Annotated in this window: 215 protein-coding genes, 1 tRNA gene, 1 other RNA gene and 1 pseudogene (1 of these 218 running past the window's edge); 86 read left to right on the plus strand and 132 right to left on the minus strand. The window is 67.2% G+C overall.

Going from position 1 to position 226,974, the window contains the following annotated elements; genetic code table 11:
- The 5 genes from purL to ACP693_RS12550 all read left to right on the plus strand — a co-directional run.
- A protein-coding gene (purL, locus tag ACP693_RS12530) for a phosphoribosylformylglycinamidine synthase subunit PurL (RefSeq protein WP_426019860.1) crosses the window boundary here: on the plus strand, positions 1-845 show its 3' portion. 1,384 nt of this gene lie to the left of the window's left edge; the window shows 845 of its 2,229 coding nt (coding positions 1,385-2,229); its start codon lies off the left edge, out of view; it ends in the stop codon at positions 843-845.
- On the plus strand, positions 842-1,279 hold the full coding sequence (locus ACP693_RS12535; RefSeq protein WP_426019861.1) for a DUF305 domain-containing protein: 438 nt from the start codon (positions 842-844) through the stop codon (positions 1,277-1,279). Before purL ends, ACP693_RS12535 begins: the two co-directional genes overlap by 4 nt.
- A gap of 2 nt (positions 1,280-1,281) precedes the next feature.
- Positions 1,282-1,785, plus strand: a complete 504-nt coding sequence (locus ACP693_RS12540; RefSeq protein WP_426019863.1) for a hypothetical protein — start codon at positions 1,282-1,284, stop codon at positions 1,783-1,785.
- Between the two features lie 95 nt (positions 1,786-1,880).
- Positions 1,881-3,272 carry a cytochrome P450 gene (locus ACP693_RS12545; RefSeq protein ID WP_426019864.1) on the plus strand — a complete coding sequence of 464 codons (1,392 nt, stop codon included), beginning with the start codon at positions 1,881-1,883 and terminating at the stop codon, positions 3,270-3,272.
- A gap of 72 nt (positions 3,273-3,344) precedes the next feature.
- Positions 3,345-4,421, plus strand: coding sequence for a glycosyltransferase family 4 protein (locus tag ACP693_RS12550; protein ID WP_426019866.1), 1,077 nt, complete (start codon positions 3,345-3,347; stop codon positions 4,419-4,421).
- Positions 4,422-4,425: 4 nt separating this feature from the next.
- Here the strand turns inward: ACP693_RS12550 and ACP693_RS12555 are convergent, their stop codons facing one another.
- From ACP693_RS12555 to ACP693_RS12585, 7 genes are all read right to left on the minus strand, one after another.
- The gene (locus tag ACP693_RS12555) at positions 4,426-5,247 is read right to left on the minus strand and encodes a TIGR00282 family metallophosphoesterase (protein ID WP_409713531.1); all 822 of its coding nucleotides are present in this window, start codon (positions 5,245-5,247) and stop codon (positions 4,426-4,428) included.
- A complete protein-coding gene (locus ACP693_RS12560) occupies positions 5,244-5,678 on the minus strand; it encodes a PIN domain-containing protein (RefSeq protein WP_426019868.1) in 435 nt (144 codons plus the stop codon). The genes ACP693_RS12555 and ACP693_RS12560 overlap by 4 nt, the downstream gene beginning before the upstream one ends.
- The gene (gene vapB, locus ACP693_RS12565; RefSeq protein WP_426019870.1) at positions 5,678-5,920 is read right to left on the minus strand and encodes a type II toxin-antitoxin system VapB family antitoxin; all 243 of its coding nucleotides are present in this window, start codon (positions 5,918-5,920) and stop codon (positions 5,678-5,680) included. Before vapB ends, ACP693_RS12560 begins: the two co-directional genes overlap by 1 nt.
- 31 nt (positions 5,921-5,951) lie before the next feature.
- Positions 5,952-6,509, minus strand: a complete 558-nt coding sequence (locus tag ACP693_RS12570) for a 5-formyltetrahydrofolate cyclo-ligase (protein ID WP_426019871.1) — start codon at positions 6,507-6,509, stop codon at positions 5,952-5,954.
- A 166-nt stretch (positions 6,510-6,675) separates the two neighbouring features.
- Positions 6,676-6,838, minus strand: a non-coding RNA gene (ssrS, locus tag ACP693_RS12575) — 6S RNA.
- Positions 6,839-6,912: 74 nt separating this feature from the next.
- Positions 6,913-7,233, minus strand: a complete 321-nt coding sequence (locus tag ACP693_RS12580) for a cell division protein ZapA (RefSeq protein ID WP_135194907.1) — start codon at positions 7,231-7,233, stop codon at positions 6,913-6,915.
- Entirely contained in the window at positions 7,233-7,496 is a 264-nt protein-coding gene (locus ACP693_RS12585) for a hypothetical protein (RefSeq protein WP_426019872.1), read from the minus strand. The genes ACP693_RS12580 and ACP693_RS12585 overlap by 1 nt, the downstream gene beginning before the upstream one ends.
- Positions 7,497-7,591: 95 nt before the next feature.
- On the opposite strand from ACP693_RS12585, the gene tkt reads away from it, so the two are divergent.
- The 6 genes from tkt (at position 7,592) to ACP693_RS12615 (ending at position 14,781) form a co-directional block, all read left to right on the plus strand.
- The gene (tkt, locus tag ACP693_RS12590) at positions 7,592-9,583 is read left to right on the plus strand and encodes a transketolase (RefSeq protein ID WP_426019874.1); all 1,992 of its coding nucleotides are present in this window, start codon (positions 7,592-7,594) and stop codon (positions 9,581-9,583) included.
- A gap of 182 nt (positions 9,584-9,765) precedes the next feature.
- Positions 9,766-10,605 carry an alpha/beta hydrolase gene (locus ACP693_RS12595; protein ID WP_426019875.1) on the plus strand — a complete coding sequence of 280 codons (840 nt, stop codon included), beginning with the start codon at positions 9,766-9,768 and terminating at the stop codon, positions 10,603-10,605.
- On the plus strand, positions 10,602-10,994 hold the full coding sequence (locus ACP693_RS12600) for a VOC family protein (RefSeq protein WP_426019876.1): 393 nt from the start codon (positions 10,602-10,604) through the stop codon (positions 10,992-10,994). The genes ACP693_RS12595 and ACP693_RS12600 overlap by 4 nt, the downstream gene beginning before the upstream one ends.
- A gap of 5 nt (positions 10,995-10,999) precedes the next feature.
- Positions 11,000-12,196, plus strand: a complete 1,197-nt coding sequence (gene purT, locus ACP693_RS12605) for a formate-dependent phosphoribosylglycinamide formyltransferase (RefSeq protein ID WP_426019878.1) — start codon at positions 11,000-11,002, stop codon at positions 12,194-12,196.
- A gap of 268 nt (positions 12,197-12,464) precedes the next feature.
- On the plus strand, positions 12,465-14,552 hold the full coding sequence (locus ACP693_RS12610; protein WP_426019880.1) for a carbon starvation CstA family protein: 2,088 nt from the start codon (positions 12,465-12,467) through the stop codon (positions 14,550-14,552).
- Positions 14,545-14,781 carry a YbdD/YjiX family protein gene (locus ACP693_RS12615; protein ID WP_135194900.1) on the plus strand — a complete coding sequence of 79 codons (237 nt, stop codon included), beginning with the start codon at positions 14,545-14,547 and terminating at the stop codon, positions 14,779-14,781. The genes ACP693_RS12610 and ACP693_RS12615 overlap by 8 nt, the downstream gene beginning before the upstream one ends.
- 1 nt (position 14,782) lies before the next feature.
- On the opposite strand, the gene ACP693_RS12620 is transcribed toward ACP693_RS12615, so the two are convergent.
- Together ACP693_RS12620 and ACP693_RS12625 are read right to left on the minus strand one after the other, a co-directional pair.
- Positions 14,783-16,054, minus strand: coding sequence for a S41 family peptidase (locus ACP693_RS12620; protein ID WP_426019881.1), 1,272 nt, complete (start codon positions 16,052-16,054; stop codon positions 14,783-14,785).
- Between the two features lie 61 nt (positions 16,055-16,115).
- Positions 16,116-16,826 carry an SDR family NAD(P)-dependent oxidoreductase gene (locus ACP693_RS12625; RefSeq protein WP_426019883.1) on the minus strand — a complete coding sequence of 237 codons (711 nt, stop codon included), beginning with the start codon at positions 16,824-16,826 and terminating at the stop codon, positions 16,116-16,118.
- A 41-nt stretch (positions 16,827-16,867) separates the two neighbouring features.
- On the opposite strand from ACP693_RS12625, the gene ACP693_RS12630 reads away from it, so the two are divergent.
- Positions 16,868-17,572: an HAD family hydrolase gene (locus ACP693_RS12630; RefSeq protein WP_426019885.1), complete on the plus strand. Its 705-nt coding sequence runs from the start codon at positions 16,868-16,870 to the stop codon at positions 17,570-17,572.
- Here the strand turns inward: ACP693_RS12630 and ACP693_RS12635 are convergent.
- A complete protein-coding gene (locus tag ACP693_RS12635; RefSeq protein WP_425985106.1) occupies positions 17,563-18,354 on the minus strand; it encodes a hypothetical protein in 792 nt (263 codons plus the stop codon). The genes ACP693_RS12630 and ACP693_RS12635 overlap by 10 nt on opposite strands.
- A gap of 84 nt (positions 18,355-18,438) precedes the next feature.
- Positions 18,439-21,414, minus strand: a complete 2,976-nt coding sequence (locus tag ACP693_RS12640; protein WP_426019887.1) for a TonB-dependent receptor domain-containing protein — start codon at positions 21,412-21,414, stop codon at positions 18,439-18,441.
- 407 nt (positions 21,415-21,821) lie between these two features.
- Between ACP693_RS12640 and ACP693_RS12645 the strand changes: the two genes are divergently transcribed.
- The 3 genes from ACP693_RS12645 (at position 21,822) to ACP693_RS12655 (ending at position 25,810) form a co-directional block, all read left to right on the plus strand.
- The gene (locus ACP693_RS12645) at positions 21,822-22,136 is read left to right on the plus strand and encodes a hypothetical protein (RefSeq protein ID WP_236547491.1); all 315 of its coding nucleotides are present in this window, start codon (positions 21,822-21,824) and stop codon (positions 22,134-22,136) included.
- Between the two features lie 25 nt (positions 22,137-22,161).
- Entirely contained in the window at positions 22,162-25,461 is a 3,300-nt protein-coding gene (gene carB, locus ACP693_RS12650; RefSeq protein ID WP_426019889.1) for a carbamoyl-phosphate synthase large subunit, read from the plus strand.
- Positions 25,462-25,525: 64 nt separating this feature from the next.
- Positions 25,526-25,810 carry a DUF1294 domain-containing protein gene (locus tag ACP693_RS12655; RefSeq protein ID WP_426019891.1) on the plus strand — a complete coding sequence of 95 codons (285 nt, stop codon included), beginning with the start codon at positions 25,526-25,528 and terminating at the stop codon, positions 25,808-25,810.
- Positions 25,811-25,822: 12 nt separating this feature from the next.
- Here ACP693_RS12655 and ACP693_RS12660 read toward each other — a convergent pair whose 3' ends face one another.
- Together ACP693_RS12660 and ACP693_RS12665 are read right to left on the minus strand one after the other, a co-directional pair.
- The gene (locus ACP693_RS12660) at positions 25,823-26,908 is read right to left on the minus strand and encodes an SGNH/GDSL hydrolase family protein (RefSeq protein WP_426019893.1); all 1,086 of its coding nucleotides are present in this window, start codon (positions 26,906-26,908) and stop codon (positions 25,823-25,825) included.
- Between the two features lie 3 nt (positions 26,909-26,911).
- Positions 26,912-28,213, minus strand: a complete 1,302-nt coding sequence (locus ACP693_RS12665) for a dicarboxylate/amino acid:cation symporter (RefSeq protein ID WP_426019895.1) — start codon at positions 28,211-28,213, stop codon at positions 26,912-26,914.
- A 127-nt stretch (positions 28,214-28,340) separates the two neighbouring features.
- On the opposite strand from ACP693_RS12665, the gene ACP693_RS12670 reads away from it, so the two are divergent.
- The 5 genes from ACP693_RS12670 (at position 28,341) to ACP693_RS12690 (ending at position 31,327) form a co-directional block, all read left to right on the plus strand.
- Positions 28,341-28,553 (plus strand): cysteine protease, encoded by a 213-nt coding sequence (locus ACP693_RS12670; RefSeq protein WP_409713582.1) that lies wholly within the window; start codon positions 28,341-28,343, stop codon positions 28,551-28,553.
- 70 nt (positions 28,554-28,623) lie between these two features.
- Positions 28,624-29,289, plus strand: a complete 666-nt coding sequence (locus ACP693_RS12675; protein ID WP_426019897.1) for a glutathione S-transferase family protein — start codon at positions 28,624-28,626, stop codon at positions 29,287-29,289.
- Positions 29,290-29,344: 55 nt separating this feature from the next.
- On the plus strand, positions 29,345-29,545 hold the full coding sequence (locus tag ACP693_RS12680; RefSeq protein ID WP_346494834.1) for a hypothetical protein: 201 nt from the start codon (positions 29,345-29,347) through the stop codon (positions 29,543-29,545).
- 146 nt (positions 29,546-29,691) lie between these two features.
- Positions 29,692-30,165, plus strand: coding sequence for a transcription elongation factor GreA (gene greA / locus ACP693_RS12685; protein ID WP_346494833.1), 474 nt, complete (start codon positions 29,692-29,694; stop codon positions 30,163-30,165).
- Between the two features lie 184 nt (positions 30,166-30,349).
- Positions 30,350-31,327, plus strand: coding sequence for a mitochondrial fission ELM1 family protein (locus ACP693_RS12690; protein WP_426019899.1), 978 nt, complete (start codon positions 30,350-30,352; stop codon positions 31,325-31,327).
- Positions 31,328-31,442: 115 nt separating this feature from the next.
- On the opposite strand, the gene ACP693_RS12695 is transcribed toward ACP693_RS12690, so the two are convergent.
- Entirely contained in the window at positions 31,443-31,736 is a 294-nt protein-coding gene (locus ACP693_RS12695) for a hypothetical protein (protein WP_426019901.1), read from the minus strand.
- A gap of 69 nt (positions 31,737-31,805) precedes the next feature.
- Between ACP693_RS12695 and trxB the strand changes: the two genes are divergently transcribed.
- Entirely contained in the window at positions 31,806-32,813 is a 1,008-nt protein-coding gene (gene trxB, locus ACP693_RS12700) for a thioredoxin-disulfide reductase (protein ID WP_426019903.1), read from the plus strand.
- 16 nt (positions 32,814-32,829) lie between these two features.
- On the opposite strand, the gene ACP693_RS12705 is transcribed toward trxB, so the two are convergent.
- The 4 genes from ACP693_RS12705 to ACP693_RS12720 form a co-directional block, all read right to left on the minus strand.
- Positions 32,830-33,789: an aldo/keto reductase gene (locus ACP693_RS12705; RefSeq protein WP_426019904.1), complete on the minus strand. Its 960-nt coding sequence runs from the start codon at positions 33,787-33,789 to the stop codon at positions 32,830-32,832.
- A 70-nt stretch (positions 33,790-33,859) separates the two neighbouring features.
- The gene (locus ACP693_RS12710) at positions 33,860-34,303 is read right to left on the minus strand and encodes a response regulator (protein WP_426020732.1); all 444 of its coding nucleotides are present in this window, start codon (positions 34,301-34,303) and stop codon (positions 33,860-33,862) included.
- A 27-nt stretch (positions 34,304-34,330) separates the two neighbouring features.
- A complete protein-coding gene (locus ACP693_RS12715; RefSeq protein ID WP_426019906.1) occupies positions 34,331-36,268 on the minus strand; it encodes a PAS domain-containing protein in 1,938 nt (645 codons plus the stop codon).
- A 79-nt stretch (positions 36,269-36,347) separates the two neighbouring features.
- Entirely contained in the window at positions 36,348-37,529 is a 1,182-nt protein-coding gene (locus tag ACP693_RS12720; RefSeq protein WP_426019908.1) for a cell wall hydrolase, read from the minus strand.
- Positions 37,530-37,712: 183 nt separating this feature from the next.
- Between ACP693_RS12720 and ACP693_RS12725 the strand changes: the two genes are divergently transcribed.
- Positions 37,713-41,006, plus strand: a complete 3,294-nt coding sequence (locus ACP693_RS12725; RefSeq protein WP_426019910.1) for a PAS domain S-box protein — start codon at positions 37,713-37,715, stop codon at positions 41,004-41,006.
- A 63-nt stretch (positions 41,007-41,069) separates the two neighbouring features.
- Here the strand turns inward: ACP693_RS12725 and ACP693_RS12730 are convergent, their stop codons facing one another.
- Both ACP693_RS12730 and ACP693_RS12735 read right to left on the minus strand, forming a co-directional pair.
- Entirely contained in the window at positions 41,070-41,426 is a 357-nt protein-coding gene (locus ACP693_RS12730; RefSeq protein WP_426019912.1) for a DUF6481 family protein, read from the minus strand.
- Between the two features lie 251 nt (positions 41,427-41,677).
- The gene (locus tag ACP693_RS12735) at positions 41,678-41,863 is read right to left on the minus strand and encodes a hypothetical protein (protein ID WP_426019914.1); all 186 of its coding nucleotides are present in this window, start codon (positions 41,861-41,863) and stop codon (positions 41,678-41,680) included.
- A gap of 449 nt (positions 41,864-42,312) precedes the next feature.
- Here ACP693_RS12735 and ACP693_RS12740 point away from each other — a divergent pair, with 449 nt between their 5' ends.
- Positions 42,313-43,464 (plus strand): cell wall hydrolase, encoded by a 1,152-nt coding sequence (locus ACP693_RS12740; RefSeq protein WP_426019916.1) that lies wholly within the window; start codon positions 42,313-42,315, stop codon positions 43,462-43,464.
- A 27-nt stretch (positions 43,465-43,491) separates the two neighbouring features.
- Here ACP693_RS12740 and nadC read toward each other — a convergent pair whose 3' ends face one another.
- Genes nadC through nadA form a run of 4 tightly spaced genes read right to left on the minus strand, consistent with a single transcriptional unit; the run spans position 43,492 to position 47,853 of the window.
- Complete coding sequence (gene nadC, locus ACP693_RS12745; protein ID WP_426019918.1) at positions 43,492-44,349, minus strand: carboxylating nicotinate-nucleotide diphosphorylase; 858 nt, start codon at positions 44,347-44,349, stop codon at positions 43,492-43,494.
- Entirely contained in the window at positions 44,346-45,860 is a 1,515-nt protein-coding gene (locus tag ACP693_RS12750; protein ID WP_426019920.1) for an L-aspartate oxidase, read from the minus strand. Before ACP693_RS12750 ends, nadC begins: the two co-directional genes overlap by 4 nt.
- On the minus strand, positions 45,857-46,717 hold the full coding sequence (locus ACP693_RS12755) for a metalloprotease (protein ID WP_426019922.1): 861 nt from the start codon (positions 46,715-46,717) through the stop codon (positions 45,857-45,859). Before ACP693_RS12755 ends, ACP693_RS12750 begins: the two co-directional genes overlap by 4 nt.
- 56 nt (positions 46,718-46,773) lie before the next feature.
- Positions 46,774-47,853 (minus strand): quinolinate synthase NadA, encoded by a 1,080-nt coding sequence (nadA, locus tag ACP693_RS12760; RefSeq protein ID WP_426019924.1) that lies wholly within the window; start codon positions 47,851-47,853, stop codon positions 46,774-46,776.
- A 204-nt stretch (positions 47,854-48,057) separates the two neighbouring features.
- Here nadA and ilvA point away from each other — a divergent pair, with 204 nt between their 5' ends.
- Positions 48,058-49,572 (plus strand): threonine ammonia-lyase, biosynthetic, encoded by a 1,515-nt coding sequence (ilvA, locus tag ACP693_RS12765; RefSeq protein WP_426019926.1) that lies wholly within the window; start codon positions 48,058-48,060, stop codon positions 49,570-49,572.
- A 55-nt stretch (positions 49,573-49,627) separates the two neighbouring features.
- On the opposite strand, the gene ACP693_RS12770 is transcribed toward ilvA, so the two are convergent.
- On the minus strand, positions 49,628-52,804 hold the full coding sequence (locus ACP693_RS12770; RefSeq protein WP_426019928.1) for a TonB-dependent receptor domain-containing protein: 3,177 nt from the start codon (positions 52,802-52,804) through the stop codon (positions 49,628-49,630).
- Positions 52,805-53,115: 311 nt separating this feature from the next.
- Entirely contained in the window at positions 53,116-53,514 is a 399-nt protein-coding gene (locus ACP693_RS12775) for a host attachment family protein (protein ID WP_426019930.1), read from the minus strand.
- 110 nt (positions 53,515-53,624) lie between these two features.
- On the opposite strand from ACP693_RS12775, the gene ACP693_RS12780 reads away from it, so the two are divergent.
- On the plus strand, positions 53,625-54,335 hold the full coding sequence (locus ACP693_RS12780) for a LamG-like jellyroll fold domain-containing protein (RefSeq protein ID WP_426019932.1): 711 nt from the start codon (positions 53,625-53,627) through the stop codon (positions 54,333-54,335).
- 77 nt (positions 54,336-54,412) lie between these two features.
- Positions 54,413-55,231 (plus strand): tetratricopeptide repeat protein, encoded by an 819-nt coding sequence (locus ACP693_RS12785; protein ID WP_426019934.1) that lies wholly within the window; start codon positions 54,413-54,415, stop codon positions 55,229-55,231.
- Here the strand turns inward: ACP693_RS12785 and ACP693_RS12790 are convergent.
- From ACP693_RS12790 to ACP693_RS12825, 8 genes are all read right to left on the minus strand, one after another.
- Entirely contained in the window at positions 55,228-55,755 is a 528-nt protein-coding gene (locus ACP693_RS12790; protein WP_426019936.1) for a methylated-DNA--[protein]-cysteine S-methyltransferase, read from the minus strand. The genes ACP693_RS12785 and ACP693_RS12790 overlap by 4 nt on opposite strands.
- The gene (locus tag ACP693_RS12795) at positions 55,739-56,830 is read right to left on the minus strand and encodes a bifunctional transcriptional activator/DNA repair enzyme AdaA (RefSeq protein WP_426019938.1); all 1,092 of its coding nucleotides are present in this window, start codon (positions 56,828-56,830) and stop codon (positions 55,739-55,741) included. The genes ACP693_RS12790 and ACP693_RS12795 overlap by 17 nt, the downstream gene beginning before the upstream one ends.
- A 58-nt stretch (positions 56,831-56,888) precedes the next feature.
- Positions 56,889-57,098, minus strand: a complete 210-nt coding sequence (locus ACP693_RS12800; protein WP_426019940.1) for a helix-turn-helix transcriptional regulator — start codon at positions 57,096-57,098, stop codon at positions 56,889-56,891.
- Positions 57,091-57,804, minus strand: coding sequence for a hypothetical protein (locus ACP693_RS12805; RefSeq protein ID WP_426019942.1), 714 nt, complete (start codon positions 57,802-57,804; stop codon positions 57,091-57,093). Before ACP693_RS12805 ends, ACP693_RS12800 begins: the two co-directional genes overlap by 8 nt.
- 68 nt (positions 57,805-57,872) lie before the next feature.
- Positions 57,873-59,648 (minus strand): SLC13 family permease, encoded by a 1,776-nt coding sequence (locus ACP693_RS12810; RefSeq protein WP_426019944.1) that lies wholly within the window; start codon positions 59,646-59,648, stop codon positions 57,873-57,875.
- A gap of 101 nt (positions 59,649-59,749) precedes the next feature.
- Complete coding sequence (locus ACP693_RS12815; protein WP_426019946.1) at positions 59,750-60,865, minus strand: HAAS signaling domain-containing protein; 1,116 nt, start codon at positions 60,863-60,865, stop codon at positions 59,750-59,752.
- Between the two features lie 26 nt (positions 60,866-60,891).
- Positions 60,892-61,227, minus strand: a complete 336-nt coding sequence (locus tag ACP693_RS12820) for a PadR family transcriptional regulator (RefSeq protein ID WP_426019948.1) — start codon at positions 61,225-61,227, stop codon at positions 60,892-60,894.
- Between the two features lie 147 nt (positions 61,228-61,374).
- Entirely contained in the window at positions 61,375-64,263 is a 2,889-nt protein-coding gene (locus ACP693_RS12825) for a TonB-dependent receptor plug domain-containing protein (RefSeq protein WP_426019950.1), read from the minus strand.
- A gap of 383 nt (positions 64,264-64,646) precedes the next feature.
- Here ACP693_RS12825 and uvrB point away from each other — a divergent pair, with 383 nt between their 5' ends.
- The gene (gene uvrB, locus ACP693_RS12830) at positions 64,647-67,001 is read left to right on the plus strand and encodes an excinuclease ABC subunit UvrB (RefSeq protein ID WP_426019952.1); all 2,355 of its coding nucleotides are present in this window, start codon (positions 64,647-64,649) and stop codon (positions 66,999-67,001) included.
- A gap of 47 nt (positions 67,002-67,048) precedes the next feature.
- On the opposite strand, the gene ACP693_RS12835 is transcribed toward uvrB, so the two are convergent.
- From ACP693_RS12835 to ACP693_RS12845, 3 genes are all read right to left on the minus strand, one after another.
- Complete coding sequence (locus tag ACP693_RS12835) at positions 67,049-69,523, minus strand: AAA family ATPase (protein WP_426019954.1); 2,475 nt, start codon at positions 69,521-69,523, stop codon at positions 67,049-67,051.
- Positions 69,516-69,740, minus strand: coding sequence for a hypothetical protein (locus ACP693_RS12840; RefSeq protein WP_426019956.1), 225 nt, complete (start codon positions 69,738-69,740; stop codon positions 69,516-69,518). Before ACP693_RS12840 ends, ACP693_RS12835 begins: the two co-directional genes overlap by 8 nt.
- A gap of 95 nt (positions 69,741-69,835) precedes the next feature.
- The gene (locus ACP693_RS12845; protein WP_426019958.1) at positions 69,836-70,588 is read right to left on the minus strand and encodes a hypothetical protein; all 753 of its coding nucleotides are present in this window, start codon (positions 70,586-70,588) and stop codon (positions 69,836-69,838) included.
- A gap of 175 nt (positions 70,589-70,763) precedes the next feature.
- Here ACP693_RS12845 and ACP693_RS12850 point away from each other — a divergent pair, with 175 nt between their 5' ends.
- Both ACP693_RS12850 and ACP693_RS12855 read left to right on the plus strand, forming a co-directional pair.
- Positions 70,764-71,330, plus strand: coding sequence for a hypothetical protein (locus ACP693_RS12850; protein WP_426019960.1), 567 nt, complete (start codon positions 70,764-70,766; stop codon positions 71,328-71,330).
- A gap of 295 nt (positions 71,331-71,625) precedes the next feature.
- The gene (locus tag ACP693_RS12855; RefSeq protein WP_426020733.1) at positions 71,626-73,110 is read left to right on the plus strand and encodes a DEAD/DEAH box helicase; all 1,485 of its coding nucleotides are present in this window, start codon (positions 71,626-71,628) and stop codon (positions 73,108-73,110) included.
- 102 nt (positions 73,111-73,212) lie between these two features.
- On the opposite strand, the gene ACP693_RS12860 is transcribed toward ACP693_RS12855, so the two are convergent.
- Positions 73,213-74,556 (minus strand): OmpP1/FadL family transporter, encoded by a 1,344-nt coding sequence (locus ACP693_RS12860; protein ID WP_426019962.1) that lies wholly within the window; start codon positions 74,554-74,556, stop codon positions 73,213-73,215.
- 162 nt (positions 74,557-74,718) lie between these two features.
- The gene (locus ACP693_RS12865) at positions 74,719-75,510 is read right to left on the minus strand and encodes a competence/damage-inducible protein A (protein WP_426019964.1); all 792 of its coding nucleotides are present in this window, start codon (positions 75,508-75,510) and stop codon (positions 74,719-74,721) included.
- 98 nt (positions 75,511-75,608) lie between these two features.
- Here ACP693_RS12865 and map point away from each other — a divergent pair, with 98 nt between their 5' ends.
- The 8 genes from map to ACP693_RS12905 all read left to right on the plus strand — a co-directional run bounded on the left by map (position 75,609) and on the right by ACP693_RS12905 (position 80,379).
- A complete protein-coding gene (gene map / locus ACP693_RS12870; protein WP_426019966.1) occupies positions 75,609-76,427 on the plus strand; it encodes a type I methionyl aminopeptidase in 819 nt (272 codons plus the stop codon).
- Positions 76,428-76,518: 91 nt separating this feature from the next.
- Complete coding sequence (locus ACP693_RS12875; RefSeq protein ID WP_426019968.1) at positions 76,519-77,010, plus strand: hypothetical protein; 492 nt, start codon at positions 76,519-76,521, stop codon at positions 77,008-77,010.
- Positions 77,010-77,765 carry a RadC family protein gene (gene radC / locus ACP693_RS12880; protein WP_426019970.1) on the plus strand — a complete coding sequence of 252 codons (756 nt, stop codon included), beginning with the start codon at positions 77,010-77,012 and terminating at the stop codon, positions 77,763-77,765. The genes ACP693_RS12875 and radC overlap by 1 nt, the downstream gene beginning before the upstream one ends.
- Positions 77,762-78,286 carry a GNAT family N-acetyltransferase gene (locus ACP693_RS12885; protein ID WP_426019972.1) on the plus strand — a complete coding sequence of 175 codons (525 nt, stop codon included), beginning with the start codon at positions 77,762-77,764 and terminating at the stop codon, positions 78,284-78,286. The genes radC and ACP693_RS12885 overlap by 4 nt, the downstream gene beginning before the upstream one ends.
- Before the next feature lie 57 nt (positions 78,287-78,343).
- Positions 78,344-78,586: a BolA/IbaG family iron-sulfur metabolism protein gene (locus ACP693_RS12890; RefSeq protein WP_426019974.1), complete on the plus strand. Its 243-nt coding sequence runs from the start codon at positions 78,344-78,346 to the stop codon at positions 78,584-78,586.
- Between the two features lie 3 nt (positions 78,587-78,589).
- Positions 78,590-79,492, plus strand: a complete 903-nt coding sequence (locus tag ACP693_RS12895; RefSeq protein ID WP_426019976.1) for an oxidoreductase — start codon at positions 78,590-78,592, stop codon at positions 79,490-79,492.
- A 93-nt stretch (positions 79,493-79,585) separates the two neighbouring features.
- Positions 79,586-79,939: a Grx4 family monothiol glutaredoxin gene (gene grxD, locus ACP693_RS12900; RefSeq protein ID WP_426019978.1), complete on the plus strand. Its 354-nt coding sequence runs from the start codon at positions 79,586-79,588 to the stop codon at positions 79,937-79,939.
- The gene (locus ACP693_RS12905) at positions 79,939-80,379 is read left to right on the plus strand and encodes an acyl-CoA thioesterase (RefSeq protein WP_426019980.1); all 441 of its coding nucleotides are present in this window, start codon (positions 79,939-79,941) and stop codon (positions 80,377-80,379) included. The genes grxD and ACP693_RS12905 overlap by 1 nt, the downstream gene beginning before the upstream one ends.
- Here the strand turns inward: ACP693_RS12905 and ACP693_RS12910 are convergent.
- Positions 80,363-80,743 carry a hypothetical protein gene (locus ACP693_RS12910; protein WP_426019982.1) on the minus strand — a complete coding sequence of 127 codons (381 nt, stop codon included), beginning with the start codon at positions 80,741-80,743 and terminating at the stop codon, positions 80,363-80,365. The two genes, ACP693_RS12905 and ACP693_RS12910, sit on opposite strands and share 17 nt — an antisense overlap.
- 277 nt (positions 80,744-81,020) lie before the next feature.
- Between ACP693_RS12910 and ACP693_RS12915 the strand changes: the two genes are divergently transcribed.
- Entirely contained in the window at positions 81,021-82,127 is a 1,107-nt protein-coding gene (locus ACP693_RS12915; protein ID WP_426019984.1) for an NADH:flavin oxidoreductase/NADH oxidase, read from the plus strand.
- Positions 82,128-82,134: 7 nt separating this feature from the next.
- Here the strand turns inward: ACP693_RS12915 and ACP693_RS12920 are convergent, their stop codons facing one another.
- The 3 genes from ACP693_RS12920 to rpsD form a co-directional block, all read right to left on the minus strand.
- A complete protein-coding gene (locus ACP693_RS12920; protein WP_426019987.1) occupies positions 82,135-84,495 on the minus strand; it encodes a bifunctional diguanylate cyclase/phosphodiesterase in 2,361 nt (786 codons plus the stop codon).
- A gap of 97 nt (positions 84,496-84,592) precedes the next feature.
- Positions 84,593-84,973: a hypothetical protein gene (locus ACP693_RS12925; RefSeq protein ID WP_135194850.1), complete on the minus strand. Its 381-nt coding sequence runs from the start codon at positions 84,971-84,973 to the stop codon at positions 84,593-84,595.
- 196 nt (positions 84,974-85,169) lie between these two features.
- Entirely contained in the window at positions 85,170-85,787 is a 618-nt protein-coding gene (rpsD, locus tag ACP693_RS12930) for a 30S ribosomal protein S4 (protein WP_426019989.1), read from the minus strand.
- A 286-nt stretch (positions 85,788-86,073) separates the two neighbouring features.
- Between rpsD and ACP693_RS12935 the strand changes: the two genes are divergently transcribed.
- A complete protein-coding gene (locus ACP693_RS12935) occupies positions 86,074-86,295 on the plus strand; it encodes a hypothetical protein (protein ID WP_346494792.1) in 222 nt (73 codons plus the stop codon).
- Between the two features lie 26 nt (positions 86,296-86,321).
- Here the strand turns inward: ACP693_RS12935 and ACP693_RS12940 are convergent, their stop codons facing one another.
- The 8 genes from ACP693_RS12940 to ACP693_RS12975 form a co-directional block, all read right to left on the minus strand.
- The gene (locus ACP693_RS12940) at positions 86,322-87,260 is read right to left on the minus strand and encodes an MBL fold metallo-hydrolase (protein WP_426019991.1); all 939 of its coding nucleotides are present in this window, start codon (positions 87,258-87,260) and stop codon (positions 86,322-86,324) included.
- 100 nt (positions 87,261-87,360) lie between these two features.
- Positions 87,361-87,972, minus strand: coding sequence for a superoxide dismutase (locus ACP693_RS12945; RefSeq protein ID WP_426019993.1), 612 nt, complete (start codon positions 87,970-87,972; stop codon positions 87,361-87,363).
- A gap of 107 nt (positions 87,973-88,079) precedes the next feature.
- Positions 88,080-88,304 (minus strand): hypothetical protein, encoded by a 225-nt coding sequence (locus tag ACP693_RS12950; protein WP_409713715.1) that lies wholly within the window; start codon positions 88,302-88,304, stop codon positions 88,080-88,082.
- 40 nt (positions 88,305-88,344) lie between these two features.
- A complete protein-coding gene (gene fghA, locus ACP693_RS12955) occupies positions 88,345-89,184 on the minus strand; it encodes an S-formylglutathione hydrolase (protein WP_426019995.1) in 840 nt (279 codons plus the stop codon).
- Between the two features lie 83 nt (positions 89,185-89,267).
- Entirely contained in the window at positions 89,268-89,651 is a 384-nt protein-coding gene (locus ACP693_RS12960; protein ID WP_426019997.1) for a hypothetical protein, read from the minus strand.
- Between the two features lie 58 nt (positions 89,652-89,709).
- Entirely contained in the window at positions 89,710-90,093 is a 384-nt protein-coding gene (locus ACP693_RS12965) for a VOC family protein (RefSeq protein WP_426019999.1), read from the minus strand.
- 63 nt (positions 90,094-90,156) lie between these two features.
- On the minus strand, positions 90,157-91,263 hold the full coding sequence (locus tag ACP693_RS12970; RefSeq protein WP_426020001.1) for an S-(hydroxymethyl)glutathione dehydrogenase/class III alcohol dehydrogenase: 1,107 nt from the start codon (positions 91,261-91,263) through the stop codon (positions 90,157-90,159).
- Positions 91,260-91,415: a hypothetical protein gene (locus ACP693_RS12975; protein ID WP_426020003.1), complete on the minus strand. Its 156-nt coding sequence runs from the start codon at positions 91,413-91,415 to the stop codon at positions 91,260-91,262. Before ACP693_RS12975 ends, ACP693_RS12970 begins: the two co-directional genes overlap by 4 nt.
- A 65-nt stretch (positions 91,416-91,480) precedes the next feature.
- Between ACP693_RS12975 and ACP693_RS12980 the strand changes: the two genes are divergently transcribed.
- Complete coding sequence (locus tag ACP693_RS12980; RefSeq protein ID WP_426020004.1) at positions 91,481-92,191, plus strand: NAD-dependent deacylase; 711 nt, start codon at positions 91,481-91,483, stop codon at positions 92,189-92,191.
- Positions 92,192-92,251: 60 nt separating this feature from the next.
- Here ACP693_RS12980 and ACP693_RS12985 read toward each other — a convergent pair whose 3' ends face one another.
- Entirely contained in the window at positions 92,252-92,803 is a 552-nt protein-coding gene (locus ACP693_RS12985; protein WP_426020006.1) for an OmpA family protein, read from the minus strand.
- 375 nt (positions 92,804-93,178) lie between these two features.
- On the opposite strand from ACP693_RS12985, the gene ACP693_RS12990 reads away from it, so the two are divergent.
- Entirely contained in the window at positions 93,179-94,033 is an 855-nt protein-coding gene (locus ACP693_RS12990; RefSeq protein ID WP_426020008.1) for a hypothetical protein, read from the plus strand.
- A 407-nt stretch (positions 94,034-94,440) separates the two neighbouring features.
- Here ACP693_RS12990 and ACP693_RS12995 read toward each other — a convergent pair whose 3' ends face one another.
- The 3 genes from ACP693_RS12995 to ACP693_RS13005 are packed head-to-tail and all read right to left on the minus strand — an operon-like array spanning position 94,441 to position 96,605.
- Positions 94,441-94,764 (minus strand): YnfA family protein, encoded by a 324-nt coding sequence (locus ACP693_RS12995; RefSeq protein WP_426020010.1) that lies wholly within the window; start codon positions 94,762-94,764, stop codon positions 94,441-94,443.
- A 9-nt stretch (positions 94,765-94,773) separates the two neighbouring features.
- Positions 94,774-95,580 carry an RNA methyltransferase gene (locus ACP693_RS13000; protein ID WP_426020011.1) on the minus strand — a complete coding sequence of 269 codons (807 nt, stop codon included), beginning with the start codon at positions 95,578-95,580 and terminating at the stop codon, positions 94,774-94,776.
- 5 nt (positions 95,581-95,585) lie between these two features.
- On the minus strand, positions 95,586-96,605 hold the full coding sequence (locus ACP693_RS13005) for a S1/P1 Nuclease (RefSeq protein ID WP_426020013.1): 1,020 nt from the start codon (positions 96,603-96,605) through the stop codon (positions 95,586-95,588).
- A 214-nt stretch (positions 96,606-96,819) separates the two neighbouring features.
- Here ACP693_RS13005 and ACP693_RS13010 point away from each other — a divergent pair, with 214 nt between their 5' ends.
- Positions 96,820-97,440: a DUF4168 domain-containing protein gene (locus ACP693_RS13010; RefSeq protein WP_426020015.1), complete on the plus strand. Its 621-nt coding sequence runs from the start codon at positions 96,820-96,822 to the stop codon at positions 97,438-97,440.
- A 3-nt stretch (positions 97,441-97,443) separates the two neighbouring features.
- Here ACP693_RS13010 and ACP693_RS13015 read toward each other — a convergent pair whose 3' ends face one another.
- Positions 97,444-99,306: a monovalent cation:proton antiporter-2 (CPA2) family protein gene (locus tag ACP693_RS13015; protein ID WP_426020017.1), complete on the minus strand. Its 1,863-nt coding sequence runs from the start codon at positions 99,304-99,306 to the stop codon at positions 97,444-97,446.
- Positions 99,307-99,472: 166 nt separating this feature from the next.
- Here ACP693_RS13015 and ACP693_RS13020 point away from each other — a divergent pair, with 166 nt between their 5' ends.
- The 4 genes from ACP693_RS13020 to ACP693_RS13035 all read left to right on the plus strand — a co-directional run bounded on the left by ACP693_RS13020 (position 99,473) and on the right by ACP693_RS13035 (position 104,909).
- On the plus strand, positions 99,473-101,320 hold the full coding sequence (locus ACP693_RS13020) for a vWA domain-containing protein (RefSeq protein ID WP_426020018.1): 1,848 nt from the start codon (positions 99,473-99,475) through the stop codon (positions 101,318-101,320).
- Between the two features lie 60 nt (positions 101,321-101,380).
- The gene (locus ACP693_RS13025; protein ID WP_159849325.1) at positions 101,381-101,788 is read left to right on the plus strand and encodes a CBS domain-containing protein; all 408 of its coding nucleotides are present in this window, start codon (positions 101,381-101,383) and stop codon (positions 101,786-101,788) included.
- Positions 101,789-101,865: 77 nt separating this feature from the next.
- Positions 101,866-102,435: a hypothetical protein gene (locus ACP693_RS13030; protein WP_426020021.1), complete on the plus strand. Its 570-nt coding sequence runs from the start codon at positions 101,866-101,868 to the stop codon at positions 102,433-102,435.
- Positions 102,436-102,524: 89 nt separating this feature from the next.
- Positions 102,525-104,909, plus strand: coding sequence for a PAS domain-containing sensor histidine kinase (locus ACP693_RS13035; RefSeq protein ID WP_426020023.1), 2,385 nt, complete (start codon positions 102,525-102,527; stop codon positions 104,907-104,909).
- Between the two features lie 33 nt (positions 104,910-104,942).
- Here ACP693_RS13035 and ACP693_RS13040 read toward each other — a convergent pair whose 3' ends face one another.
- The 8 genes from ACP693_RS13040 to ACP693_RS13075 form a co-directional block, all read right to left on the minus strand.
- Positions 104,943-106,412: a S41 family peptidase gene (locus ACP693_RS13040; RefSeq protein WP_426020025.1), complete on the minus strand. Its 1,470-nt coding sequence runs from the start codon at positions 106,410-106,412 to the stop codon at positions 104,943-104,945.
- Positions 106,413-106,452: 40 nt separating this feature from the next.
- Complete coding sequence (locus ACP693_RS13045) at positions 106,453-107,613, minus strand: helix-turn-helix domain-containing protein (protein ID WP_426020027.1); 1,161 nt, start codon at positions 107,611-107,613, stop codon at positions 106,453-106,455.
- Positions 107,614-107,683: 70 nt separating this feature from the next.
- Positions 107,684-108,865: an acetyl-CoA C-acyltransferase gene (locus ACP693_RS13050; protein WP_426020028.1), complete on the minus strand. Its 1,182-nt coding sequence runs from the start codon at positions 108,863-108,865 to the stop codon at positions 107,684-107,686.
- 58 nt (positions 108,866-108,923) lie between these two features.
- Positions 108,924-109,910 (minus strand): flavin reductase family protein, encoded by a 987-nt coding sequence (locus ACP693_RS13055; RefSeq protein ID WP_426020030.1) that lies wholly within the window; start codon positions 109,908-109,910, stop codon positions 108,924-108,926.
- 80 nt (positions 109,911-109,990) lie between these two features.
- Complete coding sequence (locus ACP693_RS13060) at positions 109,991-110,611, minus strand: DUF1190 domain-containing protein (protein WP_426020032.1); 621 nt, start codon at positions 110,609-110,611, stop codon at positions 109,991-109,993.
- 5 nt (positions 110,612-110,616) lie between these two features.
- The gene (locus tag ACP693_RS13065; protein ID WP_135194814.1) at positions 110,617-111,030 is read right to left on the minus strand and encodes a DUF350 domain-containing protein; all 414 of its coding nucleotides are present in this window, start codon (positions 111,028-111,030) and stop codon (positions 110,617-110,619) included.
- Between the two features lie 26 nt (positions 111,031-111,056).
- Positions 111,057-111,704: a DUF2491 family protein gene (locus ACP693_RS13070; RefSeq protein WP_426020034.1), complete on the minus strand. Its 648-nt coding sequence runs from the start codon at positions 111,702-111,704 to the stop codon at positions 111,057-111,059.
- Positions 111,705-111,711: 7 nt separating this feature from the next.
- Positions 111,712-112,755, minus strand: coding sequence for a potassium channel family protein (locus ACP693_RS13075; protein WP_426020036.1), 1,044 nt, complete (start codon positions 112,753-112,755; stop codon positions 111,712-111,714).
- Positions 112,756-112,831: 76 nt separating this feature from the next.
- Here ACP693_RS13075 and ACP693_RS13080 point away from each other — a divergent pair, with 76 nt between their 5' ends.
- From ACP693_RS13080 to ACP693_RS13095, 4 genes are all read left to right on the plus strand, one after another.
- Positions 112,832-113,512 (plus strand): YjfI family protein, encoded by a 681-nt coding sequence (locus tag ACP693_RS13080; protein WP_426020038.1) that lies wholly within the window; start codon positions 112,832-112,834, stop codon positions 113,510-113,512.
- Between the two features lie 15 nt (positions 113,513-113,527).
- A complete protein-coding gene (locus tag ACP693_RS13085) occupies positions 113,528-114,268 on the plus strand; it encodes a PspA/IM30 family protein (protein WP_426020040.1) in 741 nt (246 codons plus the stop codon).
- 3 nt (positions 114,269-114,271) lie between these two features.
- Complete coding sequence (locus ACP693_RS13090; RefSeq protein ID WP_426020042.1) at positions 114,272-115,438, plus strand: glutathionylspermidine synthase family protein; 1,167 nt, start codon at positions 114,272-114,274, stop codon at positions 115,436-115,438.
- Between the two features lie 81 nt (positions 115,439-115,519).
- Positions 115,520-116,398 (plus strand): hypothetical protein, encoded by an 879-nt coding sequence (locus ACP693_RS13095; protein ID WP_426020044.1) that lies wholly within the window; start codon positions 115,520-115,522, stop codon positions 116,396-116,398.
- Positions 116,399-116,448: 50 nt separating this feature from the next.
- On the opposite strand, the gene ACP693_RS13100 is transcribed toward ACP693_RS13095, so the two are convergent.
- From ACP693_RS13100 to ACP693_RS13185, 18 genes are all read right to left on the minus strand, one after another.
- The gene (locus ACP693_RS13100; protein ID WP_426020046.1) at positions 116,449-119,454 is read right to left on the minus strand and encodes a TonB-dependent receptor; all 3,006 of its coding nucleotides are present in this window, start codon (positions 119,452-119,454) and stop codon (positions 116,449-116,451) included.
- A 72-nt stretch (positions 119,455-119,526) separates the two neighbouring features.
- A complete protein-coding gene (locus ACP693_RS13105; protein WP_426020048.1) occupies positions 119,527-120,516 on the minus strand; it encodes a FecR family protein in 990 nt (329 codons plus the stop codon).
- An 87-nt stretch (positions 120,517-120,603) separates the two neighbouring features.
- Positions 120,604-121,185, minus strand: a complete 582-nt coding sequence (locus ACP693_RS13110) for an RNA polymerase sigma factor (protein ID WP_426020049.1) — start codon at positions 121,183-121,185, stop codon at positions 120,604-120,606.
- Between the two features lie 45 nt (positions 121,186-121,230).
- Complete coding sequence (locus ACP693_RS13115; protein WP_426020050.1) at positions 121,231-123,996, minus strand: TonB-dependent receptor; 2,766 nt, start codon at positions 123,994-123,996, stop codon at positions 121,231-121,233.
- A 139-nt stretch (positions 123,997-124,135) separates the two neighbouring features.
- Positions 124,136-125,971 (minus strand): Ca2+-dependent phosphoinositide-specific phospholipase C, encoded by a 1,836-nt coding sequence (locus ACP693_RS13120; protein ID WP_426020051.1) that lies wholly within the window; start codon positions 125,969-125,971, stop codon positions 124,136-124,138.
- Between the two features lie 143 nt (positions 125,972-126,114).
- A complete protein-coding gene (gene gspM / locus ACP693_RS13125; RefSeq protein WP_426020053.1) occupies positions 126,115-126,600 on the minus strand; it encodes a type II secretion system protein GspM in 486 nt (161 codons plus the stop codon).
- Positions 126,597-127,688 carry a type II secretion system protein GspL gene (gene gspL / locus ACP693_RS13130; protein WP_426020055.1) on the minus strand — a complete coding sequence of 364 codons (1,092 nt, stop codon included), beginning with the start codon at positions 127,686-127,688 and terminating at the stop codon, positions 126,597-126,599. The genes gspM and gspL overlap by 4 nt, the downstream gene beginning before the upstream one ends.
- Positions 127,685-128,641 (minus strand): type II secretion system minor pseudopilin GspK, encoded by a 957-nt coding sequence (gspK, locus tag ACP693_RS13135; protein ID WP_426020057.1) that lies wholly within the window; start codon positions 128,639-128,641, stop codon positions 127,685-127,687. The genes gspL and gspK overlap by 4 nt, the downstream gene beginning before the upstream one ends.
- Before the next feature lie 41 nt (positions 128,642-128,682).
- Entirely contained in the window at positions 128,683-129,279 is a 597-nt protein-coding gene (gene gspJ / locus ACP693_RS13140; protein WP_426020058.1) for a type II secretion system minor pseudopilin GspJ, read from the minus strand.
- Positions 129,276-129,644, minus strand: a complete 369-nt coding sequence (gene gspI, locus ACP693_RS13145; RefSeq protein WP_354039829.1) for a type II secretion system minor pseudopilin GspI — start codon at positions 129,642-129,644, stop codon at positions 129,276-129,278. The genes gspJ and gspI overlap by 4 nt, the downstream gene beginning before the upstream one ends.
- The gene (locus ACP693_RS13150) at positions 129,637-130,101 is read right to left on the minus strand and encodes a GspH/FimT family pseudopilin (protein WP_426020059.1); all 465 of its coding nucleotides are present in this window, start codon (positions 130,099-130,101) and stop codon (positions 129,637-129,639) included. The genes gspI and ACP693_RS13150 overlap by 8 nt, the downstream gene beginning before the upstream one ends.
- Positions 130,082-130,534, minus strand: coding sequence for a type II secretion system major pseudopilin GspG (gene gspG / locus ACP693_RS13155; protein WP_426020060.1), 453 nt, complete (start codon positions 130,532-130,534; stop codon positions 130,082-130,084). Before gspG ends, ACP693_RS13150 begins: the two co-directional genes overlap by 20 nt.
- A 13-nt stretch (positions 130,535-130,547) precedes the next feature.
- Positions 130,548-131,765 carry a type II secretion system inner membrane protein GspF gene (gene gspF, locus ACP693_RS13160; RefSeq protein ID WP_426020061.1) on the minus strand — a complete coding sequence of 406 codons (1,218 nt, stop codon included), beginning with the start codon at positions 131,763-131,765 and terminating at the stop codon, positions 130,548-130,550.
- Positions 131,765-133,318, minus strand: coding sequence for a type II secretion system ATPase GspE (gene gspE / locus ACP693_RS13165; protein WP_426020062.1), 1,554 nt, complete (start codon positions 133,316-133,318; stop codon positions 131,765-131,767). Before gspE ends, gspF begins: the two co-directional genes overlap by 1 nt.
- Positions 133,315-135,432 carry a type II secretion system secretin GspD gene (gspD, locus tag ACP693_RS13170; RefSeq protein ID WP_426020063.1) on the minus strand — a complete coding sequence of 706 codons (2,118 nt, stop codon included), beginning with the start codon at positions 135,430-135,432 and terminating at the stop codon, positions 133,315-133,317. The genes gspE and gspD overlap by 4 nt, the downstream gene beginning before the upstream one ends.
- Positions 135,429-136,235: a type II secretion system protein N gene (locus tag ACP693_RS13175; RefSeq protein ID WP_426020065.1), complete on the minus strand. Its 807-nt coding sequence runs from the start codon at positions 136,233-136,235 to the stop codon at positions 135,429-135,431. The genes gspD and ACP693_RS13175 overlap by 4 nt, the downstream gene beginning before the upstream one ends.
- Before the next feature lie 236 nt (positions 136,236-136,471).
- A complete protein-coding gene (locus tag ACP693_RS13180; RefSeq protein ID WP_426020066.1) occupies positions 136,472-139,120 on the minus strand; it encodes a TonB-dependent receptor domain-containing protein in 2,649 nt (882 codons plus the stop codon).
- Between the two features lie 82 nt (positions 139,121-139,202).
- A complete protein-coding gene (locus tag ACP693_RS13185; RefSeq protein ID WP_426020068.1) occupies positions 139,203-140,720 on the minus strand; it encodes a hypothetical protein in 1,518 nt (505 codons plus the stop codon).
- A 468-nt stretch (positions 140,721-141,188) separates the two neighbouring features.
- Between ACP693_RS13185 and dusA the strand changes: the two genes are divergently transcribed.
- From dusA to ACP693_RS13200, 3 genes are all read left to right on the plus strand, one after another.
- On the plus strand, positions 141,189-142,220 hold the full coding sequence (dusA, locus tag ACP693_RS13190; protein ID WP_426020070.1) for a tRNA dihydrouridine(20/20a) synthase DusA: 1,032 nt from the start codon (positions 141,189-141,191) through the stop codon (positions 142,218-142,220).
- Between the two features lie 60 nt (positions 142,221-142,280).
- Positions 142,281-142,949, plus strand: a complete 669-nt coding sequence (locus tag ACP693_RS13195; protein ID WP_426020072.1) for a hypothetical protein — start codon at positions 142,281-142,283, stop codon at positions 142,947-142,949.
- A 195-nt stretch (positions 142,950-143,144) separates the two neighbouring features.
- Complete coding sequence (locus ACP693_RS13200) at positions 143,145-143,702, plus strand: 3D domain-containing protein (RefSeq protein ID WP_425985337.1); 558 nt, start codon at positions 143,145-143,147, stop codon at positions 143,700-143,702.
- 70 nt (positions 143,703-143,772) lie between these two features.
- On the opposite strand, the gene ACP693_RS13205 is transcribed toward ACP693_RS13200, so the two are convergent.
- The 3 genes from ACP693_RS13205 to ACP693_RS13215 form a co-directional block, all read right to left on the minus strand.
- Positions 143,773-144,666, minus strand: coding sequence for a hypothetical protein (locus ACP693_RS13205; RefSeq protein WP_425985339.1), 894 nt, complete (start codon positions 144,664-144,666; stop codon positions 143,773-143,775).
- A gap of 81 nt (positions 144,667-144,747) precedes the next feature.
- Entirely contained in the window at positions 144,748-145,071 is a 324-nt protein-coding gene (locus ACP693_RS13210; RefSeq protein WP_425985342.1) for an Mpo1-like protein, read from the minus strand.
- Between the two features lie 188 nt (positions 145,072-145,259).
- Positions 145,260-147,152, minus strand: a complete 1,893-nt coding sequence (locus tag ACP693_RS13215; protein ID WP_426020074.1) for a DEAD/DEAH box helicase — start codon at positions 147,150-147,152, stop codon at positions 145,260-145,262.
- Positions 147,153-147,358: 206 nt separating this feature from the next.
- On the opposite strand from ACP693_RS13215, the gene ACP693_RS13220 reads away from it, so the two are divergent.
- On the plus strand, positions 147,359-147,568 hold the full coding sequence (locus ACP693_RS13220; protein ID WP_426020076.1) for a flagellar basal body rod C-terminal domain-containing protein: 210 nt from the start codon (positions 147,359-147,361) through the stop codon (positions 147,566-147,568).
- Positions 147,569-147,580: 12 nt separating this feature from the next.
- Here ACP693_RS13220 and ACP693_RS13225 read toward each other — a convergent pair whose 3' ends face one another.
- Positions 147,581-148,264: a winged helix-turn-helix transcriptional regulator gene (locus ACP693_RS13225; RefSeq protein WP_426020078.1), complete on the minus strand. Its 684-nt coding sequence runs from the start codon at positions 148,262-148,264 to the stop codon at positions 147,581-147,583.
- A gap of 60 nt (positions 148,265-148,324) precedes the next feature.
- Here ACP693_RS13225 and ACP693_RS13230 point away from each other — a divergent pair, with 60 nt between their 5' ends.
- The 5 genes from ACP693_RS13230 (at position 148,325) to ACP693_RS13250 (ending at position 151,016) form a co-directional block, all read left to right on the plus strand.
- Positions 148,325-148,768: a VOC family protein gene (locus tag ACP693_RS13230; protein ID WP_426020080.1), complete on the plus strand. Its 444-nt coding sequence runs from the start codon at positions 148,325-148,327 to the stop codon at positions 148,766-148,768.
- Positions 148,768-149,226, plus strand: coding sequence for an SRPBCC family protein (locus ACP693_RS13235; RefSeq protein WP_426020081.1), 459 nt, complete (start codon positions 148,768-148,770; stop codon positions 149,224-149,226). Before ACP693_RS13230 ends, ACP693_RS13235 begins: the two co-directional genes overlap by 1 nt.
- The gene (locus ACP693_RS13240; RefSeq protein WP_426020082.1) at positions 149,226-149,708 is read left to right on the plus strand and encodes a VOC family protein; all 483 of its coding nucleotides are present in this window, start codon (positions 149,226-149,228) and stop codon (positions 149,706-149,708) included. The genes ACP693_RS13235 and ACP693_RS13240 overlap by 1 nt, the downstream gene beginning before the upstream one ends.
- A gap of 24 nt (positions 149,709-149,732) precedes the next feature.
- Positions 149,733-150,086 carry a DUF1428 domain-containing protein gene (locus tag ACP693_RS13245; protein ID WP_426020084.1) on the plus strand — a complete coding sequence of 118 codons (354 nt, stop codon included), beginning with the start codon at positions 149,733-149,735 and terminating at the stop codon, positions 150,084-150,086.
- Positions 150,087-150,164: 78 nt separating this feature from the next.
- Complete coding sequence (locus ACP693_RS13250) at positions 150,165-151,016, plus strand: Ku protein (RefSeq protein WP_426020086.1); 852 nt, start codon at positions 150,165-150,167, stop codon at positions 151,014-151,016.
- 167 nt (positions 151,017-151,183) lie between these two features.
- Here ACP693_RS13250 and ligD read toward each other — a convergent pair whose 3' ends face one another.
- The 6 genes from ligD to ACP693_RS13280 form a co-directional block, all read right to left on the minus strand.
- Positions 151,184-153,766: a DNA ligase D gene (gene ligD / locus ACP693_RS13255; RefSeq protein ID WP_426020088.1), complete on the minus strand. Its 2,583-nt coding sequence runs from the start codon at positions 153,764-153,766 to the stop codon at positions 151,184-151,186.
- Positions 153,767-153,800: 34 nt separating this feature from the next.
- Positions 153,801-154,532, minus strand: a complete 732-nt coding sequence (locus ACP693_RS13260; RefSeq protein WP_426020089.1) for an extensin family protein — start codon at positions 154,530-154,532, stop codon at positions 153,801-153,803.
- Positions 154,533-154,597: 65 nt separating this feature from the next.
- Positions 154,598-154,777 carry a DUF2256 domain-containing protein gene (locus ACP693_RS13265; RefSeq protein ID WP_346494285.1) on the minus strand — a complete coding sequence of 60 codons (180 nt, stop codon included), beginning with the start codon at positions 154,775-154,777 and terminating at the stop codon, positions 154,598-154,600.
- Positions 154,778-154,827: 50 nt separating this feature from the next.
- Positions 154,828-156,777: an RNA polymerase sigma factor RpoD gene (gene rpoD / locus ACP693_RS13270; protein ID WP_426020090.1), complete on the minus strand. Its 1,950-nt coding sequence runs from the start codon at positions 156,775-156,777 to the stop codon at positions 154,828-154,830.
- A 75-nt stretch (positions 156,778-156,852) separates the two neighbouring features.
- On the minus strand, positions 156,853-158,712 hold the full coding sequence (dnaG, locus tag ACP693_RS13275) for a DNA primase (protein WP_426020092.1): 1,860 nt from the start codon (positions 158,710-158,712) through the stop codon (positions 156,853-156,855).
- A 265-nt stretch (positions 158,713-158,977) separates the two neighbouring features.
- Complete coding sequence (locus ACP693_RS13280; protein WP_426020094.1) at positions 158,978-159,814, minus strand: LD-carboxypeptidase; 837 nt, start codon at positions 159,812-159,814, stop codon at positions 158,978-158,980.
- Positions 159,815-159,882: 68 nt separating this feature from the next.
- Between ACP693_RS13280 and ACP693_RS13285 the strand changes: the two genes are divergently transcribed.
- Complete coding sequence (locus ACP693_RS13285) at positions 159,883-161,277, plus strand: UDP-N-acetylmuramate--L-alanine ligase (protein WP_426020096.1); 1,395 nt, start codon at positions 159,883-159,885, stop codon at positions 161,275-161,277.
- Between the two features lie 132 nt (positions 161,278-161,409).
- Here ACP693_RS13285 and ACP693_RS13290 read toward each other — a convergent pair whose 3' ends face one another.
- The 12 genes from ACP693_RS13290 to ACP693_RS13345 all read right to left on the minus strand — a co-directional run bounded on the left by ACP693_RS13290 (position 161,410) and on the right by ACP693_RS13345 (position 174,727).
- A complete protein-coding gene (locus ACP693_RS13290) occupies positions 161,410-162,786 on the minus strand; it encodes a sulfite reductase subunit alpha (protein ID WP_426020097.1) in 1,377 nt (458 codons plus the stop codon).
- Positions 162,783-163,892: an FAD:protein FMN transferase gene (locus ACP693_RS13295; RefSeq protein ID WP_426020098.1), complete on the minus strand. Its 1,110-nt coding sequence runs from the start codon at positions 163,890-163,892 to the stop codon at positions 162,783-162,785. The genes ACP693_RS13290 and ACP693_RS13295 overlap by 4 nt, the downstream gene beginning before the upstream one ends.
- 9 nt (positions 163,893-163,901) lie before the next feature.
- Positions 163,902-164,702 (minus strand): DUF4198 domain-containing protein, encoded by an 801-nt coding sequence (locus ACP693_RS13300; protein WP_426020100.1) that lies wholly within the window; start codon positions 164,700-164,702, stop codon positions 163,902-163,904.
- 11 nt (positions 164,703-164,713) lie between these two features.
- Positions 164,714-165,226, minus strand: a complete 513-nt coding sequence (locus tag ACP693_RS13305; RefSeq protein ID WP_426020101.1) for a DUF2271 domain-containing protein — start codon at positions 165,224-165,226, stop codon at positions 164,714-164,716.
- 11 nt (positions 165,227-165,237) lie between these two features.
- Complete coding sequence (locus ACP693_RS13310) at positions 165,238-165,915, minus strand: PepSY-associated TM helix domain-containing protein (RefSeq protein WP_426020103.1); 678 nt, start codon at positions 165,913-165,915, stop codon at positions 165,238-165,240.
- 67 nt (positions 165,916-165,982) lie between these two features.
- Positions 165,983-166,669 carry a Fe2+-dependent dioxygenase gene (locus ACP693_RS13315; protein WP_426020105.1) on the minus strand — a complete coding sequence of 229 codons (687 nt, stop codon included), beginning with the start codon at positions 166,667-166,669 and terminating at the stop codon, positions 165,983-165,985.
- A 77-nt stretch (positions 166,670-166,746) separates the two neighbouring features.
- Positions 166,747-169,107, minus strand: coding sequence for a TonB-dependent receptor (locus tag ACP693_RS13320; protein WP_426020106.1), 2,361 nt, complete (start codon positions 169,105-169,107; stop codon positions 166,747-166,749).
- A gap of 96 nt (positions 169,108-169,203) precedes the next feature.
- Complete coding sequence (locus tag ACP693_RS13325) at positions 169,204-169,989, minus strand: peptidase (RefSeq protein ID WP_426020107.1); 786 nt, start codon at positions 169,987-169,989, stop codon at positions 169,204-169,206.
- 64 nt (positions 169,990-170,053) lie between these two features.
- Entirely contained in the window at positions 170,054-170,893 is an 840-nt protein-coding gene (locus tag ACP693_RS13330) for a transglutaminase family protein (protein ID WP_426020109.1), read from the minus strand.
- Between the two features lie 2 nt (positions 170,894-170,895).
- Positions 170,896-171,834 carry an alpha-E domain-containing protein gene (locus tag ACP693_RS13335; protein ID WP_135193667.1) on the minus strand — a complete coding sequence of 313 codons (939 nt, stop codon included), beginning with the start codon at positions 171,832-171,834 and terminating at the stop codon, positions 170,896-170,898.
- A complete protein-coding gene (locus tag ACP693_RS13340; RefSeq protein ID WP_426020111.1) occupies positions 171,834-173,255 on the minus strand; it encodes a circularly permuted type 2 ATP-grasp protein in 1,422 nt (473 codons plus the stop codon). The genes ACP693_RS13335 and ACP693_RS13340 overlap by 1 nt, the downstream gene beginning before the upstream one ends.
- 263 nt (positions 173,256-173,518) lie before the next feature.
- Positions 173,519-174,727, minus strand: coding sequence for an NAD(P)/FAD-dependent oxidoreductase (locus ACP693_RS13345; protein ID WP_426020112.1), 1,209 nt, complete (start codon positions 174,725-174,727; stop codon positions 173,519-173,521).
- A 191-nt stretch (positions 174,728-174,918) separates the two neighbouring features.
- Between ACP693_RS13345 and ACP693_RS13350 the strand changes: the two genes are divergently transcribed.
- The 13 genes and pseudogenes from ACP693_RS13350 (at position 174,919) to ACP693_RS13410 (ending at position 187,220) form a co-directional block, all read left to right on the plus strand.
- Positions 174,919-175,209: a YerC/YecD family TrpR-related protein gene (locus tag ACP693_RS13350; protein ID WP_304936221.1), complete on the plus strand. Its 291-nt coding sequence runs from the start codon at positions 174,919-174,921 to the stop codon at positions 175,207-175,209.
- 10 nt (positions 175,210-175,219) lie between these two features.
- Positions 175,220-176,101, plus strand: a complete 882-nt coding sequence (gene hisG / locus ACP693_RS13355) for an ATP phosphoribosyltransferase (RefSeq protein WP_426020114.1) — start codon at positions 175,220-175,222, stop codon at positions 176,099-176,101.
- Positions 176,101-177,408: a histidinol dehydrogenase gene (gene hisD / locus ACP693_RS13360; protein WP_426020116.1), complete on the plus strand. Its 1,308-nt coding sequence runs from the start codon at positions 176,101-176,103 to the stop codon at positions 177,406-177,408. Before hisG ends, hisD begins: the two co-directional genes overlap by 1 nt.
- The gene (gene hisB / locus ACP693_RS13365) at positions 177,405-178,829 is read left to right on the plus strand and encodes an imidazoleglycerol-phosphate dehydratase HisB (protein WP_426020118.1); all 1,425 of its coding nucleotides are present in this window, start codon (positions 177,405-177,407) and stop codon (positions 178,827-178,829) included. The genes hisD and hisB overlap by 4 nt, the downstream gene beginning before the upstream one ends.
- 166 nt (positions 178,830-178,995) lie before the next feature.
- The gene (hisH, locus tag ACP693_RS13370) at positions 178,996-179,595 is read left to right on the plus strand and encodes an imidazole glycerol phosphate synthase subunit HisH (RefSeq protein WP_426020119.1); all 600 of its coding nucleotides are present in this window, start codon (positions 178,996-178,998) and stop codon (positions 179,593-179,595) included.
- Positions 179,589-180,326, plus strand: a complete 738-nt coding sequence (hisA, locus tag ACP693_RS13375) for a 1-(5-phosphoribosyl)-5-[(5-phosphoribosylamino)methylideneamino]imidazole-4-carboxamide isomerase (RefSeq protein WP_426020120.1) — start codon at positions 179,589-179,591, stop codon at positions 180,324-180,326. The genes hisH and hisA overlap by 7 nt, the downstream gene beginning before the upstream one ends.
- Positions 180,323-181,090 carry an imidazole glycerol phosphate synthase subunit HisF gene (hisF, locus tag ACP693_RS13380; protein ID WP_426020121.1) on the plus strand — a complete coding sequence of 256 codons (768 nt, stop codon included), beginning with the start codon at positions 180,323-180,325 and terminating at the stop codon, positions 181,088-181,090. The genes hisA and hisF overlap by 4 nt, the downstream gene beginning before the upstream one ends.
- Complete coding sequence (gene hisIE / locus ACP693_RS13385; protein ID WP_426020123.1) at positions 181,087-181,713, plus strand: bifunctional phosphoribosyl-AMP cyclohydrolase/phosphoribosyl-ATP diphosphatase HisIE; 627 nt, start codon at positions 181,087-181,089, stop codon at positions 181,711-181,713. Before hisF ends, hisIE begins: the two co-directional genes overlap by 4 nt.
- A 48-nt stretch (positions 181,714-181,761) precedes the next feature.
- Positions 181,762-183,222 carry a glucose-6-phosphate dehydrogenase gene (gene zwf, locus ACP693_RS13390; RefSeq protein WP_409719497.1) on the plus strand — a complete coding sequence of 487 codons (1,461 nt, stop codon included), beginning with the start codon at positions 181,762-181,764 and terminating at the stop codon, positions 183,220-183,222.
- Positions 183,215-183,931, plus strand: coding sequence for a 6-phosphogluconolactonase (gene pgl, locus ACP693_RS13395; protein WP_426020125.1), 717 nt, complete (start codon positions 183,215-183,217; stop codon positions 183,929-183,931). The genes zwf and pgl overlap by 8 nt, the downstream gene beginning before the upstream one ends.
- Position 183,932: 1 nt before the next feature.
- The gene (gene edd / locus ACP693_RS13400; protein WP_426020126.1) at positions 183,933-185,822 is read left to right on the plus strand and encodes a phosphogluconate dehydratase; all 1,890 of its coding nucleotides are present in this window, start codon (positions 183,933-183,935) and stop codon (positions 185,820-185,822) included.
- A 21-nt stretch (positions 185,823-185,843) separates the two neighbouring features.
- Positions 185,844-186,824, plus strand: a pseudogene (gene glk / locus ACP693_RS13405) (glucokinase); the annotation flags it as partial.
- 90 nt (positions 186,825-186,914) lie between these two features.
- Positions 186,915-187,220: a hypothetical protein gene (locus ACP693_RS13410; RefSeq protein ID WP_135193682.1), complete on the plus strand. Its 306-nt coding sequence runs from the start codon at positions 186,915-186,917 to the stop codon at positions 187,218-187,220.
- A gap of 80 nt (positions 187,221-187,300) precedes the next feature.
- Here the strand turns inward: ACP693_RS13410 and ACP693_RS13415 are convergent, their stop codons facing one another.
- Both ACP693_RS13415 and hmgA read right to left on the minus strand, forming a co-directional pair.
- A complete protein-coding gene (locus ACP693_RS13415) occupies positions 187,301-187,666 on the minus strand; it encodes a hypothetical protein (protein WP_426020128.1) in 366 nt (121 codons plus the stop codon).
- A complete protein-coding gene (gene hmgA / locus ACP693_RS13420) occupies positions 187,663-188,958 on the minus strand; it encodes a homogentisate 1,2-dioxygenase (protein WP_426020130.1) in 1,296 nt (431 codons plus the stop codon). Before hmgA ends, ACP693_RS13415 begins: the two co-directional genes overlap by 4 nt.
- Positions 188,959-189,073: 115 nt before the next feature.
- On the opposite strand from hmgA, the gene ACP693_RS13425 reads away from it, so the two are divergent.
- The gene (locus ACP693_RS13425) at positions 189,074-189,589 is read left to right on the plus strand and encodes a GNAT family acetyltransferase (protein WP_426020132.1); all 516 of its coding nucleotides are present in this window, start codon (positions 189,074-189,076) and stop codon (positions 189,587-189,589) included.
- Here the strand turns inward: ACP693_RS13425 and ACP693_RS13430 are convergent.
- Positions 189,586-189,843 (minus strand): Lrp/AsnC ligand binding domain-containing protein, encoded by a 258-nt coding sequence (locus ACP693_RS13430; protein ID WP_135193685.1) that lies wholly within the window; start codon positions 189,841-189,843, stop codon positions 189,586-189,588. The genes ACP693_RS13425 and ACP693_RS13430 overlap by 4 nt on opposite strands.
- Here ACP693_RS13430 and ACP693_RS13435 point away from each other — a divergent pair.
- Positions 189,830-190,711 (plus strand): alpha/beta hydrolase, encoded by an 882-nt coding sequence (locus ACP693_RS13435; protein WP_426020134.1) that lies wholly within the window; start codon positions 189,830-189,832, stop codon positions 190,709-190,711. The two genes, ACP693_RS13430 and ACP693_RS13435, sit on opposite strands and share 14 nt — an antisense overlap.
- 57 nt (positions 190,712-190,768) lie before the next feature.
- Positions 190,769-191,449 (plus strand): bifunctional 4-hydroxy-2-oxoglutarate aldolase/2-dehydro-3-deoxy-phosphogluconate aldolase, encoded by a 681-nt coding sequence (locus ACP693_RS13440; protein WP_426020136.1) that lies wholly within the window; start codon positions 190,769-190,771, stop codon positions 191,447-191,449.
- 12 nt (positions 191,450-191,461) lie between these two features.
- Here ACP693_RS13440 and ACP693_RS13445 read toward each other — a convergent pair whose 3' ends face one another.
- From ACP693_RS13445 to ACP693_RS13510, 14 genes are all read right to left on the minus strand, one after another.
- Positions 191,462-191,977, minus strand: a complete 516-nt coding sequence (locus tag ACP693_RS13445; RefSeq protein WP_426020137.1) for a periplasmic heavy metal sensor — start codon at positions 191,975-191,977, stop codon at positions 191,462-191,464.
- Positions 191,974-192,381 (minus strand): hypothetical protein, encoded by a 408-nt coding sequence (locus ACP693_RS13450; protein WP_426020139.1) that lies wholly within the window; start codon positions 192,379-192,381, stop codon positions 191,974-191,976. The genes ACP693_RS13445 and ACP693_RS13450 overlap by 4 nt, the downstream gene beginning before the upstream one ends.
- Complete coding sequence (locus ACP693_RS13455) at positions 192,378-192,962, minus strand: RNA polymerase sigma factor (RefSeq protein ID WP_135193691.1); 585 nt, start codon at positions 192,960-192,962, stop codon at positions 192,378-192,380. Before ACP693_RS13455 ends, ACP693_RS13450 begins: the two co-directional genes overlap by 4 nt.
- A gap of 66 nt (positions 192,963-193,028) precedes the next feature.
- A complete protein-coding gene (locus ACP693_RS13460) occupies positions 193,029-193,673 on the minus strand; it encodes an EF-hand domain-containing protein (RefSeq protein WP_426020141.1) in 645 nt (214 codons plus the stop codon).
- A gap of 49 nt (positions 193,674-193,722) precedes the next feature.
- Entirely contained in the window at positions 193,723-196,659 is a 2,937-nt protein-coding gene (locus ACP693_RS13465; RefSeq protein WP_426020143.1) for a bifunctional [glutamine synthetase] adenylyltransferase/[glutamine synthetase]-adenylyl-L-tyrosine phosphorylase, read from the minus strand.
- A gap of 141 nt (positions 196,660-196,800) precedes the next feature.
- Positions 196,801-198,219: an ATP-binding protein gene (locus ACP693_RS13470; protein WP_426020145.1), complete on the minus strand. Its 1,419-nt coding sequence runs from the start codon at positions 198,217-198,219 to the stop codon at positions 196,801-196,803.
- Positions 198,220-198,618 (minus strand): endonuclease domain-containing protein, encoded by a 399-nt coding sequence (locus tag ACP693_RS13475; RefSeq protein WP_426020146.1) that lies wholly within the window; start codon positions 198,616-198,618, stop codon positions 198,220-198,222. It abuts the gene before it with no gap.
- A 63-nt stretch (positions 198,619-198,681) separates the two neighbouring features.
- The gene (locus ACP693_RS13480) at positions 198,682-199,353 is read right to left on the minus strand and encodes a response regulator transcription factor (protein WP_114818597.1); all 672 of its coding nucleotides are present in this window, start codon (positions 199,351-199,353) and stop codon (positions 198,682-198,684) included.
- Between the two features lie 84 nt (positions 199,354-199,437).
- Complete coding sequence (locus ACP693_RS13485) at positions 199,438-200,979, minus strand: Do family serine endopeptidase (protein ID WP_426020149.1); 1,542 nt, start codon at positions 200,977-200,979, stop codon at positions 199,438-199,440.
- A 106-nt stretch (positions 200,980-201,085) separates the two neighbouring features.
- A complete protein-coding gene (locus ACP693_RS13490) occupies positions 201,086-201,592 on the minus strand; it encodes a cytochrome c-type biogenesis protein (protein WP_426020151.1) in 507 nt (168 codons plus the stop codon).
- A complete protein-coding gene (locus tag ACP693_RS13495; RefSeq protein WP_426020153.1) occupies positions 201,589-203,577 on the minus strand; it encodes a heme lyase CcmF/NrfE family subunit in 1,989 nt (662 codons plus the stop codon). The genes ACP693_RS13490 and ACP693_RS13495 overlap by 4 nt, the downstream gene beginning before the upstream one ends.
- Entirely contained in the window at positions 203,574-204,068 is a 495-nt protein-coding gene (gene ccmE, locus ACP693_RS13500; protein WP_426020155.1) for a cytochrome c maturation protein CcmE, read from the minus strand. Before ccmE ends, ACP693_RS13495 begins: the two co-directional genes overlap by 4 nt.
- A 70-nt stretch (positions 204,069-204,138) precedes the next feature.
- Positions 204,139-204,957 (minus strand): c-type cytochrome biogenesis protein CcmI, encoded by an 819-nt coding sequence (ccmI, locus tag ACP693_RS13505; RefSeq protein ID WP_426020157.1) that lies wholly within the window; start codon positions 204,955-204,957, stop codon positions 204,139-204,141.
- A gap of 44 nt (positions 204,958-205,001) precedes the next feature.
- The gene (locus ACP693_RS13510; protein WP_426020159.1) at positions 205,002-206,354 is read right to left on the minus strand and encodes a hypothetical protein; all 1,353 of its coding nucleotides are present in this window, start codon (positions 206,352-206,354) and stop codon (positions 205,002-205,004) included.
- A 166-nt stretch (positions 206,355-206,520) separates the two neighbouring features.
- Between ACP693_RS13510 and ACP693_RS13515 the strand changes: the two genes are divergently transcribed.
- The 5 genes from ACP693_RS13515 to ACP693_RS13535 are packed head-to-tail and all read left to right on the plus strand — an operon-like array spanning position 206,521 to position 211,184.
- Positions 206,521-207,453 carry an ABC transporter ATP-binding protein gene (locus ACP693_RS13515; protein ID WP_426020161.1) on the plus strand — a complete coding sequence of 311 codons (933 nt, stop codon included), beginning with the start codon at positions 206,521-206,523 and terminating at the stop codon, positions 207,451-207,453.
- Positions 207,450-208,217, plus strand: coding sequence for an ABC transporter permease (locus ACP693_RS13520; RefSeq protein WP_426020162.1), 768 nt, complete (start codon positions 207,450-207,452; stop codon positions 208,215-208,217). The genes ACP693_RS13515 and ACP693_RS13520 overlap by 4 nt, the downstream gene beginning before the upstream one ends.
- Positions 208,218-208,259: 42 nt before the next feature.
- Positions 208,260-209,330 carry a hypothetical protein gene (locus tag ACP693_RS13525; RefSeq protein WP_426020164.1) on the plus strand — a complete coding sequence of 357 codons (1,071 nt, stop codon included), beginning with the start codon at positions 208,260-208,262 and terminating at the stop codon, positions 209,328-209,330.
- 60 nt (positions 209,331-209,390) lie between these two features.
- Complete coding sequence (gene tldD / locus ACP693_RS13530; RefSeq protein WP_426020166.1) at positions 209,391-210,821, plus strand: metalloprotease TldD; 1,431 nt, start codon at positions 209,391-209,393, stop codon at positions 210,819-210,821.
- Positions 210,822-210,881: 60 nt separating this feature from the next.
- Complete coding sequence (locus ACP693_RS13535) at positions 210,882-211,184, plus strand: hypothetical protein (protein ID WP_135193704.1); 303 nt, start codon at positions 210,882-210,884, stop codon at positions 211,182-211,184.
- Between the two features lie 7 nt (positions 211,185-211,191).
- Here the strand turns inward: ACP693_RS13535 and ACP693_RS13540 are convergent, their stop codons facing one another.
- Positions 211,192-212,130: a TraB/GumN family protein gene (locus ACP693_RS13540; RefSeq protein ID WP_426020167.1), complete on the minus strand. Its 939-nt coding sequence runs from the start codon at positions 212,128-212,130 to the stop codon at positions 211,192-211,194.
- A 145-nt stretch (positions 212,131-212,275) separates the two neighbouring features.
- On the opposite strand from ACP693_RS13540, the gene ACP693_RS13545 reads away from it, so the two are divergent.
- Complete coding sequence (locus ACP693_RS13545) at positions 212,276-214,363, plus strand: TonB-dependent receptor plug domain-containing protein (RefSeq protein ID WP_426020169.1); 2,088 nt, start codon at positions 212,276-212,278, stop codon at positions 214,361-214,363.
- A 72-nt stretch (positions 214,364-214,435) separates the two neighbouring features.
- Here ACP693_RS13545 and ACP693_RS13550 read toward each other — a convergent pair whose 3' ends face one another.
- On the minus strand, positions 214,436-216,199 hold the full coding sequence (locus ACP693_RS13550) for a peptide MFS transporter (RefSeq protein ID WP_425985458.1): 1,764 nt from the start codon (positions 216,197-216,199) through the stop codon (positions 214,436-214,438).
- 280 nt (positions 216,200-216,479) lie between these two features.
- On the opposite strand from ACP693_RS13550, the gene ACP693_RS13555 reads away from it, so the two are divergent.
- The gene (locus ACP693_RS13555) at positions 216,480-217,631 is read left to right on the plus strand and encodes an N-acetyltransferase (RefSeq protein ID WP_426020171.1); all 1,152 of its coding nucleotides are present in this window, start codon (positions 216,480-216,482) and stop codon (positions 217,629-217,631) included.
- Here ACP693_RS13555 and mscL read toward each other — a convergent pair whose 3' ends face one another.
- From mscL to aroA, 6 genes are all read right to left on the minus strand, one after another.
- Positions 217,632-218,054, minus strand: coding sequence for a large-conductance mechanosensitive channel protein MscL (mscL, locus tag ACP693_RS13560; protein ID WP_426020173.1), 423 nt, complete (start codon positions 218,052-218,054; stop codon positions 217,632-217,634).
- 38 nt (positions 218,055-218,092) lie between these two features.
- Complete coding sequence (locus ACP693_RS13565; protein ID WP_135193710.1) at positions 218,093-218,383, minus strand: integration host factor subunit beta; 291 nt, start codon at positions 218,381-218,383, stop codon at positions 218,093-218,095.
- Positions 218,384-218,628: 245 nt separating this feature from the next.
- Positions 218,629-220,332 carry a 30S ribosomal protein S1 gene (rpsA, locus tag ACP693_RS13570; RefSeq protein ID WP_135193711.1) on the minus strand — a complete coding sequence of 568 codons (1,704 nt, stop codon included), beginning with the start codon at positions 220,330-220,332 and terminating at the stop codon, positions 218,629-218,631.
- A 196-nt stretch (positions 220,333-220,528) separates the two neighbouring features.
- Positions 220,529-221,179, minus strand: coding sequence for a (d)CMP kinase (cmk, locus tag ACP693_RS13575; RefSeq protein WP_426020734.1), 651 nt, complete (start codon positions 221,177-221,179; stop codon positions 220,529-220,531).
- Positions 221,180-221,285: 106 nt separating this feature from the next.
- Positions 221,286-221,624, minus strand: a complete 339-nt coding sequence (locus ACP693_RS13580; RefSeq protein ID WP_426020175.1) for a hypothetical protein — start codon at positions 221,622-221,624, stop codon at positions 221,286-221,288.
- Entirely contained in the window at positions 221,621-222,940 is a 1,320-nt protein-coding gene (gene aroA / locus ACP693_RS13585; protein WP_426020177.1) for a 3-phosphoshikimate 1-carboxyvinyltransferase, read from the minus strand. The genes ACP693_RS13580 and aroA overlap by 4 nt, the downstream gene beginning before the upstream one ends.
- A 125-nt stretch (positions 222,941-223,065) precedes the next feature.
- Between aroA and ACP693_RS13590 the strand changes: the two genes are divergently transcribed.
- Together ACP693_RS13590 and ACP693_RS13595 are read left to right on the plus strand one after the other, a co-directional pair.
- Entirely contained in the window at positions 223,066-223,518 is a 453-nt protein-coding gene (locus ACP693_RS13590; protein WP_426020179.1) for a TIGR02300 family protein, read from the plus strand.
- A 330-nt stretch (positions 223,519-223,848) separates the two neighbouring features.
- Positions 223,849-223,924 (plus strand) — tRNA-Ala (locus ACP693_RS13595).
- 166 nt (positions 223,925-224,090) lie between these two features.
- Here ACP693_RS13595 and ACP693_RS13600 read toward each other — a convergent pair.
- Both ACP693_RS13600 and rsgA read right to left on the minus strand, forming a co-directional pair.
- Positions 224,091-224,414, minus strand: a complete 324-nt coding sequence (locus tag ACP693_RS13600; RefSeq protein ID WP_135193716.1) for a hypothetical protein — start codon at positions 224,412-224,414, stop codon at positions 224,091-224,093.
- Positions 224,415-224,521: 107 nt separating this feature from the next.
- Positions 224,522-225,595, minus strand: coding sequence for a ribosome small subunit-dependent GTPase A (rsgA, locus tag ACP693_RS13605; RefSeq protein ID WP_426020181.1), 1,074 nt, complete (start codon positions 225,593-225,595; stop codon positions 224,522-224,524).
- A gap of 190 nt (positions 225,596-225,785) precedes the next feature.
- Here rsgA and ACP693_RS13610 point away from each other — a divergent pair, with 190 nt between their 5' ends.
- Positions 225,786-226,037: a DUF2171 domain-containing protein gene (locus ACP693_RS13610; protein WP_426020183.1), complete on the plus strand. Its 252-nt coding sequence runs from the start codon at positions 225,786-225,788 to the stop codon at positions 226,035-226,037.
- 19 nt (positions 226,038-226,056) lie between these two features.
- On the opposite strand, the gene ACP693_RS13615 is transcribed toward ACP693_RS13610, so the two are convergent.
- Positions 226,057-226,728 carry a DUF1345 domain-containing protein gene (locus ACP693_RS13615; protein WP_426020185.1) on the minus strand — a complete coding sequence of 224 codons (672 nt, stop codon included), beginning with the start codon at positions 226,726-226,728 and terminating at the stop codon, positions 226,057-226,059.
- Between the last annotated feature and the right edge of the window lie 246 nt (positions 226,729-226,974).

The raw sequence follows: 226,974 nt of genomic DNA on the forward strand, positions 1-226,974 counted from the left end.
GCACCCCGCGCTACGTTCAGAACGACCCCTACGAGGGCGGCAAACAGGCCGTGGCCGAGGCCTGGCGCAACCTGACCGCCGTCGGCTCGCGCCCGATCGCCATCACCGACAATCTGAACTTCGGCAACCCGCAGCGCCCCGAGATCATGGGCCAGATCGTCCGCGCCATCGACGGCATGGCCGAAGCCTGCCGCGAACTGGTCTTCCCGGTCGTTTCAGGCAACGTCAGCCTGTATAATGAGACCAACGGTGTCGCCATTCCGCCCACCCCGACCGTGGGCGCCGTGGGCCTGCTTCCCAACTATGACGTGGTGACCAACTTCTCGACCATGGCGGCGGGCGACACTCTGGTCCTGATCGGCCAGACGGTCGGCGAACTGGGCGCGTCGATCTATCTGCGCGAGGTGCTGGGCCGCGAGGACGGCGCACCCCCGCCCGTCGATCTGAAGCTGGAAAAGAAGACCGGCGACTTCGTGCGCGACCTGATCGAGGCCGGCGACCTGACCGTGGTCCACGACCTGTCCGACGGCGGCCTGATCGGCGCCGCCGCCGACCTGGCCCTGGCCTCGGACGTCGGCGTGACCCTGGACGCCTCCAGCGCGACCCACGCCCACATCTTCCTGTTCGGAGAGGACCAGGCCCGCTATCTGGTCGCCGTCCCCGACGCCGACGCCCTGATCGCCAAGGCCCAGGCCGCCGGCCTGCACGCCTCGGTCGTCGGCCACGCCGGCGGCGACGCCTTCGGCTCCAAGGGCGACAAGGGCGAACTGTTCAGCATCCCCGTCGCCCACCTTCGCGAATGGCACGAAGGCTGGATGCCGGGCTGGCTGGGCGACGCCGCATGATCCGCGTTCTCGCACCGCTCGCTCTGCTCGGTCTGCTGGCCGCCTGCGACGGCGGCGGCGACCCGGTGCAGCAGGCGCTGCGCGACACATCGGCCGCCAACCATGCGGCGGCGACCCGCACCACGGCCGAGACCCAGGCCGCCGGCCACGCCGGTCACGCCAAGTCCGGCCCTACGCCCGGCGATCAGGCCTTCGCCGCGTCCGAAGCCGAGATGCACGAGAAGATGGCCGCCGCATCCGGCCAGACCGTCGATCAGGCCTATGTCGCCAAGATGATCGCCCACCACGAAGGCGCCGTCGCCATGGCCGAAGTCGCCTTGCGCGACAGCCGCGACCCCGAAATCCGCCGCATGGCCCAGAGCGTCGTCGATACCCAGACGCGCGAGATCGCCGAAATGAAGGCCTGGGCGCCGACCTCCGCACCGGCCAACTGAGGATGAGCAAGGGACCCTCTCTCGGCGGTGGAAAACGGGCTGGTCCCTCCAAGGCCAAGGCGGCGCCGACTGGACGCGCCCGGGCGCAGAAGCCGGAGCGGCGTGCCGGAAGCCCGTCGTCCCAGCCGTCACAGATCACCAGAGACGAACTGAAGCATTTCGCCTTTCGCGATCGCTCCAAGGAGGCGTTTCTGGACGAGCTCGACCCTTTGCTCCGCGCCTGTTTCAAGAGCGGCTTCACCCGGCCCAACGAGGTCGCCGGCCTGCTGAACAAGTCGGGAAAGACAACCGCCTGCTGCCAGCCCTGGACGCCTCACCTCGTCTGGGGTCTTCAACGCTTTTTGTTCGAGCGGCGCGAAAAGAAGAGAGCCTCTCAAACGGCTCCCGCAGCGCCGACGGCCCCGGTTTCAAAGCCCGCAGCCTCAAGCCAACGCACGAAGGATCTGGCCGCTGAAGACATGGCGCGGCTGCTCGGCGCCATTGCCAGGGCGCGGCCGTCGCGTTGACTTCGCATTGATCCTGCATGAACGCATGCACCAGATCGCGCGTATAAGGGATGATGCGCCCGGCTGAACCGGCGATCTGCTTGAGGGACGGTCCTATGGACGCGACGACCGCCGACACCATCTTCCGCCCCGCCATACCGCCCCGGCGGACGGGCAAGCCCCTGTCGCTGCTGCCCTTTCTGTGGATCAGCTGGCGCGACCCGATCCAGATGTGGTCCGAGCGGCATTTCACAGAGCCGCAACTGCACGGCAACTCGGCCTTCGGCGAAATCCTGGTCGTCAGCCACCCCGAGGGCGTCCGCCACGTCCTGACCGAGAACGCCGCCAACTATGAGAAGGGCGACCTGCAACGCCGTGTGCTGGGGCCGATGCTGGCCGAGGGCCTGCTGCTGACCGAAGGCGACACCTGGCGCCGCGCCCGCCGCATCCTGGCCCCCCTGTTCACCCCCGCCAAGATGGCCACCCTGAACGCCCGCATGGCCGAGGTCTGCCAAGCCCGCGTCGCCGGCTGGTCCCTATCGGCGCGCGGCCGGGTGCTGGATATCGACAGCGAAATGTCAGGCCTGACCTTCGACATCCTGTCCGCCACCATGTTCTCCGACGAACTGGGCGGCGAGGCGCGCGGGTTCGAGCGCGCCCTGAATCAATTCCTGGCAAACGGCGCCCGCATCGATCCGCTGGACGTGCTGGGCGCGCCGGACTGGGCGCCGCGCCTGGGCCGTCTGGCCAGTTTCCGCTCGGCCCGCTTCTTCGAACAGCGCGTCACCACACTGGTCGAGGCCCGCCGCGCCCGCATTGAATCCGGCGACGCCCCGCCTGACGACCTGCTCAGCGCCCTCCTGCTGGCCCGCGACGAGAACGGCGGACCCGGCCTGTCGGACGATGAGGTCGCCTCCAACATCCTGACCTTCATCCTGGCGGGGCACGAGACCACCGCCCGCGCTCTCGGCTGGACCCTGCACCTGCTGTCGCGCCAGCCCGAATACCTGGCACGGCTCCAGGCAGAAGCCGACGCCTTCGACGTCTCCGATCCCAAATGGGCCGACGCCCTGCCCTGGACCCGCGCCGTGCTGGACGAGACCATGCGCCTGTTCCCGCCCGCCCCGACCATGGCCCGCAAGGCCCTGGCCGACGACGAGATCGGCGGTCAGCCGATCAAGGCCGGCGCCACCGTCATCATCTCCCCCTGGATCCTTCAGCGTCACAAACTGCTGTGGGACGACCCCGACGCCTTCAAGCCCGAACGCTTCCTGCCCCAGAACCGCAAGTCCATCGACCGCTACGCCTACATCCCCTTCAGCGCCGGCCCCCGCGTCTGCATCGGCGCCGCCTTCGCCATCCAGGAGGCGATGATCGCCCTGGCCGCCATCCTGCGCGTGGCCGAGGTTGAGGCCCTGACGACGGTCGAACCCCGACCGGTCCACCAGATCACCCTGCGCAGCCGCGAACCCATGCGTCTGCGGCTGAGGGCGCGGCGCAAGGGCTGACCCAGCCCAACCGTCCCCCTTCCGCCATGAACGGTCTATAGGTCGCGCAGCCTCTCCCATCGGATTCCACCCTTGCGCACCGCCGTCCTGCTCCCTCCGGGCTGTCTCTTTTCCGAAGCCCAGCCCAACTCGATGGAGACCGTCGTGCGGACGATGGCGGGCGTCGATCAGGGCGTGGAGACCCGCATCTTCTGCTGCGTCGGGGCGGACGATCACAATGCTCCCGGCGTGGACGCCCTGCCCCCCGGCCGCATCCGCATGCCCACCCTGATCGAGCGGCTGCGCGCCTTTCGACCTGATGTGATAGAACACCATCAGCAGGTGAAACAGGCGATGGCGGTTCAGCAGGCCATGCCCGATACGCCCCACCTGCTCTATCGCCACAACGCCCTGCGCCCGCCGCGCCACCCCATCGACCGTTGGCGCTACAGGGCGCGCTATGAGCGTCTGGACGGCCTGGTCTTCGTCAGCATAGCCGAGCGCGACGCCTTCGTGCGCAACTTCCCCGATCTGGACGACCGGGCGTTCGCGGTGCCCAACCCCATAGACGCCAGCGCCTGGCTGGCCTCGCCCGAGGACCGGGAACCAGTCATCTCCTTCGCCGGTCGCGCCATGCCTGAGAAGGGCGTCGATGTCCTGTGCGCCGCCCTGCCCGCCGTGCTGGACGCCCATCCCGACTGGCGCGCCGTGCTGATGCTGAACGACTGGGACGATCATGCCCGCTGGGCGGCCCGGCACGTCGCGCCCCTGGAACCCTATGGCGACCGGGTGGAGGTGCTGAAGTCGGCGCCCTTGGCCGAGGTCCGGCGACGAATGCAATCGGCCGCCATCGCCCTGACGCCGTCGGTCTGGGACGAGCCGTTCGGCCTGACGGCGATCGAAGCCCATGCGGCAGGCGCAGCCCTGATCTCTTCCGGCCGCGGCGGCTTGCGCGAAGCAAGTGGGCCGCACGCCCTCTATGTCGATGCGGTGACGCCCCGGACGCTGGCGGCGGCGATGGACCGGCTGATCTCGGCGCCCGACGAACGGCTGGCGCTGGCGCAGGCCGGCCAGGCCTATGTCCTGGCGACCCATACGCCACAGCGTCGCGCTGCCGATCTTCAGGCCATTCGCCGGACCCTGATCGAGCGCCGCCAGGCAGCCCCCTGAAGCCTTAGAGCACCGGCACCGCCTGCGACAGGCGGCCGCCGACGCGGATCGGCTCGACGCGCGTCGCCAGCCCTGTCCTGTCGTCCGTCTCCACGAACACGCCGCACACCGTCGCCGGCCCGGACGCGGGCATGTAGCGACCGCCGGAGATCCGGGTGGTGAAGCGCCGCAGCGGCTCTTCCTTCTCGTTGCCGATCACGCTGTCATAGTCGCAGCAGCCGCCGGCGTCGGTCTGATAGGCCGTGCCGCCGGGCAGGATCTGACAGTCGGCGGTCGGGACGTGGGTGTGGGTGCCGACGACCAGCGAGGCGCGCCCGTCGCAAAAATGCCCCATGGCCATCTTCTCGGACGTGACCTCGGCATGCATGTCGACGATGACCGCATCGGCGACGGCGCCCAGAGGCGCGGCGGCCAGTTCACGCTCGACCGCACCAAATGGGTCGTCCATCGGGTCCATATGCACCCGGCCCAGCACGTTCATGACCAGGACGGTGCGGCCCGAATGGGTCTCGAACAGATTGGCCCCGGCGCCTGGCGCATCCATCAGACGCGGATAGTTGGCCGGCCGGATCAGGCGCGGCTCACGCACGATATAGGTCAGGGCCTCGCGCTGGTCCCACGAGTGGTTGCCCAGCGTCAGACAGTCCGCCCCCGCCATGAACAGCTCGCGCGCCGTGTTCTCGGTGATGCCGAACCCGCCCGCCGCGTTCTCGGCGTTGATCACCACGAAGTCGAGCTTCAGATCGCGCTTCAGGCCCGGAAGATGGTCGCTGATCCCGTCACGGCCGGACTTGCCGATGACGTCGCCGAAAAATGCCAGTCTCATTTGACGCTCGGCGCATTGGGACCGGCGGGCCAGTCCTCGACCCGCAAGCCCTCGACGCGTTCGAACTCGCGCAGATTACCCGTCACCAGGATCAGACCCCGACTACGGGCGTGCCCCGCAATCAGAACGTCGTTTGAACCGATCAATTCGCCGCGCCTCTTCAAATCAGCCTTGATGTCGGCTGCGTGTTCGGCCGCAGCCGCATCGAAATCAAGCACGGTCATCCGCGCCAGCAATCTTTTGACCTGTTCACGACGCTGCTCGGGCCGATCCGACACGGCCGCGCCATACAGAAGCTCCATCGCCACAATGGTCGACGCCGCAATGGAATCGGCCGCATTGTTCAGCCGATCCGCCAGCGGCCCGCTCAGAAACGGCCTGTTTCGCAGGATGCGGACACAGACATTAGTGTCCAGGCTGTAGCGGAGCATCATAATTCCACGACGGAATCGTCGATCGGATCTTCAGGCTCGTAGATATCGATCCCAGGCTCGGCCAGAAAATCGGTCCAGACCGCGTCCGCCGGCACAAGAAGCAGGCTCCGCCCCTCCTGTATGACGCGTAGTTCTTTCACGTCGTCCGGAAAGGCCACGGCTTTGGGCAACCGCACCGCCTGCGAGCGGTTGGACATGAAGATCGAAGCCTTCAGCGGCGCTTTCCAAGGAGCGTTCATCTCGAAACGATGATGGACGAGAGCGTATATGTCAACGGGATATGCCAAAGTCCGCATAGCCTGCCTCGGTCAGAACGCCATGCAGGCGGACATCGTGCGCTTCCAGCTCAAGCCGCTCGACCTTCTGTCCGACGTAGGCGAACCCGATACGAAGCGCGTCGGGGCGGGCGGCGAAGGTGCGGTCGTAATAGCCGCCGCCCTGCCCCAGACGCCCGCCCTGATCGTCAAAGGCCAGCAGGGGCGTCAGGATCAGGTCGGGCGTGACGACCTGCGCCAACGGCAAGGGCGCGGGGCATCCGGCGGCGTCCAGTTCCAGTGGCTCGCCGGGCGACCAGGCTCGAAACTCCATCGGGGCGTCGCGCTGGACCACCACCGGCAGGCACAGCCGGCGGCCGGCGGCCTCCAGCGCCACAGCCAGGGCGTCGGTGTCCAGTTCGGACCCCATGGCGCGATAGAGGGCCACGACCTCGGCGGGCGGCAGGGCGTCCGCATGATCCGCCGCGCGCGACGCCGCCAGAGGATCGGCCTCGGCCAGCCGCTTGCGAACCGCCCGTGCAGCGGATCGCAGCTCATGCTTGTCCTGGATCATTCGGCCTTGTCCTGGATCATTCGGCTACCCCTATCCGACGCGTCAAACAAAGCGAGATGCGCGCGCTCCAGCAGGGAGGGACTGCGTTGCGAGAGATAGCGCACAAACGTGCTCAAGCAGCGAGCCGCCGCGCGGCGAGCGATAGCACACAAAAAAGAGAGAAGTTGGCGGCGCCGCAAGAACCGTGAAGGGCGTTTAAATCCTCTCGAACCTGGGTAGCCAGGTGGGCTCCATATGCCCAGGCCCTCGAGCCCGGACAGGGACAGATCCCTTTGAGTGAATTAAGGTCGCGAGGAAATGTATGCCTTCGACGTGGGCCGCAGCAAGACCCGCCGTCGAGCAAGATAGGCCTTCGCCTCAGCTTGCGCCAGCGCCCACGATCAAATCTTGATCAGATAGCCGATCAAATGCCTTGGGCGATCTTTTCGATCCGGGCGGCGACGGCGTTGAGCGCCTCGGCGACGCCGTCCGTCGAAGCCGGAGCCGGGGCCAGGGTGGACGGCCCCGCCTTGCCGCCGTTCAGGCGCGCCTCGTGCAGTTCGTCGGCCAGGATCAGGGCGGACATCAAAAATAGGCGCAGGTCGCCGACATGCCCCACGTCCTGGGCCACCTGTCGCACCTGGTTGTCGAACTGTTTGGCCAGGATGCGGACCCGCTCTTCCTGACCGTCGGCGCAACCCACCGCATAGGGCCGCCCGTTGACCTCGACCGTCACCGTCGCCATCAGCCGGCCTCGCTTTCGGCCAGCACGCCGCGCACGGCCTCTGCCGCGCGGGCCAGGGCGTCGGAGGCTTCGCGCCCGGCGGCCTCCAGCTCGGCGACGCGCTGATCGCTGGCCCCCGAATCCGAAGAACGGGGCGCGAACAGGTCGTCGTCCGCAATGGAGGGCGCCGAGGCGGGGCGCGCCTTCAGTTGCAGGATCTTGCGTTCCAGTTCGGCCAGGGCGCGGTCGATACGCGCCCGTGCGGCCGTGGTGGCGTCTGCCATCGGTCGCTCCTTCAAATTGCGTATAGAACCCGAGGACGCGCCGGGGTAAAGCGGCGCGCCCCCTTTTTCCGCCGTCCCATACAGAGGTCTCCACCGTGACCGACGCCAAAACCGCACCAAAGGCCACGCCCGAGCAGATGGCGAACGCCATTCGCGTCCTCGCCATGGACGGCGTCGAGAAGGCCAAGTCGGGCCACCCCGGCATGCCGATGGGCATGGCCGACGTCGCCACCGTGCTGTTCTCCAGGTTCCTGAAGTTCGACGCGAGCCGCCCCGACTGGGCCGACCGCGACCGCTTCATCCTGTCGGCCGGTCACGGTTCGATGCTGATCTACGCCCTGCTGCACCTGACCGGCTACAAGGCCGCGACCAAGGAAGAACTGTCCAACTTCCGCCAGTGGGGCTCCAAAACCTCAGGCCACCCGGAATACGGCCATATGCCCGGCGTCGAGGTCACCACCGGCCCGCTGGGTCAGGGCCTGGCCACCTCGATCGGTTTCGCCATGGCCGAGCGTCACCTCGCCGCCAAATACGGCGACGACCTGGTCGACCACCGCACCTGGGTCGTCGCCGGCGACGGCTGCCTGATGGAGGGCGTCAGCCAGGAAGCCATCGCCCTGGCCGGCCGCTACAAGCTGAACAAGCTCACCGTCCTGTGGGATGACAACGAAATCACCATCGACGGCAAGGTTTCCCTGTCCGACGCCACCGACCAGAAGGCCCGCTTCAAAGCCGCCGGCTGGGCGGTCAAGGCCATCGACGGCCATGACATGAACGCCATCAAGGCCGCCCTGAAATGGGCGACCCGTCAGGACAAGCCGACCCTGATCGCCTGCAAGACCAAGATCGGCAAGGGCGCCGCCACGATGGAAGGCAGCCACAAGACCCACGGCGCGGCCCTGGGCGCCGCCGAAATCGCCGCCACCCGCCTGGGCCTGGCCTGGGATCACGAACCCTTCGAAATGCCCCAGACCATCGCCGACGCCTGGCACAAGGTCGGGCGTCGCGGCGCCAAGGACCGCAAGAAGTGGGAGGCCCGCCTGGCCGCCTCGGCCCAGGCCGCCGACTTCACCCGCGCCATGAAGGGCGACCTTCCGGAGGGCGCCTTCGACGCCCTGAACGCCAAGATCGCCGAACTGATCGAGACCCAGCCGGCTCAGGCCACGCGCCAGTCCTCGGGCGCCGCCCTGGACCAGGTCTTCGCCTCCATCCCCGAACTGGTCGGCGGTTCGGCCGACCTGACCGGCTCGAACAACACCTTCGTCGCCGGCACCCCCATCCTGGACGCTCCGTCCTATGAGGGCCGCTACGTCAACTGGGGCATCCGCGAGTTCGGCATGGCCGCCGCCATGAACGGCCTGGCTTTGCACGGCGGGATCATCCCCTATGCCGGCACCTTCATGGTCTTCTCGGACTACAGCCGCCCGGCCATCCGTCTAGGCGCCCTGATGGGGGTCCGCGCCATCCACGTCCTGACGCACGACTCGATCGGCCTGGGCGAGGACGGCCCGACCCACCAACCGGTCGAACACCTGGCCGCCCTGCGCGCCATCCCCAACCTGCTGGTCTTCCGCCCCGCCGACACGGTCGAGGCCATGGAATGCTGGAAGATCGCGCTGGAAACCAGGACCTCTCCCTCGGCCCTGGCCCTGTCGCGCCAGAAGACCCCGGCCGTCCGCACCGTCGCGGGCACGGAAAACCTCTCCGCCAAGGGCGCCTATGAGATTAAGGCGGCTTCGGCTGAAGCCAAGGCCACCCTGTTCGGCACCGGCACGGAGCTGGCCCTGGCCCTCAAGGCCGCAGAGACGCTTGAAGCCGAAGGCATCCCGACCCGCGTCGTCTCCGTTCCTTGTTTCGAGCTGTTCGAGCAGCAGGACGCCGCCTACCAGGCCTCGGTCATCGGCCGCGGCACGGTCCGCGTCGCCGTCGAGGCCGCCGTCAAACAGGGCTGGGAGCGGTTCATCGGCGAAGACGGCGCCTTCATCGGCATGACCGGCTTCGGCGCCTCGGCCCCCGCCGAAGTCCTCTACGACAAGTTCGGCATCACCGCCGACGCCGTCGTCGCGGCGGTGAAGGCGCGGCTGTAGAAAGCCTGAGAAAGCCTGCCCTTCTCCCATTGGGAGAAGGTGGCCCGCAGGGCCGGATGAGGGTCGGCCGGTGGGCCAGTTCGCACCACCCGACCCTCACCCTTTCGCGCAAAAACGACGGCTTTGCCGCCGTGCGCTCAAGCCCTCTCCCAATGGGAGAGGGAAGCCTTGTGGAGATGTCGATGATTTCGGTTCGCGTTCTGGTGCTGACCATCGGCCTGGCCCTCGGCATAACGACGACGGTCGCCGCCCAGACGCCGACGATCGCCGAAACCCCCATCGTCATCGGCCGGTCCTACGCCCTGCCCTCCGCGATCATGGGCGCGACGCGCGAGATCAACGTCTGGCTGCCCCCCGGCTATGCCGACAGCGGCAAGACCTATCCCGTCCTCTATCTCCTTGACGGCGGCCAGGATCAGGACTTCCACCACATCTCGGGCCTCGCCCAGCTGGGGACCGTCGCCGGCGCCACGCGTGATGTGATCGTGGTCGGGATCGCCTCGGTGGACCGCCGCAACGAACTGGCCCTGCCGACACAAGACCCCGAACTGATCGCCCGCTATCCGACCCAGGGCCATTCGGATCGCTTCCGCCGCTTCGTGTCCGAAGAGGTCCAGCCCTTCATCGAAAACCGCTATCGCACCAGCGGCGAAACCGCCCTGATGGGCGAGTCCCTGGCCGGCCTGTTCGTGGTCGAGACCTTCCTGAAGGAACCGCAGATGTTCGACGCCTATGTCGCCGTCAGCCCAAGCCTGTGGTGGGACGGCGGCGTCCTGGCGCGTCAGTCCGGCGCCCATCTGCGCGACCAGTCGAACGCCCCCCGCACCCTGATCCTGACCCTGGGCGACGAAGGCCCCGAGATGCAGGCTCCGATGGACGTCCTGACCGCCAATTTGCGCGACCACGCCCTGCCCGGACTGAGCTGGAGCTTCACGCCCCGCCCGACCGAGACCCACGCCACCATTTATCACGGCGCAGCCCTCGACGCCTTCCGCCGCCTCTATGCGGAGCCCGCGAAATGAGCCGCATCGGCGCCGTCAGCCTGCTGGTCCACGACTATGACGCGGCCATCGCCTTCTATGTCGGCAAGCTCGGCTTCGACCTCAGCGAGGAAACCGACATGGGCGGCGGGAAGCGCTGGGTGCGCGTCACCCCCAAAGGCGGCGAAACCAGCCTGCTACTCGCCCGCGCCACGACCGAGGCCCAGAAGGCTCAGGTCGGGAACCAGGCCGGCGGCCGCGTCTGGCTGTTCCTCGAAACCGACGACCTGATGCGCGACCACGCCGCCTGGCTTGCCGCCGGCGTCCACTTCCGCGAAACCCCGCGACATGAGACCTATGGCAAGGTGGTGGTCTTCGAAGACCTCTACGGAAACGCCTGGGACCTGATCGAACCCGCTACCGGAGCCTGACCCCGATGAAACTCGGCACCCCGCTTTCCGACACCGCCGTCCGCGTCATGCTGCTGGGCTCGGGCGAACTCGGCAAGGAGGTCGCCATCGAGCTGCAACGGCTCGGCGTCGAGGTCATCGCCGTGGATCGCTATCCCAACGCCCCCGCCATGCAGGTCGCGCACCGCAGCCACGTCATCCCGATGACCGACCCCCAGGTGCTGAACGGCGTCATCCTGGCCGAAGCCCCGCACTTCATCGTGCCCGAGATCGAGGCCATCGCCACCGAGGTCCTGGCCGATATCGAGGCGGCCGGTCTGGCCGTGGTCATCCCCACCGCCCGCGCCGTGCAGCTGACCATGAACCGCGAAGGCATCCGCCGTCTCGCCGCCGAGGACCTGGGCCTGCCTGCCAGCCCCTACGCCTTCGCCGGCAGCGCCGAGGAACTGGCGGCCGGCGCCGAAACCGTCGGCTATCCCGCCTTCGTCAAGCCGGTCATGTCCTCCTCCGGCAAGGGGCAATCCTTTGTCGAAAGCCCCGACGAAATCGCCGACGCCTGGACCTATGCGCAAGACAGCGGCCGCGTCGCCGGCGCCCGCGTCATCGTCGAAGGCCGGATCGACTTCGACTTCGAGATCACCCTGCTGACCGTCCGCTCGCGTGCCGCCGACGGCTCGACCCGGACGGACTTCTGCGCCCCCATCGGCCACCGCCAGGTCAAGGGCGACTATGTCGAGAGCTGGCAGCCCCAGGCCATGACCCCCGCTGCGCTTGCCGCCTCTCAAGACATCGCCGGCAAGGTCACCGACGCCTTGGGCGGTCTCGGCGTCTTCGGCGTCGAACTGTTCGTCAAGGGCGACCAGGTCTGGTTCTCCGAGGTCTCGCCCCGCCCCCACGACACCGGCCTGGTCACCCTGGCCAGCCAGACCATGAGCGAGTTCGCCCTGCACGCCCGCGCCATCCTGGGCCTGCCCGTCGACGTGACCCTTCGCGAACTCACCGCCAGCGCCGTGATCTACGGCGGCATGGAGGCGCAAGGGATCGCCTTCGAAGGCGTCGCCGAGGCCCTCTCCGTCCCCACCGCCGACCTGCGCCTGTTCGGCAAGCCCGAAGCCTATGAGCGCCGCCGCATGGGCGTGGCGACCGCACGCGGCGCCGATGTCGATGAAGCCCGTGAACGCGCGCGCGAGGCGGCCGGGCGGGTGAAGGTGGTCCGGAGCTGACCATCGTCTCCTCCCCGCTTCGCGGGGAGGGGGACCGCGCGTAGCGTGGTGGAGGGGCTCTTGAAGCCCCACAGGCGCCGGTGATGCGTTGCAGAACCCCTCCGTCACGGCGCGAAGGCGCGCCGCGCCACCTCCCCGTCGCTGCGCGACAGGGAGGAGACGGTTTCCCCGACCTGCATTTCTACGACTTTAGTCGATTGGCCTTGTCCCGCATTGTGGTGCAAACCAAGGGCGAGGGCCGCAGTCAGCCGGCCGGGAGGGATCTGTCGTGGGCAAACTCAGCACACCCATAATTTTCGGCGCCATCGCCATTCTGGGGGCCGTGTCCCTCGGCGTCATCGCCCTGCATCAGGGCGAGAGCATCAGCGCGGTCTGGATGGTGGTCGCCGCCGTCTGCACCTACGCCATCGCCTATCGGTTCTACGCCCGCTTCCTGGCCAACAAGGTGCTGAAGCTGGACCCCGCGCGTCTGACGCCGGCCATGCGCCGCAACGACGGGCTGGACTATGTGCCGACGCCCCGCAACGTCCTGTTCGGTCACCACTTCGCCGCCATCGCCGGCGCGGGGCCGCTGGTCGGGCCGGTGCTGGCCGCCCAGATGGGCTATCTGCCCGGCGTGCTGTGGATCCTGGTCGGCGTGGTTCTGGCGGGCGCGGTGCAGGACATGATCGTCCTGTTCATGTCCACGCGTCGCGACGGCAAGTCGCTGGGCGACATGATCCGCACCGAAATGGGCACCATCCCCGGCATCATCGCCCAGGTCGGCGTGCTGATGATCATGGTCATCATCCTGGCCGTTCTGGCCCTGGTCGTGGTCAAGGCCCTGGCCGAGAGCCCCTGGGGCACCTTCACCGTCGCCGCCACCATCCCCATCGCCATCTTCATGGGCCTGTATACCCGCTATCTGCGGCCCGGCCGCGTGGGCGAGATTTCGGTCATCGGCGTCGTCCTGCTGATCCTGGCCATCATCGGCGGCGGCCATGTCGCGGCCGACCCGTTCTGGGGCCCGGCCTTCACCCTGACCGGCCCGACCCTGGCCATCCTGATGATGGTCTACGGCTTCATCGCCTCGGTCATTCCGGTCTGGCTGCTGCTGGCGCCGCGCGACTATCTGTCGACCTTCCTGAAGATCGGCGCCATCGTGGCCCTGGCCATCGGCATCCTGATCGTGCGTCCGCACCTGCAGATGCCGGCCGTCACCCCCTTCATCGACGGCACCGGTCCGGTCTTCGCCGGCGCCCTATTCCCCTTCCTGTTCATCACCATTGCTTGCGGAGCGGTCTCAGGCTTCCACGCCCTGATCTCGTCGGGCACCACGCCGAAACTGCTGGAGAACGAAAACCAGATTCCGCTGATCGGCTACGGCGCCATGCTGTGCGAAAGCTTCGTCGCCGTCATGGCCCTGATCGCCGCCACGGTGCTGGACCCGGCGGTCTATTTCGCCATGAACAGCCCGGTCGCCCTCATCGGCAACGACGCGGTCTCGGCCGCCGCTGCGGTCGCCCAATGGGGCTTCCACATCACGCCCGGAGAGCTTGAGCAACTGGCCCGAGACGTGGGCGAGAACTCGATCCTGTCGCGGGCGGGCGGCGCCCCGACCCTGGCGGTCGGCATGGCCCACATCCTGTCCAGCGTCATCGGCGGCCAGGCCATGATGGCCTTCTGGTATCACTTCGCCATCCTGTTCGAGGCCCTGTTCATCCTGACCACGGTCGACGCCGGCACCCGCGTCTGCCGCTTCATGATCCAGGATCTGCTGGGCGTCGCCGTGCCCAAGATGCGCGAGACCAAGTCGTGGGGCGCCAACGTCATCGCCACGGCCCTGACGGTCGGCCTGTGGGGGTATTTCCTCTACACCGGCGTGGTCGATCCGCTGGGCGGCATCAACAGCCTGTGGCCTCTGTTTGGCATCGCCAACCAGATGCTGGCCGCCGTCGCCCTGATCCTGGGCACGGTCGTCCTGTTCAAGATGAAGCGCGAGAGATACGCCTGGGTCACCATGGTCCCGGCGACCTGGCTGTTGATCTGCACCCTGACGGCGGGCCTCCAGAAGCTGTTCCACCCCGAGGTCCGCATCGGCTTCCTGGCCCACGCCCGCAGGTATCAGGAGGCCATGGGCGCCGGCGAACTGATCGCCCCGGCCAAGAGCGTCGGCGACATGCACCGCATCATCGTCAACGACTACGTCAACTCCACACTGACGGCCGGCTTCCTGTTCGTGGTCGTCACCATGGTGATCTACGGCGTGCTGGCGTGCCGCAAGGCCTACCGCAACAACCGGCCGACCGTGCGCGAATATCCCGAAGCGCACGACCTGACCCCGGCCGACGAAGCGGCGGACATCGCCCGTGCCTAGTCCTCAGACCCAGGACGACCTGCTCTGCCTGTGCCGCGACACCGCCCTGCGGTGGGGTCGCGGCGTCAGGCGCACGGCGGGCGCCATGATCGGCCAGCCGGACTACGACGCCTACGTCGCCCACGCGACCGCGACCCACGCCGACCAGCCGCCACTGGACAAGACGGCCTTCTTCCGACTGCACGAACAGCGCCGTTTCGGCGGCGCCGGCGGCTTCAAATGCTGCTGATCTAAATGCCGCTTGCGGGGGTGTCGGCCCGAGCCCGATCCTCCGCCTGAAGCGCGGCGATGGCGGCCTCCAGCGCGGGGTCGTCGCCGGCGCGGCGCTGAGCCACGCTGCGGGGCGCGGCGATATCGGGCGTGACGCCTCGCTTTTCCAGCCGCATGCCGCCCGAGGTCACGAAGTCCGCCCGGCTGAGCGTCAGTTTCCCCCCATCCGGCAGATTGGTCTCCTGGGCGATCAGGACCGATCCCCCCGTCTTCTCGCCCACCACAATCCCGCGACGCGCCTCCTGCAGGGCGGCAGGCGTCAGTTCCGCAGCACTTCGGCTGCCCTGGTCCACCAGCACCGCGACGTCGTTCGCCAAGGGATCGCGCCGGTCGCCGCAGTCACCCGCCGCCCGCAGCACCACCGCCCGGCCGCTGCGACCCCTCCGCGTGGCCCAGGCCTGATTGGCGGGCAGGAAACAGGTCAGGACGGCCTCCGCCTCCATCAAACGACCACCCGGATTACCGCGCAGGTCCAGCACCACATCGACGTCGGCGGGCAGGCCTTCCAGCTCGCTGCCCATCCACGCGCCCAGCCCCTTGTCGAACTGCTCGACCCGCAGGACCAGCACGCCCGGCCGGGACTTGTCCGCCGTGAACGGCTCGACCGCGTCCATCACGCGCGGGGTCAGGGCGGTCTCGTGCCGCTGGCCCGTCTCGTCCGTCAGGACCAGCTGCACCGGCTGTCCTTCATGCGTCTCGACATCCGGCCCCCAGGGCCGACCATCGACCGAGTTCAGCGACCAGCCCAGTTGCACCCCCGCCTCCTCGGCCGGCGAACCGGGCCGAATGCGTTCGACGGTCCAGTCGTCGGGCGTCTCGCCCCGCATCAACGTCAGCCCCATGACGGCGCGGCGGGCGAACTGGGCCTCCTGGCGACGCACGGCGGCCGGCGGGCTGGCGGCGGCATGGCCGTCGTCCAGCAGGTCCAGCATTTCGTTGATGACCCGATACAGCCCCCGCTCGTCGGTCGCCGCCAGGGCCTGGGGCCGGAACTGCGCCCGCGCCGCGTTCCAGTCCACGCCGTGCAGGGTCGGATCGTAATAGCCGCGCCGGACCTCGCTCCACACCCGGTCGAACACCCGCTGGTTCAGACGCACGCGGTCTCGCGTCTGGGGCGCGGCCATCGACTGGATAGACACCGTTGAGCTGGCCGGTTGGGCCACGGCCGGCCCGCTCAACGGCAGGCCGAGCAACAAGAGGCTGAAAAGCCGGACGGAAACTCTGACGCGCATGGACGGCATCTGACGCCAGACGCCCCTTTGGCTCAAGTCACGACTGCGCGTTAGTGGCGCGTTATTCGGGGATCCGCGCCCCGTCCCACGCGAAGACCCCGCCGCTGTCGGCCGGCGTCAGGTCCGACAAAACCGCCAGCAGCCGCTCGGCGGAATGGTCTGCCGTGAACAGCCGCCCCTCGGCCACCCCTTTCTGGAACGGCGCGCTCAGGCCCGTATCCACCGTGCCGGGATGCAGGCCGGCGATCACCGCCTGCGGGTGGCTGCGCCCCATCTCGATCGCCAGATTGCGCAAGATCATGTTCAGCGCCGCCTTGGACGCGCGATAGGCGTGCCAGCCGCCCAGCCGGTTGTCGCCTATCGACCCCACCCGCGCCGACAGGGCCGCGAACACCGCCCGCCGATCCCGCGGCATCAGCGGCAGCAGATGTTTGGCCGCCAGCGCCGGCCCGATGGCATTGATTCGGTAGTCCCGCAGCATGTGATCGGCATCGAGCTGGCGTAAGGACCGCTCCGGCTGAAACCCGTCGTGCAGCACGCCGGTCGCCAGCACGATCAGGGTCGGCGCCGCCCCCTGGCCGATCTGCTCGGCGGCGGACGCCAGACTGGCCTCGTTCTCCAGATCGGCGGCCAGCCCTTGCGCGCCCGCCACATCCGCGCCCGACCGCGACACGGCCCAGACCGTCTCGAACGCCCCGCCGCTCACGATCCGTTCGACCATCGCCCGGCCGATGCCGCCCGTCGCACCGATCACCACCGCCGATCCGTTCATCGCGTCTCCCCTCCTCGTTCGTCCCATGATAGGGGCGCGGCATGAGCATCACCACGGTCGGCCTCGATGCCGACGACACCCTCTGGCACAACGAGACGATCTTCCGCCTGACCCATGCGCGGTTCGTCGATCTGCTGGCCGATCACGGCGACGAACCGACCATCGAGGCGCGTCTCGCCGAGACCGAACAACGCAATCTGCGTCTCTACGGTTACGGCATCAAGGGCTTCACCCTGTCGATGATCGAGACGGCGATGGAGCTGACGGGCGGCGAGGCCCCGCCCCATGTCGTGCGCGAGATCCTGGCCGCCGGCCGCGAGATGCTGGCCCATCCGGTCGAGACCCTGCCCGGCGTGGACGAGGTCGTCGCCGAACTGTCCGAAAAATACCGCCTGGTCCTGATCACAAAGGGCGACCTGCTCGATCAGGAGCGCAAGCTGGCCGCCTCGGGCCTGGGCGACCGGTTCAGCGCCGTCGAGATCGTGTCCGAGAAAGACCGCGCGACCTACGACCGCGTCTTCACCCGCCACGGAACAGGCCCGGCCGAGGCCGTCATGGCCGGCAACTCGATGAAGTCCGATGTCCTGCCCGCCATCGCCGCCGGCGCCTTCGGCGTCCACATCCCCTACCACGTCACCTGGGCCCACGAACTGGCCGACGCCCCGGTGAACGAGCCCCGCTACGTATCGCTCGCCCGCATCGGCGAACTGCCCGACTGGATCGCGGCGATCGCGGATCAGACGTAGCCGAGCAGCGCGCGCAGACCCGGCGCATTGTAGTCGACCAAAGCCTTCTGGGTGGGTGAAAGCTCGGCCGGGAAGGTGATGGTGTTCGCCGGCTTGAGGTTTTCCCTGGCCGTGCGGCTGTAGCGCCGGTCCGCGCCAATGGTGGCCCGCTCGCGCCAGTCCTCGGGCCGCTCTATGCCGCAAGCCTTGAAGAGGTCCGCAAACAGCGCGTCGGCCTCTGGCGACTCGATGTCCTTAACCGCGCCCAGCAGATCCTCGTACCGGATGAGATGCACGCCCGTGCCCAGCCAGGCGGCCGCATTGTGCGTGAAGATATCGATCAGGCCAGGCGACTTCTGATGGATGCCGAAGATCATCATGTTGATCAGGGCGTCGGCTGAGAACACGCCGGATTTCAGGTGTGCGATATTGTCCTGCTGAAACTCCTCGGACACGAAGAAGCGCGCCCGCGCCAGCACCCAGTCGTAGGGATCGCGCACCATCAGAATGTGCCGCGCCGTGCGCACATTGGCGTAGGATTGGTCGCTGAACAGCAGGTGTGCTGCACTTATCATCGGCACATGCGGATTGAAGGCGTCGAGGTGCAGATGCATGTTCGGCACCTGAACGAAGTCGGCCTTGTAGTGCTGCTCGACGGGGACGAACATCCGCATGATGTTGCGCAACAGATGCGTGCCGCCCTTGGGCACGCTGTTGAGCATGACCGGCTGTTTCAACGGTTGCTGCGAGAACCGAACCACCTGTTCGTCGAGGGTGTCGGGGATGCCGCCGATACGGGCCATGTCCAGATCTCTTACGTTGTCGCACATGAGAACGGGGCGGCGGATCGCTCCGCCGCCCCGTGACGTCTTTGCCGGATTGCGACCTTAGAAGGTCTTGCTCACCCGAAGGAAGCCCCGACGACCATAGAAGGCTTCGGTGTACTGCGACCCGAAGACCGAGTTGCCCTGGACGGTCGTGGCGAACGAACTCGCCGCCGGCGGCAACTCGTCGAACACGTTCGACACGCCGCCGCTGACCCGCCAGCCGTTGTCGCTGTCGTAGCTCAACGAGACGCTGTGGAAGCTGGTGAACTCGGCGACAGCCTTCACCTCGACCCGACGACCGTCGATGGTTTCGAACAAGTCGCCGTTGTCGTCGATATAGTCGAAGCGGCTGTCTTGGTTTCCGATCCAGTCGAAGCCCCAGAACGCTGTCCAAGGACCGCGGGCCAGGCTGGCGTTGATGTTGCCGACCAGTTCCGGATTGCCGATACGGCCCAGCGGATTGACCGGTGCATCCTCGAACAACGCGGTCCGGTCTTCCAAAGTCCAGGTTGTCTGGCTGTCAAGCGTCAGCTCACCCCACGGCGTGTCGGTGATGTAGCGAACAGTGAAGTCCAGTCCGCGGTTGGTTTGTTCGGCGACGTTCAGATACGAATCGCGCACCTGAATGATGCCGCTGGAGTTCACGTCGCGATCGAACTGGTTGCAGATCGGATCGGTCGGGAAGTTGTCGGAGGTGTAGCAGGCATTGAGAATGCCCGCCGCGCCAAGGTTACGAACCTCGTCCTTGATCTCGATTTCGAAGTAATCCACCGCCAGGCTCAGACCGCTGTTGGGCGGCGTGAGGACCACACCCAGAACCGTGGCCTTGGAGGTTTCAGGCTCCAGAACGCCCAGGCCGCCGCCGGTCACAATTGTCGCCGAAGACGGCGCACCTGCGTAAGCCCCATCGACCCCGCCGCCCGGCCCCGCGGCGCTGGTGCAATTGTTATAGACCTGCTGCGAGACGGAACCGTCCGCGAGCCTGTTGTTCAGGTTCAAGCAGGGGTCGATGGAGCGTTGGGCCAGGAAGCTAGTCTGATCGGCCAGATAAAGTTCGAACAGCGCAGGCGCGCGGAACGAGGTGCCGTGCGATGCGCGGAACCTGATGCCGTCCATCAACTCCCAGTTCAGCCCGACCTTGTAGGTGGTGGCGCTGCCCGACGTCTTGGTATCGGTGTAGCGGCTTGAGAGAGACAGATCGAGCTCACGCGCAAACGGCACGTTCTTCAGAAGCGGCACCGCCAATTCGGCATAGACTTCGCGGGTATCGTCCGAGCCTGCGGTGATGCCCGAGCCGGAAAGGCCCCAGCTGTTGTCCGCCAGTGTGACTGCACCCGGCGTGTCGTTGATCTCGTCACGACGAATATGGAAGCCCAGCGCGAGGCCGAGCGGACCCGCAGGCAGTTCCATCAGGTCACCCCCGATGAAGCCTTCGACATAAGTCTGTTCGTAAAGGGTGTTGCCCGTCTCAGTGTCGAACAGGAAAGCGCGCTCTTCGTCCGTCAGGCGACCAGCCAAGAAATCGGGATCGGTGAAATCGACGTCGATGCAGGGACGACCGCTGATCGGCAGGTTCGACCCGACGCAGCTCGAAGTCTTGAAGCTGGTCGAGTCCACTGCGTCCTGAAGGATGACGTCGGAAGTGTAATCACCGTCCGAGCGGCTGTACTGGACGAACACATCCCACTTCCAGTTGTTCAGCGGCCCCACGCTGATGTCGCCACGAATACCGGCGACACCACGCATATAGTCAACGCGCTGCGATTGGTCGAAGTGGTCGGTAATCGGCGTAGCGCTGAGAAGATTCGGGCCGGTAAAGCCCGTTACGGGGTCTCCGCCCGATCCCGGACCGTAAATATAGTCGAAGAAATCAGCGGTGTAAGTGTAGTTCCAGAACTGGCGGAACCCGTCGGTGCGGCTCTCGCGGCGGTTCAGCAGGAACTCGCCATAGATTTCGGCGCTGCCGAGTTCATACGCCCCTTCGATAAAGGCGGTGTAACGATCGACCTCAGGAATGATGGACGCTTCTCTGGCGAAGTCCGGCAGGTTGTTCGTCACCGCCCGTGAGGGCGTGTCGTAGTTGACCAGATAGAAGCCGGCGGGTGCGTTGGCATATTGAGACGCGATCGCGGGATCGGTTGGCCGCGTCGGAATGTACTGACCCAAGTTGCCGTCATAGTCGAACTGGTAGCGACCGGGGCGACCCGAGAAGTCATCGCCATAGACGTAAACCTGACCCCAGGGCGTATCCGTGCATTGCGGCTGGCCGGTGCGCGGATCGATACGATCCGCCCGGTTACGCGTGCCCGGCTCGAAAACATACTGGTTGGTGCAGATCAGATAGTCGCGGTCGCCGGCGCGCAGGGCTTCCTGGCGATAATAGTCCGCCGAAAAGTTGACGTGGCCACGATCAAACTTTTTGCCGAAGGATCCAGAGATATTGAATTGCTCGCCACCGCCCTCGAACGGCGCTGTGGCGAAGACGGACATCTCGCCGCCATCACGGTTCTGGTCGGTGATCAGGTTGACGACGCCGGCGACGGCGTCGGAGCCGTAGATCGACGAGGCGCCGTCCTTCAGGATGTCGATGCGGTTGATGGCGGACTGCGGGATGACGTTCAGGTCAAAGGACGACACGCCGCCGCGTGTGCCTGCGGGGCCCGCACGACGGCCATTCAGCAGAACCAGAGTACGGTTGGCGCCCAGGCCGCGCAACGAGATCGTCGCGGCGCCCGGACCGCCATCTGTAACGAAGGCGCTGGAAATAGCCGAGTTCACCTGGGGCGAGCCCGCCGCCAAGGTGGACGACTGAAGGAACTGAGCCGTATCGCTGATGCCGCGCTGCTCGGCGCGCTCGGACGTCAGCACCTGGACGGGCGAGGCGCTGGTGAACTCGTTGCGAGGAATCCGCGAACCGGTCACGACGATCTCGCCAACCTCTGTCGCCGATTCAGCGGGCTGCTCGCCTTCAACGGGCGGCGGCGTTTGCTGAGCGGCGGCCGGAAGGGCGGCCATGAGACCCACAGCGGAAAGCATGCTGCCCGCCAACAACCGAGAACGTTGATACTTCAAGCTGAAATCCCTCGAGATTATGCGGGAGCAACAACCAGCTCACTGCATATCGCTGATGTAACTTCCTAGAGAAACCACATTAGGACCAAAGCCTCGACGCAACCAAGTCTGAAATGTGTTCTATCTGCAACACGAAGGTGACAAAATCCACCTGTCCCGGATTCATCTTGAGGCGAAGATTAACCGGCAGCGTCATTCACCCCTGGCCATCCTCGCGCGCTTCGATTTGCGCTGATGGGACGTTTCCGGTTGCCCCCTCGCCCCTCCCTCTCTAAACGGGCCGCTTAACCGACAAGCAGACGTGAGCGTCGCAGGGCCAGGCTCTGCGGGGACTTCTCGCGCGCGTAGAGAACGAAGGACGACGCAGCCCCTTGGACGCCTCGGACATCAGTCATGACGAACGCGACGCCATGGTGCGCGCGGCGCTGGCCGAACAGGGCGACAGCGGCGTGACCCCGCGTCACACGCGATTCTACTTCTATGGCGAAGGCGACCACGGCGACCTGAACGAGGTCGCGCGTCGCGCCGGCTTCCTGACCGGCGGCGCCGACGATTCCACCACACTTGAGACCACCATGGCGGTGGACGAGGCGTCGTTCGCCGCGACCTCCGCCATGATGCAGACCTGGGCCGCAGCGTTTCAGCTGGACTACGACGGCTGGGACTGCGCGGTCGTGACCCATTAGCGTTCAATAAGAAGAAGAGCTGGCGATGCCCAAGCGCACAGACATCCAATCCATCCTCATCATCGGCGCCGGCCCGATCGTCATCGGCCAGGCATGCGAGTTCGACTATTCCGGCGTCCAGGCGTGCAAGGCGCTGAAGGCAGAAGGGTACCGGGTCATCCTGGTCAACTCGAACCCCGCCACCATCATGACGGACCCCGAGGTGGCCGACGCCACCTATATCGAGCCGATCACGCCCGAGATGGTCGAGAAGATCATCGCCAAGGAACGCCCCGACGCCCTGCTGCCCACCATGGGCGGCCAGACCGCACTGAACACCGCTCTGGCCCTGGACGCCTCGGGCGCGCTGAAGAAGTACGGCGTCGAGATGATCGGGGCGAAGGCCGACGTGATCGACAAGGCCGAGGATCGCCAGAAATTCCGCGACGCCATGGACAAGCTGGGCCTGGAATCGCCCCGCTCCAAGGCCGCCCATTCGATGGAAGAGGCGCTGGAAGGGCTGGAGTTCGTCGGCCTGCCCGCCGTGATCCGCCCGTCCTTCACCCTGGCCGGCACCGGTGGCGGAATCGCCTTCAACCGCGAGGAGTTCGAGGAGATCGTGCTGCGCGGCCTCGACCTGTCGCCGACGACCGAAGTGCTGATCGAAGAATCCGTCTTGGGCTGGAAGGAATACGAGATGGAGGTCGTCCGCGACACGGCGGACAACTGCATCATCATCTGCTCGATCGAGAACATCGACCCGATGGGCGTCCACACGGGCGACAGCATCACCGTCGCCCCCGCCCTGACGCTGACCGACAAGGAATATCAGCGGATGCGGACCGGCTCGATCAACGTCCTGCGCGAGATCGGCGTCGAGACCGGCGGATCGAACGTTCAGTGGGCCATCAATCCGGCCGACGGCCGCATGGTGGTGATCGAGATGAACCCGCGCGTGTCGCGCTCGTCGGCGCTTGCGTCCAAGGCCACCGGCTTCCCCATCGCCAAGGTCGCCGCGCGTCTGGCCGTCGGCTACACCCTGGACGAACTGACCAACGACATCACCCAGGTCACGCCGGCGTCGTTCGAGCCGAGCATCGACTATGTCGTCACCAAGATTCCCCGCTTCGCCTTCGAGAAATATCCGGGTTCCGAGCCACTGCTGGGCACCTCGATGAAGTCGGTCGGCGAGGTCATGGCCATCGGCCGCACCTTCCAGGAATCGATGCAGAAGGCCCTTCGCGGGCTTGAGACCGGCCTGTCCGGCTTCGACGAAATCGAGATCGAAGGCGTCGCCGATGTCGAGGACGCCGGCGCTGCCCGGGCCGCCGTGGTCCGCGCTCTGGGCATCCCGACGCCCGACCGCATCCGCGTCATCGCCCAGGCCTTCCGCCACGGCCTGACGGTGGAAGAGGTCAACGCCGCCTGTTCCTACGAACCCTGGTTCCTGCGCCAGATCGCCGACATCGTGCGCGAGGAAGGCCACATCCGGGTCAAGGGCCTGCCGACCGACCCGACCGAGTTCCGCCGGCTGAAGGCCAAGGGCTTCGCCGACGCCCGCCTGGCCCAGCTGACCGGCGCGACGGAAAAGGACGTCCGCACCGCCCGTCGCGGCCTGAACGTCCGCCCGGTCTTCAAGCGGATCGACACCTGCGCGGCCGAGTTCGCCAGCGCCACCGCCTATATGTATTCGACCTATGAGACCGGCGCCCTGGGCCAGATCTCCGAGTGCGAGTCCGAGCCGACGAACAAGAAGAAGGCCATCATCCTGGGCGGCGGTCCGAACCGGATCGGCCAGGGGATCGAGTTCGACTATTGCTGCTGCCACGCGGCCTTCGCCTTCGCCGACATCGGCGTCGAGTCGATCATGGTCAACTGCAACCCCGAGACCGTCTCGACCGACTATGACACCTCCGACCGCCTGTATTTCGAGCCGCTGACGGCCGAGGACGTGCTGGAGCTGATCGAGGTCGAACGCTCGAACGGCGACCTGATCGGCTGCGTCGTCCAGTTCGGCGGCCAGACCCCGCTGAAGCTGGCCCATGCCCTTCAGGAAGACGGCATCCCCGTCCTGGGCACCAGCGTCGATTCCATCGACCTGGCCGAGGACCGCGAGCGCTTCCAGCAGATGCTGGAGGGCATCGGCCTGCGCCAGCCGCCCAACGGCCTGGCCCGTTCGGCCGAGGAAGCCGCCCAGAAGGCGGAAGAGGTCGGCTATCCCGTCGTGCTGCGCCCCTCCTACGTCCTGGGCGGCCGCGGCATGATGATCGTCCACGACCGCGAGCAACTGGACCGCTACGTCCATGAGGCCATGCGCGTCTCGGGCTCGGACCCCGTCCTGATCGACCACTATCTGAACCGCGCCACCGAGGTGGACGTGGACGCCCTGTGCGACGACGAGACGGTCTTCGTCGCCGGCGTGCTGGAGCACATCGAGGAAGCCGGCGTCCACTCGGGCGACAGCGCCTGCTCCATGCCGCCCTGGTCCCTGTCGGCCGAGACGGTGGCAGAGCTGAAGCGCCAGACCACTGAAATGGCCAAGGCCCTGAAGGTGCGCGGCCTGATGAACGTCCAGTTCGCCATCGAGGAACCGCACAGCGAGAACCCGCGCATCTTCGTGCTGGAGGTCAACCCGCGCGCCAGCCGCACCGCGCCCTTCGTGGCCAAGACCATCGGCCAGCCGATCGCCGCCATCGCCGCCAAGGTCATGGCCGGCGTGCCGCTGAAATCCTTCGGCCTGACCGACAAGCCCTATGACCATATCGCGGTCAAGGAAGCGGTCTTCCCCTTCGCCCGCTTCGCCGGGGTCGACACCATCCTGGGCCCGGAAATGCGTTCGACCGGCGAGGTCATGGGCCTGGACTGGAAGCGTGAGGGCGAGGCCGACATGGCCCCCGCCTTCGCCCGCGCCTTCGCCAAGTCCCAGATCGGCGGCGGCGTCACCCTGCCGACCTCGGGCTGCGCCTTCATCTCGGTCAAGGACGAGGACAAGGCCTTCATCGTCGATGCGGCCAGGACGTTGCTGGCCGAAGGCTTCACCCTGATCGCCACCGGCGGCACCCACAGCTACCTGGTCGAACAGGGGCTGGAGGTCGGCCTGGTCAAGAAGGTGCTGGAAGGCCGCCCGCACATCGTGGACGCCATGAAGAACGGCGAGGTCCACCTGGTCTTCAACACCACCTCGGGCAAACAGTCGCTGCAGGACAGCTTCAGCCTGCGCCGCACCGCCCTGATGATGAAGATCCCCTACTACACCACAACCGCCGGCGCCCTGGCGGCGGCCCAGGCCATCGGCGCCATCAAGGCCGGCGACCTGGATGTCCGCCCGATCCAGGACTACGCCTGACGTTGACGAAATCTCCGGCTTTCGGCCGCACGCTGCGAACGCGTAGCGGCCGAAAGCCAGGGACATGCCGATCTCAAATCTCGACATTGCGCTGATTGCGATCCTCATCGCGGAGATCGCCGGGTTCGTCGCCTTCGCCAGGGACAAGCAGAGGGCGCGCGCCGGCCTATGGCGCACGCCGGAGGCGACCCTGTTGCTGTTCGGCCTGATCGGCGGCCTGGGCGCCTGGATGGGTCAGCACCTCCTCCGCCACAAGACGCGCAAGGAACCGTTCAAGACGCAGTTCGGCGTGGTCGTGGTGATGCACCTGATCCTGCTGGCGGCGGGCGCAGCCTGGGTCGTTTTTTGAAGTCAGGGTCGGCTAGGGCGCTGGCCGCCAGTCGCTGTCCAAGGTTGCGATCACGCCCTCGACCAGTGTCGCCAGCCGCACATGATCGGCCTGGGACGGGTGCCAGTCGCACGCCTGCAGGTCCAGGCCGCCGAACCGGACCGGCGTGGTCAGTCCCGGCGTCTGGGCGTTGACGACGGCGGCGACCTGTTCGACATCGGCGCCGAAGCTGTCCGACCCCATCAGGATGAACCGCGCCTGGGGCTGAGCCCGGTGCAGGTCCTGCACGAAGGCGACATAGCGCCGGCGATAGGCGTCGCGCAGGCCCGCTTCGTCGGCCCAGGCTTCACCCGCCCGCAGCGGGGTCGAGAAATCGTTGGTGCCCAGGTTGATCACGATGAACTCCGGCCGCCAGGCGTCGTCCCCACCAACTGCCGCCATGGCGTCATCCGGCTTCAGCCGGGGATAGAGGGCGGGCAGGCTCTGACCCGCATCCCTGCCGCCATAGTTCCGCACCACGCCGTAACCGGAATAGGCGTTGATCCGATAGTCGGCGTCGAACCGGCGCGCGACCCTGGGGCCAAAGGCGCTCTGAGTATCCGTCCAGGCGTGGATTTCCTCGGCCGTGCAAGACCGCCCTGTCGACAGATCGCCATAGCCGACGGTGTAGGAATCGCCGATGAACTCTATCTGGCGCGATCGGGCGGGCGCCGGCAGGGGCGTCGTCGCACCCACGGGGAAGAAGCCCAGGAAACGCCCGCCGCCCGTCTGGCTCTCGCTCTGTTTTTCCAACCGAACGACATGGTCCCCGGCCGTCAGATCCTCCAGCGCCAGGTCCATGCGCCCCGCACCGCGAAACGCCGCCTTCTCCTCGCCGTCCACCAGCAGTCGCAGATATTCACCCGGCGCATCGAAACGCACCCGCACCCCCGTTCCGTTGAACCGGCTCTCGAAATAGACGCCCGGCCAGCCGAACCTCAGCCCATGATCTGCGTCCCGGATCACCCGCCCGCCGACATTGACCGGCAGAGGCTCGGTCGTCTGGGCGAAGGTTCGGCCTCCCGCGGCCAAGACCAGCACGGCGGCGACCAGCGTCGCCCATCCCTTTGATACGCGCATAACCTATCCCCTGACTTCTGTGTCGGCTTTATCCTCCCCGTTGTCCCCCGCCACGATCCGGGTCGCGGCCAGGTCGGCGGTGACGTTGCCGACGGTGCGGAAGATGTCGGGGATGACCTCGACCGCCAGCAGCAGGGGCAGCACCCCCAGCGGCAGGCCCATGGCCAGGCAGATGGGGCCGATGGCGGCGAAGAAGCTGACCTGGCCGGGCAGGCCGACCGAGGCGATGGACACCGCGATGGCCGTCAGACCGCCCGCGATCAGCACGCCCAGGCTCAGCTCGACGCCGTGCAACTGCGCTACATAGAGGCAGACCGCCAGATTGGCGACAGGGCTGGTGATGCGGAACACCGCCACCGCCAGCGGCAGGACCAGCCCGGCCGAGGTCTGGGGCACGCCCAGCCAGTCGCGCGCCCGCTCGATCATGACCGGCAGGCTGGCCAGCGACGACTGGGTCGAGACCGCCACCACCTGAGCCGGCGCCACGGCGCGCGCGAACCGGCCCAGAGAAATCCGCCCCCAGACCGTCGCCACGACATAGATGATCAGGATCAGGCCGATCTGGCTCAGGCAGACGATGGCGACATAGTGGGCCAGCGTCCCCGCCACCCCCAGCCCGGCCCGCAGGCCCACGCCCAACGCCAGGGCGAACACTCCGAACGGCGCGGCCAGCAGCACCCAGTGGACGATCACCACCATGGCCTCAGCCACCGCCTCGAAGAAGCCCGCCAAGGGGCGGCGCAGCTCCGTCTTGATCCGGGTCGCGGCGAAACCGAAGGCGACGGCGAAGACCACGACCGCCAGCACCCCGTCGTCCGCCGCCGCCTTGATCACATTCGCCGGCGCCAGGCTGGCCAGGAAGGCGCGCAGGCCGTCCGTCCGCGCCGCCTCGCCCACGGTCGCCAGCGAATCGGTCGTCACCCCCGCCAGCAGCCCCCTGCCCGCCTCCGGGTCGATGGGCCAGACCGCCAGCAGGCCCAGCCCCGCCAGGATCGCATAGACGGTCGCCCCGACCAGCAGCACGCCGAACACCGCCAGCGACCGCACGGCGATCCGCCCCGTCGCGGCGGCGTCGGCGATGGAGACGATGCCGGTCACCAGCAGGCTGAACACCAGGGGAATGACCGTCATGCGCAGCGCATTCAGCCAGACCTGGCCCAGGCTCTCGACCACCCCCAGCGATCCGGTCAGCCACGACGCCTGCGTCCCCTGCGCCAAGGCCCCGACGACGACCCCCGCGACCAGGGCGGCGATGACGAAAAAGCTCAACGAGGTGAAGAAGGCGGCGATGCGAGATTGGCTCATAGGCCAGAGCTAGCACCGCTTTTCGCGGCGCGCGCGCCAAACCTTCTGTCGGCCGTCTTCAGTTCATGTCGTCGCAGGGCGAACCGCGACGCCCGACGGCGCGTTAAGCCGCCAAAGGAGATCAACCATGTCCCGTCTGCACAAACTCGTTCCCATGCTCGGCGGCCTGCTGCTGTCCAAGGGCGGTCGGCGCGTCGCCGGTCGCCATGCCGGCAAGCTGGCCCTGGCCACCCTGGCCTATGAGGTCTGGCGCAACCGTCGCGAAGGCGCCAAGCCTCAGGTCACGCCCAGGCCTGCGCCCGAGCCGCGCGCGCGGTGGAGCGGTCGTCGCCCGCGATAGCGCTCGACTTCCCCCTCGACTTCTTGGGCGGCGATGCGAATAGTCGCGCCTCGCCGCCTGGAGCCGACCCATGATCAAAGTCCATCACCTGAACGACAGCCGCTCGCAGCGCGTCCTGTGGCTGCTGGAAGAACTGGGCCTGGACTATGAGGTCGTCCGCTATGAGCGGAAAGCCGGCAACCGCCTGGCCCCGCCCGAACTGCTGGCCATCCATCCCCTGGGCAAGTCGCCGGTGATCGAGGACGGCGGGGTCAAGGTCGCCGAGACCGGGGCCATCGTCGAATATCTGCTGGACACCTACGGCCAGGGACGGCTGCGACCGGCGGCGGGAACCGAGGACGGTCGTCGCTTCACCTATTGGCTGCATTACGCCGAGGGTTCGGCCATGCCGCCCCTGCTGCTGAAACTGGTGTTCGGCATGCTGCCGCGTCGCGCGCCGGCCCTGCTGAAGCCCCTGGTCAAGAGCATCGCGAACAAGGCCCTGACCAGCTTCGTCGACCCCCAGCTGAAGACCCACGTCGGCTTCTGGGAGGATGAACTGGGCCGGTCCGAATGGTTCGCGGGCGATCAGTTCACCGCCGCCGACATCATGATGAGCTTCCCCGTCGAGGCCGGCGCAGACCGCGCGTTCGACGCAGCGACGAAGCCCCGCCTGAAAGCCTTCCTGGCCCGCATCCACGCCCGCCCCGCCTATCAGCGCGCATTGGAACGCGGCGGCCCCTACAGTTACGCGTGATCGGATCGTGATCGAGGGCGACGCAACCCGGCGTGGCCCAGCACGTTGATAGGCCATGCGCCTTCAAACCATTCAGATCGTGGCCGGACTTGCAGCGGCCGTCGCCTTCATCCTGGCCTTCATGGCTGCCGGAGCCGCCCTTGTCTCGGGCCTGTTCATGCTGGCCGGCCTCGCCGCCGTCGCCTGGCTGGCCTACAGCCTGATCAAGGGCGTCCTGCGCCGCGATCCCAAGTCCGAACCGCCCGCGCGAGCCTGATGTTTTCATCGGCTCGGGGTCCCGCTCTTGAAATCTTGAGCGGGAAACCCTAGTATTGATGCCCGGCCGCGCCCGCCCCGCGGCCTTTTGTATGCTTACTTCGCGTCTTTCCAGTCTCCGGGCGAACCAGAAAAATCACGACACCAATGGAAAAAGTGCCGATGACGGGCGAGGGCTACCGTGTCCTCGACGATCAACTGAAGCAATTGAAGTCGGTCGAAAGGCCGAGCGTCATCGCGGCCATCTCCGAGGCCCGCGAACATGGCGACCTGTCTGAAAACGCCGAATACCATGCCGCCAAGGAGCGGCAGGGTTGGATCGAAGGCCAGATCGCGGACATCGAGGACAAGATCAGCCGCGCCCAGGTCATCGACGTGTCGAAACTGTCGGGCAGCCAGGTCAAGTTCGGCGCCACGGTCACCGTGGTCGACGAGGATACCGAGGACGAGGCCCGCTATCAGATCGTCGGCGAACACGAAGCCGACGTGAAGAAGGGCAAGGTCTCCATCGCCTCGCCCATCGCCCGCGCCATGATCTCCAAGGAGGTCGGCGACGTCGTCGAGGTCAACACCCCCGGCGGCGTGAAGGCCTACGAAATCCTCAAGGTCGAGTGGAAGTAAGCCAAACTTCGCATGACCTTCTCCCTCCCCGCTCCGGGGAGGGTCGTCGCGCAGCGACGGGGTGGGGGCGGCCCGGCGGGGACGCCCTGTCTGAAACACGTAAGGTCCGTGGGGTTTCGCTCTGCCCTCCCCACCCGACCTCGCTACGCTCGGCCACCCTCCCCCGCAGGGGGAGGGAGAGCAGATGACGCCACCCCTCTCCATCTGGGTCGTCTCCGACGGCCGCGCCGGCATCGAGAACCAGGCGCTGGGCCTCGCCGAGGCCGTTCAGCGCCTGACCCCGGCCGAGATCGCGATCAAACACATCCGCTGGCGGCCGCTGTTCGACCGCCTGCCTTCGGCGTTGAAGACCCCGGCCATGCTGGCGTCCGCGCCTCTGACGGCTCCCAATGCCGATCAATGGCCCGATCTGTGGATCGCCACCGGCCGCGCCACCCTGCCCCTTTCGACCCGCGTCAAGGCCTGGAGCGGCGGCAAGACCTTCGTCGTCCAGACCCAGGATCCGCGCTGGGCCAATGATCGCTACGACCTGATCGTGGCCCCCGCCCATGACGAACTGTCGGGCGACAATGTCTTCGAGATCACCGGCTCGCCCCACCGCATCACGCCGCAGCGGATCGCCGAGGCTGCGCCTGCTTTCGCCGACCGGATCGTCCCCCTGCCCCACCCGCGCGTCGCCGTGCTGATCGGCGGCAAGTCCAGGGCCTTCGACCTGCCCCAGGCCCATGCGGCGGATCTGGCGGACCAGATCGCGGACGCCGTGCGGGCGTCCGGCGGTTCGTTGATGCTGACCTTCTCGCGCCGCACGCCAGATGCGGCCAGGGCGGCCATGACCGCGCGCCTGTCGGACCTGCCCGGCTGGATCTGGGACGGGACCGGCGACAATCCCCTGTTCGGCTTCCTGCATTTCGCCGACCATGTGCTGGTCACCGAGGACAGCGCCAACATGGCCGCCGAGGCCGCCTCGACCGGCAAGCCGGTCCACATCCTGCCGATGATCCCGCTGAAATCCGGCGACAAGTTCGCCCGCCTGCACGACGATCTGCAATCACGCGGCGCGACGCAGCCCTTTGACGGCACGCTGGACAGCTGGACCTACGCCCCTCTGGCCGAGACCGACCGCGCGGCGCGCGCGGTCCTGGAAGCGATGCGGGCGCGCTGACGACGTCCGATCCTGACGCAGGCGTGACCTAGGGTCGATCACGGTCAGGGAGGCCCTTTAAGAATGGCTCGCAAAAATCTGCACTAATGTGCACTCAAAAAAATTACAGTGGCGTTTAGTCGCCCCCGCCGCCGCCATCTCCGCCGCCGTCCGAGCCTCCGTCATGGCCGCCCTGATGGTGCGTGTCCGAGGACGGGATCACCGCGCCGCCGTCCGACCCGTCGCCTTTCCTGGCGGGCTTGGCGTTGGCGTTGACCGCGCCCATCAGCGCCACGCCCAGGCCCGATCCGATGGCTGTGCCCAGGGCGAGACCCAGGCCGATGTTGTCCATCGCCACGCCCAGCGCCACCCCGATCGACACGCCCATGCCGATCCCGATCGGCAAAAAGGCTGCACCCTTGTTGGTCATCCCCATCTCCCCTTCTCCTCAGGCGAGACTAGCATCGCGCAAACGGGAATCAGCCCCTAAATAGGGGCCATGACCCAAGCTCGTACCGTTCGCGTCGCCATCATCGGTTCCGGCCCCGCCGGCTGGACCGCCGCCATCTACGCCGCCCGCGCCTCGCTGAATCCTGTCGTCATCGCCGGCATCCAGCCCGGCGGGCAACTGACCATCACCACCGACGTCGAGAACTATCCCGGCTTCGCCGACACCATCCAGGGCCCCTGGCTGATGGAGCAGATGCAGGCCCAGGCCCTGCACGTCGGCACGGAAGTCATCCACGACATCGTCGTCTCCGCCGACCTGTCGCAGCGTCCTTTCCGGCTTAAGCTGGACGGCGGCGACGAGATCCTGGCCGAGACCATCATCATCTCCACCGGCGCCCAGGCCAAATGGCTGGGCCTGGAGTCAGAGGCCGCCTATCAAGGCTTCGGCGTCTCGGCCTGCGCCACCTGCGACGGCTTCTTCTATCGCGGCAAGGAGGTCGTGGTCGTCGGCGGCGGCAACACCGCCGTCGAAGAGGCGCTGTTCCTGACCAACTTCGCCTCCAAGGTCACCGTCATCCACCGCAAGGACGAGTTCCGCGCCGAGAAGATCCTGCAGGACCGCCTGTTCGCCCACCCCAAGATCGAAGTGATCTGGAACGTCGCGATCGAGGAGATCGTCGGCGTCGTCGACGGCATGGCCAGGAACGTCACGGGCGTGCGCCTGAAGAACGTCCAGGACGGCTCGACCCAGGAAATCCCCGCCGACGGCGTCTTCATCGCCATCGGCCACGCCCCGTCGTCGGAGCTGTTCAAGGGTCAGCTGGAGACCAACTCAGGCGGCTATCTGCGGGTCAAGCCCGGCACGGCCTCGACCGAGATCGAGGGCGTCTGGGCCGCCGGCGACGTGACCGACGACGTGTATCGCCAGGCCGTCACCGCCGCCGGCATGGGCTGCATGGCCGCCCTGGAAGTCAGCCGCTTCCTCGCCGAAGAAGACCACGCCAAGGCCCACCACCCCATCAGCCACGCCGAGGCGGAGAAGATCGGGGTCTGGTGACCCCGATCCTTCGGCATCAGTAAGCCGACGCCTCCGTCAGCTCCGCCACATCCTCGTCCGACAGGGTCAGGGTCGCCGCCTTCAGTGTGTCGGCCAGTTGCTCGGTCGTCGTCGCGCTGACGATGGGCGCCGTCACCCCCGGCTGGGCCAGCAGCCAGGCCAGGGCCACCTGGGCTGAGGTGGCCTCGTTCTTCTGGGCCACGGCGTCCAGCACGGCCAGGATGCGCACGCCGCGCTCGTCGAACTTGTCCTTCAGCATCCCCTCGCGCTTGGTCCCGGCGATCTGATCGACGGTCTTGTATTTGCCGGTCAGGAAGCCGCTCTCCAAGCTGAAATAGGTGATGACGCCCAGCCCCTTCTCGACCGCCAGATCCTGCAGCCCGCCCTCGAAGGTGTCGCGGCTGTAGAGGTTGTAGTGCGGCTGGATCGTCGCATAGGCGGCCAGGCCTTCGCGGTCCGAAATCGCCAGCGCCTTGCTGACCTGTTCGGCCGAATGGTTGGACGTGCCGATGGCCCGGACCTTGCCTGCCTGCACCAGCTTGTCCAGCGTGCGCAACGTCTCTTCCTGCGGGGTCTTCGGATCGGGCCAGTGGGTCTGATAGAGGTCGATATAGTCGGTCTGGAGCCGTCGCAGCGACGCCTCGACCGCCGTCTCGATCCAGCCTGGCGACAGGTCGTTGTGGCCCTGGCCCATGTCCGATCCGACCTTAGTCAGGATCTTGACGTCGTCGCGCCGACCGCGCGCCTTCAGCCATTTGCCGATGATGACTTCGCTCTCGCCGCCCGAATGGCCCGGAACCCAGCGCGAATAGGCGTCGGCGGTGTCGATGGCGTCGAACCCGGCCTCGACGAACCCGTCCAGAAGGGCGAACGACGTCGCCTCGTCGGCCGTCCAGCCGAAGACGTTGCCGCCGAACACCAGAGGGGCGATGTCCAGGCCGCTGGAGCCGAGCTTGCGTTTGGTCAGGGTCGTCATGGGGAGGTCTCCTTGTGGGGAGCCCTCGACATATGCCGCATCGCGGCGACCGCAACCGCCTGGGCAGAGATCATGCGAAGAGTTGAAGACCCGGCGGCGCGTATTCGACGGGCTCGCCTTGGCGGCGACGCAGGGCGTAATCCACGGCCCTTTGGACCGCGTGTTCGTCCGTAGGCTTCGACAAGACGCCGATGGTGCCGGCGACGCCGTCGCGCACCATGCCGGGGTTGGCCGTCATGAACAGGACCGATACACCCATGTCCTGGCCCAATTCGCGACCCAGGTTGATGCCGGTAGGGCCGTCGGACAGGTGGATATCGACCAGAGCCAGGTCCACATCGTTCTCGCGCACCAGGTCCAGCGCGGCCTTTGCGGTCGCGGCGACACCCAGGACTTCATGTCCCAGATCTTCCAGGACGAAGCGCAGCTCCATGGCGACGAGAGCTTCGTCTTCAATGATGAGGATGCGCGCGGTCATGGGTGATGCTTGTGCTCGGGAACGTACACAACGCAGGTTTGCCCGATAGGTTTCAACATAAGTCTAATTTCTAACACCGCTGGCAGCCCGGCGGCGCGATAGCGCCGTCGCCGGCAGATCGACGACGACCTTCAAACCCTCCGGTCGCCATTCGCGTTCCAGCCGTCCGCCCAACTGTCCCTGGACCGACAATGTCGCCAGCGAGGAGCCGAAGCCGGCGCGCGAAGGCTCGCCATGGAGGGTCGGGCCACCGCTTTCGCTCCAGGTCAAAACGAACCGATCCTCGTCGCGCGCGGTGGACAGGGCGACCATGCCGCCCTTCTCCGACAGGGCGCCATATTTGGCGGCATTGGTCGCCAGTTCGTGGAACAGCAGAGCCACCGAGGTCGCGGCCTGATCGTCGAACACGGCGTCGTCGCCCTCGATCCTGACGCGCGGCGATCCCGTTTCGTCGGCATAGGCCTTGAACAGGTCCGACAGGAAGGAATGCAGGGTCGTCGCCCCCACCGTCGGCTTGGACGTCTCGGTGTGCGGCCGCACGAACTCGTGCGCACGGGCCAGGGCGGCGATCCGCGTGCGCAAGGAGGCGGAAAAGGCCTTGGCCTCGGGATACTGACGCGCCGACAGGGCCACCAACGCCGTGATCACCGCGAAGATGTTCTTGATCCGGTGGCTCAGCTCCTGGCTGACCAGCTCGCGGCCCTGTTCCAGCTTCTTCAGCTCGTCGATGTCGGTCAGTGTGCCGAACCAGCGGGTGATCTCGCCCTGCTCGTCGCGGACCGCGACCGCACGCCCCAACGTCCAGCGATAGACGCCGCTGTGATGCTTCAGCCGGTATTCGATCTCATAGGGTTCGCCCGTTTCGAGCGAGTGACGCCAGACCGCCCAGGCCCGCTCCTGATCGTCGGCGTGGAACATGTCGTTCCAGCCCTCGCCGTCCGTGGAGCCGGCCGGGACGCCCGTAAACTCGTACCAACGGGCGTTGTAGTAGTCGTGGAACCCGTCCGGCTGGGCGGACCAGACCATCTGCGGCATGGCGTCGGCCAGGACGCGGAACCGGGTCTCGCTCTCGCTCAACGCCCGCGCGGTCTCGGCGAGATCCGTCTCGATCTGTTTGCGCTCGGTGATGTCCACCGCAATGCCCGGCAGACGAATGGCCTCGCCTGAACGGTCGAAATAGGCCTGCCCCCTGGCCAGCACCCAGCGCACGTCGCCGTTGGCCGCCAACCGGTATTCGCAAAGGAAGACGCCGTCCCCGGACTTGGCGCGCTCGATCTCCTCGCCGACACGCACCGCATCGTCGGGGTGAACGCTGGCGGTGAAGACCTCGATGGGCACGCCGTCGCGCGCGGCGGCGGCGTCCACGCCATACATCCGGGCGAAACGTTCGTCGGCGACGACGCGATTTTGGGCGATGTCCCAGTCCCAGGCCCCGACATAGGCCGAGGCCTCCATCGCCAGGCGCGCAGTGTCGCGGCTGCGATCACGGTCAAGCAGGGCGCGACGCAGCTCCAGCTGGGTCATGACCTGATCGGCCAGGGTCTTGAGAGCCATGGTCTGAAGCTCGGTCAGACCTTCGGGGCGCGGCTTGTCGTCGAGCACGCACAGCGCCCCCAGCGACACGCCGTCCGAGGCCTTCAGCGGATGGCCGGCGTAGAAGCGGATGTGGGGCGGGCCGGTGACCAGGGCGTTGTCGGCGAAGCGCGGATCTTCAAACGCATCCGTCACCACCATGGCGGTGTCGGCAAGCATGGCGTGGGCGCAGAAGGACAGCGGACGCGGCGTCTCGCGCACGCCCAGTCCGACCTCGGCCTTGAACCACTGACGCTCGGCGTCGACCAGGCTGACGGCGGCCATGGGCGCGTCGCAGAGGCGCGCGGCGAGGTTGACGATGTCGTCGAACGACGCCTCGGGCGTCGTGTCCAGCACGCCGTATTGTTTGAGCGCTCTCAGACGGTCGGCCTCGTCCCACCTAGGACATTCGACTTCGGGGTGGGTCAAGCAGCGTCCTCGTCGGGCAGGAAATGTCCGGGCACGTGCATCAATGCCCAGATCGGTCATAGCGTTGCAATGCGGGATTTCAGTTCGCGGGACGACCGACTTCTTCGACGTCCATGGTCGCCACGCCCTCAGGCACGGGCGCGGCGGGCCTGGGCGTCGTTGCGGGCCGTTCCAGCGCGGTCAGGCGGGCGTTGATGGCGGCGACCTCGTCACGGGTCGGCAGGCGACGGCCGCCCAGGCTGACCACGCCGACGACGCGCTGCTGACCATCGACCTCGACGGTGCGCAGGGGCGCGTCTTTGGCCGGGGCGTCCGGGTCGGGGCCGCCGGTCGCGGCGCCGGCGGCGATGGTCATGCGGGGACGCGAGAAGCGCGCCTCGTCGATGACCGGCTCACGGCCGTTGTAGACTTTGCGGAAGGCGGCGGTTTCGCCATAGACGCCCTTCCAGCGATAGAAGATGTGCGCGCCGATCTGCGTGACCTTGGCCACCGTCGGCGCCCACCAGGGATGCACATAGTCGGCGTGATAGTGGGTGGCGGTCCCGACCTGCTGGGCGACCTCGCCGTTCAGCGCCTTTTCCGCGACCTTGCGCGCCCGGTCCCAGGCCCAGCCGACCGGCGCCTGGGCCAGAGAGCCGTCGCAGGTAAAGCTGAACTGGCAGCCCGTGGTCCGCTCGGCGCCCTCGAACACCACACCGCAGACGGTGTTGGCGTAGTTGGGATCGCGCACCCGGTTCAGCACCACCTGGGCCACGCCGGCCTGGCCGTTGTCCGGCTCCAGCGCCGACTCGAAATAGACGGCCTGGGTCAGGCAGCGCAAAGCCCGGCGCCGGTCGTCGGCGCTGCCCTTGAACACGAACGGCAGGGCGGGACGCAGAGCGCCGGACGCGGGCGCAAGGGCGGCGTTCAGACGCTGGGCCTCCAGCCCGCTCTTGCCCGGTTCCAGGCCCGGCTTGCCCGCCAGGGTCAGACTTTCCCAGCCGGGCGTCAGTCCATACAGGGCCGGCTGCAGCAGGTTGGGGTCGTGACGCATGGCCATGGCCAGTTGCGACGGGGTCAGGCGGCCCTTGATCGCGTTCAGCCCGCCCTCGCCCAGATCGCCGCCGGTGATGCGCGACACGGCCTCGGCGGTGCGGTCCACGTCCGGCCGCACGGTAGAGCCAGCCGCCATCGCGACGCCCAGCACCGCGCCGGCCGCGGGCAAGGCCGCCGCCGAACGCCGCAGCGCCGTCCACATCGTCTTCCAGGGCAACAGGGTCATTCACCGTCCACAGCCGCGATCGGCGCAATCGCCTCTCGCTTAAACCGCGCATCTATTCGGACTTATAGGCCATTTTCCGGCGATCCAACGACCGTCGTTACGGCGACCCCGGCTGCGCAACGGGGGTGGTCGCTCGAAACGCAAGGTGTAAAGCTGCGTTTCAGCGTCGCAAACGCGACGCTGATGGGGCAAACCGACGGTATGAGCGCAGGCGTATCGAAACGGCGTATCGCGGGCATGGATCGCTGGCTTGTCGGCTTGGCGCGCCTGCCGACGATGTCGCCAATGCGTCGCGTGCTGATCGGGGTCGGCATCGCCCTGCTGGGCTTGGTCGTCCGTGCGGCGGCCTCTCCGCTGTATGGCGAGGTGACAGGGTTCACCATCCTGCTGCCGGCCGTCACCCTGGCGGCGCTTGCGGGCGGTTGGACCGGCGCGCTCGCCGCCCTGGCGGTCTGCACAGGGGGTGGTTGGGCGATCGTCGCCATGACGGCCACCGGCCGAGACGGCATCCTGGACGCCATCGGCGGCGCGGCGACCTGGAATTTCGTGCTCGTCGGTCTGTTCATCGCCGCCGTGGGCGCCTCGCTGCGCAGCGCCATTTCGCGACTGAGCGAAAGCGAGACGCGGTTCCGACTGCTGGCCGACACGGCCCCCTCGCCGATCTGGCTGTTGGACGCGAACGGCGAGTTCGAGTTCGTCAATGCGGCGGTCTTCGCCCTGCACGGCCTGAACGTGGAAAAACTGCGCGAGGGCGGCTGGAAGTCGGCGGTGCATCCCGACGATCTTGAGACCGTCAAGGCGGCGGAGAAGGCAGGGGCTGCGGATCGCAAGCCCTTCGAGATGGAGGCGCGGATCCAGGGGCCGGACGGCGTCTGGCGCTGGATGCGGGCCATCGTGCGACCGCGCTTCGACGGCCAGGGCGTCTTCCTGGGTTATGCCGGGATTTCGTTCGACGTGACGGAGACGCGCGAGGCGCTGGAGACGGCGGCGCGGGCTGAGCGGCGCCAGGCCTTCCTGCTGGATCTCAGCGACCGTCTGCGCGACCTGACCGATCCCGAAGAGATCATGGCCGATGTCGAAAGCGCCCTGGGCGCCCTGCTGGACGCCGACCGGGTCGGCTATGGCGAGGTAGATCAGGCGGCCGGCATCGTCTCCATGAGCCGCGACTGGACCGCCGGCGTCGCCAGCGCCCAAGGGCAGTTCAGCCTGAACGCCTTCGGCGAGGGCCTGATCACGGATCTGGCCGAAGGCCGCACGATCCAGATCGAAGATGTCCGAGAGGATGGCCGCACGGCCGCCTTCGCCGACGCCTTCGACGCCATCCAGACCCGCGCCCTGATCCGCGCGCCGCTGATCCGCACGGGGCGGCTGCGCGCCTTTCTCTATGTCCATTCCGCGACGCCGCGTCGCTGGACCGAGGCGCAGGTCAGCCTGGTCGAGGAGGTCGCCGCCCGCACCTGGGCCGAGGTCGAACGCGCCCGCGCCGAGAACGAGACCCGCGAGAGCGAGCAACGCTTCCGCGCCATCGCAGACACGGCCCCGGTCCTGATCTGGGTCACGCACCAGGACCGCACGCGCGCCTTCGTCAATCAGGCCTATGTCGACTTCTATGGCGCGGACTATGAGACGGTCCGCACCCTGGACTGGCGCGATGTGCTGCACCCCGACGACCAGGCCCGCATCCTGGCGGAGTCCGTGGCGGGCGAAACGACCCGCGAGCCGTTTTCGCTGGAGGCCCGCTATCGGCGTCACGACGGCGAGTGGCGCTGGCTGAAGTCCTTCTCGCGCCCCCGGCTGAACGGATCCGAAATCGTCGGCTTCGTTGGCGTGGCCTTCGACGTGACCGACATGCGCGCGGCCCAGGCCAGGCTGGAGGAGTCCGAGAACCGCTTCCGCATCGTGGCCGACAGCGCGCCGGCCCTGATCTGGATGAGCGACGACGCCGCCCAGATGGTGTTCGCCAACAGACGATACCGCACCTTCTTCGGGGTCGAGGCCGACGGCCATCTGCCCGACAGCTGGCGCACCCTGATCCACCCGGACGACGAGGGCGTCTTCGTCGCCGCCTTCATGCGGGCCTTCGAGGCCAGGGATCGGTTCGAGGCCTTGACGCGGGTCAACCACCCGCTGCTGGGCCTGCGCTGGCTACGCAACGAGGGCGTGCCGCGCTTCGACGCTTCGGGACAGTTCCAGGGCTATGTGGGCGCCTGCCTGGACGTGACCGACGCCAAGCGCGCCGAGGACGATCTGAAGCGGATCAACGAACTGCTGGCGGAGCGGGTCGACGAGGCGCTGATCGACAAGGCCCAGGCCGAGGCCCAGCTGGTTCACGCCCAGCGGATGGAGGCCGTTGGGCGGCTGACCGGCGGCGTGGCGCACGATTTCAACAACCTGCTGACCGTGGTCATCGGCGCCCTGGACATCATCCTGCGCAGCGACGATCCGGCCAAGCGCAAGAAGCTGGGCGAGGCGGCCCTGGCGGCGGCGCGGCGTGGCGAGAGCCTGACGCACCAGCTGCTGGCCTTCTCGCGGCGCCAGGCCCTGAGACCCGAGCCGATCGACCTGAACGCCCTGATCCGCGAGAGCGAGCCCCTGCTGCGGCGCGCCGTCGGAGAGGCGGTCGATTTCAAGGTGAAGTTGAAGCGCGGCGGCGCGCGGGCCAATGTGGACCCGGCCCAGTTCGAGGCCGCGCTGCTGAACCTGATCGTCAACGCCCGCGACGCCTTGGGGGACGTGACGGGGGCCAAGAGCCGTCATGCGCGCATCACCGTCCAGACGCGGGCCTGCACCGTCGAGGCCGGGCATGTCGCAGAGCTGCCGCCCGGCGACTATGTCTGCGTCGCCGTGTCCGACAATGGCGAAGGCATGTCGCCCGAGATCCGCGACCGGGTGTTCGAGCCCTTCTTCACCACCAAGGGCGTCGGCAAGGGCACAGGCCTGGGCCTCAGCCAGGTCTATGGGTTCGCGCGCCAGTCTGGCGGCGGCGTCCATATTGAATCGGAGCCGGGACAGGGGGCCGAGATCTGTCTCTATTTGCCGCCCCTGTCCGCCGAGGATGCGGTGGCCGCGCCGGTCGCGGCATCCGGGGACGACGCGCCCCTGGCCGAGGGCGGGCGGATGTTGCTGGTCGAGGACGATCCCGGCGTCGCCGCTGTGGCGCTGGAAATCCTGGAAGGCTTCGGGCTTGAGGTCGATTGGGCCGAGAATGGCGACGACGCGCTGAAGTTCCTACACGCCGACCGCTTCGACGTGATGCTGACCGATGTGGTCATGCCCGGCGGTATGAGCGGCGTGGAACTGGCGCGCACGGCCGCGGTCCAATGGCCCGAACTGCGGATCGCCTTGACCTCGGGCTATGTCGGCGAGGACGTGGATGCGGTGTTGGCCGACACGACCTGGCCCCTGCTGCGCAAACCCTATTCGTCGGACCAGTTGCGCGCCCTGCTGGAGCGCATGAGCGCCGCGCCGACAAGCTGACGGGCAAAGAAAAACGCGCCGCAGAGCTGCGACGCGTCGATCTTTTCAGCAGTCGGCGTGGGCCTAGCGGCGCGCCTTGCGCGCGGCGTAGCGGGCGTCGCGCTTTTCCTTCTGCTCTTCCTTGGTCAACTGCTTGCGCGCCTTGCGGTCGGCGCGCTTCTCGGCCTCGATCGCTTCCTGAGCGGCGAGATCGGCGGCCATGCGAGCGGCGTCCTTCTCGGCCTTCTCGCGGCGCTGTTCAGCCTTGGCCAGCTCGTGCTGTTGACGCAGGGCTTCCTTCTCGGCGGCGCGCTTCTCGGCCAGCCGATCGAATTCGGGGTCGGGCGCAGCGGCCTTCGGCTTGAATTTGGCGAGCAGGGCCTTCTTGGCTTCCTGCTGGGCGGTAATGCGGTCGGAGAATCCGGTCTTCAGATCTTTCATGCGAAAGCGTCAGGGTTCCTTGTGAACGACCAGGGGCGGCCGTCGGGGGTCAGGCGGCGAAAAAAACGCGCATCCCGAAGCGGGGGGCACAAAGCCGATAAGCGGGCGAAAATCAAGGTTCGCCGCCAGGAAATCGGTTCTGAGCGTCATTTGGAGTGCGACGGCGTCGCCATCGATGCGCCTTTCCTAAGGTAGGTCGCGCCCGCTCGATGGCAAGGGCCGCCATCCGAACGGGCGCGGTCGGCGCCGGGTCAGTTCGGCTTTTGCGCCTGCCCCACGGCCGCTCCAGCGGCCCCGCCGACGGCGGCGCCCACAGGGCCGCCCACGACAGCGCCGGCGATGGCGCCGCTGGCGGCCTTCTGTTCGACGGTGGCGCCACAGGCGGCCAGGGTCAGAGCGGCGGCGACGGCGGCGGTCAGGACGAGTGTTCGGGACATGATGCTTCTCTCCAAAAGGCCAAGCTTGAACGCGAACGCCGCACTGCGGTTCCTGCCTTTTGCTTTAGTAGCGATTACGCGCACCGTCACAATCTTGAACAGACCAAAGCGACACCTTTAGTCCGCTGCACCGCAACACGTCGTTCGACGGGCAGTGTCCGTGTAACCGAATACAGTATTCGGTAGTTCGATTATGCAGGATGCGCCGGATTTCGGCCACACGCCGCCCACCATCTGAAAAATACCTAGTCGTTTCGCCACCTTAACCATCGGATTGCGAATCGAACACATTGAGGCCATACAAGGCTGGCTAAAGGCCCGTCCTCGACGCCCGGGCCAGTGAGCCGAGCGCCGGAATTTGCAGGCTGGAATGCGACCGCAGAGTCGCCTCGTCGGCAAGACTACCCCCGAGGGCCGCGTTTCTCGCCCTGCTGAACAGGACTATCTCGTTGTCGCATTCCTCGCAGACGCGCGCCATTCTGCGCGCCGATCGTGTGGCCAAGATCAAGCCCATGACGGCCGCCGCAGCCTTTGGCGGTCTGGTGGGACTGGCGATCGGCTGCGCCTATCTGGGCGGCACGACGGCGCGCGCGACGACGCTGCGCGCCCAGGCTGAACGGATTCAGGGCGCCACCGCCGCCGGTTTCACCGAAGAAGCGCTCGCCGCCGCCGCCGGCGGCCTGGACGCCAGCGCCCTGACCATCGCGCGTCGCCACGATCCCTATACCAGCGCCGGCTCGGCCCAGCGCGATCGACAGGCCGAACTGCTGGCCGCCCGTCTCGAACAACTGCGTGCGCCCGGCGACGCCAATCTGCGCCGCGCCAGCCTGACCGCCCCGACCGCCGCCCGCCCCTTCCAGATGGCCAACGCCCTGGACGCCAGCCGCGACCTCGATTGCCTGACCCAGGCCGTCTATTATGAAGCCCGCGGCGAAGGCGGCGACGGCATGAAGGCCGTGGCCCAGGTCGTCCTGAACCGCGTGCGCCACCCCGCCTTCCCCAAGACCGTCTGCGGCGTGGTGTTCCAGGGCGCGGCCCGCAGCACCGGCTGCCAGTTCTCCTTCACCTGCTCGGGCGTGATGCGCGGTCGCGTCAATCAGACCGCCTGGAACCGCGCGCGCGCCGTCGCGTCGGACGCCATGTCGGGCTCGGTCTTCGCCCGCGTCGGCAACGCCACCCACTTCCACACCACCGCCGTCGCGCCGGGCTGGCGTTCTTCGCTGGTTCAGGTCAGCCAGGTCGGCAGCCATCTGTTCTATCGCTTCGGCGGGCGTTCGGGCTCCAGCGGCGCCTTCACCTATGCGGCGCGGCCTTCGGCGCCTGCGGAACAGCCGCGCCTGATCCAGGCCGGCCTCAACCCGGTTGAGACCGCGCGTCAGGCCGGACAGGCCGTGGCCTATACGATGGTGCTGGCGCAGGAAGGCCGATCCCTGCCGGCTCCCGCCGCCCAGCCGGCGACGACACCGCGCCCGGCCGCCGCGACGACCCCGGCGCCGACTGCCGCTCGCGCCGCCAACACGCAGCCGGCGTCGCGTCCCGCGCGTCCGGCCGAAGCCCCCGCCAAGACCAACATCGTCGAAACGGCCTCCAGCCCCGCCTGATCGGCCCAGGTCTGGAGGGTCTGGCGCCTAGAGCGCGTCCAGACCGATATCGAGAACCGGGGCCGAATGGGTCAGGGCGCCGACCGAGATCACGTCGACGCCCGTCTCGGCGATGCCGCGCACGGTCGTCAGATCGACCCCGCCCGAGGCCTCCAGCACGATCCGCCCCGCCACGCGCGCTACGGCGGCCCGCAGGTCCGACAGGCTGAAGTTGTCCAGCATGATCACGTCCGGCGCGATGCCCTCGTCGATCAGGGCCAGCACGGCGTCCAGCTGATCCAGCCCGTCCACCTCGACCTCGACCTTCATCAGGTGCGGGGCGAAGGCCCTGGCCCGTCGCACGGCCTCGGCGACCCCGCCGCAAACGGCCACATGGTTGTCCTTGATCAGGATGGCGTCATCCAGACCGAAGCGATGGTTCATTCCGCCGCCACAGGCCACGGCGTGCTTCTCCAGCGCGCGCAGACCCGGCGTGGTCTTCCTCGTATCCGCGATCCGCGCCCGCGTTCCGGCAACGGCATCGACATAGGCCCGCGTCAGGGTCGCCACGCCGCTGAGCCTTCCGATCAGGTTCAGCGCCGTCCGCTCGGCCGACAGGAAGGCGCGGGCGTCGGCCTCGACCACCGCCAGAACCGCGCCGGCGTCGAAGGCGTCGCCGTCATTGAGGCGCACGTCCACGAACGCCTTCGGATCCATGGCCAGCACCGCCAGCCTCACGCAATCAATCCCGGCCAGCACGCCCGGCTTGCGCGCCGCGAACGCCGCCTTCATGCGCGCGCCCTCAGGAATGCAGGCCATGGCGGTCACGTCGCCCGCCCGGCCCAAATCCTCGGCCAAAGCCAGTCGCACGACGGGTTCGATCAGGACATCGGCAAGCCGTCTCATTCCGCCGCCTCCAGCGCCGCCGGGCGCGTGATCCGCACCCGCGTATGGTCGGCGCGCGCCGCCGTCTGAGGATAGTCCGAACGATAATGACCGCCCCGGCTTTCGCGCCGATCCAGCGCTGCCTGGGCGATCAGTCGCGCCGCCAGCAGGACGGCCGCCGGCCCGTGCTGGACCTCCAGCCTGTCGATCAGGGCTATCAGGGCCGACAGCCCCGCCGCATCGCGCACCACGCCCGCATGGGCCGTCATCGCAGTCCGCAGTTCAGCCATCGCCGCATCCGGCAGATCGGGCGCGATCTCGACCGGCGCAGGACGGCCCCCGCCCGTCTCCAGGGCCGCCGCCACGCCCGCGCGCCGCCCGAAGGCCGCCGCTTCGAGCAGGGAGTTGGACGCCAGCCTGTTGGCGCCGTGCACCCCCGTCGCCGCGCATTCTCCCACCGCATAGAGGCCCGCAACCGTCGTGCGCCCGTCCGCGTCGGCGGCGATCCCGCCCATATGATAGTGGCAGGCGGCCATCACCGGTATCGGGCTGACGCGCGGGTCCAGACCGCTGCGCATGCAGGCGGCGAAAACGGCGGGAAATTCGTGCGGGAAGGCCTCGCCGATAGCCGTGCGCGCATCCAGAAAGGCGCCCCGTCCTTGGGCCCGCGCCGCATGAACCGCCCGCGCCACCACGTCGCGCGGCTTCAGATCGGCGTCGGCTTCGTCGCCCAGCAGGAACCGGCCCTGCCCGTCGATCAGCCGCGCGCCCTCGCCGCGCAGCGCCTCGGTCGCCAGGGGCGCGGGGTCCAGACCGACATCAATCGCGGTGGGGTGGAACTGCACGAACTCGGGATCGAGGATTTCCGCTCCGGCACGCGCCGCCAGCGCCATCCCCTCGCCTTTCAGCGCCGCCGGGGTCGTGGTCGCCGCGAACAGCCCGCCCGCCCCGCCGGTGGCCAGCACCACGGCCGTCGCCGTGATCTCGACCAGACGTCCGCCGCGCACGACCACCGCCCCGACCACCCGGCCGTCGGCGTCCTGCAGCAGGCCCTTCAGCCGCGCATCGTCCCACACCTCGATCAGCTTTTCGGCCCGCACCGCCGCGACCACGGCCGACAGGATAGCCCGCCCGGCCCCGTCGCCGCCGACCCGCGCCACTCGGGGGACGGAGTGGGCCGCCTCCAGGCTGACGACGAAACCGCCGTCTGCATCCCGGTCGAACGGCGCGCCCAGGGCCGCCAGCCATTCCACCGTCTCACGCCCCGCCTCGGTCAAGGCCCGCGTCGCGCCCGGATCGACCAGGCCAGCGCCCGCCGCCTCGGTATCCTTCGCATGACGTTCGGCCGAATCCTGCGCCGTCAGGGCCGCCGCCATACCGCCCTGCGCCCAAGCCGACGAACAGGCGTTCAACAGCGGCTCCGGCGTCACCACCAGGACCTTGCCCCCCGCATTCGCCGCCTCCAGCGCGGCCGACAGGCCCGCCAGGCCTGCGCCGACGATCAGCGGTCCGTCATGCCGCGTTCGGGTCATCCGCGCACTCCGAGATAGTTCAGGCCCAGTTGCACCGCTGCGGCCGGATCGCCCGCGGTCATCGGCATCAGGGCGCCGACGGCCGCCGCCGCACATACGGCAAGGGTCAGCAGATAGAGCCCCAGGCTCTTGCCCGCCTCGGGCCAGCTCAGCGTGCCCCAGGCCGCGCGCCAGACGCCGCGCTTCAGATGGCTGAACACCGACAGCGCCAGGAAGGCGGCCAAGATGAACCGCCCGGTCGTCAGACCCCACCACACCACCGCCACGCCGATGACCAGCAGCACGATCTGCTCCAGGCGCGGATGCACCCGCGTCAGCACTGGCCCCAACGCCTTGGATCCATCCAGCGGCGGCGCAGGGACCAGGTTCACCAGGTTCAGCATGGCGATGAAGAAGGCGCCCATCAGCCATTCGCCCTGCCCCAAGACCATCCAGACCCCGACGAAGGGGATCATGGCCAGCAGGCCGAAGGCCGGCCCGGCCAGCGACACCAGCACGCCGTCCCATTCGCTGCGAGGCTCGCGCCGCGCCTTGGCCAGTCCGCCCAGGAAGGGAATGATGTAGATGCGCGCCGGCCCCATGCCGAGCTTGTTCATCGCCAGGGCATGCCCCGCCTCATGGACGAACAGGCCGATCAGCACCGCGCCCGCCACGATGGCGCTGCCCGTGACCCACCACAGGAAGCCGCCCATCAGGGCCGTGGACAGCAGGGCCCAGACCAGGCTCTGGTCCTTCTCGACCGGCGTTTCGACGGCAGGCGTCTGTGCGGCCTCGCGCGCGATCGCCTCCTCCGGCTTGATATCCCAGGGGCCGGGCGTGCGCGCGGGCGTTTGATTTGGGGTGTCGGTGTTGCTCATGGCGTCCAGATGGGCGCGGACGACCGTCCCGTCGCCGGGACCGATCGCCGCGTCGCTCAGATCAGCTCCACATCGACGTGATGCCGCGCCTTGACCAGGTCGTAGCGCGCGGGAACCAGCGGCGGCGGCAGGTCGATCATCCGCTGCACGGCCAGGCGTCCGCGTTCGATCATGTCGGCCGGAACCGTCACCTCGAACTGCATGTGCAGCAGGCAGTCGTGGATGTTCTGCAGCGTGATCCGCTTCATGTGCGGACACAGGTTGCACGGGCCGATGAACTGCACGCCCGGCACATCGCCGGCCACGTTCGAGGCCATCGAACATTCGGTGATCATCACCACCTGTTTGGGCCGACGCGCCTCGACATAGTCGGTCATGGCCGCCGTCGATCCGGCGAAGTCCGCCGCCGCCAGCACGTCTTCCGGGCATTCCGGGTGGGCCAGGATCTCTGCGCCCGGATAGGCGGCGCGCATCTCGGCGATGTCGTCCACCGTGAACCGTTCGTGCACCTCGCAGCGGCCCTTCCAGGCGATGATCCCGACCGTGGTCTGGGCCGCCACATTGCGCGCCAGATATTCGTCGGGGATCAGGATGACCCGGTCCACGCCCCATTCCTTGGCCGCCCATTCCACCACCTGAACGGCGTTGGCGCTGGTGCAGCAGATGTCGGTCTCGGCCTTCACATCGGCCGTGGTGTTCACATAGGTCACGACCGGCAGGCCCGGATAGCGCTGCTTGATCAGCCGCACGTCCGCCCCCGTGATCGACGAGGCCAGCGAACAGCCCGCCCGCAGATCGGGGATCAGCACGGTCTTTTCCGGGCTCAGGATCTTGGAGGTCTCGGCCATGAAATGCACGCCCGCCTGGACGATCACCTTCGCATCCGACCGCGCGGCCTCCTTGGCCAGGCCCAGGCTGTCGCCGACATAGTCGCCGACCCCGTGGAAGATCTCGGGCGTCATATAGTTGTGGGCCAGGATCACGGCGTCGCGCTCGCGCTTCAGCCGGTTGATCTCGCTGATCAACCGCGCCTGGGCCGGCCATTCCAAAGGCGTGACATGGTCCTTGACCTTCGCCCACACCCCGGCGGTCTCCCGCTCCAGTTCCTTCGTCAGACCAAAGGCGCCGTCCGCCATGACCGTCTCCCTAGACCCTTATGCTCAAAGTTAGCATAAGCAGGAACAATGTAGGCCTATGCGGACGCGGTGCAAGAGGAAATGCAAAGCCGTACTCCGTAAGCACCAACAGCCTGAATCTGCAAAAACCGTTCCCATGACGGCCGATTTCGCCTAGATGACAGCCCACTTCTTTGCCACTTCAAGCCTATTCACGACATTTCCATGCAGGACACCATCCGCCGCATCCTCGCCGCCCGCGTCTATGACGTGGCGGAGGAAACGCCTCTCGACCCGCTGCGCCGCCTGTCGGCGCGACTCGACCGGCCCGTCCTGCTGAAGCGCGAGGATCTGCAGCCGGTCTTTTCATTCAAGATTCGCGGCGCCTACAACAAGATCGCCGCCCTGTCTGAGGACGAGTTGTCGAAAGGCGTCATCTGCGCGTCGGCCGGCAATCACGCGCAAGGGGTCGCCCTGGCCGCCGCCCGCCGCAACACGCCGGCGACCATCGTCATGCCGACCACCACCCCCGGCATCAAGGTCGCCGCCGTCCGCACCCTGGGCGGCGAGGTGGTTCTGCACGGCGAGAGCTTCGACGAGGCCTATGCCCACGCCCGCCATCTGGAGAGCCAGACCGGCGCCGCCTTCATCCACCCGTTCGACGACCCCGACGTGATCGCCGGCCAGGGCACGGTAGGGCTTGAGATCGCCCGCCAGCACGCCGATCCCATTGAGGCGATCTTCGTGCCTATCGGCGGAGGCGGACTGGCCGCCGGCGTCGCCGCCATCGTCAAATTCCTGCGACCCGACACCCGCGTCATCGGCGTCGAGCCGGTGGACGCCCCGACCATGAAGGCGTCCATCGATGCGGGCGAAGTCGTGACCCTTAACGAGGTCGGCTTGTTCGCCGACGGGGTCGCCGTGCGCCGCGCGGGAACCGAGACCTTCCGCCTGTGCAAGGATCTGCTGGACGAGATCGTCCTGGTGGACACCGACGCCATCTGCGCCGCCATCAAGGACATCTTCGATGACAGCCGCGCCATCGCCGAGCCGTCGGGCGCCGTCGCGCTGGCGGGGCTCAAGGCCTGGGCCGCCGCACATCCGGGGGCCGGGACGCTGATCGCCATCAACTCGGGCGCCAATCTGAACTTCGACCGGCTGCGTCACGTCGCCGAACGGGCCGAAATCGGCGAGGGCGCCGAGGCCCTGCTGGCCGTGGCCATGAAGGACGACCGCGACGACTACCGTCGCTTCCTTGACACCCTCGACGGTCGTTCGGTGACGGAGTTCAACTATCGCTGGTCCGGCGACGGCGACGCCCAGATCTTCGTCGGCGTGGCGCTGAGGAACGGCCCGCATGAACGCGACGACCTGATCGCCGCCCTGCGCGCCGGCGGCTACGCCGTCGAGGACATGAGCGACAACGAGACCGCCAAACTGCACGTCCGCTACATGGTCGGCGGCCGCACGGTGGGCCTGCCGCATGAACGCATCCTGCGCTTTCAGTTCCCCGAACGGCCCGGCGCCTTCCTGCGCTTCCTCAACAGCCTCCAGCCTGCCTGGGCCCTGACCCTGTTCCACTATCGCAACCACGGCGACGACGTGGGCCGGGTGCTGGCCGGCATCAGCGTGCCGCCGCAGGAGCAGGCCCAACTGACCGCCGCCCTCGCCGACCTGGGCTACCCTTACGTGGACGAGACCGCCAACCCCGCCTGCCGGCTGTTTCTGGACGGCGCCTGACGAGCAAAAGGGCGGCGACCGTCTCCGGCCGCCGCCCCTCTTTTTCTGACGGTGATCAGAGCTTCTTGTTGAACCGCACGAAGAAATAGCGGCCGCGCGCCGAAACCGGGGTCGCCACCGTGCTGAGGAACGGCTCCTCGTCCGTCAGGTTGTTGACGCCCAGGATTAGGTCGCTCTTGCCGTCGATGTCCCAGGACAGCGAGGCGTCGTGGGTCCAGATGGGATCGTTCCACGGCGCGTCGAAGGACACCGTATTCTCGATCTCGACGCCCGAACGCGTCTGCTTGCTCTGATAGTTCGAGAACAGGCCGGCGGTGAAGTCGCCCACGCTCCAGCGCACGGAGGTGTTGACCACCCACTCGGGCGAATTCAACTGCTCCTTGACCGGATTGGCCAGGGTTGCATCCGCCACGAACGGGAAGTCGTTGCGATCCTCCAGCCAGGTGCCGCCGACGCCCAGGGCCAGCGAACCCCACTCCGACTTGCCGAACGTGCCCAGATCCAGACGGTAGACGGCGTTGAAATCGACGCCCGACGCCTCCAGTCCGGCGAAGTTCACCTGGCTCTGCTGCAGATAGTCCAGGCCGCCCTGGGTCAGAGAACCGGGACGGTCGTCGCGGCTGAGCAGGGCGCAATACTGGTTGGCGATGCTGGGCGCGTCATAGCAGCTGTTGACGATGTCCTGGGCCGAGACCGAGGCGATGGCGTTCTCGATCTTGATGTTCCAGTAGTCGGCCGTCAGCGTGAAGTTCGGGATGAAGCGCGGTTGCAGCACCACGCCCGCCGTCCACGAGTCCGAGGTTTCCGCCTGCAGATCGGGGTTGCCGCCGGCGGCGCCGAAGAACTGGGCCGTCAGCGGGTCTTCGAAGTCATAGGTGGAGCCGACCGTCACGCCGTAACGGGCCAGATCCGCCCGACAGTTGGCCTCGCGCGAGCTTGTGCCCTGCGTGATGTTCTCAGCCGAGCAGGGATCGATCGGACGGAAGCCGGCGGTCTGCAAGGGCGTGAACAGTTCGGCGATGTTCGGCGCACGCACGGCCTTGGCCACGCCTGCGCGGAACCGGACGTCGGTCACCGGCGCCCAGACCAGATCGGCCTTGAAGGTCTCCGTATTGCCGATGTTGGTATAGTCGCCGAACCGGGCGGCGGCGTTCAGGGTCAGGGTCTCGGCGAACGGCAGGTCCGCCAGCAGCGGGAAGCTGATCTCGACGAAACCTTCCGACACCTCGAACTCGCCGGAAACGGCGGCCGTGGTGGCGTAGCGGAAGGTCACGCCCTGCTCGTCATAGTCGTTCGGGTTGAAGTCGCTCTGTTCCTTGCGATACTCGCCGCCGAGGGCGAAGCTGATCGGGCCGCCCGGCAGGCTGAACCAGCGCGACAGATCGCCGGCCAGGAAGCCCGAGACGACCGTCTGCTGGATCAGGGAGGTGTCAGTCGCCAGCGGTCCGACGAAGGCCGAGGCTTCAGGGCTGACGTTGCCCAGGCCGAACAGGTTCAGCGGGCGGCAATCCGAACCCGCGCCCGGCGTGAAGGTCTGGAACGGGTTCGGCACCGGCCCGCCGAACTCGGGATAGAGGCCCGAAATGGGCGGCGCCGCCGTGGGATCGAGCGTAGAGCGACAGACCGCCTGGCCCGTGACCGGATCGGTGACGGCGTCGAGGGCGGCGAAGAAGCGGTCCTCCAACCGCACGGCGAAGGTCGTATCCCGCTCGGTGCGGCCATAGTTGAACGACAGCTCGTAGTTCCAGCCCAGATCAAGCTCGCCCCGCGTGCCGACCACGGCGCGATAGGTGCGGCGGTCGCTGACGGTCTTGGGATCGAAGATGTCGATGTGGTCTCGCGAAAGCGCGATCTGCGCCGTGCCTGCGACGCTGGGGTCGGCCGCGATCTCGGCGTTGACCAAGGCCCTCAGCGCCGCCGGGATGAAGGGGTTGTCCAGCGAGATGGGGATGGAGTCGTCATAGGTGTTGTAGGGGCTGAACGTCGTGCCCTTGTTCCACGACGCATTGATCTCGACGAACGGGTTGAAGAAGGTCGAGAGGTTGTAGTTGGCCGTGAAGCTGACCGAATAGCTCGACTCCTTGGGCAGCAGGCTCTGGTTGTCGAACACTTGCGCTGCGCCGTCGCCGCCCGACTGGTTGGAGGAGCCGGCATAGAGACCGTCCTGGAAGGGCCGCAGCTGCCCGGTGACCGGATCGACGGTGTAGCAGCCATAGCCGAGCTGACCGTTGCGGTTGGTGTTGCAGTCGGCGTTGACCTGCGGATTGGAAAAGAAACCGGCCGGATCGGCATAGCCGTCGCCGTCCAGATCGATGCCGATCAGGCCGCTGGTGCTGGAGATCGAGAAGCGGGGGTCGGCGATGAAGGCGCGCGGGGTCGCCGTCTGGGCGCGCGTGATCAGCGACGCATCGGTTCCAGCGTAACGCGGTGCGCCGCCGACGAGGATCGTTCGGCCTCGCGTCTGGGCCAGGGTGCGGCCAGGAGGCAGGGGATCGCCGACCTGGAAGAAGAGCGCGGGGTTGGTGTAGTCGTCGTAGGTCCCGTTGTTTTTCGAATAGCTGCGGTCGCCGTAGTAGAGCTCCGAGCGCTCATTGCCCTGAACCCCGATCGTGAAGTTGCCGCGCCCATTGTCGAAGTTTCGACCATGCAGCAGCGAGACATAGAACTCCTCTGCATCGCCTTCGCCAGACAGACCGCCCTGCACCGTCATCTCGGTGCCCTCGTAGTCGTCCTTGAGGATGAAGTTGACCACGCCGGTGACCGCGTCGGAACCATAGACGGCGGATGCGCCGCCGGTCAGGACTTCGACCCGTTCGATCAGGCCAGCCGGAATGCTGCTGACGTCCACGGCGGCCGATCCGGGCACGCCGGCGACATAGCGGCGCCCATTGACCAGGGTCAGGGTGCGCTCCGCCCCCATGCCGCGCAGGTTCAGGGTCGCGGCGCCGCCATTCGCCTGAGCCGAGCTGGTCGAGGATTGCAGCGCCGGAATGCGGTCGAGCAGGTCGGCGACCTGCGTCACGCCCTGGGCCTCGATCGATTGCGCCGTCACCACCTGAACCGGCTGAGCCGCCTGTGTCGCGGCGGTCGCAGACAGGCGCGAGCCCGTGACGACGATCTCATCGACTTCGGACGGCTGGTCCGGCGTGGATTGAGCGAAGGCAGGCGTCGATATGGCGCCCAGAATCGATCCTCCAAGCAGCATCGAGCGGAAAACCGCTTTTTTATGCATGATTATCCCCAATCATCGCGAGAGGAGTCGCGATGGCTGCAAGGATTTTGCTGCAATGCAGCAGGCGTCAATCGCAGATCAACGAAATGCTGCAACTTTGTGGCAATGCTGTCGCATTTTGACCACAAGGACTAACGCGCTGAATGATCGCCAGCACGTCGTGAGTGCTGAGATTATTCAGCGATTTCATCGCTCTGGACGCACCCGCTAAAACAGAAGGGCCGCATATCGCACTGCGGCGATATGCGGCCCCTTCAACGTCGGCGACAGGTCGATCGCGCATCCGAAATGCGGCGACCGACCGATCTAGGTCACGCCTTGTCGATCGCCGCGGCGATCTGATCGCTGGAATGGCCCGTCAGATCCTTGGCGATCTCGCCGACCAGCTTGGCCTGAAGGTCCTTGTGCCAGTGCTTGCGCAGCTCGCCCAGGGTCTTGGGCGCGGCGATCACCAGCAGTTCGTCGATCTTGTTGGTGACCGACCATTTGTTCAGCACCTCTGCGACGCCCATGGCGAAACCGTCTTCGGCCTGGGTATCGTTGTCGGGATTGGCCTCATTCGAACGCCGGCCGGCCGAACCGGAAACGCGATCCGCGATGGGGGGATTTTCCAGCGGCGTCAGCTTGATCTCCGAGGCGTTCATGTTCCTGAACAGGGCCAGCTTTTCGCCGTCGACCACCGCCACCAGCGCGCCATTGGAAAGTTTCATCGTCGATACTCCAGTCTGTAGGGATGCCGATAACGAACCGGAGCGCAGGCCGTTGCCTCGCGCGATCATTCCCATAGTGTCGCGCGACAAAACCGCCGAGAGACCGAACCATGCCTGACGCCCTGCCTCTCGACCGCCGCCGCCTGATGGCCCTGGGCGCATCGGGCGTCGCGGGCGCGATTCTGCCGGGATGCGCGACGTTGCAGACCGCCGCGCCGCGCCGGACGGTGTGGACCTTTGATCGGTTGGCAGACATCGGCGGGGTCGCGACCAGCGTCGAGGGCGACCCGACACTGATCGACAGCCCCTATGGCCGGGCTGTGCTGTTCGACGGCGTGGACGACGCCCTGTTCATCGCGGACCACCCGCTGGCCGGGGCCGAGACCTTCACCTTCGAGGCCCTGTTCCGGCCCGACGGCGGCGCCTTCGAGCAGCGCTGGTTCCATCTCGCCGAGGAGGCGCCCGCCGGCCAGCCGCCGTCACAGACGCGGTTTCTGTTCGAGATCCGCGTGGTTCGGGACCGCTGGTACCTCGACGCCTTCACGCGCGGCCCCGGCTATAACCACACCCTGATCTTTCCCGAGCGCCTCTACCCTTGCGGCCAGTGGTTCCACGTCGCCCAGACCTTCGACGGCGTCATGTACCGGGCCTATGTCGACGGCGTGCTGCAGGGCGAACACGCCGTGCCGTTCAAGCCCCAGGGACCGGGTCGCGCCTCGGTCGGCTGTCGCATGAACCGGGTGAACTATTTCAAGGGCGCGGTGCGTCAGGCCTGCTTCACCCACGCCGCCCTGCCGCCCGAACGGTTCACGCGTCGCTGACGGCAGACAGTGCCGGACTAGGCCTCGCCAACCCCCTCAGGTTGCGCCTATTGTCGGAGAACCGAAGGGGAGAGCGGATGATCATGCTGAGGATTCTGGCTGCAGCTCTGGCGCTATCGACGGCCGCCATGGCGACGGCTCCCGCGCCCGCCCTTGCGGCGGCCGCCGCCGACACACCGCAAATGTCGCGTCAAGAACGCCAAGACCACGACCTCTTCGTTCAGGCCAACGCCGAGTTTCAACGCCGGGGCTATCCCGCGCTCGCCCGCCGCCTTCCGGCGCTTCGCCAGGCGCTGGACCGGATGCCTGCGGACTATGGCCAATTGGTCGAGCAATCAGGTCAGCATGTGGTCAGGGTCACCGATCCGGGCGACGTGCTGATCATGATAATCGGTCTGTCCGCAGCCGCCGCCAAGGACGGCGGAAACGCCAAGGGCGCCACAGCCCTGCCGAACGTCTATGGCGACATCGCGCTGATGCTCGCCTCCGAGGCGGTCGAGGCGCGTCGCTATGACGAGGGCATCGCCTATCTGGATCGCGTGCTGAAGGTCCAGCCGAAGAACTGGTTGTTGCTCGTTGAAAAGACCGCCGCCCTGCAGGGTTTGGCGCGTTGGAACGACGCCCTGGCCCTGGCGGACGCCGCCTTGGCTGACAACGACATGCTGATGGTTCTTCATCGCGGCCCGTTCCATCGCCGGCGCGGCTTCAGCCTGATCGAACTGGATCGACTGGACGAGGCCAAGGCCGCCTACGAGGCCGCACTCGAAATCGATCCCGAGGACGCAAACGCCAAGCGTGAACTGGACTATATCGCACAGCTGAAGGCCGGCGCCCCGCCGACCGCCCCCCAGGTGATCTCTCCCCTCTCGCCAACGCCTCCACCGCCGACCAGCTAAAGCAACCGCCCGCCCGCCTCGTGCGCCAGCAGCCAGCGCTTGCGCTCCAGCCCGCCCGCATAGCCGGTCAGCGTCCCGTTCGCCCCGATCACGCGGTGGCAGGGCACGATGACCCCGACCGGGTTGGCGCCGTTGGCCAGACCGACCGCCCGCACCGCCTTGGGCGCGCCGATCGCGGCCGCCAGCTGGCCGTAGCTGCGCGTCTCGCCGGCCGGAATATCGCGCAGGGCCCGCCAGACGGAGCGTTGGAAATCCGTGCCGCCGGTCTTCACCTCGACAGCGTCGAAGGCGGTCAGGTCTCCGCCGAACCAGGCCTCGACAGCCTGGCGCACCGGCTGGGGCGCCCGACCCTCGGTCAGGACGACCTCGCCATAGTGACGACGCAGCAGCAGCCGCAGCCGCGCCTCGTAGTCGTGGAAATCCAGCGCCCGCACCGCACCGTCCGCATCGGTGACGACCAGCACCTCGCCCACGGGCGACGGGATTCGGTCCAGGGTCAGATGCATCTCAGGCTGCTTGGTCATCTCGCCGCTCCTCGATCAGGGTCCAGTAAAGGGCGCCATAGGCCCGCCACGGCCGCCACCGCTCTGCGCGCGCCAGCAGTCCGGCATCCGTCGTCATCAGCCGGTCGCTGGGCGCATCCTCGCCCGCGTCGATCCAGTCGCCCGCAGGCCGCAATGCCGGGCGGGCCTCGACGGCCGTCCGCAGGACGGGGTCGGCTGACAGGTCGCGCGTGATCGCCTCGGGATCGGCGGCGAGGTCGAACACCCGCCGCACACGCGCCAGAACGCCGGGCAAGGCCGTCAGCTCGCCGACCCGCACCTCGACCGCCGCCCTGCCCATGGCGGCGGGGCGCACCGTCACAGACCCGTCCGTGCCATCCACGTCGATGCGCAGCCGCCGGGTCCATACGCCATCGACCACCGCCTCGTCCGCGACGCCACGCATCGCCAGCGTCGTCATCATGGCCGCCCAGTCATAGGGCGGCCGATAGGACAGACCGATCTTGACCACCCCGCCCGGCTCGCCCTCGACCTTGCGTCGGCGCAGGTCCGACGGCGCGCGGCCGTAGAGGGCCTGGAAGGTCTCGTTGAACCGCCGCACGCTGCCGAAGCCGGAGGCCATCGCCACCTCCGCCATCGACAGGTTGCTTTCGTGGATCAGTTGTTTGGCCAGCAGCACGCGCCGCGTCTGGGCCACGCTGACGGGGGCAGCGCCCAGGTGCTGGCGGAACAGGCGGCGCAGCTGCCGCTCGCCCATGCCCAGCCGGGTCGCCAGGGCGTCTGCATCGCCCCTATCCAGCGCGCCCGCCTCGATCATGGCTAGCGCCCGGCTGACCGTATTCGACGTGCCTCGCCAGGCGCCCATTTCAGGCGCCGTCTCGGGCCGGCAACGCAGGCAGGCCCGAAGCCCCGCCTCCTCGGCCGCCGCCGCTGTCGGATGAAAGACCACATTTTCCCGCTTCGGCGTGCGCGCCGGACAGACCGGCCGGCAATAGATCCCCGTCGAGGTCACGCCGGTGAAGAAACGCCCGTCGAAACGGGCGTCCCGCGCCACGACGGCGCGCCAGCAGGCGTCCTGATCAAGGGGCTGTTCCATGAGGACAGGATGCCCCCGCCGCCTCGCCATGTCTCGCGGTTTTCGGACATGGATCGCATCAGTCCTTGAGGAAGAACAGCGCCTCGACCGTCGTCTCCAGCGCCCGCGCCAGTTCCAGCGCCAGGACGGTGGAGGGCACGAAGACGCCGTTCTCGACCGTATTGATGGTCTTGCGCGAGACGCCGGCCTTGTCAGCCAGCCCCTGCTGGGTCAGGCCCGCGGCAGTGCGCAGTTCCTTGAGCCGTGACCCCAGTCTTGGATCACCCATCGCGGCCGGCCTCTCGGTCTAGCCAGGCAAACCGCAGGCCCGCCGACGCGCCGCCCAGCGCCAGCACATAGGGCAAGGCCATCACGCCATAGTCCGCGCGCCACAGTCCCAACCCCAGGGCCACGGTCACGCCGCTCATCAACACGACGAAGGCCAGGATCATCGACCGCGCCCGCATCACTTGGGTCAGTTCATCCTCCAGCAGGCGGCGGTTCTTCTTTGCATGCCAGTCCCACCCCATGACCAGCACGGGGATCAGCCAGCCGTACAGGACCGGCAGCAGGATCTGGACGTAGGCGCCAAGGTTATGGTCCCCGCCCAAGACACGCTGCATGGCGCTGTGGGCCTGGGCCATGAACAGCAGCAGCACGGCGGGGTAGATCACCAGCTGTTGGGTCCGCGCGCGTTGAAGCTTGTCGCGCTGGGCGCCCTCGCCGCTCGTCGCCATATCGATCGGTCGGCCTGGCCGCCCAAACCAGGCCAAGATCGACCCGATGAGGACCACAGCAAAGCCCATGCCTGCCACCACGCCGGCGGCCGTCGCCTGATCCCCCTCCGTCCCAAAAAGGATCGCGAAGCCCGTTCCGCCGGCCAGCGCGACGGCGCCGACGACCGCCATGACGATCCCGCTCCACCAGCACCTGCCGCGTTCCGTCTTCATCTGCCGAACCACAGCCCCGGCGTAACCGCTTTCGTCATTGCTCATGACATCCTCCTGAAGTAACCTTGAGGTGACATATCACCTATAGGTTACACGCCGTCAAGAGGCGATCGTCACATGGGCCAGAACAGCAGGATCATCGGCGGCCCGATGACCAATACCAGCAGGCTCAACGGCGCACCCAGCTTCGGATAGTCCGAGAATTTGTAGCCGCCTGGCCCCATGACCATGGTGTTGCATTGGTGTCCGATGGGGGTCAGGAAGTCGCACGCGGCCCCCACCGCAACCGCCATCAGGAAGGGGTCGGGCCGATGACCCAACTGCTGGGCCAGAACACCGGCGATGGGCGCCACGACCAGCACCGTGGCGGCGTTGTTCAGGAAGGGCGTGACCGCCATCGACACGGCCATCATCCCCGCCACGGCGACCACCGGCGGGATGCCGTCGAACAGCGCTTTCAGATGGCTGGCGATCAGGTCGGCCCCGCCGGTCTGCTGGATGGCGTCGGACACGGGGATCAGCGCCGCGATCAGGACCAGCAACGGCCCGTCCAACGCCGCATAGGCGTCCCGCATCCGCAAGCCGCCCAGGGCCACGATCACAACCGCCGCGCCGAAGAAGGCGATGGCCACGGGAAGAATGCCGAACCCCACCATCACCATCGCCGCCGCCAGCACCACCGCCGGCAGGTACTTGCGTCGCTTGCCGCCCAGCCGCACCTCGCGCTCGGCCAGCGGCAGCAGCTGCAGTTCGGCCAGCACCTTGGGCAAAGCCGCCTCTGACCCCTGCAACAGGAGCACATCGCCAGCCTGCAGCTTGGCCGTCCGCAGATGCTGGGTCAGTTCATAACCGCTACGCGACACGCCCAGCAGATTGAGCCCATGTTGGCCATAGAGGTCCAGTTGCCGCACAGACTGCCCCGTCAGCGGCGAGTCTGCGCCCACAACCGCCTCGACCAGATGCACCTCGTCCTTGGCCTGTTCCAGCAGGACGGGCCGGTCGCCGCGCACCAGCTTCAGCTTCGTCGCGTCGATAAAGGCCTCCAACGCTTCATGGTCCCCCTTCAGCAGCAGGGTGTCGCCGGCCTGGACCTGGGTGTTCCCGCGAGGCCGTGTGCGCCGCTTTCCGTTGCGGATCAGGGCCATCACCTTGATCGCATCGGGCGCCATGGCCGACAGGGCGGTGATGGTGGTGCGATCAAGCGTCCAGCCGTCAGGCACGCGCGCCTCGGTCAGATAGGCGTTGGCCGACAAGGCGGCGGACAGGCCCAGCGTGCCCGTTCGATCCTTGGGCAACAGCCTATAGCCGAAAGCCAGAAACACCAGCGCCGCCGCCGTCAGCGCCAGGCCGACGGGCGCATAGTCGAACATCTGAAACGGCTGGCCGACGATGTCCTGGCGCACCTCCGCGACCAGGATGTTGGGCGAAGTGCCCACGAGGGTCACCATGCCGCCCGCCATGGCGCCGAAGGCCATCGGCATCAGCAGCCGCGACTGGGGCGTGCCGGTCCTGCGCGAGACTTGAAGCGCCACCGGCATCATGATCGCCAGAGCCCCGACGTTCTTGGTCACCATGGACAGCAGGGTCACCGCCGTCGTCAGAACAGGAACCTGGCTGCGTTCGGTCTTCAGGTGCGGCAACACGCGCTTCAGCGCCATCTCGACGATGCCCGAACGCGCAAAGGCCGCCGAAACAATCAGGGCGCAGGCGATGATCACCGTCACGTCGTTGGCGAAGCCGGCGAACGCGTCCTCCGCCGGGATCACGCCGATGGCGAGGCCCGCGACCAGCGCGGCCAGCGCCACCAGATCATAACGGAAGCGACCCCAGATGAAGGCCGCCACCGTCAGGCCCACCAGGCCGAACGCCAAACCCTGTTGTAATGTCACGCGATAACCCAGCCCCGATGCGGTCCAGAACGGCGCCGCTTGGCGCAAACGGCGCAACCGCCTGAAGGTTCAGCCCCTCCCGTCGCGGAAGGGGCTGTTTTTCAGCGACCGACGACCAGTCGCGCCGCCGCCCGGACCACCCGCACCACCTCTGCGGCGAAGGCCCAGACCACCACGACCATCAGGATCGTCGCCACCCCGCCGACGTCCTCGCCCGAGCGGCCGATCAGCACCCGCACCCGCTCCACAAAGTCGGTCGCCGTTCCGACCCAGATCAACGGCGACAGCGCCGACCAGAACCAGACCCACAACAGGCCCCAGGCGGCGGCGATACCGAACGCCAGATCGCCCAGCGCCGTCAGCCGCACGTTCCCGCCCGACGCCGCCCGCATCAGGTCGAACCCGACACGGCAGGCCGCGAACAGGGCGACCGGCCAATAGGCGGCGCGCACCATCTCGCCCAGGATCCGCCCGTAATCGACGCCGTCGACGACGCCCGCCAGATCCTCTGGCCGGATCGGCGCGACCTGAAGCAGACCCGTCCACCACAGCAGCACGACGGCCCAGCCGATGGCGCTGGCCACCGCGCGGGCGACCGGCGACATCTCGGCGCTCTTGCGCACCTCGGCGCCGGGCTTGGCCTCCGGTTTGGCCTTGGACGAAGACCAGTCGCCGCGCGCCAGCTTCTGGCCCCACTGTTCGGCGTCGAAATCGCCGCCCAGTTCGAACATGCCCAGATCCTTGACCCGCCATCTGGCGATGAAGTCCGGCTTCTTCTCCTGGCGTTCCAGAATGAAGCCGGCGACGGTCAGCAGGCCGACGATGGTCACGGCCCCGCTGAACAGGCTGGCGATCCCCTGCCCGATCGCCTGGCCCACATAGACGTCGCCGACCAGCACACGAACCGCCAGCCCGATCAGGGTCACGCACGCCATGACCGTCAGCCCGACCTTCACCCCGAACATCCACCAGGGATAGAGCTCCGGCCCGATCAGCGCCTGCGGGCCTGATCGATAGCGCGCCGCCACCGTCAGGGGATGCCCGACCTCGCGTAGCAGGGCCTCGACCTCGTCGTCGCTGGGCGCACGACCCAGGCGCGCCTCCAGCGCATCGATCCGCCCCATGATCTCGTCGCGCAGCTCGGCGACGATGTCGTCGCGACTGTCCTTGGGCAGCTGCGCCGCCAAGGTCTTCAGATAACGTTCGACCAGGTCCATGCCCGTCTCTCCCTCTTTCCCGGTGTTCACAGCATCTTCTCCAGCGAGGCCGACAGGCCGCGCCATTCGGTCGCGAGCCGCGCCAGCATCGCCTCCCCGCGCGGCGACAGGCGATAGAACCGCTTCTTGCGCCGCTCCTCCTCGCGCCACTCGCTATCCAGCAGCCCTTGGCTCTCCAGCCGGCGCAGCAGCGGATACAGGGTGCTCTCCTCCATCTCGACCCCGACCTCGCCAAGGGCGACCCTCAGCGAATAGCCGTATTGTTCGCGCCGCAAGCTCGCCAGCACGGCAAGGATCAACGACCCCCGCCGTAGCTCCAGCCGCAAGCTTTCGAACAGCAGCGCCTCATCGTTCTCGCTCACGCGCCATCCCCGTGCGTCACATAGTGTATGACATACAGTGTATGCGGCATACTGTGTGTGAGAGTCAAGCGGTCGCGCTTTGACACCAAACAAAAAGGGCGGCGGACCGATGTCCGCCGCCCTTAGTCAGTCGCCGTGATGTCGTGGTTAGAACGACTTGGTCAGGTTTACGAAGGCCGTGCGGCCCAGGTAGTCGTAGCCCGAATACAGCGGGGCGTTGCCGACCCGGTTATATACGCCCGACGAGATGGTCGGCGGGTTGTCATTGAACAGATTGCGAACGCCGAGCGTAGCGGTCCAACCGTCGGACGCATACTGGACCGAGGTGTTGTGCAGCCAGTAGTCGTCGGTCGCCAGGTCGTAGTCCGAAGTCGCCGGATCTTCGCCATAGTACTCGTAGCTGTCTGTGCCCTGGATCCATTCGACACCGTAACGCACGCGCCACTTGTCCCAGGCGTAGGAAACGTCGGCCGTTCCGGTGAACTCCGGATTGTTGATCATGCCGGTGAAGTCTTCCAGCGGATCTTCGGCGAACAGCTTACTCGAGATTTCCGTGTACTGCGTCACAGCCAGGTTGAACAACGCCGTTCCGGGACCGACATCCTTGCGATAACGCACGGTGTAGTCGAGGCCCTTCACGTTGTCGGTGGCCAGGTTGATGTAGCTGTCCTGGACCGTCAGGCTGTTATCGACCGTGCTGCGGGTAATTAGCCGGCAGAAGCCGTTGTCGGCGGCGAAGTCGGCGGGGTTTGAATCGTAGCAGCGGGTCAGGATTTCGCCAGCACCGGTGCGCGAGACGCCATTGTCGACTTCGATCTCGTAATAGTCGACGGCGAAGGACAGATCGCCCCAGGACGACGGCAGAGGCGGCTGAAGCACCAGACCGACCGTCATGTTGGTCGAGGTTTCGGCCGACAGACCGGCATCAGCGCCGCCCGAAGTGACGACACGAATGCTGGTGACCGACTGGAAGTCCCCCGGCAGGCCCTGCGCGGTGCAGTTGGCGACCCGGTTCGGGTTCACGTTCGGCGCGCCATAGTTGTTGCAGCTATCCAGGGTGTTGGACTGGAAGCCGGTCGTTGCGCCCACGAACTGCTCGAACAGGGCGGGTGCGCGATACGACGTGCCGTAGGTGCCGCGAACCGTAACCCAGTCGATCGGACGATAGACCAGCCCAATCTTGTAGGTCGTGTCGTCGCCGTAGGAGTCATAGTCCGTATAGCGGAACGAACCGTTCAGCGTCAGCTCCTTGGCGAACGGCATATCCGCTAGGATGGGCGCTTCGATCTCGCCGAAGACCTCCTTCACCGAGTCCGAACCGCGCGTAATGGCCGAGGTCGAGAAGTTGTAGGTGTTGCCCAGTTGGCTATCGAGACCCGGCGTGTCGTCGATTTCCGATTCACGCCATTCGGCGCCGAAGAAGCCCATCACGCGGCCAGCAGGCAGGCTGAACAGCGGACCGTCGATGCCGAAGCTGACGACCTTCTCGGTGAACTCGGTCGTGCCGGTCACCGGACGGAACACGTAATCGACCCAGTTCTGAGGCAGAACGCCGCCGATGGTCTGAGTGTTCAGCACGGGCGCGGCGACGCAGCCGGGGTTGGCGCCCAGTTGAGCGCACTGGAACTGGCCCGGCGCAGTCTGGACGACATCCAGGGTCTCGATCAGCCGATCCGTCAGGAACTGCTCGCTGGTGTAGGTCGATTTGGAGCGCGAGTAGCTGAACGATGCGTCGTAGCGCCATTCGGGGATGAAGAAGTTGCCCTTGATGCCTGCGACGTAGCGGCCGAAATCGACCTCCTGCTCGGAGTAGTCGTTGCCAAAGCCGATGAAGGCGCGGACGCCGACGTTCTGACCCTTGTTCAGGCCCTGATCGGCGAAGGCGACGCTCCCCTGAAGATTAGCCGGGATCAGCGGGCTGCCGACGGCATAGTCCAGCGCCAGTTGGCGGTAACCGGTCTGCGAAGACTTGCGACGGTTGAACAGGGCTTCACCGTAGATTTCGGCATCGCCAAGCGCCTGCAGTTGATAGCCGGCTTCGCCGTACAGGGTGGTGATCTCGACCGGCGAGATCAGCGACTCGTTCAGCATGCGATCTTCAAAGGTGTCGCGCACGTTGACGTCATTGGCGCCGCCGCCGACGCCTTCGAAGCCGACCAGACCGGTGCTGACGGCGGAGTTCGGACGCCAGCGGTTGAAGGTGGAGCCGACCGCACCCGCGGCGGGGACGCCGGCCAGAGTACCGGTGCCGATGGTGTTGATGGTGACGCCGTTCGAGCCGGTCGTGGTGATCGGATAGCATTTCGACTGGCCGGTCAGCGGGTCGATATAGTCCTGGCCGTTGCGGAAGCCGTCCGTCTGGCAACGCGTGAACTCACGGTCGCGCAGGGTCAGTTCGTCGCGCTCGTAGCGCTCGACCGAGCCGGCGGCGCGCCAGCGGTCGCCGCTGGTTCCGGCCGTCAGCGACAGACGGGTCGAACCGCCCGCGCCATTGGCTTCCAGCGGCTCGTTGCGCTGGCCTTCGATCGTCACACCGTCGATGTTCTTGCGGGTCTGGATGTTGACCACGCCGGCGACGGCGTCGGAGCCGTAAACCGAGGAGGCGCCATCGCGCAGGATTTCGACGCGATCGATCATCGCGGTCGGCAGCACGTTCAAGTCGGCAGCGCCGACCGAACCTCGCGAACCAGCCGGCGAAACGCGACGACCGTTCAGAAGAACCAGGGTGCGGCTGGGCGACATGCCGCGCAGGCCGATGGTGTTGGCGCCGGGGCCGCCATCGGTGACGTAGCCGCCGTAGGAGTTGTTGATCTGAGAGGTGCCGCCGGTGACGGCCGTGCTTTGCAGCGCTTCGGTCGTCGAGGCGAAGCCTTGAAGCGTGGCTTCTTCACGCGTCACGACCTGGGTCGGCGACGGCGCATTGTAGTTGTCGCGGCGAATGCGCGAACCGATGACGACGATCTCATCGACGGTTGAAGCTTCACTGGATTGTGAAACGGCAGCATCCTGTGCTGCAGCGATGGATGGAGCAAACATCGCAAGCGATGCTGTAACAATTCCGCCGACCACGGTCGACGCAAGGAGATGATTCTTACGGTTACGCATACGCCTCATTCACAATCTGTATTGACACGATACTTAACGAAACCCGCACATCGCAGGTATGTATCACCGATATACGTAATATATCGATTGTGTGACAGCCCTAGGCGCAAGGCGGACGCATCACAACTGAAAAAGTCATGGCTACGTCGACAAAACGGTTGAATTGCGCGCGAAATGCCGCAGTTATGGCCAAATGAGCATTAACTTGTTACATCACGCCGTTTGTCGAAAAGTTTATCCCAACATTCGAGATGCGACGGCTTGTAGCCCCACACGCTATGGCGAGACCTGTTAGCACTCACTAAGTTCTGTTCATGAACCGTTCTTCGACGCCGAAGCCCGCCGCCGCCAAGCCGGCCAAGCCTGTTCACGTGCCCAATCCGGGCGTCCAGGAGGCGTCGGCGCAGTTCGTGCGGGACACCGGCAAGTCGGCGAAGTCCATGCCGATGTTCGCCCCCGTCACCGGCCCGCGCCTGACGCCGGAGGAGCCCATTGCGGCGCCCGCCGACTGGGTGCCGCACCGCCCCTCGCACGAAGGCAAGAAGAAGGGCGGCCGCTTCCGGCTTGAGACCAAATACACCCCCGCCGGCGACCAGCCCGCCGCCATCGCCGAACTGGTGGCTCAGGCCGAGGCTGGCGACCGCGATCAGGTGCTGCTGGGCGTCACCGGCTCGGGCAAGACCTTCACCATGGCCAAGGTGATCGAGGAAACCCAGCGCCCCGCCCTGATCCTGGCCCCGAACAAGACGCTGGCGGCCCAACTCTATTCCGAGTTCAAGAGCTTCTTCCCCGACAACGCCGTCGAATACTTCGTAAGCTACTACGACTACTATCAGCCGGAAGCTTACGTTCCGAGAACCGACACCTACATTGAGAAGGATTCGTCGATCAACGAGCAGATCGACAGGATGCGGCACTCGGCGACGCGGGCGATACTCGAACGAGAAGATGTCATCGTCGTGGCGTCGGTCAGCTGCATCTACGGTATTGGGTCGGTGGAGACCTATACGGCGATGACCTTCACGTTGAAGGTCGGAGACCAGATCGATGAGGGCAAGCTGCGGGCCGATCTGATCGCGCTGCAGTACAAGCGCAACGACCTGAACTTCGACCGGGGGATGTTCAGGAAGCGCGGGGACGTGATCGAGATCTTTCCCGTCCACCTGGAAGACCGGGCCTGGCGCATCAGCCTGTTCGGGGACGAGCTGGAGGCGATCCAGGAGTTCGATCCCCTGACCGGCAAGAAGACCGCCGACCTGACCGAGATCACCGTCTACGCCGCCAGCCACTATGTGACGCCGCGCCCGACGCTGAACCAGGCCACCAGCGGCATCAAGGCCGAGCTGAAGGAGACGCTGGACTGGATGGTCGAGAACGGCAAACTGCTGGAGGCCCAACGCCTGGAGCAACGCACCCGCTTCGACCTGGAGATGATGGAGGCCACCGGCAGCTGCGCCGGCATCGAGAACTATTCCCGCTGGCTGACCGGCCGCGCGCCCGGCGAGCCCCCGCCCACCTTCTTCGAATACATCCCCGACAACGCCCTGCTGTTCGTGGACGAGAGCCACGTCACCATCGGCCAGATCAACGGCATGTTCCGGGGCGACTACCGCCGCAAATCGACGCTGGCGGAGTACGGTTTCCGCCTCCCCTCCTGCATCGACAACCGCCCGCTGAAGTTCGAGGAATGGGAGGCCATGCGCCCCCAGACGGTGCACGTCAGCGCTACCCCCGGCCCGTGGGAGATGGAACAGGCCGGCGGCGTCTTCGTCGAACAGGTCATCCGCCCCACCGGCCTGATCGACCCGCCGGTCGAGATCCGCCCCGTCTCCGGCAAGACCCGCAACCAGGTCGACGACGTCATCGACGAGGTCAAGGCGACGACGGCCAAGGGCTACCGCAGCCTGGTCACCACCCTGACCAAGAAGATGGCCGAGGACCTGACGGAGTACATGCACGAACAGGGGGTGCGCGTCCGCTACATGCACTCCGACGTGGACACGCTGGAGCGGATCGAGATCCTGCGCGACCTGCGGCTGGGATCGTTCGACTGCCTGATCGGCATCAACCTGCTGCGCGAGGGGCTGGACATCCCCGAGTGCGGCCTGGTCGCCATCCTGGATGCGGACAAGGAGGGCTTCCTACGCTCCGAGACCTCATTGATCCAGACCATCGGCCGCGCCGCGCGCAACGTGGACGGCCGCGTCATTCTGTACGCCGACCGCATGACCGGCAGTATGGAGCGCGCCATCGCCGAGACAGACCGCAGGCGAGAACGCCAGGTCGCCTACAACACCGAACACGGCATCACCCCCGAGAGCGTCAAGCGCGACATCAAGGAGATCATGGCCAGCCCCTATGAGTCGCGCGAGATGGACCGGATCACCCGGCCGGGCGTGGCCGAGGCCTCCAAACCCTTCGTCGGCTCCAACTTCCAGGCCGCCCTGCGCGACCTGGAAGGCCGCATGCGCGAGGCCGCCTCCAACCTGGAGTTCGAGGAAGCCGGCCGCCTGCGCGACGAGATCAAGCGCATGAAGCTGATGGACCTGGAGTTCGCCAACGAAGCCCTGACCGGCGCGGGGGAAGAGGTGGACAAGTCAGCGCCCAAGCGGTGGCGGGCGGACGCGGCGGCGGAGGCGCAGGAGCGGTTCAGGAAGGGGCGGCTGTAGGTAGAGCTTTTCGAACAGCTATGTTGACGGCATCTTCACGACAACTTCTACTTCGTCGGCGGAGCGCCGCCTTCAAACTGTGCCTCGCAGCTTCCGTTGGCACATACCGGCTTCTTTAAATCGTGCGGCCTTTTGAATCGGGTCCGAGAGCATTTCGGACAGGCGAAGAATGCCCTGAATGCACTGAACTCTGCCCAACGCGTCTGCTCGTCGCCCTTGGAGCCATCGCCATAGGGACCTTCTTGGAAATGACTGCCGAAGTTCTCGATCACCCCCTGCTGAAGGCTATTCAGGAAGCGATTGTTCACACCGGACACCAGAGGAACCGTAATTTTTGCGCTATTCAGGAATGTGGCCAGCGCAGCCGCTAGTTCGCTTCTCTCGTAGGAGTAGGCCCGCTCCAACGGGCGGATGCGTAAGCTGACCCCGAAATCACGGCAGATGGCGAGAAGCCATTCCTCCTCTGCCTGCCGCATTTCGTTGGCAGCGGAGTGACCACTCGCCCAACGGGCTTGGATCATAGCATCGGTCACCTTCTCATCGGCAAACCGTGGGCCGTAGTCGCGATCCAGCCGGATAATTCGGGTGAAACGCCAGTCGGCCGATCCAAGTTGATCGCGCAGATAGAGATAGAATCTCTCATCGTGCGTAGTGACGATTAGTTGGAAGCCGGCGAACTCGGTCGCCAGAAGGGCGGCGATAGTTCGGCGATGGTCGGCGTCGTAAGACGTGACCACATCGTCTAGAGCGATGATTGGGGCGTTCGTATTGAATGCCTTTATCGCCGCCAATCTGAGCGACAGAGCCAGCGAGTGAATCTGAGAGTCGCTCAGATAGCCTCCCGGCTGAACGCCTTTTCGATTGTCCGCGAAGTCGATCAGAAGATTCAGCCGCTGTTGGTTGTCGTCTTCTTCGGGGGGAAGCTCCAGACGGACAGGTGCGGCATGGCTCCCCTGTATTCCACGGTAGATGTCGTTGATGGGTTTTTGAAGCCCATCTAAAAGAAGCTGGAGCTTGCTACGAATCTCGCCCGACACGAAGGCGCTTTGGGCTGTCAGTTTATCAGAGAGTGCGGTCAGCTCGATGGTCGTCCGTTCGGCTAGTTCGCGTTCGGTTTTGATTGCAATGAGGCGGTCCACCTTCGCCTTTGCCTTGGCGTAGGTATGCGCGCCCTGTTTCTTTTCGATGTCTGCAATAGCGGTATCCAGCGTCTTCAACGCCACCAGAACCGTCGTGATTGTTGTTGCCGCATCAGGTGCGGCGGCATCCTTCCAAGCATCAATAGCGGTGCGATAAAGCTCTAGCTCAACACGAGCATCTTGGAAGTTGTCAGGCAGTGTTATCGTCTTCAAGGCACCGGCAAGGCGTGTATGGGCAGTCGCCAATGCTTTCGCCGCCGCCTCGTCGTTCTTCTTTGCCTCGGCATAGTCCTTGAGCGCCGCTAGGCGGTCAGCAATATGTTGACGAACCCCTGCGGCGCTTCCCGCTACGCTGTTCGCTATAGGCGTTAGGCAAAGCGGGCAGTCTGCTACAATGTGCGTAGCGTCGTCCGCAAAAAGTGGTTCGGCTTCCTTCCAAACAGCGGAAAACGCCGCGTCGGTCGCTGCGGCACGTTCGACCTCGAAAGCCTTTGCTGTTTCGGTTTTCGCAACTACAGCAGCGGCAAAGGTCACTATAAGCCCTTGTGCAACGGGCTGACCGTTCTCAGGGTCATCGACTACCTCATAAACCGACGCCAACGCATTGCGTATTTGACGCATCCCTTCCAAGCCAAGGCGTTTCTCCTCGGCCTGAGACCGCTCAGTGAGGGTTACGAACGCAGGATCGTCCGTAGCCAACACTGCAAACCGCAAAATGTTATCGAGCGGCGCAATCACGAGATCATTGACGTAGACCAGCAACGCATCGGAATCCCATGCTTGGACTACTTCGCCAGTCTCCTTGAAAATCTGACCATCAATGCTCTTGAAGGGTGCCTGGTCTTCCGATGCAGCCTTCACCGCTCGGCGAAGGGAACGGAGGTTTCGTTGGGCATTCACCAACGGTCCCAGTTGGAGCCAAGTCGCCACAGACTCGTATCGCTGCTCCGCCGTTTGGGATTCAACGAAGCTTCGCAGCGCGTGTCCTCGGATTATAGGATCGACTAGGAACTGTGCTTGGACGGCTGTTGCGGCGGTTGCTCTTTCCCGTTTGCCCGCAACACCCCGGTTTCCTTCGCTATCCTCCGTTCCTCGGCGGAAAACCGTGGAGACACTAGCAGCGATTTTTCGCTCGTCTGCGAGGTGGTGCGTCAGCGCTGATACACCAGCCTTGTTGTGAATGGCCCGAACGCCGAGGCGTTCAAGCGAGCCATCATTGGAGAACGCGAACTCCAAGGCGTCCACTATGCTCGACTTACCGTGGCCGTTCGGCGCAAACACAGCGAGCGAACGCTGAGCGCTGAAGTCAAAGGTCTTAGGATCGAGATACGCTCGGAATCCCTGAACAAGCAGGGTTCGGAGGAAGTATGGAGCGTTATTCATGCTCCACCTCCATCGGAGCGTCTGCTCGCGTCTTCGCCAAAGCAACCACGGCAGCTTTGGCCTGCATCACTGCATCGCCACCTACATCGGATGCTAGAATATGCTCAGCCAAAATCGCGGCAAGATCGCCATCTACGCCGTCCCGCTTTGCCAACTTGGTCGCGACATTCTTAAGGAACGCGTCCGGCGTTTCCTGCGGCTCTTCCTGATTGGTCATGACGTCCTCCCGTCGTCACCTTGTTGCCTCAAACGGGAACATCCGCAACCCAAGGGTGACAAAAGCAGGAATCGCTAAGCTTAGCCAACCTCGACTCACAACTCATCCAGCGTCTTCTCCCACTCTTCCATCGTCACGATCCCACGCCAGGTGCCGAGGTAGAGGTCGATGCCTTGGGAGATGCGGCGGTCCTGTTCGCGTTCGATGACGGGGTCGAGGCCGGCTTCGCGGAGTTGGGCCTCCAGGGCGGCGATGCGGCGGTCCAGCTGGACGCGGCGGGCCAGTTGGGCGTGACCCCATTCGGTGTTGGCGCGCTCCAGCTTCTCCTTCGCCTTCCAATACTGGCCGCGCAGCTCCCAGTCGCTCTTGTCGCTGGTGTTCATGGCGAAGCGGTTCTCGGCCTCTCCGAAGTTGGTCAGGATGTCGAAGACCAGTTGCAGGGGGGCGGTCTTGATCGTCAGGCGAGAGGCGCGGCCGGGGCCGTCGCGGTCGGCCAGTTTGCGATAGGTCTCGGCCAGGGCCGCCAGGGCGCGGGCCTGGGCGAAGTCCTGGGCGTGGAGGGCGCGGCCCGAGGCCTGGGCGGCGGCGCGCGCCAGGGCGGAGGGATCGTTGGGGTCGTCCGGCGACAGGTCGGCGGCGTCCTGAAGCGACAGCGGCGGCGGCGCGGGCGGCGGGGTCTCGGTGCGCGGGTGGCGCGACCAGCCCTCCTTGGTGGCGCGGGCGCGCAGGGCGGCCTCGGTGACGCCGTGGCGGGCGGCTGTTGTCTTGGCGTCGAGGCCGGACAGATAGTCCTGCCGGACCTGGGTCCAGACCTCGGGCGGTTTGATCTTGTATCGGCGTTTTTCCATGCGGGCAGTATGGGGCGGTCGCTACCTCAGGCCGGAAGACGGGCGATTTTCGAGGCTAGAGACCTGATTTTCCACATCGCGACATGTCAGGTACGACGCGCCAGCCATCCTAAATGGGCGCGTCGTCTGGCTTGCGTCCGATGATGACGCAGGGGCGTGCGACGACCCTTTCCCCATGAGCCAGGGCATACATCGCAAGATCCGGCCGGACGCCGTCTGGGCCGAGGTTCGCAAGGCGTGGGAGGACGGCGAGACCGCGCGGTCGGTCGCCGCGCGCTATGACGTGGGGGTGCACGCCCTGTGGAAGCGGCGCGAGGCGGAGGGGTGGACGCGGCCCGATCCGGCGCAGGCGGGGCCGATCGAGCCGGCGGAAGGCTGGGACCGGCATATCCAGGCGCGGCGCGACGCCTTTTGCGCCCAGCTGGAGGATGCGCGGGCGCTGGCGGACTGTCTGGCGGCGGCGATGCGGGACGAGCGGCTGACCAGCGCGCCGCACTGGCATATTCCGTGGCTGTATCACTGGCGGGCGACGCATCTGGGGCCGGAGGCGACGGCGCGGGACCGGGCGCGGGCGGTCGAGACGGGACAGCCGTGGGCGGAGCGGTTCTGGGACGAGGACGGGAGGCTGAAGCCGCTGGCCTGGCTGGATCTGGAGATGGCGCGGCTGCATCCCGAGGAGTGGCGTGCGGCCATCGGATTGCCCGACGGCCTGCCCGAGGCGGCGACGCGATACGCGCCCTGATGTGTGCGGCAGTTGACTTATCGGCGATAAGCGCCCATTTGCGCTGCGTCGCACAATCGCGATCTCCGGCGTCTCCAGCGCGTGTGGGTCTGATCCAGACCTGTCTGTAGAAGCCGCCGGCCCCTCATATCCATTCGCTGCCCGGACACGCGGGGCGGCGCCCGATCCACCCCGCAGGCCTCATTCCTTGAGGCCCCGTCGGGACTGGCGGTGCGCGGCCCGACGGCGTCATGCCATGGCCGATGCGCGTCGCCGCTACGCGAAAGACATATCTGTGAGCATCACCTTCGAATCCATGGGCCTGAACAAGGCCCTTCTGCAGGCCCTGGCCTCGACCGGCTACACCACGCCGACCCCGATCCAGGAAAAGGCCATCCCCGACGTCATGGCCGGCAAGGACCTGCTGGGCATCGCCCAGACCGGCACCGGCAAGACCGCCGCCTTCGCCCTGCCGATCCTGCATCGCCTGGCCGAGAACCGCATCGCCCCCAAGCCGCGCACGACCCGCGTTCTGGTCCTGTCGCCCACGCGTGAGCTGGCGACCCAGATCGGCGACAGCTTCAAGGCCTACGGCGCCCACCTGGGCTTCCGGGTCGCGGTCATCTTCGGCGGCGTGAAATACGGCGGTCAGGAACGCGCCCTGCAACAGGGTCTGGACATCCTGGTCGCCGCGCCGGGCCGCCTGCTGGACCACATCCAGCAGAAGAACCTGGACCTGTCGCAGACCGAGATCTTCGTGCTGGACGAGGCCGACCAGATGCTGGACCTGGGCTTCATCAAGCCGATCCGCCAGATCGTCTCCAAGATCCCGGCCAAACGTCAGAACCTGTTCTTCTCGGCGACCATGCCCAGCGAGATCGGCAAGCTGGCAGGCGAGCTGCTGAAGGACCCGGTCAAGGTCCAGGTCACGCCGCAGTCGACCACGGTGCAGCGCATCAGCCAGTCGGTCGTCTATATCGAACAGGGCAGGAAGCGCGCCCTGCTGACCGAGATGTTCTCGGATCCCGAATACACGCGCTGCCTGGTCTTCACCAAGACCAAGCACGGCGCCGACAAGGTCGCGGCCTATCTGGAAGCCGGCGGCGTCGAGGCCGGCGCCATTCATGGCAACAAGTCCCAGCCCCAGCGTGAACGCACCCTGGCCGCCTTCAAGGCCGGCAAGCTGCGCGTCCTGGTCGCCACCGACATCGCCGCGCGCGGCATCGACGTGGACGGCGTCTCGCACGTCGTGAACTTCGAACTGCCGCACGTGCCGGAATCCTATGTCCACCGCATCGGCCGCACCGCGCGGGCGGGCAAGGACGGCACCGCCGTCAGCTTCGTCGCCGGCGACGAGATGAAGCTGCTAAAGGATATCGAGAAGGTCACGCGCCAGAAGATCCCGGCCATCGACCGTCGTAACGACAAGGCCCTGGGCCAGCTGGACGCCACCATCATGGCGACCGGCGTCGGCAAGAAGGCGACCATGCCGGAACGCGAAGGCGGCGACCGCAACGAAGGCGGCCGTGGCGAAGGTCGCGGCGGTCGTGGACGCAGCCGCGTCCCGCACCGCGACGGCGTGCGCCCGGAAGGCGGCGGCCAGCCCCATCGCCAGCGTCGCGCCCGTCCCGGCGAGACCCAGGCCGCGCCGCGTCCCGAACGCGCCTACAACCCCCTGGCCGGCGAGCGCGTCCCGTCGATCAACGACAACGTCAAACCGGCGGAAGGCGAAATGAAGCGCCGTCCCCGTCGCCGCCCGTCCAATGGCGGCAAGGGCTACGTCGGCGGCGCCAAGGCCTGAGGATCGAACGGCGGGGTTCGCGCCCCGCCTTCATCTTGAGACAATAAAAAACGGCGGCTCCTTCGCAGGAGCCGCCGTTCTCATGTCAGGCGTGTGCGGACCTTAGAAGGCCCAGGTGGCGCCCATCGAGAAGCCGACGCCGTAGCCGGTGGCTTCGCCGCGCAGGTTCGAGACGACCAGGCCGTTGCCATAGACGTCGCGCGTGTCGTTGATCGCAGCGGTGTCGATGTCGATGTAGGTCACGGCGCCGTCGAAGGTCATCGAACCGACCGTCTTGGACAGACCGGCGGCGTAGAGCCAGCGGTCGCCGTCCGGGATGCGGGCGGTGCGGTGATCGTCCGGGGTCGGGGTCGGGTCGTAGCCCAGGCCGGCGCGGAAGGTCATGGACGGATCGATCTTGTAGTCGAAGCCGATCGCGCCGGTGGTGACGTCGTCATAGTCCTGGACGATGATCGAGCCGCCGCCGGTGTAGGCCACGCGGATGGCGTCGAACTCGCTCCAGCCGATCTGGTTGACCTGGGCGTTCAGGGTCAGGCGGTCGTTGACGGCGTAACGGGCCGAGACGGTGGCGTACCAGGGCGTGGTGAAGGACGCGCCGCCGTCAGCCGAGACGTTGGCGCCGGCCAGGACGCCGGTCAGGCCCGAGATGTTCACCGAACCCTCCAGCTCGTGCTCGATCTTGGAACGGTAGGACAGACCCAGGTCCAGCTTGCCGAAATGCATCTGGGCGCCGGCGTTCCATCCGTAATCCCAGCCGTCGCCTTCCAGTTGGTTGCGGCCGTCGGTGGACGGCGAGACGGCATAGGCCGGCGACAGGACGGCGGGGATCGGCACGTTCGGCAGGGCCGACGACAGGGTCGCCTTGGCGTACTGGGCGTCGAAGCCGGCGCCGATGTCCAGCCAGTCCGTGACCGTCATGGCGGCGACCAGGCTGACGTTGGCCGAGCGCAGCTCGGACGTCAGGGCGTCGTAGCGCGCGAAGTCGGTCGACTCATACTTGGTGGTGAAGTTGTAGGGAGCCTGGACGGCGAAACCGACGTTGAAGCGGTCGCCGATCGGCATGGAGACGGCGAAGTTCGGCACGATGCCGCTTTCGACGACTTCATGGACGTGCGGGTCGCCGTTGACGGGGGCGGTGCGGCTGACGATGGCCGGCGTGGGGACGTTGTAGGTCAGGCTGGAGCCACGGTCATCGACGTCGGAGTCGAGGACCAGGCCGTGCATGCCGAGATAGACTTCGCGTTGCGTGCCGGCGATGGCGGCGGGGTTCCACCACAGGGACTGCACGCCCTTGTCGGCGCCGACGCCGGCGTTGGCGCGGCCCTGGGCGCGCGTCGATTGTTCCTGGACATAGAAGGAGCCGGCCATGGCCGGAGCGGCGACGCCGGCCAGCAGGGCGGTCGTCAGGGCGAGCCCGCCCACGCGGGCGAAGTTCCTGGAGGTCATTTCAAACACCTAAGTAAACGCCGACCGCTTTAGGCGCGGTCGATCCGGGGAGGAGCCCACTCAGCGTTCACGGCGCGAAAGCGTTGCGGGCAAGGCCCCCATCGGACCGGAAACGGGCGAAACCGTGGCGCCTGAGCCGCACATGATCACGGCTTCGAGAGGTTACGTCGCGGCAACATCGATGCCCATATTTCGCAGTTCGGCGATCAAATCTTGCGCCGCCGCCTCGACCAGGCCCGCGTCACGGCCACGGATGACCAACTGGGTTCCGATCTCGCCGACGCTGCCGTGGCCGAAGGGATAGCTGCCGAACGACAGGTCGCGGCGCAGATTTGCGGCGGCCCGCAGCACATCCGCCACAGCGCCCTCGCCCACCCCGCTGACCTTCAGCGTGAGGGCATGAACGACGGCGCCGGCGCGCAGACGCGGCGCCACGTCCTCCAGCATCGCCTGCATGATCCTGGGCACGCCGGCCATGACGAAGACATTGCCGATCTGGAAGCCGGGCGCATCGGTGACCGGATTGGCGATCAGAGCCCCGCCCTGAGGAATACGAGCCATGCGACGGCGCGCGGCGTTGAAGTCGTCGCCATACCGCCGCGCCAGAATGGCCAGGGCCTCGGGGTGCTCAGGCAGGGCCACGCCGAAGGCCGCCGCGACGGCGTCGGCGGTGATGTCGTCGTGCGTGGGGCCGATGCCGCCGGTGGTGAAGACATAGTCCCAGCGCGCCCGCAGCGCGTCGAGCGCCTCGATGATCCGGTCATGATCGTCGCTGACGACCCGCGCCTCCATCAGGTCGATCCCCAGCGCGGCCAGGAAGCGGGCGATGGTGTTGGTGTTGGTGTCCTGGGTCCGGCCCGACAGGATTTCATCGCCGATGACCAGAACGGCGGCTGTGACGGCGGCGGGGGGCCCGGCAGCAATGGGCCCGGCGGTGGGATCGACGTCGGTCATGCGGGAATCCAAACTCGGGGTTGAGGTTTCATGCTATAACGACCATCTGCGGCGAACGGATTGCGCCGTATCCCCGCCTTTTGCAGACCGATCGCCCCATGTACGAAACGCCCGAAATCGAAACCGACGTCCTGGTCCGCTCCAGCGCCATTCGCGTCCACGAAGCCGAAGACTTCGAGGGCATGCGCAAGGCCGGGCGTCTGGTCGCCGAGGCCCTGGACATGATCGCCGCCCATGTGAAGCCGGGCGTCCTGACCAGCACGATCGACGATCTGGTGCGCGAGTTCACCCTGGACAACGGCGGCCTGCCCGCCTGCCTGGGCTACAAGGGCTATGAGAAGACCGTCTGCACCTCGATCAACCACGTGGTCTGCCACGGCATTCCCGGCGACCGGGTGCTGAAGGACGGCGACATCGTCAACATCGACCACACCGTCATCGTCGACGGCTGGCACGGCGACAGCAGCCGCATGTATGCGGTGGGCGAAATCAACGCCCGCGCCAAGAAGCTGATCGACGTGACCTATCAGTCGCTGGATCTGGGCCTGGAACAGGTCAAGCCGGGCAACACCTTCGGCGACATCGGCTATGCGATCCAGAAGTTCGTCGAGGCCCAGCGCATGAGCGTGGTGCGCGACTTCTGCGGCCACGGCATCGGCCGGGTCTTCCACGACAGCCCCAACGTCCTGCACTACGGCCGTCGCGGCGAGGGGGCGGTGCTGAAGCCCGGCATGTTCTTCACCGTCGAGCCGATGGTCAACCTGGGCAAGCCGCACGTGAAGGTGCTGTCCGACGGCTGGACCGCCGTGACCCGCGACAAGTCCCTGTCGGCCCAGTGCGAGCACACCATCGGGGTGACGGAAGACGGGCTGGAGATTTTCACGGCGTCTCCGGCGGGGCTGTTCCGCCCGAACTGACGGCTGACGGTGCATCATGCGCTGATACAGGCACTTCCTTGATTGGAAACGCGACGCTAGGTTGCCGACACGCAACCTGGTGAATTCGTCTATGAGGAATGCATACGCCGCAATCGGCCTAGCGATGCTGACGCTGGGCTGCGCCGCCGATCGCGCGCCTTCCACCCCGAATGCCCCGACCGTGATTTCGGACCAAGGCGCAGAGGTCGAGCGCTGCGTTCCGCTGAGGACCAAGGCGACGTTCAGTTGCTGGTGGTCCGGACCGGACGCCCCGCTGACCCACTGCGTCAACTATGGGGAGGATGAACCTGCCTGCGGCCTGAAGACCCGAGGCGGCGCCTATCTGAACCGAGGGGCGCCAGGCGGTGGCGATATGTTCGAGCGTCAGGGCGGGACGTGGCAAGTCATCTCCGTGTTTGCGGACAGCGAAGGCCGTGTCGGCATGGCGGCGGAGCGGATGGATGGGACGCGGTTCCTGAGCCACCACGACCAGTCACCGCCAGCGAGCGCCGCACCGTCGCAGCCCATACGGCCAAGATGGCCCGCTGGGCTGGAGTTCGGCCCCGAACAGGCGGCGCCGTAATGTCGCTGGACGAAGCTTCGGAGGCATCACACCAAGTCGTAGGCGGGACCAAACCCAAACCACGCCACAGCGGCCATCGTGACCGTCTGCGCGAGCGGGCGGCCAAGGGGGGTCTGGGCCCCCTGCCCGATTACGAACTGCTGGAGATGCTGCTGTTCCGCAGCGTGCCCTACAAGGACACCAAGCCGCTGGCCAAGGATATGCTGGCGCGGTTCGGGGGGCTGGAGGGGATCGGCGCGGCCAGCCATGAGGCGATCGAGGATCAGGTCGCGCGGTCGATGGGCTATGCCGTCGGCAAGGCGACGCGGGCGATCGCGCTGGACCTGCAGCTGATCTTCGACGTGACGCGACGGATCGCACGCGAGCCGACGGCGAAACGGCCGGTCATCTCGTCATGGACGGCGCTGCTGGCCTATGTGCGGGTCGCCCTGCAGCACGAACCGCGCGAGCAGTTCCGCGTCCTATATCTGGACAAGAAGAACCAGCTGATCCTGGACGAGGTGCAGAACCGGGGAACGGTCGATCACGCCCCGGTCTACCCCCGCGAGGTGGTGCGACGGGCGTTGGAACTGTCGGCCAGCGCCCTGATCCTGGTGCACAACCATCCGTCCGGCGATCCCACGCCCAGCCGCGCCGACGTCGAGATCACGAAACAGGTTGTGCAGGCGGGTCGCGCCCTTAACGTCGAGGTTCACGACCATCTGGTCGTCGGCCGCGACGGGGTGGCCAGCTTCAAGCAACTGGGCCTGATGTGACCGACGCCATTCTGACGACCGAGCGGCTGGTGCTTGCGCCCGTTTCGACCGCGGATTTTGACGATCTGCTGACGCTGTGGTCGAACGAGGACTTCACGCGCCACATCATGGGCCGCGCGCTGGGGCGCGAGGAGGTCTGGTTCCGGCTGTTGCGCGACATCGGCCATTGGGCCGCGATAGGGCATGGCAACTGGACGATCCGGCTGCGCGAGGGCGGCGTCTATCTGGGCAGCGTAGGGGTGTTCGACTATCGCCGCGAGCTGGAGCCGCCGTTCGAGGCGCCCGAACTGGGCTGGGGCATTGGGCCGGCGTTCCAAGGCAAGGGTTATGCGGCCGAAGCGTTGACGGCGGTGCTGGGCTGGACTGACCGGACGCTGGGCGGGCGCACGGTCTGCATGATCGCGCCGGAGAACCTGGCCTCGCTGAAGCTGGCGGCGCGGGTCGGTTATCGCCCCTATGCGACCGCGACCTACAAGGATCATACGGTTCAGCTGTTCGAAAGGCCGGTTCGCGGCGCGTAGGTCGCCATTAAGGATTATCGGGCACACTGGCCTCGAACGAACCGCGAGTCCCTGCCCATGCCCATGTCCGTGGAAACGCTGCGCCAGCATCTGGTCGACGCCTTTGCCGACGCCGAGATCGAGATCGAGGATCTGGCGGGCGACGGCGACCACTATCGCGCCCGCATCGTGTCCAGCGCCTTTGCGGGCGTGCCGCGCGTGCGCCAGCACCAGATGGTCTATGCCGCGCTGAAGGGTCAGATGGGCGGCGCGCTTCATGCGTTGGCGCTGGAAACCTCGGCGCCCGAGGCGGGAAACTGACCGATGCGTTATAGGCCCTTCGGCGCCTCGGGCGCCGCCATCTCCAACCTGACGCTCAACTTCGGCGCCGATGCGCTGAAGCGCGGGCGTGAAGCGGGTCTGGACCTGCTGTATTCGGCGCTGGAAGCGGGCGTCAACAGCTACCGTCTGGAGAACGCCGATCCCGTCGCGGCCGAGGTGCTGGGCGAGGCGTTGTCGCACGTGGATCGCAAGCTGGTCTACGTCAGCCTGACCCTGGGGACCGGCGATGGTCGCGAAAGCGTGCGGGACTTTTCCGCCCAGGGCATGACGGCCGCCATCGACCGGGTGCTGCATTTTTCGGGTCTGGGCTGGATCGACGTGGCGGTGCTGCACGAGCCAGGCGAAGCCGAACTGGCCCAGTCGTCGTTGAGCGCGCTGAAGGCCATGCGGGCGACCGGGCGCATCAAGCTGCTGGGCATCGCGGGCGGCGGCGAGGTGATGGACGCCTATGTCTCGACCGGCGCGTTCGACGCCCTGCTGACGCCGTTCGACATCAACGCAGGCTGGTCGATCCGCAACCGCATCCGTGCGGCGCGGGATCAGGACATGGCGGTCTTCGCCTATGACTTTCACACCGACCGCCGAAGCCGCGCGCCCGACGCGCCAGTGTTCAAGAAAGGGCTGTTCGGCCTGGGCGGTGGAAAAAGGCCTGTCGATACGCCCAAGAAGGACGCCTTCGGCTTTCTCTATCGCACGCAGAACTGGACGGCCGAGGCTATCTGCCTGTCCTACGTCCTGACCGATCCGTCGGTGTCCAGCGTGATCATGACCGCGACGGACACCGACCGCCTGGCCACGCTGGCGGCTGCGCCCGAGCGCGACCTGCCGCCCGGCCTCGCCGCACAGATCGAGATGGCGCGCGTCGTCGCCAACGTCGCCGCCTGACGCAGAGCGACCCGCGCCATACAGATCGTCGCGCACGCCTTGACCGCGCCCTCCGCTCTCCCTAGCTGACGGGCTTCACGAAAGGCCTATCCCGTGACCGACACCGCCCAGTCCGCCGATCCCGCCCACGCCTTCATCGGCGAAACCATCGCCCAGCACGACGTCGTGCTGTTCATGAAGGGCACGCCCGACCAGCCGCGCTGCGGCTTCTCGTCCCTGGCGGTTCAGATCCTGGATCATGTCGGCGCCGCCTTCGTGGGCGTGGACGTTCTGCAGGACGAGGCCCTGCGCGAAGGCGTCAAGAGCTTCACCGACTGGCCCACCATCCCGCAGCTCTATGTGAAGGGCGAATTCGTCGGCGGATCGGACATCATCCGCGAGATGTTCCAGGCCGGCGAACTTCAGGCCCTGATGGTCGAGAAGGGCGTGCCGCTCGGCGAGGGCTGATGGCCCGCAAGACGCTGGGCCCCCGCGAGGACCGAGAGGTCTTCGTCGTGCCGCTGGACGTGCGGCCCGAACACATCGACGCCAACGGACACGTCAACAACGTCGTCTATGTCGGCTGGCTGCAGGACGCCGGCACGGCCCACTGGAACGCGCGCTTCGACGACGAGACGCGGGCCAAATGGTCCTGGGTCGCGACCCGGCACGAGATCGACTATCTGCGCGGCATCGAGCCGGGGGCCCAAGGCGTGGTCGCGCGCACCTGGGTCGGCGATCCGCAGGGCCCGCGCTTCACCCGCTATGTCCGCATCGAGGACGCCCAGGGCCGCGTCTGCGCCCAAGGCGTCACCGAATGGGTGCTGGTGGACGCCGCGACCCTGAGACCCCAGCGCATTCCGCCCACGATGCTGGCGGTGTTCGAGACACCTATTTCAGCGGATTGAGGATCCGCGCCGGCGTGCCGGGCTCCAGGCCCAGGTCGGCGTAGGTCCAGCGCAGTTCGACGCCATTGGGGACCAGTGCCTTGCACAGGTCAGGCTTGGAGCGGCGCAGGGTGATTTCGGTGGCCGAGCCGTCCGACACCGACACTTCGAAATCCGACGCCTGGGTGCAGCCGTTGGAGTCGACACGCGCGACCAGGGCGCCGTCGGCAAAGCGGGCTTCGCGAATGGCCTCGGCCGGCGGGGCGTCGTTGCGCGTGACATTGACCGAGACGTTCTCGCCCGCATCGCTGTCATAGATGACGCAGGCCGACAGCAGCGGCGCGACCAGGGCCGCGACCGCCAGACCCTTTGCGAGACCCCGCATCACTGACCCGAGGCCGGGGCGGTGATGACCCGCGTGGTCGGCTTTTCGGTCGAGACGATGATGCAGCCCGACAGCAACGGAGCGGCGATGGCGATGGCGAGAGCGAGACGAAGCATTTGGTTGTTCCCCTTTGAAAGCTTGACCCTTTGTGCCGCGCGGGCCGGTTCCGCACACGTGAATTATCGGCAAGCTGGATGAACAATCGGACAGGCTGGACTTGAACGCGTCTGCAACCGCCATAGCTACGGTCCCTCCCCTTCTCCTCGGATCGTCTCTCATGAGCCTGCTGTTCTCGCCCCGCGCCGTGGGGCCCCTGACGCTGAAGAACCGCGTCGTCATCGCCCCTATGTGCCAGTATTCCGCCATCGACGGCGTGCCCCAGCCCTGGCACGTGCAGCACCTGGGCCGGCTGGCGATCTCGGGCGCGGGCCTAGTCATCGTGGAGGCGACCGGCGTCGAGGCGGCGGGGCGCATCACGCCGGACGACACTGGCCTGTGGAACGACATCCAGGAAGCCGCCTTCGCGCAAATCATCACCGACATCCGCACCTACAGCGACACGCCGATCGGGGTTCAGCTGGGTCACGCGGGCCGCAAGGCGTCGACCAGCGCGCCGTGGAAGGGCGGTCGCGCCCTGGGCGCCGACGAGGGCGCGTGGGAGACGTTCAGCGCCTCGGCCGAACCATTCAAGGACGACTGGCATACCCCGACGGCGATGAGCGAGGCCGACATGGACCGGGTGGTCGCCGCCTTCGAGGACGCCGCGCGTCGGGCCGACCGGGCCGGGTTCGACCTGGTCGAGCTGCACGCCGCCCACGGCTATCTGCTGACACAGTTCCTGTCGCCCCTGTCCAATCACCGCACCGACGACTTTGGCGGGTCATACGAAAACCGGGCGCGCTTCCCCTTGCGCGCAGCCCAGGCCCTGCGCGACGCCTGGCCCCGGACCAAGGCGCTGGGCGTGCGGTTCAATGGGTCCGACTGGGTCGAGGGCGGCATCGCCTTGGATGAGGTGACAGCCTTCGGTCAGGCCCTGCACGATATGGGCTATGACTATCTGCACCTGACGTCGGGCGGCAATGTCGCGCGCGCCGACATTCCGGGCGCCGAGCCGGGCTATCAGCTGGCGTTCGCGCAAGCCGTGAAGGCGGCGACGCCGGACGCCAACGTCATGGCCGTGGGCATGATCTTCGATCCGCAACAGGCCGAGGACATCGTGGCCTCGGGTCAGGCCGACCTGATCGCCATCGCCCGTGCGGCGCTGGACGATCCGAACTGGGCGCATCATGCGGCCGTGGCGCTGGGCGACGACGAGGGCCTGCCGCCGCAATACGAGCGGGCCGGCAAGAAATATTGGCCTGGCTACGGCAAGGCCGGCGCGTAAGGCCTGATCAGGCGGCGTCTTCCAACGGTCGTGCGCCGTCCCACAGGACGCGCGCCGCCGCCAAGATCTCGCCTTCGGCCGTCTTCTGCGGGCGGCCCAGCAGATAGCCCTGAACCTCGTCGCAGCCCTGGTCGCGCAGGAAGGTCAGTTGTTCCAGCGTCTCGACGCCTTCGGCCAGGACAGGGATCGCAAGACTTTCGCCCAAGGCCAACACCGCGCGGATGATGGCGGCGGATTGCGGTCCGCCGTCCAGCTCGGACATGAAGGAGCGATCCAGCTTGATCTTGTCGAACGGGAAGGCGCGCAAGGTCGACAGGGACGAATAGCCGGTGCCGAAGTCGTCCATGGCGATGGACACTCCCAGCAGCTTCAGCTGGCGCAGGACGTGGGTCGTGCGCTCCATGTCGGTGATCATGGCCGTCTCGGTGATCTCCAGCTCCAGCCGCGAGGGCGACAGGCCAGTCTCCACCAGAACCTGATGCACCAGGCGCGGCAGATCGACGTGGCCCAGTTGGACCGGCGACAGATTGACCGCAATCTTGTGTGGTTCGGCCCAGGCGGCGGCCTCGGCGCAGGCGGTGCGCAGCACCCATTCGCCGATCGGCAGGATCAGGCCGTTCTCTTCGGCCAGGGGGATGAAGTCGGCCGGCGAAATGAAGGTCCCGTCGGGCTGAATCCAGCGCAGCAGAACTTCATAGCCGGTGATTTCGCCCGTATCAACAGCGGCCTGAATCTGCCAGTTCAGGCTGAACTGGCCCTGATCCAGGGCCTCGCGCATCTGCTGGGCCATGCGCCGGCGGTTGCGCACCGCCTCGTCCATCTCCTCCTCATAGAAGCAGACGTCGGTTCCCAGCGAGGCCTTGGCGCGGTACATGGCCAGGTCCGCGTCATTGATCAGGGTGGACGGATCATGGGCGTCGTCGGGCCAGATGGCGATGCCGGTGCTGAGGCCGCAGGCGACCTCGGCGTGGTCCAGCACGACGGGTTCGGTGACGGCGTCGCGCAGACGCGCCACCAGGTCCAGGGCGTCGTCGCGATGATTGATCGGCATGACGGCGACAAACTCGTCTCCGCCCAGTCGGGCCACGAACTCGTCATGGCGCAGGCAGGCCCGCATCCGTTCGGCGATCTGGATCAGCAGCTGGTCGCCGGCGGCGTGGCCGTGGACGTCGTTGACCTCCTTGAACCGATCCAGGTCCATGGCCAGCAGGGCGACCTTGGTCGGGGCGTTGTGGTCCGAGGTCTGGCGCGTCAGCCACTCCAGGAAGGACGAACGGTTCGGCAGGCCGGTCAGGCTGTCGTTGCGCGCCAGGTGGGCGATGCGGCGTTCCTGGGCCAGGCGCGTGCGTAGGTCGCGCACGGCATAGATCATCAGGTCGGCTTCGACCGCATGACCGCCGTCGCGACGCACGGCGATCTCGACCGGGATTTCGGTCCCGCCCGCCGCCACCAGCCGGGACTGCGTCAGGCCGCCGACAGTCAGGTCGGCGGTCTGAACGATCCAGCGCGACAGCGGCTCCCCGACCAGCGCGTTGCGGTCCATGCCCGACAGTTCGGCGAAGGCGGCGTTGGCGGCCAGGATCAGGCCGTCCTGCTCGACCACCATGCCGTCCACGCTGCCCTCGATCAGGTGATCGAGGCGGGCCTTGGCCTGAAGGCGGGATTGCATGTCCAGCGCGTGGCTGGCGACGCCGGTGCCCAGCATCATCAGGCCCACGGCGGAGACGGCGAAGGCCATGATCACATTGGCGGCATCGGCGGCGACGGCGTCGACCATCGGCGACAGGGGTATGACCGTCATCGCGGCCATGCCGGTGAAGTGCAGCGCCACGATCCCCAGCACCATCAACCCGACCGGCGCGATCTGTCCGGGACGGCGTGCGCGGTTGAACGCCAGGGCGCCGAAGACGACCGCGCCCACGATCGAGGCGGCGATATAGGCGGGGGACCAGTGAATGACCGCATCGGTCGAAAAGGCCGCCATGCCGGTATAGTGCATCGCCACGACGGTCAGGCCGAACAGCACGCCGCCGATCTCGGCCGAGAACCGCAGGGCTCGCGAGGCGACCCAAAGGGCAAGCGCGCTGCCTGCGATGGCGACGCCCAGGGAGACGCCCGTCAGGACGGGCGCGTAGCTGATACTGGCGCCCGGCTCATAGGCGATCATGGCCACGAAATGGGTGCACCAGATCGTCGCCCCGGTCGCCACCGCGCCCATGAAGGCCCAGGCCAGGCGCGTGCCCTTTTCGGCGGCGCGCAGCCGGCGATAGAGGCGGAATGTGATGATGGAGCCGATCAGGCACAGGCCGGCGGCGAGCCCGACCAGCCACAGATTATGGTCGTCGGTCAGGCAGGTGAGAAAGCGCATGAAAGCTACAGACCGTGGGGAAGACAGCCTGGCTCCGTAGCAGCAGAGGATTTAATCAGACGCGCCTGAACAGGCTTAACCAATCCCTATTCGGGGATCAGGAGCGCGGCAGTTGATAGGGGTTGTTGACGCTGATCGGCGAACCGGGCGGCAGGCCCAGTTCCTCGAACGACCATTTCAGCTCGACGCCCTCGACCAGGTCCTGGCGGCACTTGTCCTCGTCGATGCGGCGCAGGGTGATGACGGCGGCGCCGCCCTGCAGGCTGACGATGGGGATCAGGTCTTCCTTGTCGGTGCAGCCGTTCGAACTGACCCAGAAGACGGCCTCGTCCTTGGTGAAGGCGGCGGCGTGGATCGGTTCCAGCGCGCCGGGCATGCCCTGGGTCGAGACGGACGGTTCGCCGCCGGTGGCGCAGGCGGCAAGGCTCGCCGATGCGGCGGCGATCAAGGCCAGTCGTCCGATGATGGAGTCGCGCACCGACGACCTCCCCTGTCTCTCAAAGCCTGAACGGGCCGAGAATGCGCCTGTTCGTCCGCGGAGGGAACAGGAGAAAAAACGAAAGGCCCCGGACGAGTCCGAGGCCCTTCAAACTGAAACCTTCAAAGGGACTATCGACGGGCTCAAGCAGCCCGAAGGGCGATAGCCCCCTCAAAGAGAGCGTCGTAAGCTCTGCTTACGAAGCGTAGTATTCGACGACCAAGTTCGGTTCCATCTTCACGGCGTACGGCACGTCCGACAGTTCCGGCACGCGGACATAGCGGGCCGAGAACGAGCGGTCCGACAGTTCCAGGTAATCCGGCACGTCGCGTTCCGACGACGTCTGGGCTTCGATCACCAGAGCCATGCTGCGCGACTTTTCCTTCACCGTGACGACGTCGTCCGGCTTCACGCGGTAGGAGGCGATATCGACCTTCTTGCCGTTGACCATGACGTGGCCGTGGTTGACGAACTGACGGGCGGCCCAGACGGTCGGGACGAACTTGGCGCGGTAGACGATGGCGTCCAGACGCGATTCCAGCAGGCCGATCAGGTTTTCCGAGGTGTTGCCCTTGCGACGTGCGGCTTCGTCATAGGTCTTGGCGAACTGCTTCTCGGTGATGTTGCCGTAGTAGCCCTTCAGCTTCTGCTTGGCCTTCAGTTGCAGACCGAAGTCCGAAACCTTGGACTTGCGACGCTGACCGTGCTGGCCGGGACCGTAAGAACGCTTGTTGACCGGCGACTTGGCGCGGCCCCACAGGTTCTCACCCATGGCGCGGTCGATCTTGTATTTGGCGCTGTGGCGCTTGGACATTCTATTCTCTTTTCAACGATACGGCCCGGCATCCCCTCAATTGGGAATGCGATCTCAACGGCGGTCCACGCATCTTCCGTCATCAATCCCGCCCCGGCGAACCGGAGGCATGGAAGGCGGCGCTTATGGCCACCGTGCGGCATTGAGTCAAGCCGGGGGAGCCAAGCCAGGGGAGCCAAGCCGGGCGGAGCCGTTAAGCACGATGGAATGGAACGATGGTCCCCACCCATCCCTTTCCGAGCGGGTGAAGCCTCCAGTCGCCTGAGACGATAGAGGAGGACGAAGGGTGACGAATGAAGCCAAGACCTTCCAGACCGGCCTGTCCGAGCCGGCCTTCGCGACGTTGAAAACCAAGCTGATCGACCTTGTCGAGCCGCTGAACGACGGCCAGCTTCTCGAACTGGCGGACGGCATCCACGAGATGCTTCGACAGCGACGGATGCTGCGCCAGCACCATGCCGAACGCATGAACGAACGCGCCCGGCACAGTCTGGATCTTCGAATCTAGTCGGTCGCCGCCTAATCCTTTGCGGCCTACTCTTTCGCCGATTGGGCCTCTGAGATGAACATCGCCCGACCCTCACGCGTGGCGACCTTGCCCAGGCCCGGGAAGGGGAAGTGATAGGCGTAGATGTGGGCGCCGGAGTTGCGCAGCGCTGTCACCTCATCCAGCCGCGCCTTCTCGCCAGCCGCCTGATCGTCGTCATACCCGACGCGCCAGTCGGGATGCTCCACCGACAGGATCCAGTGGTGCATCAGGTCGCCGGTGAAGAGCAGTTGGTTCTGTCCGTCCGCAATCAGATAGGCGACGTGGCCGGGCGTATGGCCCGCCGTGTCCTGGGCCGTGACGCCCGGCGCGACCTCTCCGCCCGGCGCGAAGGCCTGGACCTTGGGCGTGATGATCCGCACCAGATCGGCCAGCTCGGGATTGGCGCGGATCGAGGCCCACTCCGCCTGCGACATCCGGATCGCCGCATTGGGGAAGGCCAGACCGCCGGCGCGGATCAGGCCGCCGACATGGTCGGGGTGGCCGTGCGAGATCAATACATCGGTGATGGAAGCCGGAACGACGCCGGCCTTTTGCAGGCTGTTCATCAGCTGGCCCTTGCCCTCGCCCAGGCCGGTGTCGAACAGCATGGTCCGGTCGCCGTTCCTGACCAGCAGCGGATGGATTTCCAGCATGATCGGGTCGGCCGGCTGGCCCGCGGCGGTCAGGGACGCAGCGACCGCCTGCGGCGTCAGGCCGACGCCGAACGTCTGATTGTCGTTCTTGACCGGGTTCTCGCCGTCGAACAGGGCGATGGCGTCCAGCGCGCCGATCTTGAACCGATAGACCGGCTTTTCCGCCGGAGCCGCGACCGTCTGCTGCGGCGTGGGCGGGGCGTGATCGCCGGGCTTCTGGTCGTTCGCCGGCTGCTGGCACGCCGCCAAGGTCAGGCAGGCCAGGGCCGCCCCCGTCATCATCATCCGCATCGCTTCACTCTCCGTCTGTAGAACCTGAATCGAAAACGCCCGCCGGAGGTTCCGGCGGGCGTCGTCTTGTCTCGATCTAGATCGCGATCTGTGGCGGGCCTTACTTGGCGGCGGCGTACAGTTCGTTGACCTTGTTCCAGTTCACCACCGACCAGAACGACTTCAGATAGTCGGCGCGGCGGTTCTGGTATTTCAGATAGTAGGCGTGTTCCCAGACGTCGGCGCCCAGGATGACTTCGCCGCGCTCGTCCACGACATCCATCAGCGGATTGTCCTGGTTCGGGGTCGAGGTGATCTTCAGCTTGCCGTTCTGGACGATCAGCCAGGCCCAGCCCGAGCCGAACTGTGCGGCGCCGGCGGCGTTGAAGTCTTCCTTGAACTTGTCCATGCCGCCCAGGTCGGCGTCGATGGCGGCGGCGAGTTCAGCCGAGGGTTCGCCGGCCTGATCGGCCGGGGCCAGCAGTTCCCAGAACAGGCTGTGGTTCCAGTGGCCGCCGCCGTTGTTGCGGACGGCCTTGGGCGCGGTCGAGATGCTGGTGAATATCTCTTCCAGCGACTTGCCCTGCAGACCGGCGTCGGCGTCGACGGCCTTGTTCAGGTTGTCGACATAGGTCTGGTGGTGCTTGTCGTGGTGGAAGGTCATCGTCTCCTTGTCGATGGCCGGCTCCAGCGCGTCGTAGGCGTAGGGCAGCGGGGGCAGGGTGAAGGCCATGGGAGAGCTCCTTTTCCGACAGATCTTGATAGGCAGCACATAGGCGCCCGTTCGTGAAACCCAAGCGACAACGCCGGGATTCGTTCCGACTTATCGGCCCGGAACGGTCAAGCTGGCAAGTTCGCCTTCAGGCATTCGCGCACGGCGCGCTTCACGTCGCCCGGCGCATTGGGCTCGTCCACGCCCTCGGCGGCGAAGACGGCGCGCACGGCGGCGTCCAGACCCTTGGGCAGGGCCTCGATCACGCGCTTCTGGCCCTTGGCGTGCAGGCAATAGCCCACCTCGCGGCACAGGGCGGAAAACATCGGTTCGTAGGGATCGGGAGCGCTCATGGCGCCCCTGTATCACCGCCGGGCGATCAGCGACAGTCAGTCACGCCTTCAACCGCTCAGCGTGGAAGGCGACGTGGTCGGCGATGAAGCTGGTCATGAAGAAGTAGGAGTGGTCGTAGCCGGGCTGCATGCGCAGGGTGATCTTCTGGCCGGCGGCGTCGGCGGCGGCCTGGAGCAGTTCGGGCTTCAGCTGGTCGATCAGGAAGCTGTCGGCGTCGCCCTGGTCGATCAGGATGTCATCGAAGACGCCCTTCGCCGCGCCGGATGCGATCAGCTTGGTGGCGTCGTGGTGGTCCCAGGCGTCGCGGTCGTCTCCCAGATAGGCGGTGAAGGCCTTTTCGCCCCAGGCGCACTGGGTGGGCGAACAGATGGGGGCGAAGGCGGAGACGGAGCGGAACAGGTCGGCGTGGTTCAGCGCCAGGGTCAGGGCGCCGTGGCCGCCCATCGAATGGCCGCTGATGGCGCGGGCGCCCGTGGTCGGGAACGCGGCGTCGATCAGGCCGATCAGTTCCTCGGTGACATAGGTTTCCATGCGGAAATGCGGGGCCCAGGGGGCCTGCGTCGCATCCAGATAGAAGCCCGCGCCCTGGCCCAGGTCATAGGCGGGGTCGTCGGCGACGCCGTCTCCGCGCGGGCTGGTGTCCGGCGCGACGATGATGACGCCGTGTTCAGCGGCGGCCCTGTAGGCGCCGGCCTTGGTGGTGAAATTGTCCTCGGTGCAGGTCAGGCCCGACAGCCAGATCAGCACGGGAAAAGGCCCCTCGCCCGCCGGCGTGAAGACCGACAGGGTCATGGGCGTGCCGGTCGCGGTGCTGTCGTGCTTCAGATAGCGGAGGGTTCCGCCGTGGACGATGTGGGTCTTGGTGGTCTCGAAGGTCATGCCTTCTGGCTAGTCCACCTGACGAACCCCCGCAATGCGTAAGCCTTCACGGCAAGCGACGTCAGGCGAAGATGTCTGACAGACTAAGGGCTCGGGCTTCGCACCGGAAGATTCACGCCAGCTTCGGCACAACTACCTTGAACCACAGAATTCATGGCAGGGATCATCCGCTGCCTGTTCCTCGGTTCAGCCAAATGGATAGCCATCAGCGCGGTCTCTTTCTCGCCAGATATGGAATACTGATAGGCGACGTCTTCGCCGGTCTCCAGCCGCACGATGCCGCAAATCGATCTGCCGTTTGAAGCTGGGACAGCCCAGACCGGTGAAGCCCCCTCCACTCCGACTCTTTTTATCGCGTAGGCCTCGGCTGCCCCCACCGTCGGCCTGACGAAAGAAACAGCGACCGGCTCAGGTGCACTGCACGACACAAGCGCCAAGCCAAAGGCCGAAATCATGATGGCACGCATCGCAAATCCAAGCTGACGGAACGTCGGAAACGCACTTGTCACAGACTGGCCGGATAAATCACCCCGCCCGGTGCATGGCGCAGATCTTGTTGCCCGAGGGATCGCGCAGATAGGCCAAGATCATCGAACCAAACGGGCCTTGCCGCTCGCCGGGCGGGTCCTCAATGGCGCGACCGCCCGCGGCGACGCCGGCGTCGTGGAAGGCCTGGACCATCTCTGGCGTCTTGGCGTGAAAGCCGATGGTGCCGCCGTTGGCGTGGCAGGCGGGTTCGCCATCGATGGGCGCGCCGACCGCAAAGGCGCCCATGCGGGTGCGCCACCAGTAGCGGCCCTTGGGATCCGGCCCCTGCCCCGGCTCGACGCCCAGGGCGCCGAGCGCTGCGTCATAGAATTTGCGCGACGCCTCGATGTCGCTGGCGCCGACGGTGACGTGGGTGAACATGGTCAAACCTCCCGATTTCAGGTCCGTTTCCTTAAACAACGAACCGTGCAGCGCGCAAGTCGATCAGAACACCACCACGCTGCGGATGCTCTTGCCTTCGTGCATCAGGTCGAAGGCCTTGTTGATGTCTTCCAGGCCGAAGGTGTGGGTGATCATGGGATCGATCTCGATCTTGCCGTCCATGTACCAGTCGACGATCTTGGGCGTGTCGGTGCGGCCGCGCGCGCCGCCGAAGGCCGAACCGCGCCAGACCCGGCCCGTGACCAGCTGGAACGGGCGGGTGGCGATCTCCTTGCCGGATTCGGCGACGCCGATGACGACGCTCTCGCCCCAGCCGCGGTGGCAGGCCTCCAGCGCCTGGCGCATGACGACCGTGTTGCCGGTGCAGTCGAAGGTGTAGTCGGCGCCGCCGCCGGTCAGTTCGACCAGGTGGGCCACCACGTCCGGCACGTCCTTCGGATTGACGAAATGGGTCATGCCGAAACGACGGCCCCATTCTTCCTTGTCAGGGTTGATGTCCACCCCGACGATCATGTCGGCGCCGACCATCTTCAGTCCCTGGATGACGTTCAGCCCGATGCCGCCCAAACCAAAGACCACGGCGTTGGCGCCCGGCTCGACCTTGGCCGTATTGACCACGGCGCCGACGCCCGTCGTCACGCCGCAGCCGACGTAGCAGGCCTTGTCGAACGGCGCGTCCTTGCGGATCTTGGCCACGGCGATCTCGGGCAGGACGGTGAAGTTCGAGAAGGTCGAGCAGCCCATATAGTGGGCGATGGCCTGGCCCTTGTAGCTGAAGCGCGACGTGCCGTCGGGCATGACGCCCTTGCCCTGGGTGGAGCGGATCGAGGTGCACAGGTTGGTCTTGCGCGACAGGCACGACTTACACTGGCGGCATTCCGGCGTGTACAGTGGGATGACGTGGTCCCCGACCGCGACCGAGGTCACGCCCGGCCCCACCTCGACCACCACGCCCGCGCCTTCGTGGCCCAGGATGCTCGGGAATATGCCCTCACTGTCCAGGCCGTCCAGCGTATAGGCGTCGGTGTGGCAGATGCCGGTGGCCTTGATCTCGATCAGCACCTCGCCGGCGCGCGGCCCCTCCAGATCGACCTCGACGATCTCCAACGGACGTTTGGCCTCGAAGGCGACGGCGGCGCGGGTTTTCATGGCGAGGGCTCCTTGGTTTGCGCCTGTTTCTCACGAGCGACGCCGGGAAGGCCAGCCCGTCCGCCGATGAAGGCCACTGAAATTTTTTTGAGTGCACTTTCGTGCAGATTTTTGAGATCGGTTCGCTGACACCCTTCGATATGACCAGCCATAGGCTGCATCTACGTCACAGGCGGACGTAGGCTGACCAAGCAGGCGAGACGCGCTAATCAGGGTCATGATCCATCGCAACCTCGTCGTCCTGACCGGCGCCGGCATATCGGCCGAAAGCGGCGTGCCGACGTTTCGGGCGGATGATGGGCTGTGGTGCGGGCATCGGGTCGAGGATGTGGCGACGCCGCAGGGTTATGCGGCCGATCCGGCCCTGGTTCAGGACTTCTACAATCAGCGGCGGCGGCAGTTGGCGCAGGTTCAGCCCAATGCGGCGCATCGGGCGCTGGCGGAGCTGGCGACGCGGTGGGAGGGGGACTTCCTGCTGGTGACGCAGAACGTCGACGATCTGCACGACCGGGCGCATGCGCAGACGCCGCCCGGCGCCGGGTTCGAACTGATCCATATGCATGGCGAGCTGTTGAAGGCGCGCTGCACCCGGTCGGGGGCGGTGATGGACTGGACGGGCGACATGGCGGCGGATCAGGCCTCGCCGCATCACCCCGACGGCCTCATGCGACCGCACATCGTGTGGTTTGGGGAGATGCCGCTGGAGATGGAGCGGATCGAGGCGGCGCTGGAGGCGTGCGACCTGTTCGTCTCCATCGGCACGTCGGGGGCGGTATACCCGGCGGCGGGGTTCGTGCAGGCGGCGCGTTACGCCGGGGCGCGGACGGTGGAGATCAATCTGGAGCCGACGTCGGGCGCGCGCCTGTTCGACGAGGGCGTCTATGGGCCGGCGACGCAGGCCGTGCCGGGTTTCTTCGACAGGCTGTAGAGACGAAAACGGCGACCGCTGCGAAGCGGCCGCCGTTCCGGTCTTTGAGGTCGAAGGCGGTTAGGCCAGGACGACGATGGTCACGCGGCGGTTCTGCGAACGGCCTTCCGGCGTTTCGTTCGAGGCCACCGGCTGTTCCTGACCATAGGAGATGGTCGCCATCCGGTTCAGGGCGACGCCCTGACGGTTCAGGAAGCGGCGCACGGCCTCGGCGCGCTGCTCGCCCAGCTGGTTGTTATGCTCGGGCGTGCCGGTCGCGTCCGTATAGCCCTGGATTTCCAGATAGACGTTCTTGTTCTCGCCCTGCAGACGCTGGGCGAACTGGGCCAGGCGTTGCTCGGCTTCGGGCGACAGGGCCGCCGCGTCGGTGGGGAATTTCACGGAATCGTCCGACAGCACGACCTGGTAGAGGAACTTGCCCTCCGCCAGTTTATGCGCGTCGTTGGCGCGTTGCAGGGCCTGGCCTGCGGTGCCTTCGACGGTGGTCACGCGGTTGTCGACGACCTCGACCTGATCACGGACGAAACGATGGCTGGCGCAGCCGCTGGCCGCAAAGCCGAGGGCGATGAGGGCGCCGCCGACGACCGCCGTCCTGAGTTTCGATCTGCTCAAGTTCTGTCTCCTTCTTGCCGGGAGCGCCACACCCGTTTTTGCGCCAGATGAAAATGGCGTAGGGCACAAGGCGGAGTAATGACGTGCTTTGGGCGGGATCGTGTCAGCTTGACCATAAGCAGATCGGGCATTTCGCGTTATTCTTGCGTCCGCGCGGAACCCGAGGTCGAGATCAGACGTTGCGCCGCCGACGGTCAAGGCCGAAGGCGGGCAGGCTCATCTATCGCTGATCTGAAACGCCGCCCGGTTGTATTCCGCACAGCGCCACTTTCCTGACGCGACCCGATGTTTTCAACAAGGCCTGAAGTTTTTTTACAGGCGTTCTGTTCTGATGACCATGCGGCACGGTGTTCAACAGTCATCACGGATAGGCGATTGAGCGCCGGCCGAACACGACGCTGGGCACGACGCCGGGCACGGCACTGGGCGCTGGCGGCGACGCCGATTCTGGCCGCGCATGCCGGGCTGGCCCTGCTGATGACGGCGCGCGCGACGCCTGAGCCTGTCGTGTCCGAGCCGCCTTTGGTGATGGTGGAACTGGTCGAACCGCCCCCTCCCCCGCCGCCGGCTCGCGTTATCGTCCCCGATCCGTCGCCCAAGCCGGATGCGCCGGCCGCTGCGGCCCAGTCGGCGGCGCCGCCCAAGCCCGCACCCCAACGTCGCCCGCCGGCAGTGGCGGCGGCCCGGCCGCGCCTGGTCGTCGCCAAACGCCCGCCCGATGTCGAACCCCTGCCCGCCGCGCCCGCGCCGCCGGGACCGCCTTTGCCCTTGCTGGGCGCGGCCCAGATCGCCGGCGCCATGACGGTCGGTGCAGGGCCAGGCGGCGGAGGCGGAACGGGGGTCGGCGGCGGCGGCGGATCGGGCGGAACCGGCTCGGGCCCCGGGTCTGGCGGCGGATCGTGCGACATGGTGCGCTGGGTCCAGGACGCGGTGCGCGACGACCAGGCGGTGCGCCGCGCCGTCATCGCCGCGTCTCAGGACATGGACGCCAACGGTCGCGCCATCCTGGTCTGGAACGGCGACTGGCTGCAGAGCCGCAACCAGTCCGGCAAGGGCCTGGCCGGCGTGCGCCAGGCCATCGCCCTGGAAGTCGCCTTCGCCCCGGCAGAGTGCAAGAGCCAGAGGATGACCGGCCTGGCCGTGCTGAAGCTGGAAGATAGGGTGGGTGGCGCGCAGCTGGCGCTGGGCAAGGGCAGCTGGCGCTGGTCGGACCTGTTGGGGGCGGGTTAGCGACCCCCGACACGGTTTCAGACTGTGCGGCGTGAAAAACACCGTCTGAATAGTGCAATTCGTCTGAAATCCGCCCTCCCCGGCTGCGCGACACGTCCGATGCGGACGAGCGGAGACAGGATCGCACGGTTCTGGGGTGCGGGCAGGAAGAGGACGCTGGTGGGCGGCAGAGGATTGAAATCATTGGGTTGAGGTGACGGAAATGGGATGGCTGCCCCTCTTTTCTTTCGTCATCCTCCGGCAAGCCGCGCCTTTGCGGCGCAGACCGGGGGACCCAGCGGCGCCGAAGGCGATGCGTCGGCCGCACTATGCTGGGACACCCACTCCGCGACAGGGTCGCGCTCTCGCGCGCCGCTGGGTCCCCCGGTCTCGCTACGCTCGCCGGAGGATGACGAAAAAAGAGGAGTTTAGGCGCGCGGGCCGAACAGAATGATCCCCGCGCCGACGATGCAGACCAGGCCACCCAGCACGTCCCATCGATCCGGCGTCGTCTTCTCGACCACGGCCATCCAGACCAGCGACGCACAGATATAGACGCCTCCATAGGCCGCGAAGGCGCGGCCCGCTGCGTCGCTGGGGACCAGGGTCAGCAGCCAGGCGAAGGCGATCAGGCAGACGATGCCCGGCGCCAGCCACAACGGTGAGCGATCCAGCTTCAGCCAGGCCCAGAAGGCGAAACAGCCGCCGATCTCCGCCAGCGCCGCCAACGGATAGATCAGCAAGAGCTTCATCCTCGCCTCCTATCGCTCGCCGCGCGGCGGCTCGCTGCTTGAGGAGGCCTTGGCCGCCCGCTCCGCCGCCAGCTTGGCCAGCACCCGGCCGCGACCGCGCGACAGGGCATGGATGGCGCCGCGCATGGTGGCGACCTCTTGCTCGGAGAAGGCGGCGCGGCCCAGCATGACGCGCAGGTTCTGGCTCATCGAACGCTTCTTCTCGGGCGGATAGAAGAAGCCGCCGTTTTCCAGCTCCTCTTCCAGGTGCTCGTACATGCCGACCAGAAGCTCGTTCGACGCCGGCGGCTCGCTGTCGCGGAAGCGCGGCGGCGGGGCGTCCAGGATCAGGGTGCGCCACTCATAGGCGTTGATCGCCACGGCCTGGGCCAGGTTCAGCGAATGGTGCCGGGGGTCGATGGGGATGGTGACGATGCCGGCGCACAGGGCGATGTCGGTCGTCTCCAGCCCCGCCCGCTCGCCGCCGAACAACAGGCCGGTCTTCAGGCCCGATGCGGTGTCGTCATAGAGGACGCGGCCGGCCTCGCGCGGGGTGCGCACCGGCTGGCGCGTCTCGCGTGGACGGGCCGTGGTGGCGAAGACGGTGTTCAAGTCGGCGACGGCGTCAGCGACGCTGTCGAACACCCGCACGCCCTCCAGCACCCAGTCGGCGCCAGAGGCCATGGCCCAGGCCCGATCTTGGGGCCAGCCGTCGCGGGGCGTGACCAGGCGCAGATCCGTCAGGCCGAAGTTGGCCATCACCCGCGCCACGGCGCCAATGTTCTCGGCCATCTGCGACTTGTCGAGGATGACGGCGGGGGGCGTTAGATCCGACAAGGAAATCAGTCCTCGCCCACCATGGCGATCCAGGGGTCGGTGGTTCCGGCCTCGACCTCGGCGACCTTGACGGCGGGCCAGCCGATGGAGGCGCTGCCCGAGGCGGTCCAGGCGGTGACGATGAAGTCGCGCAGTTCGCCGGCGCCGGCGCCCAGACGTTCATTGACGAAGGCCGCGCCGCGCGGATCGGCGTCGCGGAAACCGCCCGCCTTCTCCAGCCGATAGAAGGGGATCACCGTGCCCAGCGTCGTGGTCAGGTAGGAGACGGTGCGCGCCTTGACGTCGAAACCGTCCAGGCTGGCGGCCGGCATGGCGGCCTCGACCGCGTCCAGACGGGCGACGCGGTTGGTGAACGCGCCCTCGAACAGGGCGTGGGTCTGACGCGAGTTGGTGAAGCCTTCGGGGTTCGGGAAGTCGCCCCAGCCGTTGTAGTGGATCGTCGTGTGATGCGGCTGTGAGCCGTCGCCGACATAGTGGCCCATCACGCCGATGTCGCGCAGGATCAGGGCCTCGCGGCGGATGCGGTCGGCGCGGTACCAGGCCTGACGCTCCATGTTCGTCTCGCGCTTCTCGGCGGCGTTCAGCACGCGCCAATAGGCGAAGTCGCGGCCCAGGTTCTGCCAGGCGTCGATCATGGCGTAGGGCAGATAGCCGGCGTCGTTGACATCCAGACCGGCCTTGGTCAGGGCGGCGTCATATTCGGACTTCAGGCGGGGAAGGTCGTTGATGCTCATGCCGCGCTGGTCGAAGACGCGGCCCTGGTCGTCCATGTCGATGAAGTGGGCGGTGTCGCGCTCGCGGTCGTGCGGCTGGCCGGCGCCCTTCCAGCGGTCGGGCTCGCGCGCCAGTTCGCCCACGTCGGCGATGGCCGCCGGAGTGCGCAGGAAGGCGGGCAGATCGTCAGGCAGGGCCCGCATCGCCGCCACGCCGATCAGGCGGTGGCCGGTATTGCCCCAGGCGGTGACGGTGACGGCCGGCGCGGCGACCGCGATCAGGGCCAGGGCGGCGATGGCGAGACGTTTCATGGGCAAACCTCAGCAAGGATCACGCCCGTCTAACGTATCCTTGATCGCGCCTCCAGCGTCGAAGACTGGCGATCCGAGCGTAAACGCCTAGGTTATGAAGGCTCCCCCTTCGTCTTATCCAGGCTCCACACTTTTCGGGGAGCGATGACGTGATTGCGTCGTCGCCGTCGTTCGACGGCGCCTCAAGTGGACGCCAGACCGAAAGGACATGCCCATGCGCACGCCCCGCCTCGCCCTTTTCGCTTCCGTCGCCGTTCTGGCGACCGCCGCGACCGCCCAGGCCCAGGACGCCCCTGCCCCCACTGCTGGCGCGACGCCTGCGGCCTCGACCGGCTCTGCCACCTTCACCGATGACGAGCTGAAGAAGTTCGACGACGCCATGGTCAAGGTGAGAGCCGTCAGCGACACGCTGAACGGCGCCCAGCCGACGCCGGAACAGCAGGCGCAGATGGCCGCCGCCGTTCAGGACTCGGGTCTGGAAGTGACGCGCTTCAACACCCTGTCGAACGCCGTCGCCGCCGATCCGGCCCTGGCGGCGCGCATTCGCGTGGTCAACGCCACGCCGCCGGCGCCCGGCACCCCGGCCGCCGCCGTGACCGACGACGAGTTGAACCGCTTCGTCGCCGCCATGACCCAGATCCGCACCATCACGGCCCGGGTCCAGAACAACCAGGCCACGCCGGAGCAGAGCGCTCAGCTGACGGCGGCGGTCGAAGGGTCGGGCCTGACGACGGAGCGTTTCAACACGATCTCCCGACTGGTGTCGGAGACAACCTATCTGCAGGCCAAGGCCGAACTGGCCGGCGCGCGTCTGGAAAAGGGCGTCAGCCAGTAGAGATCAGACGTCGGCGGGCTCGCGCCGGATGTCCGGGGCGGCCGGGCCCGCCTCGTCCTCGTTCAGCAGGCGGCCTTCGCGGCGCGGTTTGATGTAGGGGGCCGGCTGCGGCGTGGGCATGTTGCCACGCATCAGTTGGCGGCCCGCGCTGATCCCGCCGGTCAGTTGCAGGTCCAGGCGCGCCTCGTCGCGACGACGCACGTCGCCGATGGCCTCGGCCGCCTGACTTTCGTCCATACCCAGTTCGATCAGGGCCCGCTCGCCGAACTTCAGCGCCGATTCGAAGGTCTCGCGGATCTGGTAATCGACCCCGGCCTGGATCAGGCGCATCGAATGGCCCCGGTCGAAGGCGCGGACCATGATCTTGGTGGTCGGGAACTCGGACTTGACCAGTTCGACGATGCGGTCGGCGGCCTCGGGCTTGTCGACGCAGACCAGGACGATCTCGGCCTGCTCGGCGCCGGAGGCCCTGAGGGTGGCGAGCTGGGCGCCGTCGCCGTAATAGACCTTGAACCCGAACTGAGAGGCGGCCTGGATCATCTCCACGTCGTTCTCGATGATCGACACGTCCACGTCGCGCGCCAGCAGGGGTTGGGACACGACCTGGGCGAAACGGCCGAAGCCGATGATCAGCACCTGGCCGCGCAGGTCCTTGGCGAAATCGACGCCGTCCGCATCCTCGGCCGACACGGTCGGCTTGGGCAGGAAGCGCTGGGTCAGCAAACTGGTCAGGGGCGTCAGGGCCATGGACAGGATGACGATGGCCGACAGCATGGCGCCGACCTGGGCGTCGAACAGACCCGCCGTCACGGCCGCGCCATAGAGGACGAAGGCGAACTCGCCGCCCTGGGCGAACAGGGCCGCGCGCTCGACCGCCTCGTGGTGTGAGGCCTTGAACAGGCGGGCGACGCCATAGATGCCCAGCGCCTTGACCCCCATGAAGGCGACCACGCCGCCGACCACGATGCGCCAGTCCGCGACGACCACCGACAGGTCCAACGACATGCCGACGCTGAGGAAGAACAGGCCCAGCAGGATGGCGCGGAACGGCTCCACGTCCGATTCCAGCTGATGGCGGAAGGTCGATTCCGACAGCAGCACGCCGGCCAGGAAGGCGCCCATCGCCATCGACAGCCCGCCCAGCGACATGGCCCAGGCGGCGCCGACCACGACCAGCAGGGCCGCGGCCGTCATCACCTCGCGCCCGCCGTAACGGGCCAACAGGCGAAAGATCGGATCGACCAGATATTTGCCGGCCAGCAGCACGCCGCCGACCGCCGCGACCGCGAAGCCGACGGTCTGCCACAAGGGCGGGGCCTGCTCGTTCGCCACGCCCAGCACGGTGGCGAGGACGGCGACGATGGCCAGCAACGGCACGATGGCCAGGTCTTCCAGCAGCAGGATGGACACCGCGCGCTGGCCCGGCCCGCCGGCGATCTCGCCGCGTTCCTCCAGCATCTGCATGATGACGGCGGTGGACGACAGGACGAAGCCCATGGCCCCGACGAAGGCGACCGGGGCGGAGAAGCCGGCCAGCATGGCCGTCAGGGTCAGGATCAAACCACAGAACAGAACCTGGGCCGCGCCCAGGCCGAAGATTTCCTTCCTCAGCCCCCAAAGGCGTTTGGGCCGCATCTCCAGCCCGATGATGAACAGGAAGATGACCACGCCGAACTCGGCGACATGCAGGATGGTCTCGGGTTCGCGAAACAGCTTCAGGCCGAACGGGCCGATGGCCAGGCCCGCCGCCAGATAGCCCAGCACTGACCCCAGACCGATGCGTTTGAACACCGGCACGGCGAGCACGCCCGCCGCCAGCAAGGCGGCCGCCGCGCCCAGATCCAATCCCGTCGTCGCCTCGGCCATCACGTCACCTTGTATGCTCAAGCTCCATTGTGGGGACGGAATCACCGGATTGCGAGATGGCGCCGAAGACACGGTCGCAGATCGCTGTCCGGCGAGCGGCGTCCGCGCCACAGTTTCGCCTCAGGACGACCCGCGACTGGCGTCAAGAAAACAACCGGAGGAAGCCATGTCACGTCTCGCCCGGATCGCCGCACTGTCGGTGTTGAGCCTGTCGATCGCCGCGCCGCCGATGGCCCTGCCGTCCATCGCCCTGGCCAAGCCGATGGACGGCGAGGCGACGCCGGCGGCCTGCGGGCCGCTGGGCTTCGACCTGCAGCCGTCGGCGCCCATGCCGGCCCTCGTGCGCAGGGTGGCGCCGGCGGGGCCGCCGGTCATGGTCGCGCCCACCCGCAAGGAGGATCGCGTCGAATATACGGGACCGCCCGTGAATCTGCCGGGTCCGCCGCCGCCCCCTGCACCGCCGCCCCCTCCGCCGCCCCCTCCTCCGGCGCCGCCCGCGCCGATGCGGCCGACCGTGACGCAGAACAATGTCGTCGTCACGGGCTCGCGGATCATGCCCGGCATGGCCCAGGCGCCTGCCGATACCGAACGCTATCCCGATGCGACGCCCAATCCTGTGAAGCGGACCAGCGATCAGCCGGTCTCGACCTTCTCCATCGACGTGGACACCGCCGCCTATTCGAACGTCCGGCGCTTCATCGACGAGGGGCGCAGCCCCCCGAGGGACGCGGTGCGGGTGGAGGAGCTGATCAACGCCTTCGACTACGACTACGCCCAGCCGACCGCGCAGAGCCGGCCGTTCGCCATCACCACGGCGGTGGCGGCCTCGCCTTGGGCGACCGGGCGGCAGATCGTTCACATCGGACTGCAAGGTTACGAACTGCCGGCCGGCGAGCAGCGGCCGCTGAACCTGACCTTCCTGGTCGATGTCTCGGGATCGATGGGGTCGGCCGACAAACTGGATCTGGCCAAGAAGGCGATGAACCTGGCCATCGACCGGCTGAGGCCGCAGGACACGCTGGCCGTGACCTATTACGCGGAAGGCGCCGGCACGACCTTGCAGCCGACCAAGGGCGACGAAAAGCTAAAGATGCGCTGTGCGGTGGCCAGTCTGCGCGCCTCGGGCGGCACCGCCGGGGCCACCGGCATGACCAACGCCTATGACCAGGCCCAGGCCAGTTTCGCGCGCGACAAGGTCAACCGCATCCTGATGTTCACCGACGGCGACTTCAACGTCGGGGTGACCGACGACAAGCGGCTGGAAGACTATGTCGCCGACAAGCGCGGGACCGGCGTCTATCTGTCGGTCTACGGCTTCGGGCGCGGCAACTATCAGGACGCGCGGATGCAGACCATCGCCCAGGCCGGCAACGGGGTCGCGGCCTATGTCGGGGACCTGCGCGATGCCCGCCGGCTGTTCGGCCCGGCCTTCGACAAGGGCGCCTTTCCCATCGCCGACGACGTCAAGATCCAGGTCGAGTTCAACCCTGCCCGCGTCGCCGAATGGCGGCTGATCGGATACGAGACCCGGCTGCTGAACGAAGAGGATTTCAACAACGACCGCATCGACGCGGGCGAGGTCGGATCGGGAGCCAGCGTTACGGCCCTGTACGAAATCACCCCCATCGGCGGCCCGACCCAGGTTCCAGAGCGGCGCTATCCCGACAACCGCATCGGCGTGGGCGGCGGCGATCCGAACGGCGAGATCGGCTTCGTCCAGGTGCGCTACAAACAGCCGGGCCAGAGCCGGTCGGAGCTGATCCAGCAGCCGCTGACCAATCGTGCCTCAGGCCCCGTCGGCGCCCAGCCGCCGGAGGCGACCCGCTGGGCCATCGCCGTCGCCGGCTTCGGCCAGAAGCTGCGGGGCGATCCGTGGATGGCGGCCGACTATGGTTGGGACCGGATCGTCGAACAGGCGCAAGGGGCCAGGGGCGAGGATCCGTACGGCGACCGGGCCGAGTTCGTGCAGATGGTGCGGGCGGCGGAGAGCCTGCCTGCGCCGCGAACACCCTGATCGGAACCGCTACGCTCGCGGCGGGTTTCCAGCGCAACGCTTCAACCAAGGAAACCCGCCATGAAGATCCGCGACGTGATGACCAAGGACGTTCACCTGGCCCGCCCCGCCGACACCATCCAGGATGTCGCCAGCCGCATGGCCAAGGGCGGCTTCGGCTTCGTGCCCGTCGCGGACGGCGACCAGTTGATCGGCACGATCACCGACCGCGACATCGTGGTGCGCGCCCTGGCGACCGGCGCGGCCTCCAGCGCGGCGGTGGTGGAGTTCATCACCCGCGATCCGCAGACGGTGCTGGACACCGACGACCTGAAGGTCGTGCTGGACCTGATGGGCGCCAAGCAGATCCGCCGCGCACCGGTGGTCGACAAGCACGGCCGCGTCGTCGGCGTGGTCTCGCTGGGCGATCTGTCCACGCGGGTGAAGGAGAAATACGCCGGCGAGACGCTGGAGAGCATCTCGCGTTAAGACCTGCGTAACCGCGACCCGACACCGGGCGTCAAGGATCGTCGTTCATCCTGTCCGTTGAATTCTCGGAGAGGTCTATGGCGCGCGCGCAGTTCCAGAAGGGTCAGAAGGTCTGGGTCGAATGCGTCGGCGCCTGGGCCTTTATCGAACAGGTCCAGCCCGTTTGGGCCAAGGGCTTCGATGAGCCCGTGCGCGTCACCTACGACGTCGGGCTGGGGCGCGAGTTCACGGCCAGCGAGCTGATGCTGGCGATGGACGATCCGTCGGCGAAAGAGGGCGTGGGCGAATGGCGGCTGCTGCGGGCGCGCAACAAGTGGCAGTTGCCCGAGGACTGCCTGCACCATCCCCACCCCGGCACCTATCCCGTCGTCGTGACCGACCGCGCGGACTGGGGCGGCTGGCGCGTGCCGGGCGCCGAATACGACCGCGACCCGCAGCAGATCGAGCTTCAGGCCCGGCTGATCGCCGCTGCGCCGCAACTGATGCAGATCGCCCAGGGTCTGGTGGACATGGTGTCGGAAGCGCCCGACGACGCCCCGCCCGCCGTGCTGACCCTGGCCAGCCAGGCGCGCGATACGTTGCAGGCCGTGACGCGGGTTCTGGAGCCTGCGCCGGACCGCCTGCCGGCGCCGGTCACAGCGGCTTAAAATCCGGTTAAAGCGCGCGCCAAGCCTCGACAGGAATCCGCGACGCAGCCTAGATTCCCCTCACAGCAGATTTGTCGGAGGGACGGGGCTTGCGCGACGAGGAGCGGCGGGAAAATCGGTCGGGGCGTCGCGCCTCCGACCGCGCCCCCGGCGCGCCGGCCTGGCTGCGCGTTTCCGTGCTGGTCCTGGCCCTGATCGCCACCGGCTATGTGCTTCTGGCGTCACGCGAAATCACCAGACCGACGCGCGATGTCAGCCGGCTGGAAGCCGAGAACCTGACGCTGAACACGCAGCTGGTCGCCAGCCAGACCGCCGTCCTGATCCAGTCCGCCGACGCCGGCCTCGCCGCCGGCCAGACGGTCATCCGCGCCGGCCGCCCGCCCATCGAAGTGGTCGAGGCCGCGCGGCGGGTTGCGCCTCAGGTCGGATTTTCGCTGATCGGTCCCGGCGAAACGGTTCAGGCGACTGCAGGAGAGGGCGCCGTCGTCGCGTCGTCGGCCAGCGTCGACGGCAGCCGGCTGGAGGCGCGGATCGACCCGGTCCTGCCCGCCTCCAGCGATGCGCGGATCGTGTCGGCGGCGGGGGTGGTGCTGGCCTCTCGGCGGGCCGCCGAAATCGGTCAGCCGATCCGGGCCTTGATCGGCGCCGACGCCGCGGCCCTGGCCGGTTCTGGGGCGCCGCGCGCCGTGTCGGTCGGGGGCGAGACCCGGATGGCGACCGCCGCCCGCACGACCGCAGACGGCCCCTATGTCGTCACCCTGTCCCAGGGCGACGCGACCTCCTTCTTCGACGACGCCTGGCTGGTGGCCGTGCCGCTGCTGCTGGGCCTGGTGGTCGTCGCCCTGTTCGTCTTCTACGGCTTTCGCCAGACCCGTCAGCACCGCGAGCGCATCGCCACCGAGAAGCGGTTCCGCATCGCGGTCGAGGCCGCGCGTTGCGGCGTGTGGGAGTGGGACCTGAAGAAGGACGAGGTGTCCCTGTCCGACTATATGGCCGCCCTGCTGGGGTTCGAGCGCGGCGGGGTGACCTCAGCCGACGACGTGATCGCGCGCGTGCATCCGCGGTTCCGCGAAGAGGTGCTGCACGCCCTGCGCCAGGCCGCCGCCTATGGCGCCTTCGAGATCACCTTCCCCGTGGCCGGCCCCGACGGACGCACACGCTGGATCGACGCGCGGGGTCAGGCGCGCGGGACACGCGGCGAGAACGGCTTCACCGCCATTCTGGGCGTGGCGCTGGACATCACCGAGGCCCGACGCGCCAAGGCCGCCGCCCAGGCCGCCGAAAGCCGGCTGCGCGACGGGGTGGAGAGCATCTCCGACGCCTTCGTCCTGTTCGACCGCCAAGGGCGGCTGATCCTGTGGAACCAGGCGTTCGAGGACGCCTTCGGCTTCGAGCACGGCATCGTGCGGCGCGGCGCGCTGAAGGACGAGCTGAACCGCATCGCCGCCCTGGCCATCAAGGCCGAGCATAAACCCGTAGGGGGCCGCGCGGGCCTGCGCGAGGTCGAACTGCACGACGGGCGCTGGCTGCAGTTGTCCGAGAGGTTCACCTCGGAAGGCGGCTCGGTCATCACCGCCGCCGACATCACCGCCATCAAACGCCAGGAGGCCGAGCGCCGCCGCGCCGCCGACGACCTCCGCGTCACCGTCGATCAGTTGGAAGCCAGTCGTGAGACGTTGGCGCTGCTGGCCCGCAAATACGAGGTCGCCATGACCCGCGCCGAGGCCGCCAACCAGGCCAAGTCCGAGTTCCTGGCGAACATGAGCCATGAGCTGCGCACGCCGCTGAACGCCATCAACGGCTTCTCGGAGATCATGGCCAGCGAGCTGTTCGGGCCGCTGAACGAGAAATACAAGGGTTATGCGGGCGACATCCTGAAGTCGGGCCAGCACCTGCTCAGCCTGATCAACGACGTGCTGGACATGGCCAAGATCGAGGCCGGCAAGATGACCCTGCACTATGAGCCGGTGTCGTTGCGCGAGGTGTGCGAGGACGCGGTGCGCCTGATGCGCGGCAAGGTGCAGGAGGCGGGGCTGAAGATCTCGGTCGAGGGCGTCGACCTGCCCGACATCGAGGCCGACCATCGCGGGGTCAAACAGGTGCTGCTGAACCTGATCTCGAACGCCGTGAAGTTCACGCCCGACGGCGGGTCCATCGTCGTGTCGCTGGATCGGTTCCCAGGCCCGGCGGGCGAGGACCGGATCCGCGTCGCCTGCGCCGACACCGGCATCGGCATCGCCCCCGACGACCTGGTGCGCCTGGCCCGCCCATTCGAACAGGTCGAGGGCCAGCACTCCAAGACCACCCAGGGCACCGGCCTGGGCCTCGCTTTGACCAAGGCCCTGATCGAGATGCACGGCGGCCAACTGACTATGGAAAGCGAGCCCGGCGTCGGCACGGTAGTCAGCTTCGACCTGCCAGTGAAGCGGCCGGACCAGACGGTGCAACCGATCCGGGCGGCGTTCGCGGCTTAGGCGTTCGCCTGACCCGAACGCAGCCGTTTCGCATCATTCGCTCGTGATGAACGCCATTGCCGCCGCCATCTGCGGATCGCGACCCGAGGCGATGTCTTCGGCCGTCGTCTGAACCAAGACGTCGGGCTGGATCGCGGCGTCCGGTTGGGGCGTGTCGGGGAAGCTGGCGATCAGCGGCAGGTCGATCTCGATACCCGATGCCGGAAGCTTGAGGAAGAAGAAGGCGCCGCCGTTGATGCCGCGCCGGTTGCCGCCGGTCGGCTGGCCGATCAGGGTGGCGGCGCCGCTCTGTTGTACGGCTTGGGCGAAGCCGAAGGTGGCCGAGCTGTTGGAAGCGTCGCAGAGGACCGCGACCGGTCCCATGAAGCGCGTTCCGGCCGGTCGGATGACCGTGCCCTCTGCATCGTCGTCGTAGCGGGTCAGTCGATAGAAGCCGGGGCGTTCGTTGGAGGGTTGGGCCTCGTCGCCCCAGTCAAGGAAGCTGCGGTCCCAGGTGTGGAGATAGGGCCGGACCGATGCAGGGGCGCTGCGGTAGCGGGTCCAGCGCTGGTTGCGCGACAGGGGCAGGTCGCGGTCGATCAAGCGGCTGAGGATGAGATTGCCGCAGTCGAGACCGCCCTCATTGCCGCGTAGATCGATGATCAGGCCCCGCGCCCGCTCCGCGCTCAAGGCGTCCATGGTCTCGCCCAGCCAGGCCTCCCAGGCGAAGGTCGAGTTAAACAGGGCCCAGCTCGGCATCGTCAGGCGGCGGAAGCCGTCGGGCAGGCTTTCCAGCGTCCAGGGATTGGCGTCGCCGGTCGGGCTGGCCGACGGCGCCAGGCGGGACTGCCGCTCCGCAAGGGTGAGCAGCGGCGCACGCACGATTCGTCCGTCCGCGAGGGTGAAGGCGGCCTCGTCCTTCAGCGGCAGGATGAGCGGCAGGTGGATGTCGAAGGTCTCGAAGCGGTCTTCGCCGCGAACCTCCATCAGATTGATCCGCTTGGCGTCGTTGCCGCCGTCGGCGCGAGCGAGCGGGACCAGTCGGGCCAGAAGCGTTTCGGTGGCGACGCCGTCGATGGCGCTGACGACAGTGCCTCGCGGCAACGCGCTCGAAGTCGTGTGATCCTCGGTGATCACGATGCGGTCGTCGATCCAGCGAAAGCGGAAGGGCACGAGGGATCGGTCCGGATACATGGCCGCGACCATGGCGTCGTCGCCGTTATAAGGGCTGGGATAGGTGTGGCCGCAGCGGATCGAGGCGGTGACCCGCGTCAGCGCCAGGAACCGCTCACGAAAAGACCCAGGCGCCCGCCAGGTCTCGCCAAGCGCGTCGAGGCGCGTCGTGATCTCGGCCGGCGTGCTGTAGCGGTAGAGGCCCGGATGCATGGTCTCCCAGACCGCGCGCAGGATGGCGACATCGCCGCTCCAGTCGTCGGACCGGGACTGCGCCCAGGCCGGACAGGCCGAGGCGAGGGATAGGCCGGCGGACATTTGGAGCAGGCGGCGGCGGTTCAGCGACGGCATGGGATATCCTTGATCTCGATCGTGTCGAGGATGTGCGGCCTCACGCCTTTGCGCGCCTCAGATCATCGTCACACGACACAAAAACAGGATCTGAGACCTGTTGGCGGTACCGGGAGGGTGGCAGGCCATAGCGGGCCTGGAAGGCGCGGTTGAAACTGGCCTTGGAGGCGAAGCCCATCTCGAAGGCCAGGTCGAGCAGATCGGCGTCCGTGCGGGCCGCGAGCGCCTCAGCCACGCCCTCGGCCCTGAGACCATTGACGAAGACAGAGAAGTTGACGCCGAGCCCGAGGTTGATCGCTCGGGACAGCCGCCCGCTGTTGGTGCCCAGACACCGGGCCAGACGCGGCAAGGTCAGCGCCGGCTCGCGCCACCAGCCTTCGGCACGGGTGCGGGCTGCAAAGTCGGCGGCGATGGCGCCCCAGTCCGGCGCGACGCGCACGGGCTCGTCGGTCACCGGCGCATCTTCAGGGACGAACGTCTCGGGGAGGCCGGCGTGGCGCCAGCCCGAAACCCCGAGATAAAGGCCCAGTGCGCCGAGCGCGAAATACAGGCCGGCCTGTTGGAAATAGTCAATGCCGCCGGTCAGGGCGGACCAAAGCCAGAAGCCGACCTGGACGAGGAGACCGAGGACGATGGCGGCCCGCACTCGCCCAAGCCAGCGCGCGGAGAACAGGTCGTCGTCGCTACGGGCGTCGGCCAACCGACGGCGATAGTCCGTGAGCACCCGGCCGATGGCCCAGGCGTAGGCGCCAAGGCTGGCCATGGCGAGCACGTCGAGGACCGGGGCCGCCACCTCGCGGTGAGCACCCGTGTACCAGGCCCATTTAATGTCCAGCGGCAGGAGGAAGCAGGCCCCGAAATAGAGGAACTGCGCGAACGGAGGGGCCATGTGCCAGGCCATTCTGCGAGGCAGGCGACCGGCCTGTAGCGCATGGGCATAGGCGTAAAGCAGGGGGCCTAGAGCCAGGGGGATGGCGAAGGGCGCGAAGGTCAGGCCGCGCCAGAGATCGTAGGCGCCCGCGAATCCGATGGCATAGGGGATCAGAAGGCCTGCAATGACCAAGAGGGCGCCGGCCAAAAGGCGGTTGGCCATCCGTCGCGTTGAGGCGGTGACGAGGGCGATGGCGAGGGCGGTGATCTGAACGGCGATTAGGCCGAGAAGCGCCGTTCGCCATCCGAAATCGAGTTGGAGTTGGTCCATCACCCGACGCTAGAAGCTGGGGCCCACGAGAGGAAGCCTACCTCGCGCGACTGACCCAACTGCGAAGAGCCTAAACCAACTCCACGCCCATCGCCGTCGCTTCGCCGCCGCCGATGCACAGGGCGGCCATGCCCTTGGTCTTGCCGTGGGCTTTCAGGGCGGACAGCAGGGTGGTCAGGACGCGGGCGCCGGAGGCGCCGAGCGGGTGGCCCAGGGCGCAGGCGCCGCCGTTGACGTTGATCTTGTCGTGGGGGATGCCGAGTTCCTGCATGGCGATCATCGGCACGATGGCGAAGGCCTCGTTGACCTCCCACAGATCGACGTCGTCGGCGCTCCAGCCCGCCTTCTTCAATGCCTTTTGCAGGGCGAAAACCGGGGCGGTGGTGAACAGGCTGGGCTCCTGGGCGTGGGCGGCCTGGCTGACGACGCGGGCGATGGGCGTCAGGCCCAGGGCCTGGGCCGTCGACTGGCGCATCATGACCAGGGCGGCGGCGCCGTCCGAGATCGAGGCGGCCGAGGCGGCGGTGATGGTGCCGTCCTTGCCGAACGCGGGCTTCAGATTGGGGATCTTGGAGGGGTCGGACTTGGTCGGCTGTTCGTCGCGATCGACGATGATGGGGCCCTTGCGGGTCTTGACCTCGACCGAGGCGATCTCGGCGTCGAAGGCGCCTGCGTCCTGGGCCCGCTTGGCCCGGCCGGCGCTCTCGATGGCGTAGGCGTCCTGCTGCTCGCGGGTGAACTGATAGACCTTGGCCGTGTCCTCGGCGAACTGACCCATCAGCTTGCCGGGGGTGTAGGCGTCCTCAAGCCCGTCCAGATACATGCTGTCGGAAATGACGTCGTGGCCGATGCGGGCGCCGCCCCGGTGCTTGGTCATCAGATAGGGGGCGTTGGTCATGGACTCCATGCCGCCCGCCACGATCACGTCGGCGGACCCGGCCGCCAGGGCGTCGTGCGCCATCATGGCCGCCTGCATGCCCGAGCCGCACATCTTGTTGATGGTAGTCGCCTCGGTCGTGACGGGCAGGCCTGCGCCCATCCCCGCCTGACGCGCCGGCGCCTGGCCCAGGCCGGCGGGCAGGACGCAGCCCATGATGATCTGCTCGACCTTGTTCGGGTCCAGCCCGGCGCGCTCCAGCGCCGCCTTGACCGCGACGGCGCCCAGGTCGGTGGACTTGGCGTCCGACAGCGCGCCCTGGAAACCGCCCATCGGGGTTCTGGCGTAGGAGACGATGACGACGGGATCGGACATGGAGCGGTTTCCTCTTGTTGCGCGGACAGATAGCGATCCGCCCGATCAATTCAAAGCGTCAGGAGAAGTGCAGCCGCCGATACTTGCCCCGGAAATAGAGCAGCGGATCGCGTCGCGGCTCGAACCGCGCGCGCGTGACCCGGCCGATGATGACCAGGTGGTCGCCGGCCTCGACGATCTGTTCGGTGCCGCATTCGAAACTGGCCAGGGCGCCCGACAGGATGGGCGCGCCGGTGTCCCAGGTCTCCCACGCCACGTCCTGGAACCGGTCGGCCTGGGACCGGGCGAAGACGCCGGAGGTGGGCTGCTGGCCGATGTGCAGGACGTTGATGGCGAAATGCTCGGCCTGGCGGAAGCGTTCGACGTTGGTGGACGAGCGGGCCAGGCAGAACAGGATCAGCGGCGGGTCCAGCGACACCGACGAAAAGGAGTTGGCGGTCAGGCCGACGGGCTGTCCGGCCTCGTCCAGCGTCGTCACCACCGTCACCCCTGTCGCGAAACAGCCCAGGGCGTCGCGCAGGGTGCGCGGGTCGGACCCGGCCTGATAGTGCATGGCCTCGCGCGGGGCCTGGCGTTCGAGGAAGCCCAGCAGGGCGGCGTTCTCGGCCTCCACCCGCTCGGGGGCGTCTTCGAGCGTGTCGGCGCGCGAAACCACCTGCATCGGCACGCCGGCCAACAGGACCTCGACCTCGGGCGACACGGTCCCCTGCCCTTCGCCGGCGACGATCACCAGGCAGCTGGCCAGGGCCGGGCCGGTGACCGCCAGGGCGGGGGCCACGGCCGGCAAGGTTTCATCAGCACAGACGATAGCCGGGCGCGACGGGATTTCGGTCAGCAGACGTCTGAGCGCCGCCGGGCCGTCCTCGATCTTATCGAAATCGGCCGCCAGGACGACATGACGCCCCGCCTCGACCAGCGCCCGCACAGACCGCCGCCAGTCGCCTGACAGGCGCTCGGGCGCGCCGACCAGCAGGACGATGGGATCCTCCGGGTCGCCCCAGCTTTCGACGTCCAGGCCTCCGATCCGGGGCGGCGATGCGGTCATGGGGCGGAGCGGTCCGGTCTGTCGTGAAGCGAGAGGCGATCCCTAATAGGGGAAGTCCGGCGGCGGACGCCAGAGACGTCTCAGCCGCCGTAGCTCCGGCCGCCGCCGCCGAAGCCGCCGCGCGAGACGACAGTGGTGCGGCTTTGCACGCGGCTGGGCGCCTGACGCGCCACGTCACCGTGCTCGCGCCCGTTGGTCAGGGTCTTGCCAGTGCGGTAGTCGCGGTAGGTGTAGCCGCCGCCGTAGCCATTCGACAGCCGGCCTTCCCGATCGCGATACAGCGGCCCGCCGCCGCGATAGCCGCCGCCGTTCAGCATTTGCCCGATGATGAACCCGGTCAGCAGCGGGGTGAAGAAGGAGCCGTTGCCGCCCTGGTTGTTGGGCTGGCACTGGGACGGCCCCCACTGGCCTTCGCACTCCTCGCGCGTGGCGTAGCGGGGCGCGGTCTTGGCGGCCTCTTCCTGGGCCTTGGCCAAGGCGGCGTTGCACTGATCGTCCGGGATGTCGTTGGCGGCCTTGCACTCGTCCAGCGACTGATAGGCCAGCGTCGGTTCGGGCTCGGGCGCCGGGACGCGCTGGGGCGAACCGCAGGCGGCCAGGGAGAAGCTGGCGGTCGCCATCAGGCTGCTGACGTGCAGGACGCGCGAGCGCTTCAGCCGGCGCATCGTCTCTGTCTTGGGCAGATCTTTCGGATCGGTCATGGCGGTCACGACGTCATGCAGGCGGCGTTGAGCAGGCCGACGCAGATGGAGATGGAGGCCAGATAGACGGCCGCGGCGATCTCGCCCGCCTCGATGCGGACGACCAGGTTGCGGAAGGCCATGCGGCTGATGGCGACGAAGACCACGATCTGGATGATCCCGGCCAGCAGGGCCCAGGCGGCGAACTCCATCAGGCTGACGGTGTGCGACAGGGCCGAGGCCAGGGGCAGGACGTAACCGATCAGGGCGCCGCCGAGAGCGATGGCGGCGGCGGTGTTGCCTTGCCGGATCAGCGTATGCTCGTGATACGGCGTGACCCACTGGTAGACCAGCTTGAAGGCCAGGGTGAAGGCGCCCGCCATGGCGAAGGCGATCAGAAAGGCGATCGCCCCCTGCTGAAATACGAACCAGTCGAACATCTGTCTTGCCCCTTAAGATTGCGCGCTCAGGCGCGGAACTCGGCCATTTCCAGTGGAATGCCGATCATGATTTCGTGCGTCGTCTCGCCGCCCTCGGGCTGCTGCTCCAGGGCGATCATCAGTTCGCGTCCGCCGCCCAGGTCGCGAGCATACAGCATGCAGGTCTGGAAGATCTTGGCATAGGGGGTGGTTGCGGCCCGGTCGTCCCAGATCGTCTCCCACAGGGTGACGGGCGGCTGGATCGCATCGCTCTCGGCGAACCAGAAACGCGGATAGTCGGGCAGTTCCTCGGCCGCGCCGTGGAAGACCGGCGCCGACAACCGGTCGCGCCAGATGCGGCGTTCGCGCTCGCCCGGCGGATAGGCCGAGGTCCAAGGGATGAACAGGCTGAAGTCGTAGCTTTCCAGCCCCGCCTCGTCGTCGCTCATGGCCTGAAGCATGACGTGGTCGTCGGTGTAGAAGCGATGGACGAACTGGCCACTGTCCAGGCTGACCAACCCCTGGGCCGAGATGTCCAACACGTCACGGTCCAGAGTGAAATGGGTCTCGTCGCCCAGCCGGCGCCAGGCCAGCGGGTCCAGCGATACGGTGCGGCCCACGGTGATATTGCGCACCGTCGCCAGCCGATTGGCGGGCGCGACCTTCTCCGACGATCCGAAAAGCTTCTTGAACATGGGACGATCAGTATCCGGCCAGGCTCGGCTGGCTCAGCCGGGCCGCCGAGACATAGAACAGGCGGTCGCCGTCTTCCACGCCTGTTTCGGGCGACGGATTGAAGCGCGGCGTTTCGGCGCCGTGGGGTTGATGCGCCAAGAGGGTGGCGCGGTGATGCAAAAGCCGTTGCGTCAGGTCGCCGACCGACCGGCCCGCACCCGCCCATCTCAGGCTGAACAGGGTCGCGCCGTCATCCAGATGGCTGGTCAGGGCGCTGATGACCTGGCTGGAGCCTGGATCGCGCGCGGCGCGGGCCAGCATTTCCGGCGCCGACGACAGAACGATCTCGACCCGAGGACAATGCTGCGCCAGCAAACGGGCGCTGTCGGCGTCATCGAAGAAACACACGATGTGCGCGGCGTCCGGCGCCATCGCCGAGACAGCCAGGGTCGCGGTCAGGGTGTCCGCATCGCTGCTGGCGTAGATCAATATGCGACTGGCGTTCGCCGCACCGGCTCGCGCGAGGCCCGTTGTCGAGGTCAGGCTTTCCGTCTGGACATAGCGAATGCGCGGATCGACGTCCGCCACCGCCTGCCGCGTGAGCAGCACCAGGGTCTGGGACCGAGTCAGCTCCGCACACAGTTCCTCGACCATCTTGGGCGTCCGAACGGGGTGATAGCCGACCAGCAGAATCGTATCGGTCATCTTCGAATAGTCTCCCTTGCCGGATCGCCGGATGCGCCAGATGTCTCCAATCCCGGCCAGAACCTTGGCCACGACGGTGGTGAAAGCTGCGATGGCCCCTGGAAAGATCCACAAGGCCGTGACCAGCCGCCCGCCAACGCCTTGCGGACTGATGTCGCCATAACCTACGGTGTAGGCCGTCGTCGCGTACCAGTAGAAGAAAGTCAGCGGGTCGTGCAGCTCCGCCTCTCGTGCGATGGCGAGAAACAGCCACGACGAGATTGCGTGAAAGAGGATCAGGCCGGCCAGCATCCGCCAGTGCATGTCGGCCATGGCGTGGAACGCCCGGTCGAAAATCACGGCCAGCTTCATTCGCGGCAGCAGCATGCGTTCCCTCTTCAGATCACGATGATCTCAGACCCCTAGGCGAAGTCAAGCGTTCATGTTACGCGTTGCATGAAACATGAATTCTTCACCATCGCCCTCCTCCGCCGCCAACGATCGCATCCGTGCGTGGCGACAGGCGCGTCGCGAGGCGGGACTGGTCAAGCTGGAGCTCTGGGTGCCCGAATCCGCCCGCGACGACGTCAAGGCCGCCGTCCGCGCCATCATCACCGATTCCACACGCGGCCCCCATATTGCCGGCCGCGCGCGCCGCCCCACTTCTCATTCCATCACCCCTGGAGACGACCACCACATGGACGCCGTGATCGAGACCCCCTGGACCGTGCCCGCCATCAAGTCGGCGCTGGACGGTTCCGCCCTGTTGCGCGAGGGCGAAATGACCGTGCGCGTGGTCGAGGGCGCCGAGCCCGTTCTGCTGGCGACCATGCATGAATACGGCGACCTGCCGGTCTATCTGAGCGTCGGCGGCGCCCAGATCGTCTGTTCGGTCCTGCTGTGGCCAGTCGCCGAACAGGCTGACCGCCACGCCTTCAACGAGTTTCTGCTGAAGGCCCAGCGCGTGGTGCCCCTGTCCAACTTCGCCATCACCAACGTCGGCGGCGAAGACGTGTATGAGCTGATGGGCGAACTCTCTTGCAAGACCACGCTTCAGACCATCCTCATCGAACTGCGCACCCTGGCCGAGAATGCGATCGACGCCACCGAACTGCGTGAAACCTTCGGCGCCGACGCCGCCTGATCCGGAAGACCGACCATGTCCATGCTCAGAAAACTGTCCGCCCTGTTTCGGGGTTCGGCCCATGACGCGGCCCAAGGCGTCGTCGACGCCAATGCGCTGAAGATCCTCGATCAGGAAATCCGTGACGCCGACAATGCTCAAGGCAAGGCGCGCGACGACCTGGCCGGCCTGGTGGCGCGCCGCCGCATGGCCGAAAACGAGATGGTCAGCTTCCGCGACCAGATCGCCAAATACGAAAGCTCGGCCCGCTCGGCCATGAGCCAGGGCAAGACCGACCTGGCGCGCGAAGTCGCCGGCCGCATCGCTGAGCTGGAGGTCGAGATCACCAGCCGCGGCCCGCTGATCGAGGACATGAAGACGGCCGAGACGCGCCTGCGCACCGCCATCTCGGCGACCGATCAAAAGATCGAGACGCTTCGTCGCGAGATCGACATCGTCAAGGTCAACGATTCCGTCCAGAAGGCCCAGACCTCGGTCGCCCTGAACTCGGCCGGCGCCCAGTCGCGCATCGGCTCGGCGGCCGACAGCCTGCAACGCATCAAGCAGCGCCAGGCCATCCAGGAAGAAAAGCTGAACGCCAATCAGGCGCTGGAGGATCGCCGCACCGGCGCCGACCTGGACGCCAAGCTGCGCGAGGCCGGCATTCTGCCCGGCCATTCGTCGGCCGACGACGTCCTGGCGCGCCTGAGCCAGCCGGAAGTGACCGTGGTCACGCCGCGCATCGGGCAATCTACGCCCGACAAAGACCCGGCCTGATCCATGGAGCGTCTGCGCTTCGATCCCCGCACCGACTGGGACGCCAAGGCCGAAGAACTGGGCTTCACCTGGCGCCATACCGACGGCAAACCCTATTGGGACGAGACGGCGGCCTACGCCTTCTCGCTGGCCGAGATCGAGGAGGGGATCGAGGCGCCGACCGAGGAACTGCACGGCCTGTGCCTGGAGCTGGTCGATGAGGCCGTTCAGTCCGAGCGGCTGATGGAGCAGCTCGATATTCCCGAGACCATGCGGGACTATGTGGCCGCCAGCTGGAAGCGGGGCGATCCGTCCCTCTATGGCCGGTTCGACTTCGCTTATGACGGGACGGGCCCGGCCAAGCTGTATGAATACAACGCCGACACCCCGACCAGCATCTACGAGACGGCGGTGTTCCAGTGGCTGTGGCTGGAGGACCAGATCGCGGCCGGCGCCCTGCCCGCCGACGCCGATCAGTTCAACAGCCTGCACGAAAAGCTGGTCGATCGGTTCCGGGCCATCTTCCCGAACGGCGGCTTCGTCCATTTCGCCTCGGACGCCGACTTCGTAGAGGACCGCCAGACGGTGCGCTTCCTCGAAGACCTGGCGCGTCAGGCCGGGCTGGACCCGCAGTTCGTCGCCATCGACCAGATCGGCCTGAACGCCGACGGCCGGTTCGTGGACCACGAGAACTGGATCATCCAGGCGATGTTCAAGCTCTATCCGTGGGAGCAGATGCTGCGCGACGAATACGCCGCTCCCCTGCCAACCGCAGACGTCACGGTGCTGGAACCGGCGTGGAAGAGCATCCTGTCCAACAAGGCCATCCTGCCCCTGTTGTGGGAGCGGCATGCGGGCCACCCTAACCTGCTGGAATCCTATTTTGAGGGCGATCCGGCCGAGGGTTCGCTGGGGTCGTCCTATGTCCGCAAGCCGCTGTTCTCGCGCGAGGGCGACAATGTCGAACTGATCGACCAGGGGCTCAGCGCGGCCGAGGTCGTGGACGGCGGCTATGGCGAGGGGCGCTACATCCGCCAGGCCCTGTGCGATCCGCCGCTGTTCGACGGCAACCACGTCATCGTCGGATCATGGGTGGTCGGGACGGAGCCGGCGGGGATCAGCCTGCGCGAAGACACGGGCCGGATCACCCGCAACACCTCGCGCTTCGTGCCGCACTTCATCCGGGGCTGAGGCGATCGGCGTCGTAAGCGGCAACTAACGGTGACGCTCGCCGTTACCGTGGCCTTACACAGACGCCCGAAAGCCGCATCCATGCCCCATATCCGCCTCGCCCTGGTCGCCACGACCGCCCTGACCCTCGCCGCCGGGGCCGCCGCGGCTCAGACGCAGTATCCCTCGACGACGCAGGACCGCCTCGGCGCCGTCGTCGGCGCACTGTTCGGAGATCGGCTCGGCTTGTCTGCGATGGACCAGGCCTGGCTGCGCGGCGGCCGTCCCTTGCGTGACGGCCAGAGCCAGTTCTCGACCCGCGTGGACGCCAGCCTGCGGGCCGGTTCTGTGTCCAGCTCGGCCGCGACGCGGTTGAGGTCGGACTATACGGCCCTGGTCGATCTGGAGACCCGCTACGCCGCCGACGGCATCAACACTCAAGAGCGCGCAGACCTGAACGCCCGCTACACGGCTCTGACCCAGACGTTGCAGTCTGGCGCTTCGGATTATGAAGAGACCGACACGGTCGCCCAGGGGCGCGCCGCCTTCAATGCGCGCGTGGACGCCGCCGTGACCGCCCGTCGCCTGACGCGGACCGAGGCCACCCGCTTGAAAACCGACTACCAGGCCCTTATCCAGATCGAGACCCGCTACAATGCGGACGGCGCGATCAACGCGACGGAACGCGCCGATCTGGACGCGCGTCTCGATGCGCTGGACCTGCGTGTCGGCGACGGCCCGGCGGGCGCGACGCCCGCCGCCAATCTGACAGCGCGCGCGCGACTGACGAACCTGGAGACGACCCTGACCGCCGCCGAACGCTCGGGCGCCGTAACCCGCGCCGAGGCCGCAGACATCCGCGTCGAGGCCGGCGACCTCGCGCGCCTGGACGCCGCCTACACCCGCACCAGCCCGTCGGCCGACGACACGGCCTACCTCAGCCGCCGCATCGGCGAACTGGAAACGCGCGCACGCCGCTAAGAGCTGCCCAACCCTACCGCTCTTTCAAGAGCGGCTGCTCGTTTTCAGCGCTACCAGTTCAGCTCCAGCCCCACCGAAAGCTGCCGGCCGGCGGAGCCGATCTGGAGCAGGCGGGCGGGGGTGCGTTCATAGGCCAGGTCGCGGGTGTCGGTCAGATTGGTGGAGGCGATAGACAGGCGGGTGCGGGCGTCGATCCGGTAGGTGGCCTGGGCGTCCAGATAGCCGGCGGGCCCGACGATGAAGGCCGAGACGCCGCCGCCCTGCAGGTCAGCCTCGGAGCGGAAGGCGGATCGCCACGACCAGGACAGGTTCAGCGCGAAGGGGCCGCGTTCCAGATAGGGATTGATCGACCAGGCCAGGTCCGAGACGCCGGTCAGACGCTCGCCGTCCGCCAGGCGGCTGTCGGTCCAGGTCGCGCTGGCCCAGACGCCCAGTCCGCCGCCCAGCCGGTGGTGAAGGCCCGCCTCCAGCCCGTCGATCCGGGCCTGGCCGACATTGCGCGGTCGCGACATCAGGACCGGCGCCTGGACCGCCGCGCCGGTTCGGGTCTCGAACGTCAGGGTCTCGACGGCCCAGGTCGCCTGGATGAAGTCGCAGATCGTTTTGTGAAACAGGGCCAGGCTGAAACTGGTCCCGCGGCCGGTGACCTCATAGGACAGATCCAGATTGGTCGAGACATAGGGCGTCAGTTCGGGGTTGCCGCCGATCCCGCTGAAGATCACGCCCAGTTCGGGGTCGTCGACGGCCGCCTGCCCGTATTGGTAGATGGCCGAGACCAGGACGCTGGCGGGCACCGTCGAGGCGCGCAGGTCGGCTAGGGATGGGCGGGTTATGGTGCGCGACGCCGCCAGGCGAACGACGGCGTCGTCCGCAATGTCGAAGGCCAGGTTCAGGCTGGGCAACAGGATCGCATCCTCGCCATCGTGGGTCAGGGGCGTGACCTGCGCCACGCCGCCGACGCCGGCCATGCGCGCGCCATCCACATGGGTGCGCGTCCCGACCACCCGCAGCCCGGCGTTGCCGAAATAGGACAGGCCGCCCCCGCGCCCGTCGAAGTCCGCCCGGACATAGGCCGCCGCGACCCGCTCCTCGACGCCGTAGGAGTTCTGCAGGTCCGAGCCGGTCGGCGTCAGGTCGCCCGGCCGAAACACCACGTCGTCGCGTTCGCCGGGCAGGACGAAGGCGGCGCGCAGCCGGTCGAACGCCGGGGTGATCCAGGGACCGGGACGCGCCGCGATCAGGTCGGAAAAGACGTCTCCCGGCGTGGCGCCGTCATAGAGGCCGGCGATGTCGCCCTGGCCGGGGCGCAAGGCCGCGCGTCGGTCGCGGCGCTGATAGTCGCGGCTGCGTGCGCTGAACTGGCCCCCCATCTGAACGGCTGAAAGCCGAAGGCCGCCCCAGGTTCGGTCCAGTGTGCGGCGGGCGTCCAGGACGGCGGTCACGTCCTCGTCGCGGGACTGGACCGCCCTGATGCTCAACTGGGCCAGAACCAGCCGGGAGGGATCGCGCAGGTCGAAGTCGGTCGTCAGCCGGTCTGCCCGACGCGCGTCGGCGGCGCCGTCCAGATCGAAGGCGTAGGCGACGCCTTCCGGCGACTGGGCCGACAATCGCTCCAGCGGCGTGTCGAGTACGGAGCGGGCGCTGGAGACGCTGAGGCGCGGGGTCAGCCGCCAGTTCCCGCGCCGCAGTTCGGCGCCCAGCGAGGCAGCGACGTTCAGGTGTGACTGGTCCGAGAACTCGGTGTTGTTGTCGATGCGGCCGGCGTCGATCCGTCCCGCCGTGACGACCCCGTCCTTAACCCGCTGGATGGAGCCCGGCGCCGCCAGCCGCTCGCCCAGGCCGAAGACCAGCCGGTCCTCCCGGATCGCATTGTCGAAGGTCGAGACCAGGGCGTCGAGGTCGAGGCGAAGGTCCGGCGAGACCTGCCAGTCCGCGCCGACGAAGCCGCTGCGGCGGCGTCGATCCTCGCTTTCGACCGTGGTGCGCAGGTCGTTGGGAACCGCCAGGGTGCGGCCGTCCAAGACGATCTCTCCATAACGCATGACCTGAAACCGGTCGTAACGGACCGATCTCTGCTCCTGCGACAGACCGGCGACCAGGCCGGCGGAACCGCCGGACGACACCCATCGTCCGCCGACGGACAGATCGGGGCTGATGCGTCCGTCGCGCGTCGTGGTTTCGCCGCCCAGCCGCAGCGTCAGGAACGGATCGCCGTCCAGCCCTCCGGCCGTCTCGATGTCGATGTTGGAGCCGATGCCGCCCTCGGTCAGGTCCGCCGTCGCGGACTTGGTCAGGCGCGCGCCCGCCAGCAGATCGACCGACAGGGCGCGAAACCGGAACTGCCGCCCGCTCTGGGTCGAGTTGCGGATGTTCTCGTTGAAGGCCACGGGCGCGCCATTCAGGGTCACGGACTGGAACAGCGGCCCCAGACCCCGCACGCTGACGAACTGACCCTCGCCGACCTCGCGTTCGATGGCCACGCCCGGCACGCGCTGCAGGGCCTCGGCCAGATTGGCGGACGGCAGGTCGCCGATCCGTTCGGACGACAGGCCGTCGGAGATGACGTCGGCGTCGCGCTTGCGTCGCAAGGCCTCGTCGATCCGGTCCGACAGGCGGCCGACGACCTCGACCGCTTCCAGTTCGGTCGTTTCGGGCGGGGGCGGGGCAGCAGGTCGGGCGGTGGGGGCGACGGCCCAGATGCGCACGCCCCGCGATCCGACGAAGCGATAGCGCAGGTCGGTCCCCTCCAGCATTCGCGCCAGGGCGGTGCGCCAGCTCATCCGTCCGTTGACTGCGCGCGTGCGCACGTCCCGGCCGGGACGTTGGACGAAGGCCAGTTCGCACCCCGCCTCCAGGCACAGGCGCAACAGGGCGGACGAGGCGTCCTGGCCGGCGATGTCGAAGGCCTGAACACGCGATGCAGACTGGGCCCAAGCCTGGTGTGCAAAGGCCGGCTGGGCGAGCGCCGAGATCACGGCGACGGTCGCAAATCCGCAGACGACGCGCCATGGCTTGCGTCGCACGCCGGCGGGCAGCGATGCAGCGAGCGGTTTCAAACAGCGAGCCTCGGGGGGATGTTCCGTGAAGCCCTTAGCGCAGTCCCATGACAGGTCTGCGATACGGCCGCCTCACTCGGCGCGGATCAGCCGCCGGCCGTCTTCGTCCTGCACGATGCGGATCGGCAGCAGGGCCGCCAGCCGGTCCTCCAGCGCGTCCTCGCCCTCAAGCGGCAGGATCACCGTCACGCGCGTCCGGCCAACCGCGGGATCGGCCAGGACCAGGGGGTGCGCCGAGTAACGGGCGACGGCGGCGACCACGGCCGACAGGGGCGCGTCTTGGAACACAAGGCGACGCTTGCGCCAGGCCGTCGCCATCTCGACGTCGGCGGCGGTCTTGCGAATGCCCGGCTTGCCCGGCTGGAAGTCCGCGCGTTCGCCCGGCGACAGCGTCAGGGCGCCGTCCAGCGCACCTTTGGCCGTCGCGTCGCGCGTCCCGACCGCGACGCGACCCTGCAACAACGAAATCTGCGCGCCGTCGCCGGTCAGGGCCGTGACGAAGCGCGTGCCGGTCACGATCACCCGACGATCCCCGACCGCCACCTGGAAGGGGCGGGCGGCGTTGTGGGCCACCTCGAAATAGGCCGCGCCGCGCTCCAGCGTCGCACGGCGCGCATCGTCGCCTAGGTTCACGCGGATGGCGGATCCCGCGTCCAGCGTCACGCGCGATCCGTCGTCCAGGGCGATGTCGGTGATCCGGCCGGGCGCCGCCTCGTAAAGCCGACCCTGTTCGGCGCCCTTCAACACCGGCACCAGGACCACGGCGGCGGCGACCGCCGCCACGGCGAGACCCGACGCCAGTAGGGGACGGCGCGTCGTCGACTTGCGCTCGGTGCGACGCAGGGCCGCCAGGTCGCCGGAGAAGGCACCGCGCAGGGGCTCCAGCGCGGCCTGGTCGGCCTTGGCCTGTTCATACTGACGCAGATGGTCGGGGTCGGCCTCCAGCCATGCCAGCAATGCCGCCTGCGCGCGCGCGCCCGCGCCCGGCCGCGCCATGCGGGCCAGCCACGCCTCGGCCGTCCTGGGACGAGCGGCGATCAGGATGTTCAGGCGCTCCAGCATCAGCGTGGGGATTTCCTTTTACACGCGCGTTGCAGGTCGCCTTTGCGGCCCGCCTCAAAAAGCACAACGATCCAGCGGCGAGACACCTCAGTCGCCCCGCGATTTCTTCAGTTGACGGAGGGCTTCGGCGATATGTTTTTCGACCATGCTGACGGATACGCCCAGTCGTCCGGCGATCTGGCGATAGGTCAGGGCTTCGAACCGGTGCAGCAGGAAGGCGTCGCGGGTCTTGGGCGGCAGGGCCCGGATCACGGCGGCGGCGGCGGTCAAATCCTGTCGGCGGATCAGGCCCGTCTCGGCGTCGGGCGTCTCGCTGGCGATCGCGCGCGGGCCCTTGTCCAGGTCATGGATGTCATGGGCGCTGCGTCGTGCGGTCTCGCGTCCGTCGGCCTTCCAGCGGTCGAGCTGGATGTTGCGGGCGATGACGAACAGCAGGGGGCGGGCGTCGGCGCTGTTCAGGTCGTGACCGGCGCGGTGGAAGCGCACGAAGGCCTCCTGAACCACGTCCTCGGCGTCGCCGGCGCCGCGGGTCTTGCGCAGCAGATAGGCGACCAGATCGGCCCGCAGACGGTTCACCTCGCCTTCGACGTCGCTGTCCGGCGCACGCGCAAAGACGCCCCCTCCTGAGAAGGAGGAGGCGTCACGGCGAGGCGAACGCGCGGGGATCACGCGCTCGCCTGACAGTCAGGGCAGGGGTTCAGGTCCACGAACGGATCAGAACTCCATCCGCAGGCCCAGATTGATCCGGCGTCCCGACATTTCGTACATCGTGGGGAAGGACGGATCCATCGTGTAGCCCTTGGTCGCCTCGTCGGTGACGTTGATGCCTTCCAGGTTGATCTGGATGGCGTCGGTCACGCGATAGCTGGCCGACAGATCGACCTGGCCGTAACCCTCGCGCCAGATCGGATACATTTCGTAGCCGATGGCTTCGACGTATTTGTCCTTGAAGTTGTAGGACGCCCGCGCCTGGAACTTGGCGTTCTCGTAGAAGAGGGTGACGTTGTAGGTGTTGTCGGCCAGGCCGACCGGCGGGGTGGGAATGCCCAGCTTCGAGGTGCCGGTCAGCGAGCTGTCCAGAACGGTGTAGTTGGCGTTGATCCCGAACCCTTCCAGCGGCGCGTAGAACTGTCCGAAAGGCACCACGGCGACCAGCTCGACCCCGCTGACCTCATAGGAGCCCGCCTCGTTGATCGGCTGATAGACGTCGAAGGTATAGACGCCGTCGATCGTGCCATTGGCGTTGTATTTGGTCACGTTCGGCACCGTGCCGGTTAGGGCCTGACGCACCACGCCCTCGATCTCCTTCCAGAAATACGAGACCGCCAGCAGACCGCCGTCGCCCAGATATTGCTCCAGTCCGACTTCCCATTGCTTGGCGTAGGTCGGCTTCAGGTTGGGGTTGCCGTCGGTGAAGCGGAAGGAGTTGAAGCTGGCCGTGCGTTTGTAGGCCAGATCGGTCAGGGCCGGGCGGATCAGGGTCTCGGACGCCGCGGCGCGGAAGATCAGGCTGTCGGTCAGTTCGGCCGTGACGTTCAGGCTGGGCAGGACCTTGTCATAGCCGCCGTCGCTGGAAATCGGGGCGGGGGTGAAGCCGGTCGAACCGTTCGGGTTCTGGATCTGGTGATAGCCCGACGAGGTGATCGAGGTGTCGACATATCGCGCCCCGCCGTTGACCGAGACGGGCACCGGACCGATGTCGAAGTTCAGGTCAGCCATGGCGTAAAGCGACAGGACCTTTTCCGACACTTCGTAGTAGTCGCCGGGCGTGAACGGCGTGGAGAAGCCGTCGTAACGGAAGGTGCGACGGGCGTAGTCGTTCGACACCTGGCTCCAGTTCAGATCACGAATGCTGAAATCGCCGCCGGGAACCAGGTCGCCGATCGGCGTCAGTTCGCTTTGCGACATCGGACGGTTCAGATAGTCGACGCGGCCCGGCCCGGTCCCCTGGATATTCAGGGCGCCGTACTGACGCTCCTTGGACTTGTCGGTATAGCGCGCGCCGAACTGGACGCTGGTCAGGGCCGGGAAGAAGTCCAAGCCCAAGTATTTGGTGAAGTCGATCTGGGCGGCGTATTTGTCATCGGTGATATGTTCCAGCGACGTCTCATAGGCTTCGAACAGGTAGCTCTGAGGCGAGTTGTACATGTCGATCGAGGCGGGGTTGGCGCTCTGGATCGTCTCGCCGCCGTCGGCGGTCCAGCGCGTCCGCGACGGCGCATAGGCGACGTGCTTCAGGTTCGAGTAGTCCAGCGTCTTCTCGGCGCCGGAATAGCCGGCCAGGGCGTGCAGTTTCCAGCTGTCGCCGCTCCAGTTCAGCTCGGTCCCGAACTGGCGATAGTCGGTCTCGTTGATCTGCTCCTTGCTGAGCATCTCGTGCTGAGTAGCAGTGTAGGAAACGTCGCGCAGCACCACCATGCCATAGTCGGCCAGGGTGGTCTTGTCGTACTCGTGGATCGTCTCCAGCGTCGACCGGCTGGAGGCCGAATAGGCCGCGGCATCATACTGGTCTTCGGTGGTCTCGTAGCGGCCGATCAGGGCGTCGAACGCCAGGCTGAACTCAGCCGACGGCCGGTACTGCAGCGAAAGTGAGCCGCCCCACTGGTCCTGGGTATTCAGATAGGCGCGGTCGCCGACCTTGTCCTGGAAGATGATGCGGTCGGTCTCGGCGGCGTTGGCGCGGTTCTGGACGATGACGCCCGCATCGCGCGCCAGGACGGCCTGGGCCTGGGTTCCTCGCGTGCCGCTGGCGCTGAGAAAGCGCGTCAGGGGACGGAAGTTGATGCCCGATTCCGAGTCCGTGCGGTTGGTCCGGCGTGCGGTCGAGAAGGACACCAGCGCGCCCCAGTCGCCCCAGGTGTCGCTGGCCAGGAAGGACAGTTTCGGATCGGTCTTTTCCGAGATGGAGTTGTAGGCGCCCTCGGCCGCCGCCACGACGCGACGCCCCTCGTAGTCGAACGGACGCGCGGTCGAGATATTGACCGAACCGGCGATGCCGCCTTCCTCGTCCGCCGCGCGCGGGGACTTCTGGACCGTGACCTGCTGGATGATTTCCGAGGCGAAGATGTCGAACTCGACATCGCGGCCGCCGCTGCCCGAGGCGGTCGCCAGGCCGTTGATAGAGACGAAGGTGAACTCGCTGGGTAGTCCGCGCACCGACACGCGCTGGCCCAGGCCCCTGTTGCGTTCGATGGTCACGCCGGGGATGCGTTGCAGCGCCTCCGCGAGGTTCTGCTCGGGGAAGTTGGCGACGTCGGTGGCGACGATGGAGTCGGAGAAGCCGACCGTCTTGCGCTTGATGTCGACGGCCTCTTCCAGGCTGCGGCGATAGCTGCCGGTGACGATGATCTCGTCGACCTGGGACACATCCGCCTGAGCCGTGGCCTGCGTCGAGACTTGATCGGCCGTTTGCGCGAAGGCGGCGAACGGCGAGACGGCCGCGACGACCAGCGCCGTCGTGCCGAGAATTCGGTTCTTCATTTGGACTACCCCCAGAGAGCTTGACGCGTTTCCCGCGAAACACGTCGACCGGCCCATGGCGTCACGCCGGCCGATCTACCGCCCTCAACGACGGCGTCACCCCGCCCCTCAGCGTGTGACAGCCGATTTCATCCAATGTTCACGGCGCTGTCGCGTTCGCCCCCTCAGCCAGCCCCAAACCGGCCTTGGCGAGCGCCGCCTGCACCTCTGCGCGCGCCGCCTCCATGTCGCGGCGGAAGGTCTCCGAGCGCTGTTCGGCGCCATAGATTACCGCGCCCGACAGGATGCCGGCTTCGGCGGCGCTGTAGCTGTGCGAGCCGCAGACGAAGCGGCTCTCGGCGAACTCGCGCCCGCGCGCATACAGCGCGTCGGCCCGCTGGGGCGCCAGTTCGGCCAGGATCATGGCGATGTGCATGCCGTGCGCCGAATGGCCCGACGGATAGTCGGGATTGCCCGCCAGGTGATCGCTCTTGGCCTCGCAGATCGGCAGGTCCGTGCCGATATAGGGGCGCTTGGTGCCCCAATGTTCCTTGGCCACGCCGACCACTGACCGGTCGTTGCCCGACCGATCCAGCAGGGCCGTCAGCACCGGCGCCTGTTCCGGCGTCAGGCGCACGCCCAGCGCCTGGGCGAAATGGTCGTATTTGTCGCCCGTGACGTCGCCGGTCGCCACGTCCCAGCGCGCCGTGCCCTGAAGCGCGCGGGTCTCGCGGAACACCCCGGCGTTGGCGATGTCGCGGGGCGAGCCCGGCTCGGGCGGCGGGGCCAGCACCTTGGTCAGGTCCGGTCGATCCGCCGGCGCCAGATAGCCGCGCACGGGCGCGCCTGTGATCATCTCGACCGCCAGCCCGTCGCACCGCGCCGCCGCCCGCACCGGATTGCACGCCGCCGCCTGGGCGCCCGGCAGACGCACCTCATAGGTTGGGAAGCGCGGATCGGCCCAGTAGTAGTCGGTCGAGACATATTGCGCCCCGCTGGCGAAGGCGGCGGTGCGGCGCGCGACGTCGCTACTTCTAGCTTCGACCGTGTCGGCGTCGGCGCGGGTGCGGACGATGAAGCCATGGCGCACGGCGGCGCGGATGCGATCCTGCTGGACCACCGGATCGTTCAGCGTCAGATAGGCGGCGGCGGGGCTGGCCTCGTCGGTGTTGACGAACATCGCCCGCCCTTGAAGCGACGGCCGTCCCGCCGCATAGGCCGCGACCTTCTCCGAGCCTTCATCCAGAGCGAAGAAGACCTTGCCGCGCGCCTCGCCGACCGTCGGCCAGCCGCCGGCCAGCACGCCCTCGCGCAGGGTGGCGTGGTCGCCGCGCACCTGGTCGGGAGTGATCAGGCGACGGGCGTCGAACACCGAACGGATCTCGGCGTCCAGCGCGTCCCAGGCCGCCGCGTCGAAGGCCATCGGCGCCACGCCGCCGGGCATGGAGGCCGCACCCGTCTTGGCGTTCAGCATGATCAGGATCGGCGCATGATCGGGATGGGCGGCCGACCAGTCGCGGATCTGGGTCAGACAGGCGACGAAGGTCAGACAGGAACTGCGGAAATCCACGTCAGGCATATGCAGCACCTTCATCCCCGGCCGCGCCATGGCGTCCTGGAAGTCCGCGCTCGTCGGTGCGCCCTGGCCTGCTCGACCCAGGGTAGAGGCCGGACGCGCGTAACGCCCGCCCTGGGGATCGTTCAGCACGTCGATCTCCAGCTGACGCGCGCCGGCGTCCAGCTGTTCGACCAGGGGCCGATGGGCGTAGTCCAGCCCGGCCGCGCCGGGATTGACCGCCGTCATCGCCGCCAGTTCCGCCTCGGGAATGGCCAGCTTGTAGCTGTTGTGGGTGCCGACCGAGGCGATGTCGTTCATCCGCAACGACCGGCCCATCCAGACCCGCGCACAGGCGTCACCGCCCGCTGCGCCCACATCGGCGGCGGTCGGCTCGCAGGACGACGCGCCCAGAAGCAGGGCGATGACAAGAGCGCTCATGATCGATCTCCGGGGAGGACGCCGCTAGAAGTCGCGCGTCCTTCAGACAACGACCGTGAACCACGCTTCCTCAACAACGGCGTGACAGGGCTCGAAGGGATGACGGCTCTTAGGCCGACCTGATGGCGGCGTGCGCAGCGGCTTCAGGGCGTGGCGAACCCGCCGTCCACCTGGAGGGTGGCGTCGGCGTTTTCGACAACAGCCAGCCGCGAAACCTCCAGTCCATGCTCCGCCTTGAGCGTCATCAGCCAAGGAAAGAGTTGCGCGCTCGTCGTTCGATCGGCTCGGAACCCCAGCTCGCCTGACGGGTCCATCCCAGTGGTGATGACCAAGCCGGCCGCCTCGGCGCTCTGCCGGACCAGGGGTTCGATGTCGGTCCGGGACGTTTTTGCGACGGCGGCGTCCGGGCTTTTCGGCAGACGCCTGACGCCCGCATCGACCTGCAACAAGGTCGTGCGCGCCTCGGCGCGCCGCTCGGCCGCGGCTTCGCGCCAGGCCCACGCAGGTCGGACGACGAGCAACCACAGGAAAACCCCGGCAGCGATGAGCGCCATGACGGCGAGCATCTGCCGCTCGCGGTGCGTACGCGACCACCACCAGCGCGTCGCCGGGTCGAACAAGGCAGTCATAATGCGGCTCCGATCCGGATTTCGCTGACGATGCGCCCCGCGTCGTCGACCGTGCTGGCGTCCTCCATCACAAGGCCGGCGCTCGTCACAGCACGTTTGAGCGTGTCGAGGTCCTGATAGGCGGAATAGCTTACGGTGGCCCGCACGCCGCCGTCTGGATCTGCGGCGAAACTGTCGAGTTCGGCGCCATCGACCCCCTCGACGGCGACATAAAGGGCCGCAGCGACGCCGGTGACGCCCCCCGCCGGAGCCGCTGCGAGACGGGCCTCCAGGGCGGCCCTGGGATCGGGAGAGGCCGCCAGATCGGGCGCAGCACGCGTCAGGATCTGCCGGGTCTGGTTCTGCATACGGTTCGCCATGATGTCATCGCGCGCAGCCATGGCGAGGGTCAGGATCAAGGGGGTCGCCAAGAGGATGACAGCCAGAGCCATCACCCGCTTCCAGTTTCCGCCGGCGGAAACACGGCGGCGCTCGATGAGGTTGATCGCCGGCCGCAGAGCCGCCTCGATCATCAGGCCCTCCATATCCTCAGGGTCGTCGACAATGACGAGCGACCACCCTTCGGTCAGCAGTTCGACCATGTCGGGCTGGACGGTCGCCGCCAGACGCCGACCCCGCAGTGCGACATTGGGCGGAAACGACACCGCCACGATGCTGTCTTCGGCCAGCGGTGCGGGAACGACCAGCGTATCGGGCATAAGGACATCGACGGCGACCCCCAGCGCTTCGCAATAGTCCAGCCAGACCCGGCGCAAGGACACATCGAAGACGACCGCGATCCGATCCTCGCCCTCGACAGCTGCGCTCAGGGCGACCTCAAGGCTTTCCGGGGCCACAGCCAGTTGTTCCCGCAAGGCCCAAAGGACCGCCGTACGCTTCTGAACGTCGCTCCCAGCCGGCACGTTCACCCAACGGACGAGCACATCGGCGCCGGGCGCAATGACCACCGTTCGCATGGCCAGGGGCTTTTCGACCGGATCGAGCGGCATCAGGCCGCGCTGCAAGACCGCGCCGTCCGGCGCAATCACCATGAACGGAGCAGGTTCCGAAGCCAGGCTCGGGATCAGGATCAGGCGGGTGGAACTCATTCGTCGAGGGTCCAGCGTTGGATGACGGTTCGGGCCCCGCCCTCGGGCGGCGCGTAAAGCAGCGCGGTGCGCACGGCGCGAGAACCGCCGTAGTCGACATCGACGCGCAGATCGAAATAGCGGGTGAGAAGGCTGGTCTGCTCACGCGCTTGCGGCGAGGCCGCAGAGCCAAGCAGCGCGGGCTGGCTCCAGAAGGCGTCGACGCTTTGCCATCCGTTGCGAGGCCGCGCCTCGATCGCGGCGCGTGCGGCCGAAAGACCGATCTTGCCGTCCAGCAGCATCACAAGCAGAGGCGCCGCCTCCGGCTTCAGGGTATTGACGTTGAGCACGCTGGGCCGAGCGACCGGCAGGGCACAGACGAAAGGTCGCAGACGGCGGTAGGTTTCGGCGTCGAAACCCCGGATCGCGCGGAGCTCGCTGACCTCGGTCAGCATCACGCCGCCTGTTCGATACGGGATGGCCGAACCGGCGTATGCGCCGTCTTCTGCGCCCGCCGCCCGTGTCGCCGGATCGACGTCCAGCCAGTCCACCAGACCGTCCGCCGCGGCAAGCGCCGCCCCCTCCGTCAAGCCCAGGCTTCGTCCAAGGACGACGAACTGCGCGATCCCTGCGGGGCGCGCCGTCAGGTCCTCGCCCTGCCCCTCGACCACGCTGTTGAGGTTGAAACAGTTCTGACCGTCGCGCACGACGGCGCTCAGGTTTCCTCCGTCGATCGGAAAACTCAGAACGCGCCCGTCCCACTCAGGCTCCAGCGGCGTCCTGGTCGGCCCCATCGTAATGAGTTGGGTGATCTGACGCAGCGCGAGCAGCGCGGCGCCGTCGGCATACATCTGGGCCTGGGCCTGACCTTCGGCGTTCGTTGCGCGCCTGACCGAAAATCGCACGTCGTCCAGCACGGCGACGGCGACGACCGACATCACCGCGACCAGCAAAAGCACGGTCAGCAAGGCCATGCCTTCGCGGTGCCTGGACGCCTTGGCTCTGCCCGACGCGGTCATCGGCCGCCCACCAGAAACAGCTGCTCGACCTCGCCCAGACCTTTGAGCGTCATCACCAGACGCACCGCGTCCGGCATCGGCTTGTCCGCGCTGGAAATAAAGGCCGGCGCCTCGACACCGTCCCTGACGAAGCTGATCTTCAGACCCGAGACGCCGCGATAGAGCACCTGGGCCGATCCGACGCGCGAGCCGTCCAGCCGGGGCGCGACCCGTCGCTCCAGGCGGTCGTCGACAAGGCTGTATTCGACCCGCTGAAGCGAGGCGCGAGGCTGGTCGCCGGGATTGGACCAGCCGGCCCTCACCAGGATCAGGACTGGCGCGCCCGGCTGGGTCGCGCCGACGATGGGCTGCTGCTGCGGCCGACCCGTCGTGCCCCGCGTCCGACGCGCGGTCGCCTGGCCGATATCCGACTTCAGCAGCGCCCGCATACGCTGCAGGTCGCCGGTCCGGTCCGTTTCGGCCTTGATGGCGAAACGGTTGTCGATGGTCTGGGTCAGCACCGTCGCCCCTGCTGCGGCGATCAGCGCAAAGATCAGCAGCGAGATCATGACCTCGACGAGGCTGAAGCCGGCCCGGCCCGAAGCCCGCCTCATGAGGACCGCGCCCGGAAGGCCGTGCGGTCCGCCGCCTGCCCCTCGTCATTGGACACCCGGACCTCGACCCGCTGGATGTCGGCGACGTCGGTGGGGGCCACGATCCGTGTCCAGCTCCAGTCGCGGCCGGCCAGGTTGGTCCGTCCGTTCGACACGCCATCGCTGAGCGAAGGCGCGATGACCGCCTCGACGACCAGATTGTCCGCCACAACGCCGCCAAGGGTGCGGCTCTCGACCCGCGCCGCCGAACGCGTATTCTCCCCAGCCAGGTTCAACAGCGCCATGGCGGACAGGCCGAAGACCGCCATGGCGACCAGCATCTCGACCAGGGTGAAGCCATCGCGCCGGGCGCGCCGATCAGTCATCGATCTTGACCTCGCCGGCGCCGTCCACGGTCACGACCCGCGCCTGGCCCTCGCGTTTCAGGGTCAGTCGGTAGGGATCGGCCACACCTGTTGGATCGAAGACGACCAGCGCCGCCTCCTGACCCGGCTCGGCGACGGTGCCGGTTTCCCAAGGGACGGGTTTGAACGGCCCCTCCTGCAACCGTGTCCAAACCCGACCGTCGAAGGCCTGAAATCCATAGCCCGACGTCGTCGTCTCGACGGCGATCGGTCGGTTGGTCAGCACCGCCTCGTCCCGCGCGCTCGCCAACCGGGCGGCGAACCGCTCGGCCTCTGCGCCGACGGCGGGCCTCGGATCGGGGGCGACCATCACCACGGCGGCACCCGCCATCGCGATGATGGCGACCGTCATCATCAGCTCGACCAGGGTGAAACCGGCGCGCGGCTTCCGACCAAGTCTAGCTCTGCCAGTTGCCAAGGTCCGCATCCTCACCCTCGCCGCCCTCCTTGCCGTCCGCGCCCCAGGAGAAGACGTCGAACTGACCGCCGTGCGTGCTCGGGCGCCGATACTGATAGTCCTGGCCCCAGGGATCCTTGGGCAAGCGACGGACGTAGCCGCCTTCGCGGTAGCGCTCAGGCTGCGACAAACCCTGGGGCGCCGCCACCAGGGCCTGCAGGCCCTGGGCGTTGTCCGGGAAGGTCAGGTTGTCGAGCCGATAGGTTTCGATCGCCTGTTCGAGCGTCGAGATGTCGGCCCTGGCCTTTCCGACCATGGCCTTGCCCTGGGCCGGCAGGACATTGATGGCGACGACCGTCGCCAGAAGACCGATGATGACGATCACCACCATCAGTTCCACCAGGGTGAATCCGGCGCGTCGGCGGCGCTGCGCCTGTGTCTTGGTTTGGGTCATCTCAAGCAACTCCTCACCCCATCGCCAGGGTATTGATCTGAAGAATAGGCAGCAGGATCGACAGCACGATCAGGCAGACGATCCCGCCCATGATGACGATGATCGCCGGCTCCAGCAGGCTCAGCATCACGGCCGTGAACGTCGCGAACTCGCGCTCAAGATAGTCGGCGGCGCGGTCGAGCATGGGCTCCAGCCGCCCGCTGCTCTCGCCGGAGGCGGTCATGTAGACAAGAATAGGCGGGAAGACGTCGGCCCAGCGCATGGCGCTGGACAGACCGCCGCCTTCGCGCACCGTATCCGCCATCGTCTCGGTCGCGCGCCTCAGGGCCCGGTTGGACACGGTGCGCGCCGTAATGGTCAGCCCCTCCAGAACCGGAAGCCCTGCGGCGATCATCGTCGACAGCGTCCGCGCCATCTTGGCGCCGTGCAGATCGCGGGTCAGTCGCCCGACCAGCGGCAACCGAAGCTGAAGGCGGTCGATTGTCAGCCTGAAGCTTGGGTTTCGCCACATCGCGGCAAAACAGACCGCCCCGATGGCGATGACGAGCGCGAGCAGCCAGCTCCAGTTTTGCATCAGCTCCGACACCCCGATCACCAGGCGCGTCAGCAGCGGCAGGGTCTGCCCCATACTGTCGAACTGATCCACGACCTTGGGAACGACGAAAGTCATCAGGGCCCCGATGACGCCCAGCGCGACGACGGCCAGGACGAGCGGATAGACCAGAGCGGTGATCACCTTGCCCCGGACCTGTTCGTCCAGTTCGAGCCTGTCGGCCAGACGTTCAAGGATCGACTGGAGCGCGCCGGACGTTTCGCCGGCCGAAACCATCGCGCGATAGAGCGGTGGAAAGGCCCTGGGTTCCAAAGCCATCGCGTCCGACAGACGCCGTCCGCTCATCACCCCGCCGTGCACGGTCTCCAGGATCATTCGCACCATGGGCCGGTCCGCCTGAAGGGCGATGGTGCGCAAGGCCTCTTCAATGGGCGCGACCGAAACCAGGGTCGCCAGTTGCCGGGTCGTGAGCGCCAGGGCCTTCGAACTCAACCGCCCCGGCTTGCCCGAAGGCGCGCGATCGACACGAGACGCCGCGCCGGTCGAGGGCGCGATGTCCAGGGGAACAAGTCTCTTTCGACCCAGCGCCTTTCGGACAGCAGCGTCGTCCGACGCCGCCACGGCGCCCGTGACGGTCCTGCCCTCCGCATCCACGGCCACATAGTCGAACAAGGCCATCAGGCCGCGACTCCCTGTGACGACATCGGGGGCTCAAGATGAGCGGCGTCCTGCTGCGTTTCCTGCCGGGCGACCCGCACGGCTTCCTCGACCGAGGTGACGCCGGCGGCGACAAGTTCTCGGGCGCTCTGGCTCAGGGTGCGCCCTCCCCGCTCCGGCGCCGCAAAGGCGATGGCGGCGATCGCTTCTTCTCCGGCCTCGGAGGCGATCAGACGGCGGACGCGATCATCCACGCGGATCAGCTCGTAGAGGCCCGTCCGTCCGACATAGCCCGTTTGATTGCATCGCGCGCAGCCGTGCGGACGCCAGACCGTTTGACCGATCGCAAGTCCCGCCAGTTTCGCGGTGGCGACATCCGCCGGCTCCGGGCGTCGGCACTCTTCGCATAGCCGTCGCACCAGCCGCTGAGCGACGATCAATCGCAGGGTCGAGGCCAACAGGAAGGGCTCCACGCCCATGTCGCGCAGGCGGGTGATGGCGCCCGCAGCATCGCTGGTGTGGACCGTGGTCAGGACCAGATGGCCCGTGAGGGCGGCCTGAACGGCGATGCTGGCGGTTTCGGCGTCGCGGATTTCACCCACCATGACGACATCGGGATCCTGGCGCAGGATGGCGCGAAGTCCGGCGGCGAAGGTCATTCCCACCTTGGTGTTGACCTGGGTCTGGCCGACGCCGTCGATCGCATATTCGACCGGATCTTCGACGGTCAGAATATTGCGGGTCGTGTCGTTGAGCAGGGTGAGGCCAGCATAGAGACTGGTCGTCTTGCCCGAGCCGGTGGGTCCGGTCACCAGTATGATTCCGTTGGGCTCCGCCAGGGCCGCGCGAAAAGCCTCAAGCACCAGCGGGTCCATGCCCAGCCGGTTCAGATCCAGGTCGGCCTGCGCCTTGTCGAGGATCCGCAGCACCACTCTCTCGCCGCCACGCGAAGGCAGGGTCGAGACGCGAACGTCCAACGTCTTGCCGCCGAGCGTCAGCGGGATCCTGCCGTCCTGGGGCACACGTTTTTCGGCGATGTCCAACCGCGCCATGACCTTGATGCGCGATACCAGAAGAGGCGTGATCCGGGGGTTCAGACTCAGGGCCTCGCGCAGCACGCCGTCCACCCTCATGCGGATCGTCAGAGCGTTCTCGAACGGCTCCAGGTGGATGTCCGAGGCGCCCGCACGCACCGCCTCGGCGATGACGCCGTTGATCAGCCGGATCACGGGCGCGTCGTCGGCGGTGTCCAGAAGGTCGGCGGCGGCCGGCATGTCGTCGATCAGACTATCCAGTCCTCCTGGCATGCCCCTGCCCGGCAGACCCAGGTCGTCGCCGTCGCCGGCCACCAGCGAGTCGCCCGCATAAACCTGCGACAGATGACGATCGAACGTCGCCTGATCCATGTGTTCGATCTTGAGCGGACGCCCCAGCGCACGCCGCGCCTCTATGAGACCTGCCGGGTCGGCGCCCTGCCTGAGACCGACCAGGGCGACCTCGCCGGCGTCGAGCAGGATCACGCCATTCCGCTTGGCGAACCCATAAGGCAGCGTCGGATTGACCCGAGTGATCATGGTCGCCCACCGGGCGGTGGAGCGCCATCCACGACAGGCTGCAGGGGCGCCCCTGCGACCGAACCGACAGGCGCGGCCCCGACAGGGATGTGTTCGGGCGGCGTGGCGCGCATATATTCGCGCAGCATTTCGTCCAGGCTCGGCTCAGCGCCGGGCGTCGCATTGAGCTGCTGCTGGCGCATATAGCCCCAGCGGTCAGCGGCCAGCCTCTGGGCGTCGCTCTCCGACCTCACGATCGTCGGGCGGATGAAGATCATCAGATTGGTGCGGCCCCGCTGACGGCTGGTCGATCGGAAGAGGGCTCCGATCCCCGGCAAGTCGCCCAGTCCTGGGACCTTGTCGACCGACAGCCGGTCATTCTGGTCGAGCAGGCCGCCCGCCACCGCGATGGCGCCGTCGTCGACGACCATGGTGTTCTCCAACTCACGCTTGTTGAGCACGAGATCGGACGAAGAGTTGGTCAGCACGCCGTTGATGCTCGACACCTCCTGACGCACATGCAGGGTGATCGAGCCGCCTGCATTGATCTGGGGGCGAACCGTCAGCTTGACGCCGATGTCCTGGCGCTGGGTGGTGCGGAAGGGGTTGGAGTTGCCGTCGAGCAGGGTCTCGCCGGTCGTGATCGGCACCTCCTGCCCCACCAGGATCGTGGCTTCCTCATTGTCCAGCGTCATCAGCGAAGGCGTCTGCAGCAGGTTGGACCCTTCGTCGGTCTTCGCCGCATTGATGATGAAGCCGAACAGGCCGTCGCCGATACGGCCGCCGCCGCCGCCGACAAAACCGTTCGCGCCGAGCAGGCTGTTGAGCGCAAGCCTCTGCAGCTGATCGCGGATGGTCGCATCCTTTGGATCGTCCAGCTGACCCGCGGCCGCGCCCCCTGCGATCGGCACCAGGGGCGTCGACCGGTTGGGATAGTTGGTCAAGCCCGCCGGATTGCCGTCCTCACCCGCCAGCACCCATTGGACGCCAAGCTCGCGCACCGCCGTGTCGCTCAGTTCGACCACGATCGCCTCGATCAGCACCTGCTGACGACGGGCATCGAGCTGACGGATCACCTCGGCCAGCATCCGTTGCGTATCCGCAGACGCCGAAATCACCAGGGCGTTGGCGCCGGGGAAGCGCGCGATCGTCGCCTTCTGGCCAGGCAAGACGGTCGTCGGCGCCGAAGCGGGAGCCTCGACGGGCGCCGCCTGACCGATCCCGCCAGACCCTCTTTGGCTCGCAGGCGTGGCGTTGGCGCTGGCGGCCGTCACCTGCTGGCCGACGATCTGCTGCAGGACCGGAAGCAACTGCTCCGCATTGGCGTGTTCGAGGAAGACGACCTTGACGTCGTCGGCCGATTGGGCCCGCCGGTCGAGGTCTTCTATCAGGGGGCGGATGCGCGCCACGGCGGCGGGATCGCCACGCAAGATGACGGAGTTGGAGCTCTCGACGGGGGTCACGGACACCATGCCCTGCCCGGGCTGCCCGCCAGGCGGGGTGAGAACCGTCTGAAGGACGGCCGCGATCTCACGGGCGGAGGAGTTTTCCAGCGTCAGGACGTCGAAGCTGGCGCGATCCACGTCGATGCGCGCGATCAGGGCGCGGATACGGGTCAGGTTGTCGGCGAAGTCCGCGACCACCACGCTGTTGCCGGCGGGATTGGGCAGGACCTGGCCTTGCGCTCCCACCAGCGGCCGGATGGTTTCCGCAGCCGAAGCCGCATCAATGTTGCGAAGCTGGAAGACTTCGGTCGAGAACCGTTCGGTCCCGACGGTCGACGGCCCCTGGGCCGCACCGGTCGCAGGACTGATGCGATAGCCGCCCGACCCCGTCGGCGTCACGACCAGGCCGTTGGCGCGCAGGGTCGACAGGAAGACCTCGAACAACTCGGCCCGGCCAAGGGGCCTGTCGCTGGTCACCGTGACGGTCCCCGTCACCGCAGGATCGACGATGAAGGTGCGCCCGGTCATACGGGCGACATCCTGAATGAAGGCGCGGATGTCGGCGCCCTGGACGTTCAGGGTTTGCCGGCCGGCGGATTGGGCCACGGCGGGCGCCGCCGTCAGCGGACCCTGAGCCAGCAAGATCGCCGAGAGAACGCCGGCAAGGAAGGTCGAACTGCGTCGGTTCACCGAGTTGTCCTTATGGTGGTCGTCTGCACTTGCCCGGCCCGTTCGAAACGGACCTCGGCATTGGCGCTGTTGGCGAGTTGGCCCCGAAGAGCGGCGATCCGGTCGAGGCCGGTGAGTTCATTGCCGTTGACGGACAAGATCACGTCGCCGGCCTGAAGACCTGCTGCGGCCAACTGGTCTCCGGAGCCCGAGACGGTGAAGCCCTTGATGGCCATGCCCTGCATCCGGGGACGCAAAGAGGCCTGGGCCATCAGTCTGGACGGATCAACGGCGGCTGCCGGGGCGGAGGGCGCGGACGCGGGCGCCGCGGGACCGACGACCTGCTCGCCCGGCGGCGGCGGCGGCGGAGGCGGCGCCCCGACCGGGACTTCGGAGAAGACCAGTCGGCTGACGGACAGGCCCCGCGCCAAGGTGACGTAGTCCTGTCCGACCTCCTTGAGCACCAGACCCGGCTCGACTTCCTCGCCGACGTCCACGGAAACCTGACGCCCGTCGGCCAAGCCGATGATCGCCGACCCGTCGCCCGCGCCGCCGCTGCGCACGCCGAACAGGCGAAGCTGGGCCGTGTCTGCATTGGTCACATCCGCCAGGCTGCTCAGGCCGCCCGTGCGGAAGAAGGCGTCGAAACGCTGAAAGACATTAAGGTCGGCCGGCTTTATCGGCGCCTGCGCGAGCGGCGCCATGGACGGCGCCTTCGGATCGACGACGATCCAGACCAGAAGTCCGGCCTGAAGCAGCAGCAGGCCGATCAGGACAGCCTCGACCACCACCCGCAGATGCGCGGCGCGATCGGGACCGCGCACCGACTGCGCAGTCGCGGATGTCCATTGGCGGAGTTTAGAGATCACGTTTGCGCGCCCGACACTCGCCGTCGCGTCCAATGCGCGCGGCAAGATCACGCTCCTAGACCAATCGGCGTAAGGCGGCTTCACTGGTATGCGACAACCGCGAGAACCTCGCGTGACACTTGCGGGGGCTGCGGATGAAATGTCTTAAAAACGTCAGGGGCCGATACGGGATCGACCCCTGACAGACTGTTCTAGAAGCGCGCGGTCAGGCTGACCGAGGCGCTGGATCCGAGATCGTAGTTGTTGATCCGGATCTTGCGACCCTGCTCCTGATATTCGTCGTAGTCGGTGCCGAGGAGATTGCGCAGCTCGATGGCGAGACCCAGGTCCTGCCCGATCACGGTGAAGTCCTTGCGATACACCAGGTCGAGAAACACACCCGGATCCTGAATCAGATCCGGCTCGCCGGGACGGCCACGCGCCGAGGTGCGCTCGGAGACGTAGTTCACGATGATGGTCGCTTGCGACTTGGCCGCGTCGTCTTCCCAACCGAACTGAAGATTGGCGACGTGGTCCGACTGGCCCTGCAGGCGGCTTCCATCAATGACATAGAAGGAGGCCGGTTGGGCGACGCCGAGGCTGGACTGGGTCGTGACGGTGTCGCCGTCTTCGACCTTAACCTCGGAGTTGGAGTAGGTGTAGTTGCCCGAGACCAGCCAACGCTTGCTGGCGATGAACGGCAGGCCGTTGTCCGGGAACTCCCAGAACTTCTTGGCCTCCAGTTCGACCCCTTTGACGATGGCCTTGGGGGCGTTGATGAAGGTCTGGGAAATGCTGGCGCCCTGATCGACGACGCTGGATTCAACCGGCTTGTCCAGATCCTTGTAGAACAGGCCGAACGTCACATACTGGTTACGGGCGAGATACCACTCGTAGCGCGCATCCAGGTTCAGGAACTCGGTGTTCACCAGATAGGGGTTGCCGATGAAGGTCCTGTCGCTTTCGACGTCCGTATATTGCTGCGGCGCCAGTTCGCGGAACTGAGGCCGTCCGATGGTCTTGGACGCGCCGAACCGCAGTTGCATGTCCTCGGCGAAGTTCCAGGTCACCGTCGCCGCCGGCAGCACGTAGCTTTCGTCGATTTCGGTCGGAAGGAAGCCGGTCGCGGCGCCGAACAGGTCGAACGGATTGACGCTCTGCTTGCCGTCCTCGAAGCGGACGCCGAGGTTCAGGTTCACCAAGGGGATGACCTCGGCCTCGACCTGACCGTAGACCGCATTGACCCTCAGATTTGCATCATAGGCCGAGGCGCCGTTCGAGCCCGTGATTTCTTCCAGCTGCAGCGTGGAGCCAATGTTGAAATCCGAGAACAGATAATCGACGCGCGAAAGCTGCTGTTCGGGGGTCAGGCCGTTCGGGGCGATCAAGTGCAGGAGGCGCTGCTGCGACGAACGATCGTTGTCGCTGCTCGCCACGCCCAAGGTGAACTTGGCTTCGCGCGCTTCCGAGAGCGGCAGGGTGTAGCTGACGTCCGCGCCGCCCGAGACGATGGTGTCGTCCAGATTGCTGAACGAGATCCGGTTGGCCTGGAGATTGTGGATGATGTCGCCGGCCGCGTTCTTGCCGTAGCCAAACTGGGTCTCATACGGCGCGTCGCGCGATGTCTTGGCGTAGGCCGCACGCCAGGTGAAGTCCCAGGCGCCTGCCGTGTGATCGCCGGACAGCTGGGTCGTGAAGAGCTGACGGGCGAACCATTCCGTATAGTCGGTGCGGCGATAGGCGCCGCCGCCCAGATCGTCGAAACCAGCGACCGAGCGGGCTTCCTTGGTGACGTTTCGGACGTAGAAATTGGTCCACTTGATCTCGTTGTCGTCGTTCGCCAGGCTCAGAGAGCCGAACAGATTGAGACCGATGTTGTTCTCGTTGGAACGGAACACATAGTCGTCGGCCAGAACCAACTGACCGCTGTCGATCCGGCCGGATTGCCGCACGCCTTGGCGACCCTTCCAGCTGTTGTCGTATCCAGCGACGAAGACCGCGCCTAGGGAACCCCACGGGGTGTCCATTGCGTTTCCGCCGGTCAGGCTGAAGCCGAGGTTCGCCGGGGTTTGCTCTTTCTGTAGAAGTCGCAGCGGAGCGTTTTCCAGCGACTGGCCGAGGGTCCTGAGCTGGTCCGCCGTATAGTTGGGGCCGGCCTGGATCCGATTGCCCGACCTGAACGCTAGGTCGATGCCGTCCGGAAGGCTGCGGGTGCCGTCGTCAAAGCCCGTGAAGTCCGTGCGCGATCCGTAATAGATCAGGTTGTTGCGGCCGGTAAACTCCGTGTCCGCACCCACCGAAGCCTTCATCGTGAAGAAGGGCCGCGTCGGCGTCGACAGGGTCTGCAGGTCGATGACGCCGCCGCCGAATTCACCGGGGAAGCTGGCGGAATAGGTTTTCTGAACGGTGACGCCCTTCAGAATGTCCGACGGGAAAAGGTCCAGCGGGATCACGCGTTGCAGCGGCTCGGGGCTGGGAAGCGGGGAACCGTTCAGCAGCGCCGAGGAATAGCGCTCGCCAAGACCGCGAACATAGACGAACCGGCCTTCGACGACCGACAGGCCGGTGACGCGGGTCAGGGCCGCTGCGGCGGTGGAATCGCCCGTACGCTGCAGGTCCTCGGCCGTGAGGAAGGCGGCCACCTCAGGGCTGGCGCGGTTTGGCTCGGGGATGAAACGGCCGAGAACCACGATCTCATCGACGGTGGACGGCGTCTGATCGACGTCGGCCTGCGCCTGCGCCGCAGGAGTTTGCTCGACCGGGGCGGACGGGATTTCAGTTTGTGCGGATGCGACGCCAGGCGCGACCATCGCGCTTGTGGCTAGCAAGACCCCTGTCAGGGTCAGAGTAAGAGTCTTCATGATCTGCGCCTTGAAGGGGGTGTGACGAAAGCAGGCGAAATGGGACGAGGACCCGACCGGGTCCCCGTCCGCCTTTTCGTCATCAGCAGGTCGAACCGGCCGCCAGGCCGCAGGTCCAGCCGAGGTACCAGGTGTCGGCCGCGTTCCTGACGGCGCCGATGTAGGTGACCGAGGTGAAGAACGGATACAGCGCCGGTGCGTTGGCGGCCGTGACCGCCGTCTCGTTGGCGCCGTTGATGAAGCTCAGATTGGTATTCGCCATGGTCGCGCCCGCCGGTGCCGTCATCGTCGACGTGCCAGCCGCGGTGTTGTTGACGTTGGTGGCGTTGATGAAGACCGCCTCCGTCGCAGCGGCGTTCACGTTGCTGTCGTTTTCATAAGGACGCGAGCAGGCGAAGTAGACCGAGCGGAAGATCGGCGCGTTGGTCACCGTCTGCGCATCGTCGATGTCCAGGCAGGCCGCCGCCGAGGTCGTCGGGTTGGTGAAGACCGAGTTGATGATCGACGGCGAGGTGCCGGTGTTCAGAGTGATGATCGCATCGGCGGCCACCGCGGCGTTGCGGCCCACGATCGTGAAGTTCGAGATCTTGGGCTGGGCGAAGTAGCTCGTGCCCGACGGCGCGGCCGACCATTCGAAACCACGGCTGCCGTTGGTTACGGCCGTCGGCCTCTGAGTGACGATGGCGAACTGCGCGCCGCCGCGCCAGCCGGTGTCGGTGTCCAGTCCATCATCGTCGGCGCCGTTAATCACCAGATAGCTGAGGTTGACGTTGCCGCCGAAGATTTCGATGCCGTCGTCCGACGAGTTGTAGGACTGGAAGTGATCGACCGTGGTGCCCGAGCCGACGCCGGCCAAGGTCAGGGCTTGCAACTCATTGTTCGGCGAGATTTCGAAGCCGGAATAGTTGACCTGAACATAGCGCAGGCGGCCCGAGTTATCGGCCGGGCTGTTGCCGCCGTAGTTGGCGCTGGTGCCTTCGATCTGACCGACGCAGGCTGCGTTCGGCGCCGTGACACCCACCGGGCAGACGGCGGTCGGCGCGCGACCGGCGATGACCAGACCACCCCATTGCCCCTGCGACGACGCGGTCGTCGTGCCTTCGACGTTCTGCCGGCTCGTGAAGATGATCGGGCTGGTCGCGGTGCCTTCGGCGAAGATTTGCGACCCGCGATTGACCAGCAGATAGTCGGTTCCGCCCGAGGCGAAGATCTTGACGCCCGCTTCGACGGTCAGGATGCCCTGGGTCGAACCGGCGGTCGGAGCGGCGGCGTCGGGACCCCGATCGGTGCCGACTTCGGTACGGCCGGAGATCGAATAGATGGTGCCCGCGCGCAACGGCACGGTCAGCGCGCCGAGGATTTGCTGGGGAAGCTGGCAGACGCGCAGGGTGCCGTTCGCGATCAGACCGACATTGGCGAAGCCCGTGGGGCAATCGGTCGCCGGCGTGCCGTTGCCGGGAGCCGGAGTGGTCGGGCCGCCGCCACCGCCGTTGCCGCCGCCGAAGTCCCCTTCGCCAGGCGAAGCCACCTCGGCCGAGCCGCAGGCGGAGAGGGCGAGAACGCAGGTTCCAGCCAATAGAATGTTGTTCAAGCGAAGCATCGAGATCCCCTGGAAATATGCACGGGCCACTGCGCATCAGTCTGACGCAGTCCAGCACCCCTTCCGCCGGGTCTATGCTTTTATTGTAATAGACTCATGACATCCGGACTTCTTATTGTTTAATCGTCTTCATGCGGACGGTTTTGGGATTTTTCCAAGCCGAATGATCGTTGGAAGTGTGCGGAATATTCTGCCAACATTAAGGAAGAGAGCAAATTTACTTAATCCGTAGCCTTTGCAATATTCATAAATTTGTAAAAATACACGCTGACTAACCACAATCGGAGTGAACCTGAACGTGTCCCTTACGCCGAACTTTGGTGCGCCCCCGACCTGACCTGCGGATCAAAGCCATGTTCTGGGTGCAGAAAGGGTGGACGGGGTTGTCGCGGAAGGGCGAAAAGCGTCGAAGAAGCGCGTAGAAGCGTACGTAAGCACCGTCAACCAACGCCCTGAAGTTGCATAAAAATGCCGTTAGAACAAGCGCGTAGACTGTCCGTGGCGCCAATGATGGACTGGACCGACCGGCATTGCCGGGCGTTTCACCGTGCGCTGACGACACGCGCCTTGCTCTATACCGAGATGGTGACGGCGCCGGCGGTGTTGCATGGGGATCGCGAGCGGCTGTTGGGGTTCGATGCGCTGGAGCATCCGGTGGCGCTGCAACTGGGCGGGTCGGATCCGGCGCAGCTGGCCGAGGCGGCGAAGGTTGGGCAGGCGTTTGGTTATGACGAGATCAATCTGAACGTCGGATGCCCGTCCGACCGGGTCCAGTCGGGCAGGTTCGGCGCCTGTCTGATGCGCGAGCCGGAGCTGGTTGCGGACTGTATGGCGGCGATCCGCGAGGCGGTGAGCGTGCCCGCGACCGTCAAATGCCGCATCGGCGTGGACGATCAGGATCCGGCGGTCAGCCTGTTCGCCACCGTGGACGCCTGCGCCGCCACAGGCGTGGAGGTCTTCATCGTCCATGCGCGCAAGGCCTGGCTGAAGGGTCTGTCGCCCAAGGAGAACCGCGACGTGCCGCCGCTGGACTATGATCTGGTGCGCCGGCTGAAGCGCGAGCGGTCGCATCTGAACATCTCGATCAACGGCGGCATCGCCTCCCTGGACGAGGCCGAGGCGCATCTGGACGACGCCGATGGGGTCAAGCTGGACGGGGTCATGCTGGGCCGCGCCGCCTATCACGAGCCGGCCATCCTGGGTCAGGCCGACCGTCGCCTCTATGGCGAAGCCGTCGCCGACACCGACGCCTTTGCGGCCCTGGATCGCTATCGGCCCTATATGGCCGCGCGCCTGGCCGAGGGGGTCGCCCTGCCCGCCATGGCGCGACACATGCTGGGCCTGATGCACGGTCGCCCCGGTGCGCGCGCCTTCCGGCGCATCCTGACGGTCGAGGCGATCCAGCCCGGCGCCGGGCTGGAAGTGCTGGACCGCGCCGTCGAGGCTGTGCGCGAGGCCGAGGCGCGTCGGGACACGCCACACGGAGAATGGGCGGCGTAACCCAATCTTCAGGGCCGTTCGTCAGGATAAGCGCGAACCCTCCCCTATTGGATACGCGCCATGAAAACCCTGCTCATCGCCGCCCTCGCTGCGGCAGTCCTGCCCGCGACCTCGGCTCTGGCCCAAGAGGACGGGCGTTTCGCGGTCGGCGCCCAGGTCGGCACGCCGGGCGTCGGTCTTCAGGCCCAGTTTTCCCTCAGCCCCGTCGTCGTGCTGCGTGGCGGCTATGACGTGCTGAACTGGGATCGCGACCAGACCTACAAGGGCATCGATTACGACGCCAAGATCGACTTCAAGTCGCCCGGCGCCTTCGTGGACGTCCATCCGTTCCGCAACGGGTTCCTGATCTCGGGCGGGGCCTATTTCGGAGATCGCAAGATCGATCTGGACGCCACGCCCACGGGTAACGTCGACGTCGGCGGCGCGACCTTCACCCCGGCCCAGGTCGGGACGCTGACGGGGCGTATCGATCTTGAAAGCACTGCGCCCTTCGTCGGCTTGGGTTACGACAACACATTCACGCGCGGCGGTCGCGTAGGCTTCCGCATCCTGGCCGGCGCGGCCTTTGGAGATTCGCCCCAGGTCAATCTGGATGCGCGCGGCGGAACCCTGTCCAACGATCCGATCTTCCGCGCCCGGCTGGATCAGGAAGAGCAGGAAATTCAGTCCGAAGCCGACGATTACAAGGTCCTGCCCGTCGTCCAAGCAGGTCTGAACTTCAAGTTCTGACGACAAAACCCGTCCCCAGCTTGCTACGCTGGCGCGCAAGCTGGGGATGGATATATCATGAAAAACAAGGCATTAACTTAGAAACAAATCGTAACGCAAAGCGCGCTGAACGATTTGGCCGCTTTCTCGCCACAAGTTAACGCGACAAGGCGGGCGCCGGCGGCGTTGGGAGCCGGTGTCTCCTGAGCGAAACTCATGATCGGCGCTTCCGCTGCTATCGCCATGCTTTGGGCTGCCGTGTCGTCTGTGACGAGCGGGCCTGTCCCCTACAATGATGTCGTAGCGGCGGATGAAGTCAGGGTTAAAACCCCTGCCGCCACCGTCGGTTCCGCCGAAATCGAGACCGCTCTGAACGCCGAACAGACCGAGCTGATGGCCTCGGACCCCGACTGGCGCGCCTCCGCGCGCCTCTATCACGCAGGCGGCGGCGGCGCGACGGGCAACGATTCGCTCGGTTGCCGTCCGATCGCCATGCGCACCGTCGCGGTCGATCCCCGCGTCATTCCCCGCCGCACCAAACTGTTCATCCGCGAGACGGTCGGCCTGCGTCTGGCCGACGGCACCATCCATGACGGCTACTGGTATGCGTCCGACACCGGCGGCGCGATCAAGGGCCAGAAGGTCGATCTCTACACCGGCCACGGCCGCGGCTCGATGGCCCAGGCGCAGCGTCTGAACATGCGCACCCTGACCATCGCCGACGCCGGCCGCTTCGACGGCTGCCCCCCCGCCTGGACCACCGCTTCCAACTGATCGGTCCAATCATGAAAAACGCCGGCGCCCTCACGGTCGCCGGCGTTTTCGTGTCTGGTGCTGACCAGGATCAGTCCATCTCGGACACTTCCAGCGTCGATTGCACCATCGAGTCGTTGTAGGTGCCGACCCAGATGTCGTAGCGGCCGCTCTGCGGATTGGTGATCGTGACCTTGGGATCCAAGTCGCCGCCGCTGTCGTCGTCGCAATAGAAGCGGCCGTTCGGCGTATTGATCAGCAGGGTGGTGTCCTCTTCCGCCCGCACGCGGAACGTCAGGTCGGAATCGCCTGGCTCGAAGAAGATCTGGATGTCCGGCGCCGCGCTGACCGAGCCTTCGCACCCCGACTTGGCGGCCGAGGCGGGCGCCGAGCCGCCGGCCAGGATCGACTTGATCCAGGGATCGGGCGTGAAGCCGCCGCGCAGATTGGCCGTGCCGTAGTTGGGCTCCAGGCTGATGTCCGGGCCGCTGCCCGCATCGTCGCCATCCATGCCGACGCGCTCTGTGACCGACAGGGTCGAATCGACCATGCTGTCGCCATAGGTTCCGACCCAGATGTCGTAACGGCCGCTTTGGGGGCCGTCGATCGTGACCTCGGGGTCCAGATCGCCGCCGCTGTCGTCGTCGCAATACCAGTCGCCGCCCGGCGTGTTGACCAACAGCGTCGTATCCTCCGACGCCACGGCCTTGAACGTCAGGTCCAGCGCGCCCGCCTCATAGGTGACCTGAAAATCGGGCGCGGCGCTGACATTGCCCTCGCAGCCGGACTTGGCGCGAGAAGCCGGGATCGAGCCGCCGGCGCGTATGGCTTTGGTGTAGGGATCGGGCTCGAACCCGGCCGAGAGGTCGACCGTGCCGTAGTTGGGATCCAGGTTGAAATCGGGCCTGGCTTCGCCCTTCTGCGCTAGGCTGACGCCCGGCGCGAACAGGACCGAGGCGGCGGCGACGATGGCGATGGATTTCATGAGCGCTCCCTCCAGCAGCGGCGAACCGCCGCAGGGGCCAGACTAGTCGGTTTCAGATAACCGCGCAGCTTGAAATGCGGATCAGAAGCGACGCTTGCCCGACACTGTCTCGAAGAACAGGCGGAAGTCGCCCATCAGGCTCCACAGCGGATATTTGAACGTGGCGGGCCTGTTCTTCTCGAAGAAGAAATGCCCCACCCAGGCGAAGCCGTATCCGATCAACGGCATGGCCAGCAGCCACCAGGGATTCCACGTCACAAGGAAGACCCCGAACGCCAGGATCACCAGTCCGGTGCCTACGACGTGGATGCGCCGGCACGTCCGGTTGGAATGTTCGTGGATGTAATAGGGATAGAAGGCCTCGAACGAGGCGTATCGTTCTTGGGGTGCCGACGGCTTGCTCATGGGCGAAAGGTGCGCCGGCAAGGCATAGGTGGCAAGAGCACACCCATTCCGCTCATCCCCGCGAAAGCGGGGACCCAGTGTTTTGGGCGCTTCGGCGCAAACGCTACGCGGCGGCGCCTATCCCGGACATCGTGCCACGCAAAAGAACTGGGTCCCCGCTTTCGCGGGGATGAGCGGAGTTTTTCCGGTCAGCCCTTCGGCTTGCCCTTGAAGCCGTCCTTCTTGAAGTTCGGCTTGCCCTGGAAGGCCTTCTTGGCGAACGGCTTGTCGGCCGCGGCGTTCGAGCGCGGGTTGCCGCCGCCGTCGGCCTTGGGCGCCCAAGGCTTCTTGAACGCGGGACGGGCGTCGCCGCCGTCGGCGCGCTTGTAGGGGGTCTTCTTGAAGGGACGGTCGCCCTCGTCGCGGTTCGGCTTGCCAGAGAAGCGGCCGGCCTTCATCGAACCCGGCGTCGGGGCTTCCGACGGCGTGATCTTCACCTCATCCTTGGACGCGGCGACGGCTTCGCGGAAGGCCTTCTCGTGGGTCTTGGCGACCTCGAACCGTGTCTCGTCAGGGAAGGTGCGGATGGCGCCGATCTGGGGCTTGGTGATGCCGCCGATGCGGCAGATCAGCGGGATCAGCCATTTGGGGTCGGCGTTCTTGTTGCGGCCGACGTCCAGGCGGAACCAGACCACGTCGTCCGAACCCAGGCGGTCGCCGGGCCAAGGCTGGGCGGCCGTGCCGTCTTCGTTGCGCACGGTGCGCTCGCGCTTGACGGGGCTGCGGTCGGAGCCCGGATCGGACAGTTCTTCCGGCGCCGGCTGTTCCTTGCGCAACAGGCGGACCAGAGCGGCGGCGATCTCGTCGGGCGTACGCTCGGCGATCATCCGCTTGGCGACGATCATGTCCTCGTCGGTGACTTCGGCCTCAAAGAACTCGGGCGACAGCAGACGGCCTTCATCGGCCTTGCGGATCTCGTCGAAGGTCGGGGCGCCGGACCAGACGGCGTCGATCCCGGCGTCGTCCATCAGACGCTCGGCCTTGCGGCGACGCGAATGCGGCACCAGCATCACGGAGACGCCCTTCTTGCCCGCCCGGCCCGTCCGGCCCGAACGGTGCAGCAGTCCGGCGCGGTTCATCGGCAGTTCGGCGTGGATGACCAGGCCCAGGTCGGGCAGGTCCAGACCGCGCGCGGCCACATCGGTGGCGACGCAGACGCGGGCGCGGCCGTCCCGCAGCGCCTGCAGGGCGTCGGTGCGTTCGCGCTGACCCATCTCGCCCGACAGGGACACGGTCGAGAAGCCGCGCTCCAGCAGCGAGGCCTGAAGGTGACGCACGCTGTCGCGCGTCGAGCAGAAGACCATGGCGCGCGGCATCTCGAACCAGCGCAGGGTGTTGACCACCGCGTGTTCGATCTCGTTGGGGGCGATGCGATAGGCGCGGTATTCGATGTCGGCGTGCTGGCGCGACTTGTCGGTCGCGTCGATCCGCACCGCGTCCTTCTGGTAGCGCTTGGCCAGGGTGACGATCTCGCGCGCGATGGTGGCGGAGAACAGCAGGGTGCGGCGTTCGGCCGGCGCCTGGTCCAGGATGTGCTCCAGGTCCTCGCGGAAGCCCATGTCCAGCATCTCGTCGGCCTCGTCCAGGACGGCGACCTTCAGCTCGGACAGGTCCAGGTTGCCCCGGTCGATGTGGTCCTTCAGACGGCCGGGCGTGCCGACGACGATGTGGACGCCGAAGCTCAGCGCACGGGCTTCGCGGCGCGCATCCATGCCGCCGACGCAGGTGGCGATCTTGGCGCCCGAGTCGGCGTACAGCCACGTCAGCTCGGCCGCGACCTGCATGGCCAGTTCCCGCGTCGGCGCGATGGCCAGGCACAGGGGCGCGCCGCCGGGGCCGAAGATCGGCTTGTCGCCCAGCAGGGTCGGAGCGGCGGCCAGGCCGAAGGCGACGGTCTTGCCCGAGCCCGTCTGCGCCGAGACCAGCAGGTCGCGTTCGGCGTATTCGACTTCCAGGACGGCGGCCTGAACCGGGGTGGGTTCGGCATAGCCCTTGTTGACGAGGGCGCGGTCGAGCGCGGGATGGACGGCGGGAAAGGGCATAGGGAACCTGGGCAAACGGACAAGGGCGGTCGCCGAAACGACCGCGCCCGGCCGAGGTCAGACCTCAGGCCGGGCGAATGATGGCGCTCTATACACGAAAAAGGGCGCAAGCGGGGCGGAAAACGGCGTTCACCCTGTTCCTTCAGGCGACGTTGACCTGAAAGACGCACTCTGGCGATCGAACCCACCGCGTCCGGAGCTTCGCCATGCAAGCGCTTTCTATCGCCGCCGCCGGAATGACCAGCGCCCAGAACCGGTTCGACAACAGCGCGCGCCGCACCGCGACCGCGCCGCTGGATAACCTCGCCGAGGAAACCGTCGAACGCATCCAGGCCAAGACCGCCTTCAGCGCCAACGCCGCCGTCGCCCGCACCGCCGACGACATGACCGGAACCCTGCTGGACATGCTGGCCTGAGATTGACGCCTCCTAGGCGCCCGCCTTCTCCGGCAGGTTGAAGAAGGCCACGAACCGGTCGAACACGGCCCGGTCGCCGGTCAGGGTCATCATCCCGTCCGCCTCGAACGCCGCCGGCGGAACCTTGCCATAGACGCAGGCGGCGACCAGCGGCGGCTGGGTCGTCAGCACGACATCGGCGGCGTCCGTCGCGTCGCGTCGCGTCGTGATGATCCCGCCTTCGATGCGAACGACGAAGGGCTCGTCGCCGAAGACGAAGCCCAGACTCATCGTTGCATCGCCGGCCAGGGCCGGGTCGAACATCGTCTCGAACGACTGCATGATCGACACCGCGCTGATCGGCAGGGTCGGATCGTGCAGTGGCGAGCGCGCGGCCCATCCGCCCAGCACCATGAACACCGGCTTGATCTCGTAGCCCCAAGGCGTCAGCTCATAGACCTGGACCGAGGCGGGCGGCGGCAGCTTCCTGCGCCGCAGAATGCCCGACGCCTCCAGCCCCTCCAGCCGCTGGGTCAGCACATTGGCCGAGATGCCGTGCAGATCCTTCCTCAGATCGCCGAACCGTCGCGGCCCCATCATCAGTTCGCGGATGACCAGCAGCGCCCAGCGCTCGCCGATCAGATCCAGCCCATGCGCGGCCCCGCAGGCGTCGTGATACTTGCGCCCGGCCTTTTCGGTTACTTTTTCTAACTTCATAGTTGACTATCATAATCATCGGAGTCAGGTTTCGCAAACAAGCAAGGAAGAGGAAACGCCGTGTCCCAGCTGATTTTCATCAACCTGCCCGTTACCGACCTGCCCAGGTCGATCGCCTTCTACGAGGCCGTCGGCGCGACGAAGAACCCCATGTTCAGCGACGACACGGCCGCCTGCATGGTGGTCTCGGACGTGATCCACATCATGCTGCTGACCCACGACAAATGGCGCACCTTCACCGACCGCCAGATCCCCGACGCCCATGCCTCGGCCCAGGTCATGCTGTGCCTGTCGCGTGACAGCCGTGACGCGGTCGATGCGGTCGTGGATCAGGCCGGCGGCGCAGGCGGCCGGATCGATCCCAATGCGACCCAGGACTACGGCTTCATGTACGGCCGCAGCTACGCCGACCCGGACGGCCATATCTGGGAAGTCATGTGGATGGACCCCGCCGCCGCCTCAGCCGGCCCGGAGGCCTTCGCCGCCGACGCCACGGCAGCGTGATGGCCGATCCCCGCGAACTCAGCATCAGCCGCCTGGTCAAAGCCTCGCCGGAAACGGTGTGGAAGATTTACACCCAGCGCACCGGCGAATGGTTCTGCCCTCGCCCGTGGACCACGCCGGTCGTCGATTGGAACCTGCGCGTCGGCGGACGGGCCAATGTCGAAATGGCCTCGCCCGAAGGCGAGCGGCACGCCTACCAGGGCGTTTTCCTGGAGGTTGTGCCGGGCCGCAAGCTGGTCTCGACCGGCGCCTTCACCGAGGGCTGGGTCCCGCAGGCCGGGGACATGAACTTCGTGCGCATCGACACCTTCGAGCCCGAGGCGGGCGGCACGCGTTACACCTCCATCGCCCGCCACTGGGACGAAAAGACCGCCGCAAAACACAGGGACATGGGCTTCGAACAGGGCTGGGGCGCCGTCGCCGACCAACTCGCCGCCCTTGCAGAGGGAGACGCGTGATGGCCGACAAGATCGTCCCCTGCCTGTGGTTCGACGGCGACGCCGAGGCCGCGACCGCCTTCTATGTCTCCCTCCTGCCCGACAGCCGCGTGACCGCCGTCAATCGCTCGCCCGTCGACACCCCGTCCGGCCCGGCCGGCTCGGTCCTGACGGTCCAGTTCGTGCTGGCCGGCCATGACTATCTGGCCCTGAACGGCGGCCCGACCTTCCGCTTCACCGAGGCCGTCTCGTTCATGGTGATGACCGAGGATCAGGCCGAGACGGATCGCCTGTGGGACGCCCTGATCGCAGATGGCGGCAGCGAGAACGATTGCGGCTGGCTGAAGGACCGCTGGGGCCTGTCGTGGCAGATCACGCCGTGCCGCCTGATGGACCTGACCACCGATCCCGACCCGGCTCGTGCGGCCGCCGCCATGCAGGCCATGATGACCATGCGCAAGATCGACATCGCGGCGCTGGACCGCGCCGTCGCCGACCTCTGAACACTCACCCAAAGGAGACGACCGATGACCTATGTGACCGGCTTCCTGACCCCCGTGAAGACCGAGGACAAGGCGCGCTACGTCAAGTCCGCCCAAGCCTCATGGCCCCTGTTCCAGAAATACGGCGCCCTGTCCCAGGTCGAGACCTGGGGCGAGGACGTACCCGACGGCAAGCTGACCAGCTTCCCCATGGCGGTGAAGCTGGAGGACGGCGAGGTGGTCGTCTTCTCCTGGGTGACCTGGCCCGACCGCGCTGCGGCCGACGCCTGTTTCGGCAAAATGCAGGACGACCCCGACTTTGCAAATATGGACATGCCCTTCGACGGCAAGCGCATGATGTGGGGCGGTTTCGACGTCGTCTTCGACGGCAAGGCCTGACCCAACGCCTGCCGCCCGGGCGGCCGTGTCCGAACCCAAATCCTCCCGACGCATTGTCATGGATCGAGGAGAAACGACATGGCCGCCCGCCCCACTTGGCAAGGACATCTGAAGCTGTCGCTGGTCACCTGTCCGGTGGCCCTCTACACGGCGACGACCAGCACGAACGACGTGCGGTTTCACCTGATCAATCCCGACACGAACAACCGCATCCGCATGGTGCCGACCGATCCGGACACCGGCCCTGTCGAGCGCAGCGACCTGGTGCGCGGCTATGAGGTGTCCAAGGACGAATACGTCCTGTTCGACGACGCCGACTTCGACAAGGTGAAGCTGGAAAGCACCAAGACCATCTCCATCGACAAGTTCGTCGATGATGCCGAGATCGACCGGCTGTACTGGGACGATCCCTTCTTCGTGGTCCCTGAGAAGGGCGCCGGCGTCGAAGCCTTCGCCGTGATCCGCGACGCCATGAAGAAACAGGGCAAGGTCGCCCTGGGCTGCCTGGTGCTGCGCGGCAAGGAACGTCAGCTGGCGCTGGAGGTCCGAGGCAAGGGCCTGATCGCCTACACCCTGCGCGCCCACGACGAGGTGCGCGATTCCGACGACTATTTCGACGACATCCCCACCGTGAAGGCCGATCCCGACATGGTCGAGATCGCCGCCCGCATCATCGGCCAGAAGGAGGCGGACTTCGATCCGTCCGACTTCAAGGACGGCTACGACGACGCCCTGCGCGCCATGATCAAGACCAAGTCCAAGGGCGGCAAGGGTGTGGTCGATGTCGCCGAGCCGGACGACACCAACGTCATCGACCTGATGGCGGCGCTGCGCAACAGCCTGAAGGGTTCGGCGACGGGGGCGAAGAAACCGGCCGCCAAGAAGGCCCCCGCGAAGAAGGCTGCAGCGAAGAAGAAGACCGCCGCCTAATGCATTTCACATCCGCTCATCCCGGCGAAAGCCGGGATCCAGTTCTTTGGGCGCAAGTTGCATGAGATAGAGGCCGATGGTCATCCGACGCACATGCCATGCGAAAGGACTGGGTCCCGGCTTTCGCCGGGATGAGCGGGTTATAAATTTCGACAAAGCCCCAAAATCTAGACCCCCATCTTTTTCAACGCGGGCTTCAGGCTGACCGCCGAGGCGCGAAAATCGGCCCACGGATCAGGCTTCTTGAGCAGCGCCTCATAGGTCCACAGGTTGAACGCCGCCGGGTCCAGCCCCGCCCTCACCTGCCCCCACGACAGCGGGAAGGCGATCCCCGCCCCCGGCCGTGCGCGCGGCGACCAGGGCGCGACCGCCGTCGCCATTCGCCCGTTGCGCAGATAGTCGATGAAGATCTTTCCGCCCCGCGCCTTCTTGGCCAGGGTCGTGGTGAACCGGTCCGGCGCCTCGGCGCGGATGGCCTCGGCCACCGCCTTGGCGAAGGCCTTGTTCTGGTCCCAGGTCACGCGCGAGCGGGCGTCGGTCTTGATCGGCACGACGACGTGCAGACCCTTGCCCCCGGTCGTCTTGACGAAGGCCGCCAGGCCCAGCGTCTCGATCTTCGCCTTCACCACCTTGGCCGCCGCAATCACGTCGGCGAAATCCAGTCCCTCGTCGGGGTCCAGATCGAAGGTGATCTGGTCCGGAACCTCCGGTGCGCCGGGCGCACAGCCCCAGGGGTGCAGCTCCAGCCCGCCAGACTGGGCGATGGCGACCAGGCCGCCCACATCGACGGCGGCGACGTAAGGGGTGCGCGCCTTGACGTCGATCAGCTTCAGGCGCGGATTTGACCCCGCCATGGCATGCCGCTGGAAGAAGGTCTCGCCGCCGATCCCCTCGGGCGCGCGAATGATCGAGGTCGGCCGGTCCGCCACATGGGGCAAGATCCGCTCGGCCGCCGCCTCGTAATAGCGCGCCAGGTCCGCCTTGGTGATCGCCGGCCGGTCGCCGACGGCGGGCCACAGCATCTTGTCGGGGCTGGAGATCGTCACCCCCGCCACGACGACCTTGCCCGGCTTCCCCGCCGCCCGCACCGTCGTGGTCGCCTTCTTGTCGGCCTCGCCCATCTCCGTCGGCGGTTGCGGCGCCTGCGTCACCTCCCAGGCCGTCTTGTCCTCGCGCAGGCCCTTGAAGGCCGCCTGTCTCAGCGAGCCGGATTCGGTGTATCCGCCATGCTCGACCTCGGCGACCAGCACCGGCTTGACCCAGTGGATGTCCTTGGCCGCCTTGGGCGCGCCCGCACCCGAAAAGGGCGACTTGTCCGCCGCCACGCCCGTCAGCGCCGGCACCAGAGTCTTGGTGACCGCCTCGCCATAGCCGGTCCCGACCCGGCCCAGATAGCGCAGGCCGCTCTTTTCCTTGACCCCGACCAGCAGAGACCGAAACCGCGTGCCGCCCTGCGACGACCAGCCGCCAATCACCACCTCGTCGCGCCCCCGGCATTTGGACTTCAGCCAGGTCGACGACCGCCCCGCGTGATAGGGCGCGTCCAACTTCTTGGAGATCACCCCTTCCAGATCCATCTTGCAGGCGCTCTCCAGCACCGCCTGCCCGGTCGAGGCGAAATGCTCGACGTAGCGTAGCCGCCCCGCCCCAGACTTTCCGATCCGGTCCACATAGGCCTGCAGCCGCGCCTTGCGATGCGACAGCGGCAGTTTGCGCAGATCCTCCGCCCCCTCGAACAGCAGGTCGAAGGCGAAATAGACTAGGCCTTCCGTCTTCTCGTCCGAGATCGCAGCCTGCAGCGCCCCGAAGTCCGGCATATGATCGTCGTCCAGCGCGCACAGCTCCCCGTCGATCACCGCATCGGGCCAGGTCGCGGCGTCCGCCGCCAGGTCCGGGAACCGGTCGCTCCAGTCCAGACCCTTGCGTGTCCTCAAGACCGCCCGACCGCCGCCGACGCCGATCTGGACGCGGTATCCGTCGAACTTGATCTCGTGCGCCCACCCCGTCCCGCCCGGCGGATGGTCGGTCACCTTGCACAGCTGGATGGGCGCGAAGGTCGGCGGCTTGGCATTTTTGTTGGCGCTACCGCGCTTGGCGCTACTTGAGCGCGCGATGGGCTTGGCTGGTCCTTTGCGCGTGGTCGGTTTGGACTTGGTCCACTCTTCCGTGCCCTCGGCAATCTCGGCCAGCGACCGCCCGGTCGTCACCGAGGCGTCGATCTCGGCCAGGGCGCCCCCCTCCCCCGCCACCGCGAAGTCGTCCTTCTCCTTCAGCAGCAGCCAGTTGTTGCGCTTGGACGGCTTGCCCCGGTCGCTCTTCAACCGGATCAGCGCCCATTTGCCCTTCAGCCGCTCGCCGTGAAGGATCATCTTGATCTGGCCCTTGGCCCAGGCCGCCTCCAGGTCCGGCTCCTGCGGCTCCCAGGTTCCGACGTCCCACATCTGCACCGTGCCGGCGCCATAGTTGCCGTCGGGGATGGTCCCCTCGAACGATCCGTAATCCAGCGGATGATCCTCGACCTCGACCGCCAGCCGCTTGACCGCCGTGTCGCGCGACGGTGCCTTGGTCACGGCCCAGGACTTCAGCACCCCGTCCGCCTCGATGCGGAAATCGTAGTGCAGTCGCGTCGCCGCGTGACGCTGGATCAGATAGCGGAAACCGCTCTTGGCGCGGCCGCCCTTGGCGCCCTTCGGTTCGGGCGTCTCGCCGAACCGGCGCTTGGCCTGATAGGTCTTCAGTTCACCGCGCATAGGGGCGTAATCCGCCTCAGGCGAAACCGTTGCGTTAGCGGCAGAAGCGCGTGTCCGTCGCCTCCAGATGCAGGTGATCGTAGTGGACGGCGTTGTAGTCGGGGCTCAGCGTGGTGCCGAAGATGCGGCAGGCGTCGTCGCGGATGCGGCGCAGGAAACGCGCCTCGGCCGTGTCGCCGTTCCAGCCGTTGGTCACCGTGATCCGCCGCCCGTCCCTCAGCCGCACCCCGGCGAAATCCAGCGCCGCCGCCTGGGAGTGGGCGCTGATCCGGTTCGATCCGACCCCGTTGTTTACGTTGCGACAGGCATAGGCGCCCATGTGATCGATCTGGACCACGTCCGAGCCCAGTATCTCGCGCGCCGCCGGCTCCAGCGATTGCCGACGCCAGATGCTCAGGGCCAGCGCCGTCTGGCACGTCATCTCCACATCGCCCGGCGCCAACCGCGCCACCGTGCCCAGGTCCGCGCCCAGGACCCCGCCCTGGCTCAGGCCGCAGGTCGCGGTGTTCTGACGATCCGGCACGGGGCTGAACCGCACCCGCGCGGCGTTCAGCTCGGCCAGACACCTGCCCAAATCTCGCCCCTCGCGCACCACGGCCGCTTGCGTGCCCCCATCGATGGCCCGATCCACCAGCCCCCCGACCAGCGGCGCCTCGGTGCGCGACGGATAGGGTGACGGCCGCAACGGCTCGGGCGGTCGCCGCACGCAGCCGCTCAGGATCAGCACGACGCCGAGGGCGATCAGGAAGGGTGAGGCGCGGGACACGGCAAACATCGCCAGGACGCTTATCTGATTCCCTGATCGCGCGCGGTCACGAGGCGGAGAGCCATCTACCGCGGGTTTTCCGCCGCACCCTTTGCCCGGCACCTGTCCGAGCAGAACCGCACCTGCGCCCAGTCCCGCGCCCACTTCTTGCGCCACGCGAACGACAGGCCGCAGGCGGCGCAGACCTTCTGCGGCAGATCTGCCTTGGCGGGCGCCGTGCCGAGATTGACGTGCTTTCGACCCATGTCGCCTGCCAAGAAAAAGGGCGGCCCCGTCGGAGCCGCCCCTGATCATATCAGCTGTCCAGGAAGGACCGTAGTTTGCGCGACCGGCTCGGGTGCTTCAGCTTGCGAAGCGCCTTGGCCTCGATCTGGCGGATCCGTTCGCGGGTCACCGAAAACTGCTGGCCGACTTCTTCCAGCGTGTGGTCGGTGTTCATGCCGATGCCGAATCGCATGCGCAGCACCCGCTCCTCGCGCGGCGTCAGCGACGCCAGCACGCGGGTGGTGGTCTCGCGCAGGTTCGACTGGATGGCGGCGTCGATGGGCAGGACGGCGTTCTTGTCCTCGATGAAGTCGCCCAGGTGGCTGTCTTCCTCGTCCCCGATCGGGGTTTCGAGGCTGATCGGCTCCTTGGCGATCTTCAGGACCTTGCGGACCTTCTCCAGCGGCATGGCCAGCTTTTCGGCCAGTTCTTCCGGGGTCGGCTCGCGGCCGATCTCGTGCAGCATCTGGCGGCTGGTGCGGACGATCTTGTTGATCGTCTCGATCATGTGCACCGGGATACGGATCGTCCGCGCCTGGTCCGCGATCGAGCGGGTGATCGCCTGACGAATCCACCAGGTGGCGTAGGTCGAGAACTTGTAGCCGCGACGGTACTCGAACTTGTCGACCGCCTTCATCAGCCCGATGTTGCCCTCCTGGATCAGGTCCAGGAACTGCAGGCCGCGGTTGGTGTATTTCTTGGCGATGGAGATGACGAGGCGCAGGTTGGCCTCGACCATTTCCTTCTTGGCCTGGCGGGCTTCGCGCTCGCCCTTCTGAACCGTCTGAACGATGCGGCGATAGTCGTCGATCGGCAGGCCGGCTTCCAGGGCCACGGCGGCGACGTCGGCGCGAATGGTGGCGATCTGGCTGGCTTCATTGTCGCTGAACTTGGTCCAGCGCACGCCCTGTTCCTTGATCCGCTCGGTCCAGGTCGGGTCCAGTTCGGCGCCGAAATAGGCCTTCAGGAACTCGGGACGCGAGATGCCGTAGCTGTCGGCCAGCCGCAGCAGGCGGCCTTCCAGACCGATCAGGCGCTTGTTGATCGCATAAAGCTGCTCGACCAGGGCCTCGATGCGGTTGTTGTTCAGCTTCATCGTCTTCAGACGGTCCGAGATGGACAGCGTCAGGGCGCGATAGGCCTTTTCGTCCTTGGCGCTCAGCACTTCGCCCTTCAGGCGGGTCTGGACCAGCTTGTCCTGCAACGCCCGGAACGCGCCGAAGTCGGCGGCGATCAGGTTCAGGACCTCCATCACCCCGTCGCGCAGCTCGGCTTCCAGCGCCGAGATCGACATGCCGCCGCCGTCGTCGAAATCGTCGTCGTCATCATCGTCGTCGGTTTCAGGCTTGGCCTCGGCCGCCGGTTTCTCCTCGGTCTCTTCCGCCTCTTCGGCCTCGGGCTGGACAGCGCCCGGCAGGGACGACGGGTTCAGCACGCCATAGGTGGCGTCGAGGTCGATGACCTCGCGCAGCAGGATGCGGTTGTTCTCCAGCTCGTCGCGCCACACCATGATGGCCTCGAAGGTCAGGGCGCTTTCGCACAGACCCGAGATCATGGCGTCGCGGCCGGCCTCGATCCGCTTGGCGATGGCGATTTCGCCCTCGCGGCTCAGCAGTTCGACCGAACCCATCTCGCGCAGATACATCCGCACCGGATCGTCGGTGCGGTCATAGGCGGCCTTGGCGGGGGCTTCGGCGACGGCGGTGCCGGCGGCGGCGGCGACGTCGGTGGACTGCTGCTCCTGTGCGTCCTCCTCGGCCTCGACGACGTTGACGCCCATCTCGGACAACATGGCCAGGGTGTCTTCAATGGCGTCGGGCGTGACTTCTTCGGACGGCAGAACCTTGTTCAGTTCCTCCATCGTCACATAGCCTCTAGCCTTGGCCTGTTTGATGAACTTCTTGACGCCGGCGTCGGTCAGATCGAGCAGGGGCCCATCGGTCGAAGCCTCGGTTTCCTGCGTCTCGGTCTGTGCGTTCATAGTCAGTCTGTCTCCAGCCGGAGGGGGTGATCAATCCGCCCCGACGAAAAATACAATGCCTGGCGGGCCGTAAGGTTACGAGCCCGCGCTGTCTTCCCAAATCGTCCCGGCTTTGATCGCACGGCGAAGCGCATCCCGCTCGGCCTTAAGCCGGCGAAACGCCTCATCCTGCCCAGGCACATCACGTGCATGGGCCAAGGCGTCCTCCAACGCGGCTACGCGTGTTGAAGCGTCGAACGCCTGCGACCATCGGACCCTTGCCTCGGCGAGGGGCGCATTTGCGGCCAGGAAAGGCGCGCCGGACTTTGCCGCCGCCTTCTCGACCTCGCGCACTAAGGCATCATGACCCGATTGCGCCAGATGGCGTCGCAGGGCGGCAGAGTCAAGGCTATGCCCCGACAGACGCAGGCGAACCAGCTCCTGGGCCAGGCCATCCAACCCCTTGTCGCCGAAACCGTGAGCCGCGATCTCTTCCAGATGGTCGTCCATCCGTTCCGGGTCGTCGATGGCGCCGTGGGCCAGGGCGGCGGGCACCGGCTCGATGGCGCGGAACAACGACTGCATCGCCTGCGCCCCCTCCGCTGTCTGGCCCAGCTTGGGTGGCGGGCCGAAACCACGCCTCCCCTGCCCCGGCGTCCAGGGCGCGCGTTGGGGGCTGCGCGGGAACAGGGCGTCGAAGCGGTCGAACAGGTCGCGGCGGTATTGTTCGGCCAGATCCTTGTCCTGGATGGCCGAGGCGGTGTTGCGCAGCCGCGCCTTGAAGCCGGCCTTGCGCTCCGGCGTGTCCAGCGGCTCCAGATCCTGTTCGCGGCGGAACAGCACCTCGGCAAATCCATGCGTGTCGGCCAGGGCCTGGCGAAGCGCCGGGGCGCCTTTTTCACGCAGGATGTCGTCGGGATCCTGTCCCGCGCCCAGCAATGCGAACCGGAAAGACCGGCCGGCCTTCAGCAGCGGCAGGGAACGCTCGATGGCGCGATAGGCGGCGCGCAGGCCGGCCGCATCGCCATCGAAACACAGCACCGGCTCGGACGACACCCGCCACAGCCGCTCCATCTGCTCTTCGGTCAGGGCCGTGCCCATCGGCGCCACGGCCGGCAGGCCCGCGCGCTGACAGGCGATGACGTCCATGTATCCTTCGACCACGATGATGGCTTGGTCGTTCTTGCTCTCCGCCCCCAGGATCCGCCGCGCCTCGGGCAGGCCATAAAGCGTCGCGCCCTTGTGGAAGAGCGGGCTCTCGGGGCCGTTCAGATATTTGGCCCGATCGTCGGGGTTCATCGCCCGGCCGCCAAAGCTGACGATCCGCCCCCGCGCGTCCAGGATCGGGAACATCAGCCGGTCGCGGAACCGATCATACGGTTGGCCACCGCTTTCCGGCGAAATCAGCAGCCCAGCCTCGACCAGCTCGGCGGGCTTGGCGCCGCGCTGGATCAGGGCCTGTTTTAGCCCCTCGCGGTCGTTGGGCGCATAGCCTAGGCCGAACCGCTCCCACTGATCTTCGGGCAGGCCGCGTTTTTCGAGATATTCGCGCGCCGCCTTGCCCGGCGTGCGGCGAAGATTGGCGGCGAACCATTTCTGGGCCAGATCCATCCAGTCCGACAGGCCTGCCCGCTTCTGCTCGCGCTCGGCCTCCTTTGGGTCTTCGGCCGGCAGTTGCATCCCTGCTTCGCCGGCCAGTCGCTGCACCGCCTCGACGAAGCTGAGCCGCTCGGTCTCCTGCAGGAAGGAGATGATGTCGCCGTGTTTTCCGGACGAGAAGTCGTGGAAGAACCCCTTGTCGTCGTTGACGAAAAACGACGGCGACTTCTCCTTCGAGAAGGGCGACAGGCCGACGTATTCCCGCCCCTGACGTTTCAGCTTCACCGTCCGCCCGATCACGTCGGACGGCCGAAGGCGGGCCTTCAGTTCATCGATGAATCTTTCGTCGAAACGCACCCGCGATCCTTAAGGCCAAGCGGCCTGTACGTCGATGGATGGAAGGGCGATCAGGCGGCTCGTCCGGGCATCCCCCGATATCCGAACGAACCGCCGCATCGCAGAAGGCGTAAACCTTGGCGTCCCCCAACGCCTTGGCTAACGAAGTCCTAACGCCTCGCGGACCGGCATCTGAAGTCAGGACCGGCGTTCTGTCGAGGGGGCTACCGGTTTCCATGGACGGATCGTGGCGAGACTGTGTCTTTTGCGCCGCGCGCCGTTCGCCTCAGGGGCGACCGAAAGGCACGACCTTGTTGGCGCCGTCATGCCCGATATCGGCGCTTCCGAGGAAGGCTATGCCCGACCTCAGGCACCAGTAGCGAACGATCTCCTCCGGAGTCTGTCCGAAATCGGGATCGTTTGGCGTGACATCCGAAACACGCCCCAGGCGAATCCCGGCCACACGGCGAATGCTGGCCTGGCTGGTCAAATGAAACATCATCCGGTCGATCCGGTAGGCAGCCTCGGAAACCTCCTCCAGCATCAGGACGTGACCGAACAAATCCGGCTCCAGCGCCGTGCCGGTCAGCTCGTTCAGGATGGTGAGATTGAAGGCCACGGCCGGTCGTGGATCGGTCGCCAGCGACGGCTCGATCCAGTCGGTCCGCCCGGTGGTCAGCCAGGACAGGGCGCCCTTCGCCGTCGCGTCGTCGCGCACCGAATCCGAGGCCATCGGCCCATGCGCCAGATGTTCGAACCCGGCCTTATACATCCCGGCCAGCAGGCTGCCGGCGTCGGAATAGCCCATGTAGCGCTTCTTGCGGGCTGTGGCGTCCAGGCGCGGAATCACCGCATCAGCGATGCGGCATGAGCCATAGCCGCCGCGTGCGAACCAGATGGCGTCGATGCGCGGGTCGTTGGCGAACTCGACGAAGGCGTCGGCCCTCGCCCGGTCGTCCCCGGCGAAATGGCCGTGTTTCAGGAAGCAGGCGGGGTGAAACACCACCGCCACGTCGCGGTCGGGATGGTTCTGGGCCATCCAGGCCTCGACCGCCTCGGCGCGTTCTTTCGAAAACCGCGAACTGGCGCAGACGACGCCGATCTTGAAGCTATTGGTCGCCACGCCCGCCTTCTTCGTCGTTTTTGCGATCCCCACTGGCGGACCGGCCCGATCCCCTGTTCTAAGGGGGTATGAACCAAGACGCCTCCTATTTCTTCTGCGGCATCGGCGGGTCGGGCATGCTGCCCCTGGCCATGATCGTTCAGGCGCGCGGCGCCGTGATCGAAGGCTCGGACCGCGCGCTGGACCAGGGCCGCACGCTCGAGAAGTTCGACTGGCTGCGCGCCCACGGCGTCACCCTGCACCCCCAGAACGGGTCAGGCGTCACCCGCGCCGATCAGACGGTGATCGCCACCGGCGCCATCGAGGAGACGGTGCCCGACATCGGGGCGGCGAAACGCGCCGGCGCGACCATCAAGACGCGCCCCCAGCTGCTCAGCGAAATCTTCAACGCCGCCCCGACCTCGGTCGGCGTGGCGGGCACCAGCGGCAAGTCCACCATCACCGGCATGATCGCCTGGATTCTGCACCAGACGGGTCGCGACCCCACCGTCATGAACGGGGCGGTGATGAAGAACTTCGCCGACGCGGATCATCCGTTCGCCAGCGCCCTGATCGGCGGACCCGACCTGTTCGTGTCGGAGGTGGACGAGAGCGACGGCTCCATCGCCGGCTATGATCCGACGGTCGCCGTGGTCTCCAACATCTCGCTGGACCACAAATCGATGGAGGAGTTGCGAGACCTGTTCGGCGGCTTCACCGCGCGGGCGACGACGGCCGTGCTGAACCTGGACAATCCCGAGACGGCGGCCCTGGCCCAGACGCTGCCCGCCGGCAAGGCCATCACCTTCGGCCTAGGCGAGGAGAGGGCCGACCTGTCCGCCCACGACCTGACGCCCCTGCCCGCCGGCATGAAGTTCCGCCTGATCGAGGGCTGGAGCGAGCACGACGTCATCCTGAACGTGCCCGGCGCGCACAACGTCGCCAACGCCCTGGCGGCGCTGGGCGCGACCAGGGCGCTGGGCGTGCCGACCAGCGAGGCGGTCAGGGCGCTGGAAAGCTTCGCCGGCATCCGTCGCCGCATGGAGGTGGTCGGGACGGCCGGCGACATCACCGTCATCGACGACTTCGCCCATAACCCCGACAAGATCGCCGCCACGCTGAAGACCCTGCACGCCTTCGACGGGCGCCTGCTGATCCTGTTCCAGCCGCATGGTTTCGGCCCGCTGAAGCTGATGAAGTCGGAGTTCATCGACGGTTTCGCCGGCCTGATGCGTGAGGACGACGTGCTGCTGATGCCCGAGCCGGTCTATTACGGCGGCACCACCGACCGCAGCGTCGGGTCCGAGGACATCGCCTCCGGCGTCCGCGCCGCCGGGCGTCAGGCTGAGGCGCTCGCGACGCGCGCCGATTGTGGGGACCGGATCGTGGAGATCGCTCAGCCGGGAGACCGGATCATCGTCATGGGGGCGCGGGACGACACCCTGTCCAGCTTCGCGGCGGAACTGTTGGCGCGGTTGGGCTAACTTCTGAATCGTCATCCTCGCCCTTGTGGCGAGAATCCAGACTCCCGGTGTTTCCGCAAAGCGCGCGTCCGTCGAACACCGGGAGTCTGGATTCTAGGTACGAGCCCTAGGATGACGGGTCTTTAGGGGGTGTCAGTACACGTCGCGCCGATAGCGGCCGTCTTCGAGCATCGTCAGCATCACGTCCGCGCCCAGCGCATTTTCCAGCGCCGCATGCACGCCCTGCGACATCCCCTCCAGGCTGCCGCAGACGTAGATCGCCGCCCCGCGCGCGACCCAGTCGCGCAGGTCGTCCGCCGCCGCCGCCGCCAGATCCTGCACATACCGCCCGTCGCCCGGATCGCGCGAGAAGCATCGGTCCAGCCGGCGCAGCACGCCCGACGTCCGCCAACCCTGCAGTTCCGCATCGAAGAAGGCGTCGTGCGCCCGCGTCCGCTCGCCGAACAGCAGCCAGGCCCCGCCCGCCGCCGTCCGCGCCTTCAGGTGCGCCCTCAGTCCGGCGATCCCCGTGCCGTTGCCGATCAGGATCATCGGCGTCTCGTCCGCCGGGCCATGGAAGCTGCGGTTGGTGCGCAGCCGCATACCGATCTCGCCGCCGAGCGCCAGGTCTTGCGTCAGCCAGCCTGAGGCCAGGCCGGGCGCGCCGTCAGGGTGGCGCATCAGACGGATCAGAAACTCGACCCGGCCGTCCGACGGCAGGGAGGCGATGGAATATTCGCGCGAGCCGGGCGTGACGCCGTCCCGCTCGGGCAGGCCGATCTCAGCGATGTCGCCGGCCGACCAGTCGGGCGCCGCGCCCACGGATTCGAACGCCAGATGATACGCCTCGCCGCCCGGACTGCCGGGGTTGACCAGGGTCCGTTCGACCAACCGCCAGGGATCATAGGACGGCGGGGTCCAGTCGGGGGCGGTGACGCTGCCGGTGATCTGGTTCAGCTGGTGCTGCCAGTGGCGGATGGCGCCGGCCTCGCCGTTATCGACCTCGACCGTGTCAAACAGGGGTTCGGCGCCCGCCCGCCTGAGCCAGCCGTCCACCGCATGGCCGAAGCCGCAGAACTGGTCGTAGCTGCGGTCGCCCAGCGCGAGCAGGCCGAACCACAGGCTTGAAAGGTCCGCCGTCTCGCCCATGGCCTTGCGCACGAAGCGTGCCGCGCTGTCGGGCGGATCGCCCTCGCCCGTCGTGGAGACGATCAGCAGCGCCCGGTCCGTCGCCTTCAGGGTCTGGACGTCCAGATCGGCGAAGGACGACACCCGCGCGCCCACGCCGCCGTCGCTCAAGGCGCGCGCCGTCATCCAGGCCAGCTCCTCGGCGAAGCCCGTCTGGCTGGCGAAGGCGATCAGAACCGCCTGGACCTCGCCCGCCCCGGTCCCAGCGCCCGCAAAGGCGTCGGAGCGCGCACGCGCCTGGGCTCTCGCCCGACGTTCGCGCCAGACGATGACGGCGATCAGGGCCAGCCAAAGCAGCAACGCCCCGACCGCCCACAGCCAGCGCTGCGGATCGGCTGTCACCCCGGCCGATCTCCGGCGGGGTCGTCCATCAGGGCGGCGAAGGCCGGCGTCATCCGCTCGACCGGCCCGCGCTCGGTGCGTTCGACGAAGTGGGCGATCAGGCCCAGCGCCTCGGCATACTCCGGCCCCTCGAACGGCCCCATGACCGTCAGCGCCGTGGCGTAGGCGTCGGCGATCATGGCCGAGGCGTGCAGCACGGTGACCGAGCTCAGATTGTTGCTGACCGGACGCCCGGTCGAGCCGTCGATGGTGTGTGGATACAGCCGGCCGTCATGCCGGAACGCCCGGCGATAATCGCCGCTGGTCGCCACGGCCAAATCGAACAGGGCCGCCACAGTGTGAGGCGCAGGCGAACCCTCGACCCGTTCGATCTCAACCCACCAGGGTTGGGCGTCCGGCTTGACGCCGCGCCCCTTCAACTCGCCGCCGATCTCGATCAGGTGCGAGGTCGCGCCCATCGCCATCAGCCGGTCGGACACACGGTCCACCGCATGGCCCTTGGCGATGCCGGAGAAGTCCAGCTTCATCCCGCCCATCTGCATCACGCCGCGCGCATCGGGATTCAGCCGCAGTTTCTGCCAGCCGGACACGGCCATGGCCGCCGTTATCTCTTCGTCGGACGGCACCGGCAGCAGGGCCGAACGCGGTCCGGGCGGGCCGAAACCCCACAGATCGACCAGGGCGCCCAGGGTCGGATCGACCGCCCCGTTCGTTTCGTCGCCCAGGGTCATCGCCGCATCCAGCAGATCCCAGAACGGCGGCGACACCGCCCAGAACCCGGCCGGCGCATTATTGAACCGGCTGATCTCGCTGGACGGCTCCCACGGGCTGAACAGGCCGACGACGGCCGTCAGCTCCTGTTCGATCGCGTCCTGGATCGCCGCCTCGCCCACGCCCGGCGGCGCGATCACGCGCGCGCTCCAGGTCGTGCCCAGGGTCTCGCCGCCCAGCGAACGGATCAGGTCGCTGGGCGGACGGGGCGGCGCACCCTCGATGACGGGCACCAGAACCCGGTTGTCGGCGCGGTCGGCCAGGGGGCTGGCGTCGCCGAGATTGACCGTGGGCGGAGCGGCGCGGGAACCGCGCGAGAAGGGTGTGTCTGACATACCCTTCGCTTAGGGCAGGACTTCCACGACCGCCACATAGGAGGCGCTCGAAGCGATAGTGTCGCCCTCAGCCGGGGTGCGGACTGACGCGTTCAGCCAGTACATGCCCGCTTCAGGCCAAGTCACTGTGAAGGCGCCATCGGCCCCGGTGGTCACCGTCGATTCCTCGGGATTGTCGCGATAACGGATGCCGCCACGCGCCACCGTCACTTCCAGGCCGGCCGCCGGCAAGCCGTCTTTCGACAGTTTGAAGGTCGCCGGTTCGCCTACGACCAGATCATTGGGGTGCGTGACCGGAATCATCTCCAGACCGTCCCGGGCATTGGTGAAGACCGTGTCAGTCGGGTTGTTCAGGGTGACGAAGGTCTCGATGCGGCTGGCGGTGCGGGTCGCCTGTACGTCGGTCGCGCCCTGCGGCAGGGCCGCCGGATATTCGGCCGCCGCGCCGCGCCAGCGCTTCTGCTCGCCGTTCAGCTTGTAGCTGGCCATGATGCCGGAAGAGACATTGGCGATCTTGTAGGTGCCGTTCTGCGTCAGGTGGGCGTCGAAGGTCGAGCGATAGCGGCCCTGCATGGCGTTCTCGGGCTGAACCGCCGAACCGTCCGGCGCGGTGATGGCCAGGCCGGTCAGGCGCATGGCGGCGTGATCGGGGTTGAACACCTGGTTCGACATGCCGGCGTCGAAACCGACCCAGGCATCCGTGCCCGACAGGGTCGTGGCGGTCGGCGCCAGCCAGGCGCGGTGAGCCTGGGCGGCCATGGGTGCAGCCAGAGCGGCGGCGAGAGTCAGCAGGGCGATCGTCTTCTTCATGGGTCTGTTCCTTAGCGAGAGACGGCGACGCGCACGGCGCCCAGTTCGGTGGAGCCGGTTCCGGCGCCGGTGTTGGCCGCGCCCCAGCGGAAGGGCACGCGCACGACCTCGCGGCCGCCCAGCTCACGGGCCGCCTCGACGACGATGTTGTACTGACCGGGCTGCAGACCGCGCAGGCGGGCGGCGGGCACAGTGATGGTCTGGCGGCCCGGTGCGCGCGTGGCGCCCGACACGCCGTCGGCCGGCAGGGTCATGGCCCGGCCGCCCTTGCGCCACCAGGTGCGCAGGTCCTTCAGCCAGTCCTTGCCGTCGCCCTCGTTGTTGCGGGTCTGTTGGTACCAGATCGCCAGGGTCCGCTCGGCCGACTGGTCCGGCTTCTCGATCCACACGGCGACATAGGGGCGGTGATAGGAGGCGGTGTTCAGGCGCGGAATCTCGACCGACACCGTCAGGTCGGCGGCCATGGCGGGCGCAGCGGCGGCGGCAAGGCCGACTGTGGTGATGACGATGGGGAGCAGGCGCATCGGAATACTCGTCAGTGAATGAAGATCAGGGCGATGACGACGGGGATCAGCAGGCCCAACGCCGCCAGCGGCCAGGTCGAGGGCCGACCCTTGGCATGCAGGAACATCAGGCCCAGCCCCGTCAGGGCGAAAATGGTGCAGGCGACGGCGAAGACGTCGATGAACCAGAACCAGACCGAGCCGGCGTTGCGGCCCTTGTGCAGGTCGTTGAGGTAGGCGATCCAGCCACGGGTGGTCTTCTCGTGCAGGGCAGCGCCGTTCGAACGGTCGATGGTCACCCATCCGTCGCCGCCGGGCATGGCCAGGGCGACATAGACTTCTTCAGGCGTCGTCTCGGTCGGCTTGCCGGCGATCTCGATCTTTAGCGCCTCGGACGCCCAGCGCGCGACGGCGTCGGGGACAGGATCGGTCGTTTCCTGCGGGAAGCCCGCCAGCCGCGCCAGCAGGGGCGCCGGCAGGGTCGCAGTCTGTTCGACCGTCACCGGATTTCCGGGAATGGACGCGGCGTGGTTCAGGGTGATGCCGGTGACGGCGAACAGGATCATGCCCACCAGGCTGACCGCCGCCGAAATCCAGTGCCAGCTATGAAGCTGTTTCAGCCAGAACGACCGCGCGCCGTTCAGCGCCGCCTTGGGTTTGGGGCCCTTGGCTGCGGTTTCGGCCTGACGCTGCGTGGCGAGTTCGGTCACGCCGTCGCTGTGCCATTGTTGCGAACGGGTTGCAATAGCATTCAACAGCGCCGCGACACCTTGCGCCTCAGACCTCGGCCCAGCGACGCAGCAGATTGTGATAGACCCCGGTCAGTTCGATCACCGCCTGATCCTTGGGCCCCTTGTCCACCGCAACCCGCTGGGTGGCGATGTCCAGACGGAACAGCGTCTCGCGGTCGGCGTCGTCGCGTACCAGGCTCTGCATCCACATGAAGGACGACACCCGCGCCCCGCGCGTCACCGGCGTCACGCTGTGCAGGCTCTTGGACGGATACAGAACCAGATCACCCGCCGGCAGCTTGATCGACTGCGCCCCGTACATCTCCTCGATGATCAGCTCGCCGCCGTCGTAATCCTCGGGCTCGGACAGGAAAAGGGTCGCCGACAGGTCGCTGCGGATGCGCAACGCCCCGCCCCCACGCGCCTGGCGGATGGCGTTATCGACATGCAGCCCGAACTCGCCGCCCCCCTCATAGCGATTGAACAGGGGCGGAAAGATCGTGTGCGGCAGGGCCGCAGCCACGAACATCGGATTGGCGTTCAGCGCCTGGATGACCAGAGCCGAAACCTCTTTCGCCACCTCCGAATCCTCGGGCAGTTGCAGGTTCTTCTTCGCCGTCGCCGACTGATGGCCCGAAGTCATATTGCCGTCGGCCCAGGGGCCAGCGTCCAGCCGCTCGCGCAGCGCCTTGACCTCGGCCTTGGAGAAGACTTCCGGGATCTGCAGCAGCACGACGGCCTCGCTCGGAAAAAAGGCAACGGCCCCGCGGGGGATCGCGGGGCCGTCAGGATAGGCTGCGTAGGCGGCCTTTAGAAGCGCAGGTTCAGGGCCAGGATGGCTTGCCGACCCGCCGCCACATCGGCGTGGTGAACGCCGTTGGTGCGGATGATGTATTCTTCATCCGTCGCGTTCTTGACGTTCAGTTGCAGCGTCGCCCGATCCGTCAGGTCATAGGTGGCGAAGGCGTCCACGCGGGTCCATTCCGGCGCGTAGACACGGTTGGCGCCACCGCCTGCGCCGCCCTGGTTCCCGCCCAGCGACTCGGACGTATAATAGACGCCGCCGCCGATCGTCAGCCTGGGCAGAAGGCGATAGGTGGTGAACAGGCTGGCGCTGTGTTTGGGCGTATTGGCCAGCGGTAGCCCCTGCAGCGGATTGACGCTGGAGACCGGCGGCGTGCCCGACACGACCACCGCCGCCTTGGTCAGTTCGGAGTCCATGTAGGTATAGCCGCCGAACACGGTCCACTCGCGGGTGATATTGCCCGACACGCCCAGTTCGATGCCCTTGACCTCGACCTCGCCCTCCTGACGGAAGACGTTCGGCTCGACCAGGATCAGCGCGTTCTTGCGCGTCAGGTGGAAGGCCGCGGCCGACAGGGCCAGACGGTCGTGGAAGACGTTGGCCTTGGCGCCGATCTCGAAGCTTTCGGTGTCTTCCGGATCCAGAACGGTGTTGGCGACGCCATCGACCGTGCCAGTGCCGCCCGAAGCGTTCTGGTCGCCCGCCGAAATGGTCGGCGGCGTCGAGGAGGTGGACCAGGACGCATAGACGCTGCTGCTCGCCGTCGGCTTGAAGACCAGGCCCGCCTGATAGTTGGTGAACTCCCAGGTCTGTTCCGGCACGGCGGTGAAGCCCGTCGGGGTCCAGACGCCGGCCGTCTGGGTCGCCGTCGCATTGACGCCCTTGACCGAATATTGGTCCCAGCGAACGCCCAGGTTCAGGATCAAACGCTCGGTCAGGGTGATGCTGTCGTTGGCATAGACGCCGACGGCCTCGGTCGTGTTCGAGCTGGTCGGGCCGCGATTGATCACGCCCGTCCAGGCGTCGTCGGGGTTGGGATTATAGACTTGGGTGCAATCTCCAGCGCCCGCAGCGCCCGCTGCGGTCGGATAGGATCCGCTGATGGTCGTCAGGCCTGTCGGGCAGGCCGAGGCCGAAGTGCTGTAGGTCGAATAGGTCGCGTTCTTGTTGTGCTCGCGCGACAGTTCGACGCCGATATCATAGCTGTGCCGGATCGAGCCCGTGGCGAACTGGCCGAAGACGTCCGTCACATTGGCCAGGGTGGTGACCGGGTTCCAGCGGGTCTTGGTCCCCCGCTTCATCCAGTAGGTCCCGTCCGCGGCCCGGCCGACATAGCCGCCGTCGCCGGGGTTAGTGACGATGTAGTCGTTCAGCGTCCGCGAGAAGCGGCTGACGTTGCGGATGGTGGCGAAATCGTTGAGGCGGTGCTCGGCCTTGAAGGTGAAGGTATCCACCTCATTGGTCAGATAATCGCGCGCCTTGAGACCGTAGAAGCTGTCATAGGGCACATCCAGAACGCCGCTGTCGGTCGTGCGCACGCCGATCTTGGTGAACAGCGGAATGCCGTAGTCGGGCATCTGATCGCTGGTCAGATGGTAGTAGCTGAAGACCATCGACGACGGCGTGCCGAGACCGGCGCCCAGGCTGATGGCGGCGCCCCACTTGTCATAATCGACGGCGTCGCGACCGGGCACGTCGCCCTGGGCTCCCATGAGATTGATCCGCAGGGCTGCGGTCTCGCCCAGGGGCATGTTCGTATCGACGGTGCCGCGCAGATAGCCGTCCGTGCCGGCGCCGGCGCTGACATTGGTGAAGGCGTTCAGCTTGGGCGACTTGGAGCCCAGGTTGATGCTGCCGCCGCCCGAGCCGCGACCCGAATAGACGGCGTCCGGCCCCTTGATGACCTCGACCTGCTCAAGGTTGAAGACCTCGCGCTGCTGGCCGCCGGTGTCGCGGATGCCGTCCACGAAGATGTTATTGCCCGACGACTGCCCCCGGATGAACGGACGGTCGGCCAGCGGCTGGCCGCCCTCGCCGGCGCCGAAGGTGATGCCCGGCGAGTTGGACAGCAGGTCCTGCAGCGACGAGGCCGACGTCTGTTCGATGATGGCCTGGGGAATGATGGTCACCGAGCGCGGCGTATCGACCAGAGGCGCGACGAACTCGGGGCTGACCGGGGCGGGCTTCCGGACCTGACCGTTGACGTCGATCGTGCCCAGATTGGCGGGCTGTTGCTCGTCCGCCGTGACAACCACGCCGTCCTCGGCGATCACGTCAGCGGCCAGGGCCGGGGCGGAAACCAGCATGCCGGCGGCGCTGGAGGCGAACAGGAGCGCACGAAGGGAGGCGGCGCGGGAGTCGGACATATTCTTGCGACCTTTTGGTCTGATTTTGCGATGCGGTCGCAATAACCAGCTTCAATATGTCGCACAAGCGAAATTGCGAACAAATCGCAATCTTAATTAGCCGACGACGGTCATCGTCCTCGGCGCCGGCGTCTTGTCCAGGTCCAGCCATGTCGGATCGGGCATGGCCTTGTGGGCGGAGGCCAGGGCCTCGGACCAGCGACGGCCCAGGTCGCGGAAATAGGGATCGTCGACGTCGATGCGCCGCTCCATTCCCGTCAGTTGGTCGCGCGGCATCACGATCAGGTCCAGCGGCGGACCGACGGCGATGTTCGAACGGATGGTCGAATCGAACGAGATCAGGCCGAGCTTCACCGCCTCCGACAGCGTGGTGGAGCTATGCAGGGCGCGGTCCAGAATGGGTTTGCCGTATTTCAGCTCGCCGATCTGCAGATAGGGGGTGTCCGGCCCGCACTCGATGAAGTTGCCCTGACCATAGATCAGATACAGCCCCATCTTGCCGCCCGCGATCTGGCCGCCCAGCAGCATGGAGGCGTTGACGTTCAGCGCATCGGCCGTCGGCGAGCATGGGGTGTTGATGGTGGCGCGCACCATGGCCATGGCGTGGCCCAGAATCTGGGCGGCGCGGAACAGGGTCGGGGCGGTCTCCAGCGTTTCCAGATCGATCGAGTCGGGCAGCTTCACCCCCGCCGCCGCCATGGCCAGGGCCGTCTGGGTCACCGACAGATTGCCCGCCGTCGCCACCGCCAGCAGTCGCTCGCCCGCCGACTTGTAGATGTGCAGCTTGCGATAGGACGAGATGTTGTCCACGCCCGCATTGGTGCGCGTGTCGGCGATCATCGCCAACCCTTCGTCCACCAGCATGCCTACGCAATAGGTCACTTCGCTCTATTCGCTCCCCGCGCTGCGAATCCGATGACGCTAACAGATTCGCGCGTCATGCCTATCAGGGCCATCCGCGCGACTGCAGTTGTTGTTGGGTCTGTTGCACAGGCCGCACATTCAGGGCGACCGTCAGGGTCTCATGACCCCCGCCATAGCTGGTCCCCCGGATCGGCGTGGCCCCGCGCGCGTCCAGACCGACGGCGACACGGACATAGTGTTCGGTCGGGCTGATGCCGTTGGCCGGATCGAACCCGACCCAGCCCAGGTTCTCGACCCAGGCCTCGGCCCAGGCGTGGGCGGCGTCCTGATCGTGCTGGCCGTCCTGGCGGCTGAGATGGCCCGAGACATAGCGGGCGGGAACCCCCATCCGGCGTGCGGCCGCGATGAAGATCTGGGCGTGGTCCTGACAGACGCCGCGTTTCTGGGCGAAGGCCTCGGCGGCGGTGTGGCTGGCCGAGGTCGATCCGACCTCGAACGCCACATCCTGCTTCAGCGCGCCCATGAGGGCGTGCATCCGGCCCAGTGTGGCACCTTCGGGGATCGAGCGGGCGAAGTCGTCGATCGCCGCATCCGGCTTGGTCATCGGCGTCTCGCGCAGGTAGACGATGGGCGACAGCCGCTCGGCCTGGCCCCGCACCACGCCGCCCGTGTTCACCGTCGCCACCTCGCCCGTGACCCGGATGGTCAGGGCGTCGGTCGGCCGCTCGGTATAGAGGCTGTGGACCACATTGCCGAAGGCGTCCTCGCTGCGACGCAGGCGGGCGTCCACATCGGTCTCGATGCGCCAGTCACGCACCTGTTGGCCCTCGCACGAGCGCGGCGTCAGTCGCAGCATCTGCACGATGAACCGCGCCGGGCGGGCGTAGGCATAGCGGGTGGAGTGGTCGATCCGGATCCGCATGGTCAGACCAGATACTGTTCTTGGACGGCCGCAGCCAGGGCGTTGTTCTGGTTCAGGAAGCCCTGGATGTACTCGTGCAGGCCCGACTGGAAGATGTCCTCGATCTTGGCCTCGTTGAACTGGGTCAGCCGGTTGGAAGCCAGCCGCTGGGCCGGGCCGCGCCGGCCGTAATCGGTCGCCAGCCGCTCCAGATAGCTGACGATCATTCCCTGGCACGACGCCAACGAACGCGGCATCTGGCGGTTGAGCACCAGCAGGTCCGCGACCAGCCAAGGCCGCACGGATTCTCGATAGACCCAGCGATAGGCGGTCAGGGCCGAGACCTCGCGCAACAGGGTCGTCCACTGGAAATAATCGAGCTGTCCCCCCACCCGTTCGCCGGGCGGCAGCAGCAGATGGTATTTGACGTCCAGCAGGCGCGCGGTGTTGTCGGCCCGCTCGATCGCCATGCCCAGACGCAGGAACCAGTAGGCGTCGTTGCGCAGCATGGTCCGCGACGAGGCCCCCTCGACCGCCAGGGACGTCGATTTCACGAAGTCGAGGAAGTTGGTGAAGTCGTCGCGCTTGGTCGGTTCGCCCAGTTCGTTCAGGCCGTTCCAGGCGCCGTTGATCGCTTCCCACAGCTCGATGGTCAGGGCGGTTCGCACCGAGCGCGCATTTGTCCGCGCCTTGGTTATGCAGGCCTTGATCGAGGTCGAGTTGTCGTAGCCGAAGGCCAGATATTCGCGAACCGACTTCTCCGAGATGGTCCGGCCCGAGGCGTCGAAGCCGCTCTTGACCCCCGACGAGGCGATGGCGCCGGCCCAGGCCGTGACCGTGGCCTGGTCCTTGGCCGGCAGGGCGGCCAGCCTGATAGCGGCCTCCAGAATGCGCGCGAGGAAGTCCGCCCGCTCCATGTAGCGGCCGGTCCAGTAAAGGCTGTCTGCAGTGCGTGAAAGCATCAGTTGTCCAGCACCCAGGTGTCCTTGGTTCCGCCGCCCTGGCTGGAGTTCACCACCAGCGACCCCTCTTTCAGCGCCACCCGCGTCAGGCCGCCGGGCGCGACACGCACCCCGGCGGGACTGGACAGGACGAAGGGCCGCAGATCGACGTGGCGCGGCGACAGTGCGCCGCCGTTCAGGGTCGGCGCCGTCGACAGGCTCAACGTCGGCTGGGCGATGAAGTCGTCGGGATCGGCGATCAGCTTGGCGCGGAAGGCCTCTATCTCAGCCTTGGTCGAGGTCGGCCCGACCAGCATGCCGTAACCGCCCGATCCGCCCACTTCCTTGACCACCAGTTCCGGCAGCTTATCCAGCACCTCTTTCAAGGCATCCGCCTCGCGGCAACGCCAGGTCGGCACGTTCTGAAGGATCGCATCCTCCCCCGTGAAGAAGCGGATGATCTCGGGCATGTAGGTATAGACTGCCTTGTCATCGGCCACGCCCGTCCCGATCGCATTGGCCAGTGTGACCCGCCCGGCGAAATAGGCCGACATCAGTCCCGGCACCCCGACCGTCGAGTTCGGCATGAAGGTCAGCGGATCGATGAAGTCGTCGTCTATGCGCCGGTAGATGACGTCGACCCGTTTGGGCCCCTCGGTCGTGCGCATGAAGACCGTGTCGTCGTTGACGAACAGGTCCGTGCCCTGGACCAGCTCGACCCCCAGCTTGTCGGCCAGGAAGCTGTGCTCATAATAGGCCGAGTTGAACGGGCCCGGCGTCAGCACGACGATGGTCGGATCGGCCCCCGCACCTGTCGGCGCGGACGCCTGCAACGAACGCAGCAGCATGTCAGTATAGATTTCGACCGGCCGCACCGCATGTTCCGCGAACAGGTCGGGGAACAGCCGCATCATCATCTCGCGGTTCTCCAGCATGTAGGAGACCCCCGACGGCGTGCGGCAGTTGTCTTCCAGCACGTAGAAGCCGTCCTCGCCCGTCCGCACCAGATCGACGCCCGAGATATGGCACCAGACGTCGCCCGGCGGACGGCGGCCCTGCATTTCGGGTCGATAATGCGGATTGGTCAGGATCAGGTCAGCCGGGACGATGCCGGCCTTGATGCATTCCTGCGCGCCATAGATGTCTTTCAGGAAGGCGTTGATGGCGGTGACTCGCTGCTTCAACCCCTTTTCCAGCCCGCTCCATTCCTCGGCGCCGATGATGCGCGGCACCACGTCAAAGGGGATCAGGCGTTCGTTGGATTCCTCGTCGCCATAGACGGCGAAGGTCACGCCCATACGGCGGAAGAACAGCTCCGCCTGGCGCGAGCGCGCCTGCAGCAGATCGGCCGGCGCGTTTTCCAGCCACGCCGCCAAGGTCTTGTAGCTGTCGCGGATCGCACCTGATCCGCCGCCGGTCATTTCGTCGAAAGCTCTCGTCATTCGCCCCCGCCGCGTTGAGATCGCAGCTTGAACGTCCCCAAACGAAAAGCGCAACAGTTTTGTTGCACTGCGGCGACGAGGAGCGGCACAGCGCCTCTCCCTCCCCCTGCGGGGGAGGGTGGCCGAGCGGAGCGAGGTCGGGTGGGGGCGGCAGGGCGACATCCCACGATATGTCTTGCCTGGGGCAATGCGACCCTGCCGGGCCGCCCCCGCCCCGTCGCTGCGCGACGACCCTCCCCGAACGGGGAGGGAGAAAGTCGGGGTCACCCCGCCGCCACGGCCTTCATCGAAATCGCCGGATCGGCCAGCTTTTCCAAATCCACCGGCGTCGCCTTCCCGATCAACTGCTTGCCCGCCATGAACTCCGGCGGCGCATTGACCGCCTCGACGCAGACGATGCGGTCGCCGTTCAGGTGAAACACCGCAAAGCCCGACGCCGACGGATCGCCGCGCACCACCTGGCGGTCGGCGTCGAACGGCAGGCCCGCGATCTGCAGCTTGAAGTCATATTGATCCGACCAGAACCACGGCACTTCCGCCGCCGGTCCCGGCCGTCCGACGATGGCGGCGGCCGCCTGTTTGGCCTGTTCCAGCGCATTGGGCACGCTCTCCAGCCGATGATGCACCCCGCCGTGAACGGGTATCGGCCGCCGCGTCATGTCGCCGACGGCGAAGACGGCCGGGTCGCTGGTCCGCGCCTGCTCGTCCACCACCACGCCGTCGTCACAGCGCAAGCCCGCCGACCGCGCCAGGCTTTCGCACGCCAGGGCGCCGACCCCGACCAGCACCGCATCCGCGCGCACCACCGATCCGTCCGCCAGGGTCACGCCCTCATGGGCCACGGCGACGACCTCCGCGTCGGTCACGATCTCGACCCCGTGCGCCCGGTGCTGGGCGGTGAAGAAGGCCGACAGGGTCTCCGACGCCACCCGCGCCAGCACGCGCGGCGCCCGCTCGATCACCACCGCCTCGGCGCCCAGGGCGCGGGCCGAGGCCGCCGCCTCCAAGCCCACATAGCCGCCGCCGACCACCGCCAGCCGCTTGCCCGGACCCAGCACGGCCTTCAGCCGTTCGGCGTCCTTCAAGGTGCGCAGCTCCAGCAGGTCGGGATGATTCCCGCCCGGAACCGGCAGTTTGCGCGCCGTCGATCCTGTCGCCAACACCAGGACGTCATAGGCCTCGCTCGATCCGTCATGGAAGTCGACCGTCTTCGCCTCAGGGTCCACCGACACGGCGACCGTCGACGGCCGAAACTCGATCCCCTGTTCTTCATAGAAGCTCAGCGGCCGCAGCAGCAGCGCCTCCAGATCCGCCTCGCCCTTCAGCCAGGCCTTGGACAGGGGCGGCCGCTGATACGGCGGCGCATCCTCCTCGCCCACCAGCACGATGGGGCCTTCATGGCCGTACTGCCGCAGAAAGGCCGCGACGGAGCCGCCGGCGTGGCCGGCGCCGATAATGAGGATCTTGGTCATGGGAGGGATGTAGAGTGGCGAGTGGCGAGTGGCGAGTGGCGAGTGGCGAGTGGCGAGTGGCGAGTGGCGGATCAGTGAAGAGTGCTAGTGAGCAAGAGGTGAGCCAGACAAGTCCCGCTCACTGCTCGCTCACGCCTTGCTCACTGAAACACCCCTTGACCGTTCCACTGTTACATCATAGTGGAACGCGCATGACAACCCCGCCCGCCCGCGACGCCCTCCATGACGCCCTGCTGTCGATGCAGACGCGCGAGGAGATCGACGCCTTTCTGGCCGACCTCTGCACCCCGGCGGAACTGCGCGCCTTCACCGAGCGCTGGCAGGTGGCGCGCCTGCTGGACGCAGGCGGCAAATCCTATCGCGAGATCGCGGCCGAGGCTCACGCCAGCCCCACCACCGTCGTCCGCGTCGCCCGTTATCTCAAAGACATGCCGCACCAGGGCTACCGCATCGCCCTGGACCGCCTGAAGAACACGAACTGAGTATCCGAACATGAGCACTGTCCAGGGCCGGCTTCGCATCGCCGTCCAGAAATCCGGCCGTCTGGCCGACCGCAGCCTCGACCTGATCCGCGACGCGGGTTTGAAATGGGTCAAGGGTCACAACGACCTGCTGTATCGGGTCGAGAACTATCCGATCGACCTGCTGCGCGTCCGCGACGACGACATCCCCACCTTCGTCGCCGACGGCGTCTGCGACCTGGGGATCGTCGGCGAGAACGTGCTGGAGGAAGGCCGCAACGGCGGCGCCAACGCTTCCGTCGTCATGCCCTTGGGCTTCGGCCGCTGCACCCTGAAGATCGCCACACCCCCGACCCTGGCCTATGACGGCCCGGCCTCGCTGGACGGGCTGAGGATCGCCACCTCCTATCCCAAGATCCTGCGCCGCTTCCTGGACGAGCGTGGGGTCAAGGCCGACATCGTCGTCATGCGCGGCGCCGTCGAGGTCGCCCCCCGGCTGAAACTGGCCGCCGCCATCTGCGACCTGGTCTCGACCGGCGCGACACTGGAGGCCAACGGCCTGGGCGCTAAGGATACGGTGCTGGAAAGCCAGGCGGTGCTGATCCAGTCGCCGGTCGCGCCCGAGCCCGGCCTGCAACACCTTCTGGACAGCGTCATCGAGCGCATGTCCGGCGTGGTGTCCTCGCAGGGCGCCAAATACGTCATGCTGAACGCCCCGCGTTCGGCGCTTGATGAGATCACGGCCATCCTGCCCGGCGCCGGCTCGCCCACCGTCATGCCGTTGATGGGCCGCGACGACGCGGTCGCCGTCCACGCCGTCTGCCAGGAGGCCGTCTTCTGGGAGACGCTGGAGAAGCTGAAGGCCGCCGGCGCCTCGGCCATCCTGGTCCTGCCCATCGAGAAAATGATGTGATGAAGCTGATCGACTGGTCTTCCCTCGACGCCGCCGGCAAGACGGCGGCCCTCGCCCGCCCGGCCCAGCGCACGGCCGGCGACGTAACCGACGTGGTCCGCACCATCCTGGACGACGTGCGCGCGCGCGGCGGCGCGGCCGTCACCGACTGGTGCCTGAAGCTGGACAAGGCGCCGCCCCGCCGCATCGCCATAACGCCGCAAGCCGTGACCGAGGCGCGGGGCGCCCTGCCCCCCGCCGACGCCCGTGCCCTGCGCATGGCGGCCGAGAATGTCCGCGTCTTCCACCAGGCGACCAAGCCGGAAGACACCCCCTTCATCGAGACCACCCCCGGCGTGCGCTCCAAACTGGCCTGGCGTCCCATCGCCTCGGCCGGTCTCTACATCCCCGGCGGCACCGCGCCCCTGTTCTCGTCCCTGCTGATGCTGGCCATCCCGGCCGGGGTCGCGGGCGTGGGCCAGCGCGTCGCCGTCACCCCGCCTGACAAGTCCGGCGGCGTCCACCCCGCCATGATCCTGGCCGCGGCTGAGGCCGGCCTAGAAGCCCTCTGGCTGATGGGCGGCGCCCAGGCCATCGCCGCCCTGACCTTTGGCGTCGAACTGGAGGACGGGATCATCCCCGCCTGCGACAAGCTGTTCGGCCCCGGCAACGCCTATGTCGCCGAGGCCAAGAAACAGGCGTCTGCTCTTCCGGGCGGCCCCGCCGTGGATATGCCCGCCGGTCCGTCCGAGCTGATGGTCATCGTCGACCGCGACGCCGCGCCCGAGATCGCCGCCGCCGACCTGCTCAGCCAGGCCGAGCACGACGCCGACGCCCAGGTCATCCTGGTCGCCACCAGCCGGGCCACCATCGACTACATCCTGTCGGAGGTTGAGACCCAGGTCGCCACCCTGCCGCGCGAAGCCATCGCCCGCGCCTCGCTGAACGAGGCCCGCGCCATCCTGGTCCGTGACCTCGACGCCGCCGCAGAGGTCGCCAACCTGTATGGCCCCGAACACCTGGCGATCCAGATCGACAATCCCGAGCCCCTGGTGGATTCGATCAAGGCCGCCGGCGCCGTCTTCGTCGGCCGGTTCGCGGCCGAGACCCTGGGCGACTACGCCGCCGGCCCCAGCCACGTCCTGCCGACCGACGGCGGCGCCCGCACCCTGGGCGGCGTCACCACCTCCAGCTTCATGACCACCATGTCGGTCCAACTAGTCAGCGAGGCCGGCGCCCGCGCGCTTGCTCCCATCGCCGCCCGCCTGGCCCGGATGGAGGGCCTCGAAGCCCACGCCCGCGCCGCCGACCTGAGGGCCGAAGGATGACCCTGCCCGCCCCCTATCCCCCGCTGGTCTCCGGCGGCGAGGGCCTGGACCGCTATCCCGGCGACGCCTCCGCCCTCGCCGCCCGCATGGCCGCGATCTACGCCGTGCCTGCCGACCAGGTCCTGCCGGTGCGCGGCCTGACCCACGGGCTGGAGCTGGCCTATCGCCTCGCCGCCCGCGACGGCGGTTCGGTCGAGGCGCCCAAGGCCGAACCCTATGACAGTCTCGCCGCCATCTATCCGGCCAAGGGTGGACCCGCAGTGGTCGTCATCCGCGCCCTCGGCTCGCCCGAGGCCGTCGCCGAAATGGCCGCCCGCGTCGCCCCGGCCCTGCTGGTGGTGGACGAAGGCCTGATCGAATTTTCCGACAACGTCTCCGCCGCCACCGTCGTCGCCGATCAGCCGAACCTGGTGGTGCTGCGCAGCCTGTCCCTGGCCTATGGTTTAGCCGGCGCCCGCATCGGCGCCGCCATCGCCCAGGCCCCGACCTTGGCCCGCCTCGCCTCGGTGCTGGAGCCCTACGCCCTGCCCGAACCCCTGGTGCGGTTGGCGCAACAGGCGCTGGACCCGTCGCGGATGATCGAGACCGCCGAGCGGATCGCCTCGGTCCGGCGCGAGCGCGAGCGGATCGCCCGCGAACTGGGCCGCCAGATGCCGGTCGAACCCGGCGTCGGCCCCATCGTCATGGCCCGACCGGAAGACCCCGCCGCCGCCCTGGCCGCGTTGGCCACCTATGGCGTCGAGGCCGACCTGTCCGGCGAGCGCCTGCGCCTGCCGGTCTCGATCAAGCCCGAGGTCAACGACCGGCTGCTGGCCGCCTTCGGCCTGACGCCCGCAAAGCGCCGCCCGGCCCGCGTCGGCCAGGCCGTGCGCGACACGAAAGAGACCCGCATCGTCTGCGCCGTCGATCTGGATGCCCCCGGCCCCATCAAGATCAAGACCGGCGTCGGCTTCTTCGACCACATGCTGGAGCAGATCGCGGCCCACGGCGGCTTCTCCCTGCGGCTCCAGTGCGAGGGCGACCTGCACACCGACCCGCACCACACCATCGAGGACAGCGCCATCGCCCTGGGCCAGGCGCTGAAACAGGCGTTGGGCGAGCGCAAAGGCATCGCCCGCTACGGCTTCGTCCTGCCGATGGACGAGGCCAACGCCACCGTCTCCATCGACCTGTCCGGCCGTCCCTATCCGCTGTTCGAGGGCACGTTCGACACCCCTTTCATCGGCGACTACCGCACCGACCTGACGGCCCACGTCTTCCGCTCGCTGGCCGAGGCTATGGGCGCCGCCGTCCACATCAAGGTCACGGGCCAGGACGACCACCACAAGACCGAGGCCGTCTACAAGGCCTTCGGCCGCGCCCTGCGCCAGGCCATCCGGGTCGAGGGCGACGCGGTGCCATCCACCAAGGGGGTGCTGTGATGAGCGCACCCGCATTCCTTCTCCCCTTGGGGGAGAAGGTGGGCCCGAAGGGCTCGGATGAGGGGGCTCTGTCCGCCCCAATGACGGCAAGAGTGGGTCTGCATCCGGCAGCCCCCTCATCCGTCTCGCTCCGCGAGCCACCTTCTCCCCCGAGGGGAGAAGGCTGATGGAAGTCGCCGTCATCGCCTATGGCGCCGGCAACGTCGCCTCGGTCCAGTTCGCGCTGGAACGGCTGGGCGCGACCGTCCGCCTGACCGACGATCCCGCCGTGATCGCCGAGGCCGAACGGGTCATCCTGCCCGGCGTCGGCGCGGCCGGCTACGCCATGAGCCGGCTGGCCGAACTGGGTCTGGTCGAACCGATCCGCGCCTTTTCTCGCCCCCTGCTGGGCGTCTGCCTGGGCCAGCAACTGCTGTACGAAACCAGCCAGGAGGGCGAGGGCGTCGATCTGCTGGGCTTCATCCCCGGCGCCGTGTCCCGGCTGGAGCCGGCGGGCGCCCTGCCCGTGCCGCACATGGGCTGGAGCCGCCTGACGCGCGACCATGACGACCCGCTGCTGGACGGCGTCGCCGACGGCGCCTACGCCTATTTCGTCCATGGCTATGTCTGTCCCGACGGCCCCGCCACCCTGGCCCGCGCCGACTATGGCGGGGTCGTTCCGGCGATGGTGCGATCCGCCAACCGCTGGGGCTGCCAGTTTCACCCAGAACGCTCGGCCGAGGCCGGGGCGACCATCCTCAAGAACTTCCTGAGCCTGACATGCTGATCTATCCCGCCATCGACCTGAAGGACGGCGTCTGCGTGCGCCTGATGCACGGCAAGTTCGACCAGGTGACGCAATATGACGAACAGCCGGCCGCCCGGCTGACCGCCTTCGCCGCCGAGGGCGCACAGTGGATCCACATCGTCGATCTGGACGGCGCCGAGGCGGGCGAGGCGCGTCAGCACGGCCTGATCGGCGAACTGACCCAGGCCATCGACGTCAAAATCCAGTCGGGCGGCGGGGTGCGCGGGGCCAATGACGTGGCCAAGCTGCTGGACGCGGGCGTGTCGCGCGTCGTCGTCGGCTCTCTCGCCGTGACCCAGCCAAACGACGTCGCCGCCTGGCTCAAGGGCTTCGGCGTCGAACACATCACCCTGGCTCTGGACGTCAAGATCGAGGACGGCGTGCCCGTTCCCGCCCTAAAGGGCTGGACCCAATCGTCGGGCGTGACCCTGTGGGAGGCCTTGGATCGCTATCCCAAGGGCACGGCTAAACACCTGCTGGTCACCGACGTCGGTCGCGACGGCGCAATGACCGGACCGAACCTGGATCTGTTGGCGGAAATCCGTCAGCGCCGTCCCGACCTGGTGCTCCAGGCCTCGGGCGGGGTTTCGTCGCTGGACGACATCGCGGCGGTCAAGGCTCTGGGCTGTCATGGGGTCATCGTCGGCCGCGCCCTCTACGAAGGCCGCTTCACCCTACCCGAAGCCATCGCAGCGGCCAAGCGGTCGTGACAGCGCGGCGCATCATCCCCTGCCTGGACGTCAAGGACGGCCGGGTGGTCAAGGGCGTGAAGTTCGTCGGCCATACCGACATGGGCGACGCGGCGGAGCTGGCCACCCGCTATCGCGATGCGGGCGCCGACGAACTGGTCTTCTACGACATCACCGCCAGCCCCGAGGGCCGGACGCTGGACTATAGCTGGATCAAGGACATCGCCCGGCTGCTGGACATCCCCTTCTGCGTCGCCGGCGGCATCCGCAGCGTGGATCAGGCGGCCCGCTGCCTGGATCACGGCGCGGACAAGGTGTCGATCAACTCGCCCGCCCTGGAACGCCCTGAACTGATCGCCGACATGGCCGCGCGACTGGGCAGCCAGTGCGTCGTCGTCGGCGTCGACAGTCGTCTGGAGGACGGCGAATGGGTGGTCCACAAATACACCGGCGACCCCGACGCCCGCCGCCACGCCGGCAAACGCACGCTGGACTGGCTCGACGAGGCGCAGAGCCTGGGCGCCGGCGAGATCGTGCTGAACTGCATCGACCAGGACGGCGTGCGCAAAGGCTATGACATCGAACAACTGTCCGCCGCCCGCGCGCGCCTGACCATCCCCCTGATCGCCTCGGGCGGCGCCGGTGCCCCTGAGCATTTCAGTGACGTGTTCGAACAGGCCAACGTTTCCGGCGCGCTGGCCGCCAGCGTCTTTCACACCGGCGCGATAGCCATCCCCGACTTGAAACGATACCTGGCCGACCAAGGCCTGGAGATGCGGATATGACCCTCGACCCCAACACCATAGATTTCAAAAAGGGAAATGGCCTGGTTCCCGTGGTGGTGCAGGACGCCGCCACGCTTCAGGTCCTGACCCTGGCCTATATGGACCGCGCCGCCCTGGACGAGACCCTCGCGTCCGGCGAGGCCACCTTCTTCTCGCGCTCGCGCGGCGGGCGGTGGAGGAAGGGCGAGACCTCGGGCGACCGGCTGCATGTCGTCGGCATAACGCCCGACTGCGACAACGACGCCTTGGTCCTGTCGGTGAACCCGGTCGGCAACGCCTGCCACCTGAACCGGACCAGCTGTTTCGGCGAGGCCGATGCGCCGGGCGTGGGCCGCATCGCCCGGCTGGAGCAGACCATCGCCGTTCGCGCCGCCGCCGATCCGTCCGAAAGCTGGACCGCCAAACTGATCGCCCAAGGCCCCAAGCGCATCGCCCAGAAGGTCGGTGAAGAAGGCGTAGAGACCGCTCTCGCCGGCGTCGCAGGCCCTGACGAGGAACTCGCCAGCGAGGCTGCGGATTTGATCTATCACCTGCTTGTTCTTCTCCATGCCCGTAACATGGTGTTTCAGGACGTGCTGGACGTGTTGGCCTCGCGTGCGGAAGCGGCCAAAGACAGCGGCTAGGCCGTAAAGGCGTGCGTCCCGACAAATGGGACAGTCGAGGGAAATTCTATGGCGGCTCTCATTCTGTTCGGCGGCGGCGGCGATCTGGCGATGCGCATGCTTCTGCCCTCGCTGTATTTCCTCGAACACGACGGTCTGCTGCCTGAAGGGCTGAAGATCATCGGCGCCGCCCGCTCGGAAGAGAGCGCCGACGACTATATCGCCAAGGTTCATGAGGCCGTGAAGGCCCGCGCCGAGGCCGACCAGGCCTGGGACGAAACCAGCTGGTCCAGGATGAAGGCCCGTCTGGACTATCTGGCCGTGGACGCCACTTCGCCCGACAGCCTCAAGCCCCTGAAGGACAAGGTCGGCGACGGCGAGGTCACGTCCTTCCTGGCCGTGTCCCCCTCGCTCTACGCCCGCATCGTCACGGCGATGAAGGCGGCGGGCCTGGCCGACAAGAACTGCCGCATCGTGCTGGAAAAGCCGGTCGGGCGCGACCTGAAGTCCTTCCTGGAAATCGACGACGCCGTGGCCCACGCCTTCAGCGAAGACCAGGTGTTCCGCATCGACCATTATCTGGGCAAGGAGACGGTTCAGAACCTGATCGCCCTGCGCTTCGGCAACACCATCTTCGAGCCCCTGTGGAACAACCTGTCGATCGATCACGTCCAGATCACGATCGGCGAGACGGTGGGGGTCGGCGACCGCTGGCCCTACTATGACGAATACGGCGCCCTGCGCGACATGCTGCAGAACCACATGCTGCAGCTGTTGTGTCTGGTGGCGATGGAGCCGCCCAGCGATCTGGACCCGGACTCGGTGCGCAACGAGAAGGTCAAGGTGCTGCGGTCCCTGCGTCCCGTCACGGTGGACGAGGCCGAGCGCGTCACCGTGCGCGGCCAGTATGTGGCGGGCGTCAGCGAGGGCAAGCCGGCCAAGGGTTATGACGAGGAACGGGGAGCCGAGTCCGACACCGAAACCTTCGTCGCCGTGCGCGCCGACATCGACAACTGGCGCTGGGCCGGGGTTCCCTTCTTCATGCGGACCGGCAAGCGTCTGCCCGAGAAGCGCACCGAAATCGTCATCCAGTTCAAGCCGCTGCCCCACTCGATCTTCGACCGTGACGACCGGGGAGAAGTGCAGGCCAACCGCATGATCATCGAGCTGCAGCCCGAGGAAGACATCTCGCTGACGGTGATGAACAAGCGCCCCGGCCTGGATCGGCGGATGCAGCTCCAGCCGATCAAGATGAGCCTGTCATGGGGAGTAGACGGCAAGTCCGCCGCCCCGCCGCGCCGCCGCATCGCCTATGAGCGGCTGCTGCTGGATGCGATGGCGGGCGACTCAACCCTATTCGTGCGCCGCGACGAGGCCGAGCAGGCCTGGAAATGGGTGGACGAGGTGTCCGAGGCCTGGGCCGAATCTGGCCTGAAGCCCGACGAATACGTCGCCGGAACCTGGGGCCCCGACAGCGCCGACATGCTGATGATGCGGACCGGCCGCGACTGGAACACGACCGATGTCTGAGCCCCGCCCCATCGAAGCCTTCCCCACCGTCGACGCCTGGGCCGAGGCCATCGCCGCGCGCTTGGCCGAGACCCTAAGCACCGCCGTGCGCGAGAACGGCCGCGCCTTGTTCGCCGGCCCCGGCGGCACGACGCCCGCGCCGGTCTATCGGCGTCTCGCCGCGACCGACCTGGACTGGTCCAAGATCGCCGTGACCCTGGTGGACGAGCGCTATGTCCCCGAGACCTCGCCGGAATCGAACGCCCGCCTGATTCGAGACGTGCTTTTGCAGGACAAGGCCGCTTCGGCGCGCTTTATCCCCCTCTATACGCCCGAGGTCACGGTGGACCGTGCAGGCATCGTGGCGGCCAAGGCCCTGGCCGATGCTGGCGGGCGTTTCGACGCGGTCCTTCTCGGCATGGGCGAGGATGGCCACATCTGCTCCATGTTCCCGAACAGCCCGACCCTGAAGACCCTGCTGACCCCGACGCTGAAGCCGACGGTCCTGGGCGTGCCCCACGGACGCGACGGCGCGGCCCCGACCCTGGAGCGCCTGTCGATCAACCTGGCCTATCTGATGTCGGCCGGGCGCGTCATTCTGGGCCTGAAGGGCGCCGCCAAGCGTCGCGTGTTCGAGGAACAGGCCCAGGGCGATCCCAAGATCCAGCCCATCGCCGCCCTGATCGCCGCCGGCGTCCCACTCGAAGTTCTGTATACGGAAGACAGCTGACATGGCCCTGCACCCCACGGTCGCCGCGGTCACCGCCCGCATCGTCGAGAAAAGCCGCGAGACCCGCGCCGACTACATCCGTCGCATGGACGCCGCCCGAGACTCGGGAGTGGGCCGCGCCAAGCTGAGCTGCGCCAACTGGGCCCACGCCTTCGCCGGCCAGACCATCGCCGACAAGCTGACGGCGATGGACGGGTCCAAGCCCAATCTGGGCATCGTCACCGCCTATAACGACATGCTCTCGGCCCACCAGCCGTTCGAACGCTTCCCCGGCGTCGTGCGCGAGGCGGTGCGCCAGGTTGGCGCCACGGCCCAGGTCGCCGGCGGCACACCCGCCATGTGCGATGGCGTGACCCAGGGTCGTCCCGGCATGGAGTTGTCGCTGTTCAGCCGCGACGTCATCGCCATGTCCACCGGCGTGGCCCTGACGCATGACGCCTTCGACGCCGCTCTGATGCTGGGCGTCTGCGACAAGATCGTCCCCGGCCTGTTCATGGGCGCCCTGGCCTTCGGCCATCTGCCCGTCGTCTTCGCCCCCGCCGGCCCCATGCCTTCGGGCATTCCGAACGCGGAGAAAGCCCGCGTCCGCGCCGAATATGCCCAGAACAAGGTGGATCGCCACACCCTGCTGGAAAGCGAGATCGGCAGCTACCATTCGCCCGGCACCTGCACCTTCTACGGCACGGCCAATTCCAACCAGATGATGATGGAGCTGGGCGGGCTGCACATGCCGTCCACCGCCTTCGTCCATCCCGACACCGGCCTGCGCGACGCCCTGACGGCGGCCGCGGCCAAGCGGGCGGTCGAACTGGCTCGCAGCGGCGAATGCCGCATGGCCGACGTCATCAGCGAGAAGTCCATCGTCAACATGATCGTGGCGCTTCTGGCCACCGGCGGTTCGACCAACCACGCCATCCACCTGGTCGCCATGGCCCGGGCGGCGGGCGTGCTGATCGACTGGACCGACATGGACGAGCTGTCGTCCGTCACGCCGCTGCTTGCGCGTGTTTATCCGAACGGCTCGGCCGACGTGAACGCTTTCCAGGCCGCCGGCGGCGTCGCCTTCGTGGCCCGCGAACTGGCGCAGGCCGGGCATATCCACTCGGATGTCACCACCATCATGGGTCAGGGGATCGAGGCCTATTTCCAGGAACCGTCGATGGTGGACGGCGAACTGGTCTGGCGCGATGGGGTCAAGGAAAGCCTCGATCTCGACATCCTGCGCCCCGCCTCCAACCCCTTCGACAAGGAGGGCGGTCTGCGCTTGGTCCAGGGCGACTTGGGCCGCGCGGTCATCAAGATCTCGGCGGTCAAGCCCGAGAACCGCATCGTCGAGGCCCCCGCCGCCGTGTTCGAAACCCAGGAAGACGCGCTCCAGGCCTTCCGGGACGGCAAGCTGTTCCGCGACGTGGTCGTGGTCCTGCGCTTCCAGGGGCCCAAGGCCAACGGCATGCCCGAATTGCACAGCCTGTCGCCGGCCCTGTCGGTCATTCAGGACAAGGGGTTCAAGGTCGCCTTCGTCACCGACGGCCGCATGTCGGGCGCCAGCGGCAAGACCCCGGCCGCCATCCACGTCTCGCCCGAAGCCCTCGCCGGCGGCCCGTTGGCCCATGTGCAGGACGGGGATGTCATTCGCCTGGACGCCGAGGCTGGGGTGTTGACCACGGTCGGGATCGCCGACCTGACCGCTCGCCCCCTCGCCGCCCGATCCGCCGCCAACGCCGAGGGCTCGTCCTGGGGCTATGGCCGCGAACTGTTCGGCGCCTTCCGCCATGTGGTCACCACGGCCGAACAGGGGGCGACCGTCTGTTTCGCCGTGCCGACCGGCTCTCGCGGTCATGATGACACGCCGCCCAACCCCAACTTCGTCGACCGGACCGTGGACGCCTGATCCACCGAACCGAGCGCAGGAAACGCCTCAATGAATGACAAGACCCTTCTCGTCGGCGATGTCGGCGGCACCAACGCCCGCTTCGCCGTGGCCCGCATGGTCGATGGAAAGCCCGTGCTGGATCACCACGAGAGCTTTCCCGCCGAGACCTATCCGACCTTCCTGGAAGGCGTCGCCGCCTTCGTGGACGGCTGCGAGGTCAAGCCGACGGGCGGCGTGATCGCCGTGGCCGGCCCCGTCACAGACGGCGCCATCGACCTGACCAACTCGCCTTGGGCGGTGTCCGAGACCGAGCTTCAGACCCTGGGCCTGAAGCCGGTCAAGCTGATCAACGATTTCGAGGCCCTGGCCTGGGGCGCGCCCATCGTGCCGGAAGATCAGCTGGAAAGCCTGGGCGGGCCGGTGGACGGCGATCCGCACTCCACCGTGGCCGTGTTGGGCCCCGGCACCGGCTTCGGCGTCGCCGCCCTGGTGCGCGACGCCCACGGCAAGGAAATGGCCATGCCGTCCGAGGGCGGCCACGCCTGTTTCCCCCCCGGCGACCCGGTCGAGGACGAAATCCTGCGCATCCTGCGTCGTCGCTATGACCGGGTGTCGATCGAGCGCCTGATCTGCGGCCCCGGCCTGCTGAACATGCACAGGGCCCTGGCCGAGATCGACGGCCGTGAGACCCATATCGACGACCCGGCCCAGATCACCGAAACGGCGATGGCGGATCCCAACAGCCCGTGCGGCGCGACCCTGGCCCGCTTCTGCGCCATCTTGGGCGCGGTCGCCGGCGACATCGCCCTGACGACCGGGGCGCGCGGCGGCGTCTATATCGCCGGCGGCATCGTCCCGCGCATCCTGCCCTTCATCAAGGCCAGCCCCTTCCGCCAGCGGTTCGAGCGCAAGGGCCGATTCAAGGACTATATGGCCGATATTCCGACCAAGGTGATCATGCACAAACACGCCGCCCTGCTGGGTGCGGCGCGCGTCGCGTTCGCCCAATCCGAAGACTAAAAACTCGGGCGATCACGAAAATCTCACGGCGGCGTGAACCGAACCGGCGCCGTGGCGTTTTCGAGTCTCCACCTAGGAGAGGAAACTCAAATGAAAAAGTTCGCCATCGCCGCCGCTTCGGTCTTCATGCTCGCCGGCGTCGCCGCCTGCGGTGAAAGCGCCGCCGACAAGGCCGCTGAAAAGCAAGCCGACGCCATCGAAGCAACGGGTGAAGCCCGCGCCGACCAACTGGAAGCCCAGGCCGCTGCGACCTCGAACGAGGCCCAAGAAACGGCTCTGAACGCTCAGGCCGATCAGGTCGAGAAGAACGCCGACCGCAAGGCCGACATGGTCGAGCAGCAAGCTGGCAACGCCGACGGCGGCATGACCACCAACAACACGCCGTCGACCCAGTAAGATTTGGCTACCCAGTAAATCCGTTTACGGATGGATCAGCCCCCGTCGTTCGCGACGGGGGCTTTTTCGTGCGTGATGGGTCAGTCGATGCAGAGGGTCGGACCGGCCTTGCCGTCTTCGACCGGGGTGTTGCAGCCGAAGCGGTCGCTGGTGGCCTGACAGACGCCAGTCGTCGCCGCGCCCGGCGCGACGCCGCTGTTGCCCTCGATGCGACAGTCGCCCTGGCATTGATCGCCGTCGGTGCAGCGCTTGCCGGCGTCGGCGTAAGAGATCACGCACTGCCAGGACTGCATCCGCCCGACCTGTTTCATCGTGCCGCCGCGCGTGGCGCAGGCCGAGGCCTCGGCGCTCTGCATAGGGGCGTCGGAGCCGGCGCTCGTCGTGGTCTGAGGCGAGCAGGCGGCGGCCAGCAGGGCGACGGCGGCGATGAGGGAAACGCGGATCATGAGATCTGTCCTTTGGTGAAACCTGACCAGACGTCGTCGTAGTCGAGCTGCATCTGCGGTGATTCGGACGCCCATTTCGTGACGCGGATCGGCATGCGCGTCTCGAACATGAAGGCCAGGGTGTTTTCGATCTTGTGCGGCTTCAGATCCGCCTTGACCGCGCCGTCATAGCTGGCCTGGTCGGGACCATGGCCGCTCATCCGGTTGTGCAGGGACGCGCCGCCCGGTGCGAAGCCTCCGGCCTTGGCGTCATAGGCGCCGGTCACCAGCCCCATGAATTCGCTCATGACGTTGCGATGGAACCAGGGCGGGCGGAACGTATGCTCGGCCACCATCCAGCGCGGCGGGAAGATGACGAAGTCGATATTGGCCGTGCCCGGCGTCTCGGACGGGCTGGTCAGGACGGTGAAGATCGACGGGTCCGGGTGGTCGTAGCTGACGGTGTTGATCGTATTGAACCGCGCCGTGTCATAGCGGCAGGGCGCCAGATTGCCGTGCCAGGCGACCACGTCCAGCGGGCTGTGGTCGAAGGTCGTGGCCCACAGGCGGCCGCCGTATTTCTGGACGCACTGGGTCGGGCGGTCCACGTCCTCATAGGCGGCGACAGGGGTTTCGAAGTCGCGCGGATTGGCCAGGCCGTTCGAGCCGATGGGGCCAAGATCCGGCAGGCGGAACGGACTGCCGTAGTTCTCGCAGACATAGCCGCGAACAGGCCCCTCGATCTCGACGCGGAAGCGGACGCCGCGCGGGATCAGCACGACATGGCCCGGCTCAGCCTCGATCACCCCCATCTCGGTGACGAACCGGTGCGCGCCTTGCTGGGGCACGATCAGCAGTTCGCCGTCGGCGTCGTAGAAGACGCGGTCTGTCATGGACCGGTTGGCGACATACAGGTGGATGCCCGCGCCTGCGCCCGCGTCGGGTTCGCCGTTTCCGCCATAGCTCACCAGGCCCTCGACCCAGTCGGTCGGGGTCTCGGGGATGGGCAGAGGATCCCAGCGCATCCGGTTGGGATTGGGCGGGGTCTCGTCGAACGGCCCCGAGCGGACCCGCCCCTGGTCGAAGGCCACATAGGGGCCGTGCTGGGCCGAGGGGCGCAGACGATACAGCCAGCTGCGCCGGTTCTCGGCGCGCGGGGCGGTGAAGGCCGTGCCCGACAGCTGTTCGGCATACAGGCCCATCGGCGTCTTTTGCGGCGAGTTCTGCCCCACCGGCAGGGCGCCGGGCGCGGCCTCGGTCGCGAAATGATTGGCAAAGCCGGTCAGATAGGCGGGCGCGTTGGATCGCGTCATGTCGTGTCTCCCTATAGCTTCGGTTTAGCCGTCCCTTGGGTCAGCGTCACCCTTTTGCGGCGAGGCAACAGCTTGGCCGTTCGTGCGTTGACAGCCGCCAGGGAGCTGCACCGCCATGACCTATCTGACCCGCGCCGTCTTCGGCTTCGCCAGTCTTCTGCTGCTGCTTTCGGCCATGGCCCTGATCGGGTTCGGGGTGAAGGACGCGGTGGAAGGGATCGGACGCCCGGATCAGTCCGGCGCCGACGCCGTGCTGGACATGCTGGGCTATGTCATCGTCGCCATCGCCGTCTTCGACGTGGCGAAATACATCTTCGAGGACGAGGTGCGACGCGGCAACGAACGGCGCAGTGCGGCCGAGGCCCGGCGCAGCCTGACGAAGTTCCTGTCCACCATCGTCATCGCCCTGTTCCTGGAGGCGCTGGTGGTGGTGTTCAAGACGGCGCGCGAGGACGTGGCCCTGCTGCTCTATCCCTCCGCCCTGCTGATCGCCGCCGTCCTGGTGCTGGTGGGCCTGGGCGCCTTCCAGCGCTTCTCGGCCACGGTCGAGGAGAAGGTCGGCGACGACTACGAGGCGGAAGAGCGCAAGGACGAGGTCAAGCGCAAGGCGGGAGCCGCGCGAAAAACCTAGGCCTGTTTCGGCAGGAAGGGCGAGAAGGTGATGACGGTGAAGGTGTCGCGCACGTGCGGCCGCGTCTGCACCTGTTTGGTCACGAAGGTCCCGATGTCGGCGTCGCGCGGCAGGTTGAACTTGGCCAACAGGTCGTGCTGACCCGAGGTCGAATAGACCTCCGAGACATTCTCGACATTGTCCACGATGTCGGCCGCTACCTCGTTGGCGTAGCCCAGCTCGCATTTGATGAAGACGAAGATGGCGGTCATCATGGCGGATCAGTCCTCTGGTTCGGAGGCGTTCCTAGCGGATCAAGACGTGACGGGTAAGCCGCAAGACACAGACGCCGTGCTGGAGGCGCAATACAACAATCGCGCCCTGGTCCCCGACCACCCCGCCGTCATGGCGCGCTGGACTGCGGGATCGGCGGCCGCCCGCGCCGCCCATCTGCCGCACCTCTTGCAATACGGCCCCGGCGAGCGCGAGCGTATCGACTGGTTCGATGCCGGCGAAGGCGCGCCGGTCGTGGTCTTCATCCACGGCGGATATTGGCAGGCGCTGGACGCCGGCTGGTTCAGCTTCGTGGCCCCGCCCCTGCTGGCTCACGGCGTCAGCGTCGCCATCCCGACCTATGACCTGGCCCCGACCGTGCGGCTGGGGCAGATCATCGACGAGATGCGCGCCGCCGTCGATCTGATCCATGACCGCACCGGCGCCCGCCCCGTCGTCAGCGGCCATTCGGCGGGCGGGCATATGGCGGCCTGCCTGCTGGCGGACGGTCGCGCCTCGGCCGCCGTCTCCATCTCGGGCGTGTTCGACCTGGAGCCGCTGATCCCGACCTCGCTGAACGCCGCCCTGGACCTGAGCCCGACCGAGGCGCGCGCCCTGTCGCCGATCCACTGGCCCGCGCCCGCCGGCGTCGTCCTGGACTGCATCGTCGGCGGGGCCGAGAGCGACGCCTTCCGACACCAAAGCGAGGCCATGGCCGCGCGATGGGCCGTTCAAGGCGCCGAGACGCGGTTCGAGGCGTTGCCGGACCTGAACCATTTCACGGTGCTGGACCCGCTGTTCGATGCGAACAGCGCACTCATCCGTCGTTTGGCCGATCTGGCGCACGGTCGCTTACGCGGTTTGACTTGACCTTGCGTCCGCGACATCGGAGGTCGGACGCGAAACCTATTGCAGAGGAAACCGTCCATGGCCCATGATCGCGTCAGCGTGCTTCAGGCGCTGGAGACCCAGGGCGTCTGCCCGGTCTTCTATCACCCAGACGCCGAGGTCAGCCTGAACGTCATTCGCGCCTGCGCGCGCGGCGGAGCGCCGGTGGTCGAATTCACCAATCGCGGGGACTTCGCCTGCGACATGTTCGGCGAGATCAATCGCGAACTGATCAGGACCGACCCGGATGTCGTCCTGGGCATCGGTTCGGTCGTCGATGCAGGCACGGCGTCGCTTTATCTGAACCGGGGCGCGCGCTTCGTGGTCAGCCCCTGCCTGATCCCCGACGTGGCCAAGGTCTGCAACCGGCGCATGGTCGCCTATTTCCCCGGCTGCGGCTCGGTGACCGACATCGGCGAGGCGCACGAACTGGGCTGCGACATCGTCAAACTGTTCCCCGGCTCGTCGGTCGGCGGCCCGGACTTCGTCAAGGCGGTCAAGGGACCGATGCCCTGGGTCAAGATCATGCCGACGGGCGGCGTCGATCCCGACGAGGCCTCGATCGCCAAATGGTTCGGCGCCGGCATCGTGGCGGCGGGCATGGGCTCGAAACTGGTGACCGACGAAGCCGTCAAGTCAGGCGACTGGGCCGCCATCGAGGCCAAGGTCCGCGCGACGGTGGACGCCGTGGCGGCGTTCCGGGCGTCGAAGAAAGGCTGATCTGTCAGGCCGTCAGCGGGACGGAGTTGGGTCCCGCTGACGGTCGTTGCGTTCGCCGTGCACGATGGCGCGGCGGGCGTCGCCCTTGCGTTGCAGGATCGGCGTCAGGGCCTTGCGCTCATCGGGCGTCAGCGTGCCCAGCACAGCGACGGCGCCGTTCTCCAGCCGCGTGCGGCCGCGCATCTCCGCAGCCCGGGATTGGTCCAGCAGGCTCTGAACGCGGGCCGCGTCCAGCGTCGGTTGACCGGCCACGTCGATGGCCTCACGCCGCGCCGCCCGCGCCGCCTCGAAGTCGGGGCGCGCGGCCAAGGCGGACTCCCTCAGGGCCGTGCGCACGCGGTCTCGAACGGCGGGATCCAGATCGGCCAGCACCTCGGCCAGCGGGCCTTCACGACCGGGACGCCTCTGATCCTCGATCTTGCGTTCGATCCTGTCGCGATTGACGACATAGGTGACGGCGCCCGCGACGGCGAAGACGTTCAACGCCACCGAGACGGCCAGGGCGATCTTCAGGGTCTTCGACGTCATCCCAGAACCTCGGTGTCGTCCACGCCGGTCAGCGAGGATTGATAGAGCACCGCATCGGCTCGCGCGTCGGCGGTCAGATGGGTGGTAAGGCCGACGCCGGCGACCACGCCCGCGCAGGCGGCGGCCGCCCAGCCCGCCCCCAGATACCAGACTGCACGGCCCAACCGGCCACGCGCCTTACGTTGGGGCGCAGCGGACAGAATGCGCGCGGTCAGGGCGGTGGACGGAACCGGGGTCGGCGCGGCGTTCAGCAGGGCGTCCAGCCTCGCCGCCTCGTCCAGCACCGCCTTCAGCGACGGATCGGCCGCGAGCAAGCTTTCGGCGAAGGCGCGCTCGGACGCGGGCCACCGACGCAGGTCGGCGCCATAGGCGTCCGCCAGTTCGTGCAACCGTTCCGCCTTCATCGTCCGTCTCCTCTACCCGCCCTCGGCGACCCGGCCGGAGCCATGTCCGAAAGGGCCTGACGCAATGCGCGACGACCGCGCGACAACAAACTCTCCAGCGCCTCGACGCTGATCTCCATCAGGGCGGCCGCCTCGATATTGGACAGCTCCTGATAATGGCACAGGACGATCGCCTCGCGCTGACGGTCCGGCAGCCGTTTCAGCGCCGCATCGACCCGCACGCCTGTCTCCGCCGCCAGCAGCCCCCGATCCGGCGCCGGTCCCTCGTCGGGGCGATCCGGCGGCGTGTCGGTGGGAATCTCGCGCCTTCGCCTCAGCCGGTCGTAGCAGAGGTTCAGCGCCACCCGGTGCAGCCAGGTGTCGAACCGAGCCTTGCCGGGCGCCCATTTCGGGGCCTGACGCCAGGCCTTGAGCATGGCTTCCTGGGCCACGTCCTCGGCCTCGGCCGCGTCGCCCAGCATCCGCTGGGCCAGGGCCAGAATACGCGGCAGCTTGCGCGCGACGAGCGTCTGCGCCGCCGCCGGGTCGCCCTGACCCACCCGGCGCACCAGATCCTCGTCGGGGTCGACGATCGCGACCAAACCTGCCTCTTCCGCTGCTGACGAAAGGGACCGGTTCGCTCATGACGGCCGACCCCGACACCGTTCTTACTCCGAAGCCGGGGCGGGGGAAGCCGGTTGTTGACGCTGAACGCGACGTTCTTGGCGTTGCTCGCGTTGCGCGGTCATGGCCGTGCGGCGCTCGTCGGCCGAGATCACGCCGTCGCGGTTGGCGTCCATCTTGTCGAAGCGCTCGCCCAGCTTGGCGGCGACTTCGGAGATCACCACCGGGCCGCGCTCGCGACCGGGGCCACGCCCTTCGGCGCCCGGACGACCAGGACCGCGCATGGCGTGACGCGGGCCGCCGTGATGCCCCTCGCGATTGCCGGCGCGTTCGGCGCGCGGGCCGCGATCGGGGCGCGCGGCATGGCCGGCGTCGAACTCGGCGCGGCTGATGGAGCCGTCGGCGTTGGCGTCCAGCTTCGCGAAGCGGTCGTCGGCGCGTTCGGCCCGGCGGGCCTGCATGCCGGGCTGACGTTCCTCGACGCTGACCGTGCCGTCACGGTTCGCATCCAGCGCGGTCAGGCGAGCCACGCGCGTATCGACGTACTCGGCGCGCGTCATCTGACGGTTCGCTTCGCCGCGCGCCTGATACGGAGCGTTTGCGCCAGCGGGCGGAACCTGTGCGGTCGCCACGCCGGCGACGGCGGCCAGCGCGATGACGCTCAGGCCGGTCAGAAAGGTCTTTCTCATCTCGATCATCTCCATGGACCGCCTGGCGCGACCCTTTGACATTGCCCTGTCAGGAGATTGAACGCGGCGTCTCCGAATCTCCGTCGCGACCCTCTTTTTCGAGTCTGGCGGGAACCGCCCTTTCGAAGGCCTTGCGTGCCCGCGCCCGCAGATCGGTCAATTCTGTCTTCAGGGTCTCGAAATCCTGCGCCCCCGCCGCCTCGGCCAGACGAAGCTGAAAGACGGACGGTTCGGCCTCAGGATCGACCCGCCCCTCGAAGGCGGCGGCCAGCAGGTGGGCCAGCCTCTGCTGCACCCGCCAGGCCTCTGCCAGGACCGGGTCGTCGTGCAGCGCCTCCAGCGTCGACAGGGTCAGCGGCTCGCCGATGGCGGCGGCCTGCAGCTGACGAAACTGGGCTGCGAACTCGGCATCCACCTGGCCGCCGGGCGACAGTTTCAAATCCCAGAAGCCGTGGGGGCGACGTTCGCGATCCATCAACGCCCGCATCTTCCTGACATCGGCGGCGATATCCACACCGGGGCGCGGGCGGCGCAGGGCGGCCTCGATGGCGGCGGACACCTGGGCGCCGAACTTCGCATCGCTGGCCCACACGACGCGGGCGCGGGTCAGGACCATGAACTCCCAGGTCTCGGCCTCGCGGGCGTAGTAGGCGTCGAAAGCCTTCAGCCGTACCGAGACCGGTCCCTTGGAGCCGGTGGGCCGCAACCGCATGTCGACCTCGTACAGCCCGCCCTCGGCCGTATGCGCCGACAGGGCCGCGATCAGCCGCTGGGTGAAGCGGGCGTAGAAGACATCGGCGGTCCACCCCTTGATCGCGGACGCAGCGTCCGGCGGCGCCTCGTACAGGGTCATCAGGTCCAGGTCGGACCCGGCCGTCATCTCGCGCGACCCGGCCTTGCCCAGGGCCACCACCGCCACCGCGCCGGGCAAGGCGCCGCCCAGCCTTTCGGTCTCGGCCAAGGCCGCCGGCGACAGGGTCAGCATGGCGGCGTCGGCCAGGGCCGCGTAGGCGCGGCCCGCCGCCTCGGGGCCCGCCCGTCCGGTCATGGCGTGGATGCCGATGCGGAACATCTGTTCGCGGTGCAGGCGGCGCACGGCGTTCATGGCGCCCTCGAAATCCTCGGTCTCGCCGGCTTCGCGCAAGATCTGCTCTGTCAGGCCGGTCTCGGCGGACAGGTCGGCCAGGAAGCGGGCGTCCAGCACCCCGTCCAGAGCCGCCGGTTGCCGCCCCAGGGTCCGGGCCAGGCGCGGCGCGAATGCCATGACGCCCAGCACCATCTCGAACAGCTTGGGCTGGTTCAGGAACAGGGCCTGGACCTGGACCCCCGCCGCCAGGCCCGAGAAGAAGGTGGCGAAACGCCGAAACGCGTCGTCCGGCGCGCCGGAGCGGGCCAGGGCCTCCAGCAGGCGCGGGGCCAGGCGGGTGAACAGTTCGCGTCCCCGCGCCGTCCGCGTCGCCGGGATGCGGCCGTGGTGCCAGCTGCGGATGGTGTCGGCCACGGACGGGGCCTCTGAAAAGCCCATGCGACGCAGGGTCTCCAGCGTCTCGGGATCGTTCTCGACACCGGTGAAGACCAGGCTGCCATAGCTGGAATCCAGATCCTCGCCGCCCTCGAACAGTTCGCCGTAGCGGGTGTTGACCCGGACCAGCAGGGCCTCGACATGGGCGTCGAAGGCCGCCAGATCACCAAAATTGGCAAGGGCGGCGACGGCGGCGCGGCGTTCGCGGTCCTCGGGCAGGCGGTGGGTCTGCTCGTCGTCGAGTATCTGCACCCGATGCTCCAGCCCGCGCAGTTCGACATAGGCGGCCGACAGCTCCTCGCAGACCGCCTGGGGGATGTGGTCGGCGTCGGCCAGCGCCTTCAGCGCCTCCAGCGTGCGTTGCTTGCGCAAGCCCGGATCGCGCCCGCCCAGGATCAGCTGCTGGGTCTGGGCGTAGAATTCGATCTCGCGGATGCCGCCGCGGCCCAGCTTCAGATTGGCCCCGGCGGCGTGCAGCCCCTCGCCCGTCTTGTGGACGTGGATCTGTTTCTTGATCGACTGGATGTCGAGCACGGCGGCGTAGTCCAGACTGCGCCGCCAGATGAAGGGGATCATGGCCTTCAGGAACCGGCCCGCCGCGCGCATGTCGCCCAGCACCGGCCGCGCCTTGATGAAGGCCGCCCGCTCCCAGTTCTGACCGACGCTCTCATAGTAGGCCAGAGCCATGGGCCCGGCGACCACCGGCGGGGTCGAGGAGGGGTCGGGCCGCAGCCGCAGGTCCACGCGGAAGACATAACCGTCGGCCGTCCGCTCGGTCAGCAGGGTGGCGATCCCCTTGCCGACTCGATTGGCGAAATCCTGCATCTCTTCGCCCTCGCGCAGGGCCAGGACCATCAGGCGCGGCTCGAAGAAGAGGGAGATGTCGATGTCGGAGGAATAGTTCAGCTCATTGGCGCCGTGCTTGCCCATGGCCAGGCCGAAAAGGCCGGGGATGGGCCCGCGCGGATCGCCGGGCGGCGAGACCAGCCGACCCCGCGCCCTCTGTTCGGCAGCGACGGCGCGCAGGGCGGCGCGGCACGAGGCGTCGGCGAACCTCGACAGGGCGTCGGTGACCTGATCCAGATCCCACACGCCGCCCAAATCGGCCAGGGCGGTCAGCAGATGCAGGTCGGCCTTGAGCACCCGCAGCGGGGCGCGAATCTCGTCCGGCTCGGCGTCCAGCGCATCGGTGTCGCGGATGATCTGGGCGAGGCTGGCGGCGGGATCCTGTTCCAGCAGGCGACGCAGATGGGCGGGGCGGCGGCGCATCAGGCCGGCGAGATAGGGCGAAGCGCCGGCGACGGGGGCCAGAGCGGGCCAGGCGGCGTCCAGCGTATCGCGCCAGCCGTCGGTGGTCGCGGCGTTCGTCAAGGTTTCATGCAAGCGGTCGGCGGAAACGGGGCTGACCACAGGGCCGGCGGCGGTCAGGGACTGAAACAGGGGCTGGGACTTGGACTCGGCCATTAAATCATCCGCTCATCCCCGCGAAAGCGGGGACCCAGTGCTTTTGCTCGGCAAAGCGTTGGACCACGATCCTGACACACGCCACAAGCCTGACCGCCCAAAGACCTAGGTTCCCTCTTTGGCGGGGATGAGCGGAAATCTCTAGTTCTGGACCGCAGGCGGCAGCACCAGCGCCACCCGCAGCCCCGGCCCGAAATCACCATAGGCGCCGGGGCCTTCGTCCAGCACCACCCGGCCGCCGTGCGCCTCGGCCACCGCCGTCACCAGCGACAGACCCAGGCCCGAGCCGGGCTCGGTGCGGCTGTTGTCCAGGCGGACGAACCGCTGGACCACCCGTTCGCGATCCTCCTCCGGCACGCCCGGTCCGGTGTCGGTGACGGAATATTCGATCTCGCCCGACGACCGCCGCCGCGCGCGCAGCTTCACCGCCCCGCCGGCGGGCGTATATTTGATGGCGTTGTCGATCAGATTGGCCAGGGCCTGGGCCAGAAAGGGCTGGTTGCCCTCGATCATCAGGCCGCGCTCGACCTCGGACGAGAAGTCGATCTCCTTGTCCTCGGCCGCCGGCTCGTACAGTTCGGCCATGTCGGCGGCGAGGTCGGCGGCGTCCATCAGCCTGGGGTCCGGCGCGCCACCCGCCTGCAGACGCGCGATGGCCAGGACGGTGTTGAAGGTCTTCAGCAGATGGTCGGCCTCGTCCAGGGCGATGCCCAGGGCCTCCACTCCGTCGATCTTGCCCGCCTCGGCGTCGATCAGCGCCACCTCCAACTTGGCCCGCATCCGCGTCAGGGGCGAGCGCAAGTCATGTGCGATGGCGTCGCCGGAGTGGCGGATGGAGGACATCGACGCCTCCAGCCGGTCCAGCATGGTGTTCAGCCCCTGACCCAACTCGTCCAGTTCGTCGCCGGTGTGGCGGACGGGCGCGCGGACCTTGAGGTCGCCTTCCTGCACCGCCTGCACGACCTGGTTCAGCCCGGCCATCGACTTCTCCACCCGCCGGCTGATGTAGAGACCGCCCGCCAGGCCCAGCAGCATCACCAAAGCCATGGCGCCCCACAGGGCCTGGGTCAGGCGGGCCAGATACTCCTCGATGTCGCCGATGTCCTGACCGACGAACAGATGCTCGCCCCCCGATAGGGTGGTGATCACCCCGATAGAGCGCCGACGCTGGACCTTGCCTTGCGCATCCGTGTCGGTCAGGCGGAAGCTTTCCCAGTCGCTGGCGCCGGCCGGCAGGCTGAGGTCGATGTCGATGGGCGATTCGGTGATGTTGCCGGTGATCGTCTTTCCGGCCGCATCGGTCAGCAGATACAGATACGGCCCGCCCCGGATCGACCGCTCGACCAGCGCCTGGTTCAGGGCGTCGATGCCGCGATTGCGGTGGATCGCCGTCAGGGCGCCCAGCTCGATCTCCACATCCGCCTTGGCCCGCCCTTGAGCCTCGGACGCCGAGGCGAAATAGACATAGGCCAGGATCGCCCCCGCCGCCGCCACGAACAGCGCCAGAAACAGCAGCGTCAGCCGAAAAGGCGTGCGGCGAAGGAGGGAGGGAAGGCGCACCTATTCTCCCTCCCCTTCATGGGGAGGGACGGCGGCGCGCAGCGACGCCAGGGTGGGGCAGTTCTTGAGCCTCGCCACGACGAAATCCATTACATCGTCGATATTGTCGCGGATGGCCGCATTGTCGAAGCGCAAGGTGACGAACCCCTCTTTCGCCAAGACTGCGTCCCTGATCCGATCATGGCGTATCTGTTCATCCAACTGATGCACCTGTCCATCGACCTCGATCACCAGACGGCGCTTGAAACAGACGAAGTCCAGGTAATAACCCTTGAAGGGCGCCTGACGGCGAAAGTGAAAGCCCTCGCCGCGAAGCCGTTTGAGATTGGCCCACATCCGGGCCTCCGGCGGGGTCATCGTCTTGCGCATCGCGCGGGCGCGGTCTGTCTCCGAAAACATGGGCACTTCCCCACCCTGATCGCTGCGCGATCGTCCCTCCCCATAAAGGGGAGGGAGAATTGATTACGCCTCCAACCGATACCCCGCCCCGCGCACGGTCTGCAGCATCGCGCGGTCGAAGCCCTTGTCGATCTTGGAGCGCAGGCGGCTGATGTGGACGTCGATGACGTTGGTCTGGGGGTCGAAATGATATTCCCAGACCTTCTCCAGCAGCATGGTGCGGGTCACCGACTGGCCGGCGTGGCGCATCAGGAACTCCAGCAGCTGGAACTCGCGCGGTTGAAGATCGATCTCGGTCGCCCCCCGATGCACCGTGCGGGCGATCAGGTTCATTTCCAGGTCGCCCACCTTCAGCACGGTCTGGACGCCGCCGGTCTCGCGGCGACGCGCCAGGGCCTCGACCCGCGCGATCAGTTCGGCGAAGGCGTAGGGTTTGACCAGATAGTCGTCGGCGCCGGCCTTCAGGCCCGTGACCCGGTCTTCGACCTCGCCCAAGGCCGAGAGGAACAGCACCGGCGTCTGATCGCCGCCCTTGCGCACCGTCTCCACCATGCCGACGCCGTCCAGACGCGGCATCATCCGGTCCACCACATAGACGTCGTAGCCGCCCTTTTGCGACTCCAGCAGCCCGAAGGCGCCGTCCACGGCGTGGGTCACCTCATGTCCGGCTTCGGACAGGCCCCGCACCATGGCGGTCGCCGCTTCGGCGTCATCCTCGACCACTAGAATCCGCATCAAACCCCTCCCGGAATCAAAATCGCCGCCGATGGTAGCGCATCGGCGGCGATAGGGTGAGTTAAGGCTTGGTCAGAATGCCGATCATTCGCCGGTGGCGAAGCGCAGCGGGACCGGGCTGGTGCCCTGGGGCGTGCGGACGAACAGCAGGATGCTGGGTCGACCCGCCTGTTTGGCCGCCGCTACCGCCGCGCGCAGATCGGCCGCGGAGGTGATGTTGCGGTCGTTCGCGCGGGTGATGACGAAGCCCGGCTGGAAGCCGAGACGCGCCGCAGCCGAATCCTGCTCGACATTGGTGATGACCACGCCGGTCACGCTTTCGGGAATGCTGAAACGCGACCGGGCGGCGGGCGTAATGGCCGTCACGCCAAGGCCTTCGATGGTTTCGCCCTGGCCCGGCTGAGCCTGACCCGGAGCCGCAGAACCGCCTCCCTCTTCACCCGCATTCAACTCTTCTTCCGACGGACGGGTGCCCGAGCGGACGTTGAGGGTCTGACGGCGGCCGTCGCGGATCACTTCCAGGCGAATGGTATCGCCCGGCTTGGCCGACCCGACACGACGGGTGGCTTCCTGGCTGTTGGCTACGGCCTCACCATTGACGCCGACCAGCAGGTCTCCGACCTGAACGCCTGCACGCGCGGCGGGACCTGCATCGGTCACGCTCTCGATCAGGGCGCCCTTGAAGTCCTTGGGCTGGCCCAGGGCTTCCCAACCGTCGGGGCTGAGGGTGCGCAGGCCCAGGCCGACATAGCCGCGCTCGATCGACTGACCGCGCATCAGGCGCTCGGTGATCGTCTTTGCAGTATCGGCCGGAATGGCGAAACCGATGCCGACCGATCCGCCGGTGGGCGAATAGATGGCCGAGTTCACGCCGATGACGCGGCCGTGGATGTCGAAGGTCGGGCCGCCCGAGTTGCCCCGGTTGATGGCGGCGTCGATCTGGATGTAGTCGTTGTAGCCCGACGGATCGATGTCGCGCGCCTTGGCCGAGACGATGCCGGCAGTGGCGGTTCCGCCCAGGCCGAACGGGTTGCCGATGGCGATGACCCAGTCCCCGACGCGGGGCTCGGCCGTCTCTTCAAAGCTGACATACTTGAAGTCATTGCCCTCGACCTTGATCACGGCGAGATCGGTGCCGGGATCGCGGCCGATCAGGCGGGCCGGCAGTTCGCGGCCGTCCGACATCTTGACCTTGATCTCGGTCGCGTCGGCGACGACGTGGTTGTTGGTGACGATGAAGCCGTCCTGCGAGATGAAGAAGCCCGAGCCGGCGCCCTGGGTCGTCTGCGGCTCGTCACCGCCCGGACCGCCACGGCCTTGCGGCGGCACGAACTGGAACGGCAGGCCGGGGATGGTGAAGGCGCCGCCCTGGGGCTGGTCGACTTTGACCGTCACGTCGATCTGCACGACGGCCGGCGAGACCTGATCGAAGATGGTCGCGAAACTGCTGGGCGCGCCCGGCGGGGGCGTGAAGCTGTCGCCGTTGGCCGGGACCGGGGTGATCCGGTTGACCGCCTGCGGCTCCGCATGCGCGCCGGGCCAGTTGATGACGCCGCCGGCGGTCGCCGCCGCCGCCAGGGTCAGGCCGGCCGCGGCCCCGAGAATGAACTCCTTGCGCTTCAGCATCGTGGTCCTTGCGATCCTCTGTCCAGCGCCATGCGGGCGCCGGTTTCGCGATTGATATAGGCCGGACGGCGCTTACGCCAATTCAGCCGCCGATCGTTGATCTCGACTAGCGCCCGTCGTGAGGCGAGGTTGCGTCAGGATCGCGGCGAAGCTTCTCATTTCGCAGAACTTCGTCCAGCCGCGCTTCTTCTTCGGCCGTCAGGGGCGCAGCCTCGACCGGACGGCGGCGCGCGCGCAGCATCAAGACGGCGACCGCCAGCAGCACCAGGACGAACGGCCCGAACCAAAGCAGCCAGGTCCCCGCCCGCACCGGCGGGGTGAACAGCACATAGTCGCCGAAGCGCCGCACCAGGTCGTCGCGCACAGCCTGGTCCGAGGCGCCGGCCGCGATCTCCTCGCGGATCAGCCGGCGCATGTCGCCCGCCACGCCCGCCGGACTGTCGGCGATGGCCTCGTGCTGGCAAACGACGCAGCGGACGTCCCTGAACAGGGCCTGGGCGCGGGCTTCCTGGGTCGCATCGGTCAGCGGCCTGTCGGGCGCGGCGGGCGGCTCGGCCGCCGTCAGCGTCAGCGCCAGGACCGGCGCGGCGAGAAGGCTCCACAGACGCCTCATGCCGTCTTGCGCCGTCGCGAACCGACGCCGACCCGCAGCCGCCGATCCATCAGGGACAGGACGCCGCCCAGGGCCATGATCATCGGCCCCAGGAAAATCAGCCGCGCCCAGGGGTTCCAGTACAGACGCACGACCCAGGCCGGCTGCTGCGGACTGCCCGCCCGCTCGCCGATCACGACATAGACGTCGTCCAGCCCTCGGAAATCCAGCCCGACCTCGGTCGTGGTCTGACCGCCGGGGGGGAAGAAGCGGCGCTCGGCCGTGACGGCGCTGGCCCGGCCCCGGTCATCGGTCGGCCGCACCGTCAGCCGGCCCTGTTCGGCCAGATAGTTCGGCCCCTCGACCACGCGGACCTCGTCCAGGGTGACGGTCCAGGGTCCGGCGGAGACGCTCTGGCCCAGCGCCAAGGCGCGCGCCGTCTCGGCCTTGAAGCCCGTCTCGACCACGGCCCCCAGGATGAAGACGCCCAGGCCCAGGTGCGCCAGGCTCATACCCCAGGCGCCCAGCGGCAGGCCCTTGAGCCGACGCAGGGTCTCGGCCGCCGATGCGCGGAACAGCCGCGCGCGTTCGGCCACCTCGGCCAACGATCCCAGGATCAACCAGGCGCCCAGGCCGATCCCTGCGGCGGCCAGCGCCTTCTTCGGTTCCCACAGGGCATAGGCCGCCAGAGCTGAGACGATGGCCAGGCCTGCGGCGACGGCCAAACGCTGCATCGCGCCGGGCAGGTCGCCGCGCTTCCAGGCCAGCAGCGGCCCGGCCGGCAGGATGATGAAGGCGACCATCATCAGCGGCGTGAAGGTGGCGGCGAAATAGGGCGGGCCGACCGAGATGGTCGCGCCGGACGCGGCCTCCAGAATCAGGGGATAGAGGGTGCCCAAGAGGACGGTCGCGGCGGCCGCCGTCAGGAACAGGTTGTTCAGCACCAGAGCCCCCTCTCGGCTGACCGGTGCGAACATTCCGCCGCCCTTCAGCTGGGGCGCGCGCCAGGCGAACAGGGCGAAGGCGGCGCCGGCGGTCACGCCCAGAATCGCCAGCAGCATCAGGCCGCGCTGGGGATCGACGGCGAAGGCGTGGACGGATGTCAGCACGCCAGACCGCACCAGGAAGGCGCCCAGCATGGAGAAGGTGAAGGCCAGCAACGCAAGGAAGACGGTCCAGCCCGCCAGCGCCCCGCGCCGTTCGGTCACGACCGCGCTGTGCAACAGGGCCGCGCCCGCCAGCCACGGCATGAATGACGCATTCTCGACCGGATCCCAGAACCACCAGCCGCCCCAGCCCAGCTCATAATAGGCCCAGAACGATCCCAGGGTGATGCCGACGGTCAGGAAGGCCCAACTGGCGAGCGCCCAGGGCCGGACCCAGCGCCCCCAGGCGGGCCAGAAGGCCGTCTGCGCCCGTCCCTCGATCAGGGCCGCAACCGCCAGGGAGAAACAGACGGAAAAGCCGACATAGCCGGCGTAGAGCAGCGGCGGATGCACGGCCAGGGCCGGGTCTTGCAGCAGGGGATTCAGCGACGCCCCCTGGAAAGGCGCGGGGTCCAGGCGGGTGAAGGGGCTGGAGGTGAAGACGGCGAAGGCCAGGAACAGCGAGCCCAGCGCGCCCTGCACCGCCACGGCTGACGCCTTCAACCCGAACGGCAGGCCGCGCGCGCGCGCCAGGGCGCCGCCGAAAACGGTCAGGACCAGGCACCACAGCAGCAGCGAGCCCTCATGGCTGCCCCAGGCGCCGGCGACCTTGTACAGCATCGGCTTGTCGGTGTGGCTGTTGGCCGCGACGTTGGAGACCGAGAAGTCGGACGCGACGAAGGCGTAGATCAGCGCCGCGAAACTAAGCGCCACCGCGCCCGCCACCGCCAACGCCGCGCCTTGGGCCGCGCCCGCCAGAACCGGGCTGCGTCGCGCGCGTCCGGCCGCCGACAGGCCCGTCTGCAGGATCGACAGCGCCAGAGCCAGCGCCAGGGCGAAGGCCCCAAGCTCAGCGATCATAGGGGAACGGTCTTGCTGGGGGCGGCCGTGGTCGGCGCTGCGTCCGGCCGCCACTCGCCTTTTTCCTTCAGCCGGTCGGAGACCTCGCGCGGCATATAGTTCTCGTCGTGCTTGGCCAGGACCTGGCTGGCGTGGAAGGTGCGGTCGGCGCCGAACGCGCCTTGCGCCACGATCCCCTGCCCTTCGCGGAACAGGTCGGGCAGGTCGCCGTGATAGACGACCCGGGTCGTCGCGGCGTTGTCGGTGACGACGAAGGCCACCACGCCGTCGCCGGATTTCTGCACGCTGCCGGCCTCGACCAGACCGCCCAGACGGATGTTGCGGCCCTCCGGCGCCTTGTCGGCGGTGGCCTCGGACGGGGAATAGAAGAAGGTCACGCTGTCCTGCATCGCCCACAGCGACAGGCCGACCGCCAGCGCCAGGATCGGCGCCACGGCGGCGACGACCCACAGGCGACAACGCGCCTTCGGCGATTTGGGCAGCCAGCTCATGCGATGGACATTCCGGGTTCTGAGGGCGGATCGGCGGCATATACCGCCGTCGCGACGCGCGACCAACGCGTCATTGCGCGCCGTCCTTCGGCAGTCGCCGCTCTAGGTCCAGACGACGCGGGTCTGCCGGGTCCAGCGCGGCGATCAGGGGCGTCCACAGGGTGCGGGCCGAGGCGCCGTCGCCCCGACGCAGCGCCGCCTCGCCCAGGAAGAAGCGCGCGCCCAGCTGATCCGGGTCCAGCTTCAGCGCCTCGCGAAAGGCGGCCTCGGCGTCGCCGCCGATCTGGTCGTCATTGGCCACCACCAGGCTTTCGCCCAGTCGCGCCCAGGCCTGGGCGTCCTTGGGGTCTAGGGCGATCAGACGACGGAAGGCCGACGCCGCGCCCAGGGGATCGCCGGCCGCATAACGCGCCGCGCCCAGCATGGCCAGCGCCTGGCGATCCTGCGGCCGTTCGCGCACGACCCGCGCCGTCACGGCGGCGAGCTGCGCCGGCTCCAGCCCCTCCAGGTTCGCCGCCCAGTCGTTGACGCGTCGCTCATAGGCCTGGTCCGGCAGGCCGGGCGATCCGGTGAAGACATAGAGGCCCAGCGCGCCCGCGACCGTCACGGCGATCCCCCCCAGCACCCATAACCGATCCTTAGGCCCAGCCACGGGGGCTGCGGTCGTCGTCATGGCCAAAAGCCGTCGCCCCGCCTCAGCCCGTGCGCCCGCATAGGCCGCGTCGTCCAGCAGCCCACGCGCCTTCAACCGATCCAGTTCCTCGATCTCGCGCGAGCCGGCCTGGGTCTCGGCCCCCGCAGCCGGATCGGCGCCGCGCCGTGCGCCGGTCAACACCAGCAGGGCGGCCAAGGCCGCCGACAGTCCCGTCATCATCCAGAAGGCGATCATTCTCGCCGTCTAACCCATCCGCGAACGCCGGGCGAGGCGTCGTTTCAGCCCAGGCGCGCCATTTCCGCCGAGGCCGCGCGCCGCCGCACGGCCCGCGCCGCCTCCAAGGCCTCGATCAGGGTCAGGAACCGGGCCGTCACGCCGACCAGACGCAGCACGTGATCGGCATTCTCCGCCTCTCCGTCCGCCACACTGTCCAGCGCCTCGTTGGCCCAGGTGGACAGATAGTCCGTCAGTTCGATTTTCAACGCCGACCGGTCGGCCTCGCAGCCGAAGGTGACGGCCGCACCGCGCAGGGCCGCCACCGCCGCCAGCAGAGCCGCAGCCGCCTCGATGGGTTCGCCGTCGCTGGGCGCCTCCAGCCATGGGCACAGACGGGTCATCCGCCCGGTGATGACGCGGCGCTTCATCGGCAAGGCCGCATGGACGGCGGCCGAGGTGGATTTCATCAGCCCCGACAACTGGCCCGAGACCTGGACCCGCGCCATCCGCGCCGTCTTGCCCCAGCTGGAATCGGGCCGCACCTGCAGGCTCATGTCCATCTCGGACAAGACGCCCGCGCACCAGGTCACGTCATCCACGACGCCCAGCATGGCCGCCTCGCCCATAGACGGCCTTACGGCGGCGATCTTCTGCACCCGCGCCTGCACCGAGGTCAGCAACCGTTCGACGAAGACGCCCATATCGGAATGGCTCAGCGTGACTTCGCGGTCGGCTAAGCGGCTGGTGCGCGTCACCACCCGCAACATCCGCTCGGCGTCCGCCACATGGGCGAACAGGATGTCGATCATCCGACGCCCGCCGTCGGGCGACATCTCCAGACAGTCCTGGATCAGAAGCCTCAGCCCCGCCAACTGATTGTCGTCGGGCCGCTCCAGCCACACCGGCAACCGCGGCAAGGCGGACCGCGCCAGCGGCGTCAGGTCGAAACAGCCGGCCAGCTCAGCCGGCGTCGATGGCGGCTCGCCCTCCGCCGGACGCTGAAACTCGGGCCAGACCTCGCGCGGACGATCGCGGAGCACCGCCGCCGCCTTGGCGCACAGCCGGTCTGCGGCCAGGGTCCATTCGCCATCGACCGTGACGGCGCCGTCCAGCAGCGGCAAAAAGGCCTCTTCGCCCTGGATCGCCTGCCGCCACACACGGGCCAGGATCATCCTTGGAAAAGTGAGAGCCGGCGCGCCGTCCTCGCGCGGATGGAACAGGGGCAGCAGGGGACCGAAAGCCGTAGCGCGACGGGCGCGATCGCGAGCCTCGTCCCTGACGATGATCGCCAGTTCGTCCGCCTTGTCCCCACGCAAGGCCGCGACAGCCGCACCCAGCGTCGCCAGCGACTTGTCGGGACAGGCCTCGACGACCGCCGTCAGGGCGGCGCGGTGGGCGGCGGACAGGGACGACACGAAAGCTCCCGCCAACGAAGGGAAGGCGGCTCACTGTGCAGGCGATCCGGTTAACAACGACTTGGCGCCTCTCGGCCGGCGCGCTCCCCCTTGAGTCCCGCGTAACGCACGCCATATTGCCGCCACACCCCGGCCGGCGCCGCCGCGCCGCCGGAAAGGAACGCCCATGCCCGTAATCGAGATCGACGGCCTGACCAAGACCTACAAGTCGGGGCTGCAGGCGCTGAAGCGCATCGACCTGACCATCGAAAAGGGCGAAATCTTCGCCCTGCTGGGCCCGAACGGCGCCGGCAAGACCACCCTGATCTCCATCGTCTGCGGCATCGTCACGCCCACGACGGGGACGGTGATCGCCGACGGTCATGACATCCAAAAGGACTTCCGCGCCGCCCGCACCAAGATCGGCCTGGTGCCGCAGGAGCTGACCACCGACGCCTTCGAGACCGTGCTGGCCACCGTCACCTTCAGCCGGGGCCTGTTCGGAAAGGCGCCGAACCCCGCCTTCATCGAAAGCGTGCTGAAGGACCTGTCGTTGTGTGACAAGCGCGACGCCAAGATCATGACCCTGTCGGGCGGGATGAAGCGCCGCGTGATGATCGCCAAGGCCCTGAGCCACGAGCCGGACATCCTGTTCCTCGATGAACCCACGGCCGGGGTCGATGTCGAACTGCGTCGCGACATGTGGGCGATGGTGCGCAAGCTGCGCGAGCGCGGCGTCACCATCATCCTGACCACCCATTATATCGAGGAGGCCGAGGAGATGGCCGACCGGGTCGGCGTGATCCTGAAGGGCGAACTGATCCTGGTCGAGGAGAAGTCGGCCCTGATGAAGAAGCTGGGCAAGAAGACCCTGACGCTGAACCTGGTCGACCCGCTGACGGTCCTGCCCGCCGACCTGTCCGACTGGGACCTGACGCTGAAGAATGAAGGCGGCGAGCTGGAATACAGTTTCGACGCCAACGCCGACGACACGGGCGTGCCATCGCTGATCCGTCGGCTTGAGGCGCTGAACATCGGCTTCAAGGACCTGAACACCCGCCAGAGCTCGCTGGAAGACATCTTCGTCAGCCTGGTCCATCAGAACGGAGCCGCGGCATGACCTTCAATGCATATGGCGTCTGGGCGATCTATCGCTTCGAGATGGCGCGCGCCCTGCGCACCGTCTGGCAGAGCATCGTCACGCCGGTCATCACCACGGCCCTCTATTTCGTCGTCTTCGGCGGCGCCATCGGCAGTCGGATGCAGGAGGTGGACGGCGTGCCCTACGGCGCCTTCATCGTGCCCGGCCTGATCATGCTCAGCCTGTTCACCCAGTCGATCTTCAACGCCAGCTTCGGCATCTACTTCCCCAAGTTCACGGGCACCATCTACGAGATCCTGTCGGCGCCGGTGTCGTCGCTTGAGATCGTGCTGGCCTATGTGGGGGCGGCGGCGACCAAGTCGGCGGTGCTGGGCCTAATCATCCTGGCGACGGCAGCCTTCTTCGTGCCGCTGCAGATCCTGCATCCGTTCTGGATGATGGCCTTCCTGATCCTGATCTCGGTGACCTTCAGCCTGTTCGGCTTCATCATCGGGGTCTGGGCCAACGGGTTCGAGCAGCTTCAGATGATCCCGATGCTGGTCGTCACGCCCCTGACCTTCCTGGGCGGCGCCTTCTATTCCATCGACATGCTGCCCGACGGCTGGCGTACGGTGACCCTGTTCAATCCGGTGGTCTATCTGATCTCGGGCTTCCGCTGGGCCTTCTACGGTCAGGGCGATGTCGCGATCGGCATCAGCGTGGCGGCCACCTTGGGCTTCTTCGCCGTCTGCCTTGCCATCGTCATGTGGATGTTCAAGACCGGCTATCGGCTCAAGAACTGATCCGTCACGAAACGGGCCAGATCGCCAGCGATTGGGAAGACTATGTCCGACGACCAGAAGACCCCGCCTGAACCCTTCGCCCGCCCCGAACCTTTCGCTCGAAAGCCGGTGACGTGGGGACGCATGCCCGCGACGACCTTCCACGTCGGGCCGGTGCCGGTCGCGCCCAATCCGCTGGACCGCATCCCCAATCCGCCCCCGCGCAAGCCCTCGCCGCAACAGCAGCAAGCCTCGATCCAGACCCAGAGCCTGGCCTCCGGCGTGGCGCCCGCCAAGGGTCAGGCGGCGGCCCCCAGCCGGACGCCCGCGCAGCCCCGGCCGCCGCGTCCGCAATCCGGAAGCATCCTGGGCGGATCACTGATCCCCACCGCCCGTCCGGCTCAAACCGTGACGACGCCCCAGCCCGCGCCTCAGCCTCAGCAATCGTCCGCTGCGGACTTGACCGTGCGTCCGCTGCCGACGCCGCAGGCCGCGCCTGCCCCCACGCCGAAGCACGCGGAAGCCGCGCCGGTCGCGGCCAAAGCTGTCGCCTCCAAACCTGCCGTCGAGACGCCGGCCCCGGTCGCCGCAACGCCGGCGCCGCCTATCACGCCCAGCTTCGCCCGCGCGCCGACCAAGCCCTCGCGCCTGCCGCTCTATGTCGGCGCGGGCGTCGCCGTCCTGCTGGTAATCGGCGGCGGCGTCTGGTTCGCCACGCGTCCAGCCTCCACGCCGGCGCCGGCGACGACCGCCGCCGTGGCTCCCGCGACGCCGCTGACCACACCGCCGGCCGACACGGTCCCGACGGGCGCAGCCCCCGTCGTTCAGGCTGAAACGCCGACGCCCGCGACAGCCGCACCCGCCCCGGCCCCCGTCCAGGCGCAGACCGCGCCGCCCCCGGCCGCCCGCACGACGACGACGCCGTCGACCACGCCGACCGCTCAGTCTCGCCCTGCGACCGCCGCGCCGCGCCAACCTGCGCAGACTGCGGCTCCGCCCGCAGCGACGCCCGCCCCGACGGTCCAGACCGAGCCGCTGGTGGTCGTGCCGTCCGCGCCGCCCCCGACCGCCGCGCGTCCCGGCGCCAGCGATCCCGACGCCCCGGTCGTGACCCGGCCCCAACTGCTGGACTGATCCGAAAGATCGCGCGTCACGGCAGGTGACGAAACGGCCTGCAGCCCCTACCTACAGGCCATGACTGTTCACGCCTCCACGCCGCCCATCCTCGACGCCGCCGGCGTCGATACCGACGAAGCCCTGTCGATCCTGAAGACGGCCCTGGCCGGCGCCGACGACGGCGAGCTGTTCTTAGAGCGGTCCGAGAGCGAGAGCCTGGTGTTCGACGACGGCCGGCTGAAGTCCGCCGCCTATGACGCCACCGAGGGCTTCGGCCTGCGGGTCGTGGCGGGCGAGACCGCCGGCTACGCCCACGCCAACGAGATTTCGGCCGCCGCCCTGCGCCGCGCCGCCGACAGCGCCGCCCTGGCCAAGCAAGGCCATGCCGCCCGCGTCGCCGAGGGGCCGCGCGCCACCAATCAGCAGCTCTATGACGCCGTCGATCCCCTGGCCTCGCCGGCCTTCTCCGACAAGATCGCCCTGCTGGCCGAGATCGACGCCTGGGCCCGGGCCCGCGATCCGCGGGTGGTTCAGGTGTCCGCCTCCCTGATCGGCGAGCGCCGCGCCATCGAGATCCTGCGCGCCGACGAATGGGTGGTGCGCGACGTCCGCCCCCTGGTCCGCCTGAACGTCTCCATCACCGTCGAACAGAACGGCAAGCGCGAGAGCGCCTCGTCCGGCGCCGGCGGTCGGGCCGGGTTCGAGACCTGGGTCGCGCCCGAGCGCTGGCAGGCCCAGGTCGACGAGGCCCTGCGCCAGGCCCTGATCAATCTGGACGCCATCGACTGCCCGGCGGGCGAGATGGATGTGGTCCTGGGGGCCGGCTGGCCCGGCGTCCTGCTGCACGAAGCCATCGGCCATGGCTTCGAGGGCGACTTCCACCGCAAGGGCTCGTCCGTCTTCAACGGCATGATGGGCCAGCGGGTCGCCGCCCCCGGCGTGACGGTGGTGGACGACGGCTCCATCGCCGGCCGTCGCGGCTCTCTGTCGGTCGACGACGAGGGCACCCCCACCTCTCGCACCGTCCTGATCGAGGACGGGATCATGGTCGGCCTGATGCACGACCGGCTGTCTGCGCGTCAGTTGGGCGTGGCCGCCACCGGCAACGGCCGTCGCCAGTCCTTCGCCCACATGCCCATGCCGCGCATGACCAACACCTTCATGGAGGGCGGCAAGGATTCGAAGGCCGACATGATCGCCAACACCAAGCGCGGCCTCTACGCCGCCAACTTCTCGGGCGGCCAGGTGGACATCACCAACGGCAAGTTCGTCTTCCAGTGCAACGAGGCCTATCTGATCGAGGACGGGGTCATCACCGCCCCGGTGCGCGGCGCCACCCTGATCGGCGATGGCGCGACGGCCCTGACCCGCATCCAGATGGTCGGCGACGATTTCGCCTTCGATCCCGGCGTCGGCGTCTGCGGCAAGGCCGGCCAGGGCGTGCCCGTCGGCATCGGCCAGCCGTCGCTGAAGATCGGCGGACTGACGGTCGGCGGCACGGCGGTCTGAGCCAGCGGAACCGTATCGCCACGCAGGGTGTTTCCTCGCCACACTGGAGAGGGAACATCCATGCCTACCGAACGCGAAGTCCAACATCCCGATGGCCGGGTTGAACGCATCACCGAAACCACCGCCGCCCCCACGACCGTCGTCGAGCGTCGCGGCAGCGGCATGGGCGCCATCGTCGCCCTGATCATTGGCCTGCTGGCCGTTCTGGTGATCGGCTATTTCCTGATGAACATGAACAATAACGAAGCGGTCGAGTCCAACGCCATCGCCGGCGCGGCCGAAAGCGTCGGCAACGCCGCCGACAACATCGGCGAGGCCGCCCGCGACGCCGTCCCGGAACGCGCGCCGGCTCCCGCTAACTAAGACCCAGTCAAGGGGCGGACGGACGCCACTCGGGACCCAGCGGGTCCAGCCCGTCCGCCTCCAGACGATCCAGCACGCCTCCCTGCTCGGCCAGCAGCCGCAAGGGGGCGATGGCGACCGTGACGCCGTTCTCGGCCAGAGCCCCGTCCACCGCCGTATTCCAGATGCCCCTCAGCGTCTCGCCCTGCCCCATCACCGCCCAATAGGAACAGGCGTTGGTCGCCTGATCCAAAGACGAGGCCAATACGGCGGGCACACGGCGCAGACGCCAGGCCTCGGCGCGCTGCGCGGCCTCTTCGGGATGCGCCTCAGCCGCCGTCACCGCCGCCGTGATACAGTCCACATAGGCCTCGGGCGGCGTTGTCAGGATCTTGTCGACCATCTCGTCGCCGCGAAAGACGCCGACCGGCTCGGCCGGGGTGCGGTTGGTCCGGGCGGCGCGACGCACCACCTCCGACACCGGCCGCGCCCGACGCGCATAGCCGCCATGTTCCATCAGATCCGCCGACAGCATCAGCATGCTCTTGCGGCTTGGGCCCTCGCCCGTCACCTGCTCCACCCGGGCTTCAAGCTCGGGCGACAGATAGTCCGCGCTGGTGCGCTCGCCCGGCAGGCGCGTCAGGGTTCGCATCCGCCACAGCAGCCGCCCGACATCCGCCAAGGACGCGCGCCCCTCGACCGGAAACAACACCCGATCCGCCCGTTCGACCGCCGAGATCAGGGCGTCGGTGCGCCACTCCATGTCGCGCGGCAGGCCGTCGATCGAGCCGACCAGGATTAGCACGCTGTCGCCGCGCCGCACTTCCCACATCGGCCCCTCGATCCGGCGCGCCGTGACGACGATGTCCTCGACCGCATCGGAGGGCGCGTCCTGGGCCGAGACCGGGCCAGCCAGCGCAGCAGCGGCGAGCAGGGACAACAACAGAGAAGATGAACGGTTGATCATTACATCGCTGTAAGGCGTTCTACTGTCTTTCGTGTAATGAAATCGCTGTAATGATGTCGTCGATTTAATCCACCTTGCCGCCTTGTAACTGGAGATGAAGACGCCGGATCGGCACACCTCTCGCCAACACACCGAGGGGAACCCCATGACCAAGACCCTGCTGCTGGCCAGCACCGCCCTGCTCTTCACCGCCGGCGCAGCCTTCGCCAACCCAGCCTTCGCCGGGGACGTACCGCAAGTCGCCGAGGCCCCCGTCCCAACCGGCCCGACCAGCGAAGCGCCGCTGGCCGACGCCAGCCAGCGCGGCGTGCTGGTCTTCACACCCGACTTCTTCACGACCCAGCGCCCAAACACGGCGCTGGACATGGTCAACCGCGTGCCCGGCTTCTCGGTCGACGACGGTTCCGGCGCGCGCGGGTTCGAGGGCGCGGTCGGCAACGTCCTGATCAACAACGCCCGACCGGCGTCCAAGAACGACGCCGGTTCCAGCGTACTGAGCCGCACCCTGGCCAGCCAGGTCGAGCGGATCGAGCTGATCCGGGGCGGCGCGCCCGGCATCGACATGCAGGGCTTCTCGGTCGTGGTGAACGTGATTCTGAAGACGGAGAGCAGCCGTCAGTCGATCCTGTCGTGGAACACCACCCAGTTCGAGGGCGCCGGTCAGGACCTGTATGGCGGCAGCTATCAGTTCACCGCCCGCAACGGCGCCCGCAGCTGGGGCGTCACCCTGTCCGACGGCATCAGCATGAGCGATTCAAATGGACCGGGCCGCCTGATCCGTCGCGACGCCGCCGGCAATGTTCTGCGCGACGAACTGACCGATACCGACGGATACGGCGGCGGAAACTCCATCCGCGGCACCTACGCCGGCCCGCTCGCGGGCGGCAAGGTCGACCTGACCGCCCGCTACGGGATCAACGACTGGCAGGGCTACAACACCAGCCGATCCGCAACCGCCTTCCGCGAAAGCCTCGACAGCGAGGATAGCGACGGCGGCGAGTTCGGCGTGACCTGGGAGCGGCCTCTGAATGCACGCTTCAAGCTGGAAACCCGGCTGATGCACGAGTTCGGCAGCTGGGACGGCGTTTCCACCTACAACGTCCTGAACAACGGCGTGGACGCGCCTGAGCAGATCTTCGCCTATGAGGGCGAAAGCTCGGAAACCATTCTACGCGCCTTGGTCCGTCACGAGCGCTCGCCCAAACTGACCATCGAGACCGGCGGCGAGATCGCCTACAATATGCGTCAGACCGACCAGGCCTATACCGAGGGCGGCGTCGCCATTCCCCTGCCCAGCGCCTCGGTCAAGGTCGAGGAGACGCGCGGCGAGGCCTTCTCCAAGGGAACCTGGCGGCTGCATCCCGATCTGACGCTGGAAGCCGGTTTGCGGCTGGAAGCCTCGACCATCAGCCAGTCGGGCGATGCGAACCAGGAAAAGAGCTTCTTCTTCGCCAAGCCGCGCTTCCTGGCGACCTGGACGCCGATGCCGAACAACCAGCTGCGTTTCCGTTTCGAGCGCGAACTGGGCCAGCTCGACTTCTCCGACTTCGCCGCCTCGGCCGACCTGGACGAGGAGAACGTCTATGGCGGCAACGTCGATCTGGAGCCCGAACAGCGCTGGATCTCTGAACTGACCTACGAACGTCGCTTCTGGGGCGAGGGGATCGTCTCAATCGGCTATCGCCACGACCAGATCATCGACGCCATCGATCGCATTCCTCTAGCGGACGGCCTTTCGGCGGTGGGCAATATCGGCGACGGCACGCTGGATCAGCTGTCGCTGAACGTGACGCTGCCGCTCGACAAGTTCGGACTGTCCGGGGCGCGCTTCACCTTCAAGAACGACTGGAACAAGACCGCCGTCACCGATCCGACCACAGGCGAGGAACGCCCCATCTCGGGCGTCCGTGCGACCCAGGCCAACGTCGGCATCGAGCAGGACATCACCAGCTGGAAGCTGCAGTGGGGCGTCAACTGGCTGCCCTATCTGCACCAGCCCAACTATTCGCCGGACCAGGTCTCGGCGTGGCGCGGAACGGATTACTTCGAGATGTTCGCCGAGTACAAACCCACTCCGACACTGTCGATCCGCGCCCAGCTGAACCTGTGGGACGACTTCACCCAGCGCCGTACGGTCTTCGCCGACCGCCAGACGCGCGCGGTCGCCTTCGTGGAAGACAGCGCCGCTGATCCCCGCACCTTCGTGTCGCTGCGCGTGCGCAAGACGTTCTGAGGCCAGACGTCGTCCAGCAAAAAGCCCCGGCGGAGCGATCCGCCGGGGCTTTTCTTCGTCAGGCAGTCAGGATCAGTGAACCCCGGACATGCCCTTCTTGAGCAGCGGCGAGATCAGCAGCAGGAAGACGCCGACGCCGACGCCCGTCCAGCCGATGGTGCCGAAGATCGACCCATAGGTTTCCAGCGCCAGGGCCGGGCTGGTCACGACGCCCGCGACCGTGTCGGTCGCCGTCGCCTTGGCGATCAGGCCGGCGACGATGTGCGCCACCGAGCTGGACAGGAACCAGACGCCCATCATCAGGCCAACTACGCGCGCCACCGACAATTTGGTGATCATCGACAGGCCGACGGGCGACAGGCACAGCTCGCCGATCGTGTGGAAGAAGTAGGTCAGGAACAGGAACAGCAACGGCACGCGGAAGGCCTCGTTAGCCTGACTTCCCGCCGCCCAGGTCAGGACCAGGAAGCCGAAGCCCACGAAGACCAGGCCGAACGAGAACTTGACCGGGGTGGACGGCTCAAGCTTGCGCTTGGCCAGCCAGACCCACAGAGCGGCCATGATCGGGCCGCCGATGACGATGATGCCGGGGTTGAACATCTGCGTATAGCCGGCGTTGAACCAGCTGGGCATCTGGGTCGACTGGTCGGCGAACAGGGTCAGCGACGAGCCGGCCTGTTCGAACAGCGCCCAGAACAGCACCGAGAAGAAGATCAGCACCTGGGCGACCAGCATGCGGCTGCGCTCGGCGCCCTTCAGGCGGAAGACGGTGAAACCGACGACCGAGGCGAAGATGACGCCCGCGATCCAGGGCAGGCCCGTCTCGATGATCTCGTGACGCTGCATCAGCAGCCAGGTCGGGATGACGGCGATGAGGCCGGCGATCCAGAAGAAGGGCACCAGCGGCACGCCCAGGATCGAACGCCCCTCGATCGGAACCGGCGGTCCGCCGCGACCTTCCAGCCACGACTGACCCAGCACGAAGGTCAGCAGACCCGCCAGCATGCCGATGCCCGCCAGGCCGAAGCCATAGGCCCAGCCATAGTTGAAGCCCAGATAGGAACAGGCGGCCGTGGCCAGGAACGAGCCCAGGTTGATGCCGACGTAGAAGATGGTGAAGCCGCCGTCGCGACGCGGATCGTTCTGCTCGTACAGCGAGCCGACGACGGTCGAGATATTGGCCTTCAGGAAGCCGACGCCGACGATGATCAGCGCCAGGGCCAGGAACAGCACGGGTTCGCCCAGCTTCTGGTCGCGCTCGGTCTCCAGCGTATAGCCGCCGGTCGCGGTGAAGGCAGGGAAGCCGGCTGCGGCGGCGGCCTGCGGCGCAGCCTGGGTCGCGGGATCCAGCGCGCCGGTCGGCGGCGTGCCCAGGCCCGTGCCGACAGCGGCGGCCGCCGCGTCTGCGGCGTTGGCGGCCGACGGTTCGGCGCCGACGGTCGAGACCCCTTCGGGCGTGATGGCGATATGGACCCGCTCGTCGCCGTTGACGGCGAACATCTTGCGGTTCTGGTCGCGGCCTTCGACCTGGATCTGATAGGTCGTGTCGCCGATGGTCAGGCTTTCACGTCCGCCCGTGCCTTCGAAGGCCATGGTGAAGTGGCCCAGCACCAGAAGGACGGCGCCGATGATGACTGCCTTGCGCGATCCCAGATATTTGTCGGCGATCATGCCGCCGATGACCGGCATCAGATACACCAGCGCGGCATAGGCGGCGTAGATGCCCTGGGCCTCGGCCGGACCGAACAGGAAGTGCTGCGTCAGGTACAGCACCAGCAAGGCGCGCATGCCGTAGTAGGAAAACCGTTCCCACATCTCTGTGAAGAACAGGATCACCAGCCCCCGCGGGTGCCCCAGGAAAGTCTTGCGAGGCTCTAGCGCCCCCCCATCCGTCGCTGTCAACGGCTCACTCCCAACTGCCGCGCCGCTATCGGGCGCGCGAAAGGCGCATACCCAGCACAGCGGGCGAATCCGAACAAGTGTTAAGGCCGTTGTGGGACAGCGTGCCGCGAAGACGCATAGCCAGACACAACCTGAAGTGATACAGGTTGGCGCCCATTCTGCAATCCTCGCGCCCAGGAAACGCCCCCGGTTTCATAATGGGAAGGAGCGCCCGATGTCCGTTCGACCCATCGTCGGATCCGACCATGAGGCCCTGAACCGGCTGCACCGCAACGTGGGCTGGCCCGAGCGGTCGCCGGCCGGCTGGCGCTGGCTGGAGGCCAATCCGGCGCGCCAGGACATCGCGGCCCCGGCGGGCTGGGTGGTCGCCGACGACCGGGACGAAGCCGTGGCCATGGTGGGCAACTTCGTCCAGCGGTTCCGGCACGGGTCACGCAGCCTCTACGGGGCGACCGGTTTCTCGATCATCGTGCCGCCCAGCCGCCAGGGCGCCAGCCGCGCGCTGATCCGCACCTTCCTGAAACAGCCGGGCCTGTTCGCCCGCTACACCTTCAACGCCAATGCGCGTTCGGCCCCGCTGTACGCCCTGTTCGGGCTGAAACCCTGGCCGACCGATACCCATGGATTGAAGCTGTCCTGGGTGACGGACCGGCTGGCCTGCGCCCAGGGTCGGGTGCTGCGAAGCCTTCTGGGTCGGACCTCGGCGAAGACGGCGGCCCGACTGGGCGAGCAGTTGATGAATGGGCGGGTGTTTCGACAGACGGCCCCGTCCCTGCCGCCGCAGGTGACCGTGCTGCGCGACCTGTCGGACAGCTCGCCCTATGCCGAGTTCTGGCGGACGTTGGCGTCTGAGGATCGACTGCTGGCGGATCGCAGCCCCGAGACCCTGCGCTGGCGCATGGCGGATCCCGACCTGACGCTGAAGCCGGTGTTGCTGTCATGCGTGCGCGAGGGCCGGATCGTCGCGACCGCCATGGCGCAGATGACCAAGACCAGCCTGATCGAGCCGCCCTGTCTGGACATCATCGACCTGATCGCGCTGGAGACGGCGCAGGATGCGATCGAAGTGCTGACGCAGACCCTGATCGACAATGCGCGCGACATGGGCGCGGCCAAGGTACGGTTGCAGATGGTGACGCCGCAGATGCTGACGGCCCTGGGCGACCTGGCGACGACGGCGCGACGCGAAGGCGGCTGGGGCCATTGCCACGCCATCATCGACGATCCGGCGCTGGCCTCGGCCTGGGCGCCGACGCCGTACGACGGCGACTACGGCATCTGTTCGCGCACTCCGCCGGCGCCGACGAGGCTCAGCCGGCCGTCCGCAGCGCACGCAACCGCGCGCGGCCGTGTTTCCAAGGCCTGATCAGACCTTGGGGCGGGCCTTCAGCTCGTCGCGGATTTCGATCAGCAGGGATTCCGTCGCCGACGGCGCCGAGGGCGCGGGATCGGGTTTGGCCGCTTCCTGACGGCGCAGGACGTTGATCCCCTTCACCACCATGAAGACCACCCAGGCTACGATCAGGAACTGGATCACCGTGTTCAGGAAGGCGCCGTACTGGATCGCCACCTTCTCGATCGCCTCGGTCGCCGGGTTCTCGGCCCGCAAGACCCACTCAAGCTCGGAAAAGTCGATGCCGCCGGTCACCAGGCCGATAGGCGGCATGACGACCTGATCGACCAGGCTCTTGACGATGCCGTTGAACGCCGCGCCGATGATGACGCCGACCGCCAGGTCGACGACATTGCCCTTGACCGCGAACTCGCGAAACTCAGACAGCAGGCTCATGGGACTTTCCTTGGAGGGTCAGAAGGCGAGGCGCAGGATCACGCGTCGCCGGAAGCGTTCAGCCGCTCGCGCAGTTCCTTGCCGCTCTTAAAGAAGGGCACGGCCTTGGCCGGCACCTCGACGGCCTCGCCGGTGCGGGGATTGCGTCCGGCCCGCGCCGGACGCGAGCGGACCGACAGGGCGCCGAAACCGCGCAACTCGACCCGGCCGCCCTCGGACAAGGCCGTGGTCATGGTGCCCAGGATGACGTTGACCAACCGCTCCACCTCCGCGTGGGTCAGGTGAGTGTTTTCCATCGCCAGCTTTTCGATCAGTTCGGACTTGATCATCGATGCCCCTGCCAGCGCGTTTTGACAGGCCGTCTCGCCCGCCGTCGATCCAGAAGCCGCACCCTAACCTTCGACCGGCTCTCGAAAAAGCCCTTATCCGCCAATGATGCGCGTCATTCGCAGGAATTATGTCCGTCAGCGAACATAAGGCTGTCCCAGACAGAGAAAAGGGCGGCGGGATCGCTCCCGCCGCCCTCATCTTTTTACGCTACCGCAGAGCGCGCGGCGCTCTGCTGCTTGAGCGCTTAGTCCTTGGTGCCGGCGTTCTTCAGCGCGGCGCCCAGGATGTCGCCCAGCGAAGCACCGGAGTCGGACGAGCCGAACTGTTCGATGGCTTCCTGTTCGTCCTTCATTTCCAACGCCTTGATCGACACCGAGACGCGGCGCGAGGCCTTGTCGACGGCGGTGATCATGGCGTCGATGCGATCGCCGACGGCGAAGCGTTCCGGACGTTGCTCGTTGCGGTCGCGCGACAGGTCCGACTTGCGGACGAAGGCCGTCACCGGCGCATCGTCTTCACCGAACTTGACCTCGATGCCGCCCGACTCGATCGACGAGACGGTGACGGTGATCTGCTGGCCGCGGCGATAGGTGTCGCCCTCGCCGATCGGATCGCCGCCCAGCTGCTTGATGCCCAGCGAGACGCGTTCCTTCTCGACGTCGACGTCCAGAACCTTGGCCTTGACCATCTCGCCCTTGCGATAGCGCTGGATGGCTTCTTCACCCGACACCGACCAGTCGAGGTCGGACAGGTGCACCATGCCGTCGATGTCGTTGTCCAGGCCGATGAACAGGCCGAACTCGGTGGCGTTCTTGACTTCGCCCTCGACGGTCGAACCGATCGGGTTGTTGGCGACGAAGGCGTCCCACGGGTTGTCCTGAGCCTGCTTCAGGCCCAGCGAGATGCGGCGCTTGGAGGCGTCGACGTCCAGGACGACCACGTCCACTTCCTGAGAGGTGGAGACGATCTTGCCCGGATGGACGTTCTTCTTGGTCCAGGACATTTCCGAGACGTGCACCAGGCCCTCGACCCCGGCTTCCAGCTCCACGAAGGCGCCGTAGTCGGTGATGTTGGTGATGCGGCCCGTGTACTTGGCGCCAACCGGATACTTGGCTTCCACGCCGTCCCAGGGGTCCGACTGCAGTTGCTTCATGCCCAGCGAGATACGTTGGGTGTCCGGGTTGATCTTGACGATCTGGACCTTGACGGTGTCGCCGACGGCGAGAACCTGCGACGGGTGCGAGACGCGCTTCCACGACATGTCGGTGACGTGCAGCAGGCCATCGATGCCGCCCAGGTCGACGAACGCACCGTAGTCGGTGATGTTCTTGACGACGCCTTCGCGAACTTCACCCTCGGCCAGCTGACCGACCAGTTCCGTACGCTGTTCGGCGCGAGCTTCTTCCAGGATGGCGCGACGCGACACGACGATGTTGCCGCGCGGACGGTCCATCTTCAGGATGGCGAAGGGCTGTTCCTTGCCCATCAGCGGACCGACGTCGCGCACCGGACGGATGTCGACTTGCGAGCCGGGCAGGAAGGCCGAGGCGCCGCCCAGGTCGACGGTGAAGCCGCCCTTGACGCGACCGACGATGGCGCCGTTGACCGGCTGACCTTCGGCGAACACGACTTCCAGACGGGTCCAGGCTTCTTCGCGGCGAGCCTTGTCGCGGCTGATGACGGCTTCGCCCAGGGCGTTCTCGACGCGCTCCAGGTAAACCTCGACGTTGTCGCCGACCTTGGGCAGGGCGCCGTCGTCGCCTTGGCCGAACTCGCGCATGGCGATGCGGCCTTCGGTCTTCAGACCGACGTCGATGATGACGATATCTTTTTCGATGCCGACGACGCGACCGTGAACGACCTGGCCTTCGCCGAAGTCGCGACCCTGAAGCTGTTCGTCGAGCAGCGCCGAGAAGTCGTCGCGTGTGGGATTGAGAGTATCAGACATGAAGCTCTGGTGTTTCCGGTAGGGCTGTGGCGCGCGACCGAAAGGCCCCGCGCGAGGTGGACGCCCCTCACACAGCAAGGCGCTGCGCCGAGGCGAGAGGAAAAGATAGGCAGGTCGTCAGGATGCGAGGCCGTTCAGAACGATCAAAACGCCCGCGGAAGCCGAGGATGGGAACGTTGGATTTGCGATAGAGGGTCTAAAGACCGTGTTTCGCGCGCGCCGCCTCGACGATACGGCGGGCCGCATCGAAGGCCGCCTCTATACCCATATCGGTCGTATCCAGCAAGACCGCGTCGTCGGCCTGGACCATGGGGGCCGCGCCGCGTCCCGCGTCGCGCTCGTCGCGGCGCTGAATATCAGCCAGCATGTCCTTGAAGGCGATGTCCGATCCTCGCGCCGTCAGCTGCTTCCAGCGGCGGGTTGCACGAACCTCGGGCGTCGCGGTGACGAACAGCTTGGCCTGGGCGTCCGGCGCGATCACCGTGCCGATGTCGCGCCCGTCAAGCACCGCCCCGCCTGCCTGGGCCGCAAACGCCTGCTGCAATTCTAGCAAGGCCGCGCGCACCCCGGCGAAGCTGGCGACCCGGCTGGCCGCCTCCCCCGCTTCGCCCGTCGTCAGTCGTGCATCGTCCGACAGACCGGCCGCATCCAGTCCACGCGCCGCCTCGGTCGCGGCCGCCTCGTCGTCCAGCGAACCGCCGTCCTCCAGCACCTTCACGCCCACGGCCCGGTACAGCAGCCCCGTGTCCAGATGCGGCAGTCCATAGGTCTGGGCCAGGCGCGCGGCGATGGTCCCCTTGCCAGAGGCGGCCGGTCCGTCGACGGCGATGACGAGAGGCTGTGTCAGGGTGGATCTTCCGAGATTTCGCGAGCGCCGACAGCGCCCAAGCGACGATGTCCAAGAGAGAGAGGAACGCCTAGCCTTTCCTTGCCCAGCTACACAAGCTCACGTGCTACTCTTGCCCTGAGCGAATAAGTTTGGGTTGCGCCGACCAACCCAAGGCGCTCACAGCGCAAAGCACACCAAAAAACACCGAAGGCATCAATCCCCTGAGGATGACAATTGTTTTGAACTCATGTGGATGCTGGCCGCGAGAGACTTTGTAGAAGCCGAACTCGTTGACGTCGAACCCTCTATTTTCAAACATCTCGGCGTAGCGTGGCTTCGTTTGGTCCCAAGTCTCGCCGTCACCGAGATCAATAAACGATGCAACTGCCCATGGGACAAACATACAGCCGGCGAATGCTGCCAACATTGCCAGAACCCGGCGCGAGGACCGGCCTTCGGTCACGCGATCCGCCCGCCTAGCCCGTTCATCATCTCGACGAAGCCGGGGAAGCTGGTGGCGATCATGCCCGGTTCATCCACCGAGACCGGCTGTTCGGCGGCCAGGCCCAGGACCAGGTGGCTCATGGCGATGCGGTGGTCGTGGGCGGTGTGGACCAGGCCGCCGCCGCGCACGGAACCGTCCTGTCCGGCGCCGGTGACGATGAAGCCCTCCGGCTCTTCCTCGACCGCGACGCCGCAGGCGCGCAGGCCCTCGACCATCAGCGAGATCCGGTCGCTCTCCTTGACCCGCATCTCGCCCACCCCGCGCATGACCGTGACGCCGTCGGCAAAGGCCGCCGTCGCCGCCAGGATCGGATATTCGTCGATCATCGAGGCGGCGCGCGCCTCTGGCACCACCACGCCCTTTAGCGTCGAATGCCGGGCGGTGATGTCGCCGACCTCCTCGCCGCCGGCCTCGCGCCGGTTGGTGATGGTCAGGTCCGCGCCCATCTCGACCCAGGTGTCGAACAGGCCGGTGCGCAGGGGGTTCAGCATCACCCCCTCGACCGTGACCTCCGACCCCGGCACGATCAGCCCCGCCGCCAGGGGGAAGGCGGCCGAGGACGGATCGCCCGGCACGGCGACGAAGGTTCCGGTCAGCGGCTGACCGCCCTTCAGCGTCACCTTCCAGCCTTCGCCCATCTCCTCCACGCCGACTTCGGCGCCGAAGGCGCGCAGCATCCGTTCGGTATGGTCGCGGCTCTTTTCCGGCTCGACCACCGAGGTGACGCCCTCGGCGTTCAGCCCGGCCAGCAGGATGGCCGACTTGACCTGGGCCGAGGCCACCGTCTGCACGTAGGCGATGGCCTTCAGCGTCCCGCCGGTCAGGGCCACGGGCAAACGATCCTCGGCCGCCTGCCAATCGAACGCCGCGCCCATGTCGGCCAGCGGCCCGGTCACCCGTTTCATCGGCCGCTTCCTCAACGATCCGTCGCCGTCGAAAGTCGCCATCAGCGGATAGCCGGCCGCCGCCCCCATCAGCAGGCGAACCCCGGTCCCGGCGTTGCCGCAGTCGATCACCGACACTGGCGTCGTGAAGCCGCCTGCGCCCTCGATTCGCCACTTGCCGTCGCCCGTCCGCTCGACCTTGGCGCCGAAGGCCTCGACAGCGCGCGCGGTGGCCAGAACATCGTCGCCTTCCAGCAGGCCCTCGACCTCGGTCACGCCCGACGCCATTCCGCCCAGGATCATCGACCGGTGCGACATGGATTTATCGCCGGGCGCGCGGACCTTGCCGGTCAGGGCGGACGAACGTCGTGCAGTCAGTTGGGAAGGCATATTCACCCGCTTCAGGCTGTATTGTCGAAACGGCCGCGCGGGCGGCGCGAAAGATGGCTTTTGACAGCGGGTCCAAGGGGTGGCAAGGGACCGCCCCGAATTCAACCCGTTGAAAGTGTCCTCACGTGGCCAATCCAGAACTGGGCGCCAAGCAGGTCTGCCCCAACTGCCAGGCGAAATTCTACGACCTGAACCGTAGACCCGCCCACTGCCCCAAATGCGCGACGGAATTCGATCCGGAAGAAGCGCTGAAGCTGCGCAGCCGCCGCGCTCGCCCCGGCTATCCGGCCGACGACGAGGCTGAAGACCAGGTCAAGGACAAGAAGGTCGACGGCGACGAGGACGAGGAAGAAGACGTCAAGACGCCCGAGATCGACGAGGAAGGCCACGAGCCGATCCTGACGCCGGACGACGAGGACGAGGACGTCCCCGCCGATGCTTCGGAAGAAGCCGGCATGGGCGCGACCGACGGCGACGACGATCTGGCCGACGACGACGACTCCGTGCCGTTCATCGAAGACGACGACGATGACTCGATCGACGACGAGATCGCCAAGCCTTCGCGCGACGACGACTAATCTCTGGGCCTATCGCGCGTCGCGCTACTTGAGGGCTTGTTTGGTGGGCCTATCGCGCTTCGCGCTACTTGAGGCCCGGCTTCCTCTAGGCTTCTCGCGATTGGGCTCAGATTCTTGTTGCACCCGCCGCATTTCCCGCTAGGGAAGCGCGGCGGGACAGCAGGCTTTTCCAGCCACTTCGGTTTGAAAAATCTGCGTATTTTCACCTCCGGGAACGCGGTGAAAATAAATCTCGAAACGGGCTTGATCGTAGAAAAGCCCTGACATAGTTTCCGCCGCCTCGCCGGGGGCCATCGCAAGATGAACCGGGCGATCCAGACCGACAGGTCCGGGGCTTTAGCTCAGTTGGTAGAGCGCTTGCATGGCATGCAAGAGGTCAGCGGTTCGACTCCGCTAAGCTCCACCATCGTCACCTCCGAGCACCGCAAGGTGTTCGGAGGGACGGCCATCCTCCCATACATTCTTGATGCGGCGCACACGCTATTCGGCGCGCAATGAATGCGCTCGCGCATCGCCTGCAGGCAGACGCGGCAGGCGGCTCGATCCGAGCCTCCTGCCGCGATCGTCGCCGATCAGTTCTCGACTTCGGTCGACCCTTGCCGGAACTCTTCGGCGGGCACGAAGGCCGAGCCTTCTTCGTCCAGAACCCACACGCCGATCAGGGCGGGGTGGTCCGGGGTGACGTCCTCGTCCAGCAGGTCGCCTTCATAGACGCCGACATTGCTGTAATCGAAATCCAGCAGCAGCTGAGCGGCCATGTCGATCATCTCGTCGGCCATGCGGCGCGCATAGCCGACGGCCTCGCTGGCGTCGGAAAAGTCGTCCGTCAGCGTGTTGACCTCTGCGGCCTCGCTGCCCTGGACGGCGCTGGTGGTGACGATGGTGAATGCGGACATGATGTTCTTTCTTGAGTCTAAGTCGCTCACCTAGCCTGTTTGGCGGCGCGACAGGCCTAAATTCTTAGAGGGCGAACAGGTCGAAAAAGCGAACGGGAACACCCGGATCAATCCGCGCCGCCCCGATCGTTGCGCTTGGTCGCGCGATAGACCTTCTGAAGCCCGCCCAGCCGGCGCCGTTCGGCGGCCTTGGCGACCCGCTCCGCCTTATCCCCCGCCTCCGACAGTTCCAGCGTCAGCTTCTGGAAGTGCGCCCACCGCGAGGCCTCCAGCGTCCCGTCCGCCAGGGCCGCCTGCACGGCGCAGCCCGGCTCGTTCGTATGGCTGCAGTTGGTGAAGCGGCACGCCTGCATCAGGCGCTCGATGTCGTCGAACACCGCCCCCACCCCCTCTTCGGCGTCGATCAGGCCCACTTCGCGAATCCCCGGCGTGTCGATGATCAGCCCCCCGCCCGGCAGGGGGATCAGTTGACGGTGGCTGGTGGTGTGACGCCCCTGATCGTCGGACGCGCGGATCGCCCGTGTCGCCATCCGGTCTTCGTTCAGGAAGGCGTTGACCAGGGTGGATTTGCCCACGCCGGACGAGCCGATCAGCACACAGGTCTCGCCCGGCTTCACCTGAAGGCGCAACGCCTCCAGACCGACGCCTTCGCGGGCCGAGACCATCAGGACCGGACACCCCGTCTCCAGCGCCGCGACCTGAGCGGCCTCGGCTTGAGGATCGGCGCTGAGATCCGATTTCGTCAGCACGAGCACAGGACGCGCCCCGCTCTCCCACGCGGCGGCCAGAAACCGCTGGATCCGGCGCGGGTTCATATCCGCATTCATCGAGGTGACGACGAAGGCCACGTCGATATTGGCGGCCAGGATCTGTATTCGCCGCACGCTGTCGGCCGCCCGGCGCACGAAGGCGGTGCGGCGCGGCAGGACGGCATGGATGGTGGCGGTGCGGTCCTGAAGGTTCAGCGACAGTGCGACCCAGTCGCCGACGGCGGGATGGCCGACCTCCTGGGCCTCGTGACGCAGGCGGCCGGACGCCTTGGCCTGAAGCTCGCCCTCGTCCGTGGCGACCACATAGCCGTTGCGGTGCTGGAGAACGACGCGGCCGGGCGCGTGACCGGCCCGGGCATGAGGCGCAAAGGCCGTCGCCCAGGCGTCGGACCATCCATACTGTTCGATCAAGTCAACGGCATCCCTGTCGCCTGCAATCCTCAGCCAGTGCGCTGAGCCGGTCTTGCGGCGCGATAATGCACCCAATGCCCGTCCCTGCCGCCTGTAAAACGCAAACGGCGGACCGTCCAACCGCAACGGGAACGGAATCCTGTCCGACGGGCTCCTGTCCTGTTGTTATTTTCAACCAGGAGAGACGGCGATGAGTGAGATCAAGGAAGGCATGGAGGTTATCGGGGCCGACGGCGTTCACGTCGGCGTCGTGGACCGGGTCAAGAGCGACCGGATCAAGCTGACCCGCCGCGAGAACACCGGCGCCCATGCAGACCACCACCACTATATCGAGAACGGCTTCGTCGCCGGCGTCGAGGGCGACAAGGTGCGCCTGTCGGCCAACGCCGACGTCGCGGTCACCCTTGAGGAAGAAGAGTCCGGCAAGCCCGTCGATCTCTGATCGAAACGGCGGCGACGCCTCAGAACAGCGTCGCCGCCAGATTGACCGTCAACGCCAGGATGACGGCGTTGAAGAACCAGGCCACCAGGCTGTGCAGGGTCGCCAGGCCGCGCAGCTTGCGGCTGGAAATCTGGATGTCGGCCGTCTGGTTCGCCACGCCGATGATCAGGCCGAAGTGCAGGAAGTCCCAGTAGTCGGGCTCGTCCTCGCCGGGAAAGATCAGCCCGCCCTGATCGCCCCTGCCATGCTCGCGCGGGGCGTAGAAGCCATGGGCGTAATGCAGGGCGAAGATGATGTGCACATACAGCCACGACAGCCCCACCGTGCCGACCGAGAAGATCGCCTGCCCCACCGTCGGCTTGCCATCGCCCGCCACCATGGCCAGCACCAGAACCACGACGCTGGCGACGGCCGCCGCCATGCTGAGCGGCAAGACCAGGGCGCCCGCCTGATCCAATTCGGCCGCACGGCGCCGGATCGCGTCCTGAGAGCGCGCCCTGAACACATGGTAGAAAGTAACGATCAGAAAGGCCGCGACGCCCGCGTCCCAGCCCGCCGCCAGCCTGAGCGGCCAGCCGAAGCCCGCCGGTGTCAGCGCCGCCACCGCCGCCAGCACCAGCAGCCCCAGCCACAGCGAGAAATGCAGACGGAACAGGCGCGCGACAGATCCCATGGCTTCGAGATCGCCCATTCCACGACCCAGGTCCAGCGAACGCGCATCCGACGCGCCACAAACAATTCCGACTAAGGCGCGCACCCACCGGCGGCGTGATGCAGATGTCGGCGATGGCGGATCACGCCCTGTCTCTCAGCCTGGCGATCCCGCGCCTGCGACGATGGCGCGAGGCGTCCGGCGTGGCAGGTCGCCGCGGCAGCATTCGGCGCCTTTTCAACCTGCACCGCGCCCCCGGCATGTGGGCCTTACCCTCGGCTGGCC

It is taken from the genome of Brevundimonas sp. TWP1-3, assembly GCF_049896085.1.
Lineage (GTDB): Bacteria > Pseudomonadota > Alphaproteobacteria > Caulobacterales > Caulobacteraceae > Brevundimonas.

Bases quoted from the DNA above. Each gene is read 5' to 3' on its own strand.
- ACP693_RS13005 (WP_426020013.1), bottom strand. From the start codon at position 96,605: ATGAAACGTCTCGCCATCGCCGCCCTGGCCCTGATCGCGGTCGCCGCG.
- rpoD (WP_426020090.1), bottom strand. From the start codon at position 156,777: ATGAACGCACAGACCGAGACGCAGGAAACCGAGGCTTCGACCGATGGG.
- ACP693_RS13240 (WP_426020082.1), top strand. From the start codon at position 149,226: ATGGCCGACAAGATCGTCCCCTGCCTGTGGTTCGACGGCGACGCCGAG.
- gspJ (WP_426020058.1), bottom strand. From the start codon at position 129,279: ATGAGGCGGGCTTCGGGCCGGGCCGGCTTCAGCCTCGTCGAGGTCATG.
- uvrB (WP_426019952.1), top strand. From the start codon at position 64,647: ATGAACCGTTCTTCGACGCCGAAGCCCGCCGCCGCCAAGCCGGCCAAG.
- ACP693_RS13205 (WP_425985339.1), bottom strand. From the start codon at position 144,666: ATGAAATCCATCGCCATCGTCGCCGCCGCCTCGGTCCTGTTCGCGCCG.
- ACP693_RS12560 (WP_426019868.1), bottom strand. From the start codon at position 5,678: ATGCTCCGCTACAGCCTGGACACTAATGTCTGTGTCCGCATCCTGCGA.
- hisA (WP_426020120.1), top strand. From the start codon at position 179,589: ATGCTGATCTATCCCGCCATCGACCTGAAGGACGGCGTCTGCGTGCGC.
- ACP693_RS13465 (WP_426020143.1), bottom strand. From the start codon at position 196,659: ATGGCCGAGTCCAAGTCCCAGCCCCTGTTTCAGTCCCTGACCGCCGCC.
- hisD (WP_426020116.1), top strand. From the start codon at position 176,101: ATGAAGCTGATCGACTGGTCTTCCCTCGACGCCGCCGGCAAGACGGCG.
- ACP693_RS13065 (WP_135194814.1), bottom strand. From the start codon at position 111,030: ATGTTCGACTGGTTCGTATTTCAGCAGGGGGCGATCGCCTTTCTGATC.
- gspM (WP_426020053.1), bottom strand. From the start codon at position 126,600: ATGACTGCCTTGTTCGACCCGGCGACGCGCTGGTGGTGGTCGCGTACG.
- trxB (WP_426019903.1), top strand. From the start codon at position 31,806: ATGACCCAAGCTCGTACCGTTCGCGTCGCCATCATCGGTTCCGGCCCC.
- ACP693_RS13010 (WP_426020015.1), top strand. From the start codon at position 96,820: ATGCGCACGCCCCGCCTCGCCCTTTTCGCTTCCGTCGCCGTTCTGGCG.
- ACP693_RS12675 (WP_426019897.1), top strand. From the start codon at position 28,624: ATGATCAAAGTCCATCACCTGAACGACAGCCGCTCGCAGCGCGTCCTG.
- ACP693_RS12535 (WP_426019861.1), top strand. From the start codon at position 842: ATGATCCGCGTTCTCGCACCGCTCGCTCTGCTCGGTCTGCTGGCCGCC.
- ACP693_RS13345 (WP_426020112.1), bottom strand. From the start codon at position 174,727: ATGACCAAGATCCTCATTATCGGCGCCGGCCACGCCGGCGGCTCCGTC.
- ACP693_RS13105 (WP_426020048.1), bottom strand. From the start codon at position 120,516: ATGCTGGAGCGCCTGAACATCCTGATCGCCGCTCGTCCCAGGACGGCC.
- ACP693_RS13245 (WP_426020084.1), top strand. From the start codon at position 149,733: ATGACCTATGTGACCGGCTTCCTGACCCCCGTGAAGACCGAGGACAAG.
- ACP693_RS12780 (WP_426019932.1), top strand. From the start codon at position 53,625: ATGCCTGACGCCCTGCCTCTCGACCGCCGCCGCCTGATGGCCCTGGGC.
- ACP693_RS12555 (WP_409713531.1), bottom strand. From the start codon at position 5,247: ATGAGACTGGCATTTTTCGGCGACGTCATCGGCAAGTCCGGCCGTGAC.
- gspI (WP_354039829.1), bottom strand. From the start codon at position 129,644: ATGACTGATCGGCGCGCCCGGCGCGATGGCTTCACCCTGGTCGAGATG.
- nadC (WP_426019918.1), bottom strand. From the start codon at position 44,349: ATGAGACGGCTTGCCGATGTCCTGATCGAACCCGTCGTGCGACTGGCT.
- gspE (WP_426020062.1), bottom strand. From the start codon at position 133,318: ATGATCACTCGGGTCAATCCGACGCTGCCTTATGGGTTCGCCAAGCGG.
- ccmE (WP_426020155.1), bottom strand. From the start codon at position 204,068: ATGAGCTGGCTGCCCAAATCGCCGAAGGCGCGTTGTCGCCTGTGGGTC.
- greA (WP_346494833.1), top strand. From the start codon at position 29,692: ATGGAAAAAGTGCCGATGACGGGCGAGGGCTACCGTGTCCTCGACGAT.
- ACP693_RS13440 (WP_426020136.1), top strand. From the start codon at position 190,769: ATGGCCCATGATCGCGTCAGCGTGCTTCAGGCGCTGGAGACCCAGGGC.
- ACP693_RS12920 (WP_426019987.1), bottom strand. From the start codon at position 84,495: ATGCGCTTTCTCACCTGCCTGACCGACGACCATAATCTGTGGCTGGTC.
- ACP693_RS13300 (WP_426020100.1), bottom strand. From the start codon at position 164,702: ATGAAGAAGACGATCGCCCTGCTGACTCTCGCCGCCGCTCTGGCTGCA.
- ACP693_RS13495 (WP_426020153.1), bottom strand. From the start codon at position 203,577: ATGATCGCTGAGCTTGGGGCCTTCGCCCTGGCGCTGGCTCTGGCGCTG.
- ACP693_RS12805 (WP_426019942.1), bottom strand. From the start codon at position 57,804: ATGAGCAATGACGAAAGCGGTTACGCCGGGGCTGTGGTTCGGCAGATG.
- gspK (WP_426020057.1), bottom strand. From the start codon at position 128,641: ATGGCCTTGCTGACCGTGCTTTTGCTGGTCGCGGTGATGTCGGTCGTC.
- ACP693_RS13540 (WP_426020167.1), bottom strand. From the start codon at position 212,130: ATGATCAACCGTTCATCTTCTCTGTTGTTGTCCCTGCTCGCCGCTGCT.
- hisB (WP_426020118.1), top strand. From the start codon at position 177,405: ATGACCCTGCCCGCCCCCTATCCCCCGCTGGTCTCCGGCGGCGAGGGC.
- ACP693_RS13120 (WP_426020051.1), bottom strand. From the start codon at position 125,971: ATGAGCGCTCTTGTCATCGCCCTGCTTCTGGGCGCGTCGTCCTGCGAG.
- hisG (WP_426020114.1), top strand. From the start codon at position 175,220: ATGAGCACTGTCCAGGGCCGGCTTCGCATCGCCGTCCAGAAATCCGGC.
- ACP693_RS12980 (WP_426020004.1), top strand. From the start codon at position 91,481: ATGATCCATCGCAACCTCGTCGTCCTGACCGGCGCCGGCATATCGGCC.
- dusA (WP_426020070.1), top strand. From the start codon at position 141,189: ATGCCGTTAGAACAAGCGCGTAGACTGTCCGTGGCGCCAATGATGGAC.
- ACP693_RS13520 (WP_426020162.1), top strand. From the start codon at position 207,450: ATGACCTTCAATGCATATGGCGTCTGGGCGATCTATCGCTTCGAGATG.
- ACP693_RS12635 (WP_425985106.1), bottom strand. From the start codon at position 18,354: ATGGCCCGTATCGGCGGCATCCCCGACACCCTCGACGAACAGGTGGTT.
- ACP693_RS12625 (WP_426019883.1), bottom strand. From the start codon at position 16,826: ATGAACGGATCGGCGGTGGTGATCGGTGCGACGGGCGGCATCGGCCGG.
- rpsD (WP_426019989.1), bottom strand. From the start codon at position 85,787: ATGTCCAAGCGCCACAGCGCCAAATACAAGATCGACCGCGCCATGGGT.
- ACP693_RS12755 (WP_426019922.1), bottom strand. From the start codon at position 46,717: ATGAGCAACACCGACACCCCAAATCAAACGCCCGCGCGCACGCCCGGC.
- ACP693_RS12640 (WP_426019887.1), bottom strand. From the start codon at position 21,414: ATGCTTTCCGCTGTGGGTCTCATGGCCGCCCTTCCGGCCGCCGCTCAG.
- ACP693_RS13185 (WP_426020068.1), bottom strand. From the start codon at position 140,720: ATGCTTCGCTTGAACAACATTCTATTGGCTGGAACCTGCGTTCTCGCC.
- ccmI (WP_426020157.1), bottom strand. From the start codon at position 204,957: ATGATCGCCTTCTGGATGATGACGGGACTGTCGGCGGCCTTGGCCGCC.
- ACP693_RS13610 (WP_426020183.1), top strand. From the start codon at position 225,786: ATGAGTGAGATCAAGGAAGGCATGGAGGTTATCGGGGCCGACGGCGTT.
- ACP693_RS13330 (WP_426020109.1), bottom strand. From the start codon at position 170,893: ATGCGGATCCGGATCGACCACTCCACCCGCTATGCCTACGCCCGCCCG.
- ACP693_RS13305 (WP_426020101.1), bottom strand. From the start codon at position 165,226: ATGCGCCTGCTCCCCATCGTCATCACCACAGTCGGCCTTGCCGCCGCC.
- ACP693_RS12895 (WP_426019976.1), top strand. From the start codon at position 78,590: ATGCGTTATAGGCCCTTCGGCGCCTCGGGCGCCGCCATCTCCAACCTG.
- ACP693_RS13095 (WP_426020044.1), top strand. From the start codon at position 115,520: ATGCCCCATATCCGCCTCGCCCTGGTCGCCACGACCGCCCTGACCCTC.
- ACP693_RS13045 (WP_426020027.1), bottom strand. From the start codon at position 107,613: ATGGACCAACTCCAACTCGATTTCGGATGGCGAACGGCGCTTCTCGGC.
- ACP693_RS12860 (WP_426019962.1), bottom strand. From the start codon at position 74,556: ATGACCTCCAGGAACTTCGCCCGCGTGGGCGGGCTCGCCCTGACGACC.
- ACP693_RS13250 (WP_426020086.1), top strand. From the start codon at position 150,165: ATGGCCGCCCGCCCCACTTGGCAAGGACATCTGAAGCTGTCGCTGGTC.
- ACP693_RS13180 (WP_426020066.1), bottom strand. From the start codon at position 139,120: ATGAAGACTCTTACTCTGACCCTGACAGGGGTCTTGCTAGCCACAAGC.
- radC (WP_426019970.1), top strand. From the start codon at position 77,010: ATGTCGCTGGACGAAGCTTCGGAGGCATCACACCAAGTCGTAGGCGGG.
- ACP693_RS12695 (WP_426019901.1), bottom strand. From the start codon at position 31,736: ATGACCAACAAGGGTGCAGCCTTTTTGCCGATCGGGATCGGCATGGGC.
- ACP693_RS13410 (WP_135193682.1), top strand. From the start codon at position 186,915: ATGAAAAAGTTCGCCATCGCCGCCGCTTCGGTCTTCATGCTCGCCGGC.
- vapB (WP_426019870.1), bottom strand. From the start codon at position 5,920: ATGAACGCTCCTTGGAAAGCGCCGCTGAAGGCTTCGATCTTCATGTCC.
- ACP693_RS13600 (WP_135193716.1), bottom strand. From the start codon at position 224,414: ATGTCCGCATTCACCATCGTCACCACCAGCGCCGTCCAGGGCAGCGAG.
- ACP693_RS12705 (WP_426019904.1), bottom strand. From the start codon at position 33,789: ATGACGACCCTGACCAAACGCAAGCTCGGCTCCAGCGGCCTGGACATC.
- ACP693_RS13615 (WP_426020185.1), bottom strand. From the start codon at position 226,728: ATGGGCGATCTCGAAGCCATGGGATCTGTCGCGCGCCTGTTCCGTCTG.
- ACP693_RS12670 (WP_409713582.1), top strand. From the start codon at position 28,341: ATGTCCCGTCTGCACAAACTCGTTCCCATGCTCGGCGGCCTGCTGCTG.
- zwf (WP_409719497.1), top strand. From the start codon at position 181,762: ATGGCGGCTCTCATTCTGTTCGGCGGCGGCGGCGATCTGGCGATGCGC.
- ACP693_RS12865 (WP_426019964.1), bottom strand. From the start codon at position 75,510: ATGACCGACGTCGATCCCACCGCCGGGCCCATTGCTGCCGGGCCCCCC.
- ACP693_RS13200 (WP_425985337.1), top strand. From the start codon at position 143,145: ATGATCGGCGCTTCCGCTGCTATCGCCATGCTTTGGGCTGCCGTGTCG.
- ACP693_RS12540 (WP_426019863.1), top strand. From the start codon at position 1,282: ATGAGCAAGGGACCCTCTCTCGGCGGTGGAAAACGGGCTGGTCCCTCC.
- ACP693_RS12770 (WP_426019928.1), bottom strand. From the start codon at position 52,804: ATGCATAAAAAAGCGGTTTTCCGCTCGATGCTGCTTGGAGGATCGATT.
- ACP693_RS12965 (WP_426019999.1), bottom strand. From the start codon at position 90,093: ATGTTCACCCACGTCACCGTCGGCGCCAGCGACATCGAGGCGTCGCGC.
- ACP693_RS13050 (WP_426020028.1), bottom strand. From the start codon at position 108,865: ATGTCCGATCCCGTCGTCATCGTCTCCTACGCCAGAACCCCGATGGGC.
- ACP693_RS12945 (WP_426019993.1), bottom strand. From the start codon at position 87,972: ATGGCCTTCACCCTGCCCCCGCTGCCCTACGCCTACGACGCGCTGGAG.
- ACP693_RS12835 (WP_426019954.1), bottom strand. From the start codon at position 69,523: ATGAATAACGCTCCATACTTCCTCCGAACCCTGCTTGTTCAGGGATTC.
- ACP693_RS13285 (WP_426020096.1), top strand. From the start codon at position 159,883: ATGAACCAAGACGCCTCCTATTTCTTCTGCGGCATCGGCGGGTCGGGC.
- ACP693_RS13525 (WP_426020164.1), top strand. From the start codon at position 208,260: ATGTCCGACGACCAGAAGACCCCGCCTGAACCCTTCGCCCGCCCCGAA.
- gspL (WP_426020055.1), bottom strand. From the start codon at position 127,688: ATGAGTTCCACCCGCCTGATCCTGATCCCGAGCCTGGCTTCGGAACCT.
- gspF (WP_426020061.1), bottom strand. From the start codon at position 131,765: ATGGCCTTGTTCGACTATGTGGCCGTGGATGCGGAGGGCAGGACCGTC.
- ACP693_RS13425 (WP_426020132.1), top strand. From the start codon at position 189,074: ATGACCTATCTGACCCGCGCCGTCTTCGGCTTCGCCAGTCTTCTGCTG.
- ACP693_RS12950 (WP_409713715.1), bottom strand. From the start codon at position 88,304: ATGAGCGCTCCCGATCCCTACGAACCGATGTTTTCCGCCCTGTGCCGC.
- ACP693_RS12655 (WP_426019891.1), top strand. From the start codon at position 25,526: ATGCCGATCTCAAATCTCGACATTGCGCTGATTGCGATCCTCATCGCG.
- ACP693_RS13040 (WP_426020025.1), bottom strand. From the start codon at position 106,412: ATGCCGTCGCTGAACCGCCGCCGCCTGCTCCAAATGTCCGCCGGCCTA.
- ACP693_RS13015 (WP_426020017.1), bottom strand. From the start codon at position 99,306: ATGGCCGAGGCGACGACGGGATTGGATCTGGGCGCGGCGGCCGCCTTG.
- ACP693_RS12620 (WP_426019881.1), bottom strand. From the start codon at position 16,054: ATGCGCGTCAGAGTTTCCGTCCGGCTTTTCAGCCTCTTGTTGCTCGGC.
- ACP693_RS12785 (WP_426019934.1), top strand. From the start codon at position 54,413: ATGATCATGCTGAGGATTCTGGCTGCAGCTCTGGCGCTATCGACGGCC.
- ACP693_RS12600 (WP_426019876.1), top strand. From the start codon at position 10,602: ATGAGCCGCATCGGCGCCGTCAGCCTGCTGGTCCACGACTATGACGCG.
- tldD (WP_426020166.1), top strand. From the start codon at position 209,391: ATGACTGTTCACGCCTCCACGCCGCCCATCCTCGACGCCGCCGGCGTC.
- ACP693_RS12995 (WP_426020010.1), bottom strand. From the start codon at position 94,764: ATGAAGCTCTTGCTGATCTATCCGTTGGCGGCGCTGGCGGAGATCGGC.
- ACP693_RS13265 (WP_346494285.1), bottom strand. From the start codon at position 154,777: ATGGGTCGAAAGCACGTCAATCTCGGCACGGCGCCCGCCAAGGCAGAT.
- hisIE (WP_426020123.1), top strand. From the start codon at position 181,087: ATGACCCTCGACCCCAACACCATAGATTTCAAAAAGGGAAATGGCCTG.
- ACP693_RS13435 (WP_426020134.1), top strand. From the start codon at position 189,830: ATGGCGGTCATCATGGCGGATCAGTCCTCTGGTTCGGAGGCGTTCCTA.
- ACP693_RS13320 (WP_426020106.1), bottom strand. From the start codon at position 169,107: ATGTCCGACTCCCGCGCCGCCTCCCTTCGTGCGCTCCTGTTCGCCTCC.
- ACP693_RS12735 (WP_426019914.1), bottom strand. From the start codon at position 41,863: ATGTCCCGAACACTCGTCCTGACCGCCGCCGTCGCCGCCGCTCTGACC.
- map (WP_426019966.1), top strand. From the start codon at position 75,609: ATGTACGAAACGCCCGAAATCGAAACCGACGTCCTGGTCCGCTCCAGC.
- ACP693_RS12975 (WP_426020003.1), bottom strand. From the start codon at position 91,415: ATGGCTGGTCATATCGAAGGGTGTCAGCGAACCGATCTCAAAAATCTG.
- ACP693_RS13295 (WP_426020098.1), bottom strand. From the start codon at position 163,892: ATGTCAGACACACCCTTCTCGCGCGGTTCCCGCGCCGCTCCGCCCACG.
- ACP693_RS13450 (WP_426020139.1), bottom strand. From the start codon at position 192,381: ATGAAGGCGGAACGGTTGCACGAACTGGCGGACGCCTATGGCGCCGAC.
- ACP693_RS12815 (WP_426019946.1), bottom strand. From the start codon at position 60,865: ATGGACCTGGTCGAACGTTATCTGAAGACCTTGGCGGCGCAGCTGCCC.
- ACP693_RS13025 (WP_159849325.1), top strand. From the start codon at position 101,381: ATGAAGATCCGCGACGTGATGACCAAGGACGTTCACCTGGCCCGCCCC.
- hisH (WP_426020119.1), top strand. From the start codon at position 178,996: ATGGAAGTCGCCGTCATCGCCTATGGCGCCGGCAACGTCGCCTCGGTC.
- ACP693_RS12545 (WP_426019864.1), top strand. From the start codon at position 1,881: ATGGACGCGACGACCGCCGACACCATCTTCCGCCCCGCCATACCGCCC.
- ACP693_RS13555 (WP_426020171.1), top strand. From the start codon at position 216,480: ATGTCCGTTCGACCCATCGTCGGATCCGACCATGAGGCCCTGAACCGG.
- ACP693_RS12580 (WP_135194907.1), bottom strand. From the start codon at position 7,233: ATGGCGACGGTGACGGTCGAGGTCAACGGGCGGCCCTATGCGGTGGGT.
- ACP693_RS13215 (WP_426020074.1), bottom strand. From the start codon at position 147,152: ATGCCCTTTCCCGCCGTCCATCCCGCGCTCGACCGCGCCCTCGTCAAC.
- ACP693_RS13235 (WP_426020081.1), top strand. From the start codon at position 148,768: ATGGCCGATCCCCGCGAACTCAGCATCAGCCGCCTGGTCAAAGCCTCG.
- ACP693_RS13020 (WP_426020018.1), top strand. From the start codon at position 99,473: ATGTCACGTCTCGCCCGGATCGCCGCACTGTCGGTGTTGAGCCTGTCG.
- ACP693_RS12665 (WP_426019895.1), bottom strand. From the start codon at position 28,213: ATGAGCCAATCTCGCATCGCCGCCTTCTTCACCTCGTTGAGCTTTTTC.
- carB (WP_426019889.1), top strand. From the start codon at position 22,162: ATGCCCAAGCGCACAGACATCCAATCCATCCTCATCATCGGCGCCGGC.
- ACP693_RS13075 (WP_426020036.1), bottom strand. From the start codon at position 112,755: ATGCTGCTGCCGCGAATGAAGCTGGCCGTGATTTTCGACCGGGCGTTC.
- ACP693_RS13335 (WP_135193667.1), bottom strand. From the start codon at position 171,834: ATGCTTTCACGCACTGCAGACAGCCTTTACTGGACCGGCCGCTACATG.
- nadA (WP_426019924.1), bottom strand. From the start codon at position 47,853: ATGGCGGACGGCGCCTTTGGTCTGACGAAGGAACTGGAGCGGGAGACC.
- ACP693_RS12775 (WP_426019930.1), bottom strand. From the start codon at position 53,514: ATGAAACTTTCCAATGGCGCGCTGGTGGCGGTGGTCGACGGCGAAAAG.
- ilvA (WP_426019926.1), top strand. From the start codon at position 48,058: ATGCAGGACACCATCCGCCGCATCCTCGCCGCCCGCGTCTATGACGTG.
- ACP693_RS12790 (WP_426019936.1), bottom strand. From the start codon at position 55,755: ATGACCAAGCAGCCTGAGATGCATCTGACCCTGGACCGAATCCCGTCG.
- ACP693_RS13485 (WP_426020149.1), bottom strand. From the start codon at position 200,979: ATGCTGAAGCGCAAGGAGTTCATTCTCGGGGCCGCGGCCGGCCTGACC.
- ACP693_RS12570 (WP_426019871.1), bottom strand. From the start codon at position 6,509: ATGATCCAGGACAAGCATGAGCTGCGATCCGCTGCACGGGCGGTTCGC.
- ACP693_RS12660 (WP_426019893.1), bottom strand. From the start codon at position 26,908: ATGCGCGTATCAAAGGGATGGGCGACGCTGGTCGCCGCCGTGCTGGTC.
- aroA (WP_426020177.1), bottom strand. From the start codon at position 222,940: ATGCCTTCCCAACTGACTGCACGACGTTCGTCCGCCCTGACCGGCAAG.
- ACP693_RS12875 (WP_426019968.1), top strand. From the start codon at position 76,519: ATGAGGAATGCATACGCCGCAATCGGCCTAGCGATGCTGACGCTGGGC.
- ACP693_RS12850 (WP_426019960.1), top strand. From the start codon at position 70,764: ATGAGCCAGGGCATACATCGCAAGATCCGGCCGGACGCCGTCTGGGCC.
- ACP693_RS13060 (WP_426020032.1), bottom strand. From the start codon at position 110,611: ATGACCGATCCGAAAGATCTGCCCAAGACAGAGACGATGCGCCGGCTG.
- ACP693_RS12840 (WP_426019956.1), bottom strand. From the start codon at position 69,740: ATGACCAATCAGGAAGAGCCGCAGGAAACGCCGGACGCGTTCCTTAAG.
- ACP693_RS12585 (WP_426019872.1), bottom strand. From the start codon at position 7,496: ATGGCAGACGCCACCACGGCCGCACGGGCGCGTATCGACCGCGCCCTG.
- ACP693_RS13565 (WP_135193710.1), bottom strand. From the start codon at position 218,383: ATGATCAAGTCCGAACTGATCGAAAAGCTGGCGATGGAAAACACTCAC.
- ACP693_RS12845 (WP_426019958.1), bottom strand. From the start codon at position 70,588: ATGGAAAAACGCCGATACAAGATCAAACCGCCCGAGGTCTGGACCCAG.
- ACP693_RS13115 (WP_426020050.1), bottom strand. From the start codon at position 123,996: ATGAAGAACCGAATTCTCGGCACGACGGCGCTGGTCGTCGCGGCCGTC.
- ACP693_RS13210 (WP_425985342.1), bottom strand. From the start codon at position 145,071: ATGAGCAAGCCGTCGGCACCCCAAGAACGATACGCCTCGTTCGAGGCC.
- ACP693_RS13220 (WP_426020076.1), top strand. From the start codon at position 147,359: ATGCAAGCGCTTTCTATCGCCGCCGCCGGAATGACCAGCGCCCAGAAC.
- gspG (WP_426020060.1), bottom strand. From the start codon at position 130,534: ATGACCCAAACCAAGACACAGGCGCAGCGCCGCCGACGCGCCGGATTC.
- rpsA (WP_135193711.1), bottom strand. From the start codon at position 220,332: ATGTCTGATACTCTCAATCCCACACGCGACGACTTCTCGGCGCTGCTC.
- ACP693_RS13090 (WP_426020042.1), top strand. From the start codon at position 114,272: ATGGAGCGTCTGCGCTTCGATCCCCGCACCGACTGGGACGCCAAGGCC.
- ACP693_RS13085 (WP_426020040.1), top strand. From the start codon at position 113,528: ATGTCCATGCTCAGAAAACTGTCCGCCCTGTTTCGGGGTTCGGCCCAT.
- ACP693_RS13535 (WP_135193704.1), top strand. From the start codon at position 210,882: ATGCCTACCGAACGCGAAGTCCAACATCCCGATGGCCGGGTTGAACGC.
- ACP693_RS13515 (WP_426020161.1), top strand. From the start codon at position 206,521: ATGCCCGTAATCGAGATCGACGGCCTGACCAAGACCTACAAGTCGGGG.
- ACP693_RS12855 (WP_426020733.1), top strand. From the start codon at position 71,626: ATGGGCCTGAACAAGGCCCTTCTGCAGGCCCTGGCCTCGACCGGCTAC.
- ACP693_RS12940 (WP_426019991.1), bottom strand. From the start codon at position 87,260: ATGCGGATGATGATGACGGGGGCGGCCCTGGCCTGCCTGACCTTGGCG.
- hmgA (WP_426020130.1), bottom strand. From the start codon at position 188,958: ATGACGCGATCCAACGCGCCCGCCTATCTGACCGGCTTTGCCAATCAT.
- purT (WP_426019878.1), top strand. From the start codon at position 11,000: ATGAAACTCGGCACCCCGCTTTCCGACACCGCCGTCCGCGTCATGCTG.
- ACP693_RS12910 (WP_426019982.1), bottom strand. From the start codon at position 80,743: ATGCGGGGTCTCGCAAAGGGTCTGGCGGTCGCGGCCCTGGTCGCGCCG.
- ACP693_RS12915 (WP_426019984.1), top strand. From the start codon at position 81,021: ATGAGCCTGCTGTTCTCGCCCCGCGCCGTGGGGCCCCTGACGCTGAAG.
- ACP693_RS13545 (WP_426020169.1), top strand. From the start codon at position 212,276: ATGACCAAGACCCTGCTGCTGGCCAGCACCGCCCTGCTCTTCACCGCC.
- ACP693_RS13480 (WP_114818597.1), bottom strand. From the start codon at position 199,353: ATGCGGATTCTAGTGGTCGAGGATGACGCCGAAGCGGCGACCGCCATG.
- edd (WP_426020126.1), top strand. From the start codon at position 183,933: ATGGCCCTGCACCCCACGGTCGCCGCGGTCACCGCCCGCATCGTCGAG.
- ACP693_RS12795 (WP_426019938.1), bottom strand. From the start codon at position 56,830: ATGGAACAGCCCCTTGATCAGGACGCCTGCTGGCGCGCCGTCGTGGCG.
- pgl (WP_426020125.1), top strand. From the start codon at position 183,215: ATGTCTGAGCCCCGCCCCATCGAAGCCTTCCCCACCGTCGACGCCTGG.
- ACP693_RS13055 (WP_426020030.1), bottom strand. From the start codon at position 109,910: ATGACCGCATCGCCGCCCCGGATCGGAGGCCTGGACGTCGAAAGCTGG.
- ACP693_RS13030 (WP_426020021.1), top strand. From the start codon at position 101,866: ATGGCGCGCGCGCAGTTCCAGAAGGGTCAGAAGGTCTGGGTCGAATGC.
- ACP693_RS12725 (WP_426019910.1), top strand. From the start codon at position 37,713: ATGGGGCAAACCGACGGTATGAGCGCAGGCGTATCGAAACGGCGTATC.
- ACP693_RS12630 (WP_426019885.1), top strand. From the start codon at position 16,868: ATGAGCATCACCACGGTCGGCCTCGATGCCGACGACACCCTCTGGCAC.
- ACP693_RS13415 (WP_426020128.1), bottom strand. From the start codon at position 187,666: ATGATCCGCGTTTCCCTCATCGCCGCCGTCGCCCTGCTGGCCGCCGCC.
- ACP693_RS12680 (WP_346494834.1), top strand. From the start codon at position 29,345: ATGCGCCTTCAAACCATTCAGATCGTGGCCGGACTTGCAGCGGCCGTC.
- ACP693_RS13350 (WP_304936221.1), top strand. From the start codon at position 174,919: ATGACAACCCCGCCCGCCCGCGACGCCCTCCATGACGCCCTGCTGTCG.
- mscL (WP_426020173.1), bottom strand. From the start codon at position 218,054: ATGAGCCTGCTGTCTGAGTTTCGCGAGTTCGCGGTCAAGGGCAATGTC.
- ACP693_RS12750 (WP_426019920.1), bottom strand. From the start codon at position 45,860: ATGACCCGAACGCGGCATGACGGACCGCTGATCGTCGGCGCAGGCCTG.
- ACP693_RS12730 (WP_426019912.1), bottom strand. From the start codon at position 41,426: ATGAAAGATCTGAAGACCGGATTCTCCGACCGCATTACCGCCCAGCAG.
- ACP693_RS13460 (WP_426020141.1), bottom strand. From the start codon at position 193,673: ATGAGAAAGACCTTTCTGACCGGCCTGAGCGTCATCGCGCTGGCCGCC.
- ACP693_RS13475 (WP_426020146.1), bottom strand. From the start codon at position 198,618: ATGTTTTCGGAGACAGACCGCGCCCGCGCGATGCGCAAGACGATGACC.
- ACP693_RS13340 (WP_426020111.1), bottom strand. From the start codon at position 173,255: ATGACGAGAGCTTTCGACGAAATGACCGGCGGCGGATCAGGTGCGATC.
- ACP693_RS13195 (WP_426020072.1), top strand. From the start codon at position 142,281: ATGAAAACCCTGCTCATCGCCGCCCTCGCTGCGGCAGTCCTGCCCGCG.
- ACP693_RS13080 (WP_426020038.1), top strand. From the start codon at position 112,832: ATGAATTCTTCACCATCGCCCTCCTCCGCCGCCAACGATCGCATCCGT.
- ACP693_RS13225 (WP_426020078.1), bottom strand. From the start codon at position 148,264: ATGAAGTTAGAAAAAGTAACCGAAAAGGCCGGGCGCAAGTATCACGAC.
- ACP693_RS12720 (WP_426019908.1), bottom strand. From the start codon at position 37,529: ATGACCCTGTTGCCCTGGAAGACGATGTGGACGGCGCTGCGGCGTTCG.
- ACP693_RS12905 (WP_426019980.1), top strand. From the start codon at position 79,939: ATGGCCCGCAAGACGCTGGGCCCCCGCGAGGACCGAGAGGTCTTCGTC.
- ACP693_RS13445 (WP_426020137.1), bottom strand. From the start codon at position 191,977: ATGACGTCGAAGACCCTGAAGATCGCCCTGGCCGTCTCGGTGGCGTTG.
- ACP693_RS12960 (WP_426019997.1), bottom strand. From the start codon at position 89,651: ATGCGTGCCATCATGATTTCGGCCTTTGGCTTGGCGCTTGTGTCGTGC.
- ACP693_RS13430 (WP_135193685.1), bottom strand. From the start codon at position 189,843: ATGATGACCGCCATCTTCGTCTTCATCAAATGCGAGCTGGGCTACGCC.
- ACP693_RS12825 (WP_426019950.1), bottom strand. From the start codon at position 64,263: ATGTTTGCTCCATCCATCGCTGCAGCACAGGATGCTGCCGTTTCACAA.
- ACP693_RS12595 (WP_426019875.1), top strand. From the start codon at position 9,766: ATGATTTCGGTTCGCGTTCTGGTGCTGACCATCGGCCTGGCCCTCGGC.
- ACP693_RS12970 (WP_426020001.1), bottom strand. From the start codon at position 91,263: ATGAAAACCCGCGCCGCCGTCGCCTTCGAGGCCAAACGTCCGTTGGAG.
- ACP693_RS12890 (WP_426019974.1), top strand. From the start codon at position 78,344: ATGCCCATGTCCGTGGAAACGCTGCGCCAGCATCTGGTCGACGCCTTT.
- ACP693_RS13490 (WP_426020151.1), bottom strand. From the start codon at position 201,592: ATGAGGCGTCTGTGGAGCCTTCTCGCCGCGCCGGTCCTGGCGCTGACG.
- ACP693_RS13070 (WP_426020034.1), bottom strand. From the start codon at position 111,704: ATGTTCAAGAAGCTTTTCGGATCGTCGGAGAAGGTCGCGCCCGCCAAT.
- fghA (WP_426019995.1), bottom strand. From the start codon at position 89,184: ATGACCTTCGAGACCACCAAGACCCACATCGTCCACGGCGGAACCCTC.
- ligD (WP_426020088.1), bottom strand. From the start codon at position 153,766: ATGCGCGGTGAACTGAAGACCTATCAGGCCAAGCGCCGGTTCGGCGAG.
- ACP693_RS12800 (WP_426019940.1), bottom strand. From the start codon at position 57,098: ATGGGTGATCCAAGACTGGGGTCACGGCTCAAGGAACTGCGCACTGCC.
- ACP693_RS12690 (WP_426019899.1), top strand. From the start codon at position 30,350: ATGACGCCACCCCTCTCCATCTGGGTCGTCTCCGACGGCCGCGCCGGC.